Genomic DNA, 167357 nt, shown 5'->3' with positions numbered 1-167357 from the left:
GCTGCGGTCAGCGTGGTCTTGCCGTGGTCGACGTGACCGATCGTGCCGATGTTCACGTGCGGCTTCGTACGCTCAAACTTTGCCTTTGCCATGTCTTCGGGCGCCTTTTCTGGGGGCGGTCCGCCCGCCCTTGGTCATCAACGGCAGCCGGGTACGGAAGCGCCGCAGGAGAGTCAAGCCTTTCGCGCCGTTCCGGACGCGGATTGCGGCCGGACGGCACCGTTTCGGCGGAATTCGGTCAGGGGTGCGGGCCCGCAGGCGGGCCGGGCGGCGCTCAGGCGCCGGGCTCGGCCGTTCCGGCGGCGGCGACCGGGGCCGCGGGGGCGAACCAGTCCTCGTTCTCGCGCAGCCATTTCTCGATCTCGACCGCGGCATTGTCGGCCAGTTCGGCGAGCTGCTCCTCGGCGCTCTGGGTGTAGCCCGAGCCGAGCACGGTGTCGCCGCCGGCATCTTCCCAGACCACCATCTGCTTCCAGTCGCCGCTGATGCGATTCTGGTCGGCATCGAAGACCGCGACATTCATCCCCAGCAGAGAGCGCGGCGCCAGCAGCACCGGGATCCCCGGCGCGGCGAGCGCATAGGCGACCACCTTGATGCCGATGGAATACTGGCCGCTGCCCTGGAAGCGGCGGAAGCGCGTCTCGACGGCCCCGGAGACGGCCGCTTTCAGCGCCTCGTCATCCATGCCGCGCGACATCGGCCCCTTCTGCGGGTCGTCGACGATCACCACCAGGTGCTGCAGGCTGAAATCGCCGAGGGCGCGCCCCTCGATCTCGGGGGCGATATTGGTGGTGCAGCCCATCAGGGCGAGGCTCGCGGCCAGGGCAAGGGCGGTACGGCGGTTCATCGTCAGGCTCCCGAGGCAATGCCCCCCCGGTTAGCAGGGGGCGCGCGGCTTGGCAAACGCCTCGCCGCCGCGGGGTCACGGCCGGGCGCGGGTGCGGCGGCAGACCTGCTGCAGTGCCGCCCATTCCGCCGGGCTCAGCACGGGGCGGTCCGCGGAATGGGCGGCCGCCTCGCGCGCGGCCCGGCTGCGCTCCCCCAGGGCCGGATGCGAGGCGAAGAGCGCGGCCAGGCGCGAGCCTCCGCCCGCCTCCGCCGCCATCCGGTCGAAGAAGCTGGCGAGCGCGGCGGGCGAGACCCCGGCCGCGGCCAGCCGCTCGGCGGCATAGGCATCGGCGGCGGTCTCGGCATCGCGGGCGTAATGCGCGTCGCTCAGCGCCCGGGCCGCCGCGGCGATGGCCGCCGCGCCCATCACGTCGCCCGCCGCCAGGCCCAGCACCGCCGCCGTCCCGGCCGAGCGCAGCGCCAGCCGCGCCGGATCGCGATGCGCCACATGGCCGAGCTCGTGGGCAAGCACCGCGGCGACCTCCTCGGCGCTCTCCGCCCCGTCGAGAAGCCCGCGCATCACCACCACATGGCCGCCCGGCGCGGCAAAGGCGTTGACGGCCGGCGCGTTCAGCACCGCGATCTCCAGCGGATAGGGCAGATCGGCGCCGCGGGTCAGCCGGTCCGCCATCTTGCCGAGCGCGGCCAGCCCGGCACGGTCGCTGCACCAGCGCGCCTCGCCCTCGGGCGCGTCGAAGAAGAGCCCCGCCTGGTCGCGGATCGCCGCGCCAAGCCGCGCCTCCGCCGCCGGCGGGATCCAGCGCGCCATCCGGTTCGACAGCAGCGGGATCGCCGCGAAGAGAAGAAGCGCCAGCACCGCCGCTGCGCCGCCGCTCCAGAGAAGCACGCGGCGCAGCCCGGCCGGATCGCGGCTCCGGGCCGTCAGCTTCGGACAGGCGCTCCGCGCCCAGGCGACGGTCCCTGCGTCTTCGAGCACCAGCCGAGGATCCTGTCCCGGCAGGCGCAGCACCAGCCGCTCCTGCCCGGCCGCCGTGTCGCCTAGCGCCCGGATCTCTTCCAGCGGCCAGCGCAGCGTCTCGTCGGCATCCTCGAGCGCGATCTCCAGCATCCCTTCCGCGGCCGTGACCCGGGCGGCAAAGCGCCCGGCGCGTTCGCCGTCGAGATACCAGCCGCGATGCGCCATCAGAACGCGCCGCCGAGATCCAGCGCATCGGCGAAGCCGTCGGCATCGGCCATCGCGTCGCCCGGCCGCTGCCCGACCGAGGTCAGCAGGATCGGCGTCTCCACCCAGGCGTGGCGCACCAGATGCGCCAGCACCGGCTGGGTGACGAAGACCAGCCTCAGGGGCGAGACCAGCCCGTAGAGCGCCAGCCCGCCGGCAAGGAGCGGCACCAAGGCCGCCGCTCCGGCCGTGTCGTCGAGGTCGGGCATCGGCACGATGCGCGCGAAGCCCGCCAGAAGCGCGAGGCCGCAGAGGCCGATCACCGCGGCGACCGCCGCCCAGCCGCCATAGTAGCGCAGCGCCACTACCCGCGGCCGCGGCGCCGCGCCCAGCCGGATGCCCTGCCCCGCGGTCTTGTGCCGGGCCATGATCGCGAAACTCTCGACCCGGTAGTGGACCAGCCCGTAGGCGAAGACCCCGCCCGCGCCGAGGAGCAGGAGACTGCTGAAGGGCAGCCCGGCCACCCAGGCCGGGACCGCCAGCGCGAGCGCCGGCACCGAAAGCAGCAGCGGCGTCATCGCCTTGTAGAGCATCGTCCAGCGGCCGCCCTGGCGGAGCCGGGCATCGCCGAACCAGCTGCGATCGCACAGATAGGCCTCCAGCCGGAAGGTCATCAGCGGCCAGAGCAGGCCCAGGCTCGCACCGGTCAGGGCGGCATAGAGGCAGCCGCGCCAGGCATAGCCCCAGGCGCCCGGCTCCATCCCGAAGCGGATGCCCCGCCAGGTGGTGCGCGACAGCAGGTAGCGCCGCGCCCGGTAGGCGGCGAAGAAATAGAGCGGCGCGAAGATCGCCCCGGCATTCTGCAGCACTAGGTTCAGCGCGGTCAGCCCGCCCGGCGCCTCGGGGCGGAAGAGTGCGAATCCGAGGAAGGAGAGCACGACGGCGAGGACCGCTGCGAGGCTGCCCAGCACCACCACGGCGATCAGGAAGCCCAAGAATTTCTCGGTGCCGGTGCCGGTATATTCCAGCGCGTCGCCGCCGGGATCGATCGAGGACCACAGCTTGCGGCGGATCCGCGTCTTGGCCCAGAACCGGTAGAGGCCGAGCGTCGCGACGGTCAGCAGCCCTGTGCGCAGCGCCAGCCAGAAAAGCGCGGAGGCACTGCCCGAATAGCGCCCCTGCAGGGGGCTGCCCGCCTCCGGTTCCGTTGCCATCCCGTTCTCCGTCATCGCGCCGCCGACGCGCTTTCCGTTTATTGCGCCAGAGGCGCGTCTTCCCAATCACAGCGCCGGGGGCGCGTTCTCCGTCATGACGCCAGAGGCGCGTCTTCCCAATCGCTGCGCCCAAGGCGCGTTTTCCCGACCACAGCGCCGGAGGCGCGTATCCCTGCCCCTGCGAAATAGGCGCGATTTATCCGGGCATCGCGCCTCGGGCAGGCTTTTCCGATCGCCCCGCCAGAGACGCGTTTCCCGATCGCCGCGCCGAAGCTGCGCCCCCGTGACCATATCGCCAAAGGCGCGTTTCTCCGGCCATGTCGCCGACAGCGCGGACCCGCCCCGGCGCGCGGCACGCCTGCCGAAAACGCCCCGCAGGCACGCTTGCCGTCATCGTGCCGAAGGCGCGCCCCGTCATGGCAGGGCGCAGGGCGGCGCGGTCTGTCCCTGTCATGCCGCCAGCGACCGGACCCCGCGGGAGCGGGCGGACAGCCCCCTGCCGGGGGCGTCCGGGTCAGGGGAAGCGGTTGTCGCGCGGGAAGCCGCGCGGCGCCATCCGGCCCGAGCCCGCGCGCTTGGCGATCCATTCGCCCAGCTCGGGATCGGCCACGGTGCGGGTCTTGCCATCGCCGAAGGGCCAGCTCAGCCCCACCGCGCGGGTGAAGGTGGTCGCGTCCGACAGGCCGCCATCCTTGTACTTCTGCAGCCGCACGCCCTTGCCGCGGGACATCTCGGGCAGCTCCTCGATGGCGAAGACCAGCATCTTGCGGTTCTGGCCGACCACGGCGACATGGTCGCCATCGACCGGACGGCAGACCGCCAGCCGGTCCGGGGCCTTGACGTTCAGCACCTGCTTGCCGCCCTTCTGCGAGGCGACCAGATCGTCCTCGAGCACGATGAAGCCGTCCCCGGCCGAGGAGGCCAGCAGCCGCTTGCGCCCCGGCACATGCGGGAAGAGCGTCATCATCTCGACCTCGTTGGGCAGGTCGATCATCAGCCGCACCGGCTCGCCCATGCCCCGCCCGCCGGGCAGGTTGTTCGCCGAGATCGTGTAGGCGCGGCCGTTGCTGTCGAGCAGCAGCAGCTTGTCGGTGGTGTGGGCGTGGAACAGGAACCGCCCCTCGTCCCCGTCCTTGTACTTGACCGGCTGGGACAGGTCGACATGGCCCTTCATCGCCCGGATCCAGCCCATCTTGGAGCAGACCACGGTGATCGGCTCCTTCTCGATCATGTCCTCGAGGCTGACCTCGGCCACTTCAACCGCCTCGGAGAAGCCGGAGCGCCGCTCGCCGAACACGGTATGGCGGCCGAACTGCTTGCGGACCGCGCGCAGCTCTTCGGAGATCTTCTTCCACTGCAGGTCCTCGGAGGCGAGGAGCCCGACCAGGCCTTCCTGCTCGGCGATCAGGTCGTCGCGCTCCTTGCGCAGCTCCATTTCCTCGAGACGGCGCAGCGACCGCAGCCGCATGTTGAGGATCGCCTCGGCCTGCACGTCGCTGAGCTGGAACTCGGCCATCATCACCGGCTTTGGCTCGTCCTCGGTGCGGATGATCTCGATCACCCGGTCGAGATTGAGGAAGGCGATGATGTAGCCCTCGAGCACTTCCAGCCGGTGCGCGATCTTGTCGAGCCGGTGCTGCGAGCGGCGCTGCAGCACCTCGCGGCGGTGGTCGAGGAAGGCGCGCAGCACCTCCTTGAGCGAGCAGACCTTGGGCGTGCGCCCGTCGATCAGCACGTTCATGTTCAGCGAGAAGCGGATCTCAAGGTCGCTGAGGCGGAACAGCGTGCCCATCAGCATCTCGGGCTCGACCGTTCGCGCGCGCGGCTCCAGCACGATGCGGATGTCCTCGGCGCTCTCGTCGCGGACATCGGCGAGGATCGGCACGCGCTTCGACTGGATCAGGTCGGCGAGCTTCTCGATCAGCTTCGACTTCTGCACCTGGTAGGGGATCTCGGTGACCACGACCTGCCACTGTCCGCGGCCCAGATCCTCGACCTGCCAGCGGGCGCGCAGGCGGAAGGCGCCGCGGCCGGTGCGGTAGGTCTCGATGATCGACTCGCGCGGCTCGACGATGACGCCGCCGGTGGGGAAGTCCGGGCCGGGGATGTGGTCGATCAGCGTCTCGTCGCGCGCATTCGGCGACTTGATGAGATGCAGGCAGGCCGAGACCAGCTCGTCGATATTGTGCGGCGGGATGTTCGTCGCCATGCCGACCGCGATGCCCGACGATCCGTTGGCCAGCAGGTTCGGGAAGGCGGCGGGCAGGACGACCGGTTCCTGCAGCGTGCCATCGTAGTTGTCGCGGAAATCGACCGCGTTCTCGTTCAGCCCTTCGAGCAGCGCCTCGGCCGCGGCGGTCATCCGCGCCTCGGTGTAGCGCGAGGCCGCCGGGTTGTCGCCGTCGATATTGCCGAAATTGCCCTGGCCGTCGACCAGCGGGTAGCGGACGTTGAAATCCTGCGCCAGGCGGGCGAGCGCGTCATAGATCGCCGCATCGCCATGGGGGTGGTAGTTCCCCATGACATCGCCCGAAATTTTTGCACTTTTTCGGAAGCCGCCGGCGGAACTCAGCCGAAGTTCGCGCATTGCATAGAGGATACGGCGATGCACTGGCTTCAGCCCGTCCCGGGCATCTGGCAGCGCGCGGTGCATGATCGTCGAGAGCGCATATTGCAGATAGCGCTCGCCGATGGCGCGGCGCAGCGGTTCGGAACTGTCGTGAGGCATGGTCGTGTCGGACATGAACCCTGTGGTACTCAAGCCAGCGTCAAGGGTAAAGTGGCTTATTACACGGTAGAATCAGTGCTGCCTTAAAGTGAGTCGCTTATCCTGGATACAAGCATTCGGAGAATGAACATGGCAATCCGGCTCAGCGCAATCCTCCTGATGATCATTTTCGCCGTGCTGCAGTTCGGCGGCAAGGACTTGACGCAGAGCCCGTTCGCGGAATTTCCCGATGCCAGGCCCGATACCGTCATCATGAGCACTGTCGAACCGCTCGACACGCCGATGGCCGCCGCAGCGCAGCCGCGGCTTGCCGCTGCCAGCGCCACCAGGCTTCCCGCCCCGTCCGCCACGCAGGCCGCCGCAGCCGCCGCCATTCCCGTGGCCGAGCCGGCCGTCGCCACCGCCCTGCCCGAGGGGGCGACGCTGCCCGCGCACGAGGACGAGGCGCAGACCGCGCTCGACATGGCGGTGATCGACGCCTCCGCCTCGGTGGGCGAGCTGTCCGCCGCGCTGACGCTGAAACCGGGCGTGTCGCCCTCCTCGGTCTCGGGGCTCGACGCCTTCCGCGAGCGCCGCGAGGCCGCGGCAGAGGCCGCCAACGCCACCGGCGGCGCCTCGCTGGCGCAGGTGACCGGCTCGACTGTCAACATGCGCGCGGGCCCCTCCACCTCTGATCCGGTGGTCGGCCGCGCCCGCGAGGGCGAGCGCGTGGAATGGGTGTCCGAACCCGCGCCGGGCTGGGCTTTGGTCCGCCATCCGCGCTATGACGGCGACATGTACATGTCCTCTGCCTATCTGGACCGGATCGCCAATTGACCCCATCTGACAGCGGCCCCGGCCGCATCCTGATCACCGGCTGCTCCTCGGGGATCGGCCTTGATGCCGCGCGCACCCTCAAGGCGCGCGGCTGGACCGTCTATGCCACCTGCCGCCAGGAGGCCGATTGCGAGCGGCTCCGCGCCGAAGGCTTGGACAGCTTCCAGCTCGACCATTCCGACGAGGCCTCGCTCGACCGCGCCATGGCGGAGGTCGCGGCAAGGGGCGGGCTCGACGCGCTCTTCAACAACGGCGCCTACGCGATCCCCGGCGCGGTGGAGGACCTGCCCCGCGGCGCCCTGCGCGAAATCTACGAGGCCAATGTCTTCGGCTGGCACGACCTGGCGCGGCGGGTGATCCCGCTGATGCGGGCGCAGGGGCACGGGCGGATCGTCATGTGCTCGTCGATCCTCGGCTTCGTCCCGGCGAAATGGCGCGGCGCCTATGTCTCGACCAAGCACGCGCTCGAGGGGCTGACCGACGTCCTGCGGCTGGAGATGGCGGACACGCCGATCCGGATCGTGCTGATCCAGCCCGGCCCGATCGCCACCGAGATCCGCCGCAACTCCCGCGCGCCCTTCGAGCGCTGGATCGACTGGGAGGCCTCGCCCCGGGCGGAGCAGTACCGCGGCAGCCTGCTCAAGCGGCTCTATGTCGAGCCGCCGGCGCCGACCCCGGGCGAACTCGGCCCCGAGGCGGTGACCCGGGCGCTGGTCCATGCGCTGGAAAGCCCGCGGCCCAGGGCGAAATACCGGGTCACCTGGCCGACCAGGCTGGCCTGGATCCTGCGGCGGGCCCTGCCGCAGCGGCCGCTCGACTGGCTCTGCGCACGCGGCTGAAAACCGGGCCAGGGGACGAATCGGCTTCCCTTTCGCCCGGGAATGGCGTAATGGCGCGGCTCACTCAAAGGCCTTGCTGGACGACATCCCGGCTCGCGCCGTTCACTCCAGATGCGAAGGAGACACCCGATGTCGATTACGCCCGAAGAAAAAGACCGCCTGATCAAGGAATACGGCACCAAGGAAGGCGATACCGGCTCCCCCGAGGTGCAGGTTGCCATCCTCAGCTCGCGCATCGCGACCCTGACCGAGCACTTCAAGACCCACGCGAAGGACAACCATTCGCGCCGCGGCCTGCTGAAGCTCGTCGCACAGCGCCGCAAGCTGCTGGACTACGTCAACGCCAAGGATCCGGCGCGCTACAAGTCGCTGATCTCGCGTCTCGGCCTGCGCCGCTGACCCGCTGACATACCGCGAATTCCGACACCCGCCAATCTGGCGGGTGTTTTCGTTTGCGGACAGGGATCTGGCCGGAACCCTGGCCCGCGGCTCCCGTTGACGGTCGGACCGCACCGACAGGAGACCGCCCCTTGCCCGACGCTTCCCAGCTGCCCTTCGCCGCCCTGATCCTCGGACTCGGGCTTGCCGCGGGGGTGATCCTGGCGGGCGGGCTGCGGATGACCGGCCTGGCCGACCGCATCGCCGACCGCACCGGGCTGGGCGAGGCGCTGGTCGGCGGCGCGCTGCTCGGGGCGGCGACCTCGCTCTCGGGCGTCGTAGTCTCGCTCTCCGCCGCGCTCGACGGGCGCGCCTCGCTGGCCTTCTCCAATTCCGTGGGCGGGATCGCGGCGCAGACCGCCTTCCTGGCGCTGGCGGACCTGCTGTGGCGCCGCGCCAATCTCGAACATGCCGCGGCCGAGCTGGCCAACCTGTTCCAGAGCGCGCTGCTCCTCCTGCTGCTCGCCCTGCCGGTGCTGGCCTATGGCGGGCCGGATATCAGCGTCTTCGCCGTCCATCCCGTCTCGCTCCTGCTGCCGGTGCTCTACGCGCTCGGCCTGATCGGCACGCATCGCAGCCGCCAGGCGCCGATGTGGCAACCGGTGAAGACCGCCGAGACCCGCGAGGATGCCGACGAGGAGGACGCCAGCGACACCACGCCGACATCGCGGCTGTTCCTGACCTTCGGGCTGCTGATGGCGGTGATGGGGCTGGCAGGCTACGCGATCGCGCAGCTTGCCGGCGAGCTGGCCGACCGGACGGGCGTCTCTGCCTCGCTGGTCGGCGCGCTCCTGACCGCCGTGCTGACTTCCCTGCCCGAGCTGGTCACGACGCTGGCCGCGGTGCGCCGCGGCGCGCTGCAGCTGGCGCTTGGCGGGATCATCGGCGGCAACACCTTCGACACGCTCTTCCTGACGCTGTCGGATATCGGCTACCGCGACGGCTCGCTCTACCATGCGATCGGCCGCGGCGACCTGTTCTGGCTGGGCACGGGGCTGGCGATGACCGGCGTGCTGCTGCTGGGGCAGCTCTACCGGCAGAAGGACGGGCCTGCGGGCATCGGGCTGGAAAGCGTCGCGATCCTCGGGATCTATGCCGGGGCGGTCGCGCTTCAGGCCGTCGCGGGCTGAGCCCCCGGGCGCAATGCGCAGGAACCGGTTCGCAAGCGGGACTGGCGGGCGGCAGGGTCGGGCGGCACCCCCCATACGGAGCAGCCATGACCTTCCGCATCCGCGCCCTCGCCCCCGAACCCTTCGCCGGGCTCTTCTCCCTCACCGACCGCGAGCTTGCCGCGCGCAATGCCTGCCGGATGACCGCCACCGCCAAGCCCGGCACGCCCTGCCGCGTCAGCCTGGAGGATGCCGAGCCCGGCGAAACCGTCCTTCTGGTGAATTACTGCCACCTGCCCGAGGAGACGCCCTACCGGGCGAGCCATGCGATCTTCGTGCGGGAGGGCGTGGCAGAGGCCCGTCCGGAGCCGGGCGAGATCCCGCAGCTTTTCCTGCACCGCATGCTGTCGGTCCGGAGCTTCGACGACCGCCACATGATGGCCGGCGCGGCGCTGGCCGGAGGCCGGGACCTGGCCCCGGCGATCACGGAGGCGTTCGGCGACGCGCGCATCCGCTACCTGCATCTGCACTATGCCGGGCCGGGCTGCTTCGCCGCGTCGGTGGAACGGGCCTGACGGCCCGCTCCGGCTGCCGGGTCCTGCGGATCAGGCCGGGTATTTCGCCTTGCGCAGATAGGGCAGCACCATGTCCAGCTCGCCGAATTTCGCCTTGGCCGCGTCATTGTCGAGGCTGAGCGCGACGATCACGTCCTGGCCCACGGTCCAGTTGGCCGGGGTGGCGATCGGCGCGCCATAGGTGGCCTGCAGCGCGTCGAGCGCACGCAGCACCTCGGCGAAGTTGCGGCCGACCGACATCGGGTAGGTCATCGACAGCTGGAGCTTCTTGTCCGGGCTGATGATGTAGACCGAGCGCACGGTCGCGGTGTCGGCCGGGGTGCGCCCGTCGGGCAGGTAGGCCTCGGCGGGCAGCATGTCGAAGGCCTTCGACACGGCCAGACCCTCGTCGGCGATGATCGGGAAGGGCACGCGGCAGCCCGCCACCTTCTCGATGTCGCCGATCCATTTCAGGTGCTCGTCGACGCCGTCGACCGAGACGCCGATGACCTTGGTGCCGCGCTTCTCCCATTCCTTCGAAAGCTGCGCGACAGCGCCGAATTCGGTGGTGCAGACCGGGGTGAAGTCCTTGGGATGGCTGAACAGGATCGCCCAGCTGTCGCCGATCCAGTCATGGAAGGTGATCTCTCCCTGGCTGGTCTGGGCGGTGAAATCGGGAACGGTGTCGTTGATGCGCAGACCCATGTGTCGGCTCCTGTCTTGACGGTTCGGCGCCAACATGTGCCTGCGCCGCCGCAAGGGCAAGAGGGGCGCGCCCTTGCGCCTCAGGCCGGGCCGCTGGTGCTGCAGGCCGCCCGGGTCCGCCGCGCCATCTCGCGCGTCCAGGCCTCGCCGACCTCCAGCCGGTAGGAGGCGACGATCTCCGAGAAGCCGCGCAGGTAGCTGCAGTGATAGGCGGCATCCGGCGGCATCCAGTCGAGCGGCCCGCGCGCCCCCTTCGAGGCATTGAGCGATCCGCTGACGATCAGCAGGTTCTCGGGATCGAGCGCGAAACCCTCGCGGCGCGACGCGCTCCAGCGCCAGGCGCCATGCTCCCAGGCCCATTTCAGCGGCACCAGATGGTCGATCTGCACGTCGCGCGCCTCGGTGAAGACCTGGCCGGAATAGGGATCGGTCCATTTCCCGCTGGCCACGGCGCAGCCGGTGCCGGTCAGCGTGACCTTCGCCGCGGAATCGTCGATCAAGAGCTCGCCGCGGGTATCCTGGCAGTCATGGTCGGCATCCACCCAGCCGCCGAACGCCGCCCGGTCATAGCCGGGCACCTCCCCCTGCGGACCGCTGCACACAGACAGCCCGAGAAACGCCAGAACCAGAACGCGGCTCATACCCTACACCCTTCGAAAGACACCCGGTTTTTCCCCTACCGGGCGTTCGGCGCGCGCAAAAGCCCTGTCCTAGCGGCAGGGTGAACAGGATCGGAACATTTCCGCCGGGATCAGAACGGCGCGGGCACCGAGAAGCTCATCCCCTCGCCGCCTTCGGGATTGCGGAAGCGCAGCCGCTCGGCATGGAGCATCAGCCGCGGGAACTCCGCCGCCGCGCCCTCGGCATAGAAGGGGTCGCCCAGGATCGGATGGCCGAGCGCCAGCATGTGCACGCGCAGCTGGTGGCTGCGCCCGGTCAGCGGGTTCAGCCGCACGCGGCTTTCGCCATTGCCCGCCTTGACGCGCTTCCATTCGGTGACCGCCTTGCGGCCGGTCTCGTGGCAGATCTTCTGCAGCGGGCGGTTCGGCCAGTCGACGATCAGCGGCAGGTCGACCGTGCCTTCGGCCTCTGCCATCTCGCCCCAGACGCGGGCGACATAGGCCTTCTTCACCTGCCGCTTCTCGAATTGCAGCCCCAGATGGCGCTGGCCGTGGCGGCTGAGCGCGAAGACCATCACCCCCGACGTGTCGCGGTCGAGCCGGTGGACCAGCAGAACCTCGGGGAAGATGCCCTGCAGCCGCGAGATCAGGCAGTCGGCCAGATGCTCGCCCCGGCCCGGCACGGACAGGAGCCCCGAGGGCTTCTCCACCACCAGCACATGGGCATCGTGATGCAGGATGTTCAGCGGATCGGTCGGCGGGTCGTAGGGCGCGGTGCCCGGAACGAACTTGGTCATCGGCAGGACCTCGGCGGCGGCGGTCAGGGGGCGGAGATGCCCGCTCGGCGGCCCGAAGACAAGGCCGCGCCGCGTGCAATCGGCCGAAAACCGTGCCAGAAAGGGTCAGAATGTCGCGAAGCCGCGGAACCGGCCCGTTTCGGAGGGCCGCCAAATTGATTTGCCGCTGCCGAGACACGATATCGTGCGGACAGACGGGCGCCGGGCGACCATGGCGCCCCTGAAATTGCCAAGCATTGGGAGAATGGCCGTGAACAAGGCGATGCAACGCCTAGACAATTTTCTGCACAAGGAGACCAGCGCGGGCATCGTGCTGATCATTGCGACCGTCCTGGCCCTGGTGGCCAGCAATTCGCCGCTGGCAGGGGCCTATGACAGCTTCCTGCACATGCACATGAGCATCCAGGTCGGCGACCTCGTCATCGACAAGGGACTGAGCCACTGGATCAATGACGGGCTGATGGCCATCTTCTTCTTCCTGGTCGGGCTCGAGATCAAGCGCGAGCTGGTCCAGGGAGAGCTGTCCAGCGTGGACAAGGCGCTGCTGCCGCTGCTCGCCGCGATCGGCGGGATGGCCGGGCCGGCGCTGATCTACTACGCCACCAATATCGGCAGCCCCGAGACCGTGGCCGGCTGGGCGATCCCGGCAGCGACCGACATCGCCTTCGCGCTCGGCATCCTGGCGCTGGTGGGCAGCCGCGCGCCGGTGGCGCTGAAGATCCTGCTGCTGGCCATCGCCATCATCGACGATCTCGGCGCGATCATCATCATCGCCCTGTTCTACAGCGAGGACATGTCGGTTCTGGCGCTCGGCACCGCGGCGATCGGCGTGGCCGCGGCGGTGGTGCTGAACCGCGCGGGGGTGAACCGCACCTTCCCCTATGTCGCCTGCCTGATCTTCGTCTGGGTCTGCGTGCTGAAATCCGGCGTGCATGCGACGCTGGCCGGGGTGCTGATCGCGCTGACCGTGCCCTTGACCAAGCCCGACGGCAGCGAGGGCCTGGCGCCCAAGCTGGAGCACGGGCTGCATGTCTGGGTCAGCTTCCTTATCCTGCCGATCTTCGCCTTCGCCAATGCCGGCATCGACCTGTCGGGGATCACGCTGAACATGCTCTTCTCGCCGGTGCCGCTGGGCATCGCCGCGGGGCTGTTCCTGGGCAAGCAGATCGGCGTCTTCGCGGTGATGTTCGGCCTGACCAAGCTCGGGCTGACGCGGATGCCCCGCGGGGTGAACTGGATGCAGGTCTACGGCCTGACCTGCCTGACCGGCGTCGGCTTCACCATGAGCCTGTTCATCGGCGGGCTGGCCTTCACCGACTACGACACGATGAACGAGGTGCGGCTGGGCGTGCTGCTCGGCTCGATCTTCTCGGGCGTGCTCGGCTACTACGTGCTCTTCCGCGCGGGCGATCCGGCCAAGCAGAAGGCGGCCCAGACCGCCTGAGCCCGGCCCGGGCCCCGAAAATCCGAGCGCGCGGAAGGAAACTTCCGCGCGTTCCGCGTTTCCGGCGCGGGCGGCGCTCAGAAGTCGATGGCGATGCCCTTCTTCTCCCAGTCGCCATAGCGCACGGGCTCGGGCCCGTCGCGCCCGCCCAGCTCCTTCGGCAGCGCCTTCTCCGCCTCCAGCGCGGCCTTGCGGCGGGCCTCGGCCTCTTCCAGCGCGCGGCGCGCGGCGGGCGGCAGGTCGGACAGGTCGCGGGTCTTCCCGGTATCGCTCATGGCGCACGGACTCCTTGTTTCGGTTCCCGCCCATGGTATACGCCGCCGATGGCTGAGAACAAGAAATCCCGCGCCCCCAGATCCTCCGGTCCCCGCAAGCCGCGCCCGCCGCAGCCGGGGCTGGAACCGCGCCGCGCCGCGCTGGCGCTGGTCCAGGCCGTGCGCCGCGATGGCCGGCTGCTGGCCGAGCTGACCGATACGGAGGAGGGACCGCTGGCCGTGCTCTCCCCGCCCGAGCGCGCCCGCGCCCAGCGGCTGGCCGCGCAGGCGCTGCGCCATGCCCAGCGGATCGACAAGGCGCTCTCGCCCTTCCTCGAGAAGGCGCCGCCCGCGCGGGTCCGGATGGTGCTGCATCTCGCCGTGGTCGAGCTCTGCGAGGACCGCTCGGCCGCCCATGGCGTGGTCAATGGCTGGGTGACGCTGGTGCGCGCCCATCCCAAGACCCGCCACCTGGCCGGGCTGGTCAATGCCGTGCTGCGCCGCGCCTCCGAAGAGCTGGCGCCCGGCTGGGACAGCCTGCCGCCCTCGCGCCTGCCCGACTGGCTGCGGAAACCCTTCCGCAAGGCCTATGGCGGCGAGGCCGTCGCGGCGATGGAAGCGGTCTTCGCCGCGCAGCCGCCGCTCGACCTGACGCCGAAGGACGGCGATGCCGCCGCGCTGGCCGGGGCGCTCGGCGGAACGGCGCTGCCGACGGGCTCGGTCCGGCTGGCCGAGGCGGGCCAGGTCTCCGCCCTGCCCGGCTATGCCGAGGGGCAGTGGTGGGTGCAGGACGCCGCCGCCGCGGTCCCGGCGCGGGTCCTCGCCCCGGCAAAGGGCGCGCGGGTGCTCGATCTCTGCGCCGCGCCGGGCGGCAAGACCCAGCAGATGGCCGCCGCCGGGGCCGAGGTCACCGCGCTCGACATCTCGCCCGCGCGGATGGCGCGGGTGGCCGAGAACCTCGCGCGCACCGGGCTCGCCGCGCAGACGGTCGTCGCCGATGCGATGGACTGGGCGCCGGAGATGCCCTTCGACGGCATCCTGCTCGACGCGCCCTGCACCGCGACCGGCACGCTCAGGCGCCATCCCGACCTGCCCTTCGCCAAGACCGCCGCCGCTACCGCGGAGCTGGCGGCGCTGCAGGCGGCGATGCTCGACCGGGCGCTCGGATGGCTCGCCCCGGGCGGGCGGCTGGTCTTCTGCACCTGCTCGCTCCTGCCCGAAGAGGGCGAGGCGCAGATCGCCGCCGCGCTGGCGCGCCACCCCGGGCTCGTTGCCGATCCGCTCGACCCGGCGGAATTCGGCCTGCCCGCCGCGGCCGCCGTGCCGGGCGGTCTGCGGCTGCGGCCGGATTTCCTGAAGGACCAGGGGGGGATGGACGGGTTCTTCATCGCCCGGCTGCATCTCGCGCCGCTGTGACTTTCGCGGAACGCGGGCGCGGCTGCGCCCCGCGCCCGGATGACAGCGGGCGGCGCCCGGCGTAAGCTCCGCCGCGATCCGCCAGACATGCCGCACCCGCGGCCGCAAGGGAGTTGCCGCGTGACCCGTGCCGAAGCCATGCCCCCGCAGAGCCGCGAGACGGCGACCCGGTTCCGCCTGTGGCGCGCCGGGCTGGGCCTGCGCCCGGCCGAATTCGCGATGCCCCCGGAACCGCGCAGCATCGGCTCGGCCGCGATCGGACGGGCGATCTGCCTGGGCGAGATCCAGCTCGGCGGGCGGCGCCGCGCGCTCGACCCCGAAACCAGCCTCTGGGACCTGCGCCCGCTGCCGCCGCGGGCCGATCTCGACCGGCACGGCTTCGCCTGGCTCGACGATCTCGCTGCCGCGGGCACCAGCCGCGCCCAGGCCCAGGCGCGGCGCTGGCTGGCGGACTGGCTGGCGCGCTACGACAGCGGCAGCGGCCCCGGCTGGCGCGCCGATATCGCCGCGCGGCGGCTGGTGCGCTGGATCAACCATGCCGAGATGCTGGCCGCGGGCGTCCCCGAGGCGGAGGCGCAGCGCTTCCGCCGCTCGATCGCCCGCCATGCCGTCTTCGTCGCCCAGGGCTGGCGCGGCGCGCCGCGCGGCCTGCCCACCTTCGAGGCGGTCTGCGGGCTGGTCCAGGCCGGGCTGGCGCTGCGTGGCATGGACGCCCGCATCCGCCCGGCGGTGAAGGTGCTGGAACGGCTCTGCCGCGAGGAGATCGGCGAGGATGGCGGCCTGCCCGGGCGCAATCCCGAGGAACTGCTGGAGCTCTTCTGCCTGCTGGTCTGGTGCGACTCCGCGCTGGCGGATGCCGGGCTGGCGGCGCAGCCGCAGCACCAGGCCGCCATCGCCCGGATCGCGCCGGTGCTGCGCGCGCTGCGCCATGCCGATGGCGGGCTCGCCCGCTTCCATGGCGGCGGCCGCGGGCTCGAGGGCCGTCTGGATGCCGCGCTGGCCGCCAGCCGGGTGCGCAGCGGCCCGCCCGAGGGGCTGGCCATGGGCTTCGCCCGGCTCGCCCGCGGCCGCGCCACGGTGATCCTCGACGCCGCCCGCCCGCCGCAGGGCGCCGCCGCCGCCGCGACCGGCCATGCCTCGACGCTGGCCTTCGAGCTGACCGCCGGGCGGCGGCCGATCGTGGTCAATTGCGGCTCGGGCCTCAGCTTCGGCCGCGACTGGGAACTCGCCGCGCGCGCCACGCCCGCGCATTCCGCGCTGACCCCCGACGGCGAGGGCTCCTCGGTGCTGCGCGAGCTGCGCCAGGGCCGCACCGTGCTGGCCGCGGGCCCGCGCGAGGTCGATTGCGGTCCGGTCCCCGGCCATGGCCCGGCCTCGCTCTCGGCCAGCCATGACGGCTTCGCCGCGCGGCACGGGCTGATCCACCAGCGCCAGCTGGACCTCGGCGAGGACGGCATGTCGCTGCATGGCGAGGACAGCCTGCTGCCCCTGGACGGTGCCGAACTCGACGAGGAGGGCACCGGCTTCACCATCCGCTTCCACCTGCATCCGGATGTCGCCGCCCAGCAGGGCGAGGACGGGCTGTCGGTCACGCTCCTGCTCAAATCCGGCGAGGTCTGGCAGTTCCGGCATGCCAGCCCGGCGCGGATGAGCCTTGACCCCAGCGTCTATCTGGAGAAAACCCGCCCCCAACCGACACCGACCCGCCAGATCGTGCTGGACGCCAGGGCGGCCGGCTCCGGAGCGACCATCCGCTGGAGCCTGTCGCGCGTGTCCCAGGGCACGGACGGCACGCGCGACCTGTACCGGGACGACATGTCGATTACCTGACCTGCCAGCGCGCCACAGAGCCGAAGGAGCCCACATGACCGCCGCCCAGCCGATCCGCACCGCCCTGATCTCGGTGTCCGACAAGTCCGGCCTGACCGACCTTGCCGCAGGCCTCGCCCGTCACGGGGTGCGGTTCCTCTCCACCGGCGGCACCGCCAAGGCGCTGCGCGAGGCGGGCTACGAGGTGACCGACGTCTCCGAAGTGACCGGCTTCCCCGAAATGATGGACGGCCGCGTGAAGACGCTGCATCCGAAGGTCCATGGCGGGCTGCTGGCGCTGCGCGACAATGCCGACCACCTGGCGGCGATGGAGGCCCACGGCATCGGCGCGATCGACCTGCTGGTCGTCAACCTCTACCCGTTCGAGGCCACGGTCGCCAAGAACGCCCCCTATGACGAATGCGTCGAGAATATCGACATCGGCGGCCCGGCGATGATCCGCGCGGCGGCGAAAAACCATGCCGGCGTCGCCGTCGTGGTCGATACCGAGGACTATCCGGCGCTGCTGGCCGAGATGGACAGCGCCGGCGGCACCACCAGCTTCGAGTTCCGCAAGCGCCTGGCGCTGACCGCCTATGGCCGCACCGCCGCCTATGACGCCGCCGTGTCGAACTGGTTCGCCCAGGCGCTCGAAGAGCCCGCGCCGCGCCGCCGCGCCGTGGCGGGCTACCTGGCGCAGACGCTGCGCTATGGCGAGAACCCGCACCAGGAAGCCGCCTTCTATGTCGACGGCACCAACCGTCCCGGTGTCGCCACCGCCTACCAGCTGCAGGGCAAGGCGCTGAGCTACAACAACATCAACGACACCGACGCGGCCTTCGAGCTGGTCTCGGAATTCTCCCCCGAACAGGGCCCGGCCTGCGCGATCATCAAGCACGCCAATCCCTGCGGCGTCGCCACCGGCGCGACCCTGGCCGACGCCTATGAGCGCGCCTTCGACTGCGACCGCACCTCGGCCTTCGGCGGCATCATCGCGCTGAACCAGGCGCTGGACGGCGCCACCGCCGCCAAGATTGCCGAGATCTTCACCGAGGTCGTCATCGCCCCCGAGGCCGACGAGGAGGCCCGCGCCATCTTCGCCGCCAAGAAGAACCTGCGCCTCCTTGTCACCGGCGGCCTGCCCGATCCGAAAGCCGCCTCGATGACCGTCCGCCAGGTCTCCAGCGGGCTCCTGTTCCAGGGCAAGGACAATGGCCATATCGCGCTCGGGGACCTGAAGGTCGTCACCAAGCGCGCGCCGACCCAGGACGAGCTGCGCGACATGCTCTTCGCCTGGCGCGTCGCCAAGCACGTGAAGTCGAACGCGGTGATCTACGCCAAGGACAGCGCCACGGTCGGCGTCGGCGCCGGCCAGATGAGCCGCGTGGACAGCACCCGCATCGCCGCGCGCAAGTCGCAGGACATGGCCGAGGCGCTGGGGCTCTCCGAGCCGACCACCAAGGGCTCGGTCGTCGCCTCCGACGCGTTCTTCCCCTTTGCCGACGGGCTGATCACCGCGGCCGAGGCCGGGGCGACCGCGATCATCCAGCCGGGCGGCTCGATCCGCGACGACGAAGTGATCGCCGCAGCCGACGAGCGGGGCCTCGCCATGGTCCTGACCGGCATGCGCCACTTCCGGCACTGAGCCCTGTCCCGCCCCGCCCTCCGCGGCGGGGCCTCCCTCTCTCACCGGATACAGCACGACATGCGCCTTCTCGCGATTACCGCGATCCTGATGCTGGCTCTCGACCAGGCCAGCAAATACGCCGTGGTCTGGGGCCTCGGCCTGATCGAGCAGGGCTCGATCCCGGTCCTGCCCCCCTATCTGGTCTTCCGCATGGGCTGGAATACCGGCATCAATTTCGGCCTCGGCTCGGGCGCCGACGCGCGCTGGATCCTGATCGCGCTCGCGCTGGGGATCTGCGGATGGGCGTTCGTCTGGGCGCGGCGCGATCCGCGTCCCGGCGTGGCGATCTCCACCGGCCTGCTGATCGGCGGCGCGCTGGGGAACGTGATCGACCGCGTGCTGCATGGCGCGGTGGCCGATTTCCTCAACATGTCCTGCTGCGGGATCGTCAATCCCTACACGTTCAACGTGGCGGATATCGGCGTCTTCCTCGGCGCCGCCGGGCTGATCCTGTCGCCGCCGCGCAAGGGCTGAACCCGCCATCCCCGCAATGAAAAAGGCGCCGGAGGGATCCTCCGGCGCCTTTTTCCTGTCCCTGTCCGGTCCGCTCAGCTCTCGCGGAAGGCCCGGTTGAAATAATCGGCGAAGGGCTTGAGCAGATAGGCCAGCGGGCTGCGGTCGCTGGTGCGCATATAGGCCTCCACCGGCATGCCCGGCAGCAGCGCCACATGGCCGGGCAGCTTCTCCGCCTCGCCCTCTTCCAGCTTCACCTCGGCGCGGTAGTAGCTGGCGCCGCTGTTCTCGTCCTGGAAGGCATCCGCCGAGACCACCGTCACCTCGCCCTCGAGCTCGGGCGTGGTGCGCGAGTCGAAGGCCGGGAAGCGCAGCATCACGTGCTGCCCCGGATAGACCTGATCGATATGGATCGTCTCGACCCGGGTGGCGATGATCAGCGGCCGGTCCTGCGGCACGATGTAGAGCACCGGGTCGGCGGCGCGGATCACCGAGCGCTCGGCATAGACGGTCATGCCGTAGACGATGCCCGAGACCGGCGCCTTGATGTCGAGCCGCGCAAGCTGCTCGCGCAGCGACTGGCGCTGCTCGAAAAGCTCGAGCTCGCGGTAGCGCAGGTCGCGCAGCGTGGTCGTGGCCTCCTCGCGGCGCGAGGTCTCGAGCTTCAGGATCTCGATGTCGATCTCGGTGACCCGCCCTTCGCTTTCCGCCTCGGAGGCGACCAGCTCGCCCAGCTCGCCGGCCAGCGAGGCCTCCTCGCGCTGCAGCGCCAGCACCCGGGCGCGCTGCGCCAGCCCCTTGTTCAGAAGGTCGGTCTGGTCGGACAGCTCGTCGCGGATCAGCGACAGCTGGGTGCCGAGCGCATCCTGCTGGGCGGTGATCCCGTCGATCTGGTTGGCGATCTGCGCGCGGCGCTTGCCGAGCTGCTCGGCCTCCTGCGACTGGCTGAGATTGCGCGCCTCGAAAAGCCGGTTCTGCCCTTCGACCAGCTCGGCGATCTCGGGATTGGCCGAGGCCGCCTCCAGCAGGTCCGGATCGTAGTCGATATCCTCCAGCCCGTTCTCCTCCGCCTCCAGCCGGCCGCGGCGGGCGAGAAGCTCGAAATACTGGTTCTCGACGATGTTCAGCTGCGACTGCAGCAGCGTGCCGTCGAGCCGGATCAGCACCTGCTCGGCCTGGACCTCGTCGCCCTCGTTCACGAGGATCTCGGAGACCACGCCGCCATCGGGATGCTGCACGACCTGGCGGTTGCGCTCCACCTCGATCTGGCCGGAGGCGACGATCGCCCCGGCGATCCGGGTGAAGGCCGCCCAGCCGCCCAGCCCGCCGACCAGCAGGACCAGCACCAGAATGCCGATCGTCAGGTAGCTGCGTGCGGAGAAATTCGACGGCGCCTCGGGCGCGGTCGAGAGCATCGGCCCCAGGGATGCCGGACCGGCAGAACCCGCCCCGGGCGATGCGGGGCCCGAAGATGCGGGAGCGGGCGCGCCGGGCTTGGACGCGGCGGCCGGGCTTGCGGCCCGCGGCGCGGCCGGGACTTTGGGTTCTTCGCTCATGCCACGCCTCCCGGGCTTTGCGAGGCCCTGATTTCATTCGCGTTCTTGACCATCTTGCCCAGCACCTCGTCGCGCGGTCCGAAGGCCTTGACGCTGCCGCCATCAAGCACCAGCAGCATGTCGCATTCCTGGATCGCGGCCGGGCGGTGCGCCATGATCAGCACCGACTTGCCCTCTTCCTTCATCGAGCGGATCGCCTGGTTCAGCGCCTGGCTGCCCTCGTTGTCGAGATTGGAATTCGGCTCGTCGAGCACCAGGATAACCGGATCGCCATAGAGCGCGCGCGCCAGTCCGACCCGCTGGATCTGCCCGCCGGACAGCTGCGCCCCGGCTGCGCTGACGCGGGTGTTGTAGCCGTCGGGCAGGCGCAGGATCATGTCATGCGCCGCCGCCTTCTTGGCCGCCTTGATGATGTCCTCGTCCCGGGCATTGGGTTCCAGGCGGGCGATGTTCTCGGCCAGCGTGCCGTCGAACAGCGTCACCTGCTGTGGCAGGTAGCCGACATAGCGCCCCAGCGCGTCGGCCTCGTACTGGTCGATCGTCGCGCCATCGAGCCGGATCTTGCCGCCCGCGGCGCGCCAGACGCCGGTCAGCGCCCGCGCCAGGGTGGATTTGCCCGCCCCCGAGGGCCCGATCACGCCAAGCGCCTTGCCCGGCTCCAGCCGGAAATTCACCAGCCGCAGCGCCGCCTGCTGATGCCCCGGCGGAATCACCGTGGCCTGCTGCACGTCCAGAAGCGCGCGCGGCCGCGGCAGCTGGGTGCGCGGACGCGGCGGCGGCACGGTGCCGAGCAGATCCGCGAGGTTGTCCCAGCTCTTCATCGCCGACTGCACCAGCGACCACTGCCCGACCGCCATCTCGATCGGCGCCAGAGCGCGGCCGAGCAGAATCGAGCCCGCGATCATCGCCCCGGCGGTCATCTCCATCTGCAGCACCAGATAGGCGCCGAGCCCGAGCATCGCCGATTGCAGGAACAGCCGGAAGGTCTTGGTCGAGGCGGTGAAGCCCCCGGCCGCATCCGCCGCCGCCAGCGACAGGCCCAGCGACTTGCCGCGCACCTGCTGCCAGCGGGTGAAGGCCGCGCCGCGCATGCCGAGCGCCTGGACCATGCCGGCATCGCCCTTGAGCCGTTCGGACATCATGTCGGCGGTGGCCGCCGCCTGGCTGGCCGCGAGCTGCGGCGTCTTGGTGATCCGCTGGTTGAGGAAGGTCAGCAGCACCAGCACGGCGCCGCCGAAGATCGCCATCATCCCCAGCCAGGGATGGAAGAAGAAGATCCCCGCCAGGAAGACCGGGGTGAAGGGCAGGTCGAAGAGCGAACCGAGGATCGGCGAGGCGAGGAATCGCTGCACCGTCTCCAGGTCGCGCACCCCGGCCGCGGCGGCGCCGCGGTCCTTGGTGGCGGCATCCTCCAGCGCGGCGGCGAAAACCCGCCGGTCCAGCTTGGCCTGGAACCGCGCGCCGATCCGCGCCAGCACCCGGCCGCGGACGAAGTCGAGGATGCCCATCATCAGGTAGAGGAACGCCACCAGCGCCGCCAGCGCGACCAGCGTCGCCTCCGAGCGGCTGCCCAGCACCCGGTCATAGACCTGCAGCATGAAAAGCGGGCCGGTCAGCATCAGCATGTTCACGAAGACGCTGAAGATTCCGACAAAGGCGAAGAGGCCCCGGCTCTCGGCGCGCGCCGCACGCAGTTCCTTGAGACCTTCTTCCCTGGTCCGGTCCATGGCGTCCCCCTCGTAATTCCCGTGCAGCTCTGGAAAACACGCCCGGGCCGGGCCATGTTAGTCAAACCGCGCAATGGCTTTCGCGACGGTCCTATACTATGTGTTCCCAAGTGCGAAGAATAGATTGAGGTGCGACGTGCAACCCAGCCAAGATGGCGCCATCCGGCCTCCGATTGCGCGAAAGTTAACGAGTTCCCTGCCTGCCGCTATCCTGGTGCTGTCCGGAATCGCGGGCTGCACGACCGGCCAGCCGGCCGGACCCGGGGAATTCAACGACCCCTATGAACAGACCAATCGCCGGATCCACAATTTCAACACTGCGGTAGACCGTGCGGTCTACCGTCCCGTTTCCAACGCCTATGGCACCGTGCTTCCGCAGCCGGTGCGCCGCGGCGTCGACAATTTTTCCGAATTCACCGACCTGCCCCGCCGGATCGTCAACGACATCCTGCAGGGCAAGGCCGAGGATGCACTGCATAACAGCTTCCGTTTCGCCACCAACGCCACTTTCGGCCTTCTGGGCGTGCTCGATCCGGCGACCTCGCTGGGCGTCGAGTCCCGGGACGCCGATTTCGGCGAGACCCTGCATGTCTGGGGCGTCGGCGAGGGAGCCTATCTGGCCGTGCCCTTCTTCGGTCCCTCGACCCAGCGGGATCTTGCCGGCGACATCGTCGATCTGGTCACCAATCCGCTCGGATACGTGCTTTCCCCACCGGAAAGCTACGCGCCGCCGGGCTCGACGGTGGGTGAATATGCGAACTATCGATATACATACAGGGATACGCTGAACGACGTGCTGGACAACAGCGCCGACAGCTACGCCACCACGCGCGTCATCTTTCTCGATGCGCGGCGGTTCGAACTTGGAATGTCCCCCGGCAGCGGGGGCGCAGACGATGGGGGCGTCATCGACCCCTACGAGGAGCTCTACGGTGAATGATCTTTCCCGCCGCACGGTCCTGTCCGGGCTTGCCGGCACGGCCGCCCTCGCCCTCCTGGCCGGGCCCGCCCTTGCCCTGACCGAGGACCAGGCCGTCACCTTCGTCAAGGGCATGGCCGCGGATATCGAGAAGACCATCAATTCCGGCCGGTCCGACGCGCAGATGTTCCAGGAGTTCGAGAAGCTCCTGAACAAGTATGCCGACATGGACGTGATCGCCCGCTTCGCGCTCGGCCCGGCGGCGCGCACCGCCTCGTCCGGCGACATGTCGGCCTATACCGCGGCCTTCCGCGGCTACCTGTCGAAGAAATACGGGTCGCGCTTCCGCGAATTCATCGGCGGCGACATCCGGGTGCAGGGCGCCCGCACCGACAAGCGCGCGGTGATCGTCAATGCCCGCGCCGTGCCGAAGGGCCAGTCGGCCGTGGCGGTGGAGTTCCACGTCTCGGACCGCTCGGGCAAGGTGTTCAACGTCGTGCTCGAGGGCATCAACCTCCTGACCACCGAGCGGACCGAGATCACCTCGCTGCTCGACCAGCAGGGCGGCAGCATGTCGAAGCTGACCGCCGAGCTGAAGAAGCGCAGCTGACCGCGGCGCCCGGGGCCTGTCCCCGGGCCCGCCTCCCCCGGCCCGCTGCGGCCGGGGCCCGCCGAAACCGGATGTTAACCAGTTTCCGGCGAAATCCGTCCATCCGGGCGGAGCGTTCTCATGAAATCAGCGGCATTGGCGGGCATGGCAGTTATCGGGCTGGCCTCCTGCATCGCCCATTCGCCGCCGCTCCATGGCGCCAGGCCGGTGCGCATCGCCTCCGGCGGCTCGGTCTTCCTGGTCCGCCATACCGACACCCGCGCCGAAGCCACCCGCATCTCGGCCGAGGCGCATCCCGACCGGATGACGATCCTGGCCCGCGCCCTCGCCGCGATCGAGGCCGCCTCGGGCTGCAAGGTCCTGCCCGGCACGCTCTATGGCGACTGGACCCTGGCGGAGGCCTATCTGGACTGCCCCGGCGGCGTGCCGCAGACCATCCAGCCGGTCCTCACCCACCGTCCCGCCATCGCCCGCCCGCCGGGCTAGCGCCCGCTCAGGCGCCGGGGCGGCGCGCCAGGAACAGGCTGTGCGACAGCACCGGATAGCCGCCGAAAGGCGGGCAGTCCGCGTAGCCGATCCGGCGGTAGAACCGCTCCGCCGCCTTCAGGTCGGTGCTGCTCTCCAGGCGGATTTCCGGGACCCCGCGCGCCGCCGCATGCGCCTCGAGCGCCGCCATCAGCGCATCGGCAATGCCCCGGCCGCGATGGCCCGGACGCAGGAAGAGCCGCTTCACCTCGGCATAGCCGTCCTTTTCGGCCAGCGCCACGCAGCCCGCCGCCGCCCCGTCGAGCCGTGCCACGAAGAAGGCGATGCCTGGCGCGGCCAGCTCTGCGGGGTCGAGCGAGAAGATCTCCTCGGGCGGCGAGATCTCCAGAAGCGCCGCCTGGCTCTCCGCGATCAGCGCCAGCCCGTCCGGGTCCAGCGGGGTCTCGATCCCGATCGTGATGCCCTCTGCCATGGCCGCCTTGCGCCTCCGTTCCGTCCGATGCCGCGGGACGCTAGCCCGGCCGCGCGCCCTTGTCAGCCGGAAAGCGCCGCCCTGCGGAAAAGCGCGCCAAGATGTCGACTTCACCGCCATATCTGGTAAGAAAGCCCTCCGCGCCTCCAACATATTCGCGAAGCGATTGACTTGGGGACGCGGAGCCATGATCATTCCGGGACGGTCTCTTCGAAAGGAACCAGGGTGCAGTTCACGCGTCTCCGCCTCAACGGGTTCAAGAGCTTCGTGGATCCCACGGACCTTGTCATCGCCCCCGGCCTGACCGGGGTGGTCGGTCCCAATGGCTGCGGCAAGTCGAACCTGCTTGAGGCGCTGCGCTGGGTGATGGGCGAGACCCGGCCCTCGGCGATGCGTGGCGGCGGCATGGAGGACGTGATCTTCGCCGGCGCGGCCACCCGCAATGCCCGCAACTTCGCCGAAGTGACGCTGCATATCGACAATTCCGACCGGCTGGCCCCGCCCGCGCTGAACGACCGCGACCTGGTCGAGGTGGTGCGCCGGATCACCCGCGACGCGGGCTCCGCCTACAAGGCCAACGGCAAGGAGGTCCGCGCCCGCGACGTGCAGATGCTCTTCGCCGATGCCTCGACCGGCTCCACCTCGCCCGCGCTGGTGCGCCAGGGCCAGATCAGCGAGCTGATCAACGCCAAGCCGAAGAGCCGCCGACGCGTGCTGGAGGAAGCCGCCGGGATCTCGGGGCTCTACCAGCGGCGCCACGAGGCGGAGCTGAAGCTGAAATCGACCGAGACCAATCTGGAGCGGGTCGAGGACGTGGTCGAACAGCTCGCCTCGCAGCTGGCGCAGCTCAACCGCCAGGCCAAGCAGGCGGCGCGCTACCGCGAGATCGGCGAGCAGCTGCGCGCGGCCGAGGGGCTGCTGCTGTTCCGCCGCTGGCAGGATGCCGACCGGGCGCTGATGGCCGCGCGCCAGGCGCTGACCGAGCGGGTGACCACCGCCGCCCGCGCCGAGGCCGGGGCGCGGACCGCCGAGACCGCGCGCACCGGCGCCGAGGACCAGCTGCCCGGGCTGCGCGAGGAAGAGGCGATCGCCGCCGCCGTGCTGCAGCGCGCGCTGGTCGAGCGGGACTCCCTGGCCGAGCGGCGCAAGGCCGCCGAGGCGGAGATCGCCCGGCTCGATGCGCGGCTGGCCGACTACGCCCATGAGGCTGACCGCGAGGCCGGGCTCAGCGAGGATGCCGAGGCGATGCAGGCGCGGCTCCTCGACGAGGCCGAGGCGCTGGCCGAAGCCGCCGAGGGCCATGACGAGAAGCTCGAACTGGCCGCAGAGCAGGCCGAAGCCGCCGCCGAGGCGCTGGCCGAGCGCGAAGAGGCGATGCAGGGCCTGACCGAGGCCGTCGCCGCGCTGGCCGCGCGCCACCAGGCCGTGGCACGGCTGGTCTCCGACAGCCGCAAGGTGCTGGAGCGCGAGACCGCCGAAGCCGCCCGCGCCGAAGCGGCGGTGGACGAGGCCGCGGCCCGCGCCGACGCCGGTGCGGAGGCCTGCGAGACCGCGGCCGAGGCGGCCGAGGCCGCGCAGGAGGCATTGGCCCTGGCGGAAGACGAGGCCCAGGGCGCCGAAGAGTTGCGCAGCGAGGCGCAGGGCGCCGAGGCCGTCGCCCGCGGGGCTGCCAGCGAGGCGCAGGGCGAGGCCAAGGCGCTGCGCGCCGAGGTGACCGGGCTCGAACGGCTGGTCGCGCGCGACAGCGGCAAGGGCGGGCAGATCCTCGACGAGCTTGCCGCCGCACCGGGCTACGAGCGCGCGCTCGGCGCCGCGCTGGCCGATGACCTGAAGGCACCGCGCCTGGCCGGCGGCCTGGCCTCCGGCTGGGCCGCGCTCGAGGATTACGCCGATCCGCAGCCCCTGCCCGCCGGCGCCGCGCCGCTCTCGGCGCATGTCACCGGCTGCGAGCTGCTGGCCCGCCGCCTGGCCCAGGTCGGCGTTGTCGATGCCGCCGAGGGCGCCGCGCTGCAGCCGCTCCTGATGCCCGGCCAGCGGCTGGTCTCGCGCGAGGGCGATCTCTGGCGCTGGGACGGCCTGGTCGCCGCGGCGGCGGATGCGCCCTCGGCTGCCGCGCTCCGGCTGGAGCAGCAGAACCGCCTGGCCGCGCTTTCCGCCGATCTCGAAGAGGCCGAGGCCCGCGCCGACGAGGCCGGGGCCGGCCACGAGGCCACCCGCGAGGCGCTGCGCGAGGCGACCTCGCGCGAGGCGGCCGCCCGCGAGGCCCGCAAGCGCGCCGAGACCCAGCTGTCCGAAGCGACCCGCGCGCTGACCCGCGCCGAGGCGGACCGCAACCTCGCCGCCTCCAAGGTCGAGGCGCTCGGCCTCGCCGCCAGCCGCCACCGCGAGGCCGCCGGCGCCGCCGAAGCCGAGCTGCGCCGCGCCGAGGAGACCCAGGCCGCGCTCGAGGATCTGGACGCCGCCCGCGCCCGCGCCGAGGCGCAGAAGACCGTGGTCGAGGCCGCGCGGCTGGCGATGCTGGCGCGCCGCACCGCCCATGACGAGATCCGCCGCGACGGCGAGGCCCGCGACAAGCGCGCCGCCCAGGTTGCCCGCGAGCAGTCCGACTGGCAGGCCCGCGTCGCCTCTGCCGCCGCCCGCCGCGGCGACCTGGCGCGCCGCCGCGCCGAGACCGAGGACAAGCTGGCCATGGCGCAGGACGTGCCCGCCGCGCTCGAGGAAGAGGCGGAGCGCATCGCCGAGGCCGTGCAGGAGGCCGAGGCCCGCAAGTCCCGCGCCTCCGACGCCGTCTCCGCCGCCGAGGGCGCGCTGCGCGCCGCCGCCGAGGCCGAGCGCGCCGCCGAGCGCGCCGCGTCCGAGGCGCGCGAGACCCGGGCCCGCGCCGAGGCCGTGGTCTCCTCCGCCGAGGAGAGCCTGGCCGAGGCCGAGGCGCGGATCGAGGAGGCGCTGGAACTGACCCCGCAGGCGCTGCTCGAGGAATTGCAGATCGACCCCGCGCAGCTCCCCGATGCCGAGCAGGTCGAGGCCACCGTGCTGCGCCTGCGCCGCTCGCGCGATGCGCTCGGCGCGGTGAACCTGCGCGCCGAGGAAGACGCCCGCGCCGTGCAGGAAGAGCATGACACGCTCAAGCGCGAGAAGATCGACCTCGAAGAGGCGATCTCCAAGCTGCGCTCCGGCATCCAGAGCCTCAACCGCGAGGGGCGCGAGCGGCTGCTGACCGCCTTCGAGGAGGTGAACGCGAATTTCCGCACGCTTTTCACCCATCTCTTCCGCGGCGGCGAGGCCAACCTGGTGCTGGTCGAGAGCGACGACCCGCTGGAGGCGGGGCTCGAGATCATGTGCCAGCCGCCGGGCAAGAAGCTCTCCACCCTGTCGCTCCTCTCGGGCGGCGAGCAGACGCTGACCGCGCTGGCGCTGATCTTCGCGGTCTTCCTCGCCAATCCGGCGCCGATCTGCGTGCTCGACGAGGTCGACGCGCCGCTCGACGACGCCAACGTGACCCGGTTCTGCGACATGATGGACGAGATGACCCGCCGCACCCAGACGCGCTTCCTGGTCATCACCCACCATGCCGTGACCATGTCGCGGATGGACCGGCTCTTCGGCGTCACCATGCAGGAGCAGGGCGTGTCGCAGCTCGTCTCGGTCGACCTCAAGCGCGCCGCCGCGATGGTCGCCTGAGCCGCCGCCACAGGCCCTGTCCCCCTCCGGACCCCGATCCGGAGGCTCCCCGGCGCCCGCAGGCACCGCCCTCCGGTCCCGGGCGCGCGGTCTCGATCGCGCAAGTTCGACGCGAAACGCCGTAAAACCCGCCGGGATTCCTTCGGCTTCGGGCAGGGAATCGCTGCTAGGGTCGCGGCGTGGGGGGCGCTGACCCGAGGGACATCCGATGTTGACGCCCAAAGTCTCCAAGGCGCTCGCCGCCATCTTTCTCGTAGCCACCGCCGGTCTGGCAGCCCCTGCCACGGCTGGCGACATCAGGTATCCGGGGATGCGGGATTTCGATTCCGTCTTCACCCGCGACGGGCTGGAAGTGAAGTTGCGCAACCAGACCGTGCTCTACAGGGACGGCTCGCAGGCCACCTATCTGCGCGACGGCACCTATATCTACCAGAAGACCGCCGAGGCGCCCGGCATTACCGGCACCTACAGGTTCCGCCCCGACGGCATGGTCTGCGTCCATTTCGACAAGGGCGGCAACCGCTGCGACACCTATGTGCGCAATGTCTACGACACGTTCTTCCTCACCGGCTCGGGACAGCGGCTGAAGGTGGAGGGAATCGTCCCCCGCCAAGCCAGGCGCGGCTGAGCGCCAGCGCGCGGCTGCGATAGGCCGCGCGGCGCGCATCGCCCTGGGGGCAGCGGCTCTGCGCCCAGGCCGACGAGGCCTGCGCGCGGAGCATCGCGAAAAGCGGCAGCGCCTCCAGAGCGGCCTCCGATGCCGGGCCGCCCGCCGCGCGGTAGCCGTCGGCCAGCGCCCCGGCCGCAGGCGCCAGATCCGGGCTGCCCGCCAGCCCGATCAGTGCCGTCGCCAGGTCGTAGGCGCGGAAGCCCGGGCCGCAATCGTCGAAATCGATCAGCACCAGCCCCGCTTCGGTCGACAGCATGTTGTCAGCCAGCGGATCGCCATGGATCACGCCCAGATCTCCGCCGCCGAACCCCGCCAGCATATCGGCCGCCGCCGCCCGGGCCCGCGCCAGCAGCGCACGGTCCTCGGCAGCCAGCCCCGGATCGGCCAGCGGATCGCCCCAGATCCCGGTCCCGGTCAGCGCCGCCGCGCCCCAGTCGGGACGGTCCGGCAGCTCCGGCGCCACCGCATCGGCGCTGGCATGGAAATCCGCCAGCAGCGCGCCCACCGCGCGCCAGCGCGGCGCCAGCGGCAGCTCGGTCGCGGGCACCGATCCCAGCGGCCGTCCCGCCACCCAGGAGACGATGCTGGCGCAGCGCCCGTCCGGCAGCGGCGCGGTGAAGCCCCCTGCCCGGGTCCGCCAGGGCCAGGGACAGGCAAATCCCGCATCGGCCAGCCTTTCGCAGAGAAGCAGCTCCGCCTCGATCCCGCGGGCGCTGTTATAGCCCGCCCGGTGCAGCCGCAGCGCGACCGCCGTGCCATCGGCAAGCTGCGCGCGGAAGACCGCGTTCTCGCGCGCCTGCACCAGGACCGGCCGCCCCAGCAGCCCGCCCCAGGCCGCGCCCGCCGCCCGGGCCAGCGCCCCGAGCTCAGCCGTCATCGGGCAGCCCGGCCAGCACCTCGCCCAGCACATTGACCGCGATATCGGCATGCTCGGCGGTGAAGGGCATCGGCGGGCGGATCTTCAGGATGTTCATCGCCCGGCCCGCCCGGTTCAGCAGCACGCCGCGGGCGCGCATCTCCTCGGCGACGCGCCGCGCCGCCTCCGTCGCCGGCCGGCCGTCGGCGCCGACAAGCTCCAGCCCGAGGAAGAGCCCGGTGCCGCGCGCCTCGGCGATCAGCGGATGCGAGAGCTCCTCCAGCCGTTCGAGCGCATGCGCCCCGGCGGCGACGGCATTGGCCATCAGCCGTTCGTCCTCGATCACGTCGAGCACCGCCATCCCCGCCGCGCAGGCGACCGGATTGCCGCCGAAGGTGTTGAAATAGCCGAAGGCGCCGCGGAAGGCGGCCATGATCTCGGGGCGCGCCGCGACGCCGGCCACCGGATAGCCGTTACCCATCGGCTTGCCCATCGTCACCACGTCGGGCGCGACGCCCAGTCGGTCATGGCCCCAGAAATGGCTGCCGAGCCGGCCGAAGCCCGGCTGCACCTCGTCCGCCAGGACCAGCCCGCCGGCCTTGCGGATCACCTCCGCCGCGGGATCGAAGAAGTCCGGATCGACGGCGGGCAGCCCCTCATTGGCGAAGGCCGGGCAGAACATCATGCCGGAAAAGCCGTGGCCCGCCGCCTCGAGCTCGGCAATCGCCCGGGCGATGCCGTCGGCAAAGGCCTGCGGCTGCGCCTCCGCCGAGCCGCCCAGCGGCTCGAGCGAGCTGGGCGCGGGCACCAGCCGGACGTGATCGGGATAGCCGCCGATCGGCGGCCGCCGGGTGGACAGCTGCGAGGTCGCCACTGTGTTGCCGTGATAGGTGTTGTCGGTCGCGACGATGCCGCGCTTGCCGGTGACGGCCTGCGCCATCCGCAGCGCCACGTCATTCGCCTCGGAGCCGGTGCAGGTCAGGATCATCTGGCTCAGCCCGTGGCCCATCGTGGCGGTGAGCCGCTCGATATAGTCGAGGATCAGCGCATGGTGATAGCGGGTATGGGTGTTCAGCCGTGCCGACTGGCGGGCGATCGCCTCCACCACCTTCGGATGGCCGTGCCCGACATGGGGCACGTTGTTGTAGCAGTCGAGATAGCGCCGCCCGTGCACGTCCCAGAGCCAGACGCCCTCGCCGCGCATGACATGCACCGGGTCGTCGTAGAAGGTCGGGACATCCGGTCCCATCAGCCGCGCGCGGCGTTCTGCCAGGGTCTCAGTCATCGCCGGACACCTTTCCGCGCAGGCTCTTCACCTGGCCGCGCGCGGTCTTGGCGTCCATCCGCCGCCGCTGGCTGCCCTTGGTGGGCTTGGTCGGGATCCGCCGCTTCGGCACATGGGTGGCCTTCTCGATCAGCTCGGCGAGGCGCTCCCGCGCGATCTCGCGGTTGCGCGCCTGGCTGCGGGTGTCCTCCACCCGGATGATGATCGCGCCGTCGAGCGTCCAGCGCCGGCCCGCCAGCCGCTTCAGCCGCGCCTTGACCGGCCCGGGCAGCGACGGGCTGCGCGCCGCCTCGAAGCGAAGGTCGACCGCGGTGGAGACCTTGTTCACGTTCTGACCGCCCGGCCCCGAGGCGCGGGAGAAGACCTCGGTCATCTCCCAGTCCTGGATCGCGATCTTGTCCGTCACCTGTAGCATGCCGCCGTCCCCGCTGAACTGCCTCCCCTTCCTAGTGCCTTTCGGCCCCGAGGTGAAACATCTGGCGCGGAAACCGGTGCGGAAACCGCCGGCCCGCGGCCGGCCGGCATCAGGGTGCCACGCGGTACTCGACCAGTTCGGTCTTCTGGAAGATGTTCTGGTTGTCGTCCGAGATCATCGTGATCCGGATGTCGCCCGCCTCGTCCTGCCAGACCGAGATGCCCTCGAGATTGTCGAACTGGAACGGGAAGGTGGACAGCAGCGTCTCCTCGCGGGTGATGACATCGTCGACGATGGTCAGCCGCCGCACCCGGCTCTGGAAGGCGAAGCCGGTGAAATGCCGCTCGAGGATGTAGAGCTTGCCGTCCGGGCCGAAATCGGCGCCCACCGGCAGGAAGGGCGGTTCGCGGCGCAGGCTGAAGGGCACGCTCCAGCGGCCGTTCTCCAGCCGGTAGACCGGAAACGGCCGGTCGAGCGCGCCGGAGCGCTCCGGGATCGCCAGGAGGCGGCCGCGGCTGTCGATCGCCAGCGCCTCGAGCCCGGAATTGTGCTGCAGGTTGCGGAATTCCAGCGGCCGGGGCCGGTTGACCGCCGCCGCGTCTGGACCGTCGTAATGCACGACGCGGTGGATCATCTCGAAGGAGACATTGCAGTCGGCGCCGATCTCCACCTTGCGGCAGGCCAGGCCCTCGGCATCCATGGCGTTTCCGGTGGCCGGCGTGCCGTCCATCTTGCGCAGCGGGACCGGGGGCAGCGCGTCCAGCCCGGTGATCCGGCCATGCTCGCGCAGGATATGCCCGTCGACCCGGCTGCCCCGGTCGGAGATGGCGATGAACTCGCTGCCATCCTCGGAGATCTCGAGCCCCGAGAGCCCGCCCGCCGCGGGGGTCTTCCAGATGTACTTTCCGACGAATTCCAGAGAGGAGGCGACTGCCGCCGATCCGGCGCCCAGCGGCAGGAGGACCGCCAGGCAGGCGGCCAGGAGGCTTCGGGTCATGGAGCGGAGAGAACCCCTCGGCACTGGGCCGGCAGCTCGGCCAGGACATAGTCGCGCGCGCCGCGCTTTCTCGGCGCCGGCTCGACCGGCTTGTCCGAGGGCTTCGGCGGCGCCAGCGCGTCGGTGACCCACCAGGTCAGCGTCTCGTCGCAGCCATTGCCGCCCTTCGACAGCTCTGCCACGGTCGGCCGCTGGGTGACGCAGCCGGGCGAATCCGCCGGGCATTTCAGCCGGACATGGAAATGGTAGTCATGGCTCCAATAGGGCCGGATCTTCTGCAGCCAGGCCGTGTCAGAGGGCTTGGCGTTCTGGCACATGGCGATCTTGGCCGGGGCGGTGACGAAAATGCGGTCGACGCGCGGATCGCGCGCCGCGGCTTCCAGCACGGCGGCATGCTGCGGGCTCCAGTTGCCGCTGACATGGCGCTGGTCGGAGGATTTCACCGAGATCGAGGAGATCGACTCGCGCTGCGGGGCGCTGAGATCGAGCCGCTTCGGCGGCAGCATCCAGATATCGACATCCAGCCCCATCTGGTGGCTGGCATGGCCGGATTTCATCGGGCCGCCGCGCGGCTGGCCGATATCGCCGACATAGAGCCCGGCCCAGCCCGGCTGCTTCGCCGCCTGCGCGGAGAGATCCTCGATGAAGGACACCGTCTGCGGATGGCCCCAGTTGCGGTTGCGCGACAGCCGCATCGCCTGCCAGGTCGGCCCGGTCTCGGGCAGCTCGACCAGCCCCGAGGCGCAGCCCTTGGCATAGCTGCCGTAAGAGCGCGACGCCCCGCCCGAGGGCCGCGATTCCGCGCCGAACAGCGCCCAGGCCTTCGGTCCCGAAAGCTCGGCCGCGCTCAGCATGGTGACCGAGACGCCTTCGTCCTCTGCCGCACCGGATGTGGAACTTGTTCCGGTAGATCCGCCGCCGCAGGCGCCAAGCGCCAGCGCTACCAGTGCCATAGCCGGCCAAAGCCGGGTCTTCGGGCTCTTCATCGGCGCGCCTCCTGCTCAGATATCGCCGTCACTTTTGACCCAAAATAGCAGAACGAGGCCCAGAAGAAAAAGGAATATCAGGGGCGACACCCCCATTCTCTGATCGCCGGTGGCGATCGTGGCCAGGCCGATCAGGAAGGGCGCGAGGAAAGCGGTCGCCTTGCCGGTCAGCGCGTAGAGCCCGAAGGCCTCGGTCGGGTGACGCGGATCGGCGTGGCGCACCATCATCGAGCGCGAGGCGGATTGCAGCACGCCCCCCGCCGCGCCGATCAGCGCGCCGCAGGCATAGAACAGGATGTCGGGCAGCGCCGATCCCGCGGGCAGCGCCACGCCGAAGAGGCTTTCGCGGGTCAGTCCGACAAGAAGCGTGCTGACCGCGACCAGCACGGCGATCGACAGGCCGATCACCGGCTTCGGCCCGTCATTGCGGGTTTCGTAGATGCCCGCCGCCCAGCAGGCCAGCATCGCCATCGCCACGCCGAGAATGCCGAAGGCGCCGATCGCCTTGACCGACAGGCCGAGCACGCCCTTCGCGTAGAGACCGCCGAATGCGTAGAGCCCGACCAGGGCGTCGCGGTAGAACATCGACGAGAACAGGAAGGCCAGCAGGCTCGGCCGCTTCAGCGCCCGTCCCCACATGGCGCGGATGTCCTGCACCGCGCGCCGCGCCGCCTCGGCGAAGCTCAGGTCGGGGGCGTCGCGCACCGGGTCCTTCACCCAGGCGAAGAAGGGGATCATCGAGATCGCGAACCAGGCTGCGCAGAACGGGCCGACGAGACGCGTGCCCTCGAAACTCGCCGGATCGAGGCCGAAGACCGGCGGCAGGCCCAGAAGCGCGCGGCCGTTCTCGCCCTCGGCGAAGAAGAGCAGCATCAGGATCAGCGCGATCAGCCCGCCGGCATAGCCGATGGCATAGCCCGTCCCCGAGAGCCGGCCGGTCTCCTCGAGCGGCGCCAGGCTCGGCAGGAAGGCATTGGTGACGACGACGGCCAGCTCGGTCGCGACCAGGCCCGCGCCGAAGGCGAAGAGGATGGCGATGACATGCGCCGATCCCGGCACGGCGAGCCAGAGCGCGGCCGAGGCCGCCACGTAGACCGCCGAGAGCCAGCCGACCCAGCGCACCAGGTGCCCCGACTGGTCGCCGAGCGCGCCGAGGGCCGGCGCCAGCAGCGCCGTTACCAGCCCGGTCGCGGTCAGCGCATGCGCCCAGAGGGTCTGCGCCTCGACCGGATCGCCGACAACATTGATGAAGTAGGGACCGAAAATGAAGGTCAGGATTAAAGTATGATACGGCTGGCTCGCCCAATCGAAGGCGTACCAGCCCCAGATTCTCTGCTGCGTGGTCGGCATGACGTCATTCCCCAACGTCCCTTCGACCTACAGGTGCAGCGGTTCCGGTGTCCATACGTCAAAGCCGGTTTTGACGACCGGCCGTGCCGCCGCGGAAGGGCTTGCGTCACCCCGCCGCGGCCGCGGCTCAGTTCAGCGCGCCTTCCGGTTGTCCCACCACCACGAAGCTCAGCTTCGCGGGATCGAGCAGCTCGCCGGCCACGCGGCGGACATCCTCCAGCGTCACCGCCTCCACCTTGGCGTTGCGGGTGGCGATGTAGTCGGGGTCCATGCCGTCCATCTGCATCCCCATCAGGATGCTGGCGATCCGGCCATTGCCGTCGAAGCGCAGCGGATAGGCGCCGGTCAGGTAGGTCTTGGCGCGGTCAAGCTCGTCCTGGGTGACGCCCTCGTCCTTCATCTTCTGCCATTCCTGCCGGATCAGCCCGATGCTCTCGGCGACGCTGGCATTGGCGGTCGCCATGCCGCCCGCCAGCAGGTCGGAGCGGTCCTTGGCCGACAGGTAGGCCGCGACGCCGTAGGTCAGGCCGCGCTTCTCGCGGATCTCGTCCATCAGGCGGGACTCGAAGCTGCCCGCGCCGAGCACCTGGTTCATCACGTAGGCGGCGAAGAAATCCGGGTCGTCGCGGGAGATGCCCGGCTGGGCGAAGCGGATCACCGCCTGCGGCGTCGGATAGTCGATCACCTGCACCCCGCCGGCAAAGGACAGGTCCGCGGGGCCGGGCAGCGGCGCGCCGGTCTCGGGCAGCCCGCCCAGCACCTTGTCGATCAGCGCCGTCAGCTGGTCCGGCGTGATGTCGCCCACCGCCGAGACATAGACCCGGTCGCGGGCCATCGCGCCCTTCCAGGCGGCGACGATGTCGTCGCGGGTCAGGGCCGAGACCGTCTCCTCGGTGCCGTCGCCCGGGCGCGCATAGGGATGGTTACCATAGATCGCCTCTGCCAGCGCCTGGCCCGCGATCGCCTGCGGATCCTCGCTGTCCGAGCGGATCGAGGCCAGCACCTGGCCGCGCACCCGCTCGACCGCCTCCGCGTCGAAGGCCGGGTCGGCCAGCACCGTGCGCAGCAGGTCGCCGGCCGGCTCCATCGTCTCGGTCAGGAACCGCGCCGAGACGCTGACCCCGTCATCCCAGCTTCTGAAGCTGGCGGACATTGCCAGGTCGTCCCGCGCCTTCGCGAAATCCTGGGCATCCATGTCGCCCGCGCCCTCTTCGAGCAGCGCGGTCATCAGGTTGGTCGCGCCCTGCTTCTCCGGCGCGTCGAGCGAGGTGCCGCCGCGGAAGCCGATCTCCAGCGCGACGAAGGGGATGGAATGCTCTTCGACCAGCCAGGCATGGATGCCGCCGGGGCTTTCCAGCGTCTGGACATCGACCTCGGCGAAGGCGGGAACTGCCAGCAGGATGGCGGCGGAGGTCAGGGCGGCGCGGATCATTGGGACACCTCGGCGGCAGCTTCTTCGGGGGCGGCGGGGCGCAGGTAGCCGGTGACGGACTTGCGCGCGTCGAAGACCTTGGCGGCGGCGGCCTTGATGTCCTCTGCGGTGACGTCCTGGACGATCTGCGGCCAGGCGGCGACATCCTCGACGGTCAGCCCCGAGGTCAGCGCCTGGCCGTACTGGCGCGCCACCGCATCGGCCGAGTCGCGCTTGTAGATTTCCGAGGCGCGGTACTGCCGCTTCAGCGTGGCAAGCTTCCCTGCATCCACCGGCGCGTCCAGAAAGGCCTGCAGCACCTCGTCGAGCGCGACCTCGGCCTCTTCCAGCGTCACGCCGGGAACGGGCACCACGCTGAGGGTGAAGGTCGAGTCGTCGAGCGAGGTCGCGTCATAGGAGGCCGAGCTGTAGATCGCCACCTTGCGGTCGAATTGCAGCGCCCGCCCCAGCACCGAGCTGTTCGGCTCGCCGCCCAGCAGGTCCGACAGCAGCACCAGCGCGGCCGCCTCTTCCTGGGCGCCGCTGTCGCGCTCGGGCGCGAGGTAGCTGCGCACAAGATAGGGCTGGGCCACCCGCGGATCGCGGAAGTCGAGATGGCGCGCGGCCAGCTGCGGCGGCTCCTGCACGCGCTGCCGCTCGGCGATATCGGGATTGGCCGGGATTGGGCCGTAGTTCTTCTCGGCGAGCCTCCGGACCTCGTCCGGCGCGACATCGCCCGCGACCACCAGGATCGCGTTATTCGGCGCGTAGTGGTCGTGATAGAAGGAGACGGCATCCTGCAGCGTCAGCGCGCTCATTTCGGCGGGCCAGCCGATGATCGGGTTGCCATAGGGGTGGTGCAGGAACTGCGCGGCGCGGCGCTGTTCGCCGAAGAGCGCGCCGGGATCGCTGTCGGTGCGCTGGTTGCGCTCCTCGATGATGACGCCCAGCTCGGGCTTGACCACGTCCTCGGTCAGCTTCAGCCCGGTCATCCGGCTGGCTTCCATCTGCATCATCAGATCCAGCCGGCTGGCGGCGACATGCTGGAAATAGGCGGTCTGGTCGAAGGAGGTGAAGGCGTTGTCATTGCCGCCATTGGCGGAGACCACGCGCGAGAACTCGCCCGGCTCCAGAAGGTCCGTGCCCTTGAACATCAGATGCTCGAGATAGTGCGCGATGCCGTTCTTGCCGGCCGGCTCGTCCGCCGAACCGACCTTGTACCAGACCATCTGGGTGACGGCCGGGGCGCGGTGATCCTCGATCACCACGACGTCGAGCCCGTTCTCGAGAGTGAAGGTCGTCACCTCCTGCGCGGCGGCCGGAAGGGCGGCGGCAAGGGCGATGCTCAGGGGCCAGACGGCCCTCAAAGGGGACAGCATGTTCATGCGCCCAACCTACGGTGGCATCCGGCGGGATCAAGCAGCGCCTGCCTGTCCCGCGAAATTGTGACGGAAGGCGAGCGTGCCCTATTCGGGCTTCAGCACCGCGGGCGGGGCGGCCGGCACGATCACGCCGCGGGCGCGCATCCGCTCCAGCTCTGCCTGCTGGTCGAGCTGCATCGTCTCGTAGGCGTCGTAGTAGCCGTCGATATTCAGGATCCGCTCGACCGGGCGCAGGTTGTTGCGCTTGCGCCAGTCGATGTCCTCCTGCTCCAGCGTGTCGCGGATCTGCGGATCGACGCCGCTGCGCCCGGCATAAGCCAGGACCGCGCTGTCCGAGGACGGGATGCCCGAACGGCCGAGCGCCGCGGGGGATCCGCCGAGGGCGGCGACCGCATCCGCGACCGGGGTCTGGTCCGCGCGGTTGGCGCTGCCCGGGGTCGGCACCGGAAGGGTGTTCGTGTCGGGCGTCTGCAGCGGCTTCGACGGCACCACCACGAATTCGTCGGGATGGGTGCTGTTGTTGCGGAAGCGCATCAGATCCGGCGCCTCGTCCGAAGAGGCACAGGCCCCGAGCGCCATCAGCGCGGCCAGGAGCGGCAGGGAAGCGGAACGGAAGGCGGATCGACGGGTCATGTTCCCGCTCATAGCGCATGTCGGGGGAGAGGTCTAACGCATTCAGCCCGCGTCGCGGCGCCGCGGGGGCGGAAATCCGACACGCCGCGCGTCGCATATCCGACACAGCCCGGACAGGCGCAACCTGCCGTTGCGGAACGAAAAAAAAGCCCGGGCAAATGCCCGGGCAGTCCAACAGGGAGGTGCACCATAACCCCGGTGCGAGGGATTTCAGCGGGGGAGAACCATTTAACTCTGTCACGGTTCCCGCCCGTCGTCCACTTTTCCCGCCGCGGCCGCTCAGGCCACGAGCCGGTATCCGCCGCTTTCGGTCACCAGCAGCCGGGCATTGGAGGGATCCGGCTCGATCTTCTGGCGGAGGCGGTAGATATGCGTCTCCAGCGTATGTGTCGTGACGCCCGCATTGTAGCCCCACACTTCGTGGAGAAGCACGTCGCGTGCCACCACGCCGTCGGCCGCGCGGTAGAGGAATTTCAGGATGTTCGTTTCCTTCTCGGTCAGCCGGATCTTCTTGTCGGCATCGTCGACCAGCATCTTCATCGCCGGCTTGAACGTGTACGGCCCGAGCTGGAACACGGCGTCCTCGGACTGCTCGTGCTGGCGCAGCTGCGCGCGGATCCGCGCCAGCAGGACCGGCAGCTTGAACGGCTTGGTCACATAGTCATTGGCGCCGGCATCAAGGCCGAGGATCGTGTCGCTGTCGGTATCGTGACCGGTCAGCATCAGGATCGGGCACTTGATCCCCTGCTTGCGCATCACCCGGCACAGCTCGCGCCCGTCGGTATCGGGCAGGCCGACATCGAGGATCACGAGGTCGTAGAGACCCTCGCGGACCTTGGACAGCGCCTCCTGGCCGGTCGCGGCCTCGAACACGTCGAATTCCTCGGTCATCACCAGCTGCTCGGACAGCGCCTCGCGCAGGTCGTCCTCGTCATCCACCAGCAGAATTTTCTTCAATGCGGCCATCTTTGCCTCCGTCTTTCTGCATGGCAGATGCTAGTGCTCACGGTCGATGCAAGTTTTGCTGCAATCTTCTCACGGAGGCGTGTCTCCAGCCTGCGCTATGTTTCAATTCCCCGTGCGAACCGCTATGTGCGTGAAACATATTCCGGAGCCCGCCCATGTCCCTGATCCTGACCCTCGACGAAGAGATCGCACGTGCCCGGGCGGATCTGCGCATGGGGGCGGGCATCGTGCTGTCGCATGACGGGCGCAGCTGGCTGGCGCTGGCCGCCGAGACCCTGCCCGACGCGCGGCTCGCGTCGATGAAGGATCTGGGCCGGCCGGTCGTCGCGCTGACCGCGCGCCGCGCCGAGACGCTCAAGGCGATCCCCTATGACGGCGACCTGGCGCGGATCCTCCTGCCGCGGGAGGCCGGTCCGGACTGGATCAAGGCGGTGGCCGATCCCGCCGACGACCTGCGCGTGCCGATGAAGGGCCCGCTGCGGGCCGAGCGCGAGGGCCCCTCGCTGGCGCATCGCGCGGCAATCCATCTGTGCAAGGCGGCGCGGATCCTGCCCGCGGCCGTTCTGGTCGAGGTCGCGGATGCCGATGTCCCGGCGATGCTGACCCGGCTCGACGCCACCGCCGCGCTGGCCCGGATCGCCCGGGCGCCGGTCTTCGGCCCGGTGATCTCGGCGCGGGTGCCGCTGGCCGTCTCCGAGGCCGGGCGGGTCCATGTCTTCCGCCCCGAAGATGGCGGCGAGGAGCATTACGCGGTCGAGATCGGCCGCCCCGACCGCGCCGAGCCGGTTCTGGCGCGGCTGCATTCGGCGTGCTTCACCGGCGACCTGCTGGGCTCGCTGAAATGCGATTGCGGCCCGCAGCTGCGCGGCGCGCTGGCGCAGATGGGGACCGAGGGCCAGGGCGTGCTGCTCTATCTCAACCAGGAGGGCCGCGGCATCGGGCTGGCGAACAAGATGCGGGCCTATTCGCTGCAGGACCAGGGCTTCGACACGGTGGAGGCGAACCACCGGCTGGGTTTCGAGGATGACGAGCGCGACTTCCGCCTGGGCGCGCAGCTGCTGCGGACGCTGGGCTTCTCCAAGGCGCGGCTGATGACCAACAATCCGAACAAGATGAAGATGCTGGCGGCAAACGGCATCGAGGTCACGGAGCGCGTGCCGCTGAAAGTCGGGCGGAACCCGCTGAACTCGGCCTATCTCGACACCAAGGCGGCGAAATCGGGGCATCTGCTGTGAGCGCGGAAGATATCGTCGTCACCCGCTGGGGCGTGCGCGCCTTCGGCCGCCGCCTGCCCGCCGCGATCGGCAAGGGCGGGCTGACCGGGACCAAGCGCGAGGGCGACGGCGCGACGCCGCTCGGGGTGCATCATATCGCCGGGCTGCTCTACCGTCCCGACCGGATGGCGCAGCCCGCGCCCTGGGCCGAGCCGATCCTGCCCGGCGATCTGTGGTCCGACGATCCCGGCCAGCCGGATTACAACCACGCCGTCCGCGCGCCCTACCCGTTCAGCCACGAGGCGCTGCGCCGGGCCGATCCGCTCTATGACGCGGTGCTGGTGACCGACTGGAACTATCCGCTGGCGGAGCCGGGGCGCGGTTCGGCGATCTTCCTGCATCTGTGGCGGCGGCCGCGCTTTCCGACCGAAGGCTGCGTGGCCTTCTCGCGCGACGACTTCCTGTGGCTGATCGCGCGCGCCCGCCCGGGCACGCGGCTGATCGTAAAGGGCTGACCGTCAGCCCTCGGCCGGGGCCGGCACGCGCTCGCCGAAGATCGCAGAGCCGACGCGGACATGCGTCGCGCCCATCGCCACCGCCTTCTCGAAATCCGCGCTCATCCCCATCGACAGGCCGGTCAGCCCGTTGCGTTCCGCCATCTTGCGCAGGAGCGCGAAATGCAGGCTCGGCTCCTCGTCGACCGGGGGGATGCACATCAGCCCGGCCAGCGGCAGGTCGAGCTGCCGGCAGAGCCCGACGAAGGCGTCGACCGCCTCGGGCAGCACGCCGGCCTTCTGCGGCTCCTCGCCGGTATTGACCTGGATGAACAGCTCGGGGCAGCGGCCCTCGGATTGCGCCAGCTCGGCGAGCTTGCGCGCCAGCTTCTCGCGGTCGAGCGAATGGATCGCGTCGAACATGTCGAAGGCGGGCTTCACCTTGTTGGTCTGCAGCGGGCCCAGCAGATGCAGCTCGATCCCCTCGAAGCGCTCGCGGAAGGCGGGCCATTTGCCCTGCGCCTCCTGCACGCGGTTCTCGCCGAAGACGCGCTGCCCGGCCTGGAGCACGGCCTCGACCCGCTCCAGCGGCTGCACTTTCGACACCGCGATCAGCTTCGCCGCGCCCTCGGGCCGGCCGGCGCGCTTTTCGGCGGCGCGGATGCGTTCCAGGATCTCTGCCAGTGCCATGGGTCAAACCCTCCGTCTGCTGACGCGGTTTGACCATGCGTGCGCGCAAAAGAAAAGAGCGGACCCGAGGGTCCGCTCTCTGAAAAATCCAATCCGCGAGGGATCAGAATTCCATGGCAACGCCGAACGAGTAGGAGGAGTTCTCCAGCTTCACGCCGTCGTCGTTCTTGGCTTCGCCGTAGCCGTAGCCGGCTTGCAGCTCCAGGCCGCCGCCCAGGTCGTAGGCTGCGACGAGACCGGCGCCCCAGAGGTCGTCCAGGCCATCGACGTCGTAGGTACCGGCGTTGGCGCCGACGGTGATTGCGTCGAAGGTGTACGCCAGCGAGCCGCCGATGTACTCGATGTCGACGGTGTCGTCGCCAGCTGCGTCGTTGGACGCGGTCAGCTCGTACTGGGTGCCGGCGTCGTTCAGCTCGAGACCGAAGCCGTTCACTTCACCTGCGAAGTAGGCCAGGCCAGCGCTCAGGCCGCCGAAGGTGGCAGCTGCGGACAGACCAGCGACGTAGACGTCGTCGTTGACGCCCTGGTAGGCGGCACCGAAGTTGATCGAGCCGGAAGCCAGGTCCAGGGTGTACTTGGCGCCGATGCCGAGCATCGGATCGTCGTAGCCGCCGTCGTCGCCGGTTTCGCCAGCGTCGTCGTCGATCTCAGCCGACACGCCGATTGCGAAAGCGTCGAATGCGTAGTCGTAGCGAGCGATCTGACCGTCGTAGAAGCCGTCCAGCAGGTTCATGCCCTGGTAGCCGAGGTGCTCTTCGTTGTCGTTCAGGGTGCCGGACAGGCCGAAGTTGGTGTCCTGCATCGCCCAGTCGAACGCACCGTCGGTGTCGCCCATGGTGAAGGTGCCGAAGTCGCCCGACACGAAGACGGCGAAGTCGGAGTCACGATCGTTCTGGATGCCGCCGTTCTCGGTGACGTCGGACAGGTCGATGGAGGCGCCGAAGGTCACGCCGCCGTCGGTCTCGCCCGACAGGTCGAAGGTGACGTCGAGGTCAGTCCAGAACTGCGGATCGTCGTCGGTGGTGCTGGGAACGGTTGCAACAGTGCTGCCGTCGATTTTGGTTTCGCCGCCATAGAGGCCCATGGACGCGGTGCCGGACAGGGTCACTTCTGCTGCAGCAGCACCGCCAACCAGGACCAGCGCGCTCGAAGCAAGGAGGATCTTTTTCATGTCATCCCTCGTAGGTTACAGGTGGTCCTCAAGCGGGAGGACCCGATTGAGTTGCCCCTATCTCACGCCGAAGAGGGCTGATTACAACAATCGCTGAGCGGCGGTTGAAAACTCGGACAAGGATTGGTGCACCGATGCCACAGTTCGTTCACATGGTCCCGTCCGCCCGTCCGCGGCGCGCATTGCATGCCCTTGGGACAGCTTCCGCCCGCGCCGGGACAGCAAGCTTGTCGGCCGGCGCGTCATCCGGTAGACACGGCGCGACGGGCGGGGACACGGGTCCCCCTTCCTATTGTGGAGGTCCCATGAGCTGGGCAGCAAAGAGTTTCGCCGCCGCGCTTAGCGCGATCGTACTGGCAGGGTGCTCCGGCAACCAAACCGGGCCGCACAATACAGATGTCCGCACGGGCGAACCGCTTACCGACAAGCAGAACCTCTTCGGCCTCTTCAGCAACTACGACGATCCCAACGTCACGCTGGAGGTGAACCGCTATATCTGGGACGCCTCGCTGGAAGTGCTCTCCTTCATGCCGGTGAAGGCCGCGGATCCGTTCTCGGGCCTGATCGTCTTCGACTACGGCCGTCCCCCGGGCGGCAGCACCGCCTACCGCGCGACCGTGCACGTGAAGGACCCCGCGCTCGACGCGCGGTCGCTGAACCTCGCGCTGGCCACCAGCGCCGGCCCCGCGGCGCCGGACACCGTCCGCTCGATCGAGGACGCGATCCTCACCCGCGCGCGGCAGATGCGGATCGAAGACAAAAAGTTCTGATCCCCGGGCGCTCGGCGCCCCGCCGGCAGGCGGGGCCGGCAGGGTCTGGACCGCGCCGCCGTCCCGCTCTATCACGCGCGCCAAGTTCAGAGACAGACATCCAGCCAGAGGTCGCCCATGTCCCGCTACGATCACACCGAGGTCGAACCTAGATGGCAGGCCGCCTGGGCCGAGGCAGGGGTGTTCACCGCCCGCCACGACCCGGAGCGCCAGAAATACTACGTGCTCGAGATGTTCCCCTATCCTTCGGGGCGCATCCACATGGGCCATGTCCGCAACTACACGATGGGCGACGTGATCGCGCGCTACAAGTCGTCGGCGGGCTTCTCGGTGCTGCACCCGATGGGCTGGGACGCCTTCGGCATGCCCGCCGAAAACGCCGCCATGGCGACCGGCGGCCACCCGAAGACCTGGACCTACAACAACATCGCGGTGATGCGCGACCAGATGAAGCCGCTCGGCCTGTCGATCGACTGGTCCCGCGAATTCGCCACCTGCGACCCGGAATACTACGGCCAGCAGCAGGCGATGTTCCTCGACTTCCTGGAAAAGGGCCTGGTCTACCGCAAGAACGCGGTGGTGAACTGGGACCCGGTCGACATGACCGTGCTCGCCAACGAGCAGGTGATCGACGGCTGCGGCTGGCGCTCGGGCGCCCCGGTCGAGCGCCGCGAGCTGACCCAGTGGTTCTTCCGCATCTCCGACTATTCCGACGAGCTGCTCTCCGCGCTCGACGGGCTGGAGAAATGGCCGGAGAAGGTCCGCACCATGCAGGCCAACTGGATCGGCAAGAGCCGCGGCCTGCAATTCGCCTTCACCCTGACCGCGCCGGTGGCGGACTTCACCGGGATCGAGGTCTACACGACCCGTCCCGACACGCTTCTGGGCGCCAGCTTCGTCGGCATCTCGCCCGACCACCCGCTGGCGCGCCAGCTCGAGACCGAGCGCGAGGATATCGCCGATTTCTGCAATGAATGCAGACAGATGGGCACGTCCGAGGCGGATCTGGAAAAGGCCGAGAAACGCGGCTTCGACACCGGGCTGACCGTCCGCCACCCACTGGACGACAGCTGGGAACTGCCGGTCTGGATCGCCAATTTCATCCTGATGGACTACGGCACCGGCGCGGTCTTCGCCTGCCCGGCGCATGACCAGCGCGACCTCGATTTCGCCCGGAAATACGACCTGCCGGTGAAGAACGCCTTCTTCGCCCTCGGCGACGAAACGCCGGTCGGCAACGAGGCGCTGGTGCCGATGAAATCCGAGAAGGTCCGCTTCACCGGCCATTTCGCCGGCATCGGCGAGGCCACCGGCGAAGAGGCGGTCGAGGCGACGATTCGCTTCGCCGAGTCGCAGGGCTGGGGCAAGGGCGTCGAGAACTACCGCCTGCGCGACTGGGGCCTGTCGCGGCAGCGCTACTGGGGCTGCCCGATCCCGGTCGTCCATTGCGACAGCTGCGGCGTGGTGCCGGAGAAGAAGGCGAACCTGCCGGTCCTGCTGCCCGACGACGTGTCCTTCGACGTGCCCGGCAACCCGCTCGACCGCCACCCGACCTGGCGCGACTGCGCCTGCCCGTCCTGCGGCAAGCCGGCCCGGCGCGAGACCGACACGATGGACACGTTCGTCGACTCGTCCTGGTACTACGCCCGCTTCACCGCGCCGCGCGCCACCACCCCGACCGATCCGGCCGAGGCCGCCTACTGGATGAATGTCGACCAGTATATCGGCGGCATCGAGCACGCGATCCTGCACCTGCTCTATTCGCGGTTCTTCGCCCGGGCGATGAACATCTGCGGCCACCTGCCCGATAGCGCGCGCGAGCCCTTCGACGCGCTCTTCACCCAGGGCATGGTCACCCATGCGATCTACCTGACGCGCAACGCCGAGGGCCGGCCCGTCTACCACTACCCGGAAGACGTCGAGCAGAAGGACGGCCGCACCGTCGTGAAGGAGACCGGCGCCGAGGTGGAGGTCATCCCCTCCGCCAAGATGTCGAAGTCCAAGAACAACGTCGTCGACCCGCTGAACATCATCCGCGATTTCGGCGCCGATACCGCGCGCTGGTTCATCCTCTCCGACTCGCCTCCCGAACGCGATGTCGAATGGACCGCCTCCGGCGCCGAGGCCGCCTTCAAGCACCTGCAGCGGGTCTGGCGCCTGGCGGACGACGTCCGCCAGCGGGCCGAGGAGGCGGGGGCCGCAGGCCCCTCCGACGAGGCCCGCCCCGAGGAGGACAAGGCGCTGGAGAAAGCCACCCACCGCGCCATCGCCGACGTGACCGCGGGGATCGAGGGCTTCGCCTTCAACACCTCGGTGGCCAAGCTCTACGCCTTCACCAACACGGTGGCGAAATCGAAGGCCTCCGCCGCGGCCAAGGGCTTCGCGATGCGTGCCATGGCACAGCTGATGTCGCCGATGACGCCGCACCTGGCCGAAGAGGTCTGGTCGATGCTCGGCGGCCAGGGCCTCGCCGCCACCGCCGACTGGCCCCGGGCAGATCCGGCGATGCTGGTCGAGGATACCGTGACCCTGCCGATCCAGATCAACGGCAAGAAGCGCTCCGAGCTGCAGGTGCCCGCGGACATGGACAAGGCCGGGATCGAATCCCTCGCCCTGGCCGATGCCGCCGTGCAGAAGGCGCTCGGCGGCGGCAGCCCGAAGAAGCTGATCGTCGTGCCGGGCCGGATCGTCAACGTCGTGGTCTGAGGCATGGCGCGGTCCCCCGCATCCCCGGCCCTTCGCCTGACCCGCCGCGCGCTGCTCGGCGGGCTGGCCGCCCTGGCGGCCGGCTGCGGCTTCACCCCGGTCTATGCGCCCGGCGGCTCGGGCGCGGCGCTCGACCGCGCGGTGATCTTCGACACGCCCGACACCTCGAACGGCTTCGTCCTGCGCCAGCGGCTGCAGGACCGGCTGGGCCCGGCCGAGCGGCCGCGCTACCAGCTCAGCGTGACGCTCGAGACCTCGACCGAGCGCGTCGCCGTCACCCGCAACCAGGACACGCGGCGCTACAACATCGTCGGCAAGGCGCAATTCGTGCTGAAGACGCTCGACGGCGATGTCGTGGCCAGCGGCAGCTATGACAGCTTCAACAGCTATTCGGCCACCGGCACCACCGTCGCCACGCTCGCCGCCGAGCGCGACGCCTACCGCCGGCTGATGGTGATCCTCGCCGACGGCATCCTCGACCGGCTGTTCCTTACCGTCCCGGCCGGAGACACCGGCGGAGATCGGGCGTGAAGCTCTCCACGCGCGAGGCCGCGGGCTATCTCGCGCGGCCCGACCCGTCCCATGCCGGCATCCTGATCTACGGCGCCGATCCGATGCGGGTCTCGCTGAAGCGGCGCGAGATCGTCGCCGCGCTGCTCGGCAAGGAAAACGACCTGGGCCTGACCCGGATCGCCGCAGGCGATCTCCGGCGCGAGCCGTCCCTGGCCAATGACGCGCTGAAGGAACGCTCGATGTTCGCCTCGGGCCAGCGCGTCGTCCTGGTCGAGGACGCGACCGACGGGCTGCAGGCGCCGATCGCCGCCGCGCTGGCCGATCATGCGCAGGGCGACGCCTATCTGGTCGTCATCGCCGGCGCGCTGAATGCCCGCTCGAAGCTGCGCAAGGCCTTCGAATCGCATCCCAACGCCCTGGCGCTTGGCGTCTACGACGATCCGCCGTCCCGCGCCGAGATCGAGGCACAGCTTGCCCGCGAAGGTCTGCGCGACCTCTCCCGCGAGGCGATGGAGGCGCTCTCCGGCCTGTCCCGCGCACTCGATCCCGGAGATTTCGGCCAGGTCATCGCCAAGCTCGGCCTCTACAAGCAGGGCGACGCGACGCCGGTCACGCCGCAGGAAATCGCCGACATGGCGCCGCTGACCCAGGAGGCCGATCTCGACGACCTGCTGCATGTCGTCGCCGAGGCCCGCGTCCAGGACATCGGCCCGCTCCTGCGGCGGCTGGAGACCCAGGGCATCCAGCCCGTCGCCATCGCCATCGGCGCCACCCGCCATTTCCGCACGCTGCATGCCGCGGCCGCCGATCCCGGCGGCGTCCAGTCCGGCCTGTCGCGGGTCAAGCCGCCGGTCTTCGGCCCGCGCCGCGACCGCATGGCCCGCCAGGCCCAGGGCTGGGGCCTGCGGCGGCTGGAGCAGGCGCTGACCGTTCTGATTGATACCGATCTGTCCTTGCGTTCCGCCGCCACCGCCCCCCCAATGGCGGTGATGGAGCGGGCACTGATCCGACTCGCGATGATGGGGAGGCGCTGATGTACGAGGTGATCGGTTCGCCCAAGACCCGGACCTTCCGGGTTCTGTGGCTGCTCGAGGAACTGGGCGCGCCCTACCGCTTCATCGAGGAGACGCCGCGCAGCGAGGGGATCATCGCGCTCAACCCGCTGGGCAAGGTCCCGGCGCTGCGGGTCGACGGCGATATCCTCACCGATTCCGTGGCGATCATGACTTTCCTCGCGGACCGGCACAACGCCTTCACCGCGCCGGCCGGCTCGATCGCGCGGGCCCGGCAGGACGCGCTGACCTTCTACATCATCGACGAGATGGACGCCGTGCTGTGGTCCTCGGCCAAGCACAGCTTCGTGCTGCCCGAGGAGAAGCGCGTCGCCAATCTCAAGCCGACGCTCGGCTGGGAATACGAGCGCGCCGCCCGCCATCTCTGCCGCCGGCTGGAGAAGTCGCCCTTCCTCTGCGGCGACGACCTGAGCCTGCCCGACATCCTCGCCACCCATTGCGCCGAATGGGCGAAGGCCTCGAAGATCATGCCGCGCATCCCGGTCTTCGACGCCTATCTGGAGCGGATGGCCGCGCGCCCGGCCTACCAGGCGGCCCGTACCCCGCGCACCTGACCCCGCGTCATTGCCCGAATCCCGGCGCCATGGCAGGCTTTCCCGGCAACTTTCAGGAAAGCCATTTGCCATGACCCGCACATTCCGCCCCGGCGCAGCGCTGTTCTGCGCGCTCCTCCTGCCCCTCCCCGCCGCGGCGCTAGACGTGCCGATCTACGAATATCAAAGCGATGGCGAGGCCGCCAATTGCAGCGTCGGCACGGTGATGGGGCTGAAAGCCGGAGGCGACGGCTTCCTCGCCGTGCGCAGCGGTCCCGGCTCGGGCTATGCCAAGATCGGCGAGCTGCATAACGGCGACCAGGTGACGATCTTCGGCCGCGAGGACGGCTGGTACGCGATCCTCGTGCCCGACGGACAGTTGGACCAGGCCGATGCCTGCGATCGGGTCGGCCCCCGCCGGCAGATTACCGGACGGGGGCTCGGCTGGGCGCATGGCAACTGGATCGGGAACGTCATTCCCTGATCTATTCCGCCGCGGCAGCGCGATCAGGCTTCGGCAGAAGGTCCCGCATCGCCGCGAATTGCGACAGGTAGACCTTGCCAGTGAGCTCTTCGAGGAAGTGGCTCTTCTGCAGCCGGTCCATCACCGGGCCCTTCACCTCGCTCATGTGGAGCGTGATGCCCATCTCGTGGAGGCGGTGATTGATCGCCTCCAGGCTTTCCAGCGCCGACATGTCGATGTCGTTCACCGCCGGGCACATCAGCACGACATGGCGGATCGCCTTGTCCTTCACCACGCGGTCGTAGACATAGTCCTCGAGGAAGCGCGCATTGGCGAAGTAGAGGCTCTCGTCGACGCGGATCGTCACGATGGACGGCTCGGTCGCCACTTCGTGGCGGCGGATGTTGCGGAAATGCTCGGTCCCCGGCACGCATCCGACCTCGGCCACATGCGGCCGCGCGGTCTTGAAGAGATGCAGCGCGATCGACAGCCCCACCCCGGCGGAGACCCCGGCCTCGACCCCGAGGCCCAGCGTCACCAGGATCGTCGCCAGCACCGAGGCGAAATCGGCGCGGCTGTAGGACCAGGTCTTCTTCAGGATGGAGAAATCCACCAGGCTCAGCACCGCGACGATGATCGTCGCCGCCAGCGTCGCCTTGGGCAGGAAATAGAGCAGCGGCGTCAGGAACATCACGGCCAGGCCGATGCCGACCGCGGTGAAGGCCCCGGCCGCGGGCGTCTCGGCGCCGGCGTCGAAATTCACCACCGAGCGCGAGAAGCCCCCGGTCACCGGCAGACCGCCCGAGAGCGAGGAGCCGAAATTCGACATGCCGAGCGCGACCAGCTCCTGGTCCGGGTCGATCCGCTGGCGGCGACGGGCGGCGAAGGTCTGCGCCACCGAGACGGATTCGACGAAGCCGATGATCGAGAGCATCAGCGCCGGCACCGCCATCTGCGCCCATTGGCCGAGATCGAAGCCCGGCAGCGCCAGGCCGGGGAAGCCGCGGGGGATGTCGCCGACGATCGGCACGCCCGCCTCGTCGAGCCTGAGCGCCGCGACCGCCGCCGTGGTGGCGATCACCGCGGCGACCGGGCCGGCCTTGGCGGCGATCCCGGCCATCTTGGGACGCAGCCCGGCCTTCTGCAGCAGCGGCTTCAGCCCCGTGCGGCCCCAGAAGAGGAAGCCGAGCGCCAGGAGCCCGATGGCAAGCGTCCAGAGATTGGTCTGGGGCAGCGCGTGCCACAGCGCCTCGAGCTGATCGGGCAGCGTGTCGCCGCCGGCGCTGACGCCCAGGATGTGCTTCAACTGGCTGACGGCGATCAGGATGCCGCTGGCGGTGATGAAGCCCGCGATCACCGGATGGCTGAGGAAATTCGCCAGGAAGCCCAGCCGGAAGACGCCGAGCGCCAGCAGGATCGCGCCGGAGAGGAAGGCCATGGTGACCGCCGCGCCGATCATCGCCGCCGGTTCGGTGATGCCGAGCCGGCCGATCGCGGCGCCGGTCATCAGCGAGACCACGGCGACCGGTCCGACGGCCAGCGCGCGCGAGGTACCGAAGACGGCATAGAGGACCAGGGGCGCCACCGAGGCATAGAGGCCGATCTCGGGCGGCAGGCCGGCGAGCAGCGAATAGGCCAGCGATTGCGGGATCAGCATGATCGTGACGATCACCGCGGCGACGAGGTCGTTGGTCAGGGTCTCGCCCGTATAGCGGCGGCCCCAGTCGAGGATCGGGAAGAAGCGTTTGAGATCGGGGCGCACGGGTCGGTGTCCTTCATCGGAGAACGCGGAGGCCCCGGGTCGGGCCCGGGGCGGCGCGGGATCGGACGGAAGGCGGGCGCCGCCTTCCGCATGTCTGTCATTCGGCGCTGACCGGTTCCGGCTTCGCCATCCATTCCTTGCCGCGCAGCATCGCCTTCCAGTAGATCGGCGGCAGCGCGCGTTCCTTCAGCCACCAGGCGGCGCGGGTGGGCCTGGTGCCGTCGACCAGCCATTTCGGAAAGCTGGGCTTCAGCGTCCCGCCATAGCCGAATTCGGCCAGCACGATCTTGCCGCGCTCCACCGTCAGCGGGCAGGAGCCGTAGCCGTCATAGCCGCCGGTCGGCGCGCCGCCGCGGATATCGGCGACGACATTCGCCGCCACCACCGGCGCCTGCTTGCGCGCGGCCGCGGCGGTCTTGGCATTGGGCGCGTTCATCACGTCGCCCAGCGACCAGACATTGTCATAGGTCCTGTGGCGCAGCGTGATCTGGTCGACATCGACCCAGCCCGCGGCGTCCGCCAGGGGCGAGACCTTGATGAAATCCGGCGCCGATTGCGGCGGGCAGACATGCATCATGTCGAACGCCACCGTCACCTCGGCCGGCGCGGTGTCGGGCTTCGCCACCTTGAAGGTCGCGGTCCTGCCCGGTCCGTCGACGCGGATCAGCGTGTGGAAGAAGTTCAGCGTGGCGCCGTATTTCTCCACGTAGTCCATCAGCGCGGGGACATAGTCCTTCACGCCGAAGAGCACGCCGCCGGCATTCATGAACTGGACGTCGATATCCTTCAGCACGCCCGTGCGGAACCAGTGATCGGCGGAGAGGTACATCGCCTTCTGCGGCGCGCCGGCGCATTTGATCGGCATCGGCGGCTGGGTGAAGAGCGCGCGGCCCGACTTGAGCCCCTGCACCAGCTCCCAGGTATAGGGCGCCAGGTCGTAGCGGTAGTTCGAGGTGACGCCGTTCTTGCCCAGCGTCTCGACCAGGCCCTCGACCTTCTGCCAGTCGAGCTTCAGCCCCGGGCAGACGATCAGCCGCTTGTACTTCACCACCCGGCAGCCATCGAGGATCACGGCATTGTCGTCCGGTTCGAAGGCGGCGACGAAGGACTTGATCCAGGTGACGCCCTTGGGGATCAGGCTGCCCATGGTGCGCGCCGTGTCCGCCGGCTCGAAGACGCCGCCGCCGACCAGGGTCCAGCCGGGCTGGTAGTAGTGGATATCCGCCGGGTCGATGATCGCGATCTGCAGCCCGGGCATCCGCGATTTCAGCGAGGCGGCGACCGAGATGCCCGCAGCCCCCGCGCCGACAATCACCACCTCGTAGGAGGCGTCGCCCGTGTCGGTCGGCGTCCGGCCGCCATTGGCGATGCGCCGCACGACCCCCGCCATGTCGTAGCCTGCCGCCTTGGTGCGCTCGAGGATCTCGGGCAGGGGCCTGCTGCCGGCCTGGCTCAGCGACCACAGGATCGTGCTGCGCGTGCCGGTGCGGCAATAGCCGAGCGCGGGCTTCGGCAGCCGCGACAGGACGCGGCCGAATTCGGCGGCGTCGGCATCCTCCACCTTGCCGGAGACCACCGGCTGGTGGACGATCTCCAGCCCGGCCGCCTCGGCGGCGGCGGCGATCTCGGCGAAGGCCGGGGCATCGGCGCTTTCGCCGTCGGGGCGGTTGCAGATGACAGAGCGGAAGCCCAGCCGCGCGATCTCCTCCAGATCGGAGGGCTGGATCTGCGGCGACGCCGAGAAGTCCGGCGTGATGGTGCGGATGTCCATGGAATGCGTATCCTCGTGGAGCCAGTCGGGGGGCAGCTCGGGCGGGGGCCGTTGTGGTCCGGCCCTCCGCCTGGCCGGATCAGAGCTGGTTGATCGGCAGCTTCAGCATCGGGCGGCCGTCCTTGTCGGTCGGGATCTCGCCCGCGCGCATGTTGACCTGCAGCGAGGGCAGGATCAGCCGCGGCATGTCGAGCTGGGCGTCGCGCTCGGTGCGGAACTTGATGAAGTCCTCGCGGGTCCTGCCCTGGCCGACATGGATGTTGTGCGCCTTCTCGTCGCCGACCGAGGTCAGGAACGCGATGTCCCGGCCGTTCGGGCCGTAGTCATGGCACATGAAGATGCGCATCTCGTCCGGCAGGCTCAGCACCTTCTGGATCGAGTCGTAGAGCGTGCCGGCATCGCCGCCGGGGAAATCCGCCCGCGCCGAGCCGCCATCGGGCATGAAGAGCGTGTCGCCGACAAAGGCCGCGTCGCCGATCACATGGGTCATGCAGGCCGGCGTATGGCCCGGCGTGTGCATGGCAAAGCCCTGCATCGTGCCGATCATGAACGTGTCGCCGTCCTTGAAGAGGGCGTCGAACTGGCTGCCGTCGCGCTGGAACTCGGTGCCTTCGTTGAAGATCTTGCCGAACGTGTCCTGCACGACGGTGATCTTCTCGCCGATGCCGATCTTGCCGCCCAGCTCGCGCTGGATATAGGGCGCGGCCGACAGGTGGTCGGCATGGACATGGGTCTCGAGGAGCCATTCCAGCTTCAGGCCGTTCTCCTTGATATAGGCGATGACCTCGTCGGCATTGTCATAGGTGATCCGGCCGGCCGCATAGTCGATATCCATCACGGAATCGACCACGGCGCAGGCATTCGATGCCGGATCCTTGACGACATGGGTGAAAGTCCAGGTGGCCTTGTCGAAGAAGGTCCGCACCTCGGGCCTGACGGACATGTTGACGGGATAGGCGGTCATTGTTCTCTCCTCGCGGGTCGGGGCGATCGGGGTCAGATCCTGCATGTCGACACCCCCAGAAGCCGGTAGAGCGGGCAGAACCGCATCCCCGCCGTCGCCAGAAGCACGATGCCGGCGAGGACGGAGGCGATCTGCAGACCGCCGGTTAGCCCCAGCGCGCCGAACAGCACGAGAATTGCACCCAATGCCAGTCGAAGGATGCGGTCGACATTTCCGATATTCGCAGTCATCTCGGACTCCAGTTCCTGTTGGCCCCCTGATACCGCGAAGAATATTCCGCCGTCTGTGAGTTTGTCACCGAGACAGATCAGAAAAGGAGATTATTTCCCGCCCGTGCCGTCACTCTTGCGAGAGCGCCTCCAGCGCCGCCCGGTCGGTCAGCTGGACGCTGCCCCGTGCCTGCTCGATCCAGCCGCGGCGCTGGAATTCGCGCAGCTGGCGGCTGACCACTTCGCGGGCGGTGCCCAGTTCGGTGGCGAGCTTCTGGTGCGTGGTCTCCAGCAGGCCGCCGGGCCCGGCGAGCTTCAGCAGCCGCTGCGCCAGGCGGATGTCGACCCGCTGGAAGGCCAGCGCCTCGATCACGCCGAAAAGGTCGGTGATCCGCCGCGCATAGGACGTGAAGACGAATTGCCGGAACGCGTCGGATTTCGCGGCCAGGTCGTCGAAGACCTGGCGCGGGATCGCCACCGCGCGGCAGGGCGTCTCGGTGATGCCCTCGGCGGCATAGTCCTCATGGGCGATCAGGCAGGCGGTGGTCATCACGCAGCTTTCCCCGGCCTCGACCCGGTAGAGCACGATCTCCCGCCCCGATTCCGAGACCTGCTGCACCCGCACCGTGCCCGAAAGCAGCAGGAGGAGGTTGTCCGCCTGCATGCCGGGCGCGAAGATCGTGGTACCCTCGGGGATGTCCATCACGGTGCTGCGCCGCTCCAGCTCGTCGCGGATCTCCTGCGGCAGGGCGGCCAGCGCCCCGAAATTCCCGCTCCAGCCCATGGCGGCCCCTTTCCCGTTGCGCGCGATCGCCTCTCTGCTACGACATCCCGCGCCGGGCGGGAAGCCCGGCCCGGTCCCGGCCGACCAAGGAGCTGCGCCATGACCCTCCGCCGCCTCGATGCCGCCAGCCCCGAGATTCCGGCCATGCTGGCGCTGATCCGGACGAGCTTCGCCTATATGGAGGCGCGGATCGACCCGCCCTCCTCGATGCTGCGGCTGACCGAGACGGCCCTGCGCGACAGCTGCGCCACGGCCGAGCTCTGGGTGTCCGGCGATCCGATCGAGGCCTGCGCGGTGCTGACGCCGAAGCCCGACGCGCTCTATATCGGCAAGCTCGCCGTGGCCGAGAGCGCCCGCGGCAAGGGCCTCGCCCGGCAGCTGGTGGAACTCGCGGCAGAGCGCGCCAGGGCGGCGGGGCTCGGCTGGCTGGAACTGCAGGTGCGCATCGAGCTTGTCGAGAACCACGCCGCTTTCGCGCGGATGGGCTTCGCCAAGACCGGCGAGACGGCGCATCCGGGCTATGACCGGCCGACCTCGATCACCATGCGCCGGCCCCTGCGCCGCTGATCCGGCCGGGCAACGACGCGGAGCCCGCGATGGCCCGACTCGGCTGCCCTCGGGAAATAAGGCCGAAGGGCAGCCGGGTCGGGCCTTCCCCGGTTTCCCGAGGGCTTCGCGGATTGGCAGGCGGGGTCAGGCCCGGCCCGGCACCGGGCGCCGCCGCCGGACTGATCCGGGCCGGCCCAGCAGGGACAGCGCTGCATCGGCCCGCGGGCTCCGCGCTACCACCTTGCCCTTCGCCACCACCGCGAGCCGCGCGGGACGCAGCCGCAGCGCGTCGACCGGATCGGCGGCATCGAGCACGACCAGCGAGGCCGCGCATCCCGGTGCCAGACCGTAGCCCTCGAGCCCGATCACCTTCGCGCTCTCCTCCGTCACCATCGAGAAGCAGGCGCGCATCTCCTCTGGATGGGTCATCTGCGCCACATGCAGCCCCATGAAGGCGACATCCAGCATGTCCGCCGTGCCAAGGCTGTACCACGGGTCGAGCACGCAATCCTGCCCGAAAGCCACCGGGATGCCCATCGCCCGCAACTCCTTCACCCGCGTCATCCCGCGCCGCTTGGGGAAGCTGTCGTGGCGGCCCTGCAGCACGATGTTGATCAGCGGATTGGGAATGGCGGCCAGCCCCGCCTCGGCCATCAGCGGCAGGAGCTTCGAGACATAGTAGTTGTCCATCGAATGCATCGAGGTCAGGTGCGAGCCGACCGCGCGGCCCTGCAGCCCCAGCCGCTGCGCCTCCATCGCCAGCGTCTCGACATGGCGGCTCATCGGGTCGTCGGTCTCGTCGCAATGCAGGTCCACGGGCAGCCCGCGCTCGGCCGCCAGTTCGCAGAGCGCGGTGACGGAGCGCGCGCCCTCGGCCATGGTCCGCTCGAAATGCGGGATGCCGCCGACCACGTCGACGCCCATGTCGAGCGCGCGCACCGTGTTGTCCCAGGCGGTCGGATCGCGGAACACCCCGTCCTGCGGGAAGGCGACGAGCTGCAGGTCGATATAGGGCTTCACCGCCTCGCGGACCTCGAGCATGGCCTGCACGCCCAGCAGGCGGTCGTCGCAGGTATCGACATGGCTGCGGATATGCAGAAGCCCCATCGAGGCCGCCCAGTCGCAATAGGCCAGCGCCCGCTCCTTCAGCCCCTCGAGCGTCATGATCTCCTTCAGCTCGCCCCAGAGGCCAATGCCCTCCAGCAGCGTGCCCGAGGCATTTACCCGCGGCAGCCCGTAGCTCAGCGTCGCGTCCATGTGGAAATGCGGGTCGACGAAGGGCGGCGAGACCAGGTCGCCGGCCGCGTCGATCACCTCGCCCGCCTCCGCCTCGAGACGCGGCTCCACCGCGGCGATCCGGTCGCCCTTGATGCCGATATCGGCAACGCGCCCGTCGGGAAGCGTGCCCCCTTTGACGATCAGGTCGAACATCAGCGTTCCCCCTTGTTGTACGGCACCATCAGCGCGCCCGGCACCTCGGCGCGGCGCGACATCAGGATCAGCGCCAGGATCGACAGAAGATAGGGCATGGCGAGAAACAGCTGGTAGGGCAGGCCCGCGCCCAGCTCGGTCTGCTGCAGCCGCACCTGGAAGGCGTCGAAGCCGGCGAAAAGCAGCGCGCCAAGGAGCGCGCGGCCCGGCATCCAGGCGCCGAAGACGACCAGCGCGATGCAGATCCAGCCGCGCCCGTTGACCATGTCGAAGAAGAAGGAGTTGAAGGCCGAGAGCGTCAGGAAGCTGCCGCCCACCGCCATCAGCCCCGAGCCGACAGCGACCGCGCCCATGCGCAGGCCGTGGACCGGCAGGCCCTGCGCCTCGACCGCCGCCGGGTTCTCGCCGACGGCGCGGAGCGCCAGGCCCAGCGGCGTGCGGAACAGCACCCAGGCGGTGATCGCCACGCTCGCCAGCGCCGCCCAGGTCAGCACGGTCTGGCTGCCGAGGATTGGCCAGCCGGTCGGCTGGAAGGCCTCGATCCGCGGCGGGGACGAGACCTCGGGCAGGGCGACGCGATAGGCGAAATAGGTCGCCGCGCTCGCCAGCATGGTGATGCCGATGCCCACCACGTGCTGCGACAGGCCGAAGGGCACGGTCAGCGTGCCGTGGATCAGCCCGAAGCAGACCCCGGTCAGGAAGGCGCAGCCCACCCCGGCCCAGAGCGGCAGCCCGGCATAGACCGCGATCCAGCCGGCGAAGGCGCCCGCGACCATGATCCCCTCGATCCCGAGATTGAGCACGCCCGCCCGCTCGCAGATCAGCTCGCCCATCGTGGCGAAGATCAGCGGCGAGGCGATGCGCAGCACCGCGGCCCAGAAGGTGGCCGAGAGGAGGATGTCGGTGATGTCCATGTCAGCCCCTGACCACGCGGAAGCGGCTGAGCATCAGCGCCAGCACCATGAAGAGAAGCGCCGAGGCCAGGAGGATGTCGGCAATGTAGGAGGGCACGCCCGCCGAGCGGCTCATGCTGTCCGCACCGACGAAGATGCCCGCCACGAACAGCGCCGAGACCACCACGCCCAGCGGATTGAGCAGCGCCAGCATCGCCACGACGATGCCGGTATAGCCGAAGCCGGGCGAGATATCGGCGGTCAGGTTGCCCTTGAGGCCCGCGACCTCGGAGAAGCCCGCCAGCGCCGCCAGCCCGCCCGAGATCAGCGCGGTCTTGGCGAGGACCGCGTTCACCGGCATGCCGGCGAAGCGCGCGGCGCGGGCGTTGAGCCCGACGGCGCGCATCTCGAAGCCGAGCGTCGTCTTCGCCTGGACCAGCCAGACGCCGAGCGCGCAGATCAGCGCGATGCCGAAGCCCCAGTGCAGACGCAGCCCCTCGACGATGCGCGGCAGCCGCGCCTCCTTCGGCAACGACGGCGATTTCGGCCAGCCCATGCCCATCGGGTCCTTCATCGGCCCCTCGAGCAGGTAGCCGACGAAGAGCAGCACCACGAAATTCAGAAGCAGCGTCGTCACCACCTCGTCGACGCCGAGCTTCGTCTTCAGGAGCGTCGGGCCGAGCAGCATCAGCGCGCCGGCGACCACGGCGCCCGCGGCCATGGCCGGGATCACCAGCGGGCCGGGCAGGCCGGACTGCGTGCCGATCAGCACGGTCGCCACCGCGCCCAGATAGAGCTGCGCCTCGGCGCCGATATTCCACAGCTTCGCGCGGAAGGCGACGGCCACGGCGAGCCCGGTGAAGATCAAGGGCGTGGCGCGGTTCAGCGTCTCCAGCCGGGCGAATTTCGTGCCGACGGCGCCGTCGACGATCTGGCCCAGCACGGCCAGCGGATTGCCCCCGGCGATCCCGGCCAGCGCCGCGGCGACCAGCACGGTCGCGGCGAGCGCGGCCGCCGGATAGCCGATCCGGCGCGCGAGCGTGGGCGCCTCCACGGGTTCAAGCCGCATCCCGGCCTCCCTGCCCGGCCATCCACAGGCCAAGTTCCTTCACCGTCACCTGTCCCCGCGCGAAGGCCGGGGACAGCTTGCCGTCATGGATCGCATGGATCACGTCCGACAGCGCGCGCAGCTCGTCGAGATCCTCGGAGATCAGCAGCACCGCCGCGCCGCGTTCCCGCGCGGCCAGCAGCTGGCGGTGGACATAGGTCACCGCGCCGATATCGAGCCCGCGGGTCGGCTGGTTGGCCAGGATGATCGACGGGCCCGCCTCCAGCACGCGGCCGAGGATCAGCTTCTGCATGTTGCCCCCCGACAGGAGCCGGATCGGCACCGACGGCCCGGGGCAGCGCACGTCGTAGCCCTCGATGATCGCCTCGGCGCGCTTGCGCGCCCGCCCCCAGTCGAGCCAGCCCTTCCGCGACATCGGCGGGCGGGCGTAGTCTTCCAGCATCGCGTTCTCGGTCAGGTCGAAATCGGCGATCGTGCCGGTGGCGTGGCGGTCCTCGGGGATGCGCGCGATCCCCTGGGCGACGGCCTGCCGGGGCGACCAGGCGGCCAGCGCGGCGCCCTTCAGCTCGGCGGTGCCCGTCTCCGGCACGGCGAGGCCCGAAAGCAGATCGGCCAGCGCCCGCTGGCCGTTGCCCGAAACGCCCGCGATCCCGGTGATCGTGCCCGCGCGCAGCGAAAGCGAGACATCGTCGAGCCCCGGACTGCCCGCGACCGAGACGCCGCCGAGCCGGAAGAGCACCTCGCCCGGCGTCACGGCAGGCACCTCGGGCGGCACGATCTCGGCGCCGACCATCGCCTCGGCCAGCCGGTGGCGGTCGGTCTCGGCGGTCCTCATCTCGGCGACCTTGGCGCCGCGGCGCAGGATCACCACGCGGTCCGCCACGGCCATCACCTCGCCCAGCTTGTGGCTGATGAAGACGACGGCCAGCCCCTTGGCGACCGCCTTGCGGATCGTCGCGAAAAGCGCCTCGACCTCCTGCGGGGTCAGAACGGCCGTCGGCTCGTCGAGGATCAGCACGCGGGCGTCGCGGTAGAGCGCCTTGAGGATCTCCACCCGCTGGCGCTCGCCCACCGACAGGTCCGCGACCCGCGCGGACGGATCGACCGCCAGGCCGAAATCCTGCGACAGCTGCCTGAGCCGCGCCCGCGCCGCGCGCCGGCCCGATGACAGCGAGAAGAGCGGCCGGGTGCCGAGCGCGACATTGTCGAGCACGGTCAGGTTCTCGGCCAGGGTGAAATGCTGGTGCACCATGCCGATCCCGGCCGCCAGCGCGGCGCCGGGCTGGCCGGGGGGCAGTTCCCGCCCGGCGACATGCACGCTGCCCTCGTCGGCGACGTAATGGCCGAAGAGAATGTTCATCAGGGTCGTCTTGCCGGCGCCGTTCTCGCCCAGCAGGGCGAGCACCTCGCCCTCGGCGAGGGCGAAGCCGATGCCGTCATTGGCCAGGACGGGACCGAACCGCTTGGTGATCCCGTCCAGCCGGAGGATTTCGGCCATCAGGCGGCGGGTTCGCTGTCGACGATCTCGACCTCGAACTCGCCCGAGAGGATCTGCGCGGTGCGCGCCGTGACCAGCTCCATGGTCTCGGCCGGGACCTTGCCCTCGAACGTGCCGAGTTCGGACAGCGAGCAGCCGCCATGCTTCATGAAGCTGAACACGCCGTAATCCGCGGCGGTGAACTCGCCGGCCGCGACCGCGGCGGTGGCGGCGTCCATGGTCGGCTCGAAATGCCACAGCGCCGAGGCGACCTCGGTCTCGGGATAGTCCGCCTGGGTGTTGACCACGTTGCCGATCGACAGGATCCCGCGCTCCTTGGCGGCATCGGCCACGCCGAAGCGCTCGGCATAGAGCAGGTCGGCGCCGTTCTCGATCATCGCGAAGGCGGTTTCCTTGGCCTTGGGCGGATCGAACCACGAGCCGATGAAGGCGATCTGGAATTTCAGGTCGGGATTGACCTCCTTCGCGCCGGCCATGAAGGCGTTCATCAGCCGGTTCACTTCCGGGATCGGGAAGCCCCCGACCATGCCGATATTGCCGGACTTGCTCATCGCCCCGGCGATGATCCCCGACAGGTAGCTGGCATCCTGGATGTAGTTGTCGAAGGTCGAGAAGTTCGGCAGATCCGGATCGGCCTTGAAAGAGGAGCCCATCAGGAAGGCGATCTCGGGATAGTCGGCCGCGACCTCGCGGGCCTCCTGCTCGACCGCGAAGGCCTCGCCGATCACCATCTTGGCGCCGCCCTCGGCATATTCGCGCAGCACGCGGGTGTAGTCGGTGTTGGAGACGTTCTCGGAGAACTTGTAGCTGATGTCGCCGCGGGCCTGCGCAGCCTCGGCGGCGATATGGATGCGGCCGACCCATTTCTGCTCCACCGGCACGGTGTAGGCGGCCGCCACCGGGATCGCCGCGCCCTGGGCGCGCAGCAGGCCCGGGGCCAGACCGGCAAGCGCCGCCGCCCCGGCGGTCCGGGACAGAAGCTGGCGGCGGTTGAGGAAAAGGTTCGCCATGGGAAAGCTCCAAGATGATCTGTTTGCCCACACCCTAGCCGCGATGGCGCGATTGAAAAGCGCTCGCGTGCCAAACGGCCCGGTTTTTCCGCATCCGCCTGCAAATTGGTCACCGCCCGGGCGCGGCGCCGGGACGCTTCGCCTTCCGCCGCCGGAGCCGTCATAACGAACCGGTGATGGTGAAGGGCAGGTCGCCCTGCGGGCTGGAGAACGGACAACGGCATGGCAATGAAACAGCGCTTCGGACAGTACTTGCGCGAACAGCATCCCCGGCTCTGGAAGGCGGCCTGCGTGATGCGGCACGGCGATCTGCCCGCGCCGGCCGCGGAGGGCCCCGGCGGCAAGGCCGCGGCCGAGACGGCGCCGAGGGTCAGCCAGGCGACCTTCCTGCCCGCGCTGAAGATGTCGCCCGACTACGTGCTCGATGTCGGCGTCGCCACCGGCTCGCCCGATCTCTACAAGGCCTTCCCCGCCTCCCGCCTCGTGCTGATCGACCCGCAGCGGGGCTTCGAGACCCGGCTGAAGTACCGCCCCGAGAACCCGATCATCATCAACAAGGCGATCGGCGCGGCGGAGGGCGAGATGGTGCTGCATGCGCGGCTGGGCCATAGCAGCCTGCACGAGCGCACCGAGCTGACCGCCAAGGGCGAGACCCGCGACTACAAGGTGGAGATCACCACGCTCGACTCGGTGATCGACACCCTGCCCCCGGCCACCAGCGTCGGCATCAAGCTGGATATCGAGGGCCACGAGCTGGAGGCGATCAAGGGGCTCGAGCGGCATCTGGGCCGCGTGCAGTTCATCGCCTGCGAGGTCTCGGTGATGAACCGCTTCGTCGACGGCTACACCTTCGCCGACGTGGTCGGGCTGCTCGACAAGAAGGGCTTCCGGCTCTACGCGATCCTCAACTCGCCGCATCCGCAGCGGCCGCTGCGCTTCCTCGACTGCCTGTTCCTGCATCGCGACGCGCCCCAGTTCGGCTGAGGCGCGCGGCGGCGCGGGGCTAGACGATGACCTCGCGCCGCGCCTGCTCGCCGACGCCGAAGACGCGCTTGTAGCGCGCGACCTCGGCCTCCGGGCCCATCGCCTTGTTGGGATTGTCCGACAGCTTCACCGTCGGCCGGCCATTGGCCTTGACCGCCTTGCAGACCAGCGAGAAGGGCGCCAGCGCGTCGTCCTCGACCAGCCCGCGGAAATCGTTGGTCAAAAGCGTCCCCCAGCCGAAGCTGGCCCGGACCCGGCCGGCGAAATGCGCATGCAGGCGGAAGATCTCGTCGACATCGAGCCCGTCGGAGAAGATCATCAGCTTGCCGCGCGGATCCTCGCCCTTCGACTTCCACCACTCGATCGCCGCCTCGCCATTGCCGACCGGATCGCCGCTGTCGATGCGGATGCCGGTCCAGCGCGACAGCCAGTGCGGCGCGCGGTCGAGGAATTCCCTGGTGCCGTAGGTATCGGGAAGGATCACCAGCAGGTTGCCTTCGTGCTCTTCCTGCCAGTCCTGCAGCACCTTGAACGGCGCCGCCGCCAGCGCCTCGTCATCCTCGGCCAGCGCCGAATAGACCATCGGCAGCTCATGCGCGTTGGTGCCGATCGCCTCGACCTCGCGGCGCATGGCGATCAGGCAGTTCGAGGTGCCGACGAAATTCGGGCCGAGCCCCTCGAGCATCGCCTGCACGCACCAGTCCTGCCACAGGAAGCTGTGCCGCCGCCTCGTGCCGAAATCGGCGATCTTCACGTCGGGCAGGGTCTTCAGCCGCTCGACCTTCTCCCAGAGCTTGGTCATCGCGCGGGCATAGAGCACCTCGAGCTCGAACCGGCCCATCCGCTCCAGCACGGCGCGGCCGCGCAGCTCCATCAGCACCGAAAGCGCCGGGATCTCCCAGAGCATCACCTCGGGCCAGGAGCCCTCGAAGGTCAGCTCGTACTGCCCGTCGCGCTTTTCGAGGTGGTAGGGCGGCAGGCGCAGGTTCTCGAACCACTCCATGAAGTCGGGGCGGAACATCTGGCGCTTGCCGTAGAACATGTTGCCCCGAAGCCAGGTGCTCTCGCCGCGGCTGAGGCTGAGGCTGCGGATATGGTCCAGCTGCTCGCGCAGCTCGCCCTCGTCGATCAGCTCGGCGAGGCGCAGCGATTTCGTGCGGTTGATCAGGCTGAACGTGACCTGCGTCTGCGGCCCCTTGCCGAAGACCGTCTGGCACATCAGGAGCTTGTAGAAGTCGGTATCGATCAGCGAGCGGACGATCGGGTCGATCTTCCACTTGTGGTTATAGACGCGGGTGGCGATATCGACCATGCACAGTCACTCCGGGTAGCCCGCCCCAGCTTAGAGCAAGCCGCCCGGACTTAGGCAAGGCACCCGGCGCAGGTTGTGGCCAAACTGGCGCAGCCGCCGCCCGGACGGCAACCAAGACGGCAACCAAGACGGCGGCTTCGGACCGCGAAAGGACAGATCATGAGCCCCCTTCCCCTCTGCGCGCTGCTGGCCGGCCTTCTCTGCCTCGGCACCGGCGCCCGCGCCTGGACCTATGGCGACTGGCGCGCGGCGGTCGATATCGGCGCCGAGGGACAGGTCGCGGACTGCAGCGCCGGGACCGGCGGCGACGGCCTGCCGCGGCTCTTCGTGTCGATGCGCCCCGGGGACGGCACGCCGCGGATCTGGCTGGAGGAAAGCGCGCCGCGGCACTACCCGACCGCGCTGAAAGACGGGCAGGCGGCGGAGTTCTCGGTCGACGGGACGGTCCTGGCCGGCACCCCGGCGACGGCCGGGCTCGATGACGAGGGGATCATGCAGGCCCGGGCGGAGGTGCCCGCGGACGTCGCGGAGGCCGTGCTGCCGGCCATGGCGGCGGGCAGCGCGATCAAGGTCTCGACGGGTGGACGGCTGGTCGCCGAGCTGCCGCTCCGGGGCTTCACCGCCGCCTATCTGAAAATGGCCGAGCTCTGCGGCCGCGACGGCGCCCTGATCGGCCGCTGACACCCCGGCGCAGCGCCGCCCGGCCCCTGCCAGGTGGCTCAACGGCGTTCAGGTCAGCGTCACGCCGGCCGCGCGCATCGCCTCGAGCGCGGCCTCCAGCGAGCCCTCGAGATCGATGCCGCGCGCCGCCTTCAGCACCAGCTCGGTCTGGTAGCCCAGCCGCATCGCGTCCACGGCCGAGAAGTTGACGCAGAAATCCGTCGCCAGCCCGCAGAGCACCAGCCGCGTCACGCCGCGGTCCTGCAGGTAGCCATGCAGCCCGGTCGCCGTCGTGCGGTCATTCTCGAAGAAGGCCGAATAGCTGTCGATCCCCTGGCGGAAGCCCTTGCGGACGATCATCTGCGCCGGGTCCGTGCGCAGCCCGGGATGGAAGGCCGCGCCCTCGCTGCCCTGGATGCAGTGCTCGGGCCAGAGCACCTGCGGGCCGTAGGGCATCTCCACCATCTCGAAGGGCGTCTTGCCGGGATGGCTGCTGGCAAACGAGCTGTGCCCGGCCGGGTGCCAGTCCTGGCTGAGCACCACGGTGGAGAAGTCCTCCATCATCGCGTTGACCGGCGCGACCACCTCGTCGCCGCCGGGCACGGCCAGCGCGCCGCCGGGGCAGAAATCGTTCTGGATGTCGATGACGACAAGGGCGTCGGTGTCCGGGCGCATGTAAGGTCTCCTTGGCAATTCCACATGGCTAAGGCCGCCGGGGGCCGGACGTCAACGCTCCTGCCGTGCCAGGCTGGCTAGCCCCTTGCCCGCACCGCGCCGGAGGCGTATCGGAACGCCCATGTTCACCGTCGCCGCGCTCTACCATTTCACGCCCTTTCCCGACCCGGCCGCCATCCAGGGCCCGCTGGCGAAGATCTGCTGCGCCAATGGCGTGAAGGGCACGCTTCTTCTGGCGCAGGAAGGCATCAACGGCACCATCGCCGGCCCGCGCGAGGGCATCGACAAGGTGCTGGCGCATATCCGCGCCCTGCCCGGCTGCGCCGATCTGGCCTGGAAGGAAAGCACCGCCGCCGAGGCGCCCTTTCCGCGCATGAAGGTGCGGCTGAAGCGCGAGATCGTGACCATGGGCCAGCCCCAGGTCGATCCCCGCGCCGCCGTCGGCCACTATGTCGAGCCCGCCGAGTGGAACGCGCTGATCTCGGCGCCCGACGTGGCGGTGATCGACACCCGCAACGACTACGAGGTCGCCATCGGCACCTTCGAGGGCGCGGTCGATCCCGAGACCGCCAGCTTCCGCGATTTCCCTGCCTGGTGGGAGGCCAATCGCGAGCGCTTCCACAACAAGCGGATCGCGATGTTCTGCACCGGCGGCATCCGCTGCGAGAAATCGACCAACTACCTGATGGGGCTGGGCATCGAGGAGGTCTACCACCTCAAGGGCGGCATCCTGAAATACCTCGAGGACGTCCCCGCGGAGGACAGCCTCTGGCGCGGCGACTGCTTCGTCTTCGACGGCCGGGTTTCGGTCGGGCACGGGCTGAAGGAAGGCCCGCATGTGCTCTGCCATGCCTGCCGCCGCCCGATCCTGCCCGAAGACCGCGAGCGTCCGGAATTCGAGGACGGGGTGAGCTGCCATCACTGCGTCGCCGAGACCTCCGAGGAGGACAAGGCGCGCTTCCGCGAGCGGCAGAAGCAGATCGCCCTGGCGAAGGCCCGGGGCGAAGAGCATCTCGGTCCGCGCTGACTGGACCTGACGTCAGGCGGCTCTGGCCTCATCCGCCGCGCTTTACCGGCGCTGCGGACCTGCTAAAGCGCTAGTCATGACCAGTTCCTCCCGTCTCGACCTCGTGGCCGTCGCCATGGGGGTCGCCTTCTCCTTCATGTGGTCCTCGGCCTTCAGCTCGGCCCGGATCATCGTTGCCGAAGCGCCGCCGATGCTGTCCCTGGCGCTGCGCTTCGCCATATCCGGTGCCATCGCCGTGGCCATCGCCGCCTCGCTCGGCCAGACGATCCGGCTCAGCCGCCAGCAATGGATGATGACCGCCGTCTTCGGCATCTGCCAGAACGCGCTCTATCTGGGGCTCTACTTCATCGCCATGCAGACCGTGCCGGCCTCGGTGGCGACGATCACCGCTTCGACCATGCCGCTGCTGGTCGCGCTGATGGGCTGGGCCTTCCTCGGCCAGCGGCCGACGCCGCTCGGCTGGACCGGGCTGGCGGCAGGGCTCGCCGGCGTGGCGCTGATCCTCGGCCACCGCATCTCGGGCGGGGCCGACCTTGCGGGGCTGGCGCTCTGCGGGCTCGGGGTCGCGGCGCTGGCGATCGCCACGCTGGTGATGCGCGGCGCCTCCTCGGGCGGCAACCTCCTGATGATCGTCGGGCTGCAGATGTTCGTCGGCTCCGCAGCGCTGGCCGTGGCCGGCGGGCTGACCGAGACCTGGGATGTCATCTGGACGCCGCGGCTCGTCGGCGCGCTGGCCTATACCACCGTGGTGCCGGGGCTGATCGCGACCTTCGTCTGGTTCCTTCTGGTGCAGCGGATCGGCGCGGTGCGCGCCGCCACCTACCACTTCCTCAACCCGGTCTTCGGCGTCGCCGTGGCCGCGGCACTGCTCGGCGAGGCGCTGTCGCTGTGGGATCTGGCCGGGGTTCTGGTGGTCGCGGCGGGCATTCTCTGCGTGCAGATGTCGCCGCCCAGGGTGTCACGCCCGTCCTGAGGCGGCCTTCTCCGCCAGCAGCAGGAGCCCGCCGGCCAGCATGCCCCAGAAGGCCGCGCCGATGCCGAAGAGGCTGATCCCCGAGGCCGTGGTGACGAAGGTCACCACCGCCGCCAGCCGGTGCTCCTCGTCCTGGATCGCCGTCACCATCGCCCCGCCCAGGCTGGTCAGCAGCGCCAGCCCCGCCACCGCCTCGATCAGCAGGGGCGGCGAGGCGGCGATGAAGCTGGCGGCGAAGCCCGAAACCATGGCGATCGCCAGATAGGCCACGCCGCAGATCGTGCTGGCCAGGAAGCGGCGCGACCGGTCGGGCCCCGCCTCTGGGCCGGCGCAGAGCGCAGCGGTGATCGCCGCGAGGTTCAGCGCATGGCCGCCGAAGGCCGCCGCCCCCATGCTCGCCAGCCCGGTGGAAACGAAGAGCCGCGAGGTCGCCGGCTCGTAGCCGTTCGAGCGCAGCACCGCGAGCCCGGGCACGTTCTGCGAGGCCATCGTCACGATGAAGAGCGGCACCGCGATGCCGAGCGCCGGGACCAGGTCGAAGACCGGCCGCACCAGCATCGGCGCGGGCAGCGCGAAGGCGGCGGCGCCCTCGGGCAGCGAGGTGCTCAGCGCCACGACGGCGACCGTGACCGCCACCGCGATCAGCACCGCATAGCGCCGCGCGAAGCACCAGCCGGCCAGCCAGGCCAGGACGATCGGCAGGGCCAGCGCCGGCATCTGCTCCACCGCGCGCACCGGCGCCAGGCAGAGATCGAGCAGCACCCCGGCCAGCATCGCCCCGGCCAGCGGCAGCGGGATCGCCGAGACCGCGCGGGCCAGCGGCCGCCAGAGCCCCGCGATGACGATCAGCGCGCCGCAGATCAGGAAGGCCGCCACCGCCACGCCGTAGCCGCCGCCCGGCACCCCCGCCCCGATCAGCAGCGCCGCGCCCGGGGTCGACCAGGCCAGGCTGATCGGCTGGCGCATCCAGAGCCCCAGCCAGATCGCCAGCGCTCCCTGCAGGAGGCAGAGCGCGAAGAGCCCCGAGGCGGCCTCTGCCGGGCTCGCCCCGACCCCGGCCAGCCCCTGCAGCACGATGGCGAAGGAGCTGGAGAACCCGACGATCGCCGCCAGGATGCCGGCGGTGAGCGGCTGGACAAGCGATGCCTTGGCGGCCGGAACAGGGTCGGACATGGGAAATCTCGCTGCGGGATACTGGACCTTTCCCCGGCTTGTGCCATAATTGGATCCAATCAGCAATTGGATATCGGATGCAGATGAAACCCGATCTCGCCGCCCTGGTAGCGGCCGGCGGCGGCCGCCACCGCACTGCCACCCAGCATGTCGAGGCGGCCCTGCGCGACGCCATCCTGTCGGGCCGGCTGCCCGGCGGCACGCCCCTGCGGCAGGAGGAACTGGCCCAGGCCTTCGGCGTCAGCCGCATGCCGGTGCGCGAGGCGCTGCGCCAGCTCGAGGCGCAGGCGCTTCTGGATTTCGTGCCGCACAAGGGTGCGGTGGTGACCGAGATCTCGGCCGCCGACGCCGCCGATCTCTACGCGATCCGCATGGCGCTGGAGCCGGCCTGCCTCGAGCGCTCGATCCCGCATCTGCAGCCCGAAGATCTCGCCGCCGCTGCCGAGCTGCTGGAGGAGATGGACCTCAATGCCGATCCCGGCCGCATGGGCGAGCTGAACCGGCGGTTCCATCTGGTGCTCTACAGCCGCGCCGGACAGCCGAAGCTGCTGGCGCTGACCGAGAATGCGCTGAGCTCCTTCGACCGCTACCTGCGCTTCCACCTGGCCGCGCATGGCCGGGCGCACCTGTCCCAGGAGGAACACCGTGACATGCTGGAGGCGGCCCGGGCCGGCGACATCCCCCGCGCCACCCGGGTGCTGCGCCGCCATCTCGACACCGCCGCTGCGACCATCGCCGCCTTCTTCGCCGCCCGCGGCACGGGCGCAGAGCCGGGAGGGAATTCTTAACGCCCCGGCCGCTAGTCTTCGGCGAGCCAGGGAGAACCCGCATGAGCAGCAGAGACCGGCAGACCGCGCCGCGTGTCCGGGCCGCCAGGGGGCGGGTCCTGCAGGCGGCCTGCGCGCTCTTCCTCCTGGCCTGCCCTGCCGCCGCCGGGCTCTATCCCGCCGACCGGCTGGAGGCGGAAAGCGCGCGCATCGCGCCGCTGGTCCGCGCCATCTTCCGCGACATCCGCGCCGCCATCCCCGAATTCGACCAGAGCCGCGCCCGCGACCTGTCGCTCTCCGTGCCGCTCGACGGGCCGACGCCGCTCTATTTCGGCACGCGGCAGGCACGCAGCATCGTGGTGATTCCGGTCGAGTCGGTCCTCTTCCTCGAAGATTTCGCCGCGCTCGACGCGATGTTCGAGTTCCGCGGATGCGACCGCGGCTGGCTGCAGAGCTATGCCAGGGCGCTGGGACGGCACCGCACGGTGCCGCCGCCGCTCGACGCCTTCGGCATCACCCCCGAGGACCGCGCCGGCTTCCTCGCTGCCGATCTTGCCGTCCGCGCGGTCACGGCCTCCACGCTGCCCTTCCTTGTCGCCCACCAGATCGGCCATGTGCTGCAGTCCGGCCCTGCGCCGGCAGGGGGCAGCTTTCCGCCATCTGCGGAGCTGGCTGCCGACCGCTTCGCCATGGACCGCTTCGCCGAGCGGCAGAACCGGCCCGACGGGCTCGGCCTCTATTTCCAGCTCCAGGCCTGGCAGGATCCCTCCGGCGGCGGGCAGCACCCGCTTGCCGCCGAGCGGATGGAGACGATCGGCCGCCGGATGCTGCAGGACCCCGATCTCTATGCCGACATGCGCGGCGGCGACCGGGCCCGCTGGCAGCTGGACGTGCTGGCATACGACCTGATCGGCATGTCGCGGCTGATGCAGGGCGGCCAGCTGGCCGGGCATCGCGACACGGTGCTGGACCGCGACTACCCCCAGCGGGGGATGGAGGGGGCCTGCCCCTCCTAGCCGGCTAGCCGATCCGGCCGCGGATCCCGCCGGTCTGGCCGCGGTCGAGCAGCAGGTGGTCGAGGATCACGCAGGCCATCATCGCCTCGGCGACCGGCACGGCGCGGATGCCGACGCAGGGATCGTGGCGCCCTTTGGTGATGATCTCCGCATCCTCGCCGGACTTGGTGATGGTCTTGCGCGTCGTCAGGATCGAGGAGGTCGGCTTCACCGCGAAGCGCACCACCAGCTCCTGCCCGGTGGAAATGCCGCCGAGGATGCCGCCGGCATGGTTCGAGGAAAAGACCGGACCGTCCGGGCCCATCGAGATCTCGTCGGCATTCTCGGCCCCGGTCAGCGCCGCCGCCGCCATGCCTTCGCCGATCTCGACGCCCTTCACCGCGTTGATCGACATCATCGCCGCCGCCAGATCGGTGTCGAGCTTGCCGTAGACCGGCGCGCCGAGCCCTGCGGGCACGCCCCTGGCCGTCACCTCGACCAGCGCGCCGACGCTGTCGCCGGACTTGCGCAGCCCGTCAAGATAGGCCGCCCAGTCCTCGGCCGCCTGCGGATCGGGGCACCAGAACGGGTTCTTCGCGATCTCGGCCGCGTCGAAACGGGCGCGGTCGATCGCCTTCGGTCCCATCTGCACCATGTAGCCCGAGATCTCGAGCCCCGGCACCAGCTGGGCCAGCGCGGCCCGCGCCACCCCGCCGGCCGCGACCCGCGCCGCGGTCTCGCGCGCCGAGGAGCGGCCGCCGCCGCGGTAGTCGCGGATGCCGTATTTCTGCCAGTAGGTGATATCGGCATGGCCGGGGCGGAATTTCTCGGCGATGTCGCCGTAATCCTTCGAGCGCTGGTCGGTATTGCGGATCATCAGCTGGATCGGCGTGCCGGTGGACAGCCCCTCGAAGACGCCGGACATGATCTCCACCTGGTCGGGCTCGCGCCGCTGGGTGGTGAACTTGTTCTGGCCGGGCTTGCGCTGGTCGAGCCAGACCTGCAGGCTGTCCTCGGTGACCGGCACGCCCGGCGGGCAGCCATCGACGGTCGCGCCAAGCCCCGGCCCGTGGCTTTCGCCCCAGGTGGTGACGCGGAAGAGATGTCCGAATGTGTTCAGGCTCATGCGCAGGCTCCCTTTCCGCGGCGGTCTAGCCGCTGCGGGCGGGCCGCTCAAGCCGGAACCGCCGCCGCAGACCGGCGTTGGCCATGCAGAGGGAGACACGCCATGTACAAGCCCGACGGATATACCGATCTTTCGCCCTACCTGGTCGTCGGCGACGCGGAGGCCTGCCTGGGCTTCGCCCGCGCCGTCTTCGGCAGCGAGCCGCTGCGCCTCCACCGGCGCGAGGACGGCAGCGTGATGCATGCCGAGATCCGGATCGGCGACACGGTGGTCATGCTCGGCCAGGCCGAGGAAGGCACGGACGCCAACCTGCATGTCTACTGCCCCGACGCCGTCGCCACCTGGGAGCGCGCCCTCGAGGCCGGCGGACAGGTGGTCAAGCCGCTGGCCCGCCAGCCCGACGGCGACACCCGCGGCGGCATCCGCGGGCCCTGCGGCACGGTCTGGTGGATCGCCTCGGCGGGCTGAGCGCTCAGGTTCAGGTCCGGGTCAGCGCGACGACCTCGCCGCCGCGGTCGACGGTGCAGCGGAAGCTCTCCGCCCCCATGAAGACGTCGTAATTGCCGATGCCCGCGACATCCGCGGTGACCGGGCGCGCCGAGATCTTGGCGATATCGACGCCCTCGCTGGCCTCGACCTGCTGGCGGCAGGCCAGCGCGCCGGGATCGCCGCCCGCCGCCGCGGGCTCTTCGGCGGAGCAGCTGGCCAAGGCGATCAGGGCGGCTGCCGGGAGGAGCAGGGTAGCGGTGCGGGTCATGTCGGCGACGTCCTTCATGCAAATTCCGGTTGCATTCAGGAAGACATATCGAACCTCCCGCGGGATGCCCGCAGATCGTCGCAGCCGGCCCCGAACCGGCTCCTGAAAACGAAAGCGCGCCCCGGAGGGCGCGCCTGGTAGTCCTGGAAGCGGGCGGGGATCACTCCGCCGGCTTGGCCGCGGCCTTGGCGGCCTTCTTGTGCGGCGCCCAGATCCGCTTGTTGGTCAGGTAGAGCAGCGCCGACAGCACGATCAGGAAGGTGACGGCGGTGAAGCCGGCCTGCTTGCGCGCCATCATCTTCGGCTCTGCCGTCCACATCAGGAAGGCGGCGACATCCTCGGCCATGTGGTGGATGTCGTTCGGGTGCCCGTCCGCGAATTCCACCAGCTCGTCCGACAGGGGCGGCGGCATGGCGATCCAGCCGCCCGGGAAGGCGGTGTTCTCGTAGAAGAGCGTGCCCGCCTGCTCCTTCTCCTCGCCGGTATAGCCGGTGAGGATCGCGACGATGTATTCCGGCCCGCCGATGCCGTTGACCAGCTGGTTCAGGCCGGTGCCGAGCGGCCCGTGGAAGCCGGCCCGCGCCTTCGCCATCAGGCTGAGATCGGGCGCGTTCGACAGCGCGGAATGCGGGAAATGGTCGGTCGGGATGCCCGGCCGGGTGTCGTCGAGCTCGGCATCGAAGATGTCGAAATTCCCTGCATAGGCCCGCACCTGGTCCTCGGGCAGCGCGGGGCCGCCCTCGTCCGCGAGGGTGCGGATCGGCACGAATTTCAGCCCGTGGCAGGCCGAGCAGACCTCGGTATAGACCTGCAGGCCGCGCTGCAGCTGCATCTGGTCGAACCTGCCGAAGGGCCCCTCGAAGGAGAAATCCACGTCATGGACATGGCCCCCTTCGGCGGCCAGGCTGGCGCCGGCAGCGAGGGACAGGAGCGCGGCGGCAGCGGTAAGCGTCAGTTTCCGGATCATGAGACCTGTGTCCTTTCTCATTCGGCCGGGGTCGACACAGGTTTCGGGCCCGCCTTGGGCTCCTTCACCTTGCCGTAGTGGTCGATGAAATCCTGCTCCACCGTCGCGACCTGCGGCAGCGGCTTCTCGAACACGCCCAGCAGCGGCAGGATCACCAGGAAATAGGCGAACCAGTAGGTCGAGCCGATCAGCGCGATGATCGGGTAGATGCCCTCGGCGGGCATCGCGCCGGCCCAGGTCAGCACCACGAAGTTGACGCAGAAGACGTAGAAGAAGCCCTTGAACATCGGCCGGTAGCGGCCCGAGCGCACCGAGGAGGTGTCGAGCCACGGCACCAGCGCCATGACGACGATCGCGCCGAACATGGCGATCACGCCGAAGAACTTGGCGTCGATGATCCCGAAGGACAGCTTGTTGGCGATGATCACCACCCAGACATCGGCGGTGAAGCAGCGCAGGATCGCGTAGAAGGGCAGGAAGTACCATTCCGGCACGATATGCGCGGGGGTCGCCAGCGGGTTGGCCTCGATGTAGTTGTCGGGGTGCCCGAGATAGTTCGGCATGAAGCCGACGATCGCGAAGAAGATCACCAGCACCACGGCGAGCGCGAAGAGATCCTTGATCACGAAATACGGCCAGAAGCTCAGCGTGTCCTTCTTCACGGTGTCTTTATCGGTCGTGCGCACCGGAACCCCCGACGGGTTGTTGTTTCCGGTGTGGTGGAAGGCCCAGATATGGACGACGACCAGCGCGGCAATCACGAAGGGCAGCAGGTAGTGCAGCGAGAAGAACCGGTTCAGCGTCGGATTGCCCACGGCCGGCCCGCCGAGGAGCCAGGTCTGGATCGGCTCGCCGATGAAGGGGATCGCGCCGAAGAGGCCGGTGATCACCGTTGCGCCCCAGAAGGACATCTGGCCCCAGGGCAGCACGTAGCCCATGAAGGCGGTGCCCATCATGCACAGGTAGATCAGCATGCCGATGATCCAGGTGATCTCGCGCGGGGACTTGTAGGAGCCGTAGAACAGGCCGCGGAAGATGTGCAGGTAGACCGCGACGAAGAACAGGGAGGCGCCGTTGGCATGCAGGTAGCGCAGCATGTGGCCGCCATTGACGTCGCGCATGATGTGCTCGACCGAGGCGAAGGCCAGGTCGACATGCGGCGTGTAGTGCATCACCAGCACGATGCCGGTCACGATCTGCAGCGCCAGGCAGAAGGCCAGGACGATGCCCCAGATCCACATCCAGTTCAGGTTCTTGGGCGTGGGGATCATGATCGTGTCGTAGATGAGCCCGATGATCGGCAGGCGGGAATGGACCCACTTCTCGGCGCCGGTCTTGGGCTCGTAATGGTCGTGAGGAATTCCGGACATCCCGTCTCTCTCCCTTACCCGAGCTTGATCGTGGTTTCGTCTTCGAAGGCGGCGACCGGAACCGGAAGGTTCTGGGGCGCCGGCCCGCGGCGAATCCGCCCGGCGGCATCGTAATGCGAGCCGTGGCAGGGGCAGAACCAGCCGTGGTAGTCGCCGGCATTGGCCAGCGGGACGCAGCCCAGGTGGGTGCAGACGCCCATCATCACCAGCCATTCCTCGTTGCCGGGCATGGCGCGGTTCTCGTCGGTCGCCTCGGCGGAGGGATCGAGATTGCCGTTGCGGGCATTGGTGTCGACCAGGTCGGTCAGCGGCACGCCCTTGGCGTAGTCGATGTCCTCCTGGGTGCGGCGCCGGATGAAGACCGGCTTGCCGAGCCACTGCACGGTCAGCTGCGTGCCGGACTCGATGCCGCCGACATCGACGCGGATGGAGGACAGTGCCGAGACATCTGCGCTGGGGTTCATCTGGTTCACGAGCGGCCAGACCGCGGCGCCGGTGGCCACGACACCCGCTCCGGCGGTCGCATAGTATAGGAAGTCGCGGCGGGTACCTTCGTGATCGTCTGCGTGGGACACGACTAATCTCCGAGCTGTTTAACGAACCACCACATTCGGATTTCTGAGTCCCGTTTGCAGTAGTGGGTGCGTGAATATGCATTCCTCTCCAGACCGTCTAGCAGACAATCTAGCGCGTTGGGTCGAAACGACGCAGGGGCCTTGCATCCCCCCGCAACCAGGCAACAAGACACGCTCCCGGGTTATTTTGCAACATAGAGAAAAATGTGTTCACGGATCGTGGACACGGCTTTCGGCCGCGCGGAAAACGTCATAGTTTGTAAATGCTTTCGAGCTCATGCTCAGCCTGCCACAGAAATCCGGAAGACTCCGATGACGCTTCGCACGATCACAGCCGCTCTTGCAGCAACCTGCGCCCTCATGGCCGCCGGAACCGCCCAGGCGGAGTTCGAGATCAGCGTCTATTCCGGCTGGCAGACCTCGCCGCATTCGACGGTCGAGGGCTCCGACCCGTCGGGCATCGGCGACTTCGATTTCACCGCCGGCTGGGAAGGCCGCTCGTCCGAAATGCCGCCCTACTGGGGCGTGCGCGGCACGTGGTGGCGCTCGGACATCCTGGGCTACGGCCTGGAGTTCACCCATGCCAAGGTCTATGCGGATGACGACACGCTGAAGGACAACGGCTTCGAGACGCTGGAATTCACCGACGGCCTGAACATCATCACCGCCAACGTGATGCGCCGCTTCCCCGGCGTGACCCGCGACTGGACCCCCTATGTCGGCGCCGGCCTCGGCATCGCCGTGCCGCATGTCGAAGTCGAGACCACCGGCGACAAGACGTTCGAATACCAGTTCGGCGGCCCGGCCGTCTCCTGGGTGGCCGGCGTCAGCTACCCGATCAACGACAGCTGGAAGATCTTCGGCGAGTACAAGGGCAGCTATTCGCAGAACAAGGTCGACCTCGACGGCGGCGGCGATCTGGAAACCAACATCGTGACCAATGCCCTCAATGTCGGCGTCAGCTTCGCCTTCTGATCCCCTGCGCGGCACGCTGCTTTCCTTCGGACACGGCTATTCCGCCGCTGCGCTCGCGCGGCGGCTTCTGCCTTTGGGCTGGCAGGTCACCGGCACCACGCGCAAGGCGGAGCGCGCGGCAGAGCTGGCCGCGGCAGGCATCACCCCGCGCCTCTGGCCCGGCGAGGCGCTCGGCGACGACATCGTCCGCGCCACCCATATCCTCGTTTCGGCCGGCCCGGATGCCGAGGGCGACCCGGTGCTGCGCGATTTCGCCGGGGCGATCGCCGCGCGCGGCAGCGACCTGCGCTGGATCGGCTACCTCTCTACCACCGGCGTCTATGGCGACCACCAGGGCGGCTGGGTCGACGAGTCGACGCCGCTTTCGCCCTCGACCCGGCGCGGCCAGTGGCGGATGGAGGCCGAGGCCGCCTGGCAGGCGCTCGCGGCCAGGGCCGGGCTGCCTCTGCACATCTTCCGCCTGGCCGGCATCTACGGCCCGGGCCGCGGCCCGTTCGAGAAGGTGCGCCAGGGCACGGCGCGGCGGATCGTCAAGCCTGACCAGGTCTTCAGCCGCATCCATGTCGAGGACATCGCCCAAGTGCTGGCCGCCTCGATCGCGCAGCCCCGGCCCGGCGCCATCTACAACCTCTGCGACGACGACCCGGCCCCGCCCGAGGACGTGATCGCCCATGCGGCGGAACTGCTCGGCCTGCCCGTGCCGCCCGCCATCCCCTTCGACGAGGCCGAGATGACACCGATGGCGCGCAGCTTCTATGCCGAGAGCAAGCGCGTCCGCAACGACCGCATCAAGGAGGAGCTGGGCGTCCGCCTGCTCTATCCCGGCTACCGCGACGGGCTGGCCGCGCTGCTGGCAAGCGGGACCTAGCGGTTCAGGCGTCTTCGGACCGAGCCGGCGAAGATCCCGCGAATGATGTCCTGCATCCAGGCATGCCCCGGATCGGCCTGCCCTTTCGCGTGCCAGGACAGAAGGACCGGTAGGTTCGGGCTATGGAGGGCGGCTCAGGCACGCGCAGCCCGTCGATCGGCGCCACCATCTGGGCATCGCGGCGCGGCCCCAGCGCCAGCAGCTGGCAGAAGGCCGCCGTCGCCGCCAGGTCGGCTGCATTCGGCACGGCGGCTTCGGCCCGGCCTGCATCACCATGCCGCCCATCTGCCGCCGCGCCTGCGCTTCGCGCGACATAACCGCATGGCCGGCGTCGCAGAATTGCTCGGCCCGCGACCCGGTCTCCGATCACCGGATGATCCTTCCGCGGGATGCAGACCCGCGTGACGAATCCCACCGCCTCGAAGGAGATGCCGTCATGCTCCTGCGGATGGGCATCGACCATCAGGTCGGCCTCGCATTGACCAGCCGGCCACAGGGCTGGCTCCAGTCCGGCGAATGCACGTGAATGGTGCCGCGCGAATCGCCATCGTCGAGCACCTTCACAAGCGGCGCCAGGATGCCCGGCAATTTGCAGTCATGCAGCACGACGACGAATTCGCGCTCGCTCTTGCGCGGAGCGAAGGCGGCGCCGGACCGGATGCCGACCCGCAGCGTCGCCATCGCCTCGGAGATCGGTCCGGCGATATCCATCGCCTGCGCGGTCGGTCGCACTCCGCACGCCGAGCGGATGTAGCGCCGGTCGTCGGGCTGCACCCGCAGCCGGTTCCGCGCATTGCTGACCGGCGGCTGGCTGATGTTCAGGGTCTCGACGGCACGGCTGATGCTGCCGCGGTGGCAGATGCCGTCGAAGATCAGCAGCAGGTTGAGGTCCAGATCCTTGAAACTGGGTTCGGGGCCCATGGCCATTAGATGACGGTCACTGCGAAAGCGATGGCGGAGAAGAAAGCCTTGGGACAGCGGTCATTTCTGGTCGCAACGGGACGCCAGTCCTTGAGCCGTCGGAACATGATCTCGTTGCGGTTGCTGCGCCCGTCGTCTTTGATGGTCGTCTTGCGTTGCTTTCGGCCAACGATGCAGGCGCGTATCCCTTTGTCTTTGAGCGCTTCCCTGAACCAGTCAGCACCACAGCCTCGGTCGCCGAGCAACCATTTGACGCTCGGCAGGCTGCCCAGCCAAGAAGAGACGATGAAGCTGATCGGGCGGCATTTTCTGGCGCAGAGGGCATGCAGCCTGGTCCCTCTCGGGACATTGCCTTGCCATGCCCTGCCGCGCACTGGTTCCTGCCACGCGTTCTTGGGGAAGCGATCCCACCGACCGTTTCCTGACCTTCGGACTCCGTCCACTCAGGCGGCCACGCCCCCTTTTCCGCGCCCGGACTGGACGCGGTGCGATGCGCCGTCAGGCAGGTTGCGTCGATCGTCACCGTCGGCCCTTCGCCATGTTCGGCGGCCGGGCCCGCCATCATCTGCTCGAAGATGCCTTTGCCACTCCATCGCTTCCAACGGGTATGCGGTGTCTTGTGCGGACCATATTCTTTCGAGGCATCCCGCCAGCGTGATCCTTTGCGGTTCATGAAGATAATGCCGCTCAGCACGCGCGGCTTTCCGTTGGGCTTCAGAGAGTAGGGCTGCCGGCGCGCCATCTGCGCCTCGCTCGGCCAAAAGAGATCACATATGTCAGCGCTCGTTTTCCGAAGGCTGAATCATCAGCCTCCGCGGAAATCCATGGATCCTGAGCCCAGCGTTGCGCATCTGCCGGAACACCCACCTGCGTCACGATACTGCGCGCAGCAGAACACCCCGGACGATGGCATCAGGAAGACCCGGACGGCGCCTTTCGTCCCGGCCGCCGCAATCGTCAAGGGCCCCGCCATTCTTCCGGGCAGAGGGACGCGGGCGGTCAGAGACGCGTCGACAGGCGCAGCATGCCGCCATGGCTCTCGTCATCGTCGCCATAGGCGCCGCCATACTCGAACCGCGCCGGTGAACAGGCTCCCTCCAGTGCGACCCGGGCCAGACGGCCGGGCATTGGCACGCGCGAGGAGCAGCCGCCCAGACCGGGACCGCTGCGATAGGCAGCCCCGGTCGACCAGTCGTCGACGCTGGAGAAGCGGGCGCCGCCGCTGCCCTAGTGGACCATCCAGCCGCCGGAGAAGGCGCGCCGCGGCCTGAAGGCGACCGGGGCGTGGCGATGAAGGCGGCCCGGCGCTCGCGCTCGAGGTCGTAGATGCCGACGCCGTGCTCGCCATATTCCGAGGTGCCGACATGGACCGCGTCGAGATCGAACGCGGGGCGCAGATGGCCGCTGCCCGGCGACATTGCATAGGCGCCGCGCAGCCGGCCGGCGGGGGGCCAGATATCGGTCGAGCCGCGGGCCGTCCCCGATGCGCCCGGCACCTCGATCTCGCGCGCCGTTTCGAAGGCGCAGTAGCTGCCGCTCGGCACCGAGAGAGCCAGGCCGCCGAAACTCCGTCCAAGCGACAGGCCGAGAGGACCGGTATCGCCACGGTCGCGGAACGGCCCTTGCGGCGGTCGCGCTCAGAGCGCACGTTGCCCAAGCAGCCGCTTCTGCCCTCCGCCGACCGGGACATGGGTGCCGTCATGGCCGCCCGCCCCGCTCTGCGCGACTTCGGCGAGGCCCGATGCGCGCCCTCGCGGTTCACAGCGCATCGGCTTGGCTGTGGCAGCTCAGCGTGCCGTCGCGCCGGCTCGCGGCCAGCGTCACCTGGTCCAGGTCGCCAGCCCCGGGCCGGGCCCCGGCGAGGACGGCGCCTGGCGGTCGCCGGCCCCGCCATGCCCGGCCGCCGCGACCCGGTTGAGGCTGCCCAGCATGGCCACATGCCCCTCTGGCGCCCCCGCGGCGTAGAGGGCGCCGAGATGCGCCGCCTCGTTGGCGTCAAGCGCGGCGAAGGCCCCGGCGAAACCGGTCGGCTCGATCCGGGTGCTGGCCGCGCTGCCGCTGACCGAGCTGGAGACATCGACCACCTGGGCATCCACCGTCTCGAAGCCGCCTGACAGCGTGCCGGTATCGCAGGTGGCCACCGGCGTATTGCCCCGATCCGTCGTCGTCACGGGATCGCCGCGCCCGCAAGCGTGAGCGCCGTCGCCGGGGTCGACGCCAGAAGTCGGGACCGGCGGCCCGTGAAGCCGCGTCCGGTGACGCTGGTTGCCGACATGCCGTCCTCCTCTCGTCCTGTTGCCGGGCTCCGCGGGGCGCAGCTTCAGCGGTAGCGGCCGCGCCCGGGCATGGCGCGGCCGACCCGGAGCCCGGGGGCCGCCGGAAAGCGCTGCAACCTCGAGGAGACCCCATCCGCCATCCGCGGGAGCCCCCCGGGGCCCCGCATGTCGGGACTGTCATTGCGGTGGACCCTGCCGGAGCGCTGGCCCCGGACAAATCACTCGAGGCAAATACCGCTCATCAGGGTGGAAACATATCCAGTACAAATGACCTGGTATCCGCGGGTTGCGCGGCATGTCCCGCCGCGGCGCCCGGCAAGGAAAGTCACGCGGCCGAACATTGCTGCAGCGTACCTGCAACAATTTGCGCCAGAACCGCGCTGTGCCGGCCGCTCAGAGCGCCGGGTCCTCCGCCCGAAGCGCCGCCGGGCGCCGCAGCCGGCCGACGCCCCAGAAGACCGGGATCAGCACCAGCCCGCCGACGAAGGTCGTGCCGTAGAAGGCCAGGCGCTGCGGCAGCTCCATGTCGTTGAGGAAGGGATAGGGCAGGCCCGAGGTGACGGTGCCGACCGGCGCGTCGTTGAGCGGTCCGACCAGCAGCTCGGCCCAGCCGGCATAGGCGACGACCATCGCCGCCAGCGCCCCGGCCACCGGCAGGAGGCGGCGGAAGCCGCGCTTCAGCCAGAAGAGGTCGATCCACATCAGCGCCGGCCCGACGAGATGCAGGTAGTATTCCCGGTAGGGCTTGGGGTCGTTCTCGCCATTGACCAGCGACGGGTCGATCAGGAAGAGCCGCCAGTAGGAGATCACCACCAGCGCATTGACGATGGCCAGAAGCGACAGCGGCAGGTCGAACCGCCCGTCCGGCCGTCCGAAGCCCGGCACGGTCATCGCCGCCGCCGCCATGAGGTTGCCGGTCAGCGCCCAGATGGTGAGATAGCGGAACTGCGCGCCGAAGGTCCCGTAATCGGCCGTCACGGCGACATCGATCGAATAGAGGATGGCCAGGATCAGGACGATCAGGCGGTAGCGGCGTGCGGTCATGGGGCCCTCCAGGTCTCGGACGCATCCTAGCGCCTGGCGGGCCCGCGCGGAACCCTGCTAGCCCCGCCGCGCCAGCGTCCCGAGGCCCAGAACCTCCTGCACCTTGCCCTCGATATCCTCGGCATTCATCTGCGCCACCGCATACATGTCATGCGGGCTGGCCTGGTCGATGAAGGTGTCGGGCAGCACCATCGAGCGGTATTTCAGCCCGCCGTCGAAGACGCCCTCCTCGGCCAGGAGCTGCGCGACATGGCTGCCGAAGCCGCCAATGGCGCCCTCCTCGATGGTGATCAGCGCCGGATGCTCGCGCGCCAGCCGCAGGATCAGCTCGCGGTCGAGCGGCTTGGAGAAGCGCGCGTCGGCCACGGTGACCTGGATGCCCTTGGCCGCCAGCCGCTCTGCCGCGGTCTCGACCTCGGAGAGCCGCGTGCCGAAGCTGAGGATCGCCGCCGCCGTGCCCTCGCGGATCATCCGGCCCTTGCCGATCTCCAGCGGCACGCCGCGCTCGGGCATCTCGACGCCGACGCCCTCGCCGCGCGGGAAGCGGAAGGCGATCGGCCCCTCGTCATGCGCGGCCGCGGTGGCGACCATGTGCACCAGCTCCGCCTCGTCGGCCGCGGCCATCACGGTGAAGCCCGGCAGGTTGGAAAGGAAGGCGATGTCGAAACTGCCGGCATGGGTCGCGCCGTCGGCGCCGACGAGGCCGGCGCGGTCGATGGCGAAGCGCACCGGCAGGCGCTGGATCGCCACGTCATGCACCACCTGGTCGTAGCCGCGCTGCAGGAAGGTCGAGTACATCGCGCAGAAGGGCTTCATCCCGCCGGCCGCGAGCCCGGCGCAGAAGGTCACGCCGTGCTGCTCGGCGATGGCGACGTCGAAGACCCGCTGCGGGAAACGCTCGGCGAAGAGGTTCAGCCCGGTGCCATCGGGCATGGCCGCGGTCACCGCCACGATCTTGTCGTCGCGGGAGGCCTCGTCGATCAGCGCGCGGGCGAAGACCTTGGTATAGGCCGGCGCGTTCGAGACCGCCTTGGCCTGCTCGCCGGTGACCACGTCGAACTTGGCGCGGGCATGGCCGCGGTCGCTGGATTTCTCCGCCGGGTCGTAGCCCTTGCCCTTCTTGGTGATCGCATGGATCAGCACCGGCCCGTCGGCATGGGCCCTGACCGCGCGCAGTAGCGGGACCAGCTGGTCGAGGTCGTGCCCGTCGATCGGCCCCAGATAGGTGAAGCCGAGCTGCTCGAACATGGTGCCGCCCATGACCGAGGATTTCAGGAGGTCCTTGGCGCGCTTCGCACCCTCCTGCAGCGGCGGCGGCAGGAATTTCACCGCGTCCTTGGCGACCTGCTTGAACTCGTGGAAGGGCGAGCCGGTATAGAGCCGCGACAGGTAGGAGGACATGGCGCCGACGGGCGGCGCGATCGACATCTCGTTGTCGTTGAGGATGACGATCATGCGGTTCTTCAGATGGCCGGCATTGTTCATCGCCTCGTAGGCCATGCCCGCCGAGATCGAGCCGTCGCCGATCACCGCGATGCAGTCGCCGATGCCGTGTTCGGGCCGGCCGCCGAGATCGCGGGCCACGGCGAAGCCGAGCGCCGCCGAGATCGAGGTGGAGCTATGCGCCGCGCCGAACGGGTCATAGGGCGACTCGGAGCGCTTGGTGAAGCCCGACAGCCCGTCCTTCTGGCGCAGGGTGCGGATGCGGTCGCGGCGGCCGGTCAGGATCTTGTGGGGGTAGCACTGGTGGCCGACATCCCAGATCACCTTGTCGCGCGGCGTGTCGAAGACCGCATGCAGCGCCACGGTCAGCTCGACCACGCCGAGCCCCGCGCCCAGATGGCCGCCAGTGACCGAGACCGCGCTGACAGTCTCCGCGCGCAGCTCGTCGGCGAGCTGCCGCAGCTCGCGGATCGACAGGCCCTTCAGGTCTGCAGGCTCATGCACCTTGTCGAGCAAGGGCGTTTTCGGCTCGTCGGCCATCGGAACTCTCCGTCGCGTCTAGCGTTCCCGCGAGATAACGAAGCGCGCTACGTCCCGCAAGGTTTCCGCCCTGTCACCGAAGGGCGCAAGCGCGTCGCAGGCCTCCTCTGCCAACGATGTGGCGCGGGCTTTCGCCCCGTCCAGCCCCAGCAGGCCCACAAAGGTCGCTTTTCCCGCTTCAGCGTCCTTCTGCAGGCGCTTTCCCGCCTTTTCCGGGTCGCCGGTGACGTCGAGGATGTCGTCGGCGATCTGGAAGGCCAAGCCGAGCGCCGCGGCATAGGCCGAAAGCGGCGCGGGATCCGCCCCGGCCAGCCGCGCGCCGGCCTCGGCCGACCAGCGGATCAGCGCTCCGGTCTTGTTGCGCTGGAGCGTGATGATCTCCCCGAGCGAGAGCGGCGCGGCGGCGGTCTCGGCGGCGATGTCCTGCGCCTGGCCCAGCACCATGCCGCCCGCCCCCGAGGCGCGCGCCAGCGACAGGACCAGATCGGCGCGCACTGCCGCGTCGGGGGATGCGCCCGGATCGGCCAGCAGCCCGAAGGCCAGCGTCTGAAGCGCGTCGCCGACCAGCACCGCCACGGCATCGTCCCATTTGACATGCACGGTCGGACGGCCGCGGCGCAGGTCGTCGTCATCCATCGCCGGCAGGTCGTCATGAACGAGCGAATAGGCATGCAGCGCCTCGACCGCCGCCCCGGCCTGCTCGGCCCCGTCCAGGTCGAAGAGCCGCGCCGATTCCACGACCAGGAAGCCGCGCAGCCCCTTTCCGCCCTCGCAGGCATAGGCCATGCCGTCGCGGATCACGCTCGGCGGTTCGGCGGCGATCGCCGCCAGGAGCCGCGCCCGCACGGCCTCGGTCACGATGCCGAGCCGCTCCATGCCCATGGCGTCAGAGACCTTCGACCGGCTTCAGCCCGGCAGGCTCTCCGTTGCGGTCCAGCGTGATGGCCGCGACCTTTTCCTCGGCCTGCTTCAGCTTGGTCTCGCAATGCGCCTTCAGCTCGGCGCCGCGCTCGTAGAGCTTGATCGAGTCTTCCAGACCGACCTCGCCCTGCTCCAGCCGCGTGACGACAGATTCCAGCGCCGCCATCGCCTCCTCGAAGCTCATTTCGGTCACAGCCTTGTCGCTCATCGCTTGCCTCGCTCCATCAGGACATCCACATGTGCCGCCACCGATGCGGCGAGCGCAGCCAGATCATATCCGCCCTCCAGTGTCGAGACCAGCCGGCCGCCGCAGAGCGTCTCTGCCGCGTCGCAAAGCCGTTCCGTGATCCAGCCAAAATCATCGGTCTCCCAGTCGAGGTTGGCCAGAGGGTCGGCGCGATGGGCGTCGAATCCGGCGGAGACGATGACGAGCTCGGGCCGGTGCCGTTCGAGGGCGGGCAGGATCACCTCGTCGGTCACCATCCGCATCGCCGCTCCGTCCGAGCCGGGCGGCAGCGGGATGTTGACGATCTGGCCATGCGCGCCGCGCTGGTCATGCGCACCGGTACCCGGATAGAGCGGCATCTGGTGGCAGGAGACGAAGAGCGCGCGCTCCTCCTGCCAGAGCAGGTCCTGCGTGCCATTGCCGTGATGGACGTCGAAATCCACCACCGCCACGCGCGACAGCCCGTGATGGTCGAGCGCGTATTTCGCCGCGATGGCGGCATTGCCGAAGAGGCAGAAGCCCATCGCCGTCTCGCGCTCGGCATGGTGGCCCGGCGGGCGCATGGCAACGAAGGCATTCGCCGCCTCGCCGGCCAGCACCATGTCGACCGCCTTCAGGCAGCCGCCGACTCCGCGCCGCGCCGCCTCCATCGAGCCCGGGCAGACATGGGTGTCGCCGTCGAGCGAGGTCCAGCCCTTCGCCGGGATCGCCGCCTCGATCCGGTCGATATAGCGCTGCGGGTGGCAGCGGAGGATCTGGGCATCGGGCGCGGCGGGCGGCTCGGGGCGCAGGAGCGCGGCATAGCGCGGCGTGTCGATCACTGCCGCGATGGCCCTGAGCCGCGCCACCTGCTCGGGATGGGCGGGCGGGGTGACATGGGCAAGTCCGGACGGGTGGGCGAAATAGGCTGTGCTCATGGCAGGAGGCTAGGCAGCGCCGCGCCGCCGCGCAACCGCGCCAAAGGGCGCTCCCCCTCTCCCCGGCCCTCTCCCCGCCGGGGAGAGGGGGGCTCAGCGGCGGTCGAGGAGCCCGTACCAGAGATAGGCGCCGGCCAGGGCGAGGCGACGGGCGCGGCCCAGTTCGAAGCGCCGGGGCTCCGCCATGACGAAGCCGGGAAGCTCATGCGCCTCGCCCAGGAGCAGCTTCGCCGCCTGCAGCCCCGACCAGCTGGCCATCGCCACGCCATTGCCGTGATAGCCGAAGGCCGCCACCGCCCCGGGCCAGCCGCCGATCTGGCCGACATAGGGGGTGAGCCGCCGGGTCAGATTGGCCAGGCCGGACCAGAAGTACGGCGTTTCCACGCCGGTCCAGGCCGGGAACATGGCGTCGAAATCGGCGCGCATCTGCCTGCGGATCGCGGCATGGGTCGCGGGCGTCCAGCGGATGCCGCCGCGCATGCCGAAGAGGAACCGTCCCTCGGGGAGCATGCGGAAATAGTGCAGCAGATGGCGGCTGTCATAGGCCATCAGGTCCGAGGTCCAGCCCTGCGCCGCGCGTTCTTCGGGGGTGATGACCCGGCTGACGAGCACCGAGGACTGGACCGGCAGGAAACGCGCGCGCATCCAGTCCGGCAGATCGTCGGAGGCGTAGCCGTTGGTCGCCAGAAGGATCTTCTCCGCCCGGAGCCGGCCCGAGGGCGTCTCCAAGAGGTAGCCCCCGGCCTCGCGCCGGATGCGGCTGACGGGCGATCCGCCATGGATCCGCACCCCAGCCGCGAGGGCGCCACGGGCGAGCCCGGCGACGTATTTGCGCGGATTGATCCCGAAACCCAGCCGCAGATGCAGCCCGCCATGCATGCCTTCGGCCGCCAGTCCGCGCGCGGCCAGGTCGCCGGGCTCCAACACCGCCGCAGTCGTTCCATATTCGGCGGCCGTCCCAGCTGCACTGGCCCGAATGGCCGCCATTTCCCGCTGCGAATGGGCCAGCATCGCCTCGCCGTCGGAGTGACGGTCGATCTCGAGATCCAGCTCTCCGGCGAGCTGCGCCACCAGGTCGATCGCCGCGCGCTCGGCGCGCACCCATTCCACCCGCGCGGCGGTTCCATGGCGGGCGTTCATCGCGCCGCGGTCGAGCTTCGAGCCGCCGATGCAGGCGAAGCCCCCATTGCGGCCCGACGCGCCCCAGCCCGGACCGTGCCGGTCGAGCACCGCGACATCGGCCCCGGTGCGGGCGAGATGCAGCGCCGCCGAGAGCCCGGTGAAGCCCGCGCCGATCACCGCCACCCCCGCCCGCAACTCGCCTTCGAGCGGCGGAGCAGGCGGCGTGTCGCAGGTCGTGGCCCAGTAGCAGCCATCAATGGAGCCAGCCTCGTAGGCCTCGGATTCATAGGGATGTCTGGACATGGACGCACTCCGTAGCGGCGCCCGAGCCATGCGCCCGGTTCCGGGCAAGGTCAAGCCACCGGCAGAGGCGGGGGCGGCGGGGGGGGGGGGGGGGGGAGGGGTTCCCCCTCCCCGCACCCCTCCCCCCCGCTTGTCAGCGCTGCGCGGTCTGCCAGTCCGGATTGATCCAGGGCGCGTCATTCGACGGGGCCAGCGTCGCGCGGCCCAGGATGTGGTCCGCCGCCTTCTCGCCGGTCATGATCGACGGCCCGTTCAGGTTCCCGTTGGTAATCCGCGGGAAGATCGAGCTGTCGGCCAGGCGCAGCCCTTCGACGCCGATCACCCGCGCCTCCGGGTCGACCACCGCCATCGGATCGTCGGCCCGGCCCATCCGGCAGGTCCCGCAGGGATGGTAGGCGCTTTCGGCATGCTCGCGGATGAAGCCGTCGATCTCGTCATCGCTCTGCAGCCCGACACCCGGCTGGATCTCGTGGCGGATATAGGGCTTGAATGCCTCCTGCGCGAAGATCTCGCGGGTCAGCCGGATGCAGGCGCGGAAATCCTCCCAGTCCTGCTCGGCGCTCATGTAGTTGAAGCGGATCACCGGCTTGGCCTTCGGATCGCCCGAGCGCAGCGTGACCGCGCCGCGGGAGGGCGAGCGCATCGGCCCGACATGGACCTGGAACCCGTGCCCCTCGGCCGCCGCCTGGCCGTCATAGCGCACCGCGATCGGCAGGAAATGGTACTGGATGTCCGGATACTCGATCCCCGCCCGCGAGCGGATGAAGGCCGCGCTCTCGAACTGGTTCGACGCGCCGAGCCCCTTCTTCGTGAAGAGCCACTGCGCCCCGATCATCGCCTTGCCGAAGAGGTTCCAGTACTTGAACAGCGTGACCGGCTGGCTTGCCGCCATCTGCATGTAGACTTCCAGATGGTCCTGCAGGTTCTGGCCGACGCCCGGACGGTCGGCAACGACCTCGATCCCGTGCTCGGCGAGATGCGCCGCCGGACCGATCCCCGAGAGCATCAGCAGCTTCGGCGAGTTCAGCGAGCTCGCCGCGACGATCACCTCCGCGCGGGCGCGGATCACCTCGATCTTGCCGCCGCGCTCCACCTCGACGCCGGTCGCGCGGCCGTTCTCGATGACGATGCGGCGGGCGAAGGCGCGGACGAGGTCGCAGTTGTCGCGCTTCAGCGCCGGCTTCAGATAGGCATTGGCGGCGGACCAGCGCTGGCCCTTCCAGACCGTCTGCTCCATCGGGCCGAAGCCCTCCTGCTGCTGCCCGTTGTAATCCGCCGTCACCGGATAGCCCGCCTGCCGGCCGGCCTCGACAAAGGCCGCGTGCAGCGGGTTGTCGCGCGGGCCGCGGGTGACATGCAGCGGGCCGTCCTTGCCGCGCCAGTCCGGATCGCCGCCCTGGCCGCTTTCGTGCCAGTGCTCCATCCGCTTGAAATAGGGCAGGACATCGGCATAGGCCCAGCCGTCGGCGCCGCTTTCCGCCCAGTGGTCGTAGTCCTTCGCGTGGCCGCGGACATAGACCATGCCGTTGATCGAGGACGACCCGCCAACCACCTTGCCGCGCGGCGTGACCAGGCTGCGCCCGCCCAGATGGGGCTCGGGCTCGGAACTGTAGCCCCAGTCATAGAGCGACATGTTCATCGGGTAGCTCAGCGCCGCGGGCATCTGGATCAGCGGCCCGGCATCGGTGCCGCCATGCTCGATCACCAGGACCTTCCTGCCCGCCTCGGTCAGCCGGTAGGCCATGGCGCAACCGGCGCTGCCCGCGCCGATGATGACGTAATCCGCTTCCATCAGAATGCCGCCTCCGTCTTGCCGAGGCAGACATAGACTGACTTCACCTCGGAATAATGCTTGATCGCCTCTTTCGAGTTCTCGCGTCCCACGCCCGAGGCCTTGACCCCGCCGAAGGGCGCCTCGACCGGCGTCAGGTTGTAGGTATTGATGTAGCAGCTGCCCGCGCGGATCCGGCCGATTACCCGGTGCGCCCGCGCCAGATCGGCGGTGAAGACGCCGCCCGCCAGGCCGAATTCTGTGTCATTCGCCCGCGCGACAACCTCGTCCTCGTCCTCGAAATCGAGGACCGACATGACCGGGCCGAAGATCTCCTCGCGGGCGATGGACATGGTGTCGGTGACATCGGCGAAGACCGCCGGGGTCATCCAGAACCCGTCCTTCTCGATCCGCGTGCCGCCGGTCACCAGCCGCGCGCCCTCCGCGACGCCCTTGCCGACATAGCCGAGCGCGATCTCCAGCTGCGCGGCCGAGGTCATCGGGCCGAAATTCGTGGCCTCGTCCATCGGGTCGCCGATCACCGCATCGCCCAGCCGCTCGGCCAGCCGCGCCAGGAAGGCCTCCTTGATCGCCCTGTGGACGAAAACCCGCGTGCCGTTCGAGCAGATCTGCCCCGAGGAGTAGAAATTGCCGTTGATCGCCGCTGAGATCGCGCTTTCCAGATCGGCATCGTCGAAGATGACGAGCGGCGACTTGCCGCCCAGCTCCATCGTGACATGCTTCATCTGGCCCGCCGCCTGCGCCGCCACCTTGCGGCCGGTCGGCACCGAGCCGGTCAGCGACACCTTGGCGATGCCGGGATGGCCGGTCAGCATCGCGCCGGTCTCGCCATGGCCCTGCACCACGTTGAACAGCCCCGCAGGCGCGCCGGCCTCGATCAGGATCTCGGCGATCTTCAGCGCGCAGAGCGGCGTCGTCTCGGAGGGCTTGAAGATCATCGCATTGCCGCAGGCCAGCGCCGGGGCGGCCTTCCAGCAGGCGATCTGCGTCGGGTAGTTCCAGGCACCGATGCCGAGGCAGACGCCCAGCGGCTCGCGCATGGTATAGACGAAATCGCCGCCCGCCACGGGGATGTGCTCGCCCGTCAGGCTGCCCGCGAGACCGCCGAAATATTCCAGCGCATCCGCGCCCGAAGTGGCGTCGGCCACCAGCGTCTCCTGCAGCGGCTTGCCGGTGTCGAAGGTCTCCAGCACGGAAAGCTCGCGGTTCCTCTCGCGGATGATCGCGGCGGCTTTCAGCAGCACCCGGCCGCGCTCGGTGCCGGTCAGCGCGGCCCATTCCGCCTGCGCCCGGGCGGCCGAGGCCACGGCTTCCTCGACGATGGCGGGCGTGCCGGCATGCAGCCGCGCGATCACCGCGCCGGTGGCCGGGTAGATCACCTCGATCGGCGCCCCCGCCGCGTCCTCGACATAGCGGCCGCCGATGAAGTGGCTGGCCGTCGGTTGCAGATCGGTCATGCGGTCCTCAATTCCTTGTCAAGCGCCTGCAATGCATGGCCATTGGCAATTGCGGCGGTCGTCTTCGGGTTGAGCGCCGCGTGAAGGTAGAGCCCGTCGATCAGGCCGGCGAGCCGCTCGGCAATGCCCGCGGCGGCGCCGTCTCCGGCCAGCGGCCGCAGATCATGGACGAGATTGGTGTGCAGGCGCCGGTGATAGACCCGGAGCAGGCGATTCGCCTGCGGCGAGGTCTGCGCCAGCACGTAGAAGCTGAGCCAGGCCGAAACCGTCTCGTGGCGGAAGTTCACCGGCGCGAATCCGGCGGAGATGACCGCCTCCAGCCGCGCGCGGGGCCCTTTCGCCGGCACCAGGCGCCGCCGCACCTCGGTGCCGTACTGGCCGAGGATATGGCGCATGGCCGCGAGGAACATCTCTTCCTTCGACCCGAAATAGTGATGCGCCAGCGCCGAGGACATCCCTGCCCGCTTGGCGATTCGCGACACCGGGACGTCGAGGCTTCCCGCCGCGCCGATCTCCTGGATCGCCGCCTGCACAAGCGCTGCGCGTCTGATGGGTTCCATTCCGACTTTCGGCATCTTTTGGCTCTTTTTGGTTGCATCTTCAGGATAGGGCGTTCTTAATTGACTCGTCAATCAACAAAACGACGGGGACCAAAATGAAACTGACCGCTTCTCTCCTCGCCCTGGCCTGCGCCGCTTCCGCTGCCAATGCGGATTGCGGCACGGTCGTCTTCTCGGATGTGGGATGGACGGACATCACGGCCACCACCGCCGCGACGACGGTCGTGCTGAAAGCGCTCGGCTATGAAACCGACGTGAAGATCCTGTCGGTTCCGGTGACCTACACCTCGCTCGCCAAGGGCGATGTCGACATCTTCCTCGGCAACTGGATGCCCACGATGGAGGCCGATATCGCGCCCTATCGCGAAGCCGGCACCGTCGAGACCGTCCGCGCCAATCTGGAAGGCGCGAAATACACCCTGGCCGTCAACAAGGCTGGCCATGACCTCGGCATCGGCGATTTCGCCGAGATCGCCAATTTCGAGGACGAGCTCGACGGCAAGATCTACGGCATCGAGCCGGGCAATGACGGCAACCGCCTGATCCAGTCGATGATCGACGAGAACGCCTTCGGCCTCGACGATTTCGAAGTCGTCGAAAGCTCCGAGCAGGGCATGCTGGCCCAGGTCGCCCGCGCCGACCGCCGCGACGAGCCGGTGGTCTTCCTCGGCTGGGAACCGCATCCGATGAACGCCAATTTCGACATGACCTACCTGACCGGCGGCGACGACTGGTTCGGCCCGGATTTCGGCGGCGCGACGGTCTATACCAATGTCCGCAAGGGCTATGTCGAGGAATGCCCGAATGTCGGCAAGCTGCTCGGCAACCTCGCCTTCACGCTGCCGATGGAGAACGAGATCATGGGCGCCATCCTCGATGACGGCGCCGATCCCGAGGACGCGGCCGAAGCCTGGCTGAAGGCCAATCCGGAGATCATGACCGGCTGGCTCGAGGGCATCACCACGCTGGGCGGCGACGAGGCCCTGCCGGCCGTCAAATCCTCGCTGGGGCTCTGAGCCCTGGCCGGAGCGTCACCCCTGCCCCGGCAGCGCCCCGTCCTTCTGTGCCGCGCGCAGGAAGGCGGGGCGGGCGGTCAGGCGCTCCGCATAGGCGGTAAAGGACGGCCTGGCGGCGATGCTGCCGAACATCATTCCCCAGCTCAGCTGGGACCCCAGCATCACGTCGGCGGCCGAGAACCGGTCGCTGGTGACATAGTCCCGCTCCGACAGAAGGCCGTCGAGCGTGTCGAGCACCGTCTCGAGCGTGCCGTATCCGAAGCGGCGGGACAGCAGCGGGTCGCTGGTATCGAGCTCGACCGAGGCATTGGTGACAGCCTGCTCGAGCGGACCGGCGGCGAAGAAGAGCCAGCGGTAGTAATCGGCTCGGTCCTTCGGCTCCGGCGCCAGCCCCGCTTCGGGGAAGGCATCGGCCATGTAGGCGCAGATCGCCGCGTTTTCGGTGACCACCCGGTCGCCATGGCGCAGGGCGGGCACTTTGCCCATCGGATTGATGGCAAGATAGTCCGGCGCCTTCATCGTGGTCCCGTACTCGAGGATCACCGCGTCATAGGGCTGGCCGGCCTCTTCCATGAGCCAGCGCGCGATGCGGCCCCGGGACATCGGATTGGTATAAAGGACGAGGTCGGTCATCAGGGCCTCCAGCAACAGAACGACACAGGGATAGCATGAACTGGCTGACCGACAACAAGATCCCCATCGGGAAATGGGCAGCGGCAATCTTCGACTGGCTCCAGATCAACGGAGCCTGGTTCTTCGACGGCCTCGCCGACTTCATGGACTCGATGATCGACGGCATCCTCTGGGTGCTGCAGGAACCGCCCATGCTGGTCGTGGTCGCCGCCTTCGTGGCGATCAGCTACGCGCTCCAGCGCAGCTGGAAGATCTCCGCCGGCATCCTCGCGGGCTTCCTCTTCATCATCAACCAGGGCTACTGGGAAGAGACCACCGAGAGCCTGACGCTGGTGCTCTCTGCCTGCGTGGTCTGCATGGCCGTGGGCGTGCCGATCGGCATCGCCGCGGCGCACCGGCCGAAGCTCTATGCCGCGATGCGCCCGGTCCTCGACCTGATGCAGACGCTGCCGACCTTCGTCTACCTGATCCCGGCGATCGTCTTCTTCGGCATCGGCATGGTGCCGGGGCTGATCGCGACGGTGATCTTCGTCGTGCCGGCGCCGATCCGGCTGACCTATCTGGGCGTCTCCGCCACGCCGCAGCACCTCCTGGAGGCAGCGCGCGCCTTCGGCGGCACGCCCTCCCAGGTGCTCTGGAAGGTCGAGCTGCCCTATGCCGTGCCGCAGATCATGGCCGGGCTGAACCAGACCATCATGCTGAGCCTGTCGATGGTGGTGATCGCCGCGCTGGTCGGCGCTGACGGGCTGGGCGTGCCGGTGGTGCGCGCGCTGAACCAGGTGAACACGGCCCTTGGCTTCGAAAGCGGCTTCGTCATCGTCGTCGTCGCCATCATGCTGGACCGGATGCTGCATGCGGGAGGCCGGAAATGAGCGTAGCTGTCAGTTTCGATCAGGTGAACATCGTCTTCGGCAATGCGCCGCAGAGCGCGCTTCCGCTAATGGATGCCGGCCGCTCGCGGTCCGAGATCCAGGACGAGACCGGCCAGGTGCTGGGCGTGCATGACTGCTCGCTCGATGTCGGCGAGGGCGAGATCCTCGTGCTCATGGGGCTCTCGGGCTCGGGCAAGTCGACGCTCCTGCGCGCCGTCAACGGGCTGAACCCGGTGGTGCGCGGCGCCGTCCATGTCCGCCGCGGCGGCGAGATGGTCGACATCACCCATGCCGGCAAGAAGACGCTGCGCGAGATGCGGCTGAACCAGATCGCCATGGTCTTCCAGCAATTCGGCCTGCTGCCCTGGCGCACCGTGCGCGAGAATGTCTGGCTGGGGCTGGAGCTCGGCGGCGTGCCGAAAAAGGAGCGCGAGGCGCGGGTCGACCGCCAGCTCGAGCTCGTCAACCTCTCCGACTGGGCCGACCGCAAGGTGGGCGAGCTCTCGGGCGGGATGCAGCAGCGCGTGGGCCTGGCCCGCGCCTTCGTCACCGAAGCGCCGATCCTCCTGATGGACGAGCCCTTCTCGGCGCTCGACCCGCTGATCCGGTCGCGGCTGCAGGACGAGCTGCTGCAGCTCCAGCGCGAACTCAAGCGGACGATCATCTTCGTCAGCCACGATCTCGACGAGGCGTTCAAGCTGGGCAACCGGATCGCCATCATGGAAGGCGGACGGATCGTGCAATGCGGCACCCCGCAGGAGATCTTCTCCAATCCGGTAAATGACTATGTCGCTGATTTCGTGGCGCATATGAACCCGCTCGGCGTGCTGACCGCCGAGGACGTGATGGAGCCCGCCGTCGGGCCGCAAGGCCAGGCGGTCGATGCCGCCACCCCGGTGGCCGAGGTGATGCAGGCGGTCTGCGCCACCGACCTGGCGCTGCCAGTGACCCGCGACGGCCAGCTTCTCGGGCAGGTCAGCCGCACCAGCGTGCTGCGCCGCCTGACCGATCCGGTCAGCGCGGCCTGAGCCTCCTCCCCGCCGCTCCGCCTCTCCGGCGGCGGGGAGGGTCCGGGAGGGGGTGTCCCCCTCCCGGCTGCGGGGCTCCATGCGCGGCGCTCAGCTCCGGCGCGTGAAGCCCGCCGCGATTTCGACATGCGGCGACCAGCGGAACTGGTCGACCACCGTCACCGGCCCCATCTCGTAGCCCCCCGCCAGCAGCAGCGCCGCATCGCGGGCGAAGCTCGACGGGCTGCAGGAAACCGAGGCGATCACCTCGACGCCCGATTTGGCCAGCTGGGCCATCTGCGCCGCCGCGCCGGCCCGGGGCGGGTCGATCACCACCGCCTCCACCCCCTTCAGCTCGTCCGCCATCAGCGGCCGCCGGAAGAGGTCGCGCACCTCCGCCTTCAGCTGGTGCAGCCCGTCCGTGCGGTTCCAGGCCGATGTCAGCGCCGCCACCTGCGGCGCCTCGGATTCATAGGCCGCCACATCCGCCCTTGCCGACAGGGGCAGCGCGAAGGTCCCGCAGCCGCAGAAGAGATCGGCGATGCGCGACGCGCCCTTCGTGATCTCCTCCACCGCCGCGGTCAGCGCCGCCTGGCCATGCGATGTGGCCTGCAGGAAGGCCCCCGGCGGCAGCGTCACCCGGGCCGGCCCCATATGCACGTCGGGCGCCGCCCATTGCGCCACCTGCTCGCCATTCCAGCTCAGCCGCGCCAGTCCCGCCGCTGCGCCGAGCTCGACCAGGGCCTGGTGAAGCGCGAGATCGAGCGGCTTGCCGCCCGTCGCCGCCAGGTCGGGCCCGTTCAGCGTCTCGGTGGCCTGGAAGGAGATCTCGCCCTTGCGCGAGCCGCCCGCGACAGTCAGCGCCTCGAGATGCGGCAGGAGCGCCGCCAGCTTCGGCGTGATCACGTGGCAGGAGCGAACCTCGACCAGCGTGTGCGAGCGCGGCCCGTGGAACCCCGCCAGCGCGCCCTTCTTGGTGCGCCGGCCAGCGAAGCCCGCGCGGCGGCGGCTGCCGGCCGGCGAGGTGACCGGCTGGCCGATCTCGGCCTCGATGCCCTGCGCGCGCAGCGCGTCGCGGACGATGCCCTGCTTCCACGCCGCGACCAGCGCGTCCGAGCCGTGCTGCAGCACGCAGCCGCCGCAGGATTTCGCATGCGGACAGGGGGCCTTCACCCGGTCGGCAGAGGGGATGACGATCTTCGGCGCGGCCATGGCGCCGCCCGCCACCTCGCCGACGACGGTCTCGCCCGGCAGCGCGCCGGGCACGACAATGCCTTCGGCCAGGCCGTCGCCCAGATGCCCCAGTTTCGTGATCACAAGCTCGGTCATGCCTGGCTCCTCATGTGCCGGGCCGACCTATACCACGGGCGCGGGCGGGGCCAGAGCCCCCACGCGCCCCCGCTCCCCCCTCACCCCGGCCCTCTCCCCGGCGGGGAGAGGGAGAGCGCCTCACTCCGCCGCTTCGGCGCCGAGGAAGCCGCCGGACTGGCGGTGCCAGAAGCGGGCATAGAGCCCGCCCTGCGAGAGGAGCTCGTCATGGGTGCCCATCTCGGCGATGCGGCCGCCCTCGAGCACGATGATCCGGTCCATCGCCGCGATGGTCGAAAGACGGTGGGCGATGGCGACCACGGTCTTGCCTTCCATCACCTGGGTCAGCGCGCCCTGGATCTCGGCCTCGACCTCGCTGTCGAGCGCCGAGGTCGCCTCGTCGAGCGCCAGGATCGGCGCGTCCTTCAGGATGGCGCGCGCCAGCGCGATGCGCTGCCGCTGCCCGCCCGAGAGCTTCACCCCGCGCTCGCCCAGATGGGCGTCATAACCCGTCCGGCCGCGATGGTCGCGCAGCGTCAGGATGAAGTCATGCGCCGAGGCCTTGCGCGCCGCCTCCATCACCTCCGCGTCGGTGGCATCGGCGCGGCCGTAGCGGATATTGTCCATCGCCGAGCGGTTGAACATCGCGGTTTCCTGCCGGACCATCGCGATCTGGCGGCGCAGCGCGTCCTGGGTCAGCTCGCGGATGTCGCGGCCGTCGAGCATGATCCGCCCGCCCTCGACATCGTAGAGCCTGAGGAGCAGCGACATGACCGTCGACTTGCCCGCCCCGGAACGGCCGACAAGCGCGATCTTCTCGCCCGCGCGGATGTCGAGCTCGAACCGGTCGAGCGCGGCGCCCGGCTTGCCGCCATAGCCGAAGGACACGCCTTCGAAATGCACGGCGCCGCTGGCGCGCGGGATATTCGCGGCCTCGGGACGGTCGGTGATCGCATGCGGCGGGGTGAGGGTGCGGATGCCGTCCTCGATCTCGCCGATATTCGAGAAGATGCCGAGCGCCGCGAAGCTGACCCAGCCGGTCATGGTGGCCAGCCGGGTGGAAACGAGGCCGGCCGCGGCGATGTCGCCGGCCGTCGCCGCGCCCTGCCCCCAGAGATACAGGCTGAGCCCGATCAGCACGGTCGGCAGCAGCCCGGCAAGGACGAAGATGAACAGCCGGAAGGTCACGACGATGGACGCCCAGGCCACCGAGGCCTCGCGGTAGCCATGCAGCGAGTCCTCGGTCGCGGCCTCTTCCTTGGTGCCATGCGCGAAGAGCTTCACGGTGGTGATATTGGTGATCGTGTCGACGATCTGGCCGGTCACCATGGCGCGCCGCGCCGCGCGCAGCTGAGAACGCGAGCGGATGCGCGGCAGGAAGAAGCGGATCAGCACCGCATAGCCCGCCATCCAGACGAGCACGACGAGGCCGAGCCACCAGTTGACCGCGCCGAGCATCACCACCGCCGAGAGCGCCGCGGCCACCGCGTTGCCGAGGATGTTGGTCGATTCCGTCACCACCTCGGTCACCGCGCGGGCGGTCTGCTGCGATTTCTGCGCGATCCGGCCCGCGAAGTCGTTGTCGAAATAGCTCAGCGCCTGGCCCAGCGTGTGGCGGTTCACGCGCGAGAGCACCAGCGCGTAGAGGTTCGGCTGCAGCGTCACGGTGTTGAAGGCCGCGTTCGCCACCATCGAGAGCGGCCAGATCGCCAGGAAGAACACCGCGAGAGCGGCGAATTGCCAGCCCTGCGAGGCGAGATAGCCCGCCCCGGACGCCTGCGCCCCGTCGATCACCCAGCCGATCATCCAGAAGCCCAGCACCGTGGTGATGCCGACCGAGATCGAGGCGGCGACAGCCAGCCGGATCTGCGTGCCCGCGCCGCGCAGCGCCCAGCCCATGAAGGGCCGGAGCCGGCCCGGCGGCGGGCCCTCGGCCTGGGCGAAAGGTTCGATCGTGTCGGCGAGCCTGCGGTAGAAGGGCGGAATCCGCCCGGTCTTCTCTTCCGCAATCTCTGCTTCTGGCCTGGTCGTCATTCGGCCGCCTCCGTCTTGTCGTCATCCGTTCCGAGGAAGCCGCCCGACTGCCGGGTCCAGAACCCGGCATAGAGCCCCTCTTGCGCCAGCAGGTCGCCATGGCTGCCCTGCTCGGCAATGCGGCCCCCGTCGAGGACGAGAATGCGGTCCATATGGGCGATGGTGGACAGGCGGTGCGCGATGGCGATGACGGTCTTACCCTCCATCATGCCGTAGAGCGTATCCTGGATTGCGGCTTCGACCTCACTATCTAGCGCGCTCGTGGCCTCGTCCAGCACGAGGATCGGCGCATCCTTCAAGATCACGCGAGCGAGAGCAATGCGCTGCCGCTGCCCGCCGGAGAGCTTGACGCCGCGCTCGCCGACATGGGCGTCATAGCCGCGGCGGCCCTCGGCATCCATCAGCCCGAGGATGAACTCATGCGCCTGGGCCTTGCGCGCGGCGGCGATCATCGCCTCCTCGCCGGCGCCGGGCCGGCCGTAGAGGATGTTGTCGCGCACCGAGCGGTGGAGCAGCGAGGAGTCCTGGCTGACCATGCCGATCTGGCGGCGCAGGCTGTCCTGGGTCACGCCCGCGATGTCCTGGCCGTCGATCTCGATCCGCCCGCCCTCGGTGTCGTAGAAGCGCAGGAGCAGCTTTACGAGGGTCGACTTGCCCGCCCCCGAGCGGCCGACCAGGCCGACCTTCTCGCCCGGGGCGAGTTCCAGCGTGATCCGGTCGAGACCGCCCGATCCCTTGCCGAAATGGTGCGACAGGTCGCGGAAGGCGACGGCGCCCTGGCTCAGCCGCAGATCCGGCGCGCCGGGCCGGTCGGTCAGCGCGATCGGCTGGGCGATGGTCTCTAGCCCCTCGGCCACCACGCCGAGCGACTGGAAGAAATTCGAGATCGCCCACATGATCCAGCCGGTCATCGCGTTGAGCCGCAGGCTCAGCGCCGTCGCCGCCGCGACCACGCCCACCGAGGCCGAGCCCTGCGCCCAGAGCAGCACCGCGAGCCCGACCACGCCGAGGATCAGCAATCCGTTCAGCAGCGTCAGCGTGATGTCCATGATGGTGAAGAGCCGCATCTCGGCGGCGAAGGTGCGGCGGGCATGCTCGATCGCCTCCTTCGCGTAGTCGAGCTCGCCCGAATGATGGGCGAAGAGCTTCACCGACTGGATGTTGGTATAGGTGTCGACCACCCGGCCGGTCACGGCGGAGCGCGCATCCGAGGCCGCCTTCGAGGCCGGCCCGATCCGCGTCACCGTCCAGCGCACCAGCGCCAGATAGGCGGCGAACCACAGCGCCAGCGGCACGAAGAGCCGCAGGTCGGCATCGGCCAGCAGCACCGCCGCGCCCAGCACATAGGCCAGCGCGAAGGCCAGCGCGTCGAAGATCTGGAACACCGCCTCGCCCGCGGCGGGCGGCGCCTGCATGATGCGGTTGGCGATGCGCCCGGCGAAGTCGTCCTCGAACCAGCCGACCGACTGGCGCAGGACGTGGCGATGCGCCCGCCAGCGGAAGAGCGTGCCGAAATTGGGCATCAGCGCGTTGTTCAGCACCAGCACGTCGAGCCCCTGCAGCAACGGGCGCAGCGTCACCAGGAAGACCGCGATCAGCCCCAGCTCCAGCCCGTGCTCGCGCCAGATCGTGGCGGGGGTGGCGGTGCCGAGCAGGTCGACCACCCGGCCCATGTAGTGGATCAGCCCGATCTCCACCGCGGCGACAGCGAAGGCCAAGAGGCCCGCGACGAGGAAGAGGCGGTGGAAGGGCCGCGAGAGCGCGCGCAGATAGGGCCAGAGCCGGCGCGGCGGCGCATCGGTTTCGGGGTAATCCTGATAGGGATCGATGAGGGTCTCGAAATAACGGAACACGGGGAATGCCTTTCGCTTGGCGCCGTCTTAGGCCGATTCCCTCCTGCGTCAAAACCTGCCGTGGCACGGCGGGCGGGGGATCGCCGAGCCGGGCCTGGCACGCGGCATGCTTGGACCGGGCGGGGTGCCGCAATGCGGGCCCGCAACCGGCAAGGGGAGACACAGATGCCGATCTACAGCTACCGCTGCAGCGACTGCGGCGCGGAATTCGAGGAGCTGGTCGCGCTCGGCGCGCCGCTGCCGCCCTGCCCGTCCTGCGCCAGCCAGGCGGTGAAGCAACAGATCTCGCGCGTGGCGCCGCCGGGCAAGGCAGCCGGGATCCTCGCCTCGGCGCGCAAGCAGGCGGCGAAGGAGGGGCATTTCAGCAACTATTCCGCCTCGGAGCGCAAGGCGGCGCTGAAATAGTCACTCCGGCAGGGCGAGGAGCTCTGCCCGGGTGAGCGCGAAGCCGGAGGCGATCCAGGCCTCCTTCAGCGCGGCGAGCCTCTGGCCGAGCGCCGCGCCCTCGCGGCCCTGCGCCATCAGCTCCTTCGCCGAGACCGGGAAGCGCGCGGCCGCCGCCCGCGCGATCGCCTGATCGAGATCGGGGGCCGGCGGCTGGCCGGTCAGCGCGGCCGTGATCAGCGCGAGATCCCGCCCGGCCCGGGCGCCATGCTCGAAGGCCATCCGCGCCGGGCTGTCGCCGCGTTCCAGCGCCTGCAGATAGAGCCCGAGCCGGCGCGCCTCCGCCCGGCTGAGCCGCAGCGCCTTCTCCGGATCGGTACCGCCCAGGACCGCGAGGCGCCGGATCGGGTCCGGCGCGGCGCCGGCTTCGTGATGGACGAGCGGCGCCATCCCGCGGGGATCCGCCCCTGGCAGCACCTGCGCCAGGACGCCGGCCCGGGCCATCGACGCGAGCGCCGGCGCGGGATCGGGCGCGGCAAGGAGCTTCTTCATCTCCTGGCCGATCCGCTCGGCCGCGATCCGGCCCAGCCCCTCGGCCAGCTCGGCGCAGGCGGCCAGCCCCTCGGCATCCAGCCCGTCGCCGCCGTACCAGGCGGTGAAGCGGAAGAAGCGCAGGATGCGCAGGTAGTCCTCGCGGATGCGCGCCCCGGCATCGCCGATGAAGCGCACCCGGCCGGCCTGCAGGTCGGCGAGCCCGCCCAGCGGGTCCTCCACCTGCCCGTCCGCCCCGGCATAGAGCGCGTTCATGGTGAAATCGCGCCGCGCGGCGTCGTCCTCGATCCGGTCGGCGAAGATCACCCTGGCATGGCGGCCGTCGGTCTCGACATCGCGGCGCAGCGTCGTGACCTCGTAGCCCTCGCCCTGGACGACGATGGTGATCGTGCCATGCTCTGCACCGGTCGGCACGGCCTTCAGCCCCGCCGCGCGGGCCGCGGCCTCGGTCTCGCCGGGCCGCGCGCTGGTGGCGATGTCGATATCGCTGCCGTCGCGGCCGAGCAGCGCATTGCGGACGCAGCCGCCGACGAACCAGGCGCGGTGCCCGGCCGCCCCGAGCGCGGCCATCACCGCCTGCGGCCCCGGAGCCCCGAGCCAGGGAGGCGCGATCCTCAGCGGCATGCCGCCACCCGGTCCGCCAGGCCCTTCAGCATCCGCGCCGTCGCCCCCCAGATGTAGTAGGGGCCCCAGGGAACCGCATAGTAGTAGCGGCGCGAGCCCTGCCAGCGGCGGCCCTCGACCCGGAAATTCGCCGGATCGGCGAGGAAGTCGAAGGGCACGGAGAAGATCTCGGCCACCTCGCCCGCCTCGGCCAACGGCGCGAAGGGCCGGGTGATCTCGGCCACGACCGGGGTGACATGGTAGCTCGTCACCGTCTCGTGCGGCGTGAGCTGGCCGATGATCCGCACCAGCCCGGGGTCGAGCCCGACCTCTTCCTCGGCCTCGCGCAGCGCCGCCGTCACCGGATCGCCGCCATCCTCGGGGTCGAGCCGGCCGCCCGGGAAGGCGATCTGCCCGGGATGGTGGCGCAGCTTCGAGGAGCGCTTGGTCAGCAGCACCTCGAGCCCGGCCGGGCCGGGCATCAGCCCGACGAGCACCGCCGCCGGGCGCAGCCGCCGCCCCTCCGGCAGAACGACGGCCGGGTTCAGGTCGAAATCCGACGAGGCCGGCGCCGGCTCGCGCAGGGCGGCGGCGACCAGGGAGAGCCCGGTTTCAGGCATCGCCCTCCGGATCCTCCGGATCCCTCGTCGCCTCGAAGCCGAGCGTCTGCGGGTCGAATTCGTAATGCGCGCCGCAGAACTGGCAGTCGGCGGTGACGATGCCCTCGTCCGTGGTCATGTGCGCGATGTCCTTGGCCGAATAGATCGACAGGCTCTGGCGCACGCGCTCGGCCGAGCAGGTGCAGCCGAAGCTGACCGGCTGGCTGTCATAGACCCGCGGCTGTTCCTCGTGGAAGAGCCGGACCAGGAGGTCGGTCGGCTGGACCGAGGGGCCGATCAGCTCCAGCACGTCCATCGTGTCGAGCAGCAGATTGGCGCGGTTCCAGTTCTCCTCGTCGTCGCCGTCGAGCATGTCGTCGGGGCGCAGGAGGCCGCCCTCGCCCGAGCCGCCATCGTTGGCGACGAAGGGGCTGGCCTTGGGCATGTGCTGCAGCATCACGCCGCCGCCGCGCCAGGTTTCCGCCGTGCCGGGCGCCGTCGACTGGCCGAAGGCGATCGAGAACCGCGTCGGCAGCTGCTCGGACTGGGCGAAATAGGTCTCGGCGCAGGCTGCGAGCGACGGGCCCGAAAGCGGCGTGATCCCCTGATAGGGCTGCATCCCCGCCCCCTGGTCGATCAGGATGGCGAAATAGCCCTGTCCGAGCAGGTCGAAGGGCGTGGCCGCGTCCAGGCGGTCGCGGTCGAAGGAGGCATAGGCGCGGATCCGGGCCGGCTCGCCGGAATCGGTGGGGCCGTAGTAGTCGGTCGCGATCAGCCGCACCGGGCCGTCGCCGCGCACCTGCAGCGACAGTTTCCAGCGCAGTTCGATCGTCTGGCCGATCAGCGCTGTGAGGAGCGCCATCTCCGCCACCAGCGCTTCGACCGGGGCGGGATAGTCATGCTGTTCGAGAATGCGGTCCAGCACGGTATCGAGCCGCGCTACGCGGCCGCGGATATCCGCGAGGTCCAGCTGGAACGGCAACACGTTGTCGTCCCAGGCGATCTGCTTGCCGATGGTCATGGGCTTTCCTTGTAGGCTTCGCTTGGGCATACCGCGCCTAGATAGGCTCGGCAACCTGGGGGACCAAGACATGCGCCGCTTTGGTGAAAGCGTGAAACCTGATGTCAGCTACCGGCTGCGGCCCGGCGCCTATGCCGTGCTGCTGGCCGGGCGCGACGTGCTCCTGACCCACCAGATGGAGCCGGAGCCGGAATTCCAGCTGCCCGGCGGCGGCATCGACCCGGGCGAGTCGCCCCTGCAGGCGCTGCATCGCGAGGTGATGGAGGAGACCGGCTGGTCGATCGCCGGGCTGCGCCGGCTCGGCGCCTACCGCCGCTTCGTCTACATGCCGGACTATGGCATCTGGGCGGAGAAGACCTGCCGCATCTACGTGGCGCGGCCGGTGCGCCGCCACGGACCGCCGAGCGAGCCCGGGCATTCGGCGGTCTTCGTGCCGCTCGAGGATGCCGCGCGGATCGCCGCCAGCCCGGGCGACCGGGAGATGCTGTCCCGGCTGCTCTGAGCCGGCTCAGCCCGGCGGGGCCGGCCCGCTCCGGCCCTCGCCATGGTATTCGAAGAGCACTGCCGAGACATCGTCCGGCAGGTCGTCGGCGCCGTAGAACTGCGTCAGGTCCCAGACCATCGCCTCCAGCAGCGCGGGGCCGCGCAACTCGCGGTTGCGCGACAGGATATTGGCCAGCCCGTCCTCCTCGATCATCGCGCGGTCATCCGGCCCCGCCGGGCATTCGGTCACCCCGTCGGAGACCATCAGCAGCCGGTCGCCGGGCGCGAGATGGAAGCTGAAGCTGGCATAGTCGACGCCCGGCACCAGCCCCACCGGCAGGTCGCCCTCGCCGAAGAACTCCACCAGGCCGTCGGCGCGCTGCACCGCCGGATGGGGATGCCCGGCCTGGGTCATCCGCACCAGCCCGCTGCGGAGGTCGACAATCGCCAGGCAGATCGTGAAATAGTGTTCGGTATCAATGTCCTGGAACATCAGATCATTGAGCCGCCGGACCACAAGATGGGGCGGCAGCGTGCGGAACCAGTCATCCACCGTCCGCTCCAGCGCGATGTTCTGGTCCTTCGAAGTGGGCGAGAGATAGCCGGCCAGCCGCGCCGTCAGCAGCGCGGAGGTGATGCCATGGCCCGAGACGTCGATGGCATAGAGCCCGACCTGGCTGCCCGAGGTCGGGAACCAGCCGACCAGGTCGCCGCCGACATGCCCGGCCGAGCGCAGGAGCAGCGACAGTTCCGCCGGGCCGAGGTCGCGGTGGCGGTCGCGCACCAGCGACTGCTGCAGCCGCTTGCCCTCGGCCAGGTCGGCCTCGATCGCGTCGTAGAGCGACTGGATCCGCTGGAAGGCGAGGCCCAGCTGGCGGTTCTTCTGGCTGAGCTGGCGCTGCATGTTGACGATGCGCTGCCCGGCGGCGAGGCGGGCGCGCAGCTCCACCGCATTGACCGGCTTGGTGATGAAATCATCGGCCCCGACCTCCAGCCCCTTGGCGATGTCGTCGCGCTCGCTCTTCGAGGTGAGCAGGATGAAATAGCCGTAGCTTTCCGTTTCCAGGTCGCGGAAGCGGGCGCAGAACTCGGGCCCGTCCATGCCCGGCATCATCCAGTCCGAGAGGATCAGCTCGAACGGGCGGGCGCGGCAGAGGTCCAGCGCCTCCTCGCCCGAACCGGCCTCGGTCACGCCGTAGCCCATCTGGCGCAGGGTGGAAGTGAGGATCTTGCGCTGCATCCGGCTGTCATCGACGATCAGCACGTGACCGGCCTCGCAGGCCGGGGCCGTCCCGCCCGGCGGCGCCGTGCTGCTATCGATCGAAGACTCCATCGCGGCTGTCCGCCCCCTTTCCCGGCCCTCTTGGCACGGAAGGGTTTAAGGCAGGGTGAAGATGCCTAGAATGCCAGCTATCGTCCGCCAGAGGCAGCGCCGCCGCTAACCCGCTGTTCAGCAAAGCGGCAGATGCTGGCAGCGACGCAGCGGAGGGACGGATGCTGGACTGGGCCCGGATCGAGGAATTGCGCGACGAGGTCGGCGCGGAGGATTTCGCCGAAGTGGTGGAGCTGTTCCTGGAGGAGGCCGGAGAGACGCTGGGCCGGCTCGGCCCCGCCACGGCCGGGGTGGCCGAGCTGCACTTCCTCAAGGGCGCGGCGCTCAACCTGGGCTTCGCCGAATTCGCGCAGCTCTGCCGCGAGGCGGAGCTGGCCGCAAGGCAGGGCAGCCCGCCGGATCTGGCCGCGCTGGAAGACAGTTTCGCGCGGACCCGGGCACTTTTCCTGGGCCGGCTCGCCGCGGCAGGCTACCTGGCCGCCTGAACGGCGCGCCGGATCTCAGATGACGAATTCCGACAGGGTCTCGTCGGCGGTGATGTCGGCATAGGTGAAGCCCTGCGCCGCCAGCCGCCCGAAGAGCGCGTCGAAATTCTCCGGCCGCGCGGTCTCGATCCCGATCAGCACGGAGCCGAAGTTGCGCGCGGATTTCTTCATGTACTCGAACCGGGCGATGTCGTCCTCGGGGCCGAGCAGGCCGAGGAAGTCCTTCAGCGCGCCAGGCCGCTGCGGCAGGCGCAGGATCAGGTACTTCTTCACCCCGGAGAAGCGCTGCGCGCGTTCCTTCACCTCCGGCAGCCGCTCGAAGTCGAAATTGCCGCCGGAGGTGACGCAGACCACGGTCTTGCCGCGGATCCGCTCCTTCAGGTCCTTCAGCGCGTCGACCGCCAGCGCGCCGGCCGGCTCGAGCACGATGCCCTCGACATTCAGCATCTCGATCAGCGTGGTGCAGAGCCGGTTCTCGGGGATGGTCAGCACATGGTCCGCGGGCACGGATTTCAGCGTCTCGAAGGGCAGGGCGCCGATCCGCGCCACCGCGGCGCCATCGACGAAATTGTCGACCTGCGGAAGCGTCACCGGCGCGCCCTCGGCGATCGCGGCCGTCAGGCTGGCGCCACCCTGCGGCTCCACCAGCCAGACCTCGGTCGTCGGCGCGGCCTCCTTCAGATAGGCGATCGCCCCAGCCGAGAGCCCGCCGCCGCCGACCGGCAAGATCAGGATGTCGGGCGCGCGGCCGAGCTGGTCGAGCATCTCGACGGTGACGCTGGCCTGTCCCTCGATCACGTCGGCATCGTCGAAGGGCGCCAGGAAATGGCCGCCGACCTCGGCGCAGAAGGCCTGGGCGGCCGCCAGCGTGTCGTCGAAATAGTCGCCGACAAGGCGGATCTGGATATTGTCGCCGCCGAAGACCCGGGTCTTCATGATCTTCTGCTCGGGCGTGGTCACCGGCATGAAGATGGTGCCCTGCACGCCGAAATGGCGGCAGGCATAGGCGACGCCCTGGGCGTGGTTGCCGGCCGAGGCGCAGATGAACTGGTCCTGGCCGGGATCGGCGGCGCGGACCTTCCGCATCGCGTTGAAGGCGCCGCGGATCTTGTAGCTGCGCACGGGCGAGAGATCCTCGCGCTTCAGCCAGATCTCGGCGCCGTATTTCGCCGAGAGATGGGCGTTCAGCAGCAGCGGCGTGGTGTCGAACACGCCATGCATGCGGGCCGTTGCGGCAAGGGCGGCATCCATGAAAGAGGTCATGCCCCGGCAATGCCCCGAATTCGCGGCTGCGGCAAGGCCGGGCGGACGCCGGCTGCGCGGCTTTTCGCGCCTAGCGGCGATGCGGCCGGACGGGAACCGGGATCGGCACAGGCTCGGGCGCGCGCTGCCCCGGCAGGAAGAGCCCGGCGAGGCCCGCCAGCAGGAAGGACAGCGCCGCGGCCGCCATCCCGGCAAGCTCTGCACCCGGCGCGCCGCGCCTGCGTTTCCGGTGGGTCATGATCTGTCCTCCGTGTTCCGGTTGCATCATCCCTGAAGGCTAGGGAGCCGTGCCCCGCCTGTCCTTGCGCCAGCTCAAGCCCGCAGCTGATCCAGATCAGTCGATCTCGACCAGCGCGTCCTCCAGCTCGGCGCGGATCTCGGGTGGCATGAAGGTAGAGCGCCTGTGCTCGGGGTCAAAGAACACCTCGACCATGTCGTAGGTCGCATGCAGCAGCCCGGTATCGGCATTGAACATCCGCAGATGGAAGCTGACGGATTTCGAGCCGACCCGCGTCACGGCGCCGTCGATCCGGATCAGGTCGCCGGCGGTAAGCTCGCGGATGAAATTGGTGGTCGCCTGGGCGGTGACGCAGTGGATGCCATGCGCCTCCATCATGTCCTTGTAGGAAATGTCGAGCACCGTCCACAGGTGGTAGGACGCATCGTCGAAGAAGGGCGCGTAGTGGCGGACATTCATGTGGCCGAAATGGTCGTGATGCCAGGGATGGACCACCCCGCGCAGAAGTTCCCGGAAGTCGGCCATGGCTAGGCTGTGCCCATTGCCGCAGGGGCAGGCTGCTCGATTGCCACGGGACCGGCGATAATATACAAACTTCTCGATATTTTATTGTTCGTTCGGAGTTTCGGAATGCTGCTTCGCGAAACGGGTTTCCTGTTCATTCTGACACTTACCTCCGCACCGTCGGTCCAGGCCCTGACCATAAATATTGATTTCCTCGAGGATGGCGAACCCTTTCATTACGCCTCCGCCACGGCCGGGGGATCGGATGTCGCCTATGCACCGGGCACCACCGTCGGCGGCGGCCTGTTCGAGCAGGCCGTCTCGGCCGCGGCGCAGAGCTGGGAGGCGCTGATCGGCGACGCCGCCACGCTGAGCGTCTCGGTCGGCTGGGCGCCGCTGACCGGATCCACGCTGGCCGTCGCGACGCAGAGCAGCATCCGCAACAATGCCAGCGACGGCTGGGTCGGCGATATCCGCTTCGACGACGGCTATACCTGGTTCGCCGATCCCACGCCCCTGCAGAACGAGGAATACGCGGTCCCTGAAACGCTCCGCTACGACATGGGCGGCGGCGAGATGATCACCGGGCTCAGCTTCTCCGGCGCGGCCGGGGCCGCCTATGGCGCCTTCGACCTCTTTTCGGTCTCGCTGCACGAATTCGGCCACCTCCTCGGCTTCACCTCGATTGGCAATGACGAATTCGACGACGGCGAAATCGACATCCTCTCGGGCAAGTTCGCCGGCGCGACGCTGAGCCTCTACGGGACCGGCCATATGGACCCCGACGATCCGCGCACCTCCGAGGCACTGATGGTCCCGGCGATCGCGAGCGGCGAGCGGCGGCTGATTTCCCAGGCCGACCTGGCGGTGACGACTCAGCTCGGCGGCTTCAGCGACGTCAAATGGGAAGGCGTCCGCGCCGCCGGCCGGTCCGGCACGACCGTCGTGCCGCTTCCCGCGACGGTCCTGGGGCTCGGGGGCGGCCTCGCGGCGCTTTCTCTGCTCTCGCGCCGCCGCAGGCGCCCCTAGCGCCCGGCCGCGGGCGACAGTCTATTGTCGCGGGCCTCAAAGCTGTCTATCTGGCCCTGACGATAAGGAGACTGCCCCATGACCGCGCCTAAGAAGGTTGTGCTCGCCTATTCGGGCGGGCTTGATACCTCCATCATCCTCAAATGGCTCCAGACCGAGTACGGCTGCGAGGTGGTGACCTTCACCGCCGATCTCGGCCAGGGCGAAGAGCTCGAGCCGGCCCGCAAGAAGGCCGAGATGCTGGGGATCAAGCCCGAGAACATCTTCATCGAGGACGTGCGCGAGGAATTCGTCCGCGACTTCGTCTTCCCGATGTTCCGTGCCAATGCGGTCTACGAAGGCCTCTACCTGCTCGGCACCTCGATCGCGCGCCCGCTGATCTCCAAGCGGCTGATCGAGATCGCCGCCGAGACCGGCGCCGATGCCGTCGCCCATGGCGCCACCGGCAAGGGCAACGACCAGGTCCGCTTCGAGCTTTCCGCCTATGCGCTGAACCCGGAGATCAAGGTGATCGCGCCCTGGCGCGAATGGGCGCTGACCTCGCGCACCAAGCTGCTGGAATTCGCCGAGCAGAACCAGATCCCGATCGCCAAGGACAAGCGCGGCGAAGCGCCGTTCTCGGTCGACGCGAACTTGCTGCACACCTCCTCCGAGGGCAAGGTGCTGGAGAACCCGGCCGATGAAGCGCCGGATTACGTCTATCAGCGCACCGACAGCCCGTTGAACGCGCCCGACGCGCCGCAATACATCGAGATCACCTTCGAGAAGGGCGACGCGGTCGCCATCGACGGCGTGGAGATGAGCCCGGCGACGATCCTGACCAAGCTGAACGAGCTGGGCCGCATCCACGGCATCGGCCGTCTCGACTTCGTCGAGAACCGCTTCGTCGGCATGAAATCCCGCGGCATCTACGAGACCCCGGGCGGCGAGATCCTCCTCGAGGCGCATCGCGGCATCGAGCAGATCACGCTGGATTCCGGCGCTGGCCACCTGAAGGACAGCATCATGCCGCGCTATGCCGAGCTGATCTACAACGGCTTCTGGTACAGCCCCGAGCGCGAGATGCTGCAGGCGCTGATCGACAAGAGCCAGGAATTCGTCTCCGGCACCGTCCGCGTCATGCTCTACAAGGGCTCCGCGCGCACCGTCGGCCGCTGGTCGGACGCGTCGCTCTATTCCGAGGCGCATGTGACCTTCGAGGACGATGCCGGCGCCTATGACCAGAAGGACGCGGCGGGCTTCATCCAGCTCAACGCGCTGCGCCTGAAGCTGCTGGCCGCGCGCAAGCGCCGCCTGCAGAAGTGATCCGGCCCGGCCGGGGCGCGCCACGGCGCCTCCCGGCCGGACGTTAGCGTTAAACCCCGCACTGCGGCGGTTTGCCCGGCGGAACTTCCCGCCATCCCCATGCAAGACTGGCACTGATCCGGCGTTTCCGCCGACCCACGCGAACAAGGCGCGGTGCCGATGCAGACATATTGCCCGAACTGCTTCGACAAGATCGAAGCCGATGCCATGACCTGCCCGGCCTGCGGATGCGCGGTCCTGTTCTGGGGGCGCGCGCTCTCGGAGACAGAGCGGCTGATCCACAGCCTCGGCCATCCCGAGCGCCCCGAACGGCTGAAGGCGGTCTATGCCCTGGCCGACCTGCCGCAATCCGAAGCCGCGCTGCCCTTGGCCGATCTGTGCTTCGGAAGGCCGGGCGATGTCTGGCAGGCGGTGGAGGTCATCCGCACGCTTGCCGCAATGCCCGCCGTGGAACGGGTCGAAGTGGCGCTTGCGCGGCTCGCGCTGGAACATCCCGCAGGGCCGGTGCAGACGCTGGCCTCGCACGCGCTCGACGCGAAATTCGGCGGGGAAGAGGTGTGAGGGGCATGGCGATCCCGACAGGATTCGAACCTGTAACCTGCCCCTTAGGAGGGGGCTGCTCTATCCAGTTGAGCCACGGGACCGCACACCCCGTGCTTGCCCCATTGCGCCGGGCAACTCAAGCCCCTGCCGCATTTCCCCGCGCCCCGCGCCAGGCGGCAGCGCCTTGTGTTCGGCGATCCAACAGCGCTACGATAGCGGCGTAGCATCCGGGAGGCACCGTGAATACCGAAACCCCTTCCCAGCCGATCCGGCCTCTCACCCTCCGGGACGTGTCCGAGGCCTGCGGCGTCAGCGAGATGACGGTCAGCCGTGTCCTGCGAAACCGGGGCGATGTCTCCGAAGCCACCCGGGAGAAGGTGCTCGCCGCAGCCAAGAAGCTTGGCTACGTGCCGAACCGCATCGCCGGGGCGCTGGCCTCGCAGCGGGTCAACCTGGTTGCCGTCATCATCCCCTCGATGTCGAACATGGTCTTCCCCGAGGTGATGACCGGCATTTCCGAGGTGCTCGACGGCACCGAGCTGCAGGCCGTGGTCGGCCTGACCCATTACAAGCCCGACCGCGAGGAGCAGGTGCTCTACGAGATGCTCTCCTGGCGGCCCTCGGGGGTGATCATCGCCGGGCTGGAGCATACCGAGGCCTCCAAGGCGATGCTGCGCGCCGCGGGCATCCCCGTGGTCGAGATCATGGATACCGATGGCGAGCCGATCGATTCCGTCGTCGGCATCTCGCATCGCCGGGCCGGCCGCGCCATGGGCGAGGCGATCGTCGCCGCGGGCTACAAGCGGATCGGCTTCATGGGCACCAAGATGCCGCTGGACCACCGCGCGCGGAAGCGCTTCGAGGGCTTCACGCAGACCCTGGCCAAGGCCGGGCTGGAGATCGAGGACCACGAATTCTACGAGGGCGGCTCGGGCTTCGTGAAGGGGCGCGAAATGACCCAGACCATGCTGGAACGCAGCCCGGATCTGGATTTCCTGTATTATTCCAACGACATGATCGGGGCAGGGGGCCTGCTCTGGTGCCTGGAACAGGGGATCGACGTCCCCGGCAAGATCGGGCTCGCAGGCTTCAACGGCGTCAACCTGCTGAAGGGCCTGCCGAAGCTCCTGACGACGATGGATGCCTGCCGCAACGAGATCGGCCGCCGCGCCGCACAGCTGATCGCCGACCGGGTGTCCAATCCCGACCAGGCGCGCGGACAGCGCATCGAACTAGCGCCGGAACTCAGCCTCGGCGACACGATCCGCCGCCCGGCGTGATCCCTGACCTGATGCCGAATGCGGCAGTCGCGCACCGCCGGAGAGTTCCGGCGGGCTAGCGCCTTCGACTCGCTTGGTTTAACGGTTTTTTGGCAGTAATCTGCCAGAAAAAAGCGGAACCCAAGTCGAGGCAGAGCATGGTCCGGGTCATTTCACTTCTACTTTTTCTTGCCGTGACCGCTTGCGCGGGCGGCGGCACGAAATTCCAGGCCTATTCCGGGCCGGAAGTCACGCAGATCTACATTTCGAAGGAGCGGCGCAAACTCTACCTTCTTCACGGCAAGGAAGTCCTGAAATCCTACGAGGTGGGGCTGGGCTTCAATCCGGTCGGCCACAAGATCGCCCGCGGCGACGGGCGCACCCCCGAGGGGCTCTACCTGATCGACCGCCGCAACCCCAATAGCAGCTACTACCTGTCGCTGGGCATCTCCTACCCGAACCGGGCGGATGTCGAACGCTCCAAGGAGCTTGGCGTCGATCCGGGCGGAGACATCTTCATCCACGGCGAATCCTCCAAGCCCGCCAAGGGCAAGGACTGGACCGCCGGCTGCATCGCGGTGAAGGACAAGGAGATGGAGGAGATCTACGCGATGGTCCGCAACGGCACGCCGATCTACATCACCTCCTACTGATCGCCGCGGCTGCCCAGGGTCAGCACCCACCAGGTCATGCCATTGCTGTCCTGGTGGTAGGCAAAGCCGATATCCGTCGCATCCGGATCGTTGATCATCGCCGCCTTGTCCCTGTCCGCCAGCCAGACGGTCAGGGTCTCCAGTTCCGTATCGAAGGACTGGGAATAGAGCTCGCCCACCAGGCGCCCGGAATAGCCGGCCCGCGCGACCCTCTGGTAGGGGCTGCTCCAGTTCGAGCCCCAGGCCCAGGCCCGTTTCTGCCGCGAGATGTCCACCGCCTGGCTCTGCGCCGCGGAGTTCAGCTCCCGGCTGAGCTGCACCGGGGCCACCCCGGCCGACTGGCGCATGAAATTCACCGATTCGAGCACGTTCTGCTGCACCGAAGACGTGTTGCCGGCCCGGAGGTTGTAACTCCCCGTGGCGCTGCTCCCGCTTGGCTCGCAGCCGGACAGAACAAGAAGCGCCGCGAGTCCGGCAGCCATTGCTCGCAACATGGGTCGCCCTCCTGAAGTTTCCCCAATCACAGACTAGATGCCACACCTAGCATCGGGAAAAGAGTATTACGACGGTTTGATTTGCCGATGCGGCATTCGCGCCATATCCTTCCGGCAAGACACGCCGTTTCAACTCTTCCGGAAGGAGAGCCGATGACCTTTTCCCGTTCGAAGCTGTCTCGCCGCGGCTTCCTCGGCACGGCCACGATGTTCGGGACCGGGCTTGCCATGCCCGCAATTGCCCAGACTGCCGACGATGACGAGGGCCCGGTCAACCGGGTCACGATGCTGTTCCGCGCCCATGACTGGCGCGACCATTTCAGCTCGCTCAACAACGGCGCCATCCTCGTCGATACCGAGAGCCGCACCCTGCACTACTGGTCCGAGGACGAATCAGTCGCGCGCGTCTTCCCGACCAGCGTGCCGCTGTCCGAGGAAATGACCCGCCGCGGCCGCACCTCGGTGACGCAGAAGGTCGTCGGCCCCAGCTGGGCGCCCACCCCCTCGATGCTGAAGCGCAATCCCGAATGGCCGCCCTTCATCGGTCCGGGCCCGGACAACCCGCTGGGAACGCACGCGCTTTACCTATCGTGGAAGTACTACCGCATCCATGGCACCCATGACACGCGCAAGATCGGACGCCAGTCCTCCAACGGCTGCATCGGGCTCTACAACGAGGATATCGCGCAGCTCTTCGACATGGTCCAGGTCGGCACCCAAGTGCGGCTCATCTGACCCGGGCCGACTCGCCTCCAAGTTGATCCCGCAGGCAGGTCCAAGAGATTCTGCCTGCGAGGGAACCTTTGTCCTCCGAGCCGGTTATTTCGGGTTGCACCGGGATCGAACATACGGTTTTTGATGCGTTTTTGCATCACCCGCCCAACTGGTTCAACGTACCGTTGCGTTTCACGAATTTGCGCGGCAAGAGTCGATTACGAGGACATCTCACGTCGTCCGTACCTCAAGAATCTACCCGGGCGGCAACCATTGGAGGTTACCCATGAAGAAGTTCGCACTCGCTGCTACCCTGGCTGTTGCTGCCTCTGCCTCTTTCGCAGGCGGCCTGGAAGAGCCGATCGTTGAGCCGGAAATCATCGTTGAAGAAACCAGCGGCACCGGCGCTGCGTGGATCATCCCGGTTCTGCTGCTGGCCGTTGTCGCTGCTGTTGCAGCCAACTGAGTCAGGCCGCAAGCCGACAGAGACATTGAGGTGGCCGGAACCGGCCACCTTTTTTCTTGCCCGGAGACCGCCCTGCGCCCCGGGACCCGCCGCGGTCATGCGGTCCATCCCATCAGGTTCCGCTCGATCACGCCGGTCAGCGCCACAACATGCGCTTCCGAATCGTTGAGGCAGGGGATGTAGGTGAAGCTTTCGCCCCCCGCATGCTCGAAGCTCTCGCGGATCTCCTCGTTGATCTCTTCCAGCGTCTCGACGCAATCGGCCGAGAATGCCGGCGCGATCACCGCGATCCGCTTCTTTCCGGCCCCGGCCAGGCGCGCGACCTCCTCGACCGTATAGGGCTTCAGCCATTCCTCGGGTCCGAAGCGCGACTGGAAGGCCGTGACCAGCTCTCCCTCGGGCCAGCCCAGCCGCTCGCGCAGCAGGCGGGACGTCTTCTGGCACTGGCAGTGATAGGGGTCGCCCTGCATCAGGTAGCGCTTGGGCAGGCCGTGATACGAGGCCAGCAGCAGGTCCGGACGCTGCTCCAGCCCGGCATAGGCCTCTTCCACCGACTGCGCCAGCGCGTCGATATAGGCCGGATCGTCGAAATAGGGCGGCACGATCCGCACGGCGGGCTGCCAGGTCTCCTTCATCAGCGCGCGGAAGAACTGGTCATTCGCCGTGGCCGAGGTCGCGCCCGCGTATTGCGGATAGAGCGGAAAGAACAGGATCTTCTCGCAGCCCAGCTCGACCATCTCGCGGACCTTCGAATCCGTCGAGGGATTGCCGTAGCGCATGCAGAAATCGACAATCACCTGGTCGCCATGGCGGGCCGACATCTCGGCCGCGATCTTCTCCGCCTGAGAGCGGGTGACGGTCATCAGCGGGCTCTCGTTCGCCTCGTTGTTCCAGATGCCGCGATAGGCGGCGCCGGAAGAGAACGGGCGCTTGGCCAGGATGACCAGCTGCAGCAGCGGCTGCCATTTCCAGGCCGGGTAGTCGATCACCCGCTTGTCGGAGAGGAATTCGCTCAGATACCGGCGCATCGACCAGTAGTCGGTCCCGTCCGGGGTTCCGAGATTGGCGATCAGCACGCCGATCTTGCCGCGCGCAATGCGCGGATGGTCGGCCGGCATGGCGGGGGTCTTCTCGGCGGGCGCGGCCTCCTGGGCCTTGGCGTCCAGCATCGTGCGGTCCTCGTCGTCGAATTCAGCTTAGCCCCTAGCAGATAGAGCCCCCCGAAGTCAGGTCAATTTCAGTTGTCCGGAAGAGAGGTTTCGCTCACGTTAAGGACATCAGCCAGCCGCGCGGCCGCCGAGCCGGGGCGCAGGGGCTTCTGCTGCGAGCCGTCCGGGCACCATCCGGTCAGGGTAATCAGCTCGAACGTCGCCCGGACCGGCCCGGTTTCCGCGCCGGGATAGCGCCGCGCCGCCTCCATCAGCACCGACGGGCGGGTGAAATGGCGCAGCCGCGCGGCCAGCGCATTGGTCTCGCCCATGGCCCGCAGGTCCTGCATCAGGTGCAGCGGCGTGCGGTACTCGACATCGAACCGTTCGGAATCGGCCACCGGCAGCGCCAGGCCGGCCCGCTGCAGGAGCGCGCCGAGCTGGCGGATCTCGCCCATCGGCAGCACTCGGGGCGAAAGCCCGCCGGTCACCGCCGCCTCGGCCTCGGCCAGCGCACCGCGCAGCTCCGCCAGGGTCTGGCCACCGGGAAAGACCGCCAGGAACAGCCCGTCGGGACGCAGCGCTCGGCGGCATTGCACCATCTGCCCGACCGGATCGTCCGCCCAGTGCAGCGCCATCGCATGCACCACCAGGTCGTAGGCACCCGGTTCCAGATCGAGGATCGCGTCATCCGCGACCAGCCGCGCGCCCGGGCGCAGCTCCGCCCAGGCCTCCGGATGGCCGGTCACAACGGCCGCGTCGCTTAACGGCCTCTTAACCATGCTCAGCCTTTCCTCGATCCCGTCGCGGGCGAGCGCATGCAGGAACAGCGCCTCCTTCCCGGCGATCCGGGAGCGCGCCCGTCGCAGCGCCTCGCGGTCGGTCAGCGGCGCCGGAGCATCGGCAGGGGCATCGGTCATGGGAACTCTCCTTTCGCGCAGCCTAGCCGTTGCGCCCGCGGCAATCAAAGCGGCACGGCAGCTCGTCTTCCCCGGGCAATGCCCCGGCTGCGGCACGCTGCTGGCCGAGGAGGGCGGGCTCTGCGGACCGTGCTGGCGCGAGACGCCCTTCATCCTCGGCCTCGTCTGCGACCTCTGCGGCGCGCCCCAGATCGGCCCGGATGACGGGGTGAGGGTGCATTGCGACGCCTGCCGCGCGCTCGGCCGGCCCTGGACGCAGGGCAGGGCGGTGCTCGACTATTCCGGCGGAGCAAGGCGACTGGTGCTGGCCTTCAAGCATGGCGACCGGCTGGATCTGGCCCCGCGCTTCGCCGGCTGGATGGCCGCCCGGGCCGACCCGCTCCTGCGCCCGGGCATGCTGGCCGTGCCGGTCCCGGTCCACCGCTGGCGGCTGCTCGGGCGGCGCTACAACCAGGCGGCCGTGCTCTCGCGTCTGGTCTCGCGCGAGCTCGGCCTCGGCCATCTGCCCGACGCGCTCTGGCGGAGGCGGGCGACCCCGCCGATGTCCGCCGAGGGCCATGCCGCCCGGACTGCGAGCCTGGAGGGCTCCATCGCCCTCATGCCGCGCCATCGAAGCCGGCTCGCCGGCCGGCCCGTCCTTCTGGTCGATGACGTGATGACCTCGGGCGCGACCCTGGCGCAATGCTGCCTCTGCCTGCTGGATGCCGGCGTGCCAATCGTGAACGTGCTGGTACTGGCGCGTGCAGCGCAACATGCATAGACTGCCGCGGTCCCCGGAACGAGGAACCGCGCAATGCAACCCGTTGAGATCTACACGACGCCGCTTTGCGGCTACTGCCACGCGGCCAAAAGGCTGCTGCAAGAGAAAGGCGTGAGCTTTTCCGAAATCGACCTCTCCCGCCAGCCCGACCGCCGGGCGGAAATGACCCAGCGCGCCGCAGGCGGCCGCACCGTGCCGCAGATCTTCATCGGCCCGACCCATGTCGGCGGCTGCGACGACCTGTACCGGCTGGACCGCGACGGCAAGCTCGACGCGCTGCTCACCGCCTGACCACGGCCCGATGGACGGCCTGCAAAACGCGCCAAGGCCTTGTCATGACTGGCTTTGGCCGGGCCGTCCCTCCTACCGAAGTTAACCTTTTCGGATCATAATACCTCTCGGATCCTGTCGTGAAATTGGGCGCTATTTCACCAATACGGCTGAATCCAAAATGAAATTTCAAAAAACCGCGCAATACCTGATAAATTCTGATATAGATTCCGTTAACCAAATACCGCACCCCATGTCAGTAACAGGCTCGTTTAGGGCCCGTATTATTTGATGGCGAATATGAGTAGTCTTGCTCCTTCCCCGCTCGTGATTCAGCTTTTCAGCGAGCTCCTGCTCCTTGACCAGTTCCTGCGCAACCGGATCGCCAAGACGCTTCCGGAGGGGGTGGAGCTGTCGCAATTCCTCGTCCTTCTGCATCTGGCCGCTTCCGGCGACGAAATCGGCCCTGCGCGGCTGGCCAGCAGCTTCAACGTCACCCGCGGCGCGATGAGCAACACGCTGGGCCGGCTCGAGCGCAACGGCCAGATTTCGGTCCGTGGCGACACGGTGGATGCGCGGCGGAAATTCGTGTCGATCTCCGAGCAGGGCCAGGTGACGCTGGACAAGGTGGTGAGCGAACTCAATCCGCGGCTGCGCGAGACACTGGGCAAATACGCCCGCAGCGACATCGCGCAATGCCTGACCCTCCTCGGCGAGCTGCGCGAAAGCCTCGAAGCCGGCCGCTGAGCCTCAGCCCGCCGACCGTCCGGCGAACGCCGCCACGTCTGCGGCATCCGGAATGGCCGCCGAGGCCCCCGGCCGCGTGACCGACAGCGCCGCCGCCGCCAGCGCCCGCCGCAGCGCCGCCTCCCATCCCAGCCCCTGGTCGAGCCCCGCCGCGAGATAGCCGGCAAAGGTGTCGCCCGCCCCCGTGGTATCGACCGCCGCGACCTCCGGAGAGGGATAGGCCGTCTGCGTCCCCGCCCCGACATCGTGATGCACCGCGCCGGCCTTGCCGCGGGTGACGACGACATGCGCCACGCCGAGCGCCTCGAGCGGCTGCCCCAGCGCCTCCGTGAGCTGCGCCGCCTCCAGCTCGTTGAGCAGCAGCACCGAGACATTGCCCAGCACCTGCCGCACAGCCTCCGGCTCGAACGGGGCGGCGGAATAGACCACGCGGAGCCCGGCGCGGCGGGCCTGACCCGCCGCCTCTGCCTGTCCGCTGGTCTCGTTCTGCAGAAGCAGCGTGTCCCCCGGGGCCGCCGCCGCAAGTGCCGCCGCAACCGTCTCGTCCGGCACCAGCACATTGGCGCCATGCAGAATCGCGATGCTGTTCTCCGCCGCGTCATCGACCATGATCAGCGCCATGCCGGTCGGCGTCTCCAACCGCGCCACCTGCGACAGATCGATCCCGTCCGCCGCCATCAGCGCCAGCATCGCGTCGCCATCCGGACCCACCGCGCCCAGATGCACCACCTGCGCGCCGGCCCGCGCCGCGGCCACCGACTGGTTCGCGCCCTTGCCGCCGAGCCCCTCGGCATAGCCATGCGCCGCCAGCGTCTCGCCGGGAGCGGGCAGATGCGGCACGCGCAGCACCTTGTCGATATTGATCGAGCCGAGATTGTAGATGGTCACGCCGTTCTCCCGTGGTTTCCGCCCGGAGACTAGCGCTGTTCCGCGCCCGCCGGAAGAGTGCCGGGCGGGGCGGCGGGCACTTGGCGCAGCTTGGCGCCAAGTGCTTCACGTGAAACAGGTATTTCCGCTAGGGCAGGTCAGCCCAGCCGCGCGGCCGCCAGCACGGCCATGTTGAGGATGTCGTTCACCGTGGAGCTCGACGAGCAGATCTGGATCGGCTTCGGCACGCCGGTCAGGATCGGACCGATCACCGTGGCGCCGGCCATCTGCTGCATCAGCTTGACCGAGATCGAGGCCGAATGCCGGGCCGGCACGACCAGGATATTCGCCGGGGCGGTCAGCCGCGAGAACGGGTAATCCGCCATCAGGTCCATGTTGAGCGCCACATCGGCGGTCATCTCGCCCTCGTACTCGAAATCGACCCCGATCTCGTCGAGCAGCGCTGGCGCCTGGTGCATCTTCTCCGCGCGTTCCGACACCGGATAGCCGAAGGTCGAGAAGCTGACGAAGGCCACCCGCGGCTCCAGCCCGAGCCCGCGCGCCACCTTGGCGCCCTTGATCGCGATATGCGCCAGATCCTCGGCCTCGGGCCATTCATGGACCAGCGTATCGGCGATCAGCACGACCCGCCCGCGATGCAGCAGCGCCGTCACGCCGACCGCGCCGTCCTTGGCGGAGACATCGAAGACATGGCCGATCAGGTCGAGCACATGCGCCGATTTCCGCGTCGCCCCGGTGACCAGCGCATCGCCATGGCCATGGGCCAGCATCAGCGCCGAGAAGACATGCCGGTCGCGCGCTGCCAGCCGGTGGATATCGGCATGGTCCGACCCCTTCCGCTGCAGCCGCTTGTAGAGATAGCTCTTGTAGGCATCCAGATGGGTGGTGTTGGCCGCGTTCATCACCCGCAGCTCGCGCACCGCATCGCCGAGGCCCGCGGCTTCGAGCTTCAGCTTCACGTCGTCCTCGCGACCGACGACGATCGCCTTGCCGTGGCCGCCGCGCTGATAGGCGACTGCCGCGCGCAGCACGCGCGGATCGTCACCCTCGGCGAAGATCATCTGCGCCTGCGCCTTGCGCGAGCGGGCATAGAGCCCCTCGATGATCGGCGCGGTCGGGTCCATCCGGCCCTTCAGCCGCTGCTCGTAGGCCTCCATGTCGACGATCGGGCGGCGCGCGACGCCGGTATCCATCGCCGCCTTCGCGACCGCGGGCGGGATCACGTAGATCAGCCGCGGATCGAAGGGGGTCGGGATGATGTAGTCGCGGCCGAAGCTCAGCTTGCGGCCATAGGCGACCGCCACCTCGTCCGGCACGTCCTCGCGCGCCAGCTCCGCCAGGGCGCGGGCGCAGGCAATCTTCATCTCGTCATTGATCGCGCGGGCATGCACGTCGAGCGCGCCGCGGAAGAGATAGGGGAAGCCCAGCACGTTGTTGACCTGGTTCGGATAATCCGACCGGCCGGTGGCGACGATCGCGTCCAGACGGACCTCGTGAGCCTGCTCGGGCGTGATCTCGGGATCGGGGTTCGCCATGGCGAAGATCACCGGATTGTCGGCCATCGAGGCGACCATCGCCGGGGTCACCGCGCCCTTGGCCGAGACGCCCAGGAACACGTCCGCGCCGGCCATCGCCTCTTCGAGCGTGCGCAGATCCGTGTTGGCGGCATGGGCCGATTTCCACTGGTTCATGCCCTCGGTGCGGCCCTGGTAGATCACGCCCTTGGTGTCGCACATGATGCAGTTGTCATGCTGCGCGCCCATGGTCTTGAGGAGTTCCAGGCAGGCGATCCCCGCCGCGCCGGCGCCGTTCAGCACGATGCGGCAGTCCTGGATCTTCTTGCCCGAGAGGTAGAGCGCGTTGATCAGGCCGGCCGCGCAGATCACCGCCGTGCCGTGCTGGTCATCGTGGAAGACGGGGATGTCCATCGTCTCCTTCAGCGTCTGCTCGATGATGAAGCACTCGGGCGCCTTGATGTCTTCCAGGTTGATCCCGCCGAAGGTCGGGCCCATCAGCTGGACCGCCTTGATGATCTCGTCGGGGTCCTCGGTGTCGAGCTCGATATCGACCGAGTTCACGTCGGCGAAGCGCTTGAACAGCACCGCCTTGCCTTCCATCACCGGCTTCGAGGCCAGCGCGCCGAGATTGCCGAGGCCCAGAACGGCGGTGCCGTTCGAGATCACCGCGACCATGTTGCCCTTCGACGTGTAGTCATAGGCGGTCTCGGGATTGGCGTAGATTTCCTCGCAGGGCACGGCCACGCCCGGGGAATAGGCCAGCGACAGGTCGCGCTGCGTGCTCATCGGCACCGAGGCGGAAATGTCCAGCTTGCCCGGGGACGGTTCCAGGTGGAAGGCTAGCGCCTCCTCACGGGTGATCTTGCTCTTGGACATGGCAGGCGCCTCCTCTTGTCAACAGGCGTCATACGGCCTTTGGCACGCTGCCTCAACTGCCACATGACGCCGGAACCCCTCTGTTTTGGTATGAAAAACTGAGAGGTGCCCGCGATCCGCTGAGCGGTTGAAATCGCCCGCCGCCGCCGTCATACCTCGGGCTCCACCTGATGAGGCGAGCCCCCGCATGTCCGATGTCACCCCGATGATGGCCCAGTTCCTGGAGATCAAGGCCGCCCATCAAGGCGACCTGCTCTTCTACCGCATGGGCGATTTCTACGAGATGTTCTTCGACGATGCCGTCGCGGCCTCGGAGGCGCTCGACATCGCGCTGACAAAGCGCGGCAAGCACCAGGGCGAGGACATCCCGATGTGCGGCGTGCCCGTCCATGCCGCCGAGGGCTACCTGCACCAGCTGACCCGCAAGGGCTTCCGCATCGCCATCTGCGACCAGCTCGAGGACCCGTCCGAGGCGAAGAAGCGCGGCTACAAGTCGGTGGTGAAGCGCGGCGTGACCCGCGTGGTGACGGCCGGCACGCTGACGGAGGACAGCCTGCTGGAAGCGCGCGCCAACAACTATCTCGCCGCCTATGCCGAGCTGCGCGGCGAGGGGGCGCTGGCCTGGTGCGACATCTCCACCGGCGCGCTGACCGTGGCGCCCTGTCCGCGGCTGACCCTGGGCCCGCAGCTGGCCCGGCTGCTCCCGCGGGAGCTGCTTTGCGCCGAGGCGCTGGAGGAGGGGCTGCGCGAGACCGCGCATGACATGGGTCTGGTGCTGGCGCCCCTTGGCGCGGCGAGCTTCGACAGCCAGGCGGCCGCGGGACGGATCGGCCGCGCCTTCGGCGTCGACAGCCCCGATGCCTTCGGCAGCTTCACCCGGGCAGAGCAGTCGGCGCTCGGCGCGCTGATCGACTATCTGGAGATCACCCAGAAGGGAAAGCTGCCGCGGCTCGCGCCGCCGCGCCGCGAGGAACCGGGCGGCACGGTGCAGATCGACGCCGCGACCCGCCGCAATCTGGAGCTGGTGCAGGCCCTCTCCGGCGGGCGCGACGGCTCGCTGATTGCCGCCATCGACCGCACGCTCACTGCGCCGGGCGGGCGGCTGCTGGCCAACCGGCTGGCGACGCCCTCGCGCGACCTGGCGCAGATCCGCGAACGGCTGGCGGCGGTTGCCGCGCTGCACGAAGATCCGCGGCTGCGCGAGCGGCTGCGGAGCCGGCTCCGGCAGGTGCCCGACATGGACCGCGCGCTCGGCCGGCTCTCGCTCGACCGCGGCGGTCCGCGCGATCTGGCGGCGATCCGCGACGGGCTGGCCGCCGCGGCCGATCTGGCCGCCGAGCTGGGCGGAGACCTGCCCGATGCGCTGGCGCGGCTGGCCCGCGATCTGGAAACCGAGCCCGGCGTCGAGGCCGAGCTGCAGACCGCGCTGGTCGCCGAGCCGCCGCTTCTGGCACGCGATGGCGGGTTCGTCGCGGCGGGCTTCGACCCGGATCTGGACGCCGCGCGGCAGCTGCGCGACGAGGGCCGGGGCTATATCGCCGGGCTGCAGGGCAAATACGCCGATGCCACCGGGATCAACGCGCTGAAGGTCAAGCATAACAACGTGCTGGGCTATTTCATCGAGACGCCCGCCACCCATGCGCAGAAGATGCTGGCCGAGCCGCTCGCGAGCCAGTTCAAGCACCGCCAGACCACGGCAAACGCCCTGCGCTTCACCACGCCGGAACTGAGCGAGCTGGAAAGCCGCATCCTCAATGCCGGCGGCGAGGCGCTGGGGATCGAGGCGCGGATCTTCGCCGCCCTGCGCCAGTCCTGCCTCGCGGAGGCCAGCGCGATCTCCACCGCGGCACGGGCCATGGCGGAGCTCGACCTGCAGGCCGGCTTCGCCGATCTGGCCGCCGACCGCCGCTGGTGTCGCCCCGAGGTGGATGACAGCCGCGCCTTCGAGATCGAGGCCGGGCGCCATCCGGTGGTCGAGGACGCGCTGCGCCGCACCGGCGATCCCTTCGTCGCCAATGACTGCCGGCTCAGCGCCGGCGCGGGGGCGGCGATCCGGCTGCTGACCGGGCCGAACATGGCCGGCAAATCGACCTGGCTGCGGCAGAACGCGCTGATCGCGCTGCTGGCGCAGGTCGGCAGCTTCGTGCCCGCAGATAGCGCCCGCATCGGACTGGTCAGCCAGATTTTCAGCCGCGTCGGCGCCTCGGACGACCTGGCGCGCGGCCGCTCCACCTTCATGGTCGAGATGGTCGAGACCGCGGCGATCCTGAACCAGGCCGACGAACGCGCGCTGGTCATCCTCGACGAGATCGGACGCGGCACCGCCACCTATGACGGGCTCTCGATCGCCTGGGCGACGCTGGAACATCTGCACGCCTCGAACCGCTGCCGCGCGCTTTTCGCCACGCATTACCACGAGCTCACCCAGCTTGCCGACAAGCTGGAGGGCGTCGCCAACGCGACGGTCGCGGTGAAAGAGTGGGAGGGCGAGGTGATCTTCCTCCACGAGGTGCGCGACGGCGCGGCGGCGGCCAGCTACGGCGTGCAGGTCGCCAAGCTCGCCGGCCTGCCCGAGACGGTGATCGCCCGCGCCCGCGAGGTGCTGACGGCGCTGGAAAAGGGCGAGCGCGAGGGCAAGCGAAAGGCGGTAATCGACGACCTGCCACTTTTCGCCGCCATCCGTCCCGAGCCCGTGGCACCGCCTGCCGCCGCCTCCGCCGTCGAGGACCGGCTTGGGCAGATCGACCCCGACGGGCTGAGTCCGCGCGAGGCGCTGGAAGCCCTGTACGAATTGCGCAACCTATTGCCGCAATAGGCGTAACTGGAGACTGAGGTCGGGATTTCCGTGAAGGGCCGGGCGCAGGGAACGCCCATGGGTCACCCCTGACCTTCGTCTTTTCCGGAGGCCCGACACCCGTGCGCCCGTCCTGTCGCCGCCCCGATGGTCGTCATCGGCACCGGCGCCGGGACCGGCACGCCGATCAGGACGCAGGACGGTGCAGCCAAGGCTCCTGCGGACGGCCCTTCACCTGGCAGGGTACTGAACAAGTCTGTCTGGCCACGCAGCTTGGGCGCAAAGCTGGAAAATGGTCCCGAAAGCAGCTCGAATTCCCGAATTCAGGGAGACGCCTTGACCAAATCCGGACGTATTTCCTCCACGACGACGCCCCAGAGACCTTGTTCAGACGCCGGCTAGGGGAACGTGATCCTGGTCCTGCGCCTTCCAGGCGGCCCCTTTGGTCCGGCCTTCCCGCTGATGCCGTGAGCTTCGCCCCGAACCCGGACCACCAGATGCAGGAGGCCCGGTTGCCAGACACGGCCGGAGCAGCTCTGCCCGCGCTGCACGGCCCCTCCGCGGTGCATGCGTCCATCGGATTCGACGACGATCTGTTCACCGTGCTGGACGGCTCCGTGCCGGGACCTTTGCGGCGACAGAAAGGAAGGACGCGTTCGCCTTGGCGAGTCGGGATTTCACCGCCATCAAGGACATCGTCGAGGTCAGGGTTGAACCCGAGAGGCACCCCCGGGAAGGCAGCGGCACCGGCAGGCTCGCCACCCAACGCTGCGCCACTTGGGGCCGGTCTCCGCGGTCATACCGGTCGGCGGCTTCCTTCTGCCCGCCTGGACGGCGCGAACCGCGACCACTGGCGACGATCTCCTTTGCCTTTCGAGGGCGGACAGGGGCATCGTCCCCGACGCGATCGGCGGAGACGACCCAGTCCCGGTTCGGCCCATGCCGACACGCTGGAGGGCGACGGCGTGATCCGCTGTGGATCCCGCTCCGACCTGATCCGCGGCGGAAGGGATGACGGGAACCACGGCCAGCGCGGCATGGCGCGGATCGGCAGCGGAGACCTGCTCGACGGCAATTTCGGCAATGACCGGCTCCGGTGCACTGCCGTTCCCGCAGCGGCTTCGGCGAGGACGCGCTTCCGGGGCGGAGGGGATGCTGCTCGACGGCGCCAAGCACGAGACCCGCGATGACGGCACCGGCCTGATGGACCTTTCGGCGCGGGGCGCCGCCTTCGGCAATCTGGCGACCGGAACGCGGCCGGTCGGCGGCGTGCGCCTCACCTGGAAGGACGGAATGCCCATGCTGTAGAGCGGGTTCGGCGAGACGAGGGCCGCGGATAGCGGCAGCGGCGACGTCCCATCCCTCAGCGGTGGCGGCGCAGATAGACGTAGTAGGCGCCGGTGCCGCCATGCTTCAGATGCGCCTCGGAGATCTGCAGCACCATCAGCTTGAGCGCGCCGGTATTCAGCCAGTGCGGCACCTGGTGCTTCAGCACGCCGCGCGGCACCGGCATGGGCCCGGGCTCGTCGCGCTCCTTGCCCTTGCCGGTGATGACGAGCACCAGCCGCATCTGCCGCATGTAGCTTTCCGAGATGAACCGGGTCAGCGCCGGATGCGCCTGGTCCTGGGTCAGCCCGTGCAGGTCGAGCCGCGCTTCGGGCACCAGCTTGCCCTTCTTCATCCGGCCGAAGGCCTTGCGGTCCATCTTCACCGGCGCCTTCGCGATCGCCTCGGAAATCGGCGGCGACAGGTCATGCCCGCCGGTTCCGGGCTTTGCCCGCTCGCCAATGCGGAACGGCCGCGGCGTCTGGGGCTGCGGCTCGGCGTCTCGTGCTGGATGGGGTGCGGGGGTCTTGGGCGGCGCCGCCCGGTCTTCGGGCGGGGCCGGGGGCCGGTCGGGACGCCGGGGCGTCACGGAAGACGCCACCCTGTCCCAGATAGCGCGATCCTCCTCGCTCAGGCCGCGCCGTTTCCGTGCCATGTCCGGTCGGGTCCGCTCAGGCGCCGGTGGCGACGAGCTGCCAGTTCGGATCGTCGCTGCCCATCACGCGGCCGAAGGTCCAGACGTCGCGCTGGCGCTTGATCAGGTTGGGATCGCCCTCGATCACCGTGCCGGAGACGTCGCGCACGACCGAGGTCAGCTCGCCGACGAAGCGCACCGTGACCTCGCCCTCGCGGGTCGCGTCGTCGAATTCCGCGCCGACCAGGGCCAGCTCGCGGATGCCGACGAAATTCGCCTCGACTGACAGGCCCTGGCGCTCGCGCTCCTCGATGACCTCGAGGAAGCTGTCATGCACTTCCGGGGCCAGGAAGTTGCGCACCTCGGAGAGATCGCCGCGCTCGAAGGACATCAGGATCATCTCGTAGGCGCCGCGGGCGCCCTGCAGGAACTCGCCCACGGCGAATTCCGGCTCTGCGCCCTTCATCTTGGCCAGCGCCTCGGCCGCGTCGCTGCCGCTTTCGACATGGTCGATGATGTCCCGGTCGGGTCCGCCCTCGATCACCTCGAAATCCGGGCGCGGGCGCTCGGTTGCCGGGCCGGGGGCCTGCACGGGCGGCTTCTCGAATCCGTCTCGCGTGCCCAGGACGTTCTTCAGGCGCACGATCAGAAAGATCGCGATGCCCGCAAGCACGAGAAGTTCGATGACGGAAGAGCTCATTGGCAGCCTCTGGTGGTAACGCCCGGATGTCTTCCCTATGTAAGTGCTCGAAAGACCCAAGTCTACCGGACCAGCAGAGCAAAGGGAGAGAGCGCAGATGTGGCTCTTGATCGCATTCATCGCAATTCCGCTGATCGAGATCGGCCTGTTCATCCAGGTCGGCGGCCTGATCGGCCTGTGGCCGACGCTGCTGATCGTGCTGCTGACCGCGGTGATCGGCCATGTGATGATGCGCAAGCAGGGCGGGCAGGTGCTGCAGAAGCTGCAGCGCGCCATGGCCGGCGACGGCAACCCGGCCGAGCACATGATCCACGGCGCGATGATCCTATTCGCCGGCGCGCTCCTGCTGACGCCCGGCTTCTTCACCGACACGATGGGCTTCCTGCTGCTGATCCCGGGCGTGCGGATGGCGATGTTCAACTGGCTGCGGAAGAACGTGAAGATGCAGGGCGTCTACATGAACATGGGCGGGGCGAATTACGGCCGCCCCCCGCGCAGCGGGCGCGACACGATCGAGGGCGAGTTCACCGAGGTCGATCCCGACGACCTGCCGCCCCGGCCCGGCGACAGTCCCTCGGGCTGGACCCGCCGCTGACCCGCACGACTTGTGCCAATATGACGGTCCGGTGACGAAACCGGGCCGTTTTTCTATGCAAATGGCGGTGCGGACGGGATTTTCGGGATCAAATGCGGCGAACTATGCGGCTCGCCAGCATTGAGGGCTGACGGGCTTCCTGCTAACTACCGGCGGGACATTCCAACGGGAGAGACCTCATGGCCGAAAACGGCGCAGCCCCGCAGCAACCCCAGGTGAAAATGCAGATCCTGGGCCAGTTCATCCGCGACCTGTCCTTCGAGAACATCGTCGCCCAGAAGGGCGTCCAGGGCGATGTCCAGCCCGACGTCCAGGTGCAGGTCAACCTCGACGCCAAGAAGCGTCCGGCGGACAACCAGTACGAAGTCCAGACCAAGTTCACCGTGACCTCGAAGAACAAGGGCAGCGAGGACATCCTGTTCCGGATGGATCTCGACTATGCCGGGATTTTCCTGATCGAGGGCGTTCCCGAAGCGCAGCTCCACCCCTTCCTGATGATCGAATGCCCGCGGATGCTCTTCCCCTTCGTGCGCCGCATCGTGTCCGACGTGACCCGCGACGGCGGCTTCCCGCCGCTGAACCTGGAGAATGTCGATTTCATGGCGATCTACCGCAACGAGATCGCGCGCCGCGCCTCCGCCCAGCAGACCGAGGCACCGGCCGTCAACTGAGCCGGCCCGCCCTGCGGAACGGAAGAGGGAGCGCCGCGGCGCTCCCTTTTTCATGTCAGGGCATCATCGTGCCGGTATCCATGAAGCGCTGGTGCCAGCTCAGCGCCTCGCGCGGGATCGACGGCGCATGCAGGCCGAAGCTCTCGGTCTCGGCGCGCGCCATGTAGTCCTCCAGCATGGGCTTGTAGGCCGGATGGGCGCATTTCTCGACGATCAGCTTCGCCTTCTGCTTCGGCGAGAGGCCGCGCAGGTCGGCCAGGCCCTGCTCGGTCACGATCACCTGGACGTCCTGGTTGATGTGGTCGACATGCGCGCATTGCGGGACGATCGCCGAAATCGCGCCGCCCTTGGCCGTCGAGGGCGTCATGAAGATTGACAGGTAGCCGTTCCGCGCGAAATCGCCCGAGCCGCCGATGCCGTTCTGGATCCGCGAGCCCATGACATGGGTGGAGTTCACGTTGCCGTAGATATCGGCCTCGATCAGCCCGTTCATCGCGATGCAACCGAGCCGGCGGACGAGTTCCGGATTGTTCGAGATGTCCTGCGGGCGCAGGATCAGCTTGTCGCGGAAGAAACCGGCATTCTCGTTGAAATAGAGCGCCTTCTCCGGCGAGAGCGAGAACGCCGTGGCCGAGGCCATGCGCAGCGTGCCGGCCTCGATCATGTCGAGCATGCCGTCCTGGATCACCTCGGTGAAGGCGGTCATCTGCTCGAAGGGCGTGTCGATCAGCCCGGCCATCACCGCATTCGGCACGTTGCCCACGCCCGATTGCAGCGGCAGCAGCGAGGGCGGCAGGCCGGCCCGCTTGGCCTCCCAGACGAGGAAGTCGAGGATGTTCCCGGCGATCGCCTCCGCGGTCTCGTCCGGGGCGGAGAAGGGCGCGTTGCGGTCCGGCGCGTCGGTGACGACGACGGCGATCACCTTCGACGGATCGACGCGGAAATGCGGCTGGCCGATGCGGTCATCGGCATTCACCAGCGGGATCGGCTTGCGGAAGGGCGGCAGCGCCGTGCCGTAGTAGATGTCGTGCATGCCGTCCAGCATGGTGCTCTGCCAGGCATTGACCTCCAGGATGATCTTGTCGGCGATGTCGATCCAGGTCTTGTTGTTGCCGACGGACGAGGACGGGACGAGCTCGCCCGCCGGCGTGATCCCCGAAATCTCGATCACGGCCGTGTCGAGCTTGCCGAGGAAACCCTGCCAGGCCATCGGCGCGACCTGGCTGAGATGCATGTCGAAATATTCCATCTGCCCGGCATTGATCTTCTGCCGCGCGATGGGATCCGAGTTGTAGGGAAGGCGGAATTCGATCCCGTCGGACTTGGCGAGCGCGCCGTCCAGCTCCGGCCCGGTCGAGGCGCCGGTCCAGATCTTCACGCGGAAGGGGTTGCCCGCGGCATGTTCCTCTTCGATGCGGCTGGCCAGCGCCAGCGGAACCGCCTTCGGGTAGCCCGAGCCGGTGAACCCGCTCATGCCGATGGTGCTGCCATTGGAAATCAGCCGCGCCGCGTCCTCGGCGCTCATCACCTTGGACTGGAAATCGAGATTCCGGATACGAGCCTGCTGTAGCACTTGGTCCTCCCTGGTGCATGCAATGGTATTCCACTTTGGTGGCGAGGACTCGGCAGGCTTGCAAATGCTAAAATTGCGCTGTGAGAAATTTTCCTTTATTTTTCGTACGCTATCATAGCGGTATGCACTGAGTGCATAACTAGAAACCCGATTTTACCTGCGGTCAGCCGGAAAATCTGGCCCAGATCGCGCTCTCTCCCAGCTTCGCGACAAAGGCGTCATGCGCGGCGCGCTCGTCTTCGGTCAGCCGGGCGGGCAGGGGATTCGGCCGCGGCGCGGGCTTCCAGCCGGCATCGTCCAGCCCGGCGCTGCCGCCGCGCTGCCGGCCCGAGGACAGCTCCAGCCCGGGCTGGCGGCCGCCGATCAGCTCCAGATAGACCTCCGCCAGGATCTCGCTGTCGAGAAGCGCGCCGTGCAGCTCGCGGTCCGAGTTGTCGATGCCAAACCGGCGGCAGAGCGCATCGAGCGAAGCCGGCGAGCCGGGGAATTTCTTCCGCGCAATTGACAGCGAGTCGACCACGCGGTCGGCGGCGATGACCGGCAGGCCCATCCGCTTCAGCTCGAAATTCAGGAACTTGTGGTCGAAGGCGGCATTATGCGCGACGATCCTCGCATCCGTGCCGATGAACTCGACGAAGGCGCGGCCGATCTCCTCGAAGAGCGGCTTGTCGAGCAGGGTGACTTCCTTGCCCTCCGCCGGACGCGGCGGGTTCAGCAGGTCCGGGCCGATCCCGTGCACGCCGAAGGCGTCCGACGGCATGCCGCGGGCGGGGTTGATGTACTGGTGGTACTGGCGGCCGGTCGGCAGGTGGTTGAACAGCTCCACCGCGCCGATTTCGACCACCCGGTCGCCGGTCTCGGGATCGAAGCCCGTGGTTTCGGTATCGAGCACGATTTCACGCATGGCCTGCCTCCAGATCGTCGATCACCGCGCGAACCTGCGCGCGGGCGCTGTCGATGTCCACCGTCTCGATCAGGTAATCGGCGCGCGCCCGCTTCTCGGCATCGGGCATCTGCCGCGCCAGGATCAGGTCGAGCTGCGCCTCCGTCATGCCGGGTCGTTCGAGGACGCGCGCGCGCTGCACCTCCGCCGGGGCGGTGACGACGGCGACCGCATCCATCTCGGCCTCGGTGCCGTTCTCGAAGAGCAGGGGAATGTCGAAAACGACGATCCGCGCCGTGCTGTTCGCCAGGAAGCCGGCCCGGTCGGCGGCGACAAGCGGATGGACCAGCGCCTCGATCTGGCGCAGCGCCGCGGGATCCGCCGCGATCCACTCCTTCAGCCGCGCGCGGCAGATGGCCCCGTCGACCACCGCCTCGGGATGCAGCTGCGCCATACCGGGCACCGCCGCGCCGGCCGGCCCGTAGAGCCTGTGCACCGCCGCATCCGCGTCCCAGACATCGCAGCCCAACTCGGCGAAGATCTTCGCCGTGGTCGATTTCCCCATCCCGATCGAGCCGGTGAGGCCGAGGCGCAGCGGAGCGGTCATGGCGCCAGCATCAGTTCGCGCAGCTCGGGCGTTACCTGCGCGTCGCCGCCGAACCAGCGGTTGAAGCCCGGCACCCCCTGCCAGAGCAGCATGCCGAGCCCGTCGACGATCCGCGCGCCGCGCCGCGATGCCGCCTGCAGGAACGGCGTTTCCAGCGGGATATAGACGATGTCCGTCGCGATCATGCCCGGGCGCAACCCGCCGAGATCCAGATCGAAGGCCGGCTGGCCCGCCATGCCGAGCGAGGTCGTGTTCACCACGGTCGCCGCGCCGTCCAGAGCCGGCCCGGTATCGCCCCAGTCGAGCACTTTCACCCGCGGCCCGAACGCCGCCGCCAGCGTCTCCGCCCGCGCCCGTGTCCGGTTCATCAGCCGGATCTCCGGCGCGCCGGCCTCGAGCATCGCATGCAGGATCGCCCGCGCCGCGCCGCCGGCCCCGAAGACCGCCACCGGCCCGTCCGAGGCCCGCCAGTCGCCGGCCCGCTGCTGCAGATTGGCGAAGAAGCCGTAGCCGTCGGTATTGTCGGCCTCGTAGCCGCCGCCCGGAAGGAAGGTCAGCGTGTTCGCCGCGCCGATCGCCCGCGCCCGCGGCGTCGCCCGCACCGCGCCGGCCAGCGCCGCCTCCTTGTGCGGGATCGTGACATTGGTGCCGGCGAAGCCCATCCGGGGCAGGGCCGCCAGCACATCGGCCAGATCCTCGGCCTCCACCTCCATAGGTATGTAATGTCCCGGCAGGTCCTGCGACGCCAGCCAGTGCGCATGCATCCGCGGCGACTTGCTGTGGCCCACCGGATTGCCGATCACGCCGGCCAGGGGAATCCGCTTGCTCATCCGTCAATATCTCCGCGCAGGGTCAGCCAGTTCAGGAGCTCCAGCAGAGGCAGGCCGAGAATGGTGAAATGGTCCCCCTCGGTCTTCGCGAAGAGGCGGACGCCCTCCTCCTCCAGCTTGTAGCCGCCGACCGAATGGCGGATGCTCTGCCAGTTCCGCGCCAGGTAGTCCGCGGCGTAGCTGTCGGAGAAGTCGCGCATTTCCAGCCGGGCCACGCCGACATGCCGCCAGAGCGGCTCGCCGTCGCGATAGACCACCGCCGCCGACAACAGCTTGTGGCGATCGCCGCGAAGACGCGCCAGATGTGCCGCTGCCTCTTCCGGGCTCGCCGGCTTGCCCAGCACCTCGCCGCGATGTTCCAGCACCTGGTCGCAGCCCAGAACCAGCGCGCCCGGCCGCTTGGCGCTGACCTTCGCCGCCTTCGCCTCGGCCAGTGCGTCGGCCATGTCCCGGGCGCCGATGCCCTCGGCCGCGAAGGACAGCCGCAGCGTCTCCTCGTCGACCCGGGCCGGCACGATCTCGGGCGCCAGCCCGGCCGATGTCAGAAGCGCGGCCCGTATCTGCGAGCTCGATGCGAGGATCAGCGTAGTCGCCATGTGGATAACCCTGTGACTCCTGTCTTGGAGAATCTGTGGCCGGATACCGGATAAGATCCGCCATGGCCAGACAAGCGGAAATTTCGCCGACTTGTCCGCGATTCCCACATGCCGTTTGCCGGCTGTGAATCCCCGGAGCTGGTTTGTGTGGATGGTGAATCTCCCGCAGCATGATCCTCAGAGTTATCCACAGCCAAAATCGGCATGTGAAAACTAAATGGCTGGGATCGCTGTGGAAAAATCTTAATCGCGTCTTAAGGGCGCCGATTATCCCGAGTTGTCCACATGTGGACAATGCCCCGGATAATTCGCCAATCCACATTGTCCACAGGGCCTTAATCAACCTCTTCCTTATCTATCTTTTAATTTTTATATGGGGGAAAGGAGAGACCATGATCGCCGAATTCCTTGCCTCAGCGTACCCGTGGACAAAGTCCCTGCACGTGATCTCCGTGATCGCCTGGATGGCGGGACTGTTCTATCTGCCCAGACTCTATGTCTATCACGTCGAGAAGGTCGAGCAGGGCGGAGACACGGACGGCCTGTTCCAGACGATGGAGTACAAGCTCCTGCGGTTCATCATGACACCGGCCATGATCGCCACCTGGGTCTTCGGCCTCTGCCTGGCCCTGACCCCCGGCATCATCGACTGGAGCGCCATCTGGCCCTATGCCAAGGCCGCTGCGGTGCTAGGGATGACCTGGTTCCACCACTGGCTGGCCATGCGCCGCAAGGACTTCGCCACCGGCGCCAATACCAGGACCGGCCGCAGCTACCGGATGATGAACGAGATCCCGACGCTGCTGATGATCGTGATCGTGGTCGCCGTGATCGCCCGCCCGTTCTGAATTGACTTCTGTATCTGTTCCGGCTACACGGCTGCCTCAGGCGTCCGCCTGATGATTCCCCTTTATATATACGGTTGATCCCGCCACTGCGGTCGATCGCTGAGAGAGCATCCACCTGCATGACTGAAGAACGTCTCAATCTGGCCGATCTCAAGGCCCAATCCCCGAAGGCCCTGCTTGCCATGGCAGAGGATCTGGAAATCGAGAACGCCTCCACCATGCGGAAGGGCGAGATGATGTTCCAGATCCTGCGCGAACGCGCAGAGGAAGGCTGGGAGATCTCCGGGGATGGCGTTCTAGAAGTTCTGCAGGACGGCTTCGGCTTCCTGCGCTCGCCCGAGGCGAACTACCTGCCGGGTCCCGACGACATCTATGTCAGCCCCGAAATGATCCGCCAGTTCTCGCTGCGCACCGGCGACACGATCGATGGCGTGATCCACGCGCCGCGCGACAACGAACGCTATTTCGGCCTGGTGAAGGTCTCGAAGATCAACTTCGAAGAGCCCGAGCGCGCGCGCCACAAGATCAACTTCGACAACCTGACCCCGCTCTATCCCGACGAGCGGCTGAAGATGGAAATCGAGGATCCGACGATCAAGGACCGCTCGGCCCGGATCATCGACCTGGTCGCGCCGATCGGCAAGGGCCAGCGCTCGCTGATCGTCGCGCCGCCGCGGACCGGTAAAACTGTTCTACTGCAGAACATTGCGAGCTCGATCGAACGCAACCATCCCGAGTGCTACCTGATCGTCCTTCTGATCGACGAGCGTCCGGAAGAAGTCACCGACATGCAGCGCTCGGTGAAGGGCGAGGTCATCTCCTCGACCTTCGATGAGCCGGCCTCGCGCCACGTTGCCGTGTCGGAAATGGTGATCGAGAAGGCCAAGCGCCTGGTCGAGCACAAGCGCGACGTCGTCATCCTGCTGGACTCGATCACCCGTCTGGGCCGCGCCTTCAACACCGTCGTCCCGTCCTCGGGCAAGGTGCTGACCGGCGGTGTCGACGCCAACGCGCTGCAGCGGCCCAAGCGCTTCTTCGGTGCCGCACGGAACATCGAAGAGGGCGGGTCGCTGACCATCATCGCGACCGCGCTGATCGATACCGGCTCGCGCATGGACGAAGTCATCTTCGAAGAATTCAAGGGTACCGGCAACTCCGAGATCGTGCTCGACCGCAAGGTCGCCGACAAGCGGGTCTTCCCGGCGATGGACATCCTCAAATCCGGCACCCGGAAAGAGGACCTGCTGGTCGACAAGGCCGACCTGCAGAAGACCTATGTCCTGCGCCGTATCCTGAACCCGATGGGCACCACCGACGCGATCGAGTTCCTGATCTCCAAGCTGAAGCAGACCAAGTCGAATTCCGATTTCTTCGACTCGATGAATACCTGACGCGAGGCCGGCCATGGACACCATCTATGCCCTGGCCAGCGGCCAGGGAAAGGCGGGCGTGGCCGTCCTGAGACTTTCGGGGCCGGACGCGCACCAGGCATGCCTGGCGCTGGCCGGCCGGCTCCCGCCGCTGCGCCAGATGAGCCTCGCAACCTTGCGGGACCGGCGCGGCGAGACCCTCGACCAGGCGCTGGTCGTCCTGTTCCCTGACCGCCAGAGCTTTACCGGCGAACCGGTCACCGAGCTGCACCTCCATGGCAGCCCGGCCGTGGTCTCCGCCGTGATGCGCGAGATCGCGGAGCAGGGGCTCGCCCGGCTGGCAGAGCCCGGCGAATTCACCCGCCGCGCCCTGGAAAACGGCCGACTCGACCTGACCGAGGTCGAGGGCCTGGCCGACCTGATTCAGGCCGAAACCGAGGCGCAGCGCAAGCAGGCGCTGAAGGTCATGTCCGGCGCACTCGGCCAGAAGGTAGGCCATTGGCGCGAGAGCCTGGTCCATGCCATGGCCCTGATCGCGGCAAGCATCGATTTTGCTGACGAGGAACTCCCCGCCGAGATCGTCGCCGCGGCGAAGCGCATCCTCGAGGACATCCTCCGCGCGCTGGAAGCTGAAATAGACGGGATTTCCGCTGCGGAACGTATCCGCGACGGCTTCCTGGTGGCGATCCTCGGGCGTCCGAATGCCGGAAAATCCACCCTTCTCAATGCCTTGGCTGGCCGTGAAGCAGCGATTACCTCTGATATCGCCGGTACAACCCGCGATGTTATCGAAGTGCGGATGGATATTTCCGGCCTGCCGGTGACGCTTCTGGACACTGCCGGTCTCCGAGACGGCGGTGACGAAATCGAACGGATCGGGATCGAGCGTGCGCTTTTCCGGGCCGGCGATGCCGATCTGCGCCTGATCCTTGTCGACGAGCGCGGCATGCCGCCGGGCGTTGTGGCGCAAGAGAGTGATCTGCTCCTCCACGCAAAATCCGACGACGGCAAGGATCCGGATGGAATCTCCGGGAAGACTGGCCAGGGGATCAACCGGCTGCTGGAACGTCTGGCCGAACGCCTTGTCGCTCAGGCCTCGCAAGCGGGCTCTGCCAGCAACGACCGGCACCGGATTGCAATGAGCCGTGCGAAAACGGCTATGGAATCAGCGCTTCTTGAGCTACAGCATGGGGAAGATCGGACAGAGTTCCTTTCCGAACATCTTCGCCAGGCCGCACATTGTCTTGATGAGCTGATTGGCAAGGTTGATGTCGAGGATATGCTGGACGATATCTTCCGGAACTTCTGCCTCGGCAAATAGGAGTGTTTCACGTGAAACATGGCGAGTTTGACGTCATCGTGGTCGGCGGCGGCCACGCGGGTACCGAAGCTGCCCACGCATCCGCACGTCTTGGCGCGCGGACGGCGCTCGTGACGCTGAAATTCGGCAATCTCGGTGTCATGTCCTGCAATCCCGCAATCGGCGGGCTAGGGAAGGGTCATCTGGTTCGCGAAATTGACGCGATGGACGGGATCATGGGCCGCGTCGCGGACGCAGCCGGAATCCAGTTCCGTCTGCTCAACCGGCGCAAGGGCCCGGCAGTGCAGGGGCCGCGCGCGCAATCTGACCGGAAGATTTACCGCGAAACGATGCAGGCGACGCTGTCTGCAACTGATAACCTGACGGTGCTTGAAGGGGAGGTTACCGACTTCCTTATGCAGGGCAGCGCAGTGGCCGGCGTGATCCTGGGCGATGGCAGCGAAATCCGCTCGGCGTCGGTGGTTCTTACAACCGGTACCTTCCTGAACGGGATCATCCATATCGGGGATAAACGTCAATCCGCGGGACGGATGGGGGAATCCCCGTCGATTCCGTTGGCTGAGCGCCTGAAATCCTTTGATTTGCCGCTTGGACGGCTGAAAACGGGTACGCCACCGCGGCTCGACGGACGGACCATCGCCTGGGACAAGCTGGAGAGCCAGCCGGGAGATGACACACCGGTGATGTTCTCGTTCCTGAACAAGACGCCTCAGGCCCGCCAGATCGCTTGCGGAATCACCCATACCAATGAGCGGACCCACGACGTCATCCGCGAGAATCTGAGCCGTTCTGCGATGTATGGCGGCCATATCGAAGGGATTGGCCCGCGTTACTGCCCCTCCATCGAAGACAAAGTGGTCCGCTTCGCCGACAAGACCTCACATCAGGTCTTTCTCGAGCCGGAAGGGCTCGATGATCATACGGTCTATCCGAACGGGATTTCGACATCGCTTCCTGCAGAGGTGCAGGAGCTTTATGTGCGCTCCATGGAAGCACTTGAAAATGTTGAAATTCTTCAGCCAGGATACGCGATTGAATATGATTTCGTCGATCCCCGCGCGCTCGATCTGACGCTCGCGCTGCGCGACGTGCCGGGATTGTACTTGGCCGGCCAGATCAATGGCACGACGGGATACGAGGAAGCTGCGGCGCAGGGACTCGTAGCCGGTCTGAATGCTGCGGCGAGGGCAATGGAGCGGGACAAGATCCAGTTTACCCGTGCCGAAAGCTATATCGGCGTTATGCTGGACGATTTGACCTCTCGCGGGGTGACGGAGCCATACCGGATGTTCACGTCTCGGGCCGAGTTCCGGCTCAGCTTGCGTGCGGATAACGCCGATCAGCGGCTGACCACGAAAGCGATCGCGCTAGGCTGCTGCCGTGATGACCGCAAATCCGCGTTCTCTGAAAAAATGGAACAACTATCTGCCATTGGAAAAGTTCTTCGACAGCTGACTTGGACGCCGAAGGAACTGACGGAACGCGGCTTTGACGTTTCGAAGGATGGAAACAAACGCTCGGCCTATGATCTCTTGGCCTATCCTGGCGTGACTTTCGACATGGTTCTTCCCTTGGCGGAGGGTGCAGAGGCATTTCCAACAGATATTCGAGATCAAGTCGCAACGGACGCGCTTTATGCGCAATATGTCGAGCGACAGAAGCGCGATGCGGCGTCTCTGCAAAAGGATTCCGAGCTCGAGATCCCGAATGGCTTCGATTTTGATTGCCTTTCCGGCCTGTCGTCGGAATTGAAGATCAAGCTGAACCGTGTGCGGCCGCGGACACTGGCTCAGGCGGGGAGGATCGAAGGAATGACGCCAGCTGCGTTGGTCCTTCTTTTGTCGAAGCTTCGCCAAGCAGACGGTAAGCGGAAAGCTGTGTGATATGAAAGCGGAGGCGTCCTCAGAGAGTGTTTCACGTGAAACACTGGATCGTCTGGAGCTTTACCAGGCGCTGCTTTCCAAATGGAACACGCGGATAAATCTGGTGGCCCCGTCGACCATCGAAGATAGCTGGAATCGTCACTTCCGGGACTCCCTCCAGATTTTTCTAGAAGCGGGCGAGGAGCCGGCGCATTGGTGCGATCTTGGCTCGGGCGCGGGCTTTCCGGGTATGGTGGCCGCAATAGCGGCTCACGGCGCTGGATGGACGACAAAATTCACGCTGATCGAGTCTGATCAGCGCAAGTGCACCTTCCTGCGGACTGTTTCACGTGAAACAGGGGTTCCGGTGACAATCCTTCCCGAACGGATTGAAGCTGCGGCGCCGCAAGATGCGGATCTCGTTTCTGCCCGGGCTCTGGCGCCTTTGCCACGTCTGCTGCCATGGATTCGCCGCCATATTTCGGGCAATGGGCGCGCAATCTTGCCGAAAGGGCGGACATATCAACAGGAGCTCGATGAAGTTCGGGATAACTATGCCTTTTCACTTGAAATCCGGCCCAGTGAAGTGGATTCAGGTTCTGTCATCCTGAAGCTTGAAAGTATCCGCGATGTCTGAATTCTCCAAGCCCCGCATCATTGCGGTCGCCAATCAGAAAGGCGGGGTGGGCAAGACGACCACCACGATTAACCTGGCGGCTGCGTTGGCCCGTCTTGGGAATAAAGTCATGATCGTCGATCTGGACCCGCAGGGGAACGCTTCGACGGGACTTGGCGTGGATCCCAATCGGCGGGAAGTGTCGACCTACGATCTCCTGATCGAAGGGAGGAGCGTTTCCGAGGTTCTGCTGCCGACCGAGGTGGAGCGTGTCTCGATCGCGCCGGCGACGACGGATCTGAGCTCCGCCGATATCGAGCTGGTCGCAAATGAGCGCCGCAGCTTCCTGCTGAAAGACGCGCTTTCCGAGGCGAGTGAAGCGCTGGACCAGGATTTCATCCTGATTGACTGTCCGCCATCGCTGAATCTCCTCACGGTCAACGCCATGGTGGCGGCAAATAGCATCCTGATCCCGCTTCAGAGCGAGTTTTTCGCGCTGGAAGGGCTCTCGCAGCTCATGCTGACGATCAGGGAGATCCGCCAGGCCGCCAATCCGGGGCTCCGGATCGAGGGCGTTCTTCTGACGATGCATGACAACCGCAACCGCTTGGCCCAGCAGGTGGAGCGCGATGCGCGCGAGACACTTGGCGAACTGGTCTTCGAAACCATCGTCCCGCGCAATGTCCGGGTCAGCGAGGCGCCGTCTTTCGCTGTTCCGGTGATCGATTACGACCCGCAATCAAAAGGAAGTCTGGCGTATAAAGCGCTGGCTGACGAAATCATCGTACGCTATCAAGGCATGACTGCCGCCGCCCCGGTCGAAGCGTGAGGAGGAGCCCAATGGAAAAGCGTGGACTCGGACGTGGTCTGTCCGCCCTGATGTCGGATGTCGCGCTCCAGGAGCCGTCGAGATCCGATAGCTCCCGCAACGCAGAGCTTCAGGTTCCGGTCGAGACGGTTGCACCGAACCCGGACCAGCCGCGCCGCCATTTCCGCGAGGAAGATCTTGCGGATCTCGCCGCTTCTATCGCCGAAAAGGGCGTTCTCCAGCCACTGATCGTGCGTCCGAGCCCGAACGGGACGCCGAAATACCAGATCGTGGCCGGCGAGCGCCGCTGGCGTGCCGCGCAGCGGGCGCAGGTCCATACCATTCCGATCATCGTGCGGAACTACACCGACACGGAGATGCTGGAAATCGCGATCATCGAGAACGTCCAGCGAGCGGATCTGAACGCGGTGGAAGAGGCGATGGGCTATCGCCAGCTGATGGACAAGTTCGGCCATACCCAGGAACGTCTGGCAGAGGCGCTTGGCAAGAGCCGGAGCTATATCGCCAACCTGCTGCGCCTGCTGCAGTTGCCGGACGACGTCTTGGCGATGCTGCGGGACGGGCTTCTGAGTGCGGGCCATGCGCGGGCGCTGATCACGACGGAGAATGCCAGCGAGCTGGCGAAGATCGTCGTCGACAAGGGCCTGTCCGTGCGGGATACGGAGCGTTTGGCGAAGGCTTCTCTTGAGCCGGTGCAGCCGTCGAAGCCGAAGAAGGCAGAGAAGGATGCCGATACGCGGGTTCTAGAGCAGGATCTGTCGAACACGCTTGGCATGCGGGTCAGTGTCGATCACAAGGCGGAAGCGAATAACGGCCAGCTGGTCATCAAGTACAAGTCGCTGGACCAGCTCGACACGCTCTGCCGGCTTCTGTCGATGAGCTAAGGCGCTACTGCGAGGGCCTCGTCCAGATGAAGATCAGGACGAGGCCGAGCGTGACAGCCTGGATCGCGAGCGCCCTGAGGGGCACGGAGAGCGCCAGGGAGATGCCGAAGCTGGCGGCAACAGTCACGGTGGCCAGCCGCTTGGCGCGCAGCGAGATCGCGCCTTTCTCGTTCCAGTCCCGGATGCTGCGCCCATAAGTCGGATGGGTGATCAGCCAGTTGTGCAGCCGCGGCGACGAGCGGGCGAAGCAGAAGGTCGCCAGCAGCAGAAAGGGGACCGTGGGCAGGAGTGGCAGGGGAATGCCGAGCATGCCCAGGCCGAGCGAAATGATTCCGAAAGTGAACCAGATCGCCCGCATCTATCCCACCATCAGCCGCCGCAGGATCTCGTTCAGCACTAGCCGGCCGGCCTGGGTGCAGCTCAGACGGTTCTCGTTCCGGATGACCATGCCCATCTCCTCGAACTCCTGAAGGATCTCCTCGTCGAGCCGGTGCCCGAGCCGGGCGAGTCGGCTCATATCGGTGCCTTCGGCGAGTCGAAGGCTCATCATGAGGTATTCTTCGGCGGTTTCGGTCGGAGATAGCAGCGCACGCGCGGTTTCGCCGCTACCCTGGCCGCGGACGCGCTGCATCCAGAGGCCGGGATTGAGCTCGGTCTCGGTTGCGAGCCGGCCCGAGGTGGTGCCGATCCGTCCGTGGGCGCCGGGGCCGATGCCGACCCAGTCGCCGCCACGCCAGTAGATCGTGTTATGGCGGCTCTCGCTGCCTGGACGGGCATGGTTCGAGACCTCGTAGGCGGGCAGGCCGGCCTCGCCGCAGATCTCCTGCGTGGCATCGTACATGTCGGCGGCGATATCGTCGTCCGGAAGGTCGCGGAGCCGGCCCGCGGCGAAGCGGTCGCCGAAGGCAGTGCCGGGCTCGATGGTCAGCTGGTAAAGCGAGAGGTGGTCGACCGCCATATCTAGCGCTTCACGTAGCTCAGACCTCCACATGTCGAGGCTCTGTCCCTGACGGGCATAGATCAGGTCGAAGCTGACTCGGGAGAATTGCGCGCGGGCGATGTCGAAGGCGCGGCGGGCCTCTGCGACGCTGTGCAGGCGCCCGAGCCGGCGCAGGTCGTCGTCGTTCAGCGACTGCACGCCCATGGAGAGCCGCGTCACGCCCGCCTGGGCGTAGCCGGCGAAACGGCCCGCCTCGACCGAGGTCGGGTTGGCCTCAAGCGTGATTTCGGGATCGTTGACCATGGGCCAGAGCCGGCGGATCTCGTCGAGGATCGCGGCAACGGTCTCGGGGGCCATCAGGCTGGGGGTGCCGCCGCCGAAGAACACGGTGGAGAGGATGCGGCCCTGGGTTTCCCCGGCGCTGCGGCGCAGTTCGGTGATATAGGCGTCGGTCCAGGCGCGCTGGTCGATTGCGGCGGCGACATGGGAGTTGAAGTCGCAATAGGGGCACTTGGCGGCGCAGAACGGCCAGTGCAGGTAGAGGCCGAAGCCGGCCTCCTGCCAGGTGTCGAGCTTATCCAAGAGCTCCTGCCTTCAGCTTGGCGAAGGCATCGGCGCGGTGGCTGATGCGGTTCTTCTCTTCGGCACCCATCTCGCCGAAGGTGATGTCGTAGCCCGCGGGCACGAAGATCGGGTCGTAGCCATGGCCCTGCTCGCCGCGCATCGGCCAGTCGAGCCGGCCCTCGGCCTTGCCCTCGAAAAGCTCGTCATGGCCGTCGGGCCAGGCGATGCAGAGCGTGCAGCAGAAGCGCGCGGTGCGGGGATGCGGCGCGTCGCGTTCTTCCAGCGCGTCCCAGGTCTTCTTCATCGCCATCGGGAAGTCGCGGCCGGCCGGGGTTTCGGCCCAGTCCGCGGTGTAGACGCCCGGCGCGCCGTCGAGCCCGTCGACGCAGATGCCGCTATCGTCCGAGAGGGCGGGCAGGCCGCTTTCCTTCGCCGCGAAATGCGCCTTGATCCGGGCATTCCCGGCGAAGCTGTCCTCGGTCTCTTCCGGCTCGGGCAGGCCGAGATCGCCGGCCGAGACGACCTCGATCCCGTAGGGGGCCAGCAGCGCCTCGATCTCGACGAGCTTGCCCTTGTTGTGGGAGGCGAGGCAGATCTTCTTCTCGGTCAGTTTCCTCATGCCATGGCGTCCTTCTGCGCGGCGACCAGCGTCTTGCAGCCGTCCTCGGCCAGATCCATCAGCGTGTTCATCTGCTCGCGCGAGAAGGTGGCGCCCTCGGCGCTCATCTGCACCTCGACGAGCCGGCCCGCGCCGGTCAGGATGAAGTTGCCGTCGACCCCGGCTTCGCTGTCCTCGGGATAGTCGAGATCGAGCACCGGCTGGCCTGCATAGACCCCGCAGGAGACGGCGGCGATATGGTCGAGCATCGGGTCGGAGGTGCAGATCCCTGCCTTCATCAGCTTGTTGAAGGCCAGGCGCAGCGCGACCCAGCCGCCGGTGATCGAGGCGCAGCGGGTGCCGCCATCGGCCTGGATCACGTCGCAGTCGACGACGATCTGGCGCTCGCCCAGGGCGACGCGGTCGACGCCGGCCCGCAGGGCGCGGCCGATCAGGCGCTGGATTTCCTGGGTGCGGCCCGACTGGCCGCGCTTGGCCTCGCGCTGCATGCGGCTGTGTGTGGCCCGCGGCAGCATGCCGTATTCGGCGGTCACCCAGCCCAGCCCGGTGCCCTTCAGGAAGTGCGGCGGGCGGTCCTCGATGGTCGCGGTGCACAGCACATGCGTGTCGCCGACCTTGATCAGGCAGGAGCCCTCGGCGTGACGCGTCACATTGGTTTCGATGGTCACGGGGCGCATTTCTGCGAGCTGTCTGCCAGAGGGTCGCATCGGTCTTCCTTTCCTGGGTTGCCGCAGCCTTATCTGCCGCACATATGTATTTTCAAGGCCGATTGACGCCTCATCAAGGAGCCGGCAAGCTCACGCAGCAATGAAGAATGACAAGACCCCCATCCCTGACATGAATGCCCGCTCGCGGGAGGTGTTCCGCCGCGTGGTCGAGGGCTATCTCGAGACAGGCGAGCCGGTGGGCTCGCGCACGCTGACCCGCTCCATGGAGGAGAAGGTCAGCGCCGCGACGATCCGCAACGTGATGCAGGACCTGGAATTCATGGGGCTGCTGAACAGCCCCCATATCTCGGCCGGGCGCATCCCGACGGAGCTCGGCCTGCGGATGTTCATCGACGGCTTCATGGAGGTGGAGAACCTAAAGGACACCGACCGGCTGGCGATCGAATCGACGGTGGGCGACACCAAGGGCGACGTGGGCTCGGTGCTCGACAAGATCGGCGCCGCGCTCTCGGGGGCGACTCACGGGGCCAGCGTCGTGCTGGCGCCCAAGCAGGAGGCACCGGTCCGCCATATCGAATTCGTCAGCCTGGCGCCCGACCGCGCGCTGGTGGTGCTGGTGATGGCGGACGGCCATGTCGAGAACCGCATCTTCAGCCCGCCGCCGGGCGTGACCCCCAGCGCGATGCGCGAGGCGGCGAATTTCATCAACGCGCTGGCCGAGGGCCGCACCTTGGGCGAGCTACGCCATGTCATCGAGGCGGAGATGAAGCAGCGCCGCCGCGAGATCGACGTGCTTGCCCAGGCGCTGGTGGAGAGCGGCTTGGCGGTCTGGGCGGACGAGGGATCCGAGTCGGAGCGGCTGATCGTGCGGGGCCGCTCGAATCTGCTCGACGGCGACGCGGCGGACCTGGACCGCATCCGGACGCTGTTCGACGACCTCGAGCGCAAGCGCGACATCGCCGAGTTCCTCGAACTGGCCGAGGAGGGCGAGGGTGTGCGCATTTTTATCGGGTCCGAGAACAAGCTTTTCTCACTTTCGGGTTCCTCTTTGGTGGTGTCTCCTTATATGAACGCTGATCGGAAAATCATCGGTGCGGTCGGGGTCATCGGGCCCACGCGTCTCAACTACGGACGCATCGTGCCGATCGTGGACTATACGGCACAGCTGGTCGGGCGCATCTTGTCCGGCCGGGGATAAGAGGAGAGATCATGGCGGATCCGAAGAAGGAAAAGGGTGCGTTCGAGGACATGCCCGGAGCCGGAGCCGAGGATACCATCGACATCGAGGCGCTGGCCCGCGAATATGAGCGCCAGGCAGAGGCCGCAGATGGCGACACGCTGACCGAAGACGAGGCGCCCGCCGAAGTGGAGCTGGGCCCGAACGTGGATGCCGTCATTGCCGAGCGCGACGAATATCGCGACCGCATGATGCGCGCCCTTGCCGAGGCCGAAAACGCCCGCAAGCGCGGCGAGCGCGACCGCAAGGACGCCGAGATGTACGGCGGCACCAAGCTGGCGCGGGACATGCTGCCCGTCTACGACAACATGAAGCGGGCGATCGAATCGATCACCGAAGAGCAGAAGGCCGAGCATGCCGCGCTGATCGAGGGCGTGGAGCTGACGATGCGCGAGCTGGTCAACATCTTCGGCAAGCACGGCATCTCCCGGATCGCGCCGGAGGTCGGCGAGAAGTTCGACCCGCAGGTGCACCAGGCGATGTTCGAGGCACCGGTGCCGAACACCAAGGCCGGCGACATCATCCAGGTGATGGCCGAGGGCTTCATGATCCGCGACCGCCTGCTGCGTCCGGCGCAGGTTGGCGTCTCGTCCACCCCGGCGTGATCCGGTGAGCGGGTGCCGCGCACTAGGTGCCGCGCCCGGTGACAATCAGACCGCCATCGTCATTCTCGGCGCGGCGGTCTGGCGCGGCGGCCGGCCCAGCCCGGCCCTCGCGCGCCGCATCGCCCGCGGCGCGGAGCTGGCCCGCCGCCATCCCGGCGCGACGGTGATCGGCTCGGGCGGCTGGGGCAGGGAACCGCCTGCCGAGGCAATCGTGATCCGCGACACGCTGGTTGCAGCCGGGATCGAGCCGGCCCGCATCCTCTGCGAGGACGCCTCCACTTCCACCCTGGAAAACGCGCTTTTCTCCGCCCGGCTGATGGCGGCCCATGGCCTGACCCGCGCGCTGGTCGTCACCGACAGCTACCACGCGCCGCGCGCGGTGCTGAGCTTCCGCTGGTTCGGCATCCGCGCCCGCGCGCGGCCGGTCTGGCATGTCGGCCGGACCGACCGCTGGCTGAAGGCGGCGCTGCGCGAGCTGCTGGCCCTGCCGGTCTATGCCGTGCGGCTGTGCCACCACAGGACGCGCGGCGACCGCTCCTCCGGCTCCTGAGCCGGCGCGCCGGCGCCCTCGGAGAGGCAGGCAGGCGGCGCCGGACGGATCCCCGACAGGAAGCCCGCGACATAGCCCGCGAACATCTGCGGCGCCTCGATATTCATCGAATGGCCCACGCCTGGCACCTCGACCAGTCGCGCATCCGGCAGCGCCTCGGCCATGGCGCGCATGTCGGCCTGCTGGATGATCCCGTCCTGCTGGCCCCAGACGATCAGCGTCTCGTGCACCAGCTTGTCCATCTGCGCCGCCAGCTCGCCCGATTCCGCCTCCTTGGTCAGGTTCAGCGGCGTGCCCAGCCAGATGCCGTGCCCGGCGGTGAAGGTCTGGTCGATCACCTTCTCGAACATCGACTGCAGGTGGTCGATCCCGTCGCGGAATTTCGGCATCTTGCCGGGCAGGAAGCTGTCCGCCTGGAAGAGCGAGGAGGCGGCATTGGCCATCACCGCGCGGGTGGTCTGCTTCGACTGCTCCATCGCGCGGAAGGCGGCGATCGAGCTTTCCTCGAAGCGGATGCCCATCGGCGAGACCGGGTCGAGATGCAGGATCCGGCCGATCCGCTCCGGCGCGATCAGCTGCATCCGCGCGGCGATGATCCCGCCGGTGGAATGCGTGACGAGGTGGCAGCAGCCGATGCCCAGCGTGTCCATCGCCGCCAGCATGTCCTCGGCATGTTGGGTGATCGAGTAGTTGTCGTAATTGTCGTCGGGCGTCGGCCGGTCGCTGTCGCCGCAGCCGCGCCAGTCGACGGCATAGACGCTCATGTCCGGCGGAAACCACTGGGCGGCGACCTCGATCCAGTCCTTGCTGGCCAGGTTGCCATGGATGAAGAGCACGGGGATCGGGCCGTCTCCCCATTGCCGCTGTCCCAGCGTGATCTCGCCTGCCTTGATCCGTGCCATGTCTGGTCCCTTCCGTTTCGGCGCAGCCTATCCCGCGGGAGCGGCCGCCGTGCCGATCATAGTGACGCGCGCGGCGCTTCGCCGCCAGCGCTGCTTCAGTCGCTGTCCTTGGCGAGCCGGCGCAGCAGCGCGGCAAAACGGGTGACGGACGGGCCGGGCGCCTTGTCGATCCGGGTGCAGAGCCCGACCGAGCCGATCGTCGTGCCGGTATCCATCGGCAGCTCGGCGAACTCGCCCTGAGCCAGATGCGCCTCGACCACGCCGCGCGAGATGAACCAGATCGCCTCCGCCTGCTTCACGCAGGCCCAGCCGAAGCTGGGCGAGACGGTCTCGATCGCGTCGGCGGGGGGAACGAGCCCCTGCTCCAGCAGAAGCCGTTCGACGAAGGGCCGGATGATCGAGCCGGGGCCGGGCAGCAGCACAGGGAAGCGCGCCAGGTCGTCGGCGGTCAGCAGTGTCGCTTCGGCCAGCGGATGGCCCGCCGCGACGACGACGACGACCCGCTCGCGGTAGAGCGGCTCGAAGGAGACATTGGCCATGTTCTCGGGGGCGGGCAGGCGGCCGACCACCAGATCGAGCCGGCCCTCGCGCAGGTCGTTCAGCAGCACCAGATTCGATCCCGAGGAGACCGAGAGCCGCGCGCCCGGCCCCTCGGCGCGGTAGGCGGCGACGGCCTTGGGCAGGATCGTGGCCAGCACCGTGGGCAGCGCGCCAATGCGCAGGGGCGGGCCCTGTCCGGGGTCGAGGCTCTGCAGCGCGGCCAGCCCCTCGCGCGCGGCGGCGAGGCTGGCGCCGGCATGGCGCAGGAAGATCGCGCCGAAGGGCGACAGGCGGATGCCGCGCCCGTGCTTCTCGAACAAGGGCTTGCCGCAGAGCTCCTCCAGCTCGCGCAGGGTCCGGCTGACGGCCGGCTGGGTCAGGTTCAGCGCCTCCGCCGCGCGGCTGACGCTCTTCCGCTGGGCGACCTCGACGAACAATTCGAGGTGACGCATGTTGAGACGGCCGGATAGACGCATAACTCATCCGCTATGATTTGGGGCTGAGAAATTATTACACATGCCCTAAATCATATGCCACACCTCGGTCCAGGGAGAATCCAATGCCGTTCATCACTGCCAATGACATCACGCTCCATGTTCGGGTGACGGGGCCGAAGGATGCCGCGCTGACCCTGGTCTTCGTGAATTCCCTCGGGACGGATTTCCGCACCTGGGATGACGTGCTGGCCCATCTGGCGCCGAAGGCCCCGGATGTCCGCTTCGTCTGCTACGACAAGCGCGGCCACGGGCTGAGCGATCTGGGCGACGGCATCACCATGGCCGACCATGTCGCCGATCTGGCGGCGCTGCTGGACCTGCTGGGCGCGAAGCGCACGGTGGTGCTGGGCCTGTCGGTCGGCGGGCAGATCGCGCTGGGGCTCTCGGCCGCGCGGCCCGACCTGGTGACTGGGCTGATCCTGTCGAACACCGCGCACAAGATCGGCACCCCCGAGATGTGGGCCGCCCGCATCCGCACCATCAAGGACGAGGGGATCGAGGCGCTGGCCACCCCGATCCTCGAACGCTGGTTCTCCGCCGGCTTCCGCGAGGGCTTTCCGACGCAGCTGGCCGGCTACCGCAACATGCTGATCCGGACGCCGGTCGAGGGCTATACCGGCACCTGCGCCGCGATCCGCGACACCGATTTCACCCTGGCGGCCGAGGCGGTGACCGTGCCGACGCTCTGCATCGCGGGCGAGGAGGACGGGTCGACCCCGCCCGCGCTGGTCGCCGAGATGGCCGCGCTGATCCCCGGATCGGCCTATGAAACCATTGCCAAGGCAGGGCACCTGCCGGGGATCGAGTTCCCCGACGAGGTCGCGCATCTCGTCGCCCTGCATCTCGACAGGATCAAGGAGAGCCTGGAATGACCCAGACCCGCTACGAACAGGGGATGGCGACGCGCCGCTCCGTCCTCGGCGACGCCCATGTGGACCGCGCCGAAGCGAACAAGACGGCATTCGACGAGCCGTTCCAGAATCTCATCACAGAATCCGCCTGGGGCCATGTCTGGTCGCGCCCGCAGATCTCGAAACGCGAACGTTCGATGATCACGCTGGCGCTGCTGGCCGCCCTGGGACAGTGGGACGAGGTCGCCATGCATGTGCGCGCCTCGAAGAATACCGGGGCCAGCCCGGAGGACATAAGAGAAGCGATGCTGCACGTCGCCATCTACGCCGGGGTTCCGGCGGCAAACCACGCGAACAAGATCATCAAGGAAACGCTCGCGCAGATGGAGGAGTCCAATGCATAACAATCCCCCAGAAACCGGGGCGTTCTATCCCCGCGACCTCGACTGGCATCCGCCGGCGCTGACGCCCGGCTACAAGACCAGCGTGCTGCGGTCGCCGCAGCGGGCGAAGATCAGCTTCGACCCGACCCTGGGCGAGATCTCGGGCCCGACCTTCGGCCACAACATGCTGGGCGAGCTCGACAACGACCTGGTGCTGAACTTCGCCCAGCCGGGCGCGAGCGCCATCGGCGAGCGGATCATCGTCCATGGCCGGGTCCAGGACGAGCGCGGCCGCGGCGTCGCGGGCACGCTGGTGGAATTCTGGCAGGCCAATGCGGGCGGCCGCTACCGCCACAAGAAGGACACCTACCTGGCGCCGCTCGACCCGAATTTCGGCGGCTGCGGCCGGGCGATCACCGACGCGGACGGCTACTACCAGTTCCGCACCATCAAGCCGGGCCCCTATCCCTGGCCGAATGGCGTGAATGACTGGCGCCCCTCGCATATCCACTTCTCGATCTTCGGCGCGGGCTTCGCCCAGCGGCTGATCACCCAGATGTATTTCGAGGGCGACCCGCATATCGCCATCTGCCCGATCGTGAACACGATCCGCGACCAGGCGGCCATCGGCCAGCTGGTGGCGCCCCTGGACATGAACAACTCCGTCCCGATGGACTCGCGCGCCTACAAGTTCGACATCACGCTGCGCGGCCGCCGCTCGACCATGTTCGAGAACCGCAAGGAGGGGAACTGATGCAGCCGCTTAATTTCCTGAAGGAATCCCCGTCGCAGACCGCGGGCCCCTATGTCCATATCGGCTGTGTCCCGACCTTTGCCGGGATCGAGGGCGTCTATCCCGAGGATCTGGGCAAGTCGATGATCACGGGCGAGGCCAAGGGCGAGAAGATCACGCTCAAGGGCCGCGTCTTCGACGGGTCGGGCACGCCCTTGCGCGACGCGATGCTGGAGATCTGGCAGGCCGATGCCGCCGGGCTCTTCAACTCACCGGTCGAGCGCCGCGGCACGGCCGATCCCGCCTTCACCGGCTGGGGCCGCCAGCCCACCGACGGCGAGACCGGGGTCTACACCTTCGAGACCGTCAAGCCGGGCCGCGTGCCCTTCCCCGACGGCCGCCTGCAGGCGCCTCATATCACCATGTGGATCGTCGCCCGCGGCATCAATATCGGCCTGTCGACGCGGGTCTATTTCGAGGACGAGGCAGAGGCGAATGCCGAAGACCCGATCCTCGCCCGGGTCGAGCACAAGGTAAGGATCCCTACCTTGATGGCGAAACGCGAAGGTGACACCTACACCTTCGACATCTATCTGCAGGGTGACAATGAAACCATCTTTTTCGACGTCTGAGCCTGAGTCGGTTGCAGGGAAACCCTGCATCCTGTGCTGTGCCATCACCGGGTCGCTGCCCAAGAAGGCGAACAACCCGGCGGTGCCGATCTCCATCTCGGAGCAGGTCGAGTCGAGCCATGAAGCGGTGGAGGCGGGAGCCTCCATCATTCACGCCCATGTCCGCAATGACGACGAGTCCCCGACCTCGGACCCGGAGAAATTCGCGCGGCTGAAGGAAGAGCTGGAAAAGCACATCCCCGGCGTGATCGTGCAGCTCTCCACCGGCGGCCGTTCGGGCGCCGGCACGACCCGCGGCGGCATGCTGCCGCTGAGCCCCGACATGGCGTCGCTCTCGGTCGGCTCGAACAACTTCCCGACCCGGGTCTACGAGAACCCGCCGGATCTGGTCGACTGGCTCGCCTCGGAAATGCTGAAATACGAGATCCAGCCCGAGATCGAGGCCTTCGACCTCAGCCACATCCTGCAGGCGATCAGCATGCAGGAGGCCGGCAAGCTCTACGGCAAGCTCTATGTCCAGTTCGTCATGGGCGTGAAGAACGCCATGCCGGCCGACAAGGAGATCTTCGACATCTATGTCGAGACGATGAAGCGCCGGGCGCCGGGGGCCAACTGGTGCGCGGCCGGGATCGGCGCCAAGCAGTTGATCGTCAACGAATGGGCGATCGCGGCGGGCGGCCATACCCGCGCCGGGCTCGAGGACAACGTGCGCCTCGACAAGGACAGGCTCGCCCCTTCCAACGCGGCGCTGATCAAGCGTGCGGCGGATCTGTGCGAGAAGTACGAGCGGCCCGTCGCGACGCTCGCGCAGGCGCGCGAGATCCTGGGTCTGCGTCCGGCCGCATGATCTCGGTCTTCGATCATCCCTGGCTCGGCGGCCTCTTCGCCGAGCCGGATCTGGCCGCGCTGCTGTCGCCCGAGGCCACGCTGCGCCACATGCTGGAGATGGAGGCCGCCTATGCCCGCGTGCTCGGCGAAGCCGGCAAGGTTGAGCCGGCCCTGGCGGCACGGGCCTCGGCGCAGATCCTCTCGGCCAAGCCCGGGATGTCGGCGCTGCGCGCGGGCATGGCCCAGGACGGGGTCGTGGTCGCCGCGCTGGTGCGCGAGCTGAAGCAGGCCGTCGATGCCGAGGCGCAGGCCGCGCTCCACAAGGGGCTGACCTCGCAGGACGTGATGGACACGGCGACGATCCTGTCGCTGAAGGCCGCGAACGACCTGCTGGCGGCGAAGCTGGGCCGGCTCCGGTCGGATCTGGACCTGCTGATCGGGCGCTTCGGCGACCGGCCGCTGATGGGGCGGACGCGGATGCAGGCGGCGATGCCGATCACGGTGAAGGACCGGGTCCTGACCTGGGCGCTGCCGCTCGACGCGCATCTCGACCGGCTGGCCGAACTGCGCCCGCGGCTGGAATGCCTGCAATTCGGCGGGGCTGCCGGCGACCGCGCGGCCTCCGGCGACAAGGCAGACGAGATCTCGGGCCGGCTCGCGGCCGAACTCGACCTCGCGCCGACGGCGAAATCCTGGCAGGCGATGCGCGACGGGATGGCGGAATACGCCTCCTGGCTGTCGCTGGTCTCCGGGACGCTGGGCAAGATGGGCCAGGACGCGGCGATCATGGCGCTGCAGGGCATCGACGAGCTGAAGCTCGCCGGCGGCGGCGGGTCCTCGGCGATGCCGCACAAGCAGAACCCGGTCTCGGCCGAACTGCTGGTAACGCTGGCGCGGTTCAACGCGGTGCAGGTCTCGGCCATGCACCAGGCGCTGGTCCATGAGCAGGAGCGCTCCGGCGCCGCCTGGTCGCTGGAATGGATGGTGCTGCCGCAGATGGTGATGGCCACCGGCCGCGGGCTGGAGCTGGCGCTCGGGCTCTGCGGCGCAATCGCGGATCTGGGCCGGCGCGACTGACGCCGGCCTCGACGCGGCCCCGCCTGGCAGGCTATGTGCTTGATCGCTTCCGCTGCCCCTTCGCAGCGGAAGCCGACAGGAGACCGCGATGACCCAAGCTTCCCCCCACGCCCCGCTGACCGCCGCCGAGATCGAGCGGCTGGTTGCCGCCTTCTATGCCCGCGTGCGCGCGGACGAGGTGCTGGGCCCGGTCTTCCGCCGCAAGATCGGCACCTCGGAAGAGGCCTGGCGGCATCACGAGGCGAAGATCGCCGGCTTCTGGCGCAATGCGCTGGGGATCCAGGTCGGCGCCTATTCCGGCAATCCGCAGATGGCGCATATCGGCAATTCCGACGTGCTGCCCGAGCATTTCCCGATCTGGCTGGGCCATTTCCGCGCGACCGCCGACGCGGTCCTGACGCCTGCCCAGGCCGAGGCAATCCATGCCATGGCCAGCCGGATCGGACGCGGCATGGCGATGGGCGTCGAGAATGCCCGCCGCCCGGCGGACGCGCCGCCGCGCCTCTTCTGAGCCGGCTCGCCTGCGCCTGATCGCCATCAAGCCGGCCCGGGCCGGCCTGTGCTAGGGTCCCTGCGACGACAGGGCAAAGCGCGGAGGCGGCGATGCGGGTCGAGGACCAGAGCGACACCAGGAAATTTCTATGCGACCCCCGCACCCATGGCGGTGCCGGGCCGGTCGAGCTGGTGGAGACGCATATCTCCGCCGTCTTCCTCGCCGGCCGGCGCGCCTACAAGCTGAAGCAGGCGGTGCGGCTGCCCTATGCCGATTTCTCCACCCCCGGGATCCGCCTGGCCGCCTGCGAGAAGGAGCTGGAGCTGAACCGCGCCACCGCGCCCGAGCTCTATCTCGGCGTGCGGCGGATCACCCGGGAGCCCGGCGGGCCGGCCTTCGACGGGCCGGGGCCGCTGATCGACGCGGTGGTCGAGATGGAGCGGTTCGAACAGGACAGCCTTTTCGACCGGATGGCGCAGGCGGGCCGGCTCGACGCGCCGCTGATCCGTGCGCTGGCCGCAGAGATCGCCGCCGCGCATGACGCCGCCCGGCCGCTGCCGGACGAGCCCGGAGCGGCCAATATCGAGGGCGTGCTCGACATCAACCGGGCCGGCTTCGGCGAGAGCGACGTCTTCGCCGAAGATGAGATCGAGGCGATCGACAGCGCCTTCCGGAGCCGGCTCGGGACGCTCGCGCCGCTTCTCGACAAGCGCGCCCGGGCCGGCTTCATCCGCCGCTGCCACGGCGATCTTCACCTCCGCAACATCTGCCTCTGGCAGGGGCGGCCGCGGCTTTTCGACTGCATCGATTTCAACGACCGGCTGGCGATCATCGACCTGCTCTACGACCTGGCCTTCATGGCGATGGACCTGTGGCACCGCGGGCGGAAGGATTTCGCCAACCTGCTGGTGAACCGCTATCTCGACCGCACCGGACAGGAGGAGGGCTTCGCGCTGATGCCCTTCTTCACCGCGCTGCGGGCGGCGGTCCGCGCCCATGTCACCGCCACGCAGGCGGCGTCGGGCCGGCCCGGGCTGGCCGAAGAGGCGCGCAGCTACTACCGGCTGGCGATGGCGTGCCTGGCGCCCGAGCCGGCCCGGCTGGTGGCGATCGGCGGGCTCAGCGGCAGCGGCAAGAGCACGGTCGCCAGCGCTCTGGCGCCGCATCTGGGCGCGCCGCCGGGGGCGCGGCTGGTGGAAAGCGACCTGGCGCGCAAGGCGATGTTCGGCGTGGAACCCGAGACGCGGCTGCCGCCGGAGGCCTACCGGCCGGACGTGTCCGACCGTGTCTATGCGGCCATGGCGGACCGGTCGCAGGCGCTGCTGCGCCAGGGCGCCGTGGTGGTGGCGGATGCGGTCTATGACCGGCCGGAGCGGCGCGCGGGCATCGCCGCGGCGGCGGAGGCGGCCGGGGTGCCCTTCACCGGCCTCTGGCTCGATGTCGCGCCGCAGATCCTGCGCGACCGCGTGGCGGCGCGGCGGGACAGCGTGTCGGATGCGACCGGAGACGTGCTGGAGGCGCAGCTCGCCCGCGGCACCGGAGAAATCCGATGGCGCCATGTCGACGGCACCTGCCCGGCAGGGGAGCAGGCCGGCGCGCTCGCGGCGGAGTTGCAGCCGGAAGAGGGCTGAGCCGGCCCGGAAAGCGGAACGGGCGGCCCGGAGGCCGCCCGTCTGTATCTGCGATGCCGGGCCGGCTCAGGCGCGGACCAGCGTCTCGTAGGTTTCGGCGATGTCGCGGGTCAGCGCGCCGACCTCGAAGTTGTAGCTGCCGATCTCGCCCACCGGGGTCACCTCGGCGGCGGTGCCGGTCAGCCAGCACTGCTGGAAGCCTTCCAGCTCGCCGGGCTCGATATGGCGCTCGTGCACCTTGATCTGCTTGTCCTTCAAGAGGCCGATGACGGTCTGCCGGGTGATCCCGTTCAGGATGCAGTCGGGCAGCGGCGTGTGCACTTCGCCGTCCTTGACGAAGAAGATATTCGCGCCGGTCGCCTCGGCCACATAGCCGCGGTAGTCGAAGAACATCGCGTCGGAATAGCCCTTCGCCTCTGCCGCATGCTTCGACATGGTGCAGATCATGTAGAGACCGGCCGCCTTGGCATGGGTCGGGATGGTCTCGGGCGAGGGACGCTTCCACTTGGCGATGTCGAGCTTGGCGCCCTTCATCTTGGCGTCGCCGTAATAGGCGCCCCAGCCCCAGGCCGCGACGGCCATGCGCACCGGGTTCTTGGCCGAGCTGACACCCATGTCCTCGCCGGCGCCGCGCCAGGCCACCGCGCGCACATAGGCGTCGGTCAGGCCGTTGGCCTTCAGCACCTCGATCTTGGCGGCCTCGATCTCGTCGACGGTATAGGGGATCGGCATGTCGAGCGCTTCGCCGGAGGCACGCAGCCGCTCGGAATGGGCGCGCGACTTGAAAATGACTCCGTTATAGGCCCGTTCCCCTTCGAATACGGAGGAGGCGTAGTGGAGCGCGTGGGTCAGAATGTGAACATTCGCATCCCGCCACGGCACCAGCTTGCCGTCCATCCAGATCATCCCGTCGCGGTCGTCGTAGCTGCCCGCCATTGTCGTATTCCTTCTTCGTCAGGTCTCGGGTCGTCTTCTTTGCGGAAATTGCGCAACTAGGTCCAAAGCGGACCAAAAATTGCCAAAAAGCCCGGCACGGCTAACACGATGAGTCTTGGAAAGTCAATAACGCTGACATAAAGTAGCGATGCAAAGATCAGGGAGCGGGCATGCCGAAGACGAAACTGGCGGTGAACACGACCGGGGAGAATCTGCTTTTCCTCACGGATGAGCAGCTGCGCCATGCGATTGAGGCAATGTTCTTTGCCTATAAGGGGTTTACCGCGGATCCCGACCGGCTGCTGGAGGAGTTCGGCTATGGCCGCGCGCATCACCGCGCGATCCATTTCATCCAGCGCGCGCCCGGAACGACGGTCAACAACCTGCTGAACATCCTCGGCGTTACCAAGCAGTCGCTCAATCGTGTTCTGCGAACACTCATCGAGGACGGGATGGTTGAAAGTCGCGTCGGAACCCGCGACAAGAGGGAACGACATTTGTACCTGACGGAGGAGGGGGCGGCCCTGGAACGCCAATTGTCCGAGGCTCAACGCGCCAGGATGCGGACAGCATTCCGGACTGCCGGGCCCGAGGCGGTCAGCGGGTTCCGCCGCGTGCTGGAAGAGATGATGGACCCCGAACAGCGACGCCAGTTCCGCGGAACGAAAGACACCGCTACATGACGGCACAGGCCGACGCCCACCTGCTGGTGGTCGATGACGACGAACGCATCCGAGGCCTTCTGCAGAAATTCCTGGCCCGCCAGGGGTTCTGGGTCTCGTCCGCGCGCGATGCGGCCCATGCCAGGCGGCTGCTCGACGGGCTGGAATTCGACCTGATCGTGCTCGACGTGATGCTGCCCGGCGAGGACGGCATCTCGCTGACCGCGAGCCTGCGCGAGCATCTGGCGACGCCGATCCTGCTTCTGACGGCCAAGGGCGAGACCGAGGACCGCATCCGCGGGCTCGAGGCCGGCGCGGACGACTACCTGCCGAAGCCCTTCGAGCCGAAGGAGCTTCTGCTGCGGATCAACGCCATCCTGCGCCGCGTGCCGCCGCCCGAGGTCAAGCAGGCCTCGGTCAAGGTGCTGCGGCTGGGCGAGGTGCGCTACGACATCGACCGCGGCGAGATGTGGGCCGGCGAGCAGCTGGTGCGGCTGACCGCGACCGAGGCGAAGCTGATGAAGATCTTCTCGGGCAATGTCGGCGAGCCGATGAGCCGGTCGCAGCTGGTCGACGAGCTCGGCCGCAGCGAGGGCCAGGCGATGGAGCGCGCCGTCGACGTCCAGATCACCCGCCTGCGCCGCAAGATCGAGGCCAATCCGAAGCAGCCGCGCTATCTGCAGACCGTGCGCGGCGCGGGCTACATGCTGGTCGCGGACTGATCCGGACCGGCGCGCCCTAGCGGCGCCGGTGCCGAGCTGCGGGCGTTCCCGCATTTCCAGGTCCGCGCGGAAGGCGGAAACGACCCTCCGCCTCCGGTTCTCCCGGGCCATTTTTGGCCACATGGCATCAGGCGCAACAGCTCAGGCGGGGAAAGAAGCCCTCCGGGGCCGGCCCGGGCCGGCTGCGGTCCGGCGCTGGCTGCGGCTGGCCATGGCACGAAGGCGGCAGGGGCATGGCCCTTGGGCGACGGGCTTCAACGGAGGGATGCTGAGCGCCCGGCGGGAAGGGAAACTCCGGGTGCTGGGGGCAGAGGGGCTGGTCCGGATTGCTCACCGCCCGAGCCAGGCGGTGGCCGACAGGCCGGCCCGGCGCCCGGTGGCGAGGCACGCGGTCAGCAGGTAGCCCCCGGTCGGCGCATCCCAGGACAGCATCTCGCCTGCGCAGAACACCCCCGGCCGGTCGCGCAGCATCAGCCCGTCATCGAGCGCGCCGAAGGCCAGACCGCCGGCCACCGAGATCGCCTCGTCCAGCGGGCGCGGCCCGTCATGGGGCACCGGCAGCGCCTTCAGGAGCGGCGCCAGAGCCGGCCCGGAAGGCAGCTTGCCGCCGAATTCCCGCAGGAGCGCGACCTTCGCCGGCGAGAGGCCGAGCCGGCGCAGCTGGTTGGCGAGGCTCTGCTTTGCCGGCCCGCGGGCCAGCCGCGCGGCCAGCTCGTCTGCCCCGAGATCGGGCAGCAGGTCGAGCAGAAGCGGCGCGCCGGCCCGGATCGCCGGGATCACCGCATAGATGCCGGCCCCCTCCAGCCCCTTGCGCGAGATCACGAATTCGCCCCGTTCCCGCCGCGCGCCGGCGCAGAGCGCGACATTCTTCACCGGCTGGCCGAACTGCTTTCCCATATGCGGAGACCAGGCCAGCGAGAGCCCGATATTCGACGGCTGGAACGGATCGAGCGGCAGGCCCTCGGCGGCGAGGATCGCGCTCCAGGCGCCATCGGCGCCGAGCCGCGCCCAGCTTGCCCCGCCAAGCGCCAGAACCGTCGCGCCGGCCTCGACACGGCAGGGGCCCGCGGGCGTGTCGAAGACCGCTTCCGGGCCGGCCCAGCCGGTCCAGCGCCAGCGGGTTTTCAGCCGCACGCCGCGCGCCCCGAGCCGGCCCAGCCAGGCGCGCAGCATCGGCGAGGCCTTCATCGCCTTGGGAAAGACCCGGCCGGTCGAGCCGGCGAAGACCTCCTGTCCGAGCCCCTCCATCCAGGCCTTCACCTCGGGCGGCCCGAACTCGGCCAAGAGCGGCGCGAGCCGGCCCGCGCCCGCGCCATAGGCGGCCAGGAACCGGTCGCGGTCCTCGTCCTTGGTGATGTTCAGCCCGGATTTCCCGGCCATCAGCAGCTTGCGCGCCGGGCTCGGCTTCGCCTCGGCGACCAGCACCGCGTGGCCGGCGGCCGAGAGCATCTCCGCAGCCATCAGCCCTGCCGGGCCGGCGCCGATCACCAGCGCATCTGTCCGAACCGTACCGCTCATTGCGCCTCCTCGATCCGCTGCCGTCTTAGACCGGCTGCGGCGCAGGCTCCAGAGCCGGCCCGGTCAGACCTGGAATTCCAGCACAACCTGGAAGTTCTGGCTCTGCACGGTGATCCCGCGCGGCGCGGCCGGCATGCGGGCGTTGCGCACGGCGTTGAGCGCGGCGTCGTCGAATTGCGCAACGCCGGAGCTGCGCGCGACCGTGGCCTGCAGGAGCTTCCCGTCGCTGCTCAGAACGAAGTTCACCGTCACCCGTCCGGAGGCACCGCGCACGCCGCGCGGCTGGCGCTTGGCGTGTTCGACGCGGGACTGGACCGAGGCCATCCAGCGCTTTAGCTGGCTCGCCTGGCGCTTCCTGTCGCCGCTGCTGACCTGTTCGCTGCCGCCCGCGCCCGCGGCGCGGCCACCGCCGGCGCCCGCGGCCTGCTGCGTGGCCGTTGCGTCGCGCGTGACCTGATCGCGGCCGGTCTCGGTGGCATTCGGCTGCGGCTTCGGCGCGGCCGCCTGCCGCACGGGCTTCGCCGGCTCGGGAATGTCGTCGGGGCGGCGCCTCGGGACCGCGCTGGCGGGCACGCTGACGGTTTCCGTCTCGGGCTCTTCTTCAGCCTCCTCGACGGGCTCCGGCTGATCGGGCGGCGGTGCCATCTCCGTCGGCAGCGCGGTCAGGTCGGGGGCGGAGGGCAGTTCGGGCATCGCCATGACAGGCGGCGCGACGGGGGCCGGCGCCTGGGTGACGGGCTGCGGCGCGGGAGGTACCGGAGCCGGCTCGGGCGCGGGCTGCGGCTCGATTTCCGGTTCGATCTCGGGCGGGGTTTCCCAGTCCTCGACCATGGCGGCGTACATTTCCGGCGCGCCCTGCAGCGAGACCGTGGCATCGCCACCGGCCCCGGAAGCGGCCCCGCCCTGGTCTTCGGGAAAGGCGAGGATCACCGAGAAATGGGCGATCAGCGCGACGCCCGCGCAGGCGGCGAATTCGACCGGGCGCTTCATTGCAGGGCCGTCACGATCTCGGCGCGGCGGATGCCGGCCTCGGGCAGCTTGCGCATCAGCGCGGCAAGCTTCGGCGCGGGCAGCCCGGCATCGACGCGGATCAGCAGCGGTTCGGGCGCCTCGCAGGGCGCCTCGCAGGCGGGCATCTGCTCTGCCACCGCGGCCAGGACCTCGTCGCCGCCCTGCTGGTCGCCGAAGCCGAGCCGGCCCGCGGCATCGACATAGAGCACCGCCTCGCCCTCGGCCTGAGCGTCGCTCTCGGCAGTGGGGGGCGTGACCTCGAAGGGCTCGGGCGGCGCGATCTGCGCGGTCATCAGGAAGAAGATCAGCAGCAGGAACACGACATTGATCATCGGGATGATGCTCTCTGCCGGCTGCCGTTTCGGGGGAATGGCTAGGCGCATGGGGCTATTCCACGAGAACCAGGTTGGAAAAGCCGGCCGCGCCGAGCGTTTCCATCACCTCGACGAGCCGCTGGACATCGGCCTCTTCGCCGGCCCGCAGCACCACCGGATCGGCTGGCGTCTCGGTCAGGCCGGACAGGGCCGCGACCAGCTCGGGGGCCGCCATCGCGACGCCGTTCAGTGCCAGGCTGTCCGGTTCGATCTGCACCAGCCGGGGCGGGCCGGACCAGCGCTCGGCACCGCCGCTGCCGCCGAGGCCCAGCGGGATCTGCATATCCATGCCGAAGCGCGAGGCAAGCATGAAGAACACCAGCAGCAGGAACACGACGTCGATCATCGGCGTCAGGCTGGGGCGGCGGGACCGCCGCCTTGTGGCAAGCGACAGGCTCATTCCGCCGCGGCCCGGAATTGCGGCGCGGCGCTGTCGCGACCGAGGAAGACGCGGGTGCCGATATCCTCGAAATCATGCGCCAGGCGGTCGCAGACGCTTTCGAGCCAGCTCAGCGCCATGGTGGCGGGGATCGCCACCGCCATGCCTGCCGCGGTGGTCAGGAGCGCCTCCCAGATGCCGCCGGCCAGCATGGCCGGATCGGCGCGCGAGCCGGCTTCCTGCAGGGCCTGGAAGGCGGAGATCATGCCGATGACGGTGCCGAGAAGGCCGAGCAGCGGGGCGATCGTGGCGATCAGCTCCAGCAGCTTCAGCCCCGAGCGCGCCTCGGTCAGCAGGCCGCGGGCGACGCGCTCCATCTCGGCTTCGGCGTCTTCCTGGGAATAGTGGTGCAGCGCGATCGAGTCATAGGCGGCGCAGAGCAGCTTGGAGCGGGCAGAGCTGCGCCCGGCCACCAGCGCGCGGGCGCGGGCCTCGTCGCCCTGGGTCCAGGCGGCGAGGCTCTGCTCGCTACGGCGCTTGGCCGACCAGGCGCCGAGCGCCGAGAGCCGCACCACGCGCCAGAGGATGACGGCCAGGGTCAGGACGGAGAGGAGGGCGATGGCCCAGACGACTGCGCCGCCCTGGTTGAGGAAATCGAGGATCCGTCCCAGCGGATCGCCGAGCCCGTCCGGGAGCTGCGCCAGCGCCTGGTCGACCGGACCGTCGGGCAGAGCCGGCTCGGGCGCGGGCTGGACGGCCGACATGTCCGGCACGGTGCCGGCCCCATCCGCCAGACCGGAACCGGCCGGGGCGCCTTCGGCGGGGACTGCGCCGGGGGCGCTGTCTGCCGCCGGGGTGTCCGCCGCTGGGGCACTGTCCGGTGTGGGCGCGCCGCCTGCCGCAGGGGCGCTCTCTGCCGGCTCGGCGGGCGCTTCGGCCGGTGCCGGGGCGCCCTGTGCGGCGCCGTCGGCTGCGGTCCCCGGCGCGGCGACCGGGGCGTCCGAAAGCTGTGCCATCTGCAGGCCGTCGAGGCCGTCCGTCGGGTGGGTCGGGGACTGGTCCATGGAATGCTCCGGGCTGGCCACGGCAAGCCGGTCCCTGCAAGGCAGGGACGCTCCGCGCGGCTGTGTCTGACGAGGGAGCGCGGCGAACTGGCGGAGGGTGGCTGGCGGCAGAGCTCGCCGAAGACTCTACCTAATTCCGAGCAAACAAGTCAAGTAACCTGGCCGCGGTGCAGCATGGCGGGCCGGCCCGGCCCGCGCCGCTAGAGATAGCCGGAGCTGCGGAAGCTGAGCTCGGTCGACTTGCCGATGATCAGATGGTCGTGCAGCAGAATTCCGAGCGCCTCGGCCGCCTGCTGGATCTTCATCGTCATCGAAATGTCGGCCTCGGACGGGATGGGATCGCCCGAGGGGTGGTTATGCACCAGAATCAGCGCGGAGGCGTTCAGCTCCAGCCCGCGCTTGACCACTTCGCGCGGATAGACCGGCACATGGTCGACCGTGCCGCGCGCCTGTTCCTCGTCGGCGATCAGCACGTTTTTCCGGTCGAGATAGAGCACGCGGAACTGCTCCGTCTCCAGATGCGACATGGTGGTGTGGCAGTAGTCGAGCAGCGCGTCCCAGGAGCTGACGACATGGCGCTTCATCACCTTGGAGCGCGCCAGCCGGTGGCTGGCCGCCTCGACGATCTTCAGCTCGACCACCACCGCCTCGCCGACGCCGCGCACCTGCATCAGCCGGTCCCGCGGGGCGGTCAGCACCCGGGCGAAATCGCCGAACGTGTCGAGCAGGCGCCGCGCGACCGGTTTCACGTCGCAGCGCGGGATGGCGCGGAACAAGATCAGCTCCAGCATCTCGTAATCCGGCATGGCCTGCGCCCCGCCTTCCATGAAGCGCTGCCGCAGCCGCTGGCGGTGGTCCTTGATATAGGAGGGGAGCGTCTTGCCGCGCGATCCGGTCACGAAGAGTTCCTGCCCCTCGAAGAGCGGCAGCATCGGTTCGCGGAATTCGGGCGGCTGGGTCATGCCTCCCGGTCTGCGGCGGACTCGCTGAATTTTAAGTTAATCCAGCGTAATAAACGGGAGGGGGGCCGGATCTCCGGCCCCCGCTCAGCCCTTCATGCTGTCCCAGAAGCTCTTCACCGAGTCGAAGAAGCTGTTGGCCTGCGGGTTGTTGTCCTCGCTGAGCCGCTCGAACTCCTTCAGCAGATCCTTCTGCTTCGAGGTCAGGTTGACCGGGGTCTCGACCACCATCTCGATGAACATGTCGCCGGGATGGCCGCCGCGCAGCGCGGGCATGCCCTTCGAGCGCAGGCGCATCTGGCGGCCCGACTGGCTGCCGGCCGGGACCTTCACCCGCGAGCGGCCGCCGTCGATGGTCGGCACCTCGATGTCGCCGCCAAGCGCTGCCGTGGTCATCGGCACCGGCACGCGGCAGAACAGGTTCGAGCCCTCGCGCTGGAACAGCGAGTGGTCGGTCACCTCGATGAAGATGTAGAGATCGCCGGTCGGACCGCCGCGCAGCCCGGCCTCGCCCTCGCCGGCAAGCCGGATGCGGGTCCCGGTCTCCACCCCTGCGGGGATGTTGACCGACAGCGCCTTCTCCTTCTCCACCCGGCCCTGGCCATGGCAGTTCGAGCAGGGGTTCTTGATGATCTGGCCGACGCCGCCGCAGGTCGGGCAGGAGCGCTCGACCGTGAAGAAGCCCTGCTGGGCGCGGACCTTGCCCATGCCGTTGCAGGTCGGGCAGGTGACCGGCTCGGCGCCGCCTTCGGCCCCGGTGCCGCTGCAGACGCCGCAAGGCACCGCGGTCGGCACGTTGATGGTCTTCTGCAGGCCCTTGTAGGCGTCTTCCAGCGAGACGCGCAGGTTGTAGCGCAGATCGGCGCCGCGCACCGCGCGCTGGCGGCGTCCGCCGCCGCCTCCGCCGCGCTGGCCCATGAAATCGCCGAACAGGTCGTCGAACACGTCGGAGAAGGCCGACGCGAAATCGGGGTTGCCGGGTCCGCCGCCGCCGGGACGTCCGCCGCCGCCCATGCCGCCTTCGAAGGCTGCGTGGCCGAAGCGGTCATAGGCCGCCTTCTTGTCGGCGTCCTTCAGGACCTCGTAGGCCTCGTTCGCTTCCTTGAACTTGGCCTCGGACTCCGGGTTGTCGGCATTGCGGTCGGGGTGATGTTCCTTGGCCTTCTTGCGGTAGGCCTTCTTGATTTCGTCTGCCGAGGCACCCCGAGACACCCCAAGCACTTCGTAATAGTCTCGTTTCGCCATGGGCTTCTATCCCTCTCGAAAACGCGCGGAACCGGCCCGGCGCACCGGACCGGTTCCTGGAAAGAAGGAGTCGAGTTAGGACCGCTTGTCCTCGCCCAGATCCTCGAAATCGGCATCGACGATGTCGTCATCGGCACCGTCACGCTGCTGCGCGGAGGCATCCGGATCGAAATCCGCGTCGCCGCCCTTGCCCTCGGCCTGCTGCGATTTGTAGATCGCTTCGCCGAGCTTCATCGAGGCTTCGGTCACGTTCTGGATGCCCGAGCGGATCTTCGAGGCGTCGCCGGATTCCATCACGTCTTCCAGTGCGGAGATCGCCAGCTCGATGGCCTCGACGGTGGTCGGGTCGACCTTGTCGGAATGCTCTTCGAGCGACCGCTTGGTGGAGTGGATCAGGCTTTCGGCCTGGTTGGTGGCCTCCACCAGTTCCTTGCGCTCCTTGTCGGCCTCGGCATTCGCCTCGGCGTCGCGCACCATCTGGTCGATCTCGTCATCCGACAGGCCGCCGGAGGCCTGGATGGTGATCTTCTGCTCCTTGCCGGTGCCCTTGTCCTTCGCCGTCACGTGCACGATGCCGTTGGCGTCGATGTCGAAGGTCACCTCGATCTGCGGCATGCCGCGCGGCGCCGGCGGGATGTTCTCCAGGTTGAACTGGCCCAGCAGCTTGTTGTCGGCCGCCATCTCGCGCTCGCCCTGGAAGACCCGGATCGTCACCGCGTTCTGGTTGTCCTCGGCGGTGGAGAAGATCTGCGACTTCTTGGTCGGGATCGTGGTGTTGCGGTCGATCAGCCGGGTGAACACGCCGCCCAGGGTCTCGATGCCCAGGCTCAGCGGGGTCACGTCGAGCAGGACCACGTCCTTCACGTCGCCCTGCAGAACGCCGGCCTGGATGGCGGCGCCCATGGCGACGACTTCATCCGGGTTGACGCCCTTGTGCGGCTCCTTGCCGAAGAACTTGGTCACTTCCTCGATGACCTTCGGCATGCGGGTCATGCCGCCGACGAGAACGACCTCGTCGATGTCGGAGGTGGAGAGGCCGGCATCCTTCAGAGCGGCCTGGCAGGGCTTCATCGAAGCCTTGATCAGGTCGCCGACCAGCGATTCCAGCTTGGCGCGGGTCAGCTTCATGACCATGTGCAGCGGCTGGCCGCCATTCGGCGACATCGAGATGAACGGCTGGTTGATCTCGGTCTGCTGGCTGGAGGACAGCTCGATCTTGGCCTTCTCGGCAGCTTCCTTCAGGCGCTGCAGCGCCATCTTGTCCTTGGTCAGGTCGACGCCGTGCTCTTTCTTGAACTCGTCGGCCAGGTACTGGACGATGCGCATGTCGAAGTCCTCGCCGCCGAGGAACGTGTCCCCGTTGGTCGATTTCACCTCGAAGAGGCCGTCGTCGATCTCAAGAATGGTGACGTCGAAGGTGCCGCCGCCGAGGTCATAGACCGCGATGGTGCGCGACTCTTTCTTGTCGAGCCCGTAGGCCAGCGCGGCCGCGGTCGGCTCGTTGATGATCCGCAGGACTTCGAGACCCGCGATCTTGCCGGCATCCTTGGTCGCCTGGCGCTGCGCATCGTTGAAATATGCAGGAACGGTGATGACCGCCTGGGTCACCTGCTCGCCGAGATAGGACTCGGCGGTCTCCTTCATCTTCTGCAGGATGAAGGCGGAAATCTGGGAGGGCGAGTACTTGTCGCCGCGGGCCTGGACCCAGGCATCGCCATTGCCGCCATCCACGATGGAATAGGGCACGATGTTCTTGTCCTTGGTCACTTCCGCGTCGTCCACGCGGCGGCCGATCAGGCGCTTGACCGCGAAGATCGTGGCCTCGGGGTTCGTGACCGCCTGGCGCTTGGCCGGCTGGCCGACGAGACGTTCGCTGTCGGTGAATGCGACGATCGAGGGGGTCGTCCGCGCCCCTTCGGCATTCTCGATGACGCGGGCCTGGGAGCCGTCCATGATGGCCACGCAGGAGTTGGTGGTCCCCAGGTCGATGCCGATGACTTTAGCCATGCTGTCTTACCTCTTCTCTGGCGATGTGCGGGGCTGGCCCGTTCAGGCGCCGATCCCCGATCCCTGATAGTTCTGCCCCCTATCACGCAAGCGTGCATCCGGGGCCGATTGACCGGTATATAGGGAGGTGTCCTTGAGGCTGCAAGCGATCTGCCCGGGGGGAAATTGCAAGATTCCGGTCATGGAAGGGGGCATCTCGATGGATCTCGGAGGGGTGGAGATCATTCCCGGCGCGCTGGCGCGCCCGGCGCAGGAGGCTCTGGTCGCGGCGCTGCGCGAGGTGGCGGCGGCGGCGCCGCTGTTCCATCCGGTGACGGCGCGGGGGATGCAGATGTCGGTGCGGATGACCTCCTGCGGAAGCCATGGCTGGGTCAGCGACCGGAAGGGCTACCGCTACGAGCCCTGCCATCCGGCGACCGGCCGTCCCTGGCCCGCGATCCCGGCCGAGGCGATGGACCTCTGGCGCCGCTTCGCGGGGGAGGGCGCGCGCGACCCGGAGAGCTGCCTGGTGAATTTCTACGGCGAGGGCGCGCGGATGGGGCTGCACCAGGACCGCGACGAGGCGGATTTCTCGCAGCCGGTGGTCAGCCTGTCGCTGGGCGACGAGGGGCTGTTCCGTGTCGGCGGCACGGAGCGGGGCGGGCCGACCCGGTCGGTCTGGCTGAAATCGGGGGATGTGGCGGTGCTGGCCGGCCCCGCCCGGCTGGTCCATCACGGGGTGGACCGGATCCGCTTCGGCTCCTCGGACCTGCTGCCGCAGGGCGGGCGGCTGAACCTGACGCTGCGCGTGGTGAGCTGACGTGATCCAGCGGACGCGGGACGCGCAGGCGCGCCCCGCGGCGTCATGCGCCTCCGGCCCGGCCCGCGGGGCCGGACCGGGGCCGGCCGCCCGGACCCGGCGGCGGCGCAGCGGTCAGTTGCCGGTCAGGCTGCAGCAGCCGAGGAGCAGATGCACCGCCCCGGCCGTTTCCGCCAGCGACAGCGTCGCCGAGAGGCCGAAGGGCCGGTCGCTCATCCCGTCCGAGCAGACCTCGTTGCGCACCACCAGATGGCCGCGCAGCTCGTCGCCGACGAAGGTCCAGAGCCGGGCGCGTCCGGAGGCGGCGAGGGTCTCGTCCGAGCCGGTGAGCTGCAGCGGGGTCTCGGGATGTTCGGGCCGCTCGAATTCGCCGAAGAAGGCGGAGGGCAGGTTGAGGCCCCAGAAGGGCTCCGTCCCGTAGCAGCGCATCGGCAGCCCTTCGGCGGCGGCGCCCCCGAGCCGTTCCAGCCCGGCGAGGGGCAGCCAGGCGGCGCCCTCGCCGCGGCCGGTCAGCGCCCAGGCGCCGTCATCGGAGAAGGCGAGGATCTCGAGGATGCGGCCCTCTTCCAGCGCGGCGGTCTCTTCGGCCCCTGCGTCGGGCGCGGCGCGCAGTTCCGCCGGGGCGAGGGTGCGGTAGCGGGCGGGCAGGCCTCCCTCCGCAGCGGCGGCGAGCCCGGGCGCGAGGGCCGGGGCGAGCGCCAGCAATGTCTTCATCATGTCAGGTTCCGGCAGACCAGCTGAGGGAGGCTTTCCTGCGGGCAACATACTCGGCCATCAGCCCGATGACCATCATCGCCAGGCTGACCGCGACCGGATAGAGCACCGAGCTGTAATGCGGGTTGTAGTTGGCGAAGGCGAAGCCGCGCGCCTGGTCGATCGTGTGGAAGAGCGGGTTCCAGTCGAACCAGACCAGGATGTAGCCGGGCATGGTATTGGCGAGGAACATCTTGCCCGAGGCGATCACGTTGGCGCGGCTGTAGACCTGGTGGACCAGCCCGACCGCGAAGGGCGCCCAGGGCCGGAGCCCGGCGAAGACCAGCCCCGCGCAGGTGCCCGAGAACCACGAGAGCAGCAGCATAGACACCGCGCCGAGCGGATCGGCGATCTCCACCCGGTGCCAGCCGAGCTGGTAGATGCCGAGCACGAGGGCGAGCGACAGGAGCTGGATGTAGAGCGCGGCCAGCGCGCTGCCGAGGATCGCGACCATGGTCGTCATCGGCGCGTGCAGCATCATCGGCGAGGTCGGCCCGTCGGCGGACATCACCGCGCCCATCGCCGCGTTGAAGGTCATGTAGAGGAAGATGCCGGACATCAGGAACAGCACGAAATCGCCGCGGATCTGCGCGCCGCGGATGCCGATCACGGTGAACATCACGTAGAAGACCGCGACCAGCATCAGCGTCTGCGTCACCGACAGGAAGAGCGCCAGCACGGCATTGCCATGGCTCTTGCGGATCTTGCGCACGGTCACGGCATGAACCACGACGAAGACGCCGGCGAGCGCCTCGAGCGGACTGTCTGTGGCCTGTTTCCGGAACATGGAGCCTCCCGCGATCCGTCCGTGGCGCGACCTGTCGTCCCGCGCCAGTTGAGCGCCTTGCTGCCGGCAGGGCGCCGGCGCTAGGGTCCACAGCGACCGGAATGCGCGTAGTGGAGAGTGCTCGGAATGGATTACGAAAAGCTTGAGGAAGTGATGCGCCGTCTCGCGCTCGAGGCAGGCGACATCATCATGGGTGTCTATGGCGAGGATGACTTCGCCGTCGAGTCGAAGGACGACGAGAGCCCGGTGACCAAGGCCGACAAGGCGGCGGATGAGCATATCTCGGCCGGTCTGCGCGCGGCCTTCCCGGATGTCCTGCTTGTGACCGAGGAACAGGCGGCCACGCATTCGGAGAGCTCGGAGAACTTCCTGATCGTCGATCCGCTCGACGGCACCAAGGAATTCATCAAGCGCCGCGGCGACTTCACCGTGAACATCGCCTATGTCGAGGCCGGCGTGCCGGTGCGGGGCGTGGTCTACGCGCCCGCCAAGGAGCGGCTGTTCTACACCAAGGCCGACGGCCAGTCGGTCGAGGAGACCGGCGGCAGCCTGGAGAACAAGGGCGAGACCGTGCCGATGGCCGTCTCGGCGCCCGATGCCGCGGCGCTGCGCGTCGTCGCCTCGAAATCGCACCGCGACCAGGCGACCGACGACTATATCGGCAAGTACGCCGTCGCCGACATGAAGAGCGCGGGCTCCTCGCTGAAATTCTGCCTGGTGGCGACCGGCGAGGCGGATATCTATCCGCGCCTGGGGCGGACCATGGAATGGGACACCGCGGCCGGGCATGCCGTGCTGACCGGCGCCGGCGGCAAGGTCGTGCGCTTTGACGATCACACGCCGCTGAGCTATGGCAAGGACGACTATGCAAACCCGTTCTTCATCGCTTACGCGCCGGGGATCGAACTTCAGCAGGCCTGAATGAGCTCCATCATCATCATCCCGGCGCGCTACGCGTCGACCCGCTATCCCGGAAAGCCCCTGGTCGAGCTGAAAGGCCCGGACGGGGAGGCGAAAAGCCTGATCCGCCGCTCCTGGGAGGCCGCCATGGCCGTCCAGGGCGTCGACCGCGTCGTCGTCGCGACAGATGACGACCGGATCCGGAGCCACGCCGAAGCCTTCGGCGCCGAGGTGGTGATGACCTCCGAAAGCTGCCGCAACGGCACCGAGCGCTGCGCAGAGGCGCTCGGCACGCTGGGCGGGGGCTACGACATCGTCGTCAACCTGCAGGGCGATGCGCCGCTGACCCCGGCCTGGTTCGTCGAGGACCTGATCGCCGGGCTTTCGGCGACGCCTGCGGCCGAGGTGGCGACGCCGGTGCTGCGCTGCGACGGCGCGGCGCTGCAGGGCTTCCGCGACGACCGCAAGGCGGGGCGGGTCGGCGGCACCACCGCGGTTTTCCGCGCTGACCGGATGGCGCTCTACTTCTCCAAGGAAGTGATCCCCTATTCCGACGGCGTGCCGACCGACGGGCCCGAGACCCCGGTCTTCCACCATGTCGGCGTCTATGCCTACCGTCCGGCAGCGCTGGCCGCCTACGGGGCGCTGCCGCTGGGCACGCTGGAGACGCTGGAAGGGCTGGAACAGCTCCGTTTCCTGGAAAATGGGCATCCGGTGCTCTGCGTCGAGGTCGAATCGCGCGGCCGCCAGTTCTGGGAGTTGAATAACCCTTCCGATGTAGAGCGAATCGAGGCTATGCTAGCATCCGAGGCGTCGGCGTCCTGATCCGTTCCTCCGCAATTTCAGCGGAGGGATGCCGGGACGGCGTTGTCGATTTGAAAACGTTGCAAATTGATTATGGGCTCCGGATACTCTCTTGGAGGATCCGCGGTCCGCAAAAAAGAGTGGAACAACAATTTATGGTTCGCGTTGATCTTCTGAGTGCAGTTGCGTGAAAAACAAGGGCAAGGTCATGAAGCACAAGGTTACGAAAGCAATTTTCCCGGTCGCCGGCATGGGGACGCGTTTCCTGCCCGCCACGAAATCCATCCCTAAAGAGATCATGACGCTGGTCGACCAGCCGCTGATCCAGTACGCGATCGACGAGGCGCGCGATGCCGGGATCGAGGAGTTCATCTTCGTCACC

173 protein-coding genes and 1 tRNA gene are annotated in these 167357 nt (G+C 68.6%); 77 read left to right on the top strand and 97 right to left on the bottom strand.

Annotated elements, in window-relative coordinates; all coding sequences use genetic code 11:
- The 5 genes from FGX59_RS10005 to parC form a co-directional block, all read right to left on the bottom strand.
- Nucleotides 1–92: GTP-binding protein (locus FGX59_RS10005; RefSeq protein WP_023878051.1), on the bottom strand; the 92-nt coding region annotated here is incomplete at its 3' end.
- Nucleotides 93–274: 182 nt separating this feature from the next.
- Complete coding sequence (locus FGX59_RS10000) at nt 275–847, bottom strand: hypothetical protein (RefSeq protein ID WP_138466388.1); 573 nt, start codon at nt 845–847, stop codon at nt 275–277.
- Nucleotides 848–922: 75 nt separating this feature from the next.
- Nucleotides 923–2032 carry a M48 family metallopeptidase gene (locus FGX59_RS09995; protein WP_138466387.1) on the bottom strand — a complete coding sequence of 370 codons (1110 nt, stop codon included), beginning with the start codon at nt 2030–2032 and terminating at the stop codon, nt 923–925.
- Nucleotides 2032–3225 (bottom strand): DUF898 family protein, encoded by a 1194-nt coding sequence (locus FGX59_RS09990; protein WP_171060593.1) that lies wholly within the window; start codon nt 3223–3225, stop codon nt 2032–2034. The genes FGX59_RS09995 and FGX59_RS09990 overlap by 1 nt, the downstream gene beginning before the upstream one ends.
- 514 nt (nt 3226–3739) lie before the next feature.
- Nucleotides 3740–5968, bottom strand: a complete 2229-nt coding sequence (gene parC / locus FGX59_RS09985; RefSeq protein ID WP_138466397.1) for a DNA topoisomerase IV subunit A — start codon at nt 5966–5968, stop codon at nt 3740–3742.
- A 114-nt stretch (nt 5969–6082) separates the two neighbouring features.
- On the opposite strand from parC, the gene FGX59_RS37530 reads away from it, so the two are divergent.
- The 5 genes from FGX59_RS37530 (at nt 6083) to FGX59_RS09955 (ending at nt 9730) form a co-directional block, all read left to right on the top strand.
- Nucleotides 6083–6769 carry an SH3 domain-containing protein gene (locus tag FGX59_RS37530; RefSeq protein ID WP_171060592.1) on the top strand — a complete coding sequence of 229 codons (687 nt, stop codon included), beginning with the start codon at nt 6083–6085 and terminating at the stop codon, nt 6767–6769.
- Entirely contained in the window at nt 6766–7608 is an 843-nt protein-coding gene (locus tag FGX59_RS09970) for an SDR family NAD(P)-dependent oxidoreductase (protein WP_138466383.1), read from the top strand. Before FGX59_RS37530 ends, FGX59_RS09970 begins: the two co-directional genes overlap by 4 nt.
- Nucleotides 7609–7737: 129 nt before the next feature.
- The gene (gene rpsO / locus FGX59_RS09965; protein WP_138466382.1) at nt 7738–8007 is read left to right on the top strand and encodes a 30S ribosomal protein S15; all 270 of its coding nucleotides are present in this window, start codon (nt 7738–7740) and stop codon (nt 8005–8007) included.
- Nucleotides 8008–8138: 131 nt separating this feature from the next.
- Entirely contained in the window at nt 8139–9176 is a 1038-nt protein-coding gene (locus FGX59_RS09960) for a sodium:calcium antiporter (protein WP_240722356.1), read from the top strand.
- 86 nt (nt 9177–9262) lie between these two features.
- Nucleotides 9263–9730 carry a DUF1203 domain-containing protein gene (locus tag FGX59_RS09955; RefSeq protein WP_138466381.1) on the top strand — a complete coding sequence of 156 codons (468 nt, stop codon included), beginning with the start codon at nt 9263–9265 and terminating at the stop codon, nt 9728–9730.
- A 30-nt stretch (nt 9731–9760) separates the two neighbouring features.
- Here the strand turns inward: FGX59_RS09955 and FGX59_RS09950 are convergent, their stop codons facing one another.
- The 3 genes from FGX59_RS09950 to FGX59_RS09940 all read right to left on the bottom strand — a co-directional run bounded on the left by FGX59_RS09950 (nt 9761) and on the right by FGX59_RS09940 (nt 11831).
- Nucleotides 9761–10414, bottom strand: a complete 654-nt coding sequence (locus FGX59_RS09950; protein WP_138466380.1) for a peroxiredoxin — start codon at nt 10412–10414, stop codon at nt 9761–9763.
- An 80-nt stretch (nt 10415–10494) separates the two neighbouring features.
- A complete protein-coding gene (locus tag FGX59_RS09945; protein ID WP_138466379.1) occupies nt 10495–11055 on the bottom strand; it encodes an HNH endonuclease family protein in 561 nt (186 codons plus the stop codon).
- 110 nt (nt 11056–11165) lie between these two features.
- Nucleotides 11166–11831: an RluA family pseudouridine synthase gene (locus FGX59_RS09940; RefSeq protein WP_138466378.1), complete on the bottom strand. Its 666-nt coding sequence runs from the start codon at nt 11829–11831 to the stop codon at nt 11166–11168.
- Between the two features lie 250 nt (nt 11832–12081).
- Between FGX59_RS09940 and nhaA the strand changes: the two genes are divergently transcribed.
- Nucleotides 12082–13275 (top strand): Na+/H+ antiporter NhaA, encoded by a 1194-nt coding sequence (gene nhaA / locus FGX59_RS09935; RefSeq protein WP_240722354.1) that lies wholly within the window; start codon nt 12082–12084, stop codon nt 13273–13275.
- A 77-nt stretch (nt 13276–13352) separates the two neighbouring features.
- Here the strand turns inward: nhaA and FGX59_RS09930 are convergent, their stop codons facing one another.
- On the bottom strand, nt 13353–13550 hold the full coding sequence (locus tag FGX59_RS09930; RefSeq protein WP_138466377.1) for a DUF1674 domain-containing protein: 198 nt from the start codon (nt 13548–13550) through the stop codon (nt 13353–13355).
- A 48-nt stretch (nt 13551–13598) separates the two neighbouring features.
- On the opposite strand from FGX59_RS09930, the gene FGX59_RS09925 reads away from it, so the two are divergent.
- The 4 genes from FGX59_RS09925 to lspA all read left to right on the top strand — a co-directional run bounded on the left by FGX59_RS09925 (nt 13599) and on the right by lspA (nt 18915).
- Nucleotides 13599–14945: an RsmB/NOP family class I SAM-dependent RNA methyltransferase gene (locus FGX59_RS09925; RefSeq protein ID WP_138466376.1), complete on the top strand. Its 1347-nt coding sequence runs from the start codon at nt 13599–13601 to the stop codon at nt 14943–14945.
- A gap of 120 nt (nt 14946–15065) precedes the next feature.
- Nucleotides 15066–16775 (top strand): heparinase II/III family protein, encoded by a 1710-nt coding sequence (locus FGX59_RS09920; RefSeq protein WP_171060591.1) that lies wholly within the window; start codon nt 15066–15068, stop codon nt 16773–16775.
- A 34-nt stretch (nt 16776–16809) separates the two neighbouring features.
- Nucleotides 16810–18399 (top strand): bifunctional phosphoribosylaminoimidazolecarboxamide formyltransferase/IMP cyclohydrolase, encoded by a 1590-nt coding sequence (purH, locus tag FGX59_RS09915; protein WP_138466374.1) that lies wholly within the window; start codon nt 16810–16812, stop codon nt 18397–18399.
- Nucleotides 18400–18447: 48 nt separating this feature from the next.
- Complete coding sequence (gene lspA / locus FGX59_RS09910) at nt 18448–18915, top strand: signal peptidase II (protein WP_255471567.1); 468 nt, start codon at nt 18448–18450, stop codon at nt 18913–18915.
- A 74-nt stretch (nt 18916–18989) separates the two neighbouring features.
- Here lspA and FGX59_RS09905 read toward each other — a convergent pair whose 3' ends face one another.
- Nucleotides 18990–20309, bottom strand: coding sequence for an HlyD family type I secretion periplasmic adaptor subunit (locus FGX59_RS09905; protein ID WP_138466395.1), 1320 nt, complete (start codon nt 20307–20309; stop codon nt 18990–18992).
- Nucleotides 20310–20446: 137 nt separating this feature from the next.
- Entirely contained in the window at nt 20447–22177 is a 1731-nt protein-coding gene (locus FGX59_RS09900; protein ID WP_138466372.1) for a type I secretion system permease/ATPase, read from the bottom strand.
- A 136-nt stretch (nt 22178–22313) separates the two neighbouring features.
- Between FGX59_RS09900 and FGX59_RS09895 the strand changes: the two genes are divergently transcribed.
- The 3 genes from FGX59_RS09895 (at nt 22314) to FGX59_RS09885 (ending at nt 24192) form a co-directional block, all read left to right on the top strand.
- Nucleotides 22314–23117, top strand: coding sequence for a VacJ family lipoprotein (locus FGX59_RS09895; protein ID WP_171060590.1), 804 nt, complete (start codon nt 22314–22316; stop codon nt 23115–23117).
- A complete protein-coding gene (locus FGX59_RS09890; protein ID WP_240722352.1) occupies nt 23110–23706 on the top strand; it encodes a phospholipid-binding protein MlaC in 597 nt (198 codons plus the stop codon). The genes FGX59_RS09895 and FGX59_RS09890 overlap by 8 nt, the downstream gene beginning before the upstream one ends.
- Nucleotides 23707–23826: 120 nt before the next feature.
- The gene (locus FGX59_RS09885) at nt 23827–24192 is read left to right on the top strand and encodes a hypothetical protein (RefSeq protein WP_138466369.1); all 366 of its coding nucleotides are present in this window, start codon (nt 23827–23829) and stop codon (nt 24190–24192) included.
- Between the two features lie 7 nt (nt 24193–24199).
- Here the strand turns inward: FGX59_RS09885 and FGX59_RS09880 are convergent, their stop codons facing one another.
- Nucleotides 24200–24664, bottom strand: a complete 465-nt coding sequence (locus FGX59_RS09880) for a GNAT family N-acetyltransferase (protein ID WP_171060589.1) — start codon at nt 24662–24664, stop codon at nt 24200–24202.
- Between the two features lie 225 nt (nt 24665–24889).
- On the opposite strand from FGX59_RS09880, the gene FGX59_RS09875 reads away from it, so the two are divergent.
- Nucleotides 24890–28345: a chromosome segregation SMC family protein gene (locus FGX59_RS09875; RefSeq protein WP_138466367.1), complete on the top strand. Its 3456-nt coding sequence runs from the start codon at nt 24890–24892 to the stop codon at nt 28343–28345.
- Between the two features lie 208 nt (nt 28346–28553).
- Complete coding sequence (locus FGX59_RS09870) at nt 28554–28973, top strand: hypothetical protein (RefSeq protein WP_138466366.1); 420 nt, start codon at nt 28554–28556, stop codon at nt 28971–28973.
- Here FGX59_RS09870 and FGX59_RS09865 read toward each other — a convergent pair.
- The 10 genes from FGX59_RS09865 to FGX59_RS09820 form a co-directional block, all read right to left on the bottom strand.
- On the bottom strand, nt 28909–29892 hold the full coding sequence (locus FGX59_RS09865; RefSeq protein ID WP_171060588.1) for a phosphotransferase enzyme family protein: 984 nt from the start codon (nt 29890–29892) through the stop codon (nt 28909–28911). The two genes, FGX59_RS09870 and FGX59_RS09865, sit on opposite strands and share 65 nt — an antisense overlap.
- Nucleotides 29882–31156: an aspartate aminotransferase family protein gene (locus FGX59_RS09860; RefSeq protein ID WP_138466364.1), complete on the bottom strand. Its 1275-nt coding sequence runs from the start codon at nt 31154–31156 to the stop codon at nt 29882–29884. The genes FGX59_RS09865 and FGX59_RS09860 overlap by 11 nt, the downstream gene beginning before the upstream one ends.
- The gene (gene arfB, locus FGX59_RS09855; protein WP_138466363.1) at nt 31149–31571 is read right to left on the bottom strand and encodes an alternative ribosome rescue aminoacyl-tRNA hydrolase ArfB; all 423 of its coding nucleotides are present in this window, start codon (nt 31569–31571) and stop codon (nt 31149–31151) included. Before arfB ends, FGX59_RS09860 begins: the two co-directional genes overlap by 8 nt.
- Nucleotides 31572–31680: 109 nt before the next feature.
- Complete coding sequence (locus FGX59_RS09850; protein ID WP_138466362.1) at nt 31681–32568, bottom strand: esterase-like activity of phytase family protein; 888 nt, start codon at nt 32566–32568, stop codon at nt 31681–31683.
- Nucleotides 32565–33554, bottom strand: a complete 990-nt coding sequence (mepA, locus tag FGX59_RS09845) for a penicillin-insensitive murein endopeptidase (RefSeq protein WP_370295914.1) — start codon at nt 33552–33554, stop codon at nt 32565–32567. The genes FGX59_RS09850 and mepA overlap by 4 nt, the downstream gene beginning before the upstream one ends.
- 15 nt (nt 33555–33569) lie before the next feature.
- On the bottom strand, nt 33570–34904 hold the full coding sequence (locus tag FGX59_RS09840; protein WP_138466361.1) for an MFS transporter: 1335 nt from the start codon (nt 34902–34904) through the stop codon (nt 33570–33572).
- A 127-nt stretch (nt 34905–35031) separates the two neighbouring features.
- Nucleotides 35032–36336 (bottom strand): pitrilysin family protein, encoded by a 1305-nt coding sequence (locus FGX59_RS09835; protein ID WP_138466360.1) that lies wholly within the window; start codon nt 36334–36336, stop codon nt 35032–35034.
- Nucleotides 36333–37700 carry a pitrilysin family protein gene (locus FGX59_RS09830; protein WP_138466359.1) on the bottom strand — a complete coding sequence of 456 codons (1368 nt, stop codon included), beginning with the start codon at nt 37698–37700 and terminating at the stop codon, nt 36333–36335. The genes FGX59_RS09835 and FGX59_RS09830 overlap by 4 nt, the downstream gene beginning before the upstream one ends.
- An 81-nt stretch (nt 37701–37781) precedes the next feature.
- Nucleotides 37782–38330 carry a DUF3035 domain-containing protein gene (locus FGX59_RS09825; RefSeq protein WP_138466358.1) on the bottom strand — a complete coding sequence of 183 codons (549 nt, stop codon included), beginning with the start codon at nt 38328–38330 and terminating at the stop codon, nt 37782–37784.
- A 279-nt stretch (nt 38331–38609) separates the two neighbouring features.
- Complete coding sequence (locus FGX59_RS09820; RefSeq protein WP_138466357.1) at nt 38610–39296, bottom strand: response regulator transcription factor; 687 nt, start codon at nt 39294–39296, stop codon at nt 38610–38612.
- A 155-nt stretch (nt 39297–39451) separates the two neighbouring features.
- On the opposite strand from FGX59_RS09820, the gene ribA reads away from it, so the two are divergent.
- Nucleotides 39452–40531: a GTP cyclohydrolase II gene (gene ribA / locus FGX59_RS09815; protein WP_138466356.1), complete on the top strand. Its 1080-nt coding sequence runs from the start codon at nt 39452–39454 to the stop codon at nt 40529–40531.
- Nucleotides 40528–41025: a L,D-transpeptidase gene (locus tag FGX59_RS09810; protein WP_138466355.1), complete on the top strand. Its 498-nt coding sequence runs from the start codon at nt 40528–40530 to the stop codon at nt 41023–41025. Before ribA ends, FGX59_RS09810 begins: the two co-directional genes overlap by 4 nt.
- 3 nt (nt 41026–41028) lie before the next feature.
- Here FGX59_RS09810 and FGX59_RS09805 read toward each other — a convergent pair whose 3' ends face one another.
- On the bottom strand, nt 41029–41694 hold the full coding sequence (locus FGX59_RS09805; RefSeq protein WP_138466354.1) for a YggS family pyridoxal phosphate-dependent enzyme: 666 nt from the start codon (nt 41692–41694) through the stop codon (nt 41029–41031).
- Between the two features lie 103 nt (nt 41695–41797).
- Entirely contained in the window at nt 41798–42865 is a 1068-nt protein-coding gene (locus FGX59_RS09800; RefSeq protein WP_138466353.1) for a porin, read from the bottom strand.
- 305 nt (nt 42866–43170) lie between these two features.
- Here FGX59_RS09800 and FGX59_RS09795 point away from each other — a divergent pair, with 305 nt between their 5' ends.
- The 6 genes from FGX59_RS09795 to FGX59_RS09770 all read left to right on the top strand — a co-directional run bounded on the left by FGX59_RS09795 (nt 43171) and on the right by FGX59_RS09770 (nt 48944).
- Complete coding sequence (locus FGX59_RS09795) at nt 43171–43635, top strand: DUF3576 domain-containing protein (protein WP_138466352.1); 465 nt, start codon at nt 43171–43173, stop codon at nt 43633–43635.
- Nucleotides 43636–43752: 117 nt separating this feature from the next.
- Nucleotides 43753–46341, top strand: a complete 2589-nt coding sequence (leuS, locus tag FGX59_RS09790) for a leucine--tRNA ligase (RefSeq protein ID WP_138466351.1) — start codon at nt 43753–43755, stop codon at nt 46339–46341.
- A 3-nt stretch (nt 46342–46344) separates the two neighbouring features.
- The gene (gene lptE, locus FGX59_RS09785) at nt 46345–46872 is read left to right on the top strand and encodes an LPS assembly lipoprotein LptE (RefSeq protein WP_138466350.1); all 528 of its coding nucleotides are present in this window, start codon (nt 46345–46347) and stop codon (nt 46870–46872) included.
- On the top strand, nt 46869–47888 hold the full coding sequence (holA, locus tag FGX59_RS09780; RefSeq protein ID WP_138466349.1) for a DNA polymerase III subunit delta: 1020 nt from the start codon (nt 46869–46871) through the stop codon (nt 47886–47888). Before lptE ends, holA begins: the two co-directional genes overlap by 4 nt.
- On the top strand, nt 47888–48481 hold the full coding sequence (locus FGX59_RS09775) for a glutathione S-transferase family protein (protein ID WP_138466348.1): 594 nt from the start codon (nt 47888–47890) through the stop codon (nt 48479–48481). Before holA ends, FGX59_RS09775 begins: the two co-directional genes overlap by 1 nt.
- 70 nt (nt 48482–48551) lie before the next feature.
- Entirely contained in the window at nt 48552–48944 is a 393-nt protein-coding gene (locus FGX59_RS09770) for an SH3 domain-containing protein (protein ID WP_138466347.1), read from the top strand.
- Between the two features lies 1 nt (nt 48945).
- On the opposite strand, the gene FGX59_RS09765 is transcribed toward FGX59_RS09770, so the two are convergent.
- The 5 genes from FGX59_RS09765 to FGX59_RS09745 all read right to left on the bottom strand — a co-directional run bounded on the left by FGX59_RS09765 (nt 48946) and on the right by FGX59_RS09745 (nt 54413).
- The gene (locus FGX59_RS09765) at nt 48946–50685 is read right to left on the bottom strand and encodes a SulP family inorganic anion transporter (protein ID WP_138466346.1); all 1740 of its coding nucleotides are present in this window, start codon (nt 50683–50685) and stop codon (nt 48946–48948) included.
- Between the two features lie 97 nt (nt 50686–50782).
- The gene (locus FGX59_RS09760) at nt 50783–52456 is read right to left on the bottom strand and encodes a bifunctional protein tyrosine phosphatase family protein/NAD(P)/FAD-dependent oxidoreductase (RefSeq protein ID WP_138466345.1); all 1674 of its coding nucleotides are present in this window, start codon (nt 52454–52456) and stop codon (nt 50783–50785) included.
- Between the two features lie 79 nt (nt 52457–52535).
- Nucleotides 52536–53420 carry an MBL fold metallo-hydrolase gene (locus FGX59_RS09755; RefSeq protein WP_138466344.1) on the bottom strand — a complete coding sequence of 295 codons (885 nt, stop codon included), beginning with the start codon at nt 53418–53420 and terminating at the stop codon, nt 52536–52538.
- 32 nt (nt 53421–53452) lie between these two features.
- Nucleotides 53453–53650, bottom strand: coding sequence for a DUF2892 domain-containing protein (locus FGX59_RS09750; RefSeq protein WP_138466343.1), 198 nt, complete (start codon nt 53648–53650; stop codon nt 53453–53455).
- A gap of 109 nt (nt 53651–53759) precedes the next feature.
- Nucleotides 53760–54413, bottom strand: a complete 654-nt coding sequence (locus FGX59_RS09745) for a Crp/Fnr family transcriptional regulator (RefSeq protein ID WP_138466342.1) — start codon at nt 54411–54413, stop codon at nt 53760–53762.
- A 99-nt stretch (nt 54414–54512) separates the two neighbouring features.
- Here FGX59_RS09745 and FGX59_RS09740 point away from each other — a divergent pair, with 99 nt between their 5' ends.
- On the top strand, nt 54513–54980 hold the full coding sequence (locus tag FGX59_RS09740; protein ID WP_138466341.1) for an N-acetyltransferase: 468 nt from the start codon (nt 54513–54515) through the stop codon (nt 54978–54980).
- Between the two features lie 126 nt (nt 54981–55106).
- Here FGX59_RS09740 and FGX59_RS09735 read toward each other — a convergent pair whose 3' ends face one another.
- From FGX59_RS09735 to FGX59_RS09715, 5 genes are read right to left on the bottom strand one after another with little or no spacing between them, the layout of a single operon-like run.
- Entirely contained in the window at nt 55107–56393 is a 1287-nt protein-coding gene (locus tag FGX59_RS09735) for an amidohydrolase family protein (RefSeq protein ID WP_138466340.1), read from the bottom strand.
- Nucleotides 56393–57307 (bottom strand): ABC transporter permease, encoded by a 915-nt coding sequence (locus FGX59_RS09730; protein WP_138466339.1) that lies wholly within the window; start codon nt 57305–57307, stop codon nt 56393–56395. The genes FGX59_RS09735 and FGX59_RS09730 overlap by 1 nt, the downstream gene beginning before the upstream one ends.
- Nucleotide 57308: 1 nt before the next feature.
- Nucleotides 57309–58355 (bottom strand): ABC transporter permease, encoded by a 1047-nt coding sequence (locus FGX59_RS09725; RefSeq protein WP_138466338.1) that lies wholly within the window; start codon nt 58353–58355, stop codon nt 57309–57311.
- On the bottom strand, nt 58345–59853 hold the full coding sequence (locus FGX59_RS09720; protein ID WP_138466337.1) for an ABC transporter ATP-binding protein: 1509 nt from the start codon (nt 59851–59853) through the stop codon (nt 58345–58347). Before FGX59_RS09720 ends, FGX59_RS09725 begins: the two co-directional genes overlap by 11 nt.
- On the bottom strand, nt 59853–60863 hold the full coding sequence (locus tag FGX59_RS09715; protein WP_138466336.1) for a BMP family protein: 1011 nt from the start codon (nt 60861–60863) through the stop codon (nt 59853–59855). Before FGX59_RS09715 ends, FGX59_RS09720 begins: the two co-directional genes overlap by 1 nt.
- A 222-nt stretch (nt 60864–61085) precedes the next feature.
- On the opposite strand from FGX59_RS09715, the gene FGX59_RS09710 reads away from it, so the two are divergent.
- A complete protein-coding gene (locus tag FGX59_RS09710; protein ID WP_138466335.1) occupies nt 61086–61847 on the top strand; it encodes an FkbM family methyltransferase in 762 nt (253 codons plus the stop codon).
- A gap of 19 nt (nt 61848–61866) precedes the next feature.
- On the opposite strand, the gene pncB is transcribed toward FGX59_RS09710, so the two are convergent.
- Nucleotides 61867–63159, bottom strand: coding sequence for a nicotinate phosphoribosyltransferase (gene pncB / locus FGX59_RS09705; RefSeq protein ID WP_138466334.1), 1293 nt, complete (start codon nt 63157–63159; stop codon nt 61867–61869).
- A gap of 159 nt (nt 63160–63318) precedes the next feature.
- On the opposite strand from pncB, the gene FGX59_RS09700 reads away from it, so the two are divergent.
- The gene (locus FGX59_RS09700) at nt 63319–63840 is read left to right on the top strand and encodes a hypothetical protein (protein ID WP_138466333.1); all 522 of its coding nucleotides are present in this window, start codon (nt 63319–63321) and stop codon (nt 63838–63840) included.
- Between the two features lie 48 nt (nt 63841–63888).
- Here the strand turns inward: FGX59_RS09700 and pncA are convergent, their stop codons facing one another.
- Nucleotides 63889–64494, bottom strand: a complete 606-nt coding sequence (gene pncA / locus FGX59_RS09695) for a bifunctional nicotinamidase/pyrazinamidase (RefSeq protein ID WP_138466332.1) — start codon at nt 64492–64494, stop codon at nt 63889–63891.
- Nucleotides 64495–64615: 121 nt separating this feature from the next.
- Here pncA and FGX59_RS09690 point away from each other — a divergent pair, with 121 nt between their 5' ends.
- A complete protein-coding gene (locus FGX59_RS09690) occupies nt 64616–65521 on the top strand; it encodes a rhodanese-related sulfurtransferase (RefSeq protein ID WP_138466331.1) in 906 nt (301 codons plus the stop codon).
- 76 nt (nt 65522–65597) lie between these two features.
- The gene (locus FGX59_RS09685) at nt 65598–66494 is read left to right on the top strand and encodes a DMT family transporter (RefSeq protein ID WP_138466330.1); all 897 of its coding nucleotides are present in this window, start codon (nt 65598–65600) and stop codon (nt 66492–66494) included.
- Here the strand turns inward: FGX59_RS09685 and FGX59_RS09680 are convergent.
- Complete coding sequence (locus FGX59_RS09680) at nt 66480–67667, bottom strand: benzoate/H(+) symporter BenE family transporter (protein WP_138466329.1); 1188 nt, start codon at nt 67665–67667, stop codon at nt 66480–66482. The genes FGX59_RS09685 and FGX59_RS09680 overlap by 15 nt on opposite strands.
- A gap of 77 nt (nt 67668–67744) precedes the next feature.
- On the opposite strand from FGX59_RS09680, the gene FGX59_RS09675 reads away from it, so the two are divergent.
- Nucleotides 67745–68455: a GntR family transcriptional regulator gene (locus FGX59_RS09675; RefSeq protein ID WP_206078330.1), complete on the top strand. Its 711-nt coding sequence runs from the start codon at nt 67745–67747 to the stop codon at nt 68453–68455.
- Between the two features lie 41 nt (nt 68456–68496).
- A complete protein-coding gene (locus FGX59_RS09670; RefSeq protein ID WP_138466328.1) occupies nt 68497–69450 on the top strand; it encodes a hypothetical protein in 954 nt (317 codons plus the stop codon).
- A gap of 4 nt (nt 69451–69454) precedes the next feature.
- On the opposite strand, the gene aroC is transcribed toward FGX59_RS09670, so the two are convergent.
- Complete coding sequence (aroC, locus tag FGX59_RS09665) at nt 69455–70555, bottom strand: chorismate synthase (protein ID WP_138466327.1); 1101 nt, start codon at nt 70553–70555, stop codon at nt 69455–69457.
- A gap of 102 nt (nt 70556–70657) precedes the next feature.
- Between aroC and FGX59_RS09660 the strand changes: the two genes are divergently transcribed.
- The gene (locus FGX59_RS09660) at nt 70658–71023 is read left to right on the top strand and encodes a glyoxalase/bleomycin resistance/extradiol dioxygenase family protein (RefSeq protein WP_138466326.1); all 366 of its coding nucleotides are present in this window, start codon (nt 70658–70660) and stop codon (nt 71021–71023) included.
- 10 nt (nt 71024–71033) lie between these two features.
- Here FGX59_RS09660 and FGX59_RS09655 read toward each other — a convergent pair whose 3' ends face one another.
- From FGX59_RS09655 to petA, 4 genes are all read right to left on the bottom strand, one after another.
- Complete coding sequence (locus FGX59_RS09655; protein ID WP_138466325.1) at nt 71034–71312, bottom strand: hypothetical protein; 279 nt, start codon at nt 71310–71312, stop codon at nt 71034–71036.
- Nucleotides 71313–71472: 160 nt separating this feature from the next.
- On the bottom strand, nt 71473–72279 hold the full coding sequence (locus FGX59_RS09650) for a cytochrome c1 (RefSeq protein ID WP_138466324.1): 807 nt from the start codon (nt 72277–72279) through the stop codon (nt 71473–71475).
- 17 nt (nt 72280–72296) lie between these two features.
- Nucleotides 72297–73649: a cytochrome b gene (gene petB / locus FGX59_RS09645; RefSeq protein ID WP_138466323.1), complete on the bottom strand. Its 1353-nt coding sequence runs from the start codon at nt 73647–73649 to the stop codon at nt 72297–72299.
- A gap of 14 nt (nt 73650–73663) precedes the next feature.
- Complete coding sequence (gene petA / locus FGX59_RS09640; RefSeq protein WP_138466322.1) at nt 73664–74224, bottom strand: ubiquinol-cytochrome c reductase iron-sulfur subunit; 561 nt, start codon at nt 74222–74224, stop codon at nt 73664–73666.
- 312 nt (nt 74225–74536) lie between these two features.
- Here petA and FGX59_RS09635 point away from each other — a divergent pair, with 312 nt between their 5' ends.
- On the top strand, nt 74537–75199 hold the full coding sequence (locus FGX59_RS09635) for an outer membrane protein (protein WP_138466321.1): 663 nt from the start codon (nt 74537–74539) through the stop codon (nt 75197–75199).
- On the top strand, nt 75174–76067 hold the full coding sequence (locus tag FGX59_RS09630) for an SDR family oxidoreductase (protein WP_138466320.1): 894 nt from the start codon (nt 75174–75176) through the stop codon (nt 76065–76067). Before FGX59_RS09635 ends, FGX59_RS09630 begins: the two co-directional genes overlap by 26 nt.
- 4 nt (nt 76068–76071) lie before the next feature.
- On the opposite strand, the gene FGX59_RS09625 is transcribed toward FGX59_RS09630, so the two are convergent.
- The 14 genes from FGX59_RS09625 to betI all read right to left on the bottom strand — a co-directional run bounded on the left by FGX59_RS09625 (nt 76072) and on the right by betI (nt 89604).
- Complete coding sequence (locus tag FGX59_RS09625) at nt 76072–76530, bottom strand: hypothetical protein (RefSeq protein WP_138466319.1); 459 nt, start codon at nt 76528–76530, stop codon at nt 76072–76074.
- Complete coding sequence (locus tag FGX59_RS09620; RefSeq protein WP_138466318.1) at nt 76530–76994, bottom strand: LysR family transcriptional regulator; 465 nt, start codon at nt 76992–76994, stop codon at nt 76530–76532. The genes FGX59_RS09625 and FGX59_RS09620 overlap by 1 nt, the downstream gene beginning before the upstream one ends.
- Nucleotides 76994–77763, bottom strand: a protein-coding gene (locus tag FGX59_RS09615) for a transposase (protein WP_370295917.1) whose coding sequence is annotated in 2 segments (ribosomal slippage) — nt 76994–77358 and nt 77358–77763 — 771 coding nt in all. Because the reading frame shifts where the segments join, the coding sequence is not laid out codon by codon here. Before FGX59_RS09615 ends, FGX59_RS09620 begins: the two co-directional genes overlap by 1 nt.
- A 224-nt stretch (nt 77764–77987) precedes the next feature.
- Nucleotides 77988–78116, bottom strand: a complete 129-nt coding sequence (locus FGX59_RS39285; RefSeq protein ID WP_255471562.1) for a hypothetical protein — start codon at nt 78114–78116, stop codon at nt 77988–77990.
- 692 nt (nt 78117–78808) lie between these two features.
- A complete protein-coding gene (locus tag FGX59_RS09610) occupies nt 78809–79159 on the bottom strand; it encodes a hypothetical protein (protein WP_138466317.1) in 351 nt (116 codons plus the stop codon).
- Nucleotides 79160–79657: 498 nt separating this feature from the next.
- Nucleotides 79658–80308: a hypothetical protein gene (locus FGX59_RS09605; protein WP_138466316.1), complete on the bottom strand. Its 651-nt coding sequence runs from the start codon at nt 80306–80308 to the stop codon at nt 79658–79660.
- 57 nt (nt 80309–80365) lie between these two features.
- Entirely contained in the window at nt 80366–82291 is a 1926-nt protein-coding gene (gene dxs, locus FGX59_RS09600; protein ID WP_138466315.1) for a 1-deoxy-D-xylulose-5-phosphate synthase, read from the bottom strand.
- Nucleotides 82292–82309: 18 nt separating this feature from the next.
- Nucleotides 82310–83173 (bottom strand): polyprenyl synthetase family protein, encoded by an 864-nt coding sequence (locus FGX59_RS09595; protein ID WP_138466314.1) that lies wholly within the window; start codon nt 83171–83173, stop codon nt 82310–82312.
- A gap of 4 nt (nt 83174–83177) precedes the next feature.
- Complete coding sequence (locus FGX59_RS09590; protein WP_138466313.1) at nt 83178–83420, bottom strand: exodeoxyribonuclease VII small subunit; 243 nt, start codon at nt 83418–83420, stop codon at nt 83178–83180.
- Nucleotides 83417–84355 (bottom strand): histone deacetylase family protein, encoded by a 939-nt coding sequence (locus FGX59_RS09585; RefSeq protein WP_138466312.1) that lies wholly within the window; start codon nt 84353–84355, stop codon nt 83417–83419. The genes FGX59_RS09590 and FGX59_RS09585 overlap by 4 nt, the downstream gene beginning before the upstream one ends.
- 93 nt (nt 84356–84448) lie before the next feature.
- On the bottom strand, nt 84449–85780 hold the full coding sequence (locus FGX59_RS09580; protein WP_171060587.1) for an FAD-binding oxidoreductase: 1332 nt from the start codon (nt 85778–85780) through the stop codon (nt 84449–84451).
- A gap of 133 nt (nt 85781–85913) precedes the next feature.
- Entirely contained in the window at nt 85914–87572 is a 1659-nt protein-coding gene (gene betA, locus FGX59_RS09575; RefSeq protein WP_138466310.1) for a choline dehydrogenase, read from the bottom strand.
- Complete coding sequence (gene betB / locus FGX59_RS09570) at nt 87572–89029, bottom strand: betaine-aldehyde dehydrogenase (protein WP_138466309.1); 1458 nt, start codon at nt 89027–89029, stop codon at nt 87572–87574. Before betB ends, betA begins: the two co-directional genes overlap by 1 nt.
- Nucleotides 89026–89604: a transcriptional regulator BetI gene (gene betI, locus FGX59_RS09565; protein ID WP_138466308.1), complete on the bottom strand. Its 579-nt coding sequence runs from the start codon at nt 89602–89604 to the stop codon at nt 89026–89028. Before betI ends, betB begins: the two co-directional genes overlap by 4 nt.
- 80 nt (nt 89605–89684) lie before the next feature.
- Between betI and FGX59_RS09560 the strand changes: the two genes are divergently transcribed.
- Nucleotides 89685–90605, top strand: coding sequence for a choline ABC transporter substrate-binding protein (locus tag FGX59_RS09560; protein WP_138466307.1), 921 nt, complete (start codon nt 89685–89687; stop codon nt 90603–90605).
- A 15-nt stretch (nt 90606–90620) separates the two neighbouring features.
- On the opposite strand, the gene FGX59_RS09555 is transcribed toward FGX59_RS09560, so the two are convergent.
- Nucleotides 90621–91238, bottom strand: a complete 618-nt coding sequence (locus tag FGX59_RS09555; RefSeq protein WP_171060586.1) for a glutathione S-transferase family protein — start codon at nt 91236–91238, stop codon at nt 90621–90623.
- A gap of 35 nt (nt 91239–91273) precedes the next feature.
- Between FGX59_RS09555 and choW the strand changes: the two genes are divergently transcribed.
- Complete coding sequence (choW, locus tag FGX59_RS09550) at nt 91274–92110, top strand: choline ABC transporter permease subunit (protein WP_138466306.1); 837 nt, start codon at nt 91274–91276, stop codon at nt 92108–92110.
- On the top strand, nt 92107–93138 hold the full coding sequence (gene choV / locus FGX59_RS09545) for a choline ABC transporter ATP-binding protein (RefSeq protein ID WP_138466305.1): 1032 nt from the start codon (nt 92107–92109) through the stop codon (nt 93136–93138). Before choW ends, choV begins: the two co-directional genes overlap by 4 nt.
- A 90-nt stretch (nt 93139–93228) precedes the next feature.
- On the opposite strand, the gene FGX59_RS09540 is transcribed toward choV, so the two are convergent.
- The 3 genes from FGX59_RS09540 to FGX59_RS09530 all read right to left on the bottom strand — a co-directional run bounded on the left by FGX59_RS09540 (nt 93229) and on the right by FGX59_RS09530 (nt 98312).
- Entirely contained in the window at nt 93229–94446 is a 1218-nt protein-coding gene (locus FGX59_RS09540; RefSeq protein WP_138466304.1) for a class I SAM-dependent RNA methyltransferase, read from the bottom strand.
- Between the two features lie 120 nt (nt 94447–94566).
- Nucleotides 94567–96459: an ABC transporter ATP-binding protein gene (locus FGX59_RS09535; RefSeq protein ID WP_138466303.1), complete on the bottom strand. Its 1893-nt coding sequence runs from the start codon at nt 96457–96459 to the stop codon at nt 94567–94569.
- Complete coding sequence (locus tag FGX59_RS09530; RefSeq protein ID WP_138466302.1) at nt 96456–98312, bottom strand: ABC transporter ATP-binding protein; 1857 nt, start codon at nt 98310–98312, stop codon at nt 96456–96458. The genes FGX59_RS09535 and FGX59_RS09530 overlap by 4 nt, the downstream gene beginning before the upstream one ends.
- A 165-nt stretch (nt 98313–98477) precedes the next feature.
- On the opposite strand from FGX59_RS09530, the gene FGX59_RS09525 reads away from it, so the two are divergent.
- Entirely contained in the window at nt 98478–98717 is a 240-nt protein-coding gene (locus FGX59_RS09525) for a zinc ribbon domain-containing protein (protein WP_138466301.1), read from the top strand.
- Here FGX59_RS09525 and FGX59_RS09520 read toward each other — a convergent pair whose 3' ends face one another.
- From FGX59_RS09520 to FGX59_RS09510, 3 genes are read right to left on the bottom strand one after another with little or no spacing between them, the layout of a single operon-like run.
- A complete protein-coding gene (locus FGX59_RS09520) occupies nt 98718–99866 on the bottom strand; it encodes a CCA tRNA nucleotidyltransferase (protein WP_138466391.1) in 1149 nt (382 codons plus the stop codon). It lies immediately after the preceding gene.
- Entirely contained in the window at nt 99863–100471 is a 609-nt protein-coding gene (locus FGX59_RS09515) for a CoA pyrophosphatase (RefSeq protein WP_138466300.1), read from the bottom strand. The genes FGX59_RS09520 and FGX59_RS09515 overlap by 4 nt, the downstream gene beginning before the upstream one ends.
- The gene (locus FGX59_RS09510) at nt 100464–101471 is read right to left on the bottom strand and encodes an Hsp33 family molecular chaperone HslO (protein ID WP_138466299.1); all 1008 of its coding nucleotides are present in this window, start codon (nt 101469–101471) and stop codon (nt 100464–100466) included. The genes FGX59_RS09515 and FGX59_RS09510 overlap by 8 nt, the downstream gene beginning before the upstream one ends.
- A 70-nt stretch (nt 101472–101541) precedes the next feature.
- Between FGX59_RS09510 and FGX59_RS09505 the strand changes: the two genes are divergently transcribed.
- Nucleotides 101542–101973: an NUDIX domain-containing protein gene (locus FGX59_RS09505; RefSeq protein WP_138466298.1), complete on the top strand. Its 432-nt coding sequence runs from the start codon at nt 101542–101544 to the stop codon at nt 101971–101973.
- Between the two features lie 6 nt (nt 101974–101979).
- Here FGX59_RS09505 and FGX59_RS09500 read toward each other — a convergent pair whose 3' ends face one another.
- On the bottom strand, nt 101980–103287 hold the full coding sequence (locus tag FGX59_RS09500) for a PP2C family protein-serine/threonine phosphatase (RefSeq protein WP_138466297.1): 1308 nt from the start codon (nt 103285–103287) through the stop codon (nt 101980–101982).
- A 161-nt stretch (nt 103288–103448) separates the two neighbouring features.
- Between FGX59_RS09500 and FGX59_RS09495 the strand changes: the two genes are divergently transcribed.
- Complete coding sequence (locus tag FGX59_RS09495) at nt 103449–103772, top strand: Hpt domain-containing protein (RefSeq protein WP_138466296.1); 324 nt, start codon at nt 103449–103451, stop codon at nt 103770–103772.
- A 15-nt stretch (nt 103773–103787) separates the two neighbouring features.
- Here the strand turns inward: FGX59_RS09495 and ilvA are convergent, their stop codons facing one another.
- The 3 genes from ilvA to FGX59_RS09485 form a co-directional block, all read right to left on the bottom strand.
- Entirely contained in the window at nt 103788–105035 is a 1248-nt protein-coding gene (gene ilvA / locus FGX59_RS09490; RefSeq protein WP_138466295.1) for a threonine ammonia-lyase IlvA, read from the bottom strand.
- A gap of 70 nt (nt 105036–105105) precedes the next feature.
- Nucleotides 105106–105273, bottom strand: a complete 168-nt coding sequence (locus FGX59_RS37525) for a hypothetical protein (protein ID WP_171060585.1) — start codon at nt 105271–105273, stop codon at nt 105106–105108.
- A gap of 96 nt (nt 105274–105369) precedes the next feature.
- On the bottom strand, nt 105370–105798 hold the full coding sequence (locus tag FGX59_RS09485; protein WP_138466294.1) for a thioesterase family protein: 429 nt from the start codon (nt 105796–105798) through the stop codon (nt 105370–105372).
- A 105-nt stretch (nt 105799–105903) separates the two neighbouring features.
- Here FGX59_RS09485 and FGX59_RS09480 point away from each other — a divergent pair, with 105 nt between their 5' ends.
- The 3 genes from FGX59_RS09480 (at nt 105904) to FGX59_RS09470 (ending at nt 108672) form a co-directional block, all read left to right on the top strand.
- On the top strand, nt 105904–106806 hold the full coding sequence (locus FGX59_RS09480; RefSeq protein WP_138466293.1) for a hypothetical protein: 903 nt from the start codon (nt 105904–105906) through the stop codon (nt 106804–106806).
- A gap of 78 nt (nt 106807–106884) precedes the next feature.
- Nucleotides 106885–108111, top strand: a complete 1227-nt coding sequence (locus FGX59_RS09475) for an argininosuccinate synthase (protein ID WP_138466292.1) — start codon at nt 106885–106887, stop codon at nt 108109–108111.
- Nucleotides 108112–108270: 159 nt separating this feature from the next.
- Entirely contained in the window at nt 108271–108672 is a 402-nt protein-coding gene (locus tag FGX59_RS09470) for a HEAT repeat domain-containing protein (RefSeq protein WP_138466291.1), read from the top strand.
- Between the two features lie 6 nt (nt 108673–108678).
- Here FGX59_RS09470 and FGX59_RS09465 read toward each other — a convergent pair.
- Nucleotides 108679–108755 (bottom strand) — tRNA-Arg (locus FGX59_RS09465).
- Nucleotides 108756–108893: 138 nt separating this feature from the next.
- Between FGX59_RS09465 and FGX59_RS09460 the strand changes: the two genes are divergently transcribed.
- Together FGX59_RS09460 and FGX59_RS09455 are read left to right on the top strand one after the other, a co-directional pair.
- A complete protein-coding gene (locus FGX59_RS09460) occupies nt 108894–109934 on the top strand; it encodes a LacI family DNA-binding transcriptional regulator (RefSeq protein ID WP_240722350.1) in 1041 nt (346 codons plus the stop codon).
- 173 nt (nt 109935–110107) lie between these two features.
- On the top strand, nt 110108–110566 hold the full coding sequence (locus tag FGX59_RS09455; RefSeq protein ID WP_370295907.1) for a murein L,D-transpeptidase family protein: 459 nt from the start codon (nt 110108–110110) through the stop codon (nt 110564–110566).
- Here FGX59_RS09455 and FGX59_RS09450 read toward each other — a convergent pair.
- Nucleotides 110560–111060, bottom strand: coding sequence for a CAP domain-containing protein (locus FGX59_RS09450; protein ID WP_138466289.1), 501 nt, complete (start codon nt 111058–111060; stop codon nt 110560–110562). The two genes, FGX59_RS09455 and FGX59_RS09450, sit on opposite strands and share 7 nt — an antisense overlap.
- A 153-nt stretch (nt 111061–111213) precedes the next feature.
- Between FGX59_RS09450 and FGX59_RS09445 the strand changes: the two genes are divergently transcribed.
- Both FGX59_RS09445 and FGX59_RS09440 read left to right on the top strand, forming a co-directional pair.
- Nucleotides 111214–111795, top strand: a complete 582-nt coding sequence (locus tag FGX59_RS09445) for a L,D-transpeptidase (protein ID WP_138466288.1) — start codon at nt 111214–111216, stop codon at nt 111793–111795.
- A 265-nt stretch (nt 111796–112060) separates the two neighbouring features.
- Nucleotides 112061–112240 (top strand): hypothetical protein, encoded by a 180-nt coding sequence (locus FGX59_RS09440; RefSeq protein WP_138466287.1) that lies wholly within the window; start codon nt 112061–112063, stop codon nt 112238–112240.
- Nucleotides 112241–112335: 95 nt separating this feature from the next.
- Here the strand turns inward: FGX59_RS09440 and hemH are convergent, their stop codons facing one another.
- Together hemH and FGX59_RS09430 are read right to left on the bottom strand one after the other, a co-directional pair.
- On the bottom strand, nt 112336–113409 hold the full coding sequence (gene hemH, locus FGX59_RS09435) for a ferrochelatase (protein WP_138466286.1): 1074 nt from the start codon (nt 113407–113409) through the stop codon (nt 112336–112338).
- A gap of 68 nt (nt 113410–113477) precedes the next feature.
- Nucleotides 113478–114308 carry a methyltransferase domain-containing protein gene (locus FGX59_RS09430; RefSeq protein ID WP_138466285.1) on the bottom strand — a complete coding sequence of 277 codons (831 nt, stop codon included), beginning with the start codon at nt 114306–114308 and terminating at the stop codon, nt 113478–113480.
- Here FGX59_RS09430 and FGX59_RS09425 point away from each other — a divergent pair.
- The 3 genes from FGX59_RS09425 to FGX59_RS09415 all read left to right on the top strand — a co-directional run bounded on the left by FGX59_RS09425 (nt 114307) and on the right by FGX59_RS09415 (nt 116085).
- On the top strand, nt 114307–115068 hold the full coding sequence (locus tag FGX59_RS09425) for a ComF family protein (RefSeq protein ID WP_138466284.1): 762 nt from the start codon (nt 114307–114309) through the stop codon (nt 115066–115068). The two genes, FGX59_RS09430 and FGX59_RS09425, sit on opposite strands and share 2 nt — an antisense overlap.
- A 33-nt stretch (nt 115069–115101) precedes the next feature.
- Complete coding sequence (grxC, locus tag FGX59_RS09420; protein ID WP_138466283.1) at nt 115102–115359, top strand: glutaredoxin 3; 258 nt, start codon at nt 115102–115104, stop codon at nt 115357–115359.
- Between the two features lie 279 nt (nt 115360–115638).
- A complete protein-coding gene (locus FGX59_RS09415) occupies nt 115639–116085 on the top strand; it encodes a MarR family winged helix-turn-helix transcriptional regulator (protein ID WP_171060584.1) in 447 nt (148 codons plus the stop codon).
- 3 nt (nt 116086–116088) lie between these two features.
- Here the strand turns inward: FGX59_RS09415 and FGX59_RS09410 are convergent, their stop codons facing one another.
- Together FGX59_RS09410 and FGX59_RS09405 are read right to left on the bottom strand one after the other, a co-directional pair.
- Nucleotides 116089–116973 (bottom strand): ribokinase, encoded by an 885-nt coding sequence (locus tag FGX59_RS09410; protein WP_138466281.1) that lies wholly within the window; start codon nt 116971–116973, stop codon nt 116089–116091.
- Nucleotides 116974–117110: 137 nt separating this feature from the next.
- Nucleotides 117111–119366, bottom strand: a complete 2256-nt coding sequence (locus tag FGX59_RS09405; protein WP_138466280.1) for an NADP-dependent malic enzyme — start codon at nt 119364–119366, stop codon at nt 117111–117113.
- Between the two features lie 187 nt (nt 119367–119553).
- On the opposite strand from FGX59_RS09405, the gene mutS reads away from it, so the two are divergent.
- Together mutS and FGX59_RS37520 are read left to right on the top strand one after the other, a co-directional pair.
- Entirely contained in the window at nt 119554–122181 is a 2628-nt protein-coding gene (gene mutS, locus FGX59_RS09400) for a DNA mismatch repair protein MutS (RefSeq protein WP_138466279.1), read from the top strand.
- 1131 nt (nt 122182–123312) lie between these two features.
- Entirely contained in the window at nt 123313–123468 is a 156-nt protein-coding gene (locus FGX59_RS37520) for a hypothetical protein (protein WP_171060583.1), read from the top strand.
- Nucleotides 123469–123523: 55 nt separating this feature from the next.
- Here FGX59_RS37520 and FGX59_RS09395 read toward each other — a convergent pair whose 3' ends face one another.
- Both FGX59_RS09395 and FGX59_RS09390 read right to left on the bottom strand, forming a co-directional pair.
- A complete protein-coding gene (locus FGX59_RS09395; RefSeq protein ID WP_370295905.1) occupies nt 123524–124075 on the bottom strand; it encodes a Smr/MutS family protein in 552 nt (183 codons plus the stop codon).
- Nucleotides 124076–124157: 82 nt separating this feature from the next.
- Nucleotides 124158–124820, bottom strand: coding sequence for a Tim44/TimA family putative adaptor protein (locus FGX59_RS09390; RefSeq protein ID WP_138466277.1), 663 nt, complete (start codon nt 124818–124820; stop codon nt 124158–124160).
- A gap of 97 nt (nt 124821–124917) precedes the next feature.
- On the opposite strand from FGX59_RS09390, the gene FGX59_RS09385 reads away from it, so the two are divergent.
- On the top strand, nt 124918–125415 hold the full coding sequence (locus tag FGX59_RS09385; protein ID WP_138466276.1) for an FxsA family protein: 498 nt from the start codon (nt 124918–124920) through the stop codon (nt 125413–125415).
- A gap of 179 nt (nt 125416–125594) precedes the next feature.
- Nucleotides 125595–126086 carry a protein-export chaperone SecB gene (gene secB, locus FGX59_RS09380; RefSeq protein WP_138466275.1) on the top strand — a complete coding sequence of 164 codons (492 nt, stop codon included), beginning with the start codon at nt 125595–125597 and terminating at the stop codon, nt 126084–126086.
- 55 nt (nt 126087–126141) lie between these two features.
- On the opposite strand, the gene FGX59_RS09375 is transcribed toward secB, so the two are convergent.
- The 5 genes from FGX59_RS09375 to FGX59_RS09355 all read right to left on the bottom strand — a co-directional run bounded on the left by FGX59_RS09375 (nt 126142) and on the right by FGX59_RS09355 (nt 130575).
- A complete protein-coding gene (locus FGX59_RS09375) occupies nt 126142–127659 on the bottom strand; it encodes an acetyl-CoA hydrolase/transferase family protein (protein ID WP_138466274.1) in 1518 nt (505 codons plus the stop codon).
- Nucleotides 127660–127822: 163 nt separating this feature from the next.
- Nucleotides 127823–128563, bottom strand: coding sequence for a DNA polymerase III subunit epsilon (dnaQ, locus tag FGX59_RS09370; RefSeq protein WP_138466273.1), 741 nt, complete (start codon nt 128561–128563; stop codon nt 127823–127825).
- Complete coding sequence (gene coaE / locus FGX59_RS09365; RefSeq protein ID WP_138466272.1) at nt 128556–129149, bottom strand: dephospho-CoA kinase; 594 nt, start codon at nt 129147–129149, stop codon at nt 128556–128558. The genes dnaQ and coaE overlap by 8 nt, the downstream gene beginning before the upstream one ends.
- Complete coding sequence (locus FGX59_RS09360; protein WP_138466271.1) at nt 129146–129979, bottom strand: shikimate dehydrogenase; 834 nt, start codon at nt 129977–129979, stop codon at nt 129146–129148. The genes coaE and FGX59_RS09360 overlap by 4 nt, the downstream gene beginning before the upstream one ends.
- A complete protein-coding gene (locus FGX59_RS09355; RefSeq protein WP_138466270.1) occupies nt 129976–130575 on the bottom strand; it encodes a nucleoside triphosphate pyrophosphatase in 600 nt (199 codons plus the stop codon). Before FGX59_RS09355 ends, FGX59_RS09360 begins: the two co-directional genes overlap by 4 nt.
- 392 nt (nt 130576–130967) lie before the next feature.
- Here FGX59_RS09355 and hemJ point away from each other — a divergent pair, with 392 nt between their 5' ends.
- The 7 genes from hemJ to FGX59_RS09320 all read left to right on the top strand — a co-directional run bounded on the left by hemJ (nt 130968) and on the right by FGX59_RS09320 (nt 138305).
- Nucleotides 130968–131423: a protoporphyrinogen oxidase HemJ gene (hemJ, locus tag FGX59_RS09350; RefSeq protein ID WP_138466269.1), complete on the top strand. Its 456-nt coding sequence runs from the start codon at nt 130968–130970 to the stop codon at nt 131421–131423.
- 119 nt (nt 131424–131542) lie between these two features.
- Nucleotides 131543–132814: a transcription termination factor Rho gene (gene rho, locus FGX59_RS09345; protein WP_138466268.1), complete on the top strand. Its 1272-nt coding sequence runs from the start codon at nt 131543–131545 to the stop codon at nt 132812–132814.
- A 13-nt stretch (nt 132815–132827) separates the two neighbouring features.
- Nucleotides 132828–134114, top strand: coding sequence for a tRNA uridine-5-carboxymethylaminomethyl(34) synthesis GTPase MnmE (mnmE, locus tag FGX59_RS09340; protein ID WP_138466267.1), 1287 nt, complete (start codon nt 132828–132830; stop codon nt 134112–134114).
- A gap of 11 nt (nt 134115–134125) precedes the next feature.
- Complete coding sequence (gene mnmG, locus FGX59_RS09335) at nt 134126–135997, top strand: tRNA uridine-5-carboxymethylaminomethyl(34) synthesis enzyme MnmG (RefSeq protein ID WP_138466266.1); 1872 nt, start codon at nt 134126–134128, stop codon at nt 135995–135997.
- 1 nt (nt 135998) lies between these two features.
- Complete coding sequence (gene rsmG / locus FGX59_RS09330) at nt 135999–136613, top strand: 16S rRNA (guanine(527)-N(7))-methyltransferase RsmG (RefSeq protein ID WP_138466265.1); 615 nt, start codon at nt 135999–136001, stop codon at nt 136611–136613.
- On the top strand, nt 136606–137421 hold the full coding sequence (locus FGX59_RS09325) for a ParA family protein (RefSeq protein ID WP_138466264.1): 816 nt from the start codon (nt 136606–136608) through the stop codon (nt 137419–137421). Before rsmG ends, FGX59_RS09325 begins: the two co-directional genes overlap by 8 nt.
- An 11-nt stretch (nt 137422–137432) precedes the next feature.
- Nucleotides 137433–138305: a ParB/RepB/Spo0J family partition protein gene (locus FGX59_RS09320; RefSeq protein WP_138466263.1), complete on the top strand. Its 873-nt coding sequence runs from the start codon at nt 137433–137435 to the stop codon at nt 138303–138305.
- Between the two features lie 4 nt (nt 138306–138309).
- Here the strand turns inward: FGX59_RS09320 and FGX59_RS09315 are convergent, their stop codons facing one another.
- The 4 genes from FGX59_RS09315 to rph are packed head-to-tail and all read right to left on the bottom strand — an operon-like array spanning nt 138310 to nt 141135.
- The gene (locus FGX59_RS09315; protein ID WP_138466262.1) at nt 138310–138663 is read right to left on the bottom strand and encodes a YbaN family protein; all 354 of its coding nucleotides are present in this window, start codon (nt 138661–138663) and stop codon (nt 138310–138312) included.
- Entirely contained in the window at nt 138664–139827 is a 1164-nt protein-coding gene (gene hemW, locus FGX59_RS09310) for a radical SAM family heme chaperone HemW (protein ID WP_138466261.1), read from the bottom strand.
- The gene (gene rdgB / locus FGX59_RS09305; protein WP_138466260.1) at nt 139820–140428 is read right to left on the bottom strand and encodes an RdgB/HAM1 family non-canonical purine NTP pyrophosphatase; all 609 of its coding nucleotides are present in this window, start codon (nt 140426–140428) and stop codon (nt 139820–139822) included. Before rdgB ends, hemW begins: the two co-directional genes overlap by 8 nt.
- Nucleotides 140425–141135 carry a ribonuclease PH gene (rph, locus tag FGX59_RS09300; RefSeq protein WP_138466259.1) on the bottom strand — a complete coding sequence of 237 codons (711 nt, stop codon included), beginning with the start codon at nt 141133–141135 and terminating at the stop codon, nt 140425–140427. The genes rdgB and rph overlap by 4 nt, the downstream gene beginning before the upstream one ends.
- Before the next feature lie 100 nt (nt 141136–141235).
- On the opposite strand from rph, the gene hrcA reads away from it, so the two are divergent.
- From hrcA to FGX59_RS09285, 3 genes are read left to right on the top strand one after another with little or no spacing between them, the layout of a single operon-like run.
- The gene (hrcA, locus tag FGX59_RS09295; RefSeq protein WP_138466258.1) at nt 141236–142294 is read left to right on the top strand and encodes a heat-inducible transcriptional repressor HrcA; all 1059 of its coding nucleotides are present in this window, start codon (nt 141236–141238) and stop codon (nt 142292–142294) included.
- A gap of 11 nt (nt 142295–142305) precedes the next feature.
- On the top strand, nt 142306–142938 hold the full coding sequence (locus tag FGX59_RS09290; protein WP_138466257.1) for a nucleotide exchange factor GrpE: 633 nt from the start codon (nt 142306–142308) through the stop codon (nt 142936–142938).
- A 4-nt stretch (nt 142939–142942) separates the two neighbouring features.
- Complete coding sequence (locus FGX59_RS09285) at nt 142943–143488, top strand: YdcF family protein (RefSeq protein WP_138466256.1); 546 nt, start codon at nt 142943–142945, stop codon at nt 143486–143488.
- On the opposite strand, the gene FGX59_RS09280 is transcribed toward FGX59_RS09285, so the two are convergent.
- Both FGX59_RS09280 and pcaQ read right to left on the bottom strand, forming a co-directional pair.
- Nucleotides 143431–144390: an alpha/beta fold hydrolase gene (locus FGX59_RS09280; protein ID WP_138466255.1), complete on the bottom strand. Its 960-nt coding sequence runs from the start codon at nt 144388–144390 to the stop codon at nt 143431–143433. The genes FGX59_RS09285 and FGX59_RS09280 overlap by 58 nt on opposite strands.
- A 95-nt stretch (nt 144391–144485) precedes the next feature.
- Nucleotides 144486–145382 carry a pca operon transcription factor PcaQ gene (pcaQ, locus tag FGX59_RS09275; RefSeq protein WP_240722348.1) on the bottom strand — a complete coding sequence of 299 codons (897 nt, stop codon included), beginning with the start codon at nt 145380–145382 and terminating at the stop codon, nt 144486–144488.
- 107 nt (nt 145383–145489) lie between these two features.
- Here pcaQ and pcaD point away from each other — a divergent pair, with 107 nt between their 5' ends.
- The 8 genes from pcaD (at nt 145490) to FGX59_RS09235 (ending at nt 152055) form a co-directional block, all read left to right on the top strand.
- On the top strand, nt 145490–146299 hold the full coding sequence (pcaD, locus tag FGX59_RS09270; protein ID WP_138466253.1) for a 3-oxoadipate enol-lactonase: 810 nt from the start codon (nt 145490–145492) through the stop codon (nt 146297–146299).
- Nucleotides 146296–146682, top strand: coding sequence for a 4-carboxymuconolactone decarboxylase (gene pcaC / locus FGX59_RS09265; RefSeq protein WP_138466252.1), 387 nt, complete (start codon nt 146296–146298; stop codon nt 146680–146682). The genes pcaD and pcaC overlap by 4 nt, the downstream gene beginning before the upstream one ends.
- Nucleotides 146675–147415 (top strand): protocatechuate 3,4-dioxygenase subunit beta, encoded by a 741-nt coding sequence (gene pcaH, locus FGX59_RS09260; RefSeq protein ID WP_138466251.1) that lies wholly within the window; start codon nt 146675–146677, stop codon nt 147413–147415. Before pcaC ends, pcaH begins: the two co-directional genes overlap by 8 nt.
- The gene (gene pcaG / locus FGX59_RS09255) at nt 147415–148026 is read left to right on the top strand and encodes a protocatechuate 3,4-dioxygenase subunit alpha (RefSeq protein WP_206078329.1); all 612 of its coding nucleotides are present in this window, start codon (nt 147415–147417) and stop codon (nt 148024–148026) included. Before pcaH ends, pcaG begins: the two co-directional genes overlap by 1 nt.
- Nucleotides 148001–148873 (top strand): 3-keto-5-aminohexanoate cleavage protein, encoded by an 873-nt coding sequence (locus FGX59_RS09250; protein WP_138466249.1) that lies wholly within the window; start codon nt 148001–148003, stop codon nt 148871–148873. Before pcaG ends, FGX59_RS09250 begins: the two co-directional genes overlap by 26 nt.
- Nucleotides 148870–149931 carry a 3-carboxy-cis,cis-muconate cycloisomerase gene (locus tag FGX59_RS09245; RefSeq protein ID WP_138466248.1) on the top strand — a complete coding sequence of 354 codons (1062 nt, stop codon included), beginning with the start codon at nt 148870–148872 and terminating at the stop codon, nt 149929–149931. The genes FGX59_RS09250 and FGX59_RS09245 overlap by 4 nt, the downstream gene beginning before the upstream one ends.
- Nucleotides 149932–150019: 88 nt before the next feature.
- Complete coding sequence (locus FGX59_RS09240) at nt 150020–150442, top strand: group III truncated hemoglobin (protein ID WP_138466247.1); 423 nt, start codon at nt 150020–150022, stop codon at nt 150440–150442.
- A 92-nt stretch (nt 150443–150534) separates the two neighbouring features.
- Entirely contained in the window at nt 150535–152055 is a 1521-nt protein-coding gene (locus FGX59_RS09235; RefSeq protein WP_138466246.1) for a bifunctional aminoglycoside phosphotransferase/ATP-binding protein, read from the top strand.
- A 66-nt stretch (nt 152056–152121) separates the two neighbouring features.
- Here FGX59_RS09235 and FGX59_RS09230 read toward each other — a convergent pair whose 3' ends face one another.
- Nucleotides 152122–152991 carry a branched-chain amino acid aminotransferase gene (locus FGX59_RS09230; RefSeq protein ID WP_138466245.1) on the bottom strand — a complete coding sequence of 290 codons (870 nt, stop codon included), beginning with the start codon at nt 152989–152991 and terminating at the stop codon, nt 152122–152124.
- 170 nt (nt 152992–153161) lie between these two features.
- Here FGX59_RS09230 and FGX59_RS09225 point away from each other — a divergent pair, with 170 nt between their 5' ends.
- Nucleotides 153162–153674: a MarR family winged helix-turn-helix transcriptional regulator gene (locus FGX59_RS09225; RefSeq protein ID WP_138466244.1), complete on the top strand. Its 513-nt coding sequence runs from the start codon at nt 153162–153164 to the stop codon at nt 153672–153674.
- Nucleotides 153671–154375 (top strand): response regulator, encoded by a 705-nt coding sequence (locus FGX59_RS09220; protein ID WP_138466243.1) that lies wholly within the window; start codon nt 153671–153673, stop codon nt 154373–154375. Before FGX59_RS09225 ends, FGX59_RS09220 begins: the two co-directional genes overlap by 4 nt.
- A gap of 330 nt (nt 154376–154705) precedes the next feature.
- Here FGX59_RS09220 and FGX59_RS09215 read toward each other — a convergent pair whose 3' ends face one another.
- The 8 genes from FGX59_RS09215 to dnaK all read right to left on the bottom strand — a co-directional run bounded on the left by FGX59_RS09215 (nt 154706) and on the right by dnaK (nt 162932).
- Nucleotides 154706–155893: a TIGR03862 family flavoprotein gene (locus tag FGX59_RS09215; protein WP_138466242.1), complete on the bottom strand. Its 1188-nt coding sequence runs from the start codon at nt 155891–155893 to the stop codon at nt 154706–154708.
- 63 nt (nt 155894–155956) lie between these two features.
- Nucleotides 155957–156883 (bottom strand): energy transducer TonB, encoded by a 927-nt coding sequence (locus tag FGX59_RS09210; protein WP_138466241.1) that lies wholly within the window; start codon nt 156881–156883, stop codon nt 155957–155959.
- Nucleotides 156880–157287, bottom strand: a complete 408-nt coding sequence (locus FGX59_RS09205) for a biopolymer transporter ExbD (protein ID WP_138466240.1) — start codon at nt 157285–157287, stop codon at nt 156880–156882. Before FGX59_RS09205 ends, FGX59_RS09210 begins: the two co-directional genes overlap by 4 nt.
- A gap of 4 nt (nt 157288–157291) precedes the next feature.
- Entirely contained in the window at nt 157292–157678 is a 387-nt protein-coding gene (locus FGX59_RS09200) for a biopolymer transporter ExbD (protein ID WP_138466239.1), read from the bottom strand.
- Nucleotides 157675–158721 carry a MotA/TolQ/ExbB proton channel family protein gene (locus FGX59_RS09195; protein ID WP_240722344.1) on the bottom strand — a complete coding sequence of 349 codons (1047 nt, stop codon included), beginning with the start codon at nt 158719–158721 and terminating at the stop codon, nt 157675–157677. Before FGX59_RS09195 ends, FGX59_RS09200 begins: the two co-directional genes overlap by 4 nt.
- 200 nt (nt 158722–158921) lie before the next feature.
- The gene (gene radC / locus FGX59_RS09190) at nt 158922–159683 is read right to left on the bottom strand and encodes a DNA repair protein RadC (RefSeq protein ID WP_138466238.1); all 762 of its coding nucleotides are present in this window, start codon (nt 159681–159683) and stop codon (nt 158922–158924) included.
- A gap of 84 nt (nt 159684–159767) precedes the next feature.
- Nucleotides 159768–160925 (bottom strand): molecular chaperone DnaJ, encoded by a 1158-nt coding sequence (dnaJ, locus tag FGX59_RS09185; RefSeq protein WP_138466237.1) that lies wholly within the window; start codon nt 160923–160925, stop codon nt 159768–159770.
- Nucleotides 160926–161000: 75 nt separating this feature from the next.
- The gene (gene dnaK / locus FGX59_RS09180; protein ID WP_138466236.1) at nt 161001–162932 is read right to left on the bottom strand and encodes a molecular chaperone DnaK; all 1932 of its coding nucleotides are present in this window, start codon (nt 162930–162932) and stop codon (nt 161001–161003) included.
- Nucleotides 162933–163113: 181 nt separating this feature from the next.
- Here dnaK and FGX59_RS09175 point away from each other — a divergent pair, with 181 nt between their 5' ends.
- Nucleotides 163114–163731 (top strand): alpha-ketoglutarate-dependent dioxygenase AlkB, encoded by a 618-nt coding sequence (locus FGX59_RS09175; protein ID WP_138466235.1) that lies wholly within the window; start codon nt 163114–163116, stop codon nt 163729–163731.
- Between the two features lie 114 nt (nt 163732–163845).
- On the opposite strand, the gene FGX59_RS09170 is transcribed toward FGX59_RS09175, so the two are convergent.
- Together FGX59_RS09170 and FGX59_RS09165 are read right to left on the bottom strand one after the other, a co-directional pair.
- Complete coding sequence (locus FGX59_RS09170; RefSeq protein WP_138466234.1) at nt 163846–164448, bottom strand: hypothetical protein; 603 nt, start codon at nt 164446–164448, stop codon at nt 163846–163848.
- A 1-nt stretch (nt 164449) separates the two neighbouring features.
- Complete coding sequence (locus tag FGX59_RS09165) at nt 164450–165271, bottom strand: ABC transporter permease (RefSeq protein ID WP_138466233.1); 822 nt, start codon at nt 165269–165271, stop codon at nt 164450–164452.
- 126 nt (nt 165272–165397) lie between these two features.
- Here FGX59_RS09165 and cysQ point away from each other — a divergent pair, with 126 nt between their 5' ends.
- The 3 genes from cysQ to FGX59_RS09150 all read left to right on the top strand — a co-directional run.
- Entirely contained in the window at nt 165398–166192 is a 795-nt protein-coding gene (gene cysQ / locus FGX59_RS09160) for a 3'(2'),5'-bisphosphate nucleotidase CysQ (RefSeq protein WP_138466232.1), read from the top strand.
- Nucleotides 166193–166996, top strand: coding sequence for a 3-deoxy-manno-octulosonate cytidylyltransferase (locus tag FGX59_RS09155; RefSeq protein WP_138466231.1), 804 nt, complete (start codon nt 166193–166195; stop codon nt 166994–166996).
- 187 nt (nt 166997–167183) lie between these two features.
- Nucleotides 167184–167357 (top strand): sugar phosphate nucleotidyltransferase (locus FGX59_RS09150; RefSeq protein ID WP_255471566.1); only part of this gene is annotated, 174 nt, incomplete at its 3' end.

Source organism: Poseidonocella sp. HB161398 (genome assembly GCF_005870025.1).
Lineage (GTDB): Bacteria > Pseudomonadota > Alphaproteobacteria > Rhodobacterales > Rhodobacteraceae > Mangrovicoccus.
Note: the sequence above shows the minus strand (reverse complement) of the source record. Positions and strands in the feature narration are given on the sequence as shown.

Excerpts from the sequence above, each read along its gene's own strand:
- FGX59_RS09230 (WP_138466245.1), bottom strand. The coding sequence starts at position 152,991 with ATGGCGGGCAGCTACGACGACCGCGACGGGATGATCTGGATGGACGGC.
- ilvA (WP_138466295.1), bottom strand. The coding sequence starts at position 105,035 with ATGACCTCTTTCATGGATGCCGCCCTTGCCGCAACGGCCCGCATGCAT.
- FGX59_RS09680 (WP_138466329.1), bottom strand. The coding sequence starts at position 67,667 with ATGTCCGACCCTGTTCCGGCCGCCAAGGCATCGCTTGTCCAGCCGCTC.
- FGX59_RS09625 (WP_138466319.1), bottom strand. The coding sequence starts at position 76,530 with ATGGTCGATGCCCATCCGCAGGAGCATGACGGCATCTCCTTCGAGGCG.
- cysQ (WP_138466232.1), top strand. The coding sequence starts at position 165,398 with ATGGATTACGAAAAGCTTGAGGAAGTGATGCGCCGTCTCGCGCTCGAG.
- pcaC (WP_138466252.1), top strand. The coding sequence starts at position 146,296 with ATGACCCAGACCCGCTACGAACAGGGGATGGCGACGCGCCGCTCCGTC.
- FGX59_RS09820 (WP_138466357.1), bottom strand. The coding sequence starts at position 39,296 with ATGGCCGCATTGAAGAAAATTCTGCTGGTGGATGACGAGGACGACCTG.
- arfB (WP_138466363.1), bottom strand. The coding sequence starts at position 31,571 with ATGCTACAGGTGACGGACAAGATCGCGATCCAGGACTGGGAGATGACC.
- FGX59_RS09440 (WP_138466287.1), top strand. The coding sequence starts at position 112,061 with ATGAAGAAGTTCGCACTCGCTGCTACCCTGGCTGTTGCTGCCTCTGCC.
- FGX59_RS09585 (WP_138466312.1), bottom strand. The coding sequence starts at position 84,355 with ATGAGCACAGCCTATTTCGCCCACCCGTCCGGACTTGCCCATGTCACC.
- FGX59_RS09690 (WP_138466331.1), top strand. The coding sequence starts at position 64,616 with ATGTTCACCGTCGCCGCGCTCTACCATTTCACGCCCTTTCCCGACCCG.
- FGX59_RS09725 (WP_138466338.1), bottom strand. The coding sequence starts at position 58,355 with ATGCGGCTTGAACCCGTGGAGGCGCCCACGCTCGCGCGCCGGATCGGC.
- FGX59_RS09735 (WP_138466340.1), bottom strand. The coding sequence starts at position 56,393 with ATGTTCGACCTGATCGTCAAAGGGGGCACGCTTCCCGACGGGCGCGTT.
- FGX59_RS09510 (WP_138466299.1), bottom strand. The coding sequence starts at position 101,471 with ATGACCATCGGCAAGCAGATCGCCTGGGACGACAACGTGTTGCCGTTC.
- FGX59_RS09200 (WP_138466239.1), bottom strand. The coding sequence starts at position 157,678 with ATGAGCCTGTCGCTTGCCACAAGGCGGCGGTCCCGCCGCCCCAGCCTG.
- FGX59_RS09245 (WP_138466248.1), top strand. The coding sequence starts at position 148,870 with ATGATCTCGGTCTTCGATCATCCCTGGCTCGGCGGCCTCTTCGCCGAG.
- mutS (WP_138466279.1), top strand. The coding sequence starts at position 119,554 with ATGTCCGATGTCACCCCGATGATGGCCCAGTTCCTGGAGATCAAGGCC.
- aroC (WP_138466327.1), bottom strand. The coding sequence starts at position 70,555 with ATGAGCCTGAACACATTCGGACATCTCTTCCGCGTCACCACCTGGGGC.
- FGX59_RS09170 (WP_138466234.1), bottom strand. The coding sequence starts at position 164,448 with ATGATGAAGACATTGCTGGCGCTCGCCCCGGCCCTCGCGCCCGGGCTC.
- FGX59_RS09220 (WP_138466243.1), top strand. The coding sequence starts at position 153,671 with ATGACGGCACAGGCCGACGCCCACCTGCTGGTGGTCGATGACGACGAA.
- FGX59_RS09445 (WP_138466288.1), top strand. The coding sequence starts at position 111,214 with ATGACCTTTTCCCGTTCGAAGCTGTCTCGCCGCGGCTTCCTCGGCACG.
- FGX59_RS37520 (WP_171060583.1), top strand. The coding sequence starts at position 123,313 with ATGCTGCTCGACGGCGCCAAGCACGAGACCCGCGATGACGGCACCGGC.
- choW (WP_138466306.1), top strand. The coding sequence starts at position 91,274 with ATGAACTGGCTGACCGACAACAAGATCCCCATCGGGAAATGGGCAGCG.
- parC (WP_138466397.1), bottom strand. The coding sequence starts at position 5,968 with ATGTCCGACACGACCATGCCTCACGACAGTTCCGAACCGCTGCGCCGC.
- FGX59_RS09215 (WP_138466242.1), bottom strand. The coding sequence starts at position 155,893 with ATGAGCGGTACGGTTCGGACAGATGCGCTGGTGATCGGCGCCGGCCCG.
- FGX59_RS09155 (WP_138466231.1), top strand. The coding sequence starts at position 166,193 with ATGAGCTCCATCATCATCATCCCGGCGCGCTACGCGTCGACCCGCTAT.
- FGX59_RS09415 (WP_171060584.1), top strand. The coding sequence starts at position 115,639 with ATGAGTAGTCTTGCTCCTTCCCCGCTCGTGATTCAGCTTTTCAGCGAG.
- ribA (WP_138466356.1), top strand. The coding sequence starts at position 39,452 with ATGTCCCTGATCCTGACCCTCGACGAAGAGATCGCACGTGCCCGGGCG.
- FGX59_RS09280 (WP_138466255.1), bottom strand. The coding sequence starts at position 144,390 with ATGGCACGGATCAAGGCAGGCGAGATCACGCTGGGACAGCGGCAATGG.
- FGX59_RS09505 (WP_138466298.1), top strand. The coding sequence starts at position 101,542 with ATGCGCCGCTTTGGTGAAAGCGTGAAACCTGATGTCAGCTACCGGCTG.
- FGX59_RS09775 (WP_138466348.1), top strand. The coding sequence starts at position 47,888 with ATGTACGAGGTGATCGGTTCGCCCAAGACCCGGACCTTCCGGGTTCTG.
- FGX59_RS09825 (WP_138466358.1), bottom strand. The coding sequence starts at position 38,330 with ATGACCCGTCGATCCGCCTTCCGTTCCGCTTCCCTGCCGCTCCTGGCC.
- FGX59_RS09800 (WP_138466353.1), bottom strand. The coding sequence starts at position 42,865 with ATGAAAAAGATCCTCCTTGCTTCGAGCGCGCTGGTCCTGGTTGGCGGT.
- hrcA (WP_138466258.1), top strand. The coding sequence starts at position 141,236 with ATGAAGAATGACAAGACCCCCATCCCTGACATGAATGCCCGCTCGCGG.
- FGX59_RS09740 (WP_138466341.1), top strand. The coding sequence starts at position 54,513 with ATGACCCTCCGCCGCCTCGATGCCGCCAGCCCCGAGATTCCGGCCATG.
- FGX59_RS09480 (WP_138466293.1), top strand. The coding sequence starts at position 105,904 with ATGCTGCTTCGCGAAACGGGTTTCCTGTTCATTCTGACACTTACCTCC.
- FGX59_RS09675 (WP_206078330.1), top strand. The coding sequence starts at position 67,745 with ATGCAGATGAAACCCGATCTCGCCGCCCTGGTAGCGGCCGGCGGCGGC.
- FGX59_RS09655 (WP_138466325.1), bottom strand. The coding sequence starts at position 71,312 with ATGACCCGCACCGCTACCCTGCTCCTCCCGGCAGCCGCCCTGATCGCC.
- FGX59_RS09320 (WP_138466263.1), top strand. The coding sequence starts at position 137,433 with ATGGAAAAGCGTGGACTCGGACGTGGTCTGTCCGCCCTGATGTCGGAT.
- FGX59_RS09595 (WP_138466314.1), bottom strand. The coding sequence starts at position 83,173 with ATGGGCATGGAGCGGCTCGGCATCGTGACCGAGGCCGTGCGGGCGCGG.
- FGX59_RS09525 (WP_138466301.1), top strand. The coding sequence starts at position 98,478 with ATGCCGATCTACAGCTACCGCTGCAGCGACTGCGGCGCGGAATTCGAG.
- FGX59_RS09685 (WP_138466330.1), top strand. The coding sequence starts at position 65,598 with ATGACCAGTTCCTCCCGTCTCGACCTCGTGGCCGTCGCCATGGGGGTC.
- FGX59_RS09900 (WP_138466372.1), bottom strand. The coding sequence starts at position 22,177 with ATGGACCGGACCAGGGAAGAAGGTCTCAAGGAACTGCGTGCGGCGCGC.
- pncB (WP_138466334.1), bottom strand. The coding sequence starts at position 63,159 with ATGGTCGATATCGCCACCCGCGTCTATAACCACAAGTGGAAGATCGAC.
- FGX59_RS09540 (WP_138466304.1), bottom strand. The coding sequence starts at position 94,446 with ATGACCGAGCTTGTGATCACGAAACTGGGGCATCTGGGCGACGGCCTG.
- FGX59_RS09720 (WP_138466337.1), bottom strand. The coding sequence starts at position 59,853 with ATGGCCGAAATCCTCCGGCTGGACGGGATCACCAAGCGGTTCGGTCCC.
- FGX59_RS09995 (WP_138466387.1), bottom strand. The coding sequence starts at position 2,032 with ATGGCGCATCGCGGCTGGTATCTCGACGGCGAACGCGCCGGGCGCTTT.
- FGX59_RS09940 (WP_138466378.1), bottom strand. The coding sequence starts at position 11,831 with ATGACCAAGTTCGTTCCGGGCACCGCGCCCTACGACCCGCCGACCGAT.
- betB (WP_138466309.1), bottom strand. The coding sequence starts at position 89,029 with ATGACCGATCTGCAACCGACGGCCAGCCACTTCATCGGCGGCCGCTAT.
- FGX59_RS10000 (WP_138466388.1), bottom strand. The coding sequence starts at position 847 with ATGAACCGCCGTACCGCCCTTGCCCTGGCCGCGAGCCTCGCCCTGATG.
- betA (WP_138466310.1), bottom strand. The coding sequence starts at position 87,572 with ATGGAAGCGGATTACGTCATCATCGGCGCGGGCAGCGCCGGTTGCGCC.
- FGX59_RS09885 (WP_138466369.1), top strand. The coding sequence starts at position 23,827 with ATGAAATCAGCGGCATTGGCGGGCATGGCAGTTATCGGGCTGGCCTCC.
- pcaD (WP_138466253.1), top strand. The coding sequence starts at position 145,490 with ATGCCGTTCATCACTGCCAATGACATCACGCTCCATGTTCGGGTGACG.
- FGX59_RS09225 (WP_138466244.1), top strand. The coding sequence starts at position 153,162 with ATGCCGAAGACGAAACTGGCGGTGAACACGACCGGGGAGAATCTGCTT.
- dnaK (WP_138466236.1), bottom strand. The coding sequence starts at position 162,932 with ATGGCTAAAGTCATCGGCATCGACCTGGGGACCACCAACTCCTGCGTG.
- pcaG (WP_206078329.1), top strand. The coding sequence starts at position 147,415 with ATGCAGCCGCTTAATTTCCTGAAGGAATCCCCGTCGCAGACCGCGGGC.
- rho (WP_138466268.1), top strand. The coding sequence starts at position 131,543 with ATGACTGAAGAACGTCTCAATCTGGCCGATCTCAAGGCCCAATCCCCG.
- FGX59_RS09945 (WP_138466379.1), bottom strand. The coding sequence starts at position 11,055 with ATGAGCCGCGTTCTGGTTCTGGCGTTTCTCGGGCTGTCTGTGTGCAGC.
- FGX59_RS09840 (WP_138466361.1), bottom strand. The coding sequence starts at position 34,904 with ATGCCGACCACGCAGCAGAGAATCTGGGGCTGGTACGCCTTCGATTGG.
- FGX59_RS09755 (WP_138466344.1), bottom strand. The coding sequence starts at position 53,420 with ATGACCGCCTATCCCGTCAACATGTCCGTCAGGCCCGAGGTGCGGACC.
- FGX59_RS09240 (WP_138466247.1), top strand. The coding sequence starts at position 150,020 with ATGACCCAAGCTTCCCCCCACGCCCCGCTGACCGCCGCCGAGATCGAG.
- rpsO (WP_138466382.1), top strand. The coding sequence starts at position 7,738 with ATGTCGATTACGCCCGAAGAAAAAGACCGCCTGATCAAGGAATACGGC.
- FGX59_RS09450 (WP_138466289.1), bottom strand. The coding sequence starts at position 111,060 with ATGTTGCGAGCAATGGCTGCCGGACTCGCGGCGCTTCTTGTTCTGTCC.
- FGX59_RS09630 (WP_138466320.1), top strand. The coding sequence starts at position 75,174 with ATGTCGGCGTCAGCTTCGCCTTCTGATCCCCTGCGCGGCACGCTGCTT.
- FGX59_RS09325 (WP_138466264.1), top strand. The coding sequence starts at position 136,606 with ATGTCTGAATTCTCCAAGCCCCGCATCATTGCGGTCGCCAATCAGAAA.
- pncA (WP_138466332.1), bottom strand. The coding sequence starts at position 64,494 with ATGCGCCCGGACACCGACGCCCTTGTCGTCATCGACATCCAGAACGAT.
- FGX59_RS09865 (WP_171060588.1), bottom strand. The coding sequence starts at position 29,892 with ATGACGGCTGAGCTCGGGGCGCTGGCCCGGGCGGCGGGCGCGGCCTGG.
- FGX59_RS09880 (WP_171060589.1), bottom strand. The coding sequence starts at position 24,664 with ATGGCAGAGGGCATCACGATCGGGATCGAGACCCCGCTGGACCCGGAC.
- FGX59_RS09710 (WP_138466335.1), top strand. The coding sequence starts at position 61,086 with ATGGCAATGAAACAGCGCTTCGGACAGTACTTGCGCGAACAGCATCCC.
- FGX59_RS09535 (WP_138466303.1), bottom strand. The coding sequence starts at position 96,459 with ATGACGACCAGGCCAGAAGCAGAGATTGCGGAAGAGAAGACCGGGCGG.
- rsmG (WP_138466265.1), top strand. The coding sequence starts at position 135,999 with ATGAAAGCGGAGGCGTCCTCAGAGAGTGTTTCACGTGAAACACTGGAT.
- lptE (WP_138466350.1), top strand. The coding sequence starts at position 46,345 with ATGGCGCGGTCCCCCGCATCCCCGGCCCTTCGCCTGACCCGCCGCGCG.
- FGX59_RS09560 (WP_138466307.1), top strand. The coding sequence starts at position 89,685 with ATGAAACTGACCGCTTCTCTCCTCGCCCTGGCCTGCGCCGCTTCCGCT.
- FGX59_RS09555 (WP_171060586.1), bottom strand. The coding sequence starts at position 91,238 with ATGACCGACCTCGTCCTTTATACCAATCCGATGTCCCGGGGCCGCATC.
- betI (WP_138466308.1), bottom strand. The coding sequence starts at position 89,604 with ATGCCGAAAGTCGGAATGGAACCCATCAGACGCGCAGCGCTTGTGCAG.
- FGX59_RS37530 (WP_171060592.1), top strand. The coding sequence starts at position 6,083 with ATGGCAATCCGGCTCAGCGCAATCCTCCTGATGATCATTTTCGCCGTG.
- FGX59_RS09205 (WP_138466240.1), bottom strand. The coding sequence starts at position 157,287 with ATGCGCCTAGCCATTCCCCCGAAACGGCAGCCGGCAGAGAGCATCATC.
- FGX59_RS09390 (WP_138466277.1), bottom strand. The coding sequence starts at position 124,820 with ATGAGCTCTTCCGTCATCGAACTTCTCGTGCTTGCGGGCATCGCGATC.
- FGX59_RS09950 (WP_138466380.1), bottom strand. The coding sequence starts at position 10,414 with ATGGGTCTGCGCATCAACGACACCGTTCCCGATTTCACCGCCCAGACC.
- hemJ (WP_138466269.1), top strand. The coding sequence starts at position 130,968 with ATGATCGCCGAATTCCTTGCCTCAGCGTACCCGTGGACAAAGTCCCTG.
- FGX59_RS09485 (WP_138466294.1), bottom strand. The coding sequence starts at position 105,798 with ATGGCCGACTTCCGGGAACTTCTGCGCGGGGTGGTCCATCCCTGGCAT.
- leuS (WP_138466351.1), top strand. The coding sequence starts at position 43,753 with ATGTCCCGCTACGATCACACCGAGGTCGAACCTAGATGGCAGGCCGCC.
- FGX59_RS09700 (WP_138466333.1), top strand. The coding sequence starts at position 63,319 with ATGAGCCCCCTTCCCCTCTGCGCGCTGCTGGCCGGCCTTCTCTGCCTC.
- dnaQ (WP_138466273.1), bottom strand. The coding sequence starts at position 128,563 with ATGCGTGAAATCGTGCTCGATACCGAAACCACGGGCTTCGATCCCGAG.
- FGX59_RS09620 (WP_138466318.1), bottom strand. The coding sequence starts at position 76,994 with ATGGCCATGGGCCCCGAACCCAGTTTCAAGGATCTGGACCTCAACCTG.
- choV (WP_138466305.1), top strand. The coding sequence starts at position 92,107 with ATGAGCGTAGCTGTCAGTTTCGATCAGGTGAACATCGTCTTCGGCAAT.
- FGX59_RS09650 (WP_138466324.1), bottom strand. The coding sequence starts at position 72,279 with ATGATCCGGAAACTGACGCTTACCGCTGCCGCCGCGCTCCTGTCCCTC.
- FGX59_RS09660 (WP_138466326.1), top strand. The coding sequence starts at position 70,658 with ATGTACAAGCCCGACGGATATACCGATCTTTCGCCCTACCTGGTCGTC.
- FGX59_RS09360 (WP_138466271.1), bottom strand. The coding sequence starts at position 129,979 with ATGAGCAAGCGGATTCCCCTGGCCGGCGTGATCGGCAATCCGGTGGGC.
- FGX59_RS09835 (WP_138466360.1), bottom strand. The coding sequence starts at position 36,336 with ATGATCCGCGCCGCCCTGACCTCCGCCGCCATCCTGCTGGCAGTTCCC.
- petB (WP_138466323.1), bottom strand. The coding sequence starts at position 73,649 with ATGTCCGGAATTCCTCACGACCATTACGAGCCCAAGACCGGCGCCGAG.
- secB (WP_138466275.1), top strand. The coding sequence starts at position 125,595 with ATGGCCGAAAACGGCGCAGCCCCGCAGCAACCCCAGGTGAAAATGCAG.
- FGX59_RS09210 (WP_138466241.1), bottom strand. The coding sequence starts at position 156,883 with ATGAAGCGCCCGGTCGAATTCGCCGCCTGCGCGGGCGTCGCGCTGATC.
- FGX59_RS09730 (WP_138466339.1), bottom strand. The coding sequence starts at position 57,307 with ATGGACATCACCGACATCCTCCTCTCGGCCACCTTCTGGGCCGCGGTG.
- FGX59_RS09425 (WP_138466284.1), top strand. The coding sequence starts at position 114,307 with ATGGGAACTCTCCTTTCGCGCAGCCTAGCCGTTGCGCCCGCGGCAATC.
- FGX59_RS09405 (WP_138466280.1), bottom strand. The coding sequence starts at position 119,366 with ATGTCCAAGAGCAAGATCACCCGTGAGGAGGCGCTAGCCTTCCACCTG.
- FGX59_RS09250 (WP_138466249.1), top strand. The coding sequence starts at position 148,001 with ATGAAACCATCTTTTTCGACGTCTGAGCCTGAGTCGGTTGCAGGGAAA.
- FGX59_RS09870 (WP_138466366.1), top strand. The coding sequence starts at position 28,554 with ATGTTGACGCCCAAAGTCTCCAAGGCGCTCGCCGCCATCTTTCTCGTA.
- rdgB (WP_138466260.1), bottom strand. The coding sequence starts at position 140,428 with ATGAGGAAACTGACCGAGAAGAAGATCTGCCTCGCCTCCCACAACAAG.
- rph (WP_138466259.1), bottom strand. The coding sequence starts at position 141,135 with ATGCGACCCTCTGGCAGACAGCTCGCAGAAATGCGCCCCGTGACCATC.
- FGX59_RS09830 (WP_138466359.1), bottom strand. The coding sequence starts at position 37,700 with ATGAACATGCTGTCCCCTTTGAGGGCCGTCTGGCCCCTGAGCATCGCC.
- pcaH (WP_138466251.1), top strand. The coding sequence starts at position 146,675 with ATGCATAACAATCCCCCAGAAACCGGGGCGTTCTATCCCCGCGACCTC.
- FGX59_RS09745 (WP_138466342.1), bottom strand. The coding sequence starts at position 54,413 with ATGGGCTGGAGCGGGAATTTCGGGGCGCTGGCCGCCCTGCCGCAGGAG.
- mnmE (WP_138466267.1), top strand. The coding sequence starts at position 132,828 with ATGGACACCATCTATGCCCTGGCCAGCGGCCAGGGAAAGGCGGGCGTG.
- FGX59_RS09475 (WP_138466292.1), top strand. The coding sequence starts at position 106,885 with ATGACCGCGCCTAAGAAGGTTGTGCTCGCCTATTCGGGCGGGCTTGAT.
- FGX59_RS09315 (WP_138466262.1), bottom strand. The coding sequence starts at position 138,663 with ATGCGGGCGATCTGGTTCACTTTCGGAATCATTTCGCTCGGCCTGGGC.
- FGX59_RS09500 (WP_138466297.1), bottom strand. The coding sequence starts at position 103,287 with ATGGAGTCTTCGATCGATAGCAGCACGGCGCCGCCGGGCGGGACGGCC.
- FGX59_RS09290 (WP_138466257.1), top strand. The coding sequence starts at position 142,306 with ATGGCGGATCCGAAGAAGGAAAAGGGTGCGTTCGAGGACATGCCCGGA.
- FGX59_RS09715 (WP_138466336.1), bottom strand. The coding sequence starts at position 60,863 with ATGGCGAACCTTTTCCTCAACCGCCGCCAGCTTCTGTCCCGGACCGCC.
- FGX59_RS09760 (WP_138466345.1), bottom strand. The coding sequence starts at position 52,456 with ATGGACATCCGCACCATCACGCCGGACTTCTCGGCGTCGCCGCAGATC.
- FGX59_RS39285 (WP_255471562.1), bottom strand. The coding sequence starts at position 78,116 with ATGCCCGGCCGTCTGGCCCGGGTCGCACTGGAGGGAGCCTGTTCACCG.
- radC (WP_138466238.1), bottom strand. The coding sequence starts at position 159,683 with ATGACCCAGCCGCCCGAATTCCGCGAACCGATGCTGCCGCTCTTCGAG.
- FGX59_RS09175 (WP_138466235.1), top strand. The coding sequence starts at position 163,114 with ATGGAAGGGGGCATCTCGATGGATCTCGGAGGGGTGGAGATCATTCCC.
- FGX59_RS09580 (WP_171060587.1), bottom strand. The coding sequence starts at position 85,780 with ATGTCCAGACATCCCTATGAATCCGAGGCCTACGAGGCTGGCTCCATT.
- dxs (WP_138466315.1), bottom strand. The coding sequence starts at position 82,291 with ATGGCCGACGAGCCGAAAACGCCCTTGCTCGACAAGGTGCATGAGCCT.
- FGX59_RS09990 (WP_171060593.1), bottom strand. The coding sequence starts at position 3,225 with ATGGCAACGGAACCGGAGGCGGGCAGCCCCCTGCAGGGGCGCTATTCG.
- FGX59_RS09905 (WP_138466395.1), bottom strand. The coding sequence starts at position 20,309 with ATGCTCTCGACCGCGCCCGAGGCGCCGTCGAATTTCTCCGCACGCAGC.
- FGX59_RS09805 (WP_138466354.1), bottom strand. The coding sequence starts at position 41,694 with ATGGCACTGGCAGAGATCCTGGAACGCATCCGCGCCGCCGAAAAGCGC.
- FGX59_RS09385 (WP_138466276.1), top strand. The coding sequence starts at position 124,918 with ATGTGGCTCTTGATCGCATTCATCGCAATTCCGCTGATCGAGATCGGC.
- FGX59_RS09515 (WP_138466300.1), bottom strand. The coding sequence starts at position 100,471 with ATGCCTGAAACCGGGCTCTCCCTGGTCGCCGCCGCCCTGCGCGAGCCG.
- dnaJ (WP_138466237.1), bottom strand. The coding sequence starts at position 160,925 with ATGGCGAAACGAGACTATTACGAAGTGCTTGGGGTGTCTCGGGGTGCC.
- FGX59_RS37525 (WP_171060585.1), bottom strand. The coding sequence starts at position 105,273 with ATGACCCACCGGAAACGCAGGCGCGGCGCGCCGGGTGCAGAGCTTGCC.
- FGX59_RS09930 (WP_138466377.1), bottom strand. The coding sequence starts at position 13,550 with ATGAGCGATACCGGGAAGACCCGCGACCTGTCCGACCTGCCGCCCGCC.
- FGX59_RS09430 (WP_138466285.1), bottom strand. The coding sequence starts at position 114,308 with ATGACCGATGCCCCTGCCGATGCTCCGGCGCCGCTGACCGACCGCGAG.
- FGX59_RS09355 (WP_138466270.1), bottom strand. The coding sequence starts at position 130,575 with ATGGCGACTACGCTGATCCTCGCATCGAGCTCGCAGATACGGGCCGCG.
- FGX59_RS09860 (WP_138466364.1), bottom strand. The coding sequence starts at position 31,156 with ATGACTGAGACCCTGGCAGAACGCCGCGCGCGGCTGATGGGACCGGAT.
- FGX59_RS09750 (WP_138466343.1), bottom strand. The coding sequence starts at position 53,650 with ATGACTGCGAATATCGGAAATGTCGACCGCATCCTTCGACTGGCATTG.
- pcaQ (WP_240722348.1), bottom strand. The coding sequence starts at position 145,382 with ATGCGTCACCTCGAATTGTTCGTCGAGGTCGCCCAGCGGAAGAGCGTC.
- FGX59_RS09635 (WP_138466321.1), top strand. The coding sequence starts at position 74,537 with ATGACGCTTCGCACGATCACAGCCGCTCTTGCAGCAACCTGCGCCCTC.
- FGX59_RS09670 (WP_138466328.1), top strand. The coding sequence starts at position 68,497 with ATGAGCAGCAGAGACCGGCAGACCGCGCCGCGTGTCCGGGCCGCCAGG.
- FGX59_RS09770 (WP_138466347.1), top strand. The coding sequence starts at position 48,552 with ATGACCCGCACATTCCGCCCCGGCGCAGCGCTGTTCTGCGCGCTCCTC.
- FGX59_RS09165 (WP_138466233.1), bottom strand. The coding sequence starts at position 165,271 with ATGTTCCGGAAACAGGCCACAGACAGTCCGCTCGAGGCGCTCGCCGGC.
- FGX59_RS09955 (WP_138466381.1), top strand. The coding sequence starts at position 9,263 with ATGACCTTCCGCATCCGCGCCCTCGCCCCCGAACCCTTCGCCGGGCTC.
- FGX59_RS09590 (WP_138466313.1), bottom strand. The coding sequence starts at position 83,420 with ATGAGCGACAAGGCTGTGACCGAAATGAGCTTCGAGGAGGCGATGGCG.
- grxC (WP_138466283.1), top strand. The coding sequence starts at position 115,102 with ATGCAACCCGTTGAGATCTACACGACGCCGCTTTGCGGCTACTGCCAC.
- FGX59_RS09195 (WP_240722344.1), bottom strand. The coding sequence starts at position 158,721 with ATGGACCAGTCCCCGACCCACCCGACGGACGGCCTCGACGGCCTGCAG.
- FGX59_RS09605 (WP_138466316.1), bottom strand. The coding sequence starts at position 80,308 with ATGACCGCACGCCGCTACCGCCTGATCGTCCTGATCCTGGCCATCCTC.
- hemH (WP_138466286.1), bottom strand. The coding sequence starts at position 113,409 with ATGCTGGACGCCAAGGCCCAGGAGGCCGCGCCCGCCGAGAAGACCCCC.
- purH (WP_138466374.1), top strand. The coding sequence starts at position 16,810 with ATGACCGCCGCCCAGCCGATCCGCACCGCCCTGATCTCGGTGTCCGAC.
- coaE (WP_138466272.1), bottom strand. The coding sequence starts at position 129,149 with ATGACCGCTCCGCTGCGCCTCGGCCTCACCGGCTCGATCGGGATGGGG.
- FGX59_RS09850 (WP_138466362.1), bottom strand. The coding sequence starts at position 32,568 with ATGACCCGAAGCCTCCTGGCCGCCTGCCTGGCGGTCCTCCTGCCGCTG.
- FGX59_RS09470 (WP_138466291.1), top strand. The coding sequence starts at position 108,271 with ATGCAGACATATTGCCCGAACTGCTTCGACAAGATCGAAGCCGATGCC.
- mepA (WP_370295914.1), bottom strand. The coding sequence starts at position 33,554 with ATGAAGAGCCCGAAGACCCGGCTTTGGCCGGCTATGGCACTGGTAGCG.
- FGX59_RS09795 (WP_138466352.1), top strand. The coding sequence starts at position 43,171 with ATGAGCTGGGCAGCAAAGAGTTTCGCCGCCGCGCTTAGCGCGATCGTA.
- FGX59_RS09925 (WP_138466376.1), top strand. The coding sequence starts at position 13,599 with ATGGCTGAGAACAAGAAATCCCGCGCCCCCAGATCCTCCGGTCCCCGC.
- FGX59_RS09495 (WP_138466296.1), top strand. The coding sequence starts at position 103,449 with ATGCTGGACTGGGCCCGGATCGAGGAATTGCGCGACGAGGTCGGCGCG.
- FGX59_RS09235 (WP_138466246.1), top strand. The coding sequence starts at position 150,535 with ATGCGGGTCGAGGACCAGAGCGACACCAGGAAATTTCTATGCGACCCC.